The organism is Pseudomonas sp. TE3644 (assembly GCF_056278815.1).
In genome coordinates this window covers 1826000-2053638 of the sequence record NZ_JBWBQF010000001.1, presented here as the reverse complement: position 1 = coordinate 2053638, position 227639 = coordinate 1826000, and the positions used below count along the sequence as shown (strand labels likewise).

General features: G+C 63.4%; 199 protein-coding genes and 3 pseudogenes (2 of these 202 running past the window's edge). 103 read left to right on the top strand and 99 right to left on the bottom strand.

The annotated features are described in order from the left end of the window. From ACZ9GA_RS09180 to ACZ9GA_RS09145, 8 genes are all read left to right on the top strand, one after another. Positions 1–214 carry the final stretch of a MarR family winged helix-turn-helix transcriptional regulator gene (locus ACZ9GA_RS09180; RefSeq protein ID WP_457362980.1) on the top strand. It extends 269 nt beyond the left edge of the window, so the window shows 214 of its 483 coding nt (coding positions 270–483); its start codon lies off the left edge, out of view; it ends in the stop codon at positions 212–214. Between the two features lie 35 nt (positions 215–249). Next, the gene (locus ACZ9GA_RS09175; RefSeq protein ID WP_457362981.1) at positions 250–1581 is read left to right on the top strand and encodes an NAD(P)/FAD-dependent oxidoreductase; all 1332 of its coding nucleotides are present in this window, start codon (positions 250–252) and stop codon (positions 1579–1581) included. Positions 1582–1659: 78 nt separating this feature from the next. Next, positions 1660–3324: a peptide ABC transporter substrate-binding protein gene (locus ACZ9GA_RS09170; protein WP_457362982.1), complete on the top strand. Its 1665-nt coding sequence runs from the start codon at positions 1660–1662 to the stop codon at positions 3322–3324. A gap of 66 nt (positions 3325–3390) precedes the next feature. Next, positions 3391–4356: an ABC transporter permease gene (locus ACZ9GA_RS09165; protein ID WP_457362983.1), complete on the top strand. Its 966-nt coding sequence runs from the start codon at positions 3391–3393 to the stop codon at positions 4354–4356. After that, the gene (locus ACZ9GA_RS09160; protein WP_457362984.1) at positions 4353–5237 is read left to right on the top strand and encodes an ABC transporter permease; all 885 of its coding nucleotides are present in this window, start codon (positions 4353–4355) and stop codon (positions 5235–5237) included. Before ACZ9GA_RS09165 ends, ACZ9GA_RS09160 begins: the two co-directional genes overlap by 4 nt. 295 nt (positions 5238–5532) lie before the next feature. Further along, positions 5533–5937: a DUF3592 domain-containing protein gene (locus ACZ9GA_RS09155; RefSeq protein WP_457362985.1), complete on the top strand. Its 405-nt coding sequence runs from the start codon at positions 5533–5535 to the stop codon at positions 5935–5937. Positions 5938–5985: 48 nt separating this feature from the next. Beyond that, entirely contained in the window at positions 5986–6183 is a 198-nt protein-coding gene (locus tag ACZ9GA_RS09150; protein WP_457362986.1) for a hypothetical protein, read from the top strand. Positions 6184–6245: 62 nt separating this feature from the next. Beyond that, positions 6246–6635, top strand: a complete 390-nt coding sequence (locus ACZ9GA_RS09145; protein WP_457362987.1) for a hypothetical protein — start codon at positions 6246–6248, stop codon at positions 6633–6635. Positions 6636–6667: 32 nt separating this feature from the next. Here ACZ9GA_RS09145 and ACZ9GA_RS09140 read toward each other — a convergent pair whose 3' ends face one another. Continuing rightward, a complete protein-coding gene (locus tag ACZ9GA_RS09140) occupies positions 6668–7459 on the bottom strand; it encodes an alpha/beta fold hydrolase (RefSeq protein WP_457362988.1) in 792 nt (263 codons plus the stop codon). 200 nt (positions 7460–7659) lie between these two features. On the opposite strand from ACZ9GA_RS09140, the gene ACZ9GA_RS09135 reads away from it, so the two are divergent. From ACZ9GA_RS09135 to ACZ9GA_RS09100, 8 genes are read left to right on the top strand one after another with little or no spacing between them, the layout of a single operon-like run. Further along, positions 7660–9798 (top strand): iron-containing redox enzyme family protein, encoded by a 2139-nt coding sequence (locus ACZ9GA_RS09135; RefSeq protein ID WP_457362989.1) that lies wholly within the window; start codon positions 7660–7662, stop codon positions 9796–9798. A 15-nt stretch (positions 9799–9813) separates the two neighbouring features. After that, positions 9814–11652 carry a carbamoyltransferase family protein gene (locus tag ACZ9GA_RS09130; protein WP_457362990.1) on the top strand — a complete coding sequence of 613 codons (1839 nt, stop codon included), beginning with the start codon at positions 9814–9816 and terminating at the stop codon, positions 11650–11652. A 38-nt stretch (positions 11653–11690) separates the two neighbouring features. Next, positions 11691–11864 carry a hypothetical protein gene (locus tag ACZ9GA_RS09125; protein ID WP_457362991.1) on the top strand — a complete coding sequence of 58 codons (174 nt, stop codon included), beginning with the start codon at positions 11691–11693 and terminating at the stop codon, positions 11862–11864. Positions 11865–11880: 16 nt separating this feature from the next. Continuing rightward, positions 11881–12984: an SGNH/GDSL hydrolase family protein gene (locus ACZ9GA_RS09120; RefSeq protein WP_457362992.1), complete on the top strand. Its 1104-nt coding sequence runs from the start codon at positions 11881–11883 to the stop codon at positions 12982–12984. A gap of 7 nt (positions 12985–12991) precedes the next feature. After that, entirely contained in the window at positions 12992–13132 is a 141-nt protein-coding gene (locus ACZ9GA_RS09115; RefSeq protein ID WP_457362993.1) for a hypothetical protein, read from the top strand. Positions 13133–13162: 30 nt separating this feature from the next. Further along, on the top strand, positions 13163–14740 hold the full coding sequence (locus ACZ9GA_RS09110; protein ID WP_457362994.1) for a carbamoyltransferase C-terminal domain-containing protein: 1578 nt from the start codon (positions 13163–13165) through the stop codon (positions 14738–14740). Between the two features lie 27 nt (positions 14741–14767). Next, positions 14768–16117 (top strand): ATP-grasp domain-containing protein, encoded by a 1350-nt coding sequence (locus tag ACZ9GA_RS09105; protein WP_457362995.1) that lies wholly within the window; start codon positions 14768–14770, stop codon positions 16115–16117. Positions 16118–16168: 51 nt separating this feature from the next. Next, a complete protein-coding gene (locus tag ACZ9GA_RS09100) occupies positions 16169–17377 on the top strand; it encodes an MFS transporter (RefSeq protein ID WP_457362996.1) in 1209 nt (402 codons plus the stop codon). A gap of 108 nt (positions 17378–17485) precedes the next feature. Here ACZ9GA_RS09100 and ACZ9GA_RS09095 read toward each other — a convergent pair whose 3' ends face one another. After that, complete coding sequence (locus ACZ9GA_RS09095) at positions 17486–18394, bottom strand: LysR substrate-binding domain-containing protein (protein ID WP_457362997.1); 909 nt, start codon at positions 18392–18394, stop codon at positions 17486–17488. 136 nt (positions 18395–18530) lie between these two features. Between ACZ9GA_RS09095 and ACZ9GA_RS09090 the strand changes: the two genes are divergently transcribed. The 3 genes from ACZ9GA_RS09090 to ACZ9GA_RS09080 are packed head-to-tail and all read left to right on the top strand — an operon-like array spanning position 18531 to position 20565. After that, positions 18531–18866 carry a hypothetical protein gene (locus tag ACZ9GA_RS09090; protein WP_457362998.1) on the top strand — a complete coding sequence of 112 codons (336 nt, stop codon included), beginning with the start codon at positions 18531–18533 and terminating at the stop codon, positions 18864–18866. An 11-nt stretch (positions 18867–18877) separates the two neighbouring features. Then, entirely contained in the window at positions 18878–19792 is a 915-nt protein-coding gene (locus ACZ9GA_RS09085; protein ID WP_457362999.1) for a DMT family transporter, read from the top strand. Positions 19793–19839: 47 nt separating this feature from the next. Further along, a complete protein-coding gene (locus tag ACZ9GA_RS09080) occupies positions 19840–20565 on the top strand; it encodes a LuxR family transcriptional regulator (RefSeq protein ID WP_457363000.1) in 726 nt (241 codons plus the stop codon). Here ACZ9GA_RS09080 and ACZ9GA_RS09075 read toward each other — a convergent pair. From ACZ9GA_RS09075 to ACZ9GA_RS09030, 10 genes are read right to left on the bottom strand one after another with little or no spacing between them, the layout of a single operon-like run. Further along, positions 20531–21250 (bottom strand): 4'-phosphopantetheinyl transferase family protein, encoded by a 720-nt coding sequence (locus ACZ9GA_RS09075; protein WP_457363001.1) that lies wholly within the window; start codon positions 21248–21250, stop codon positions 20531–20533. The genes ACZ9GA_RS09080 and ACZ9GA_RS09075 overlap by 35 nt on opposite strands. Further along, the gene (locus ACZ9GA_RS09070) at positions 21247–21654 is read right to left on the bottom strand and encodes a hypothetical protein (RefSeq protein ID WP_457363002.1); all 408 of its coding nucleotides are present in this window, start codon (positions 21652–21654) and stop codon (positions 21247–21249) included. The genes ACZ9GA_RS09075 and ACZ9GA_RS09070 overlap by 4 nt, the downstream gene beginning before the upstream one ends. Then, on the bottom strand, positions 21629–23035 hold the full coding sequence (locus ACZ9GA_RS09065) for a GNAT family N-acetyltransferase (protein WP_457363003.1): 1407 nt from the start codon (positions 23033–23035) through the stop codon (positions 21629–21631). Before ACZ9GA_RS09065 ends, ACZ9GA_RS09070 begins: the two co-directional genes overlap by 26 nt. A 58-nt stretch (positions 23036–23093) precedes the next feature. After that, positions 23094–23651, bottom strand: coding sequence for an RBBP9/YdeN family alpha/beta hydrolase (locus ACZ9GA_RS09060; RefSeq protein WP_457363004.1), 558 nt, complete (start codon positions 23649–23651; stop codon positions 23094–23096). Beyond that, positions 23641–25353: a chloramphenicol-biosynthetic FADH2-dependent halogenase CmlS gene (gene cmlS / locus ACZ9GA_RS09055; protein WP_027978281.1), complete on the bottom strand. Its 1713-nt coding sequence runs from the start codon at positions 25351–25353 to the stop codon at positions 23641–23643. Before cmlS ends, ACZ9GA_RS09060 begins: the two co-directional genes overlap by 11 nt. Before the next feature lie 15 nt (positions 25354–25368). Next, positions 25369–25989: an LbetaH domain-containing protein gene (locus ACZ9GA_RS09050; protein WP_457363005.1), complete on the bottom strand. Its 621-nt coding sequence runs from the start codon at positions 25987–25989 to the stop codon at positions 25369–25371. Beyond that, entirely contained in the window at positions 25986–27353 is a 1368-nt protein-coding gene (locus ACZ9GA_RS09045) for an ANL family adenylate-forming protein (protein ID WP_457363006.1), read from the bottom strand. Before ACZ9GA_RS09045 ends, ACZ9GA_RS09050 begins: the two co-directional genes overlap by 4 nt. Next, positions 27350–28045, bottom strand: a complete 696-nt coding sequence (locus ACZ9GA_RS09040) for an SDR family NAD(P)-dependent oxidoreductase (RefSeq protein WP_457363007.1) — start codon at positions 28043–28045, stop codon at positions 27350–27352. The genes ACZ9GA_RS09045 and ACZ9GA_RS09040 overlap by 4 nt, the downstream gene beginning before the upstream one ends. A 1-nt stretch (position 28046) precedes the next feature. Beyond that, a complete protein-coding gene (locus tag ACZ9GA_RS09035; RefSeq protein ID WP_027978285.1) occupies positions 28047–28934 on the bottom strand; it encodes a hypothetical protein in 888 nt (295 codons plus the stop codon). Between the two features lie 25 nt (positions 28935–28959). Further along, positions 28960–29268, bottom strand: a complete 309-nt coding sequence (locus tag ACZ9GA_RS09030; RefSeq protein WP_457363008.1) for a hypothetical protein — start codon at positions 29266–29268, stop codon at positions 28960–28962. A gap of 222 nt (positions 29269–29490) precedes the next feature. On the opposite strand from ACZ9GA_RS09030, the gene ACZ9GA_RS09025 reads away from it, so the two are divergent. From ACZ9GA_RS09025 to ACZ9GA_RS09005, 5 genes are all read left to right on the top strand, one after another. Then, a complete protein-coding gene (locus ACZ9GA_RS09025; RefSeq protein ID WP_457363009.1) occupies positions 29491–30720 on the top strand; it encodes a cation:proton antiporter domain-containing protein in 1230 nt (409 codons plus the stop codon). A 41-nt stretch (positions 30721–30761) separates the two neighbouring features. Continuing rightward, positions 30762–33140, top strand: a complete 2379-nt coding sequence (locus ACZ9GA_RS09020; protein ID WP_457363010.1) for a penicillin acylase family protein — start codon at positions 30762–30764, stop codon at positions 33138–33140. Positions 33141–33306: 166 nt separating this feature from the next. After that, positions 33307–33483, top strand: a complete 177-nt coding sequence (locus ACZ9GA_RS09015; protein ID WP_457363011.1) for a hypothetical protein — start codon at positions 33307–33309, stop codon at positions 33481–33483. Between the two features lie 113 nt (positions 33484–33596). Further along, a complete protein-coding gene (locus ACZ9GA_RS09010) occupies positions 33597–34208 on the top strand; it encodes a glutathione S-transferase family protein (RefSeq protein ID WP_457363012.1) in 612 nt (203 codons plus the stop codon). Positions 34209–34514: 306 nt separating this feature from the next. Next, on the top strand, positions 34515–35006 hold the full coding sequence (locus ACZ9GA_RS09005; RefSeq protein WP_457363013.1) for a GNAT family N-acetyltransferase: 492 nt from the start codon (positions 34515–34517) through the stop codon (positions 35004–35006). Between the two features lie 275 nt (positions 35007–35281). On the opposite strand, the gene ACZ9GA_RS09000 is transcribed toward ACZ9GA_RS09005, so the two are convergent. Further along, a complete protein-coding gene (locus tag ACZ9GA_RS09000; RefSeq protein WP_457363014.1) occupies positions 35282–35902 on the bottom strand; it encodes a hypothetical protein in 621 nt (206 codons plus the stop codon). 397 nt (positions 35903–36299) lie between these two features. Here ACZ9GA_RS09000 and ACZ9GA_RS08995 point away from each other — a divergent pair, with 397 nt between their 5' ends. From ACZ9GA_RS08995 to ACZ9GA_RS08985, 3 genes are all read left to right on the top strand, one after another. Then, a complete protein-coding gene (locus ACZ9GA_RS08995; RefSeq protein WP_457363015.1) occupies positions 36300–36899 on the top strand; it encodes a histidine phosphatase family protein in 600 nt (199 codons plus the stop codon). Positions 36900–37021: 122 nt separating this feature from the next. Next, complete coding sequence (locus tag ACZ9GA_RS08990) at positions 37022–37471, top strand: NUDIX hydrolase (protein WP_457363016.1); 450 nt, start codon at positions 37022–37024, stop codon at positions 37469–37471. A gap of 285 nt (positions 37472–37756) precedes the next feature. Next, positions 37757–38293 carry a P-loop NTPase family protein gene (locus ACZ9GA_RS08985; RefSeq protein WP_457363017.1) on the top strand — a complete coding sequence of 179 codons (537 nt, stop codon included), beginning with the start codon at positions 37757–37759 and terminating at the stop codon, positions 38291–38293. A gap of 69 nt (positions 38294–38362) precedes the next feature. Here ACZ9GA_RS08985 and ACZ9GA_RS08980 read toward each other — a convergent pair whose 3' ends face one another. Next, the gene (locus ACZ9GA_RS08980; RefSeq protein WP_457363018.1) at positions 38363–38578 is read right to left on the bottom strand and encodes a hypothetical protein; all 216 of its coding nucleotides are present in this window, start codon (positions 38576–38578) and stop codon (positions 38363–38365) included. Positions 38579–38809: 231 nt separating this feature from the next. On the opposite strand from ACZ9GA_RS08980, the gene ACZ9GA_RS08975 reads away from it, so the two are divergent. Together ACZ9GA_RS08975 and ACZ9GA_RS08970 are read left to right on the top strand one after the other, a co-directional pair. Continuing rightward, on the top strand, positions 38810–39256 hold the full coding sequence (locus ACZ9GA_RS08975; protein ID WP_457363019.1) for an NUDIX hydrolase: 447 nt from the start codon (positions 38810–38812) through the stop codon (positions 39254–39256). A 350-nt stretch (positions 39257–39606) separates the two neighbouring features. Further along, entirely contained in the window at positions 39607–40008 is a 402-nt protein-coding gene (locus tag ACZ9GA_RS08970; protein ID WP_457363020.1) for a GFA family protein, read from the top strand. A 351-nt stretch (positions 40009–40359) separates the two neighbouring features. Here ACZ9GA_RS08970 and ACZ9GA_RS08965 read toward each other — a convergent pair whose 3' ends face one another. The 3 genes from ACZ9GA_RS08965 to ACZ9GA_RS08955 form a co-directional block, all read right to left on the bottom strand. Continuing rightward, positions 40360–40692, bottom strand: coding sequence for a hypothetical protein (locus tag ACZ9GA_RS08965; protein WP_457363021.1), 333 nt, complete (start codon positions 40690–40692; stop codon positions 40360–40362). Positions 40693–41034: 342 nt separating this feature from the next. Beyond that, the gene (rarD, locus tag ACZ9GA_RS08960) at positions 41035–41925 is read right to left on the bottom strand and encodes an EamA family transporter RarD (protein WP_457363022.1); all 891 of its coding nucleotides are present in this window, start codon (positions 41923–41925) and stop codon (positions 41035–41037) included. Positions 41926–41966: 41 nt separating this feature from the next. Then, positions 41967–42902 carry a LysR family transcriptional regulator gene (locus tag ACZ9GA_RS08955; RefSeq protein ID WP_457363023.1) on the bottom strand — a complete coding sequence of 312 codons (936 nt, stop codon included), beginning with the start codon at positions 42900–42902 and terminating at the stop codon, positions 41967–41969. A gap of 200 nt (positions 42903–43102) precedes the next feature. Between ACZ9GA_RS08955 and ACZ9GA_RS08950 the strand changes: the two genes are divergently transcribed. The 3 genes from ACZ9GA_RS08950 (at position 43103) to ACZ9GA_RS08940 (ending at position 45730) form a co-directional block, all read left to right on the top strand. Beyond that, positions 43103–43366: a hypothetical protein gene (locus ACZ9GA_RS08950; protein WP_457363024.1), complete on the top strand. Its 264-nt coding sequence runs from the start codon at positions 43103–43105 to the stop codon at positions 43364–43366. A gap of 911 nt (positions 43367–44277) precedes the next feature. Then, positions 44278–45195: a bifunctional helix-turn-helix transcriptional regulator/GNAT family N-acetyltransferase gene (locus ACZ9GA_RS08945; RefSeq protein WP_457363025.1), complete on the top strand. Its 918-nt coding sequence runs from the start codon at positions 44278–44280 to the stop codon at positions 45193–45195. Positions 45196–45415: 220 nt separating this feature from the next. After that, on the top strand, positions 45416–45730 hold the full coding sequence (locus ACZ9GA_RS08940) for a hypothetical protein (RefSeq protein WP_457363026.1): 315 nt from the start codon (positions 45416–45418) through the stop codon (positions 45728–45730). Positions 45731–45996: 266 nt separating this feature from the next. Here ACZ9GA_RS08940 and ACZ9GA_RS08935 read toward each other — a convergent pair whose 3' ends face one another. The 3 genes from ACZ9GA_RS08935 to ACZ9GA_RS08925 all read right to left on the bottom strand — a co-directional run bounded on the left by ACZ9GA_RS08935 (position 45997) and on the right by ACZ9GA_RS08925 (position 47947). Continuing rightward, positions 45997–46467: a GNAT family N-acetyltransferase gene (locus ACZ9GA_RS08935; protein WP_457363027.1), complete on the bottom strand. Its 471-nt coding sequence runs from the start codon at positions 46465–46467 to the stop codon at positions 45997–45999. An 834-nt stretch (positions 46468–47301) separates the two neighbouring features. Continuing rightward, on the bottom strand, positions 47302–47604 hold the full coding sequence (locus ACZ9GA_RS08930) for a hypothetical protein (protein ID WP_457363028.1): 303 nt from the start codon (positions 47602–47604) through the stop codon (positions 47302–47304). Positions 47605–47695: 91 nt separating this feature from the next. Next, the gene (locus tag ACZ9GA_RS08925) at positions 47696–47947 is read right to left on the bottom strand and encodes a DUF1203 domain-containing protein (protein WP_457363029.1); all 252 of its coding nucleotides are present in this window, start codon (positions 47945–47947) and stop codon (positions 47696–47698) included. Positions 47948–48197: 250 nt separating this feature from the next. Between ACZ9GA_RS08925 and ACZ9GA_RS08920 the strand changes: the two genes are divergently transcribed. Both ACZ9GA_RS08920 and ACZ9GA_RS08915 read left to right on the top strand, forming a co-directional pair. After that, the gene (locus ACZ9GA_RS08920; protein WP_457363030.1) at positions 48198–48836 is read left to right on the top strand and encodes a hypothetical protein; all 639 of its coding nucleotides are present in this window, start codon (positions 48198–48200) and stop codon (positions 48834–48836) included. A 42-nt stretch (positions 48837–48878) separates the two neighbouring features. Continuing rightward, positions 48879–49280 (top strand): GNAT family N-acetyltransferase, encoded by a 402-nt coding sequence (locus ACZ9GA_RS08915; protein WP_476227602.1) that lies wholly within the window; start codon positions 48879–48881, stop codon positions 49278–49280. A 241-nt stretch (positions 49281–49521) separates the two neighbouring features. Here ACZ9GA_RS08915 and ACZ9GA_RS08910 read toward each other — a convergent pair. Then, positions 49522–49656 (bottom strand): annotated as a pseudogene (locus tag ACZ9GA_RS08910) (SDR family oxidoreductase); the annotation flags it as partial. Positions 49657–49716: 60 nt separating this feature from the next. On the opposite strand from ACZ9GA_RS08910, the gene ACZ9GA_RS08905 reads away from it, so the two are divergent. Then, the gene (locus ACZ9GA_RS08905) at positions 49717–50361 is read left to right on the top strand and encodes a hypothetical protein (RefSeq protein WP_457363031.1); all 645 of its coding nucleotides are present in this window, start codon (positions 49717–49719) and stop codon (positions 50359–50361) included. A 176-nt stretch (positions 50362–50537) separates the two neighbouring features. On the opposite strand, the gene ACZ9GA_RS08900 is transcribed toward ACZ9GA_RS08905, so the two are convergent. From ACZ9GA_RS08900 to ACZ9GA_RS08885, 4 genes are all read right to left on the bottom strand, one after another. Then, the gene (locus tag ACZ9GA_RS08900) at positions 50538–50978 is read right to left on the bottom strand and encodes a hypothetical protein (RefSeq protein WP_457363032.1); all 441 of its coding nucleotides are present in this window, start codon (positions 50976–50978) and stop codon (positions 50538–50540) included. Next, positions 50966–51427 carry a CPBP family intramembrane glutamic endopeptidase gene (locus ACZ9GA_RS08895; protein ID WP_457363033.1) on the bottom strand — a complete coding sequence of 154 codons (462 nt, stop codon included), beginning with the start codon at positions 51425–51427 and terminating at the stop codon, positions 50966–50968. The genes ACZ9GA_RS08900 and ACZ9GA_RS08895 overlap by 13 nt, the downstream gene beginning before the upstream one ends. Before the next feature lie 864 nt (positions 51428–52291). Continuing rightward, complete coding sequence (locus tag ACZ9GA_RS08890) at positions 52292–53947, bottom strand: ABC transporter substrate-binding protein (protein WP_457363034.1); 1656 nt, start codon at positions 53945–53947, stop codon at positions 52292–52294. A 317-nt stretch (positions 53948–54264) separates the two neighbouring features. Next, positions 54265–55044: an AraC family transcriptional regulator gene (locus ACZ9GA_RS08885; RefSeq protein ID WP_457363035.1), complete on the bottom strand. Its 780-nt coding sequence runs from the start codon at positions 55042–55044 to the stop codon at positions 54265–54267. Between the two features lie 120 nt (positions 55045–55164). Here ACZ9GA_RS08885 and ACZ9GA_RS08880 point away from each other — a divergent pair, with 120 nt between their 5' ends. The 4 genes from ACZ9GA_RS08880 (at position 55165) to ACZ9GA_RS08865 (ending at position 61254) form a co-directional block, all read left to right on the top strand. Next, positions 55165–55971: a sulfite exporter TauE/SafE family protein gene (locus tag ACZ9GA_RS08880; protein WP_457363036.1), complete on the top strand. Its 807-nt coding sequence runs from the start codon at positions 55165–55167 to the stop codon at positions 55969–55971. A gap of 480 nt (positions 55972–56451) precedes the next feature. After that, on the top strand, positions 56452–60147 hold the full coding sequence (locus tag ACZ9GA_RS08875; RefSeq protein WP_457363037.1) for an autotransporter domain-containing protein: 3696 nt from the start codon (positions 56452–56454) through the stop codon (positions 60145–60147). A 106-nt stretch (positions 60148–60253) separates the two neighbouring features. Further along, positions 60254–60886 (top strand): hypothetical protein, encoded by a 633-nt coding sequence (locus ACZ9GA_RS08870; RefSeq protein ID WP_457363038.1) that lies wholly within the window; start codon positions 60254–60256, stop codon positions 60884–60886. A gap of 5 nt (positions 60887–60891) precedes the next feature. Then, a complete protein-coding gene (locus ACZ9GA_RS08865) occupies positions 60892–61254 on the top strand; it encodes a hypothetical protein (RefSeq protein ID WP_457363039.1) in 363 nt (120 codons plus the stop codon). Between the two features lie 182 nt (positions 61255–61436). Here the strand turns inward: ACZ9GA_RS08865 and ACZ9GA_RS08860 are convergent, their stop codons facing one another. Next, on the bottom strand, positions 61437–61862 hold the full coding sequence (locus ACZ9GA_RS08860; protein ID WP_457363769.1) for a VOC family protein: 426 nt from the start codon (positions 61860–61862) through the stop codon (positions 61437–61439). 132 nt (positions 61863–61994) lie between these two features. On the opposite strand from ACZ9GA_RS08860, the gene ACZ9GA_RS08855 reads away from it, so the two are divergent. Next, positions 61995–62858, top strand: coding sequence for a LysR family transcriptional regulator (locus ACZ9GA_RS08855; protein ID WP_457363040.1), 864 nt, complete (start codon positions 61995–61997; stop codon positions 62856–62858). Between the two features lie 159 nt (positions 62859–63017). Here ACZ9GA_RS08855 and ACZ9GA_RS08850 read toward each other — a convergent pair whose 3' ends face one another. Then, a complete protein-coding gene (locus ACZ9GA_RS08850; protein ID WP_457363041.1) occupies positions 63018–64232 on the bottom strand; it encodes an aldose 1-epimerase family protein in 1215 nt (404 codons plus the stop codon). A 220-nt stretch (positions 64233–64452) separates the two neighbouring features. On the opposite strand from ACZ9GA_RS08850, the gene ACZ9GA_RS08845 reads away from it, so the two are divergent. After that, on the top strand, positions 64453–64968 hold the full coding sequence (locus ACZ9GA_RS08845; protein ID WP_476226454.1) for a hypothetical protein: 516 nt from the start codon (positions 64453–64455) through the stop codon (positions 64966–64968). 31 nt (positions 64969–64999) lie between these two features. On the opposite strand, the gene yjdN is transcribed toward ACZ9GA_RS08845, so the two are convergent. Next, positions 65000–65428, bottom strand: a complete 429-nt coding sequence (gene yjdN / locus ACZ9GA_RS08840) for a VOC family metalloprotein YjdN (RefSeq protein WP_457363042.1) — start codon at positions 65426–65428, stop codon at positions 65000–65002. A gap of 273 nt (positions 65429–65701) precedes the next feature. On the opposite strand from yjdN, the gene ACZ9GA_RS08835 reads away from it, so the two are divergent. Both ACZ9GA_RS08835 and ACZ9GA_RS08830 read left to right on the top strand, forming a co-directional pair. Then, positions 65702–66259 carry a P-loop NTPase family protein gene (locus ACZ9GA_RS08835; protein ID WP_457363043.1) on the top strand — a complete coding sequence of 186 codons (558 nt, stop codon included), beginning with the start codon at positions 65702–65704 and terminating at the stop codon, positions 66257–66259. Positions 66260–66292: 33 nt separating this feature from the next. Next, entirely contained in the window at positions 66293–66778 is a 486-nt protein-coding gene (locus ACZ9GA_RS08830; protein ID WP_457363044.1) for a hypothetical protein, read from the top strand. 1021 nt (positions 66779–67799) lie between these two features. Here the strand turns inward: ACZ9GA_RS08830 and ACZ9GA_RS08825 are convergent. The 4 genes from ACZ9GA_RS08825 to ACZ9GA_RS08810 form a co-directional block, all read right to left on the bottom strand. Next, positions 67800–70226 (bottom strand): TonB-dependent siderophore receptor, encoded by a 2427-nt coding sequence (locus ACZ9GA_RS08825; RefSeq protein ID WP_457363045.1) that lies wholly within the window; start codon positions 70224–70226, stop codon positions 67800–67802. Between the two features lie 116 nt (positions 70227–70342). Next, on the bottom strand, positions 70343–71281 hold the full coding sequence (locus ACZ9GA_RS08820; RefSeq protein ID WP_457363046.1) for a FecR domain-containing protein: 939 nt from the start codon (positions 71279–71281) through the stop codon (positions 70343–70345). 3 nt (positions 71282–71284) lie between these two features. Next, the gene (locus tag ACZ9GA_RS08815; RefSeq protein ID WP_457363047.1) at positions 71285–71794 is read right to left on the bottom strand and encodes a sigma-70 family RNA polymerase sigma factor; all 510 of its coding nucleotides are present in this window, start codon (positions 71792–71794) and stop codon (positions 71285–71287) included. 168 nt (positions 71795–71962) lie between these two features. Further along, a complete protein-coding gene (locus ACZ9GA_RS08810; protein WP_457363048.1) occupies positions 71963–72751 on the bottom strand; it encodes an SDR family NAD(P)-dependent oxidoreductase in 789 nt (262 codons plus the stop codon). Between the two features lie 141 nt (positions 72752–72892). Between ACZ9GA_RS08810 and ACZ9GA_RS08805 the strand changes: the two genes are divergently transcribed. Next, complete coding sequence (locus ACZ9GA_RS08805) at positions 72893–73420, top strand: TetR family transcriptional regulator (protein WP_457363049.1); 528 nt, start codon at positions 72893–72895, stop codon at positions 73418–73420. A gap of 174 nt (positions 73421–73594) precedes the next feature. Here the strand turns inward: ACZ9GA_RS08805 and ACZ9GA_RS08800 are convergent, their stop codons facing one another. Continuing rightward, the gene (locus ACZ9GA_RS08800) at positions 73595–74485 is read right to left on the bottom strand and encodes a LysR substrate-binding domain-containing protein (RefSeq protein ID WP_457363050.1); all 891 of its coding nucleotides are present in this window, start codon (positions 74483–74485) and stop codon (positions 73595–73597) included. A gap of 106 nt (positions 74486–74591) precedes the next feature. Here ACZ9GA_RS08800 and ACZ9GA_RS08795 point away from each other — a divergent pair, with 106 nt between their 5' ends. The 4 genes from ACZ9GA_RS08795 to ACZ9GA_RS08780 all read left to right on the top strand — a co-directional run bounded on the left by ACZ9GA_RS08795 (position 74592) and on the right by ACZ9GA_RS08780 (position 77610). Beyond that, the gene (locus tag ACZ9GA_RS08795) at positions 74592–75380 is read left to right on the top strand and encodes a HalD/BesD family halogenase (protein WP_457363051.1); all 789 of its coding nucleotides are present in this window, start codon (positions 74592–74594) and stop codon (positions 75378–75380) included. Positions 75381–75456: 76 nt separating this feature from the next. After that, positions 75457–76299 (top strand): transporter substrate-binding domain-containing protein, encoded by an 843-nt coding sequence (locus ACZ9GA_RS08790; protein WP_457363052.1) that lies wholly within the window; start codon positions 75457–75459, stop codon positions 76297–76299. 188 nt (positions 76300–76487) lie between these two features. Beyond that, the gene (locus ACZ9GA_RS08785; RefSeq protein ID WP_457363053.1) at positions 76488–77240 is read left to right on the top strand and encodes a substrate-binding periplasmic protein; all 753 of its coding nucleotides are present in this window, start codon (positions 76488–76490) and stop codon (positions 77238–77240) included. A 103-nt stretch (positions 77241–77343) separates the two neighbouring features. Continuing rightward, a complete protein-coding gene (locus ACZ9GA_RS08780; RefSeq protein WP_457363054.1) occupies positions 77344–77610 on the top strand; it encodes a hypothetical protein in 267 nt (88 codons plus the stop codon). Between the two features lie 100 nt (positions 77611–77710). Here ACZ9GA_RS08780 and salA read toward each other — a convergent pair whose 3' ends face one another. Continuing rightward, entirely contained in the window at positions 77711–78970 is a 1260-nt protein-coding gene (gene salA, locus ACZ9GA_RS08775) for a salicylate 1-monooxygenase (RefSeq protein WP_457363055.1), read from the bottom strand. 139 nt (positions 78971–79109) lie between these two features. On the opposite strand from salA, the gene ACZ9GA_RS08770 reads away from it, so the two are divergent. Next, entirely contained in the window at positions 79110–80009 is a 900-nt protein-coding gene (locus tag ACZ9GA_RS08770) for a LysR family transcriptional regulator (RefSeq protein WP_457363056.1), read from the top strand. A gap of 179 nt (positions 80010–80188) precedes the next feature. Here the strand turns inward: ACZ9GA_RS08770 and ACZ9GA_RS08765 are convergent, their stop codons facing one another. The 7 genes and pseudogenes from ACZ9GA_RS08765 to ACZ9GA_RS08735 form a co-directional block, all read right to left on the bottom strand. Beyond that, complete coding sequence (locus tag ACZ9GA_RS08765; protein ID WP_457363057.1) at positions 80189–81202, bottom strand: GlxA family transcriptional regulator; 1014 nt, start codon at positions 81200–81202, stop codon at positions 80189–80191. A gap of 15 nt (positions 81203–81217) precedes the next feature. Continuing rightward, complete coding sequence (locus ACZ9GA_RS08760; RefSeq protein WP_457363058.1) at positions 81218–82216, bottom strand: 4-hydroxyproline epimerase; 999 nt, start codon at positions 82214–82216, stop codon at positions 81218–81220. Between the two features lie 10 nt (positions 82217–82226). Next, a complete protein-coding gene (locus tag ACZ9GA_RS08755; RefSeq protein WP_457363059.1) occupies positions 82227–83078 on the bottom strand; it encodes an ABC transporter permease in 852 nt (283 codons plus the stop codon). Then, positions 83075–83924, bottom strand: a pseudogene (locus ACZ9GA_RS08750) (ABC transporter permease). The gene ACZ9GA_RS08755 and the pseudogene ACZ9GA_RS08750 overlap by 4 nt, the downstream one beginning before the upstream one ends. Beyond that, complete coding sequence (locus ACZ9GA_RS08745) at positions 83921–85033, bottom strand: quaternary amine ABC transporter ATP-binding protein (RefSeq protein ID WP_027981804.1); 1113 nt, start codon at positions 85031–85033, stop codon at positions 83921–83923. Before ACZ9GA_RS08745 ends, ACZ9GA_RS08750 begins: the two are co-directional and overlap by 4 nt. Positions 85034–85114: 81 nt before the next feature. Beyond that, positions 85115–85963: a glycine betaine ABC transporter substrate-binding protein gene (locus ACZ9GA_RS08740; protein ID WP_457363061.1), complete on the bottom strand. Its 849-nt coding sequence runs from the start codon at positions 85961–85963 to the stop codon at positions 85115–85117. A 157-nt stretch (positions 85964–86120) separates the two neighbouring features. Next, on the bottom strand, positions 86121–86837 hold the full coding sequence (locus ACZ9GA_RS08735) for a GntR family transcriptional regulator (RefSeq protein WP_457363062.1): 717 nt from the start codon (positions 86835–86837) through the stop codon (positions 86121–86123). Between the two features lie 521 nt (positions 86838–87358). On the opposite strand from ACZ9GA_RS08735, the gene ACZ9GA_RS08730 reads away from it, so the two are divergent. The 5 genes from ACZ9GA_RS08730 to ACZ9GA_RS08710 all read left to right on the top strand — a co-directional run bounded on the left by ACZ9GA_RS08730 (position 87359) and on the right by ACZ9GA_RS08710 (position 94766). Next, positions 87359–88678 (top strand): NAD(P)/FAD-dependent oxidoreductase, encoded by a 1320-nt coding sequence (locus ACZ9GA_RS08730; protein WP_457363063.1) that lies wholly within the window; start codon positions 87359–87361, stop codon positions 88676–88678. A 187-nt stretch (positions 88679–88865) separates the two neighbouring features. Next, positions 88866–90197, top strand: a complete 1332-nt coding sequence (locus ACZ9GA_RS08725; protein ID WP_457363064.1) for an MFS transporter — start codon at positions 88866–88868, stop codon at positions 90195–90197. A 29-nt stretch (positions 90198–90226) separates the two neighbouring features. Beyond that, entirely contained in the window at positions 90227–91132 is a 906-nt protein-coding gene (locus ACZ9GA_RS08720) for a dihydrodipicolinate synthase family protein (RefSeq protein WP_457363065.1), read from the top strand. Continuing rightward, entirely contained in the window at positions 91129–92625 is a 1497-nt protein-coding gene (locus ACZ9GA_RS08715) for an aldehyde dehydrogenase (RefSeq protein ID WP_457363066.1), read from the top strand. The genes ACZ9GA_RS08720 and ACZ9GA_RS08715 overlap by 4 nt, the downstream gene beginning before the upstream one ends. Before the next feature lie 1322 nt (positions 92626–93947). Further along, positions 93948–94766 (top strand): SDR family oxidoreductase, encoded by an 819-nt coding sequence (locus ACZ9GA_RS08710; protein WP_457363067.1) that lies wholly within the window; start codon positions 93948–93950, stop codon positions 94764–94766. A gap of 774 nt (positions 94767–95540) precedes the next feature. Here the strand turns inward: ACZ9GA_RS08710 and ACZ9GA_RS08705 are convergent. Next, complete coding sequence (locus ACZ9GA_RS08705; RefSeq protein WP_457363068.1) at positions 95541–96443, bottom strand: LysR family transcriptional regulator; 903 nt, start codon at positions 96441–96443, stop codon at positions 95541–95543. Between the two features lie 114 nt (positions 96444–96557). Between ACZ9GA_RS08705 and ACZ9GA_RS08700 the strand changes: the two genes are divergently transcribed. From ACZ9GA_RS08700 to ACZ9GA_RS08685, 4 genes and pseudogenes are all read left to right on the top strand, one after another. Further along, positions 96558–97784, top strand: a complete 1227-nt coding sequence (locus ACZ9GA_RS08700) for a multidrug effflux MFS transporter (RefSeq protein WP_457363069.1) — start codon at positions 96558–96560, stop codon at positions 97782–97784. 87 nt (positions 97785–97871) lie between these two features. Beyond that, positions 97872–98930 carry an NAD(P)-dependent alcohol dehydrogenase gene (locus ACZ9GA_RS08695; protein ID WP_457363070.1) on the top strand — a complete coding sequence of 353 codons (1059 nt, stop codon included), beginning with the start codon at positions 97872–97874 and terminating at the stop codon, positions 98928–98930. 34 nt (positions 98931–98964) lie between these two features. Next, positions 98965–99732: pseudogene (locus tag ACZ9GA_RS08690) on the top strand (carboxymuconolactone decarboxylase family protein); the annotation flags it as partial. Between the two features lie 48 nt (positions 99733–99780). Continuing rightward, on the top strand, positions 99781–100209 hold the full coding sequence (locus ACZ9GA_RS08685; RefSeq protein WP_455925416.1) for a (R)-mandelonitrile lyase: 429 nt from the start codon (positions 99781–99783) through the stop codon (positions 100207–100209). Positions 100210–100239: 30 nt separating this feature from the next. Here the strand turns inward: ACZ9GA_RS08685 and ACZ9GA_RS08680 are convergent, their stop codons facing one another. Beyond that, positions 100240–100533 carry a DUF3077 domain-containing protein gene (locus ACZ9GA_RS08680; RefSeq protein ID WP_457363071.1) on the bottom strand — a complete coding sequence of 98 codons (294 nt, stop codon included), beginning with the start codon at positions 100531–100533 and terminating at the stop codon, positions 100240–100242. Between the two features lie 569 nt (positions 100534–101102). On the opposite strand from ACZ9GA_RS08680, the gene ACZ9GA_RS08675 reads away from it, so the two are divergent. The 4 genes from ACZ9GA_RS08675 to ACZ9GA_RS08660 all read left to right on the top strand — a co-directional run bounded on the left by ACZ9GA_RS08675 (position 101103) and on the right by ACZ9GA_RS08660 (position 106500). After that, positions 101103–102005, top strand: coding sequence for a cation diffusion facilitator family transporter (locus ACZ9GA_RS08675; RefSeq protein WP_457363072.1), 903 nt, complete (start codon positions 101103–101105; stop codon positions 102003–102005). 203 nt (positions 102006–102208) lie between these two features. Continuing rightward, the gene (locus ACZ9GA_RS08670; RefSeq protein WP_457363073.1) at positions 102209–103573 is read left to right on the top strand and encodes a glutamine synthetase family protein; all 1365 of its coding nucleotides are present in this window, start codon (positions 102209–102211) and stop codon (positions 103571–103573) included. Between the two features lie 124 nt (positions 103574–103697). Continuing rightward, entirely contained in the window at positions 103698–104981 is a 1284-nt protein-coding gene (locus ACZ9GA_RS08665; RefSeq protein ID WP_457363074.1) for an NAD(P)/FAD-dependent oxidoreductase, read from the top strand. A 25-nt stretch (positions 104982–105006) separates the two neighbouring features. Continuing rightward, the gene (locus ACZ9GA_RS08660) at positions 105007–106500 is read left to right on the top strand and encodes an aldehyde dehydrogenase (protein ID WP_457363075.1); all 1494 of its coding nucleotides are present in this window, start codon (positions 105007–105009) and stop codon (positions 106498–106500) included. A 41-nt stretch (positions 106501–106541) separates the two neighbouring features. Here the strand turns inward: ACZ9GA_RS08660 and ACZ9GA_RS08655 are convergent, their stop codons facing one another. The 13 genes from ACZ9GA_RS08655 to ACZ9GA_RS08595 form a co-directional block, all read right to left on the bottom strand. Continuing rightward, positions 106542–107249 (bottom strand): amidotransferase, encoded by a 708-nt coding sequence (locus ACZ9GA_RS08655; protein ID WP_457363076.1) that lies wholly within the window; start codon positions 107247–107249, stop codon positions 106542–106544. A 286-nt stretch (positions 107250–107535) separates the two neighbouring features. Beyond that, complete coding sequence (locus ACZ9GA_RS08650) at positions 107536–108498, bottom strand: PDR/VanB family oxidoreductase (RefSeq protein ID WP_457363077.1); 963 nt, start codon at positions 108496–108498, stop codon at positions 107536–107538. Continuing rightward, on the bottom strand, positions 108495–109499 hold the full coding sequence (locus ACZ9GA_RS08645; protein WP_457363078.1) for a Rieske 2Fe-2S domain-containing protein: 1005 nt from the start codon (positions 109497–109499) through the stop codon (positions 108495–108497). The genes ACZ9GA_RS08650 and ACZ9GA_RS08645 overlap by 4 nt, the downstream gene beginning before the upstream one ends. A gap of 24 nt (positions 109500–109523) precedes the next feature. Continuing rightward, positions 109524–110339, bottom strand: coding sequence for an SDR family NAD(P)-dependent oxidoreductase (locus tag ACZ9GA_RS08640; RefSeq protein ID WP_457363079.1), 816 nt, complete (start codon positions 110337–110339; stop codon positions 109524–109526). 27 nt (positions 110340–110366) lie between these two features. Then, on the bottom strand, positions 110367–110780 hold the full coding sequence (locus tag ACZ9GA_RS08635) for a VOC family protein (RefSeq protein ID WP_457363080.1): 414 nt from the start codon (positions 110778–110780) through the stop codon (positions 110367–110369). Between the two features lie 24 nt (positions 110781–110804). After that, positions 110805–111866 carry a C45 family autoproteolytic acyltransferase/hydolase gene (locus ACZ9GA_RS08630; protein WP_457363081.1) on the bottom strand — a complete coding sequence of 354 codons (1062 nt, stop codon included), beginning with the start codon at positions 111864–111866 and terminating at the stop codon, positions 110805–110807. After that, positions 111863–112699 (bottom strand): polysaccharide deacetylase family protein, encoded by an 837-nt coding sequence (locus ACZ9GA_RS08625; RefSeq protein WP_457363082.1) that lies wholly within the window; start codon positions 112697–112699, stop codon positions 111863–111865. The genes ACZ9GA_RS08630 and ACZ9GA_RS08625 overlap by 4 nt, the downstream gene beginning before the upstream one ends. Before the next feature lie 116 nt (positions 112700–112815). Then, positions 112816–114237, bottom strand: coding sequence for an APC family permease (locus ACZ9GA_RS08620; protein ID WP_457363083.1), 1422 nt, complete (start codon positions 114235–114237; stop codon positions 112816–112818). A 407-nt stretch (positions 114238–114644) separates the two neighbouring features. Next, complete coding sequence (locus tag ACZ9GA_RS08615; protein ID WP_457363084.1) at positions 114645–115112, bottom strand: Lrp/AsnC family transcriptional regulator; 468 nt, start codon at positions 115110–115112, stop codon at positions 114645–114647. 201 nt (positions 115113–115313) lie between these two features. Then, on the bottom strand, positions 115314–116654 hold the full coding sequence (locus ACZ9GA_RS08610; RefSeq protein ID WP_457363085.1) for an OprD family porin: 1341 nt from the start codon (positions 116652–116654) through the stop codon (positions 115314–115316). A 96-nt stretch (positions 116655–116750) separates the two neighbouring features. Further along, positions 116751–117722, bottom strand: a complete 972-nt coding sequence (locus tag ACZ9GA_RS08605; protein ID WP_457363086.1) for an ABC transporter substrate-binding protein — start codon at positions 117720–117722, stop codon at positions 116751–116753. 225 nt (positions 117723–117947) lie between these two features. Then, positions 117948–119255 carry a Rieske 2Fe-2S domain-containing protein gene (locus ACZ9GA_RS08600; protein WP_457363087.1) on the bottom strand — a complete coding sequence of 436 codons (1308 nt, stop codon included), beginning with the start codon at positions 119253–119255 and terminating at the stop codon, positions 117948–117950. A gap of 36 nt (positions 119256–119291) precedes the next feature. Continuing rightward, entirely contained in the window at positions 119292–120410 is a 1119-nt protein-coding gene (locus ACZ9GA_RS08595; protein ID WP_457363088.1) for an FAD-dependent monooxygenase, read from the bottom strand. A 214-nt stretch (positions 120411–120624) separates the two neighbouring features. Between ACZ9GA_RS08595 and ACZ9GA_RS08590 the strand changes: the two genes are divergently transcribed. Continuing rightward, entirely contained in the window at positions 120625–121269 is a 645-nt protein-coding gene (locus ACZ9GA_RS08590) for a TetR/AcrR family transcriptional regulator (RefSeq protein ID WP_457363089.1), read from the top strand. 203 nt (positions 121270–121472) lie between these two features. Further along, entirely contained in the window at positions 121473–123047 is a 1575-nt protein-coding gene (locus tag ACZ9GA_RS08585; RefSeq protein ID WP_457363090.1) for an EAL domain-containing protein, read from the top strand. Between the two features lie 121 nt (positions 123048–123168). On the opposite strand, the gene ACZ9GA_RS08580 is transcribed toward ACZ9GA_RS08585, so the two are convergent. Genes ACZ9GA_RS08580 through ACZ9GA_RS08570 form a run of 3 tightly spaced genes read right to left on the bottom strand, consistent with a single transcriptional unit; the run spans position 123169 to position 125380 of the window. After that, complete coding sequence (locus tag ACZ9GA_RS08580) at positions 123169–123321, bottom strand: DUF2256 domain-containing protein (RefSeq protein ID WP_457363091.1); 153 nt, start codon at positions 123319–123321, stop codon at positions 123169–123171. After that, the gene (locus ACZ9GA_RS08575; RefSeq protein WP_457363771.1) at positions 123318–124844 is read right to left on the bottom strand and encodes a cryptochrome/photolyase family protein; all 1527 of its coding nucleotides are present in this window, start codon (positions 124842–124844) and stop codon (positions 123318–123320) included. The genes ACZ9GA_RS08580 and ACZ9GA_RS08575 overlap by 4 nt, the downstream gene beginning before the upstream one ends. A gap of 8 nt (positions 124845–124852) precedes the next feature. Further along, positions 124853–125380, bottom strand: a complete 528-nt coding sequence (locus ACZ9GA_RS08570; protein WP_457363092.1) for a DUF3833 domain-containing protein — start codon at positions 125378–125380, stop codon at positions 124853–124855. 481 nt (positions 125381–125861) lie between these two features. Between ACZ9GA_RS08570 and ACZ9GA_RS08565 the strand changes: the two genes are divergently transcribed. The 3 genes from ACZ9GA_RS08565 to ACZ9GA_RS08555 all read left to right on the top strand — a co-directional run bounded on the left by ACZ9GA_RS08565 (position 125862) and on the right by ACZ9GA_RS08555 (position 128790). Further along, positions 125862–126083, top strand: a complete 222-nt coding sequence (locus tag ACZ9GA_RS08565) for a DUF3077 domain-containing protein (protein WP_457363093.1) — start codon at positions 125862–125864, stop codon at positions 126081–126083. 512 nt (positions 126084–126595) lie between these two features. Further along, a complete protein-coding gene (locus tag ACZ9GA_RS08560) occupies positions 126596–127879 on the top strand; it encodes a sugar MFS transporter (protein WP_457363094.1) in 1284 nt (427 codons plus the stop codon). Between the two features lie 140 nt (positions 127880–128019). Next, positions 128020–128790: a substrate-binding periplasmic protein gene (locus ACZ9GA_RS08555; protein WP_457363095.1), complete on the top strand. Its 771-nt coding sequence runs from the start codon at positions 128020–128022 to the stop codon at positions 128788–128790. Positions 128791–129198: 408 nt separating this feature from the next. On the opposite strand, the gene ACZ9GA_RS08550 is transcribed toward ACZ9GA_RS08555, so the two are convergent. Continuing rightward, a complete protein-coding gene (locus ACZ9GA_RS08550) occupies positions 129199–129972 on the bottom strand; it encodes a ParA family protein (protein WP_457363096.1) in 774 nt (257 codons plus the stop codon). Positions 129973–130085: 113 nt separating this feature from the next. Next, positions 130086–133106: a PAS domain S-box protein gene (locus ACZ9GA_RS08545; protein ID WP_457363097.1), complete on the bottom strand. Its 3021-nt coding sequence runs from the start codon at positions 133104–133106 to the stop codon at positions 130086–130088. Between the two features lie 263 nt (positions 133107–133369). Between ACZ9GA_RS08545 and ACZ9GA_RS08540 the strand changes: the two genes are divergently transcribed. The 4 genes from ACZ9GA_RS08540 to ACZ9GA_RS08525 all read left to right on the top strand — a co-directional run bounded on the left by ACZ9GA_RS08540 (position 133370) and on the right by ACZ9GA_RS08525 (position 136402). Beyond that, entirely contained in the window at positions 133370–134485 is a 1116-nt protein-coding gene (locus ACZ9GA_RS08540; protein WP_457363098.1) for an MBL fold metallo-hydrolase, read from the top strand. A 204-nt stretch (positions 134486–134689) separates the two neighbouring features. Beyond that, positions 134690–135160 (top strand): hemerythrin domain-containing protein, encoded by a 471-nt coding sequence (locus tag ACZ9GA_RS08535; protein WP_457363099.1) that lies wholly within the window; start codon positions 134690–134692, stop codon positions 135158–135160. 148 nt (positions 135161–135308) lie between these two features. Beyond that, on the top strand, positions 135309–136019 hold the full coding sequence (locus ACZ9GA_RS08530) for a hypothetical protein (RefSeq protein WP_457363100.1): 711 nt from the start codon (positions 135309–135311) through the stop codon (positions 136017–136019). Then, on the top strand, positions 136016–136402 hold the full coding sequence (locus ACZ9GA_RS08525; protein WP_457363101.1) for an ester cyclase: 387 nt from the start codon (positions 136016–136018) through the stop codon (positions 136400–136402). Before ACZ9GA_RS08530 ends, ACZ9GA_RS08525 begins: the two co-directional genes overlap by 4 nt. A 181-nt stretch (positions 136403–136583) precedes the next feature. Here ACZ9GA_RS08525 and ACZ9GA_RS08520 read toward each other — a convergent pair whose 3' ends face one another. The 4 genes from ACZ9GA_RS08520 to ydiJ all read right to left on the bottom strand — a co-directional run bounded on the left by ACZ9GA_RS08520 (position 136584) and on the right by ydiJ (position 142790). Further along, entirely contained in the window at positions 136584–136943 is a 360-nt protein-coding gene (locus tag ACZ9GA_RS08520) for a YciI family protein (RefSeq protein ID WP_457363102.1), read from the bottom strand. An 87-nt stretch (positions 136944–137030) separates the two neighbouring features. Continuing rightward, positions 137031–137765 carry a hypothetical protein gene (locus ACZ9GA_RS08515; RefSeq protein WP_457363103.1) on the bottom strand — a complete coding sequence of 245 codons (735 nt, stop codon included), beginning with the start codon at positions 137763–137765 and terminating at the stop codon, positions 137031–137033. Between the two features lie 130 nt (positions 137766–137895). Beyond that, positions 137896–139305 carry an amino acid permease gene (locus ACZ9GA_RS08510; protein ID WP_457363104.1) on the bottom strand — a complete coding sequence of 470 codons (1410 nt, stop codon included), beginning with the start codon at positions 139303–139305 and terminating at the stop codon, positions 137896–137898. A 467-nt stretch (positions 139306–139772) separates the two neighbouring features. After that, positions 139773–142790 carry a D-2-hydroxyglutarate dehydrogenase YdiJ gene (gene ydiJ / locus ACZ9GA_RS08505; protein ID WP_476226453.1) on the bottom strand — a complete coding sequence of 1006 codons (3018 nt, stop codon included), beginning with the start codon at positions 142788–142790 and terminating at the stop codon, positions 139773–139775. A 142-nt stretch (positions 142791–142932) separates the two neighbouring features. Here ydiJ and ACZ9GA_RS08500 point away from each other — a divergent pair, with 142 nt between their 5' ends. Next, entirely contained in the window at positions 142933–143817 is an 885-nt protein-coding gene (locus ACZ9GA_RS08500) for a LysR substrate-binding domain-containing protein (protein WP_457363105.1), read from the top strand. Positions 143818–144118: 301 nt separating this feature from the next. On the opposite strand, the gene ACZ9GA_RS08495 is transcribed toward ACZ9GA_RS08500, so the two are convergent. Further along, a complete protein-coding gene (locus ACZ9GA_RS08495) occupies positions 144119–145042 on the bottom strand; it encodes a LysR family transcriptional regulator (protein WP_457363106.1) in 924 nt (307 codons plus the stop codon). Between the two features lie 109 nt (positions 145043–145151). Between ACZ9GA_RS08495 and ACZ9GA_RS08490 the strand changes: the two genes are divergently transcribed. Next, the gene (locus ACZ9GA_RS08490; RefSeq protein ID WP_457363107.1) at positions 145152–146345 is read left to right on the top strand and encodes an MFS transporter; all 1194 of its coding nucleotides are present in this window, start codon (positions 145152–145154) and stop codon (positions 146343–146345) included. Between the two features lie 200 nt (positions 146346–146545). Here the strand turns inward: ACZ9GA_RS08490 and ACZ9GA_RS08485 are convergent, their stop codons facing one another. Continuing rightward, the gene (locus ACZ9GA_RS08485; RefSeq protein WP_457363108.1) at positions 146546–147748 is read right to left on the bottom strand and encodes a DUF2252 domain-containing protein; all 1203 of its coding nucleotides are present in this window, start codon (positions 147746–147748) and stop codon (positions 146546–146548) included. Between the two features lie 576 nt (positions 147749–148324). Here ACZ9GA_RS08485 and ACZ9GA_RS08480 point away from each other — a divergent pair. Genes ACZ9GA_RS08480 through ACZ9GA_RS08460 form a run of 5 tightly spaced genes read left to right on the top strand, consistent with a single transcriptional unit; the run spans position 148325 to position 154138 of the window. Beyond that, positions 148325–149692, top strand: a complete 1368-nt coding sequence (locus tag ACZ9GA_RS08480) for a TackOD1 domain-containing metal-binding protein (protein WP_476226452.1) — start codon at positions 148325–148327, stop codon at positions 149690–149692. Next, complete coding sequence (locus ACZ9GA_RS08475) at positions 149692–151020, top strand: glycosyltransferase family 2 protein (RefSeq protein WP_457363111.1); 1329 nt, start codon at positions 149692–149694, stop codon at positions 151018–151020. Before ACZ9GA_RS08480 ends, ACZ9GA_RS08475 begins: the two co-directional genes overlap by 1 nt. A gap of 14 nt (positions 151021–151034) precedes the next feature. Beyond that, on the top strand, positions 151035–151226 hold the full coding sequence (locus ACZ9GA_RS08470; RefSeq protein WP_457363112.1) for a hypothetical protein: 192 nt from the start codon (positions 151035–151037) through the stop codon (positions 151224–151226). Next, entirely contained in the window at positions 151227–153104 is a 1878-nt protein-coding gene (locus ACZ9GA_RS08465) for a TolC family protein (RefSeq protein WP_457363113.1), read from the top strand. After that, positions 153101–154138 carry an HlyD family secretion protein gene (locus ACZ9GA_RS08460; protein ID WP_457363114.1) on the top strand — a complete coding sequence of 346 codons (1038 nt, stop codon included), beginning with the start codon at positions 153101–153103 and terminating at the stop codon, positions 154136–154138. The genes ACZ9GA_RS08465 and ACZ9GA_RS08460 overlap by 4 nt, the downstream gene beginning before the upstream one ends. Positions 154139–154638: 500 nt before the next feature. On the opposite strand, the gene ACZ9GA_RS08455 is transcribed toward ACZ9GA_RS08460, so the two are convergent. From ACZ9GA_RS08455 to ACZ9GA_RS08400, 12 genes are all read right to left on the bottom strand, one after another. After that, entirely contained in the window at positions 154639–155883 is a 1245-nt protein-coding gene (locus ACZ9GA_RS08455; RefSeq protein ID WP_457363115.1) for a saccharopine dehydrogenase family protein, read from the bottom strand. Positions 155884–155911: 28 nt separating this feature from the next. Further along, on the bottom strand, positions 155912–157009 hold the full coding sequence (locus ACZ9GA_RS08450) for a carboxynorspermidine decarboxylase (RefSeq protein WP_457363116.1): 1098 nt from the start codon (positions 157007–157009) through the stop codon (positions 155912–155914). Positions 157010–157329: 320 nt separating this feature from the next. Beyond that, the gene (locus ACZ9GA_RS08445) at positions 157330–157752 is read right to left on the bottom strand and encodes a PA0061/PA0062 family lipoprotein (protein WP_457363117.1); all 423 of its coding nucleotides are present in this window, start codon (positions 157750–157752) and stop codon (positions 157330–157332) included. Between the two features lie 251 nt (positions 157753–158003). Continuing rightward, complete coding sequence (locus tag ACZ9GA_RS08440) at positions 158004–158585, bottom strand: DUF3237 family protein (protein WP_457363118.1); 582 nt, start codon at positions 158583–158585, stop codon at positions 158004–158006. Between the two features lie 252 nt (positions 158586–158837). After that, positions 158838–159563 carry a GGDEF domain-containing protein gene (locus tag ACZ9GA_RS08435; RefSeq protein ID WP_457363119.1) on the bottom strand — a complete coding sequence of 242 codons (726 nt, stop codon included), beginning with the start codon at positions 159561–159563 and terminating at the stop codon, positions 158838–158840. 14 nt (positions 159564–159577) lie between these two features. Further along, positions 159578–159964, bottom strand: coding sequence for a DUF1987 domain-containing protein (locus ACZ9GA_RS08430; RefSeq protein ID WP_457363120.1), 387 nt, complete (start codon positions 159962–159964; stop codon positions 159578–159580). Positions 159965–159983: 19 nt separating this feature from the next. Continuing rightward, entirely contained in the window at positions 159984–160550 is a 567-nt protein-coding gene (locus ACZ9GA_RS08425; RefSeq protein WP_457363121.1) for a SiaB family protein kinase, read from the bottom strand. 8 nt (positions 160551–160558) lie between these two features. Next, complete coding sequence (locus ACZ9GA_RS08420; protein WP_457363772.1) at positions 160559–161767, bottom strand: SpoIIE family protein phosphatase; 1209 nt, start codon at positions 161765–161767, stop codon at positions 160559–160561. A gap of 225 nt (positions 161768–161992) precedes the next feature. Continuing rightward, entirely contained in the window at positions 161993–162421 is a 429-nt protein-coding gene (locus ACZ9GA_RS08415; RefSeq protein ID WP_457363122.1) for a nuclear transport factor 2 family protein, read from the bottom strand. 121 nt (positions 162422–162542) lie between these two features. Next, the gene (locus ACZ9GA_RS08410; RefSeq protein WP_457363123.1) at positions 162543–162695 is read right to left on the bottom strand and encodes a hypothetical protein; all 153 of its coding nucleotides are present in this window, start codon (positions 162693–162695) and stop codon (positions 162543–162545) included. Positions 162696–162793: 98 nt separating this feature from the next. Further along, complete coding sequence (locus tag ACZ9GA_RS08405; RefSeq protein WP_457363124.1) at positions 162794–163060, bottom strand: hypothetical protein; 267 nt, start codon at positions 163058–163060, stop codon at positions 162794–162796. 396 nt (positions 163061–163456) lie between these two features. Continuing rightward, on the bottom strand, positions 163457–164107 hold the full coding sequence (locus tag ACZ9GA_RS08400; protein WP_457363125.1) for an HD domain-containing protein: 651 nt from the start codon (positions 164105–164107) through the stop codon (positions 163457–163459). 191 nt (positions 164108–164298) lie between these two features. Between ACZ9GA_RS08400 and ACZ9GA_RS08395 the strand changes: the two genes are divergently transcribed. Next, complete coding sequence (locus tag ACZ9GA_RS08395) at positions 164299–165198, top strand: LysR family transcriptional regulator (protein ID WP_457363126.1); 900 nt, start codon at positions 164299–164301, stop codon at positions 165196–165198. Here ACZ9GA_RS08395 and ACZ9GA_RS08390 read toward each other — a convergent pair. Beyond that, a complete protein-coding gene (locus ACZ9GA_RS08390; protein ID WP_457363127.1) occupies positions 165189–166160 on the bottom strand; it encodes an aldo/keto reductase in 972 nt (323 codons plus the stop codon). The two genes, ACZ9GA_RS08395 and ACZ9GA_RS08390, sit on opposite strands and share 10 nt — an antisense overlap. 458 nt (positions 166161–166618) lie before the next feature. Here ACZ9GA_RS08390 and ACZ9GA_RS08385 point away from each other — a divergent pair, with 458 nt between their 5' ends. From ACZ9GA_RS08385 to ACZ9GA_RS08365, 5 genes are read left to right on the top strand one after another with little or no spacing between them, the layout of a single operon-like run. After that, positions 166619–169057 carry a TonB-dependent receptor plug domain-containing protein gene (locus ACZ9GA_RS08385; protein WP_457363128.1) on the top strand — a complete coding sequence of 813 codons (2439 nt, stop codon included), beginning with the start codon at positions 166619–166621 and terminating at the stop codon, positions 169055–169057. 54 nt (positions 169058–169111) lie between these two features. Continuing rightward, the gene (locus ACZ9GA_RS08380) at positions 169112–170749 is read left to right on the top strand and encodes an ABC transporter substrate-binding protein (RefSeq protein ID WP_457363129.1); all 1638 of its coding nucleotides are present in this window, start codon (positions 169112–169114) and stop codon (positions 170747–170749) included. After that, positions 170746–171696 carry an ABC transporter permease gene (locus ACZ9GA_RS08375; protein ID WP_457363130.1) on the top strand — a complete coding sequence of 317 codons (951 nt, stop codon included), beginning with the start codon at positions 170746–170748 and terminating at the stop codon, positions 171694–171696. Before ACZ9GA_RS08380 ends, ACZ9GA_RS08375 begins: the two co-directional genes overlap by 4 nt. Before the next feature lie 2 nt (positions 171697–171698). After that, positions 171699–172598, top strand: coding sequence for an ABC transporter permease (locus ACZ9GA_RS08370; RefSeq protein ID WP_457363131.1), 900 nt, complete (start codon positions 171699–171701; stop codon positions 172596–172598). Beyond that, positions 172595–174196 carry a dipeptide ABC transporter ATP-binding protein gene (locus ACZ9GA_RS08365; protein WP_457363132.1) on the top strand — a complete coding sequence of 534 codons (1602 nt, stop codon included), beginning with the start codon at positions 172595–172597 and terminating at the stop codon, positions 174194–174196. Before ACZ9GA_RS08370 ends, ACZ9GA_RS08365 begins: the two co-directional genes overlap by 4 nt. Before the next feature lie 141 nt (positions 174197–174337). On the opposite strand, the gene xth is transcribed toward ACZ9GA_RS08365, so the two are convergent. Then, positions 174338–175135: an exodeoxyribonuclease III gene (gene xth, locus ACZ9GA_RS08360; RefSeq protein ID WP_457363133.1), complete on the bottom strand. Its 798-nt coding sequence runs from the start codon at positions 175133–175135 to the stop codon at positions 174338–174340. A gap of 214 nt (positions 175136–175349) precedes the next feature. On the opposite strand from xth, the gene ligD reads away from it, so the two are divergent. Then, positions 175350–177827 (top strand): DNA ligase D, encoded by a 2478-nt coding sequence (gene ligD / locus ACZ9GA_RS08355; RefSeq protein ID WP_457363134.1) that lies wholly within the window; start codon positions 175350–175352, stop codon positions 177825–177827. Beyond that, a complete protein-coding gene (locus ACZ9GA_RS08350) occupies positions 177824–178738 on the top strand; it encodes a DUF72 domain-containing protein (protein ID WP_457363135.1) in 915 nt (304 codons plus the stop codon). The genes ligD and ACZ9GA_RS08350 overlap by 4 nt, the downstream gene beginning before the upstream one ends. Positions 178739–178882: 144 nt before the next feature. On the opposite strand, the gene ku is transcribed toward ACZ9GA_RS08350, so the two are convergent. Continuing rightward, a complete protein-coding gene (ku, locus tag ACZ9GA_RS08345) occupies positions 178883–179722 on the bottom strand; it encodes a non-homologous end joining protein Ku (RefSeq protein ID WP_457363136.1) in 840 nt (279 codons plus the stop codon). A 464-nt stretch (positions 179723–180186) separates the two neighbouring features. Here ku and ACZ9GA_RS08340 point away from each other — a divergent pair, with 464 nt between their 5' ends. Together ACZ9GA_RS08340 and ACZ9GA_RS08335 are read left to right on the top strand one after the other, a co-directional pair. Then, entirely contained in the window at positions 180187–181698 is a 1512-nt protein-coding gene (locus tag ACZ9GA_RS08340) for an NCS1 family nucleobase:cation symporter-1 (protein ID WP_457363137.1), read from the top strand. A 22-nt stretch (positions 181699–181720) separates the two neighbouring features. Then, positions 181721–182446, top strand: coding sequence for an aspartate/glutamate racemase family protein (locus ACZ9GA_RS08335; RefSeq protein WP_457363138.1), 726 nt, complete (start codon positions 181721–181723; stop codon positions 182444–182446). A gap of 195 nt (positions 182447–182641) precedes the next feature. Here ACZ9GA_RS08335 and ACZ9GA_RS08330 read toward each other — a convergent pair whose 3' ends face one another. From ACZ9GA_RS08330 to ACZ9GA_RS08320, 3 genes are read right to left on the bottom strand one after another with little or no spacing between them, the layout of a single operon-like run. After that, a complete protein-coding gene (locus tag ACZ9GA_RS08330) occupies positions 182642–184912 on the bottom strand; it encodes a T6SS phospholipase effector Tle1-like catalytic domain-containing protein (RefSeq protein ID WP_457363139.1) in 2271 nt (756 codons plus the stop codon). Beyond that, positions 184900–185418, bottom strand: a complete 519-nt coding sequence (locus ACZ9GA_RS08325; RefSeq protein WP_457363140.1) for a DUF3304 domain-containing protein — start codon at positions 185416–185418, stop codon at positions 184900–184902. Before ACZ9GA_RS08325 ends, ACZ9GA_RS08330 begins: the two co-directional genes overlap by 13 nt. Continuing rightward, positions 185406–185933 (bottom strand): DUF3304 domain-containing protein, encoded by a 528-nt coding sequence (locus tag ACZ9GA_RS08320; RefSeq protein WP_457363141.1) that lies wholly within the window; start codon positions 185931–185933, stop codon positions 185406–185408. The genes ACZ9GA_RS08325 and ACZ9GA_RS08320 overlap by 13 nt, the downstream gene beginning before the upstream one ends. Before the next feature lie 1136 nt (positions 185934–187069). Between ACZ9GA_RS08320 and ACZ9GA_RS08315 the strand changes: the two genes are divergently transcribed. The 4 genes from ACZ9GA_RS08315 to ACZ9GA_RS08300 all read left to right on the top strand — a co-directional run bounded on the left by ACZ9GA_RS08315 (position 187070) and on the right by ACZ9GA_RS08300 (position 205038). Then, complete coding sequence (locus ACZ9GA_RS08315) at positions 187070–199849, top strand: BapA/Bap/LapF family large adhesin (protein WP_457363142.1); 12780 nt, start codon at positions 187070–187072, stop codon at positions 199847–199849. 442 nt (positions 199850–200291) lie between these two features. Beyond that, entirely contained in the window at positions 200292–201704 is a 1413-nt protein-coding gene (locus tag ACZ9GA_RS08310) for a TolC family outer membrane protein (RefSeq protein WP_457363773.1), read from the top strand. Further along, complete coding sequence (locus tag ACZ9GA_RS08305) at positions 201701–203860, top strand: type I secretion system permease/ATPase (RefSeq protein WP_457363143.1); 2160 nt, start codon at positions 201701–201703, stop codon at positions 203858–203860. The genes ACZ9GA_RS08310 and ACZ9GA_RS08305 overlap by 4 nt, the downstream gene beginning before the upstream one ends. After that, positions 203857–205038, top strand: coding sequence for a beta-barrel domain-containing protein (locus tag ACZ9GA_RS08300; protein WP_457363144.1), 1182 nt, complete (start codon positions 203857–203859; stop codon positions 205036–205038). The genes ACZ9GA_RS08305 and ACZ9GA_RS08300 overlap by 4 nt, the downstream gene beginning before the upstream one ends. Before the next feature lie 155 nt (positions 205039–205193). Here ACZ9GA_RS08300 and ACZ9GA_RS08295 read toward each other — a convergent pair whose 3' ends face one another. Beyond that, the gene (locus tag ACZ9GA_RS08295) at positions 205194–205787 is read right to left on the bottom strand and encodes a trypsin-like peptidase domain-containing protein (protein WP_457363145.1); all 594 of its coding nucleotides are present in this window, start codon (positions 205785–205787) and stop codon (positions 205194–205196) included. A 321-nt stretch (positions 205788–206108) separates the two neighbouring features. On the opposite strand from ACZ9GA_RS08295, the gene ACZ9GA_RS08290 reads away from it, so the two are divergent. Continuing rightward, entirely contained in the window at positions 206109–206666 is a 558-nt protein-coding gene (locus ACZ9GA_RS08290; protein WP_457363146.1) for a flavin reductase family protein, read from the top strand. Between the two features lie 106 nt (positions 206667–206772). Here ACZ9GA_RS08290 and ACZ9GA_RS08285 read toward each other — a convergent pair whose 3' ends face one another. The 3 genes from ACZ9GA_RS08285 to ACZ9GA_RS08275 form a co-directional block, all read right to left on the bottom strand. Beyond that, positions 206773–207183 carry a RidA family protein gene (locus ACZ9GA_RS08285; protein WP_455925086.1) on the bottom strand — a complete coding sequence of 137 codons (411 nt, stop codon included), beginning with the start codon at positions 207181–207183 and terminating at the stop codon, positions 206773–206775. Positions 207184–207211: 28 nt separating this feature from the next. After that, positions 207212–208516 (bottom strand): flavin-containing monooxygenase, encoded by a 1305-nt coding sequence (locus tag ACZ9GA_RS08280; RefSeq protein ID WP_457363147.1) that lies wholly within the window; start codon positions 208514–208516, stop codon positions 207212–207214. Between the two features lie 130 nt (positions 208517–208646). Continuing rightward, the gene (locus tag ACZ9GA_RS08275) at positions 208647–209249 is read right to left on the bottom strand and encodes a TetR/AcrR family transcriptional regulator (protein WP_457363148.1); all 603 of its coding nucleotides are present in this window, start codon (positions 209247–209249) and stop codon (positions 208647–208649) included. 133 nt (positions 209250–209382) lie between these two features. On the opposite strand from ACZ9GA_RS08275, the gene ACZ9GA_RS08270 reads away from it, so the two are divergent. The 9 genes from ACZ9GA_RS08270 (at position 209383) to ACZ9GA_RS08230 (ending at position 220487) form a co-directional block, all read left to right on the top strand. Then, on the top strand, positions 209383–210756 hold the full coding sequence (locus tag ACZ9GA_RS08270; protein WP_457363149.1) for an aspartate aminotransferase family protein: 1374 nt from the start codon (positions 209383–209385) through the stop codon (positions 210754–210756). Positions 210757–210966: 210 nt separating this feature from the next. Further along, complete coding sequence (locus tag ACZ9GA_RS08265) at positions 210967–211641, top strand: DUF1028 domain-containing protein (protein ID WP_457363150.1); 675 nt, start codon at positions 210967–210969, stop codon at positions 211639–211641. Beyond that, on the top strand, positions 211634–212782 hold the full coding sequence (gene argE / locus ACZ9GA_RS08260) for an acetylornithine deacetylase (RefSeq protein WP_457363151.1): 1149 nt from the start codon (positions 211634–211636) through the stop codon (positions 212780–212782). Before ACZ9GA_RS08265 ends, argE begins: the two co-directional genes overlap by 8 nt. A 156-nt stretch (positions 212783–212938) precedes the next feature. Beyond that, positions 212939–214429 (top strand): aldehyde dehydrogenase, encoded by a 1491-nt coding sequence (locus ACZ9GA_RS08255; protein ID WP_457363152.1) that lies wholly within the window; start codon positions 212939–212941, stop codon positions 214427–214429. A gap of 124 nt (positions 214430–214553) precedes the next feature. After that, the gene (locus ACZ9GA_RS08250; protein WP_457363153.1) at positions 214554–215948 is read left to right on the top strand and encodes a purine-cytosine permease family protein; all 1395 of its coding nucleotides are present in this window, start codon (positions 214554–214556) and stop codon (positions 215946–215948) included. Then, positions 215945–217555 (top strand): GMC family oxidoreductase, encoded by a 1611-nt coding sequence (locus tag ACZ9GA_RS08245; protein ID WP_457363154.1) that lies wholly within the window; start codon positions 215945–215947, stop codon positions 217553–217555. The genes ACZ9GA_RS08250 and ACZ9GA_RS08245 overlap by 4 nt, the downstream gene beginning before the upstream one ends. A 317-nt stretch (positions 217556–217872) precedes the next feature. Then, positions 217873–218859, top strand: coding sequence for an ABC transporter substrate-binding protein (locus ACZ9GA_RS08240; protein ID WP_457363155.1), 987 nt, complete (start codon positions 217873–217875; stop codon positions 218857–218859). Positions 218860–218868: 9 nt separating this feature from the next. Further along, a complete protein-coding gene (locus ACZ9GA_RS08235; protein WP_457363156.1) occupies positions 218869–219672 on the top strand; it encodes an ABC transporter permease in 804 nt (267 codons plus the stop codon). Then, positions 219660–220487 (top strand): ABC transporter ATP-binding protein, encoded by an 828-nt coding sequence (locus ACZ9GA_RS08230; protein ID WP_457363157.1) that lies wholly within the window; start codon positions 219660–219662, stop codon positions 220485–220487. The genes ACZ9GA_RS08235 and ACZ9GA_RS08230 overlap by 13 nt, the downstream gene beginning before the upstream one ends. 121 nt (positions 220488–220608) lie before the next feature. On the opposite strand, the gene ACZ9GA_RS08225 is transcribed toward ACZ9GA_RS08230, so the two are convergent. After that, on the bottom strand, positions 220609–221013 hold the full coding sequence (locus ACZ9GA_RS08225; protein WP_457363158.1) for a cupin domain-containing protein: 405 nt from the start codon (positions 221011–221013) through the stop codon (positions 220609–220611). Between the two features lie 122 nt (positions 221014–221135). Between ACZ9GA_RS08225 and ACZ9GA_RS08220 the strand changes: the two genes are divergently transcribed. Beyond that, positions 221136–221270 (top strand): hypothetical protein, encoded by a 135-nt coding sequence (locus ACZ9GA_RS08220; RefSeq protein WP_455925099.1) that lies wholly within the window; start codon positions 221136–221138, stop codon positions 221268–221270. A gap of 123 nt (positions 221271–221393) precedes the next feature. Here the strand turns inward: ACZ9GA_RS08220 and ACZ9GA_RS08215 are convergent, their stop codons facing one another. The 9 genes from ACZ9GA_RS08215 to pxpB all read right to left on the bottom strand — a co-directional run. Continuing rightward, a complete protein-coding gene (locus tag ACZ9GA_RS08215; RefSeq protein ID WP_457363159.1) occupies positions 221394–222227 on the bottom strand; it encodes an ABC transporter substrate-binding protein in 834 nt (277 codons plus the stop codon). A 30-nt stretch (positions 222228–222257) separates the two neighbouring features. Then, positions 222258–222986 carry an amino acid ABC transporter ATP-binding protein gene (locus ACZ9GA_RS08210; RefSeq protein ID WP_457363774.1) on the bottom strand — a complete coding sequence of 243 codons (729 nt, stop codon included), beginning with the start codon at positions 222984–222986 and terminating at the stop codon, positions 222258–222260. A 23-nt stretch (positions 222987–223009) separates the two neighbouring features. Continuing rightward, positions 223010–223753, bottom strand: coding sequence for an amino acid ABC transporter permease (locus ACZ9GA_RS08205; RefSeq protein WP_457363160.1), 744 nt, complete (start codon positions 223751–223753; stop codon positions 223010–223012). A 6-nt stretch (positions 223754–223759) separates the two neighbouring features. After that, positions 223760–224461, bottom strand: coding sequence for an amino acid ABC transporter permease (locus tag ACZ9GA_RS08200; RefSeq protein WP_457363161.1), 702 nt, complete (start codon positions 224459–224461; stop codon positions 223760–223762). Positions 224462–224569: 108 nt separating this feature from the next. After that, a complete protein-coding gene (locus ACZ9GA_RS08195; RefSeq protein WP_457363162.1) occupies positions 224570–225322 on the bottom strand; it encodes an SDR family oxidoreductase in 753 nt (250 codons plus the stop codon). 93 nt (positions 225323–225415) lie between these two features. After that, positions 225416–226186 carry a LamB/YcsF family protein gene (locus ACZ9GA_RS08190; RefSeq protein WP_457363163.1) on the bottom strand — a complete coding sequence of 257 codons (771 nt, stop codon included), beginning with the start codon at positions 226184–226186 and terminating at the stop codon, positions 225416–225418. 11 nt (positions 226187–226197) lie between these two features. Continuing rightward, complete coding sequence (locus ACZ9GA_RS08185) at positions 226198–226605, bottom strand: acetyl-CoA carboxylase biotin carboxyl carrier protein (protein WP_457363164.1); 408 nt, start codon at positions 226603–226605, stop codon at positions 226198–226200. A gap of 10 nt (positions 226606–226615) precedes the next feature. Continuing rightward, positions 226616–227575 (bottom strand): 5-oxoprolinase subunit C family protein, encoded by a 960-nt coding sequence (locus ACZ9GA_RS08180; protein WP_027981303.1) that lies wholly within the window; start codon positions 227573–227575, stop codon positions 226616–226618. After that, positions 227572–227639 carry the end of a 5-oxoprolinase subunit PxpB gene (pxpB, locus tag ACZ9GA_RS08175; protein ID WP_457363165.1) on the bottom strand. Its footprint extends 604 nt past the window's final position, so the window shows 68 of its 672 coding nt (coding positions 605–672); its start codon lies beyond the right edge, outside the window — the gene reads right to left on this strand; it ends in the stop codon at positions 227572–227574. The genes ACZ9GA_RS08180 and pxpB overlap by 4 nt, the downstream gene beginning before the upstream one ends.

Below are 227639 nucleotides of genomic sequence, written 5' to 3'. Positions count from 1 at the left end.
GCAGGGCCTACTGACCCGGCAGACTTCGGCCCATGACCACCGCGCCCAGGAGCTGTACATCACCGACCGCGGCCGTGAACTGGCGGCCACCGTGACCACCATTGTCACCCGCCAGTCCCGCGCCTTCTTCCACGTGCTCGACGATGCCGAGCATGCGCAGGCCATGCGCCTGCTGCAAAAGGTTTACCGGCGTATCACCGGCGTTGCCCCGTGACGCCGTCCCAATGCCCGCTTGAGGAGACCAACTGAATGCCCGGCCCTTATGTAGTACCCGTGCACGGCGACCACGACCTGCCCGATGAAGTGGATGTGGTGGTGATCGGTGGCGGCATCATCGGCGCCTCCACCGCGCTGGAACTGGCCGAGCGCGGCGTGCGCGTGGCGTTGTGCGAGAAAGGCGGCATCGGCCATGAACAGTCCAGCCGCAACTGGGGCTGGGTGCGCATTTCGCGCCGCGACCCGCGCGAAGTGCCGTTGATGGCCCATGCCCTGGACATTTGGAAAGGCCTGGACCAGCGCCTGGGGCGCGACACCGGCTACCGCCGCGCAGGCATCATTTTCACCTGCGCCGACGAAACCGAATACGCCAACCATGAGCGCTGGAACCGTCACCTGGCGGGCTACGGCCTGGAGTCGCGGATGCTCTCCTCTCACCAGTTCAAGGCATTGCTGCCGATGCAGAACATGCGCCTGGAGGGCGCGCTGTACACCGCCGCCGATGGCCGCGCCGAGCCGCAGAAGGCCGCCCCGGCGATTGCCGAAGCCGCGCGCGATCAGGGCGCCAAGGTGTTCGTCGAGTGCGCGGTGCGCGGCATTGAAACCTTCGCCGGGCGCGTCAGCGGCGTGGTCACCGAACGCGGCAGCATCCGCTGCAACGCCGTGGTGCTGGCCGGGGGTGCCTGGTCCAGCCTGTTCTGCGCCAACAATGACCTGCGCCTGCCACAGCTCAAGGTGATGAACTCGGTACTGCGCACCCAGCCCCTGCACGGCGGCCCTACGCAGGCTATCTGGAGCAAGGATTTTGCCGTGCGCCAGCGCCAGGACGGCGGTTACACCGTGGCCAACGGGCACGAGAACATTGTCGATGTGGTGCCCGATTCATTCCGTTTCGCCAAGGATTTCGTCCCGGCGCTGAGCAAGGAATGGCGCTCGCTGAGCCTGCGCCTGGCCGATCGCTTTTTTGTCGAGGCACGCATGGCACGGCGCTGGGCCTTGGACGAAGCCAGCCCCTTCGAATATGCCCGGGTGCTGGACCCCAAGCCGTCACGCGCGCTGTCGGACGCGGCCCTGACCCGGCTGGCCGACGCCTTCCCGGTGTTCCGCCAGGCGCAGGTGGCGCAGCGCTGGGCCGGTTACATCGATGCCACGCCCGACGCGGTGCCGGTGATTTCGGCGGTCGACAGCCTGCCCGGCTTTCACATCGCCACCGGGTTTTCCGGCCACGGCTTCGGCATCGGCCCGGCGGCCGGGCGGCTGATGGCTGACCTGGTCACCGGCAGCACACCCATCGTCGACCCCGCGCCGTTCCGTTTCTCGCGCTTCAGCGATGGCTCGAAAATAGAAGTCATCAGCGGCTTCTGAGCCCTTGAACACCACACCAACAATAACGTGCTCCGCCCTTTTCCAGTACTGCCCCACCCTTTTGCACGGAATAGAGCAATGACTGAAAAGACCCCAGGCACCCTCCTCAACCCCACCCGCCGCCAGGCCCTGACCCTGCTGGGATGGGCCGGCGCCGGCTGCACCCTCGGCGGCCTGTTCGGCGCCACCGCCGCCTTGGCCGCCGACAAGACCCTGAACAAGCAGATGATCATCGGCTTCTCCCAGGAGCCCACGGTGTTCAACCCGCACCTGCTGCACATCGAAGTCGATGACGGCGTGCAGTTCGGCCTGTTCGATTCGCTGTACCGCATCACCGACAAGGGCACCTTCGAACCGTCGCTGGCGGTGGAAGTGCCCACCCAGGCCAATGGCGGCATCTCCGGCGACGGCCTGCACTGGCGGGTGAAGCTGCGCGACGACGTGACCTGGCACGACGGCAAGCCCTTCACCGCCAACGACGTCAAGTTCACCTTGCAGCTGCTGGTAGACCCGGCGTTCCGCAGCTGGCGGCGCACCGGCCACGAGCTGGTGCGCGACCTCACCGTGGTGTCGCCCACCGAGCTGACCTGGCGCATGGACAAGCCCTTCGCACCGTACGCCGCCATCTTGTGCGACACCTTCATTGTCCCCGAGCACCTGCTGGGCCCCGTGGCCGACAAGAACAACGCGCCTTTCAACAACGCGCCCATCGGCACTGGGCCGTTCAAGTGGGAGCGTCGGGTGGCCGGCGACTTCATCGAGTTGAGCGCCAACAAGCAGTACTTTGGCCCCGGGCCTTACCTGGAAAAGATGATCTTCAAATACGTGCCCGACATGACCGTGATGTACACCCAGTTCAGCACCGGCGACATCGATGTGGTCGGCTTGCAGGGTATCTCGCTTGAGCACTACGGCGAGTCGAAGAAACTGCCGGGCAAGACCGTGGTGAGCTTCGACGATTCCACTGTCGAGAGCTTCAGCTTCAACCTGGCCAAGCCGCAGTTCAAGGAACTGGCGGTGCGCGAGGCGCTGTACCTGGCCGTGGACAAGGCCACCATCCTGGATGCCCTGTATTACGGCCTGCCCTCGCCCACCGAGACCTACGTGCCGCTGCAGTCCTACTACCACAACCCCAACCTGCCCAAGCATGAGTACAACGTGGCCAAGGCCAACGCCACGCTGGAGGCGGCCGGCTGGAAGAAAGGCGCCGACGGCATCCGCGCCAAGGACGGCGTGCGCCTGGCGTTCACCAATTCCACTACCGCCGGCAACCACCTGCGCGAGCAGATGCAGCAGTTTTTGCAGCAGTCGTTCAAGGAAGTGGGCGTGGAAATGAGCATCGCCAACCTGCCGCCCGCGGTGATGTGGGGCGACTACTGGATGATGTCGAAATTCGACTCGGTGATCGTCGCCCTCAACTACCTGACCGCCGCCGACCCCGACACCTCCGACTATTTCAAATCCACCTCGATACCGGCCAAGGGCGGCGCCGGGCAGAACACCTGGCAATACCAGAGCGCCGAGGTGGATAAGCTGCTGGCCGAAGGCGGCGCGCAATTCGATCCCGAAACCCGCCGCGCCACCTACTTCAAGCTGCAGGAAGTGGTGCGCCGCGACCTGCCGTTTTTACCGCTGTTCCCGTTCACCGAAGTGCGCGGCTACAAGGCCGGGGTCAACAACTTTGTGCCCAACATCAATGTGCGCATCGACACCTGGAACATCGGCGACTGGCGCTGGAGCTAAATCCTCGCTTGGCGTTTTGCCGGCGTGCCGTCCTGGCACGCCATCCATTGCCTTGGAGACACGCCCATGCTGCAATTTCTGTTGAGCCGTTTGCGGCAAAGCCTGGTGCTGCTGCTGATCGTGTCGGCGGTAGGCTTTGCCGTGCTGACCCTGGCCCCGGGCGGCCCGCTGTCGCACTACGCCCTGACCCCCGGCATGACCCAGGAAACCCTGGCGCGCATCGCCGATCAGATGGGCCTCAACCGCCCCCTGCCGGTGCAATACCTGGACTGGCTCGGCCGCCTGCTGCGCGGTGACTGGGGCCACTCCTACCGTGACAACCAGCCAGTGCTGAGCATCATCGGCCAGCACCTGTTCGCCACCTTGCTGTTGATGGGCAGCTCGACCCTGCTGTCGATGATCATCGGCACCTTCATCGGCGTGCGCAGCGCGCTCAAGCGTGGCTCGGCGTTCGACTTCTTTGCCTCGGTGGGCGCCATGGTGGCCATGTCGATCCCCACGTTCTGGTTCGGCCTGGTGGCCATCTACCTGTTCTCGGTGAAGCTGGGCTGGCTGCCCTCGGGCAACATGTTCACCATCGGCAGCGAGAGCGTGGGCGACTATTGCCTGCACCTGATCATGCCGTGCCTGGTGCTGGCACTGGTGAACGTCTCGGTGTGGAGCCCGTACATGCGCAGCGCCACCCTTGAGGTGGTCAACCAGGACTTCGTGCGCACCGCCCGTGCCAAGGGCCTGGCGCCACGCCGGGTGCTGCTGCGGCACATCATGGGCAACGCCCTGCTGCCGATGATCAGCCTGGCCGGCATGCAAGTGCCAACGCTGCTGGGCGGCGCCCTGGTCACCGAAACCGTGTTCACCTGGCCCGGCATCGGCCGCCTGTTCCTCGACAGCCTGGGCTATAGCGACTACCCGGTGATCATGGGCCTGCTGATGCTCTCGGCCATCCTGACCTTGCTGGGCAACCTGTTCGCCGACGTGCTGACGGCCCTTGTCGACCCTCGTATTCGCCTGACCCAGGAGGCCCGCGCATGACCAACCTTGCCCTCGCACCGCTGCCCGGCCGCCTTCGCTGGTGGCGCCACCGTGGCGTGCAGCGTTTCTGCCGCAACCGCCTGGCCGTCACCGGCAGCGTCATTCTGCTACTGCTCACCGCCGCCTGCTTCCTCGGCCCACCCCTGCTGCCCTACACCGAACTGACCATCGACCTGCGCGCCCGCTTCGCCGCACCGTTCTCCGGCCCGCACCTGCTGGGCACCGACCCGCTGGGCCGCGACCTGGCCGCCCGGCTGCTGATGGCCGGGCGCATCTCGTTGCTGGTGGGCTTGTGCTCGATGCTGCTGAGCACCCTGGTGGGCGCGGCAGTGGGCATCGTCGCCGGCTTCTACGGCGGCCGCGTCGGCGCGGTGCTGATGCGCGTGGTGGATGCGTTCCTGGCGTTCCCGGCGATTTTCCTGTTGCTGGTGCTGGCCGCCTTCACCCACCCTTCGGCGCTGATGATTACCCTGATCATCGCCCTCACCAGCTGGATGGAAGTGGCCCGGGTGGTGGAAGCCCAGGTGCGCTCACTGCGCGAACAGGACTACATCCAGGCCGCCCGCACCCTGGGCCTGCGCAACTCGACGCTGATGTTCAGCGAGCTGCTGCCCAACGCCATGGGCCCGATCATCGTCGCCGCCACCCTCACCGTGGGCCGGGCGATTTTGCTGGAAGCCTACGTCAGCTACCTGGGCTACGGCATTCAGCCGCCGCTGCCCAGTTGGGGCAACCTGCTCAACGGGGCGCAGCAGTACTTGCTGCAGGCGCCTTGGCTGGCGCTGATACCCGGGGTGGCGATTGCGCTGGCGGTGACCAGCTTCAACTTTATCGGCGATGGGCTGCGTGATGCGCTGGATGTGCGCAGTGGGTCGCGTTGAACGAGGCAACTGTCTTGGCACTAAAGTAGGCTCCTACGCCGTCCGGGGTAGGAGCCGGCCTTGGCCGCGATGCAGACGACGCGGTTGACACGGAAAGACGCGATGCATCAGATATACCGCGGCGGTGCAAATCTTGTAGCCGCTGCCGCCAGGCTGCGCTGGCCAGTGCGCCCACTGGAGATCTCCAGCGAGGCTCAGGGCCAGCGCAGCCTATCGGCAGCGGCTACGCTGGCCATTGGCAGAATGGCGCTGGATAATCCTCTGCACTCAGTAGCAAGCAGGGACTGCTCATCCGATGTCATTTCTCGTCTTGTTTAAAGTGTTCGCTGCCATCGCTGGCACTCTATGGTCAGCATGGCGAACGATCAAAGTACTGCGCATGACAGAAGGCTCAACGGTAGAAGGCCGTGTCACCTACGTTGAAGGCAAACCCGGTATCGGCGGTCAGCCTTTGCTGACCTTCAGCTATACCGCCAACGGGCAACGGTTTCACAAAACCTGGAACGAGACGCTGGACCGCAATTCGCAGACCAAACTGATGGCGGCCATCAGCCGATACAACCGTGGCGACACTATCGAGGTCTGGCACGCCAAGGCCGATCCCGAAGTGTGTTGCATTGGTCCACGCGTGGCGCCGCTTGAGTATGTAAAAGGGAAGCTTGCCGAGTGGGTGGAAAACCTGGCGGCGCTGTTTCGTTGAACGGGCAGGCGCACCATTGAGGATAACGACAGGCTGGCAGGGAACACCATGGACCTCATCTTTGACGTGCTGATCAACCTATTGGCTCATCGCCTTGGCGTTTACGTGCTCAAACTGCTCAGCGGCGGGCGTTTCAAGGGGGAAAGCGGCTTTGCCTGGGGCTGGGCGTTGGTCGTCGGGAGCCTGGTGATGCTGGCGCCGTTTGTGGGGATTATCGCTTGGTTGATCTACGCTGGGGACCGGTAAGGTCGGGGCTGATTTTGGCCTGAGCCCATACGGGTAGCGCCAAGGCGTGCAGGACCTATGGCTTGCAACGGCAGAATTTCAAAACAGGCATTTTAACGTTCATCCTGAAACCCAGCAAAATGGACGAGCAGGCGTATCAGGAAATGGGCGCGCAACTGCGACAACTGGCGCCCGATGAGATGGTGCTCTACACCTCCGGTCGTGCGTCGCTGGAAGCCTCGTTCAAGCACCAGCTGCTGGCACGCGCCTACGGCACCAACAACCTGGCCCGCCCAGAAAGCTCATCCTGCACAATGGCGCCGCACGGTTTCCCGCAGTTGTCCGGCTCCTGGCGGGCGAACGCTTCAGCCTGTTCGTCAATGGCGTCGACCAGCTTGAGCCCGCCCATGCGGTTGAGCAGAGGCGTCGAAATTTCGATCTCGCAACGCTCGCCTCGCGGTGACGACTGTTGATCACCACACGCCCGCTACCCACGCACTTGTTGTTACAGCCCGCTACCCCAGGTCCGTGCCGTCTGATGGTCAAGCTGTACGAGGATCGCGGCCAGACATTGAGCGAAACCGGCTGGGTCCTCCAGCATCATCAGATGGCCTCTATCGGCCAGCAGGGTCAGGCCGTGGCTGGCAGAACGCGCCCAGCCCGGGATGTCCCAACCGGCGACCGAGCGCCCCCCTGCCAGCAGGTGCACCGGCGTGCCCTCAAACAGTCGCTGCAATTGCTCTGGATAGTCTGGCGCACCGGTAATCGCCACCACGGACTTGGCCATCGCCTGCAACGTATCCGCCGGTTGGTGCGCCAGCCATACCTGTGCGCGCTCAAGCAATGGCGCCTCGGGCGCAAGCCCGGCCTTGGTGAGCCAGGTGTCCGGCTGCGCGCGATAGCCGGCCAGCATGTCGACAACCTCATGGGCGGGAGCACGCGCCACCGACGAAGACCAGAACGCATCCTTGAGACTGAAATTACCCTCCACGCTGACCACCCCGAGCACCCGCTCCGGGTAGCGCAAGGCAAACAGATACGCCACCACCCCACCAACGGAATGGCCGACCAGGTGTACTTTACGCTCACCAAATTGCTGCGCGATTTTTTGCTCAAGGTGCTCGACCTGCGTTGCAATATCGATAACTCCCGCCTGGCGCGCAGCTTCACAGCCATAGCCAAGCAGGTCGGGGGCTGCCATTGGCCGCCCTGAATACGCTTGCTCGTTCAGTTGCGATTTCAAGGTTCCAATCAGGCCATTGATAAAAATGACCGGGGTCTGTTCGCCAGTGTTCATGGTGTTTTCCTTATGTCTAACGTTGAGCAACCCCTTAGTTAACACGCTCCCGAACACCTCTACTACCTCTCAGATCAGATAGGTTGCGAGGTATTCCCGAACTCACTAGATTCCGCGGCGAGCCGGAGTGCCAACACCGGCTAAGCGATTGAAAGACAATAGTAAGCGCCAGGGCAGGCGCACTTTTTCAGGACATTCACATGGACGTTCCGACTGACGTTGGCACTCGCAGTGGAGCGCAGAAGATGCCGCGCTACTCGGTTGATATGTTGTTAAATGCAGAACTCAACCCCTCATTGCACGAGCACGCCGATGCCTGCCTGGCGTTGATTGAACAACGCTTCGCTGGCGCCCCTGCCCGGTTGCAGCTCGACCCAGGCGCGCTCAACACTACATCGCCCCAGCACATCGCCAGCACACTCCTCGAACGCGCCAGCGCTGCAAGCCTTGACTCATGCCTGTATCTGCCGTGCACAGGCCCCGAGGACTTCATTGCCCGTCAATATGCGCCGCAGGGGCTGGCCCACGGCAGCCTATTGCATAGTGCCTCGAGCGCCTGCCGTTCACACCTGCCGCTGTCTTGCCTGCTGCATCGCATGCACAGTTCCCAGGTTGGTGAGGCGCGGCTGGACCGCAACCCCAATCGCGTGTATCGCCAATTTCTTGAGCACCAGGGCATTTATTTGCCGGCGATTTCGTCACCCCGAGCAGCGCGCGACCCACGCCTGCTGCCGGATGCCTGGACCCTCACGGAGCTGCGCCTGAGCCTGGCGAGCCGACCTGAAAAGCACATGGCAAAACTGCTCGGCGCCGCGCTGTTTGAAACGGTCTACCCACTGCCGCATCTCGTCCGCGCGCTGAGCTGCACGGCTTATTTGCAGCAGATGCAGTGGCTGCAAGCGCAGCGCCTTGACACAGTCATCGCCGACGCCATCGCGCATTTCCTGAGTAGCCCAGACGCCCCCCTGATCGACGCCTGCCGGGAAATTGAAGCCGGTTTCAACCTGAGCTTGGCGATCATGCAGCAATGGCTTGAAGGCCTGCAGCACTGGGTCGCACAAGGACGGACAGGGTCGCGGCAACAGATGATCCGGCTGGTTCGGCACAAGGCCAAGTATGCCCAGGGTTATCACGCCAACATGAAAATCGATGGCCTGGCGTTCGACGAGTTGATGCGCAGCAACCCCGCGCGGTTTGTCGACGCCTTGGGGCGTTCGCGCTGGGTAGTGCCCGGCCAGCCTGAGCGCAGCCGGTTGATCAACGAACTGATCAGCTTCAAAGGCCCAATGTTTCGCATTTTCAACGACGCCGACCTGGTGGTGATCCGCAACTGGATCGATGATCTCGCCGAACACGCGCCTGCGACAGTACCCGTAGTCGAGGACGTCGCGCCAGCGTCCCCCGGCGACCCTGGCCAGCAGATAAGTGAGCCCTTGCGCCTGCCGCGACGCATCCGCGCGCGCACGCTGTACCACCAGTTGATCAATATCGAGCGCTTCCCGGACGCGCGCCTGCAAGCACGCGCTTTCGCGGTACGCTGGCTAGCCCAGACCCGCGCCAATGCCATGCCTGAGGACGCCACCCTGCCACTGCCTGTTTACGACGTCGAGCAACTGCGCGCCTGGTATGACGCCAAGGCGCTCGGGCAGGTGGAGGCTTACACGCGCCAGCGCGACATCGAAAAGTCGAGGGAACAGGTCATCGATGAAGCCGTATCACTGTGCCCGATGATTTTCGTCGATGGTGCCTGGCTTCAACACTGGTGCGCCCCTGGGCTGCTGGACAGCCCCACCGGCTCGCTGCTTTACCAGATTTATTCGGATGAAATCGGCAACGGCGACATCCGTCAGAACCACGCGAACATTTATCGTCAGTTGATGACGGCGATGGGCGTCGAGTTGCCGGACTTCGAACAACAAGCCTTCGTAGACTGGGAAGGTTTCGATGATGACGATTTTGACGTGCCGACGTTCTGGTTGTCGCTATCGCTGTTCCCACGTCACTTTCTGCCGGAAACCCTGGGGCTGAACCTGGCCATGGAAATGTCGGGGGTGGGCGGCGCGTACCGCCAGGCGCGCGACGAACTGCGTCACTACGGATTCCCCACGCACTTCGTCGATCTGCACAACACTATCGACAACGTTGCCACTGGCCATTCGGCCATGGCGCTGCAGGCAATCGAAGGCTTTATGGACGAATGCGCACACTTGCCAGAAAGCGCCCAGGCATTGTGGCAACGCATCTGGATCGGCTATCGCGCCTTGCGCGCCCCGCACAAGAACCTGAAGAGCTGGTGGGCACGCAACACCCCTTACCCTTCCCCAACCTTATCTCGCTGAATCGAGGACGCATACGTGACTTGCTATGTACTTGGCATTTCCGCCTATTATCATGACAGCGCCGCAGCGCTGTTGGGCGATGGACACATTGTCGCGGCCGCTCAGGAAGAGCGATTCAGCCGCAAGAAACAAGATGCTCGATTCCCGCGCAATGCGATCGACTTCTGCCTGGAGCAAGCAGGTATCACGCTTTCCCAGGTCAACCATATTTATTACTACGAAAACCCTTACAAGAAACTCAGCCGCATCGGCGCGACGTATCTGAATTTCGGCATCAAGGGCATGGGCTCGTTCCTGAGTGAAATACCCACCTGGCTGACTGAAAAAGTCCACGTCAAGCGTACCTTGAAGCGTGAGTTTGCCAGCTGCCGTACCGCGGACGGGCACTGCCCTGCCATCAGTTATATCGACCATCACCAGTCCCATGCGGCCTCGGCGTTCTACGCCAGCCCCTACGACGAAGCGGCGGTGCTGTGTATCGACGGCGTCGGCGAATGGGCCACCACGTCCGCTTGGTGGGGCACTGGCAAGGACCTGAAGCCGCTGTGGGACATCCGCTTTCCCCATTCGCTGGGCCTGTTGTACTCGGCCTTTACCTATTTCTGCGGGTTCAAGGTCGACTCAGGCGAATACAAACTGATGGGCCTGGCCCCCTACGGCAACCCGGTCTACGCGAAAACCATTCTCGACCATTTGATCGACGTAAAAGACGACGGCAGCTTCTGGCTCGATATGTCGTACTTCGATTACGCCGTCGGCGATTGCATGGTCAGCGACAAATTTGCCCAGCTATTCGGTGGCCCTCGTCGCGAACCCGAAAGCCGGATTACCCAGCGCGAGTTTGACCTGGCGGCCTCGGTACAGCAGGTGCTGGAAGGCGTTATTCTCAAGCTGGCCCAGACCATCAAGGCGCAAACCGGCGCCCGCCATTTGTGCATGGCCGGCGGCGTGGCACTCAATTGCGTCGCCAATGGCAAATTGCTGGAGTCGGGTATCTTCGAGTCGATCTGGGTGCAACCTGCCGCCGGCGACAGCGGCGGGGCCTTGGGGGCCGCCTACACCGGCTGGTACGAACGCCGGCAGGCGGTACGTCCTAGCCAGGTGGCAGACCGCATGGCCGGCTCGTTGCTCGGCAGTTGCTACAACGATGATCAGGTCGAAGCAGCATTGGATGCCTGCGGTGCCGTCTACCGAAAACTCAGCGATGAAGAACGCAGCCAGATCGTCGCCGAAAAACTCGCCGCCGGCCGGGTGATCGGCTGGTTCCAGGGCAAGATGGAGTTTGGCCCGCGCTCACTGGGCTCGCGGTCGATCATCGGTGACCCGCGCAACCCGAATATGCAAAGTGTGATGAACCTCAAGATCAAGAACCGCGAATCATTTCGCCCGTTCGCCCCGGCCGTGCTGGAAGAACACGCCGCCACGTGGTTCGACTTGAACGGCAGCAGCCCGTACATGCTGTTTGTGGTGCCGATCAGCGCCGCGGTGAGTTTGACGCCGGTGATCGACAAGCCGCTGCAGGGCATCGAAAAACTCAAGGTGGTGCGCTCGCACATCCCTGCGGTAACCCATGTCGACTATTCGGCTCGCGTGCAAACCGTCAACCAACATTCAAACAGCGCCTTCCACGCACTGCTGCAACGCTTCCACGCCATCACCGGCTGCCCGGTGCTGATTAACACATCGTTCAACGTGCGCGGCGAGCCCATCGTCGAAACACCGCAAAGCGCCTATCTGTGCTTCATGCGCACGCACATGGACGACTTGGTCATCGGCCGCTATGTGATGGAAAAAGACCAGCAACCGGCGCTGCAAGGCGACGGGGATTGGCGCACCGAATTCGAACTGGATTGATCACTCGACCACCCGCCCACTGACCGGACCTGCTCACCATGCCGACCTTGTTCAACTATCTGCTCGTGCCAGTGCTGGCACTGTTGTTTATCGCCCTGCTACCGGTGGGGCTTGCGCTGTCGATCTTCGTCGACCCATTGCAATTGAAGCGCAAGCAGTCACTGCCCAGCTACTTCAACCTGGCCTCGACGGCTAAACGCCCACCCCTTTGACCCGTACAGGTACGCCATGCCAACAGCTGCCCTTTCCCACGAAGCTGCGGTGCAGGAAGTCTATCGGTTGACCCCACAGATCCGTGAATACGATGAATTCATGTACCTGGGTGTGCGCTGGTTGCCCTACACCATGTTCTTCCATCATCCCAACTATCGCTCGGAGGTGATCAATACTGACGCCTTTGGCTTTCGCCTGAGTCGCTACCGCGATACCCAGGTGAGTGTCGCCCAAATGCCGGTCGACGCACCGGTGAATATTCTGGTGGGCGGCTCGACCACCCTGGGCACCGGCGCATCCACTGATGACTGGACCGTAGCCTCGCGCCTGTCGGCCCACAGCGGCGCACCCTGGATCAACTTCGGCGGGCGCGGCTACAACGCGGTGCAAGAAGTGGTGATGTTCCTGATGCACCAACATCGCTTTCAGGCCATCCAAAACGTGGTGGTGTTCAGCGGCATGAACACCCTCACCCTGGAAGGCCTGCCGGACGAATTGGCCACCGAGCATGGGCGCTATTACTACTCGTACGAGTACGACCATTACATGGGCAAGTACAACGACGACCTGAAGAGGCGCACCAACACTTACGCCTCCCACCTGGATAAACGCGTCGGGTGGTTAAGCCGGTTCAAGCACTACCTGGACGGCCAGGTCAATCAGGCAAACCCGGCAGACAAAATCCTCGATGACAGCGCCACCGACAATGCGCAGCGGCTTGAACGGGCGGCCTGGGTCGTGAGCAACGCCCTCAAGCAATGGCAGCAATTACTTGCCCCGTTCAACGCGCGCCTGACCTTCGTACTGCAGCCCATGGCCTATTGGACCCGCGACTTTCTGACCGAGGACGAAGAAGCGGTGTTCCATGCAATCGACAGTTGCCCGAACAACTTCTGGCGGTTATTCAGCCAGATCCTGCGTCCCGAAAACCACGCGCCGTTTGCGTCGGCAATCGAGCAGGAATGCCGGCGACTGGGCATCGACTTTTTCGACATGAACCTGATGTACCGGCATTCACCCCTGCTGTCACAGACGGTCTTCGTCGACCGCGTGCACTTTAACGACGCCGGCTATGACGAAGCCGCCCGGCTTATCCACCACCACTTGACTACCCAGTGAGCCCAGCATGACAAACAAACGAGCCCGCGGCCTTCCACCGGCCGGCAAGCCAGCGTCCAAAGGTTTTCTTGGCACGTTCAAGCAGGTCCTCAGCCGCCTGTTCAAACGCAAGACGAAAAAACCCAACTCGATCTATCCACTGCGCTGACGCCAACCCTCATTCGCCAAGGAAGACCCCATGCAAATTTTTTCCATGAAACCCGGGCACGATGGTGCCGTGGCCCTGATCGACACTGACCAGCAAAAGTTGCTGTGGTCGTTTGAAGCCGAGAAAGACAGTTTCCCGCGCTACGAAGCCTTCAATCCCCATCAGTTCGTCGAAGCGGCCGGTTTGATGGACCAGGTGCCTGACGTGGTCGCGATCAGCGGCTGGGGTAAAAACTCGTTGGATGAGGGCGCCTCGATTGGTGCCGGCTACTACGGCATAGCAGATGAACAAGCCTTGGTTGAAGCGCGCAACCTGTTTGGCAAGCAAGTCCAATACTTCAGTTCCAGCCATGAAAGCTCGCACATTTGGTGCGCCTATGGCCTGTCGCCTTATGAGCAAGGTCGCCCATGCTATGTGTTGGTCTGGGAAGGCGCATTGGGTGACTTTTACTTCATCGACGAGCACCTCCGGGTGCAGCACCTGGGGTCGGTGATGAAGACCCCGGGCAATAAATATGGCTTCCTCTATGCACTGGCAGACCCGACGTTCACCCTGCCCAAGGGCAAGCTGCGCTTCGAGGACCCGGGCAAATTAATGGCGCTGTGTTCCTACGGTGCGTCCGGCGATATGACGGCCCAGGAGCGTGAACTCACCGACTTCCTGCTGGACCGCGACAGCATTCTGCTGAGCCTGGCCAAAGACGACCTGAAGGACTCGCCGTACTACAACATTGGGCTGGAACACCCTGACTTCACCCGCATGGCAAAGCGTTTCTCGGACGCCTTGTTCGATCGCTTCTACCAGTACGCCAAGCAACACCTGACTCAGGGCAAGCACCCTCTTCTGGTGGTGGGTGGCTGTGGTTTGAACTGCGACTGGAACACCATGTGGAAAGACTGTGGCCTGTTCGATGACGTCTTCGTGCCACCGTGCACCAACGACACCGGCTCTGCCATCGGCACGGCCGTAGATGCCATGCGCCGCCTCACCGGTAAGGCCAAGGTCAGCTGGGATGTGTATTGCGGCCAGGCGTTCGTCGATGATCGACCGCACATGCCGGATGTGCATCGCGAGCCTCTGGATCCTGCGAAACTGGCTGAATTCATCGGTACCGGACACATCATTGGCTGGGCTCAGGGCAACTGCGAGATCGGGCCACGCGCGTTGGGTAATCGATCGATCCTGGCCGAGCCGTTTTCGACGCAAACACGCGACCGCCTCAACGCCATCAAAAAGCGCGAGGGCTTTCGCCCCGTCGCCCCCATTTGCCTGGAAGAAGAGGTGCACCGGCACTTCGACTGGCAGGGCCCGTCACCCCACATGCTGTATTTCCAAAAAGTCATCAACCATGACCTGGGCGCCATCACCCACGTCGACGGCACAGCACGGGCACAAACCGTGAACGCGCAGCAGAACCCCAGCATCCACGCCCTGCTCAGTGCCTTCCGGGACCGTTTCGGCGCTGGCGTGCTGTGCAACACATCGCTCAACTTCAACGGCACGGGCTTCATCAACCGCACTAGCGACCTGTACCAGTACTGCAAAACCAATGGGCTGGACGGCTTCGTCTACAACGACACCTTTTGCACCTTCAAACCCACAGTTTAAGCCCGGACCCTCTCGCCAGGAAACGCCATGAAAAAGAAAATCCTCTACGTCTACTCAATCGGCGGCCCACCGCTGGATTACTTCTACCCCAGGATGGTCAACCGCGCCTCGGTCCACACCTGCATTGTCAGCCCTGTGTCGGCCTACAATCGCGAGGTCATCGAACGCTATAGCGATAATGTGGAAGACTTCAGCGGCCTGAGCGCCGACGCCGCCATGGAGCGGGTCTACGCCTACGCCAGGAAGATCAGCCCTGACGCACTGTTCTCGTTTGCCGAGTTTCTCCTGAACTCGGTCTCGAACATGGCTCAATCCCTGGGACTGCGCGGGGTGGGACCCAACGTCATGCTGGCTCGCAACAAAATTCTGATGCGCCAGAAATGGGCGACTGCGGGCATACCGCAACCTTTGTTCTGTCCGGTCAGATCGTTGGATGACCTGTCAGGCACACGTCAGTTGCGCCTGCCGTTCCTGATCAAGCTTGCATACGGCGCAGGTTCCATCGCACAGCAAATCATCCGCCACCACGACGAAAGCGAAAGCGCGGTAATGCGAATGCTGGACCTGACGGAAGTCACACGTCAGCAGGGTGACCATGAGTTCAGCGAAAGCCAGGGTTTCCCGCAACTGATTGCCGAGGAAATCATCGAATCGACCACCGACTCCTGGTACGAGGAAGAGGGTTATGGCGATTACCTGAGCGTTGAGGGCCTGGTGCGCGACGGCCAGTACTACCCGATCGCAATGACCAGCCGGCTGCGCACTATCGAGCCATTCACCGAGCTGGGCAATGTGGCGCCGTGTGTACTGGGCAGTGAGAAAAAACAACGGATCGTGCAGTGGGTGAGCCGCTCCATCGATGCCCTGGGGTTGCAAAACTGCGCGACCCATACCGAACTCAAGCTGATGGCCAATGGTGAAGTGTCCTTCCTGGAAACCGCGGCGCGCATGGGAGGCGTGGCGATCGCCAAGGAGCTTGACGAGGTATTTGGCGTCGACTATGTCGGCCTGTTCCTGGACATCATCCTTGGCAATGAGTGCGAGATTCCCGCCTTTGAAGAGAACCCCCCGCGCTGTGCGGCGGCTTCGATTGCCTTGATCGGTTGCAACAGCCTGGGCACCCAATGGACGTCCTCGCGGGTGTTCGAGCCCAGCCAGGTGGACTGGAAAGCACTCACCGGCCACGAGACGTCGGTAAATGTCGAGCTGGCGCAATCCATTTCGCCTGGCGCGGCCTTCCCGCCTTACGACCTCTCCGGCGGCGTACTCAATTATGCCGGGCAAGCGTTTCTGATCAGCACTAACGCCAGTACGCTGAAAGCGTCAGCCTACAAGCTGCTGGATGGGCTCGAGCACCAATTGCCTGAATCCGTATGACCCGGACGGCAGCTGCGGCTGCCCGACCACTTTTTTGAAATGGATCGAATCATGGACGCCAGAAAGTTAAGCGTGACGCTATGGGTGATCAACCTGGCGTCCATCGCCGGCTGCACCGTCAGTTATGTCTACCTCTCCTATTACCTCTACAACGCAACCGGGAATGTGCTGCTCGCCGACACGGTGCTGGTCGCGCCGATGCTGGTGCCTATCCTGCTCTACGTCGCCATCAAGAAAGTCGCGGCTTCGGGCTCGCCACGGCCAATTTTTGCACTGGCCAATGCCGCCTGCCTGGCCTGCGCAACGGGGATATTCCTGCTGCTGCCAAGGTTCCCCATGATTGCCATCGCAGGGGCGTTGATCATCGGCTTCCTTGATGCGCTTCAGCGGGTAACGCGGATTGTCGCGATCAAGCGCTTTTTCTCGGGCGAAGACGTTAAATTCGCCGTACCCATGACCCTGACCGCACAGTTTATCGCGGGTGGCATGGCCGGTGTCATGCTCGCGTACTTCAAGGGCCAGACGACGCCAATGATCATTCTGAGCGCCGTCGCCGTGCTGTTTGCGATCGCCGGCGTGGTGTCGTTGATGCTGCCCGACAGCCAGGCAATCGAAGACAGAGAGTCGCCCGACGCGCCAACCCTGCTCAGGAGTAACAACCTTGCGAATCTGCTTCAAGACAATCCGCTGCTCAAACGCTATTTGATGGCGTCCATCGTGTTCGTCAGCGTCTTCCAGGGCTTTTTCAACATTTCACGCGTAACGCTTCCCGCGCACCAGTTGGGCCTGAATGATGAATACGTGGGTTACCTGCAAATCCTCAGCAGCCTGGGCGCGCTGATCGCAGCGGTGGCGTTCTACTTCTATAACAAGGCAGGCCGCACGTTCAGTGCCACCGCGGTGCGTTTTGTGAGTATCGCCAGCCTAGCGACGTTGTGTGCCGCCAGCAGCGGGCACAACGTGGCCAGCAGCTACACCGCCTACTTTGCCTATATGTTCATGTGGGAACTGATGTTCTTCAACTACGAAGCCAACGTCGTCAACGCCTGCTCAAGCGCCGACATGGCTCATGTCGCCACCTACCAGTACGCCGCATCTTACTTTGGCATCATCTCAGTCACCCTGGCGGGCGGTTTGCTCACCCAATACCTCGGACTGCTGCAAACTTCGCTGGTCCTGTCGGCCCTGTACTTGGCCTACATGCTGAAAGAGGCCTATTCATCCAACCGCCAACGCACCTCGTCCCTGGTGAAAGACTGAGCGCCGGGGGCTCTGATGCCGTCAAACCTGAGCGTAACGCTTGAATAGCCGCTAGCTTTCCAGCGTGCCGCCAGTGCCTGCAACGCCGGGAGAGCATCTCGGCGGACCTCACCTGGTTGCATCACTGGGTTTGAGCACCTGCCGGTAGTGTTCGGCCTCTTCAAGCAGCCATTGCACGAATTGCTCGCGCTTGACATCGACCTGTTCCCGGTCAGGCGCCACTATCCAGTAGGGGTAGGGGTAAGGCACCGTGCAATCGGTCAGTTGCACCAATTCTCCACGCTCAATAGCATCATGAGCGAGGCTGCGGCGCACCAGCGCCACCCCTTGGCGTAGCCGCACCGCTTCCAACACCAGGTTCGAGTCATTGCTGCATAAGCCCGAGCGCGCTACTTCAGCGCTCAGCCCCGCCGCCTCGCACCAAGGCTGCCAGGAGTCCATGGTGAAGATGATCGGGCTGGCGATGACTTGCTCCGGCGTTCGTGGCAAATCCCCATCGTTGAAGGCTGGGGAGGCGACCACGATCATGTCGTCGTGAAACATCAAGTGCTTGCTGACCCCCTCCCAGTCACCACGCCCCATACGCACGCCCACATCGACACTTTCCTGGACGAGATTGGAGATCGCCAGGCTCGCCTGCAGTCGCACGGTGATGTGCGGATAGCGAGCATGGAACCGCTGGATCCGTGGTAACAGCCAGCAGAAACCAAACGAAGGCATCACCGCCACCACGAGCTCGAACGCCTTGGGCCGGGTCTGAATCTGACGTGTGGCATCAGCGATACCGCTCAGCGCAGCACGCACCTGCATGGAGTACAGCCGACCGTCCTCGGTCACCCTCAAGCCTCGCCCCTCTCGCACGAACAGGACCAGCCCGAGCAACTCTTCCAACACCTTGAGCTGTTGGCTGACGGCTGAGTGCGTAACGTGCAGCTCGGCAGCCGCAAGGGTGACGCTGCCCAGACGGCTGACCGCTTCGAAGCTGCGCAGGCAGCTAAGGGGAGGAATCGCTGACATGTAAGCTCCACTAACGGATCTGCAAAAAATTAACTGATATTATAATGACATAACGCAATCTACTGTAAGCGCAGGTGCAGTCACCAGCATTTTCTGGCCGAGCGCGCCGTCATGAACTCCAAATGAGGACGCAACGGTGCGCATGCCACTATTTTCGCCGAGAGCCAGCGAGCCAGAATGGATACGGATTGCATTGCGATCGACCCATTTACTGTCGTTACGCTTTAACGAGGACATCCTGACCCAGTCGCTGGAAGGCACGCACTGGATCAGTTGGGAGGGTCGGGACCTGTTTATCGAGCAAGGCCAGATGCTCAGGCTGACGCCGGGCATGGCTCTGGTCAATGGCGTGGGGATCATGCAAATCGCGCTGCTACCCAAGGCTGAACACCCCATCACCAAGTTCGGCAGATGGTTGCTGACCAAGGTGGCGGCCAATCGCAGCAAGGCTTTGCAGATCAGGGTCCAATGATGGCGCTGCCCATGACTGACGCCCCCCGGGCGCTGCGCGACAGGTTGCTGTTCGCCCTCATCGTCACGGCCTCGACGTTCTTGATGGGGTCCAGTTTCGTCGCAGGCAAAGTCCTGCTTAACCAGAGCTTCGAGCCGCTGATGTTGGTGGGCTGGCGGTTCTGCCTGGCCGCCGTGGCGACCTTGCCACTGGTCAGGCTGCACAACCGTTCCTGGCGTGCGTCGCTCGCCCCTCGCCATCTGCGCCCCCGACACTTTGCATTGATCGCCGTTATCGGGCTGGTACAGACCGCCGCCGTCATGAGCCTGCTTTTTTTGGCCATGCAAACCGTATCCGCCTCAACCGCCGCGATTCTGCTGTTCAGCAACCCGGTCTGGGTGGCGCTGGGCGCGCGATTGTTCTACGCCCAAGCACTCAAGGCGATGCGCATCGCAGGGCTGGCCATCGGCGCGGGGGGCGTGGCGCTGGCCGTAGGCGCCGACCTTACCCATGCCACCACCGCCCACACTTGGCAGGGCGTGACCCTGGGCCTGGCGGCCGCGCTCTGCTGGGCCAGCGCAACGTTGATCATCAAGCATAACCCGGTGCCAATGGGCACCTGGGCAATCAGCTTCTGGCAAATGCTTATAGGTGGCCTTGCGGTCCTGGCGGGTGCAACGCTTGCCGGCGAACACTGGCCTGTCGCCACCACCACCGAGCAATGGGGATGGTTCGTCTGGCTCGCCATCCCGGCGTCCACGGGGTCGTTCGGGCTTTGGTTCGTGGCGCTCAAGCGTGCCGACGCCGCCACCACCAGCGGCTATCTATTCCTGGCTCCGTTATTCGCCGCGCTTCTTTCGTGGGAGGTACTCGATGTTCCGCTGACAGTGTGGCAAGGCTTGGGAGGGGTGTTGGTGGGGCTCTCGATTTGGCTGATCAACCGTTGAGGGTTGTACGGCGCTGAGCGGATTTTCACCCCCAAAAGGAACACGCCATGTATGCTCTGACACTCGAACCTCTCTCGGACCTGTTCCGGATTACCTCAAGCTGTGAACTGCAGGAATGCTTGGAGGAACAGGTGCGCGACATGGGTTTCAGCCGTTTTCAGCTACGGCTCAAAGCCAGCCCCAACGCCGATTTGGGCAGCGAACTGGTCATCGGCAATTATCCTGCGCAGTGGCGTGAGACTTATGACCAGGCTGGTTTTTCCAGGATCGACCCCATCGTTCGCCACTGCCTGCAAAGCGTGCTGCCGATTATCTGGGATGATCGCCTGTATGGCTCGCTGCAACAATCACAACTGCGCCATCTGGGACTGACCCACGGACTGCAGAACGGGGTCACCTTCGCCCTACATGGGCCCGGCGGGCAATTCGGCACCTTGAGCCTCAATATCGCCACGGCCGATCAAGCCGAAGCCGAGGCATTGATCAGGCGTCAGTGGGGCGCCCTGGCGCTATTGCGTGACGCCGCCCTGCACACCGCCTTAAGGGTGATGAAACCGGCGTTGCACGAGGGCCCGGTCAAGCTGACCCGCCGTGAACAGGAAGTATTGCGCTGGAGCGCGGTTGGCAAAACCAGTTGGGAGATCTCGAATATCTGCTGTTGTTCGGAAGCCAATGTTGACTTCCACTTCAAGAACATCCGCCGAAAATTCGGCGTCACCACCCGGAGTGCTGCCGTGGTCAAGGCACTGGCGATGCAGCTGATCCAGGTCTAGCGCAGCGCGCGAGCTGGGGCGGCGCTCGCCAGATGAATGTGCGCGTGGGTGACCAGGTGCGACACAACGGCAACCACGAAGGCACCACTGGCTGATTGGCGATCGCCCCAGTGAGCGTGCCCACGGCGCCCGCCAGGCTGAAACTGCGCTGGGCCGGCGCAGGCTCGCCGCCTATGTGGCACAGGCACCGGGTATCGCCCCGAATCCCGGTGCCTTGATACTTGAGCAGACTCTCGCGTCGCGTCCACAACCAGACGAAATCGCCTGGTTGGCTGGCGGCTTCCCGGCGTTCAAGCCATTGCCGCTCACTGGCGCACAGGCACCGCCGCACGGCGCTGCGCCAGAACACCGGGGCGCGCAGCACCTCAACATCCACCCCCAGGGGCGCATCGCTCACCGCCAGTACGCCGAACCGCTCGGCATAGCTGAGGCTGACAAACAGCGATGGCTGCCCGCCAACGGATACGCCGGTGGCGAGCCCCTGGTACAGGTCCACCTGTTGCGCGGTGACGCCCAAACGCTGCGCAAGAGTGGTGCGCAGCGCAATCCGGGCATTGAGGTAGCGCAAGCGCCGGCGCTCGCACAAGGTGCCTGCATGCTGATAATCGACAGCGTCAAGGGCGCAGTGCCACGCAGGGGCCGCCAGCCGATGAACCGGAAATACCACCAGCTGCGCCGCACTCACGCCAGGCTGGCCTGGCAGTTGTGGCGCACCTGCAGGCGTGCGAACAACACCGCGTAGGCTCCGGCAAGCGTCAGCACGGGCAGCAGCGTGAGCAGCGGGTGAGGCGTGCCGATATACAAGTGCACCCCGAACAACAGCCCGGCATACACCAGCATCGCCGCGCCAGCCACCCGCAGCGCCACCGCTGGACGTTGGCTGGCGCCGACCCCTCGGCTTATGCACGCCGAGAAGGCAAACGTGGCGACGAAGCTGAGCAACCACTGTGCCCCCGCCGACTGCACAATGGCCTGCCACGGCAGTTGCCGGGCACAAAACGCCACCCAGGCCGCATACCCCGTGGCCGAAACCAGCGCACTGACCAGGCGCACCGTCCTGGGGCTAGCCCATGATTTTCTTGAGCCCATTGGCCAATCCTCTTTTCGTCCTCATACCCCACGCCGACACCTGGAAATGGGTCGCCAACTCGGGCACCTGCTGGGCTGGCACACTGTGCGCCACCGTAGGGCCGAACACATACAACCACTGCGGCAACTGCCGGTTCAAGGCACTGAGCAACTGCCCGATGTCGAAGTACATGACCCGCACGGTCTCCCCGCTGTAGGGATGTTTCTTGGAAATCGGCAGGCACTGCGCGCCCAGCCGGGTGTAGATCGGCACCAGAATCTCGATGGCATCGAGCACGATGTAGCGGCTGCGCGCATGCAGGGTGATGCGTCCCAGTTCACGCAGCAGCGCCAGCATCACCCGGTGCCCGGCGTAGGCGGGAAGGATCGCCACCCGCGACATCTCCACGAACCCGGCATTCCACAACCATTCGGGCAGCGGTGTGGCCGCCTGGATTTCACAGCGCTCACGCACCCCGCCATTGATCACCACTCGCCCCGCGCCCACGCATTTCTCGCCCAGGCGTGCGCTGACCTGAATACTGAAGGGGTCCCATTCATCCCACAGACTGCGAGGGTCCAGCACATCGCCCAGGCGGCCATAGTGCCGGTTTGCTGCCAATCGGCACGCAAGCACCTGTTCCAACGCCGCGTGGCCTTCGACGATGGCAACGTTGATCAGTCGATCCACCGCCGCGCTTTTGCGAATTCGCGGCGGTAAATCCTCGAAGCTGAAATCGGGGCGCAGGCACAACAACGCCAGCGCCACCGCGGTACTGGAACGGGCATCCAGCACACGGAAATGGCAAAGGTAGCGGCCTTGATCTTCGTAACACCCCATCACCTGGACCTTGACCGGCGCCGGCGCACTCCAGCGTTCGCTCAATCGCAACTCAAGGTCCATGCCCGGCAGCACCATCATCGGCCACCCGGTGACCTGCAATACACCGTTGAATGGGTTCAGGTAGTGCACCTGCACCTGCAGTTGGCGATTGAACAGCAACGGGCTGCGGGCCGTCGCCGTGATCGACGACCCGAACCGGTCGCGCTCGGCCAGGCACATTGGGCGCTGGCCCAGCCACTCCAGGGCCAGGCTACCTGCCGCAGGGTCCAGCCAGTGGCCCTGCAAACGCACCGGCACCGCCGGACGATGCAGCCCTCCCTCAAAGCACAGGGCCACGTTCACCCTTTGTCCCTGCTGGCCGAGCGCAACGCCCGGCGCCAGCTGCAGCAGGCATCGGGCCGTGCCCTGCAGCGTCAACACGCCCGAGACGGCGCGCCCCTCCAGGTGGCCACGGACGGCGAAACGGTGACATTGCCCCAGCGCCACGCCTTGCAGCGCGGGCGTCACGGCGGCGTCAAGCTCAGCGCCGGATGGCAAAGAAGCAGTTTGGGCAGACATGTATTGTCCTCATGAAAGGGCACGACGCAGGCCCCAAGGGACCTGCGCCGCGCCAGGCTCACTGATTCAGCGTGTGGGCGAACGCCTGCAAGAGCTGATGCCCATGGTCCCAGAACCCCAGCTGGGACTGGCCATTGATATGCCCCAGCTCCCCGAGGCTCACCACGGCGCACCCCAGGCTGCGCGCACTGTTTTGCACGTATGCAAGGTCACCGTAGGGGTCATTGGTACTGGTGATGACCTGCATCCTGAGGCGACAGGCCAGCTGGTCGGCCGCCCGGAAGCCGGTGGCCGACTGTGGGAAATTAACGCTGGCCGGGTCAGGCACCGCCACCATGAACGCCCCCAGCACCTTGTCCGAGCTGTGTCGAGCCGCCCACTCCAGTAACAGCAGGCAGCCCAGGCTATGGGCAACCACCACCACCGGACGCTGCAGGCACGCGATCAGCGCCTGCAACTCGGTCACCCATTGCTCGCACGCCGGACTGTCCCAGTCCTGGTGTTCCAGCCACAACGAGTTCGGGTGCTCGGCCTGCCAGTGACGTTGCCAGTGCGCATCGCCGGAGTTACCCACTCCGGCGAGAAACAACCAGTCGAACGGCAACTCAGACTTCATATTCGACACCTACCCCATCGAAACGCAGGCGGTCCTGCACCAGCACTTTCTGGCCCTGCTTGTCGTAGCCGTCCAACAGCCCGGCCTCCATCAGGCGGATGACGAACTGTGAAGAGTTGACCTCCCCGACTTCGTTCAGGCGCACCATCAGTTCCTTGTAACCAAAACCTTGGGCCTTCAAGTCCTTGATCAACGCCACTATGGGCTCACTGACCGTGTACTTGGTCATGTCCTTGCCAGCGCCGTTGGACAGAATCTGCTTGAGGCTCAACGTGAAGGTCTGCGGCTCGATTTTGAAATAATCGGCCGTGGTCACCTGATCGCCCAGCCAGTCAAAGCGCACGATGCGATTGAGCTGCTTGGTGAGGTCGGAAATCCAGCGCACCCGGGCCGGGTTGAGCTCAGCATCCATGAACTCGTCGGTCAACTCATCGCGCTGGTGGCGTCCAATGGCGATCATGGTGGAGGCACGATCCTTGAAATCGCCAATTTGCGGGCGGTTCTGTTTTTCACCACTGACCAACTGCTCGAACCATTCCTTGCGCTTGAGGCGCTCGTCGGCGGACTCGCTGATGCGGCGCTTGGTCCAGAACTCCGACTCCGGCTCAGTGAACGATGCAAAGGTGTAGAACGAGGCCAGGAACTCGTGATACTGGTTGTAGGTTTCGCTGTAGCTACGGTTATACCAGGTGTGCACTTGCTCGCTCTGCTCGGGGTTGCGCATCAGGTAGTCGATGCTGCTGGCCGCGCTGACCGCCGACTGGGAAGCCAGGTGCACGCCTTGGGAGAACAGCGGGTCGGTGAAGCAGGCGGAATCGCCGCACAAGAAGAAGCGGTTGCTGGAGAAGCACTTTGTCTCGTAGGACCAGTCCCGCACCAACTTGACCTCTTCACAGCGTTGCACGCCGTTGAGGATAGACAGCGCCCTCTCGCTCTTGGCCAGCGTCTTGTCGTAGAACGCATCCAGGCCCATGGCCTTGATGTCGGCCAGCTTACTCTGGTCGACGATGGTGCCCACGCTGTAGATGCCATCCTTGAGCGGGATCATCCAGATCCAGCCATCTTCGAACGTGATCGAGAAGGTTGTGCCATTGAGGTCGTTCTTGAATGGGTCAGGCGTCTTGAAGTAGGACCACAGCGCCACGCTCTTGTAGAACTCGTCGTACTCGCGCAGCTCAAGCTTGCGCACCAGCGGGCTGTTGCTGCCGGACGCATCGATCAGGTAGTCGGCGCTGAACTCGCTGGTTTCGCCCTTGTGCCGCACGGTTACGCCGACCTTGTCTGCCTGCTCGACCTGCACGTCGATCACCGCGGCTTCTTCAAACACCCGCACCCCGCGCTCGCGGCAGGTGTCGAGCAGCATCTGGTCGAAGTCCGAGCGCAACACCTGGATGGCGTGGTCGAATACCCAATCCTCGGTTTTCGGAGTGCTGAACGAGAACGTCCAGGGCGCCTCGGTCTTGCCCCACAGGAAGGTGGCCGAAGGCTTGAGCACATAGCCGGCCTGCTCTATCTTGTCGCTCAAACCCAGGCGATGCAGGATCGACAGCGTGCCGGGGAGGAAAGATTCGCCCACGCGGTAGCGAGGAAACTTCTCTTTTTCGAACACTGTCACCTGGTGACCCAGTTTCTGCAAGGTCAGTGCAGCGATGCTTCCCGCCGGGCCACCGCCCATGATAATGACGTTTGCGGACTTGCTCATACGTTTACTACTCCTTTAGACCAATTGGATTATTTTTTGACGGGCAGTGGAACTACAATGGGATCGCGCCGGGATCAGCTCACTCAGGGTGCAACCGGCCTGGACGGTGACGTCGTCCTGGATCACTGTCTGGGGGGTGACCACGGTCCCCAGCCCAAGGAAGCAACGGCTACCCACTGAAATGCTGTTACCGGCGTTGAAGTGCGGCGACAGGAAATTGTTGTCGCCCAGCTGCGAGTGGTGCCCCACGCAGCAGTGGTAATTGATCATGTTCCAGGAGCCGAGGCGGACGTTGACGCCCAGATAAGTGTCGGCAGCGATCACGTTGCCTCGCGCCCCCGAGAGGTCCAGCCGATGACGGACCGAGGGGTGGACAAAATTCGGCGCCTGCAGGTGGCCATCACTGAAATAGCGGTCGATCAACGCCTGGCGCATGGCGATGTCCGCCACGCCCAGCACGTACCGGTGCCGGCTATCCAAGCCCTGCTCGGGCCAAGGCTGGGCCTGCGCGGCGGCGCACGGCGCTTCGCCTTCAACGTTCAGGTGGCGCAGCGTCGCCCCCGGCTCAATCTCCTGCAGGTAGGTGGCCAGCTCCAGGGCAAAGCGGCCCGCCCCCAGAATCACAATGTCGCTCATGAAGTCACCGCGCGGGTTTTCTTGAAACGGTTGGAGAAACCAATCTCGTCGACCTTGTTGACCTTGATCGGCAATTTGTAGGTTTCCAGATGACCGCCCAGGTGCTCCAGCACATGAAGCTTGAGCGCGCGTTTGCAGTCGAAGGACTTGGCCATCACGTCTATGTGCACCGCTTGTCCGGTAATGGCGTTGGGCACGCCATACACAACGCAGTCATCGATCAGCGGGCTGCGCAGCATCACATCTTCGATTTCAGTGGGCAGTACCTTCAGTCCGCCGACGTTGATCAGCTCCTTCTGCCGACCTTGAATGCGCAGGTACCCTTGTTCGTTCTGCTCCACCAGGTCGCCGGTGCGGAACCAGCCATCGGCGGTGACATTGTCGGTCGCCTGGTTCAGGTAACCGACAAACTGGCTTTTGGTCCGCAGCTGCAGCTCACCGTCGACGATGCGGAACTCGGTGTTCTTGTCGGCCAGCTTGAAGAAAGTGCTGGCCGAAGACTCACTGACCGTGGCGCTGATCCCGGTTTCGCTGGTGCCGAACGTCTGCAGCAGACGGGCCTTGGGAAACGCCTGTTGTACCCGCTTGAGCAGGCTTTGCTGCATGCTTTCAGTGCCGTAGGTGATCAGTCGCACCGAAGACAGGTCGTGCTGCTCGTGGTGGCGCCCCATCAGGATCAGGTTGAGGAACGTGGGGCTGGCGGGGATGACCTTGACCTTGTGGCGCTCGATCAAGGCGCAAATGGCGTCCGGCGCCCGGTCCGTCGGCAACACGGCGCAGCCGCCCACCGTCAGGGTGTTGAGCAGTGAATTGAGGCCGCCGATATGGTCGAAGAGCAAGAACATCAACAAGGTGACCGGCTTTTTGCGCTCCTTGCCCAGCTTGCTGTCGATCAGCTCGTCCAGATCATGCAGGATTGCCTTGGGCGCGCCGGTACTGCCGCTGCTGAGTAACACCAGGCCGGCATGGCCCGCTTCGGCCAGGCGGCGATAGTAGGCCGGCGCCTGACCGTCGCCGGGCGCTGGCAACGAATGGTGGCTCAGCTCATCGCCGCTCACCTGGATCCGGTGCTGGCAATGGGCAGCGCCCTGCAGCGTGGCCACCGCACGGTCACTGAGGTCGACCAAGGGCGCGACCACGTTGCGGTCCAAGTAAAGGGCCAGCAGCGTCGCCACGGCGCCCACGCTGTAGTCACCGTTGAGAATGACCGCCTCACCCGGCTTGATGCCTTGGCTGCGCAGCCACTGTCGGCTGTTCGCTATGCGCAAGCAAAGCTGTTGGTAACTGCAGGACTGCTCCCCGTGCAACAAGGCCAAGCGCGGACCGGGCTCGGCCAGCGCAGCCAGCAGTGCCTCGCGGCTCATTGCACACCGCCCAGGCTCAAGGTCTCACCGGTAACGAATGCCGATTGGCTGGAGACGAGAAACTCCAGGGGCCCGATCAGATCGGTCAATACGCAGGGACGGGCAATGGTCTGGCGCTCAATCATGTTTTGTCTGATCTCTGAGGGAAGTGTGCGGGTCAGGGAACTGCGATACAGCGGCAACACGAGGTTGTTGACGCGAATGCCGAAACCGGCCAATTCCTTGCTCAAGGTGCGGGTCAGCTGTTCCACGGCCGCCTTGCTGGCCGCATACACCGCTTGCCCGGGAATGGCCCAGTGGGTCGCGACCGTGGAGATATTGACGATGGCAGCGGGGTTGGCATTTTTCTGCATCAACTTGACGGCTTCACGGGTGACGTTCATCAACCCAAACACATTGCTGCCAAACACCCCTTGGATGGTTTCCGGTGGGGTCAGCTGGAACGGCGCCATGTTGGCCTCCCCTGCGTTATTGATCAGCACGTCCAATTGGCCATGGACCAGGCGAATATGCTTGAGCATGTGCCGCACGGCGCCGGCATCATTTAGATCCAGACTGAAGTGGCGATAGCGTTCATGTTCGATGGTGCCCTCGCCACGGCTGCAGCCAATAACCACATGGCCTGCCGCCAGAAAATGCAACGCCACGTCCTTGCCCACGCCTTTACGTGTCCCGGTCAGTAAGATAATCATGTCAGTGCAACTTATATCCAATTAAAAGCGGCAGGCTGTATAGCGGCTTCACCGCCGTGTGCGGCAGGCTTCCCGAGGCGGGCTTTATCAATGACGGCACTTCGCGCTTAATCCGCCTTGTCAGGCTGAGCGGCCAACCGGCAAGTTCTGCGGCATTGCTCACCAAACATTGAACGCGCAACCGCATGCATAACGTAAGTCGCCAGCTGTCCAGACTCCGTGCGCACAACGCCGGATTGCCGATATACAAAATACGGCCAATCGGTTCAAACCAACGCCGGGTCATACGTTTGACCATCAAGTAGCATGACTCGCCGGTCAATTCATCGACCACCACCAAGTGTTCACACTCCACCTGTCGATGATCATGGAAGATCACGCTATCCTGCTCATTCAACCAGCCCGCCACGCGATGGGCATCGGCTTCCAATCGATAACGTCGACGCCAGTTCAGTGGATTCGGCAAGGGGTATATCAATAACAGTTCGGTTTCCAGATCAACAAAGCCAAACTTCTTGCTAATATCATAAACATCGGGCGTCGGCGTATAGTTGAGCAACGTCACCTTCCGCATCGACAAGGCTGGCAGTAACAACTTCAGGCTTTCCTTGCGGTAAGCTTCCTGAACGAACCAACTGTGCAATTCGCAGAAGCGCTGCTGTGGATCATTCGCTGGCTGACGAGTGAACAGCAGGCCCAGGAAGCCCACAACGGTATCGCCATCGAGCATCACATAGCCGCAGTAGTCCTCACCGCCGCACCAAGGGTCGGCAAACATCCGCTTACGCACGTTGACACCGATCCAGTTGGAGTTGAGCGTCGACTCACGCAACAACTTGCACACCGGGTACATGTCGCTGCTCACCGCTTTGCGCACGGTCACGTTCACGTTAGCTACCCCCTCATGTCCACGCTCACGCCGATGCCAACAACGGCGCCTGCGTCTCGGCCAAGATAAAATCAATCAAGCAAGTGACACTGCTGAAAGGACTCACGGCCTGCGACACGGCCTTTTCCGATGTCAGTGATATTTCAATACCCAACTCATCATCCAAGCCTTCTTCAACGGCGGCCAAAAAGCTCACCAATTGCATGGAGTCGAAGACACCGGCGGTGCCGTACAGCGCCAGGTTCTGACTGTCCTGCAGATCGATCTTCTCTTTGCGCGTGGCATTAACTTCAACCAGTGCTTGATGAATAAGTGTGAAAATCTGCTCTCTCATAATCGGCCTACTCCTGGATGAATGGGTAGCGCCTACCGCGTTTGTAGACGACAACAACGGCAGGGCGGACAAAATCTAGCAGCTTCGCCACGGCAAAAATAACTATCAGATCTGATAGTTTTTCAAACTTCGGCATTCAGCTAGGATCCGCGCCTGCTTGCCCGCACACTGGGGTCAACATCAGTGCGCCGGTACACTCCCACACACCACATGGGTACGCACATGCTTTTCCTGCACATCGTTTTCATCATCTTCACGGCCAAGACCGCAGGGGCGGTATTGAAAAAGTTCGGACAACCGGAAGTGGTCGGGGAAATGATCGCGGGTTTTTTATTAGGCCCCCTGGTACTGGGCTACTTTTACCCCGGGCTGCAGCATGCCCTCTTTCAGGGCGACACCACGGCTCAGCTAAAAGTGCTGAGTGACTTGGGCATTCTGCTGTTCATGTTTGTAGTGGGAGCCGAGTTCCGTCTGCCGGAACGTCGCCAGGCCGGCGCCCACGGCAACGTGCTGTTGGTGGCCGCCTGCAGCATCGCCCTGCCGTTTGCCTTGGGCATCGCGATCGCGCCATTGCTTTACGATGCATTCGCCCCCGCAGGCGCGCCTCGGCTCGGGTTCGAGCTGTTTATTGCCACCGTGTTTTCGGTCACGGCCTTTCCAGTACTGGCGCGCATTCTCAAGGAGCGGCAGATGCTGGAAAGCGCAACCGGGGCGATGGCCTTGATGGCCGCGGCGCTGAGCGACGTATGCGCCTGGGTCTTGCTGGCCGTTACCGCCATGACCCTGCAACTGGATAGTCAATGGCAGGTGCTGACCTTACGCCTGGGCGGCCTGCTGGTGCTGTGCGTTTTTTCGTTCTGGGTTTTGCGCCCGTTGCTGCGCAAGTGGATAGCCAACCTTGAACCCACGAGGCGTGTCACTTTGCTTCCGGCATTGCTATGCGGCGCGATGATCTACGGCAGCATCACCGAGTGGTTGCAGGTACATGCGGTATTCGGCGCCTTTCTATTCGGTGCTTGCCTGCCTCGCGATCAGCGCTTGCTGGACATGTTGGTCGAGCGCGTGGAGCACATGGCGGTCATCGTACTGATGCCAAGCTTCTTCGCGCTGGCCGGGCTCAACACTACCGCCACGGCTTTCGCCGGGGTCGGTCTTGGCCTGCTGGGCCTGGTACTGGCCGTGGCGATCATCGGCAAGCTGCTGGGCGGCGCCATGGGCGCCCGGGTAGCCGGTTACCCGATGCAGGAAGCCATCAAGGTTGGGATATTGATGAATGCGCGCGGGCTGATGGAACTGGTGGTCCTGAAGGTCGGCCTGGACCTGGGCGTGATCGGCAAAGATCTCTTCACGCTGTTCGTGATCATGACGGTGGTCACCACCGTCATGACCGGACCGCTGCTCAACATGCTGGGCAAGCTGCGCCCGGCCCCGCAACCCCTTGGTTCGCGATGAGCCAACCGCACTCCCCTTTTTCCCAAGGCACCAGGTCCAGCATGCTCAAACGTATCGGCCTCACATTCTCAGCCTTGCTGGTGGTCATCGCCGCCAGCCTGTTCATCTATGTGTACGGCAAGCTTCCACACCGTAGCGGCGAGCAGACCCTGCCTGGCCTGCAGGCGCCGGTGACGGTGCGCTTCGATGAACGCGGCGTGCCCCACATCAACGCCAACAACCAGGCGGACCTGTACCGCGCGTTGGGCTACACCCAGGCCCAGGATCGCTTGTTCCAGATGGAAATGCTGCGCCGCCTGGCGCGCGGGGAGCTGGCCCAGGTGCTGGGCAGCAAGCTGGTGCCCACCGACCGCCTGTTTCGCACGTTGCGCATCCGCGAGCAGGCGGACTGGCAGGTCGCCCACGCCGACCAGGCCACCCCCGAATGGCAAGCCCTGCAGGCGTACCTGGACGGTATCAACGCCTTCCAGGCAGAGCACCCGCGCCCGCTGGAATTTGACCTGTTGGGTATCCCCAAACGGCCCTTCACCCCTGCCGATGTCTACAGCGTGGTGGGCTACATGGCCTACAGTTTTGCGGCGGCCTTTCGTACCGAACCGCTGCTGTCCTACATCAAGGACAGCTTGGGCGAATCGTATCTGAATGTCTTCGACCGCAGTTGGCACCCACAGGGCGCGCTGGCCAGCGGGGCACTGACGGGCGCCGACTGGAAGGGACTGGGGGCGCTGGCCCAACTGAGCGCGCAAGCGACTGCGCTCACCGGCCTGCCCCAGATGGAAGGCAGCAACGCCTGGGTGGTATCCGGACAGCGAACCCAGAGCGGCAAGCCGTTGTTGGCTGGCGATCCGCATATTCGCTTCTCGGTGCCATCAGTGTGGTACGAAGCGCATCTATCGGCGCCTGGCTTTGAACTGTATGGCGATTACGAGAGCCTGGTGCCGTTCGCGCTGCTGGGGCACAATCACTCGTTCGCCTGGACCCTGACCATGTTCCAGAACGACGACATCGACCTGATCGCTGAAACGAGCAACCCCGATAATCCCAATCAGGTCTGGTATCAGGGACACTGGGTCGATCTGGAGCAAGAACAGCAGCGTATCGATGTCCGCGATGCCGATCCCGTCTATCTCCAGCTCAAACGTTCGCCCCATGGCCCGATCATCAATGAAGCACTGGGCGACAACGCCGGCACCCGGCCTATCGCATTGTGGTGGACGTACCTGGACGGGGCCAACCCCTTGGTGCAGGCATTCTATGCGCTTAACCGAGCAGACACCCTGGCGAAGGCCCGGAGCGCGGCGTCGCTTATCAGGGCGCCGGGGCTGAACGTGGTGTACGCCAATGCACAAGGCGACATCGCCTGGTGGGCAGCCGCCGCGCTGCCCATACGCCCGCCAGGCGTGGTCGCGGACTTCATCCTGGACGGCAGCACCGCCCAGGCAGACAAGTTGGGCTACTACCCGTTCAGTGAAAATCCGCACGAGGAGAACCCCGCCCGCGGCTACATCGTTTCGGCCAACGCCCAGCCCGCCTCGCCCGTCGGGCGGCCGATAGCGGGCTACTACAACCTGCCGGACCGCGGTCAGCGTCTGAACCAGCGGTTAAGCCAGGACGGGCGATGGAACGTGAAAAAGAGCCAGGACCTGCAACTGGACACCCAGACCGGTTACGCGCAGCGCGTGCTCGAACCCTTGCTACCGATCCTGCGCACAGCGATTGACGACCCGCAACAGCGCCAGTTGCTCGATCAGTTGGCCGCCTGGCACGGTGACTACCCCACGGACTCGATAAGCGCCACGGTTTTCAACGAGTTTCTCTATGACCTGGCCTTCACCGCCTTTCACGATAGACTGGGCGATAGCATGTTCCAGAACCTACTGGCCACCAGGCTGCTCGACGCGGCGTTGCCGCGTCTGGCCGCCGATGCCGGGTCACCCTGGTGGACCGCCGTTTCGACAACCAGCAAACAAACCCGCGAGGATACCGTGGTACATGCCTGGACCGCCGCGATCAGCCGCCTGCGATCGACCCTGGGCGCGGACCCGGCCCAGTGGCGATGGGGGAAGGCGCATCTGCTGACTCATATGCATCCTCTGGGCAGCCAAAAACTACTTGCACCGCTGCTGAACGTAGGCCCCTTCGACGTGCCTGGCAGCCATGAAGTGCCTAATAATTTTTCCGCCCCACTGGGGCCGGCCCCGTGGGCGGTCAACTACGGCCCCTCGACCCGTCGGGTGATCGACATGGCAGACCCGGAAAAGGCCATTGGCATTCTGCCCGTTGGCCAGAGCGGCGTCCCCTTCGACCCACACTATCAGGATCAAGCCCGTGACTTCGTTCAGGGCATCTATCACCCACTGCATCTTTCGCAGAGCGATATCAACCGGAACTTGCGCACTGTGTTAAGGCTTGAGCCGTGAGCCATCGACATCTTCCCTACCCGAATCCCGCCAGGCCGCGCCCGGACCACTGCCGCTTGGCAGGCGCACCGCTTGAGGCCCGGCCAATCAAGCCGCCACTCTTCCGAAAACCACGAACACATGCGTAAACACGGATATACGCAACGCAATAAATAAACGAGGCAACATGAGCATTTCGCCCTGCGCCGTATTCAAATGCCTTGGCGACGAGACCCGGCCGCGCATCATGCTGCAGGTGCCTGGCCGAGTGGGTGAAATGCAATTGCTTCGCTGCGGCCGCAAGGCTGCCCAATCTGGCCACAACCTCGAAATTGCGCAGGCAGCTGGTAAGGGGAATGCTTAACATGTTTAGCTGCGCTTACCGTTATGGACGTTAATAACCGATGTTTTAACGATTCAGGCGAGGTTAATGTTAGTGTTCTTGAATACACAGCCATCACGCAAGGAGAGCCCTCAATGAAGCTGTACGGAATGCTTGATTCGCCCTATGTGCGTCGGGTCGCCATTTCTCTGGACCTGCTTGGGGTCCCTTTCGAGCATGAGCCTCTATCCGTGTTCAGTTCGTTTGACGCGTTTGCCCAGGTCAATCCGGTAGTCAAGGCACCCACGCTGACGCTGGATGACGACACGGTACTAATGGATTCCACACTGATCATTGATTATTTCGAAACGCTGAGTGCCCCAGCTGCCCGGCTGTTGCCGGCCCAAGCGCAGGCTCGCTCCGTGGCGTTACGCACCGTAGGCCTGGGGTTGGCAGCTTGCGAAAAAGCAGTGCAAGTTGTTTATGAGCACAACCTGCGGCCATCCCAGAAACTGCATCAACCGTGGGTCGATCGCATCACCCAGCAACTACTGGCCGCTTGTCATGAATTGGAAAATCAAGTCGCCAAAGCAGAGCCGACCCTGGCCAGCGAACCCGATCAAGCAGCAGTCACCACGGCTGTGACGTGGTCATTCATTCAGTTGATGGTGCCTGATGTCGTCAAGTCAGGTGACTTTCCGGTTCTGCATACCTTCACCGATGAGCTGGAGCGTACTGTGCTGTTCCAGCGCTACCCCATCGTGTGAAGTGGCGTGGCGGGAATCATCCCATCCAGCTTCCCGCCCGTTGCTGCATGTTGACTTCATAGGCCTCGTTGCCATGTACACCTTGGCTGACAAGCAGGCTAATTATCCACCTACGCCGTGGAGCCATCTCGTAGTCGGTGATCGCCAGGTTATTCACCATACGCCAGAGAAACAGCGGCGCTCGTAGTGTAAGCAAGGAGCGACTGCCTGCTTTCTCCAGTACCCGCTGCGGTCGGAAGCATTGCCTTTGCGCGCTTGAATGCCATAGCCTTTCGTTCTCCAACACCCACCATCGACGAGACAGTGATGAACGAACCACATGGACGTATCGAGCTTTCCGGGCTGAAATGCCGACCTGTTGGCCCAGAGGACGCCGATATGATCGCCATGCACCGGCAAACGATGTTTCTTGAAGCTGGCGGTGAGCCTGATGCACTACGCGTCATGACTGAACACTTCCGCCCATGGCTGCAAGACCGGCTGGATGACGGCAGGTACTACGGTTTCGTGCTCTGCGATGCTGATCAGGCCGTAGCGAGCATTGGCCTGATGACCATCGACTGGCCGCCCCATCCATCGCACCCCACAATGGACCGGCGTGGGTACGTGCTCAATGTATTCGTCGAACCCGCCTACCGCCGCCGCGGCTTGGCTTCAGCCTTGATGCAAATCGCCGAGGCCGAGTTTGCTGGACGAGGCATCACCTTCGCTGTGCTACATGCCACTGCGGTTGGCAAGCCTGTGTATGAGCAAATAGGCTGGATGGGCACCTCGGAGATGGCCAAAGCCTTCGGTTGATAAGGACCGCTGTCGGCCAAAAGCTCCCGTCCCCCCCCCGACGCCTATGGCTCAGCCACGCGCTGTAGCCGCTGCCGACAGGCTGCGCTGGCTGGTGGATACGCTGGAAATTTCCAGTGTGGTTGAAGGCCAGCGCAGCCTGCGGCAGCGGCTACAGTGCTGGGGCTGGCCGTCCCCAATGGTTCGAAGGCGGTCGGCGACGACCGTCCGCTGTTGGTTGGCTGATAGCTGACGCTCAGCGGGAGCCATCGAATAAGGATGCTGTTTTGACCTCACTAAGGGTGGCGTGGTATCCCATTTGGTAATTCAGCATCAAGAACTCGATCAAGCGTTTGGTTGGCACCCGGTCTGCCGATTGGAGCGAGGGGTTGGGTCGGTCGCGGGCCTTTGAACATCGGATTGGCACCGTTGCATTCACTGGGCCAACCGGTGTTGGCAATGACCAAGGGCGTGCGGGTGACCGTCCCATTAAACGTCTCAAGCTTATTCATTTCCGCAACGCAGTTGCCTGCGCTTGCTTCAAACGTGAGTTCGTATTGAGCGTTCTTTTGCGGGGTGAAGTTAAACGCCGCTCCACATACTGTGAGACTGCCTTGGGTGTTGAGGTGTATGTAAAGAGGCTGTTGAGGCTTGAGGCTAATCTCAAGGTAAGGAGAGCTGTCTGCTTCCTTGGGCGCGAGCATGCCAACGCGTCTAGAAGTGTTGGCCAAAAAAGGATTGTTGAGTATGCCAGTGGTTTGCCCCAGACAATGCTGTGCGTCAAAGATGCCTAACGTCGCGCTGCTCAAATTGCTGGAAAAGCGAAGCTTTGCCGCGTCGGGTTCAGTGGCATCAGGGTAGCTGCCGTGGATATTGCAGCCGGCCAGGAGAACGGTCAGAAGCGTGGCCAAACTCATTGAAACTGCTTGAAGAGGACGGGGCATGGTTTGCATTGGCCTTTGTGTGCGGTGAGTGCCGGGATTTAGGGGTCAAGTTCTTTGCTCGACCTAGCGCATCGGCCGCAGAACCCCGAGCTTGAGCGGTCTTGTCCCTTTCCATACTCAGATGTTTCTACGAATAACGCGGTCTGAAATCGGATTCGATCCTGGCAATTGAGCGTTCTGCCGGGTTGTTTGAGGGATATATTCACAGCCAAAAAGGAGCGACGTCTGATCCGGTTGGCTCGTTGAAGATCTGTCAGGTTGTTGGCCGACATTGGTGACCGACCGCTGTCGACCCATAGCGGACAGTTACCGTATGCCAGCCACTTCCAGGTGGGTAAAATGCCCACTCTAGCCTGATGAGAAGGAATTCATGGATTTGTATGTGGTACGGCACGGAGAAACTTGGGCGAATGCCGAACAACGTTACCTGGGTTCGCTCGCCCCCTCGCTTACAGAACGAGGACGTCAGCAAGCTAAAGCGCTGGCTGCGAATATGCCCGCTGAGCTGGACGCACTTGTCGTGTCCCCCCGTTTACGGGCAACGGAAACCGCCAGCATTCTGAACGAGAGGCTTGTTCTCCCGGTGCAGATAACGGACTGCTTTCAGGAGCGTCATGTGGGGGTTTTCGAGGGGTTGACTCAGGCAGACGCAAAAGAGCGATATCCTCAGCTTTGGTCGCGAAATATAACGCGCCAATGGGCACTTGCCCCAGACGGCGGGGAGTCGATTGTTGACGTTGTGGAACGGGTCAGAGGCGGGTTGATAGAGCTGGAGTCGAGATATTCATCGAAGCGTATTCTTCTCGTTGCGCATGGCTTCGTTGCAAAGACAATCCGCGCGCTGGCCAGGAGCGACTCTTCAGACTTCTACACTTGGCAGCTCTCCAACGGCAGCATGCTCGCTTTGGAAAATCTCGAACTCCCGACAGTCAACCTGGAGACATTACAGGCCTCGCTCCCACCTGGATGATGACGGTGGCAGCTTGGGGCCTCGGCTCTTGGGTGGCAAAAGTTAACAGCCACCGCTCGCATACGACTGCCCAGCGGAAGGCTTATCATGGATGGCCCTTTACGCTGCAAATGGAAACTGCAATGGTCCCCAACAAGGCTTGTGCGGTCTTGCTCTCGTCTTCACTGCCGGCGAAACTTCTGTTATTTCGGCACCCGTTGGCAGGGACGCAACTGGTGAAAGGCACTATCGAGAAAGGAGAGTCCCCTGCCCAGGCTGCTTTGCGTGAGCTGGCAGAGGAGTCTGGTATCCATGACGCTCTGGTTGAGACAGATCTGGGATGTTGGAAAGCTGACCATCGAGATCAGGTATGGTCGTTTCACCTTTGCCGCTCAAGGCGAGCACTGCCCGAGCACTGGACTCATCACACACTGGACGACCACGGCCACGTGTTTGAGTTTTTCTGGGCTTCGCTCGAACACCTCCCTTACACTGAATGCCATCCGGTGTTCCAGCGAGCACTGGAGTTCTTGCGCAAAAGGCTTGAAGAGTCCCGGCGCAGAGTTAGCGAGTGCCGCCAAGCGGGTCGTTGACTGTCCGCTCTGGTAGCGGCCGGTCACTACAGGCCACTCTCGGCCAGAAGCAGCCCTTTCACCGTTGCGATACAGCCCAGCCGTATGCCGTCGCCGCTGCCGCGAAGCCGCGCTGGCCTTGGGTCACGCTTAGCCACCTCTAGCAGCGCACCCCACGACAGCGGTTACAGGATCGGCCCCGTGAAATTAAATACTTCGGAAGATAAACATTTGACCTGCGCTCGTTAGCCACAGACCATTACTCCCCGCCACAAAGAACCGATGTTCATCACGACAGGATGTCCCATGCAGCGAATCGTTATTCTCGGTAACTCAGGGAGCGGTAAATCTACCCTGGCCCGGTTGCTCGGCAAGCGCCTAAGGCTACCGGTGGTTCATTTGGACAGGCTGTTCTGGGAGCCCGGGTGGGTAGAGCCCGACGCCGAACAGTTCCGTTCCCGAGTTCGCAGCGCGGTGGCGACAGATCGCTGGGTATGCGAAGGAAACTACGCTCGTCGTACCTTCGATCTACGCCTTGCTCGTACCGACTTGATCATATGGCTCGATACCTCGCGCCTCACTTGTTTCCTGCGGGTAGCGGTCCGCAGCGCGCTGAACCGCCCTCGCCTCGACCTTCCTGATGGGTGTACCGAGAAGCTCGACCGGGAGTTCCTGGCCTTTCTGCGCTACGTTTGGAACTTCGACCACGACTCACGCCCAGGTATAGAGCGCATGCGATTGTCAGCGGGGCCACAGGTGCCTGTAGTGCGGCTGAAAAACCGCCGGGAGATAACTGCGTTTCTCGACAGTGTTCCAATCTCGTCTGGTGTTTGCTTGGAATGAGGCCGGTTGCTGAAAGCTGCGCCGGCCATTGGCTACCTTTACATGAATGCGCGCGCGGCTGCCTTCACTTTATCTTGATCTCGCCCCTGAGTGGTGCAGGTTGAAGCCAACCCATAGGCACACACCGAAAACCAAGGCGCTGCGCAATGTTCTGCCTGCTTCAGCGAACTGAGAGGTGAACGTGAGTTGGATCGTCACCCCAATCGTTGCCACCAACAAACTTGAAAACAACACCTTGTAAACGAACAGGAAACGGGCGAAGGCAGAGCGGTGGGTGTCATCCATAACGAGGTCTCCATGATTGCAAAGCAGGCAAAGATGATGGCAGATCAAAGGGGTGATTTGAGCCTCCCTCTTCTCCGTCCTTACGAGAAGGTTCCACGTTAAATGGGCTGGAGTGCTTTTCTGGGTTGGTTAACGAGCAAGATCCGTAAGCGGGTTTGACGGACAGCGACTGTAGCGTCTGACCTGTGCCCCCCATATTTAAGTCCGCGTTTGTAAAAGGAGAAACCACCTATGCACGAGCGCAAGGCAGCACGATTGCTCGTTATTAGTCCGTCTCGAAAAGTGCTCCTCTTCAAGTTTACCCATACCCAGGATGCGTTGGCGGGCACTAGCCATTGGGCAACGCCTGGGGGTGGCCTGGAGCAAGGAGAGACATTCCACGCTGCGGCAATGCGCGAGTTGCGTGAGGAAACCGGCCTGCAAGCTTCAGTGACGGGGGAGGCAGCGGCGTACCGACGCGTTTCGCTGCTTCTACCCAGTGGAGAGACGGTGCTGGCTGTGGAGCAATATTTCGTTGTGCATGCCGTGGACGAGACCCTATCCCGCTCGGGTTGGTCCCCTCATGAGCGCCAGGTCATGGCGGACCATTATTGGTGGTCCATCGAAGAATTGAGGTCCACTGAGGAGAGGGTATTTCCGGAAGGGCTCATCGACATGCTCGTCTGCGCGGGTATCTGACGAGGCTGGCTTGCCGGCCAGGAGCGACTACATCCGCACGTTGAACTGCATCAGCGTGACGTCAGGCACGTGACGCCTCCCTGCGTTGAGCTGCCATTCGATCGCGCTTCAAGCGCCAGGGAGTGGGCCGGCTCTCGACGCAATGGCGCAGCGATCTGGATAGCCTCGTTAATGACGTTGCGGACAAGTTAGGTGGCTGCATGGACTGTGGATGCTTATCCCTGGCTGCTAGCCCGCTTCGAAAAGAATGCTGATCTGGTACTAGTCGATCGCATTCGGCCAACGGCAGTCTCTCCGCCAATTGAGTCCGGGGCGGTTACACTGGTTTTTTTGAGCGCATGGAGAAACAAATGCCAGAGGCATACCAAGGAAGCTGCCTGTGCGCAGCGGTCGGTTATGAGTTGCTGGTCCCTCCCAAAGCAGTAAGCCATTGTCATTGCAGCCAGTGCCGCAAGGCTCACGGAGCAGCGTTTGCATCCTATGGCAGCGTTACGCGTAGCGCGCTGCGAATTCTTCGCGGCGCCAACAACCTCAAGACCTATGCATCCTCAAAGACGGTGTTGCGCGAGTTCTGTGCCGAGTGCGGTTCGACCCTGTTCTGGTCACGTTGTGAGGGTGAATTTTCCGACTGGATTTCGGTAGCGCTAGGCACGCTTGATACGCCATTGCTGCCCCACAAACAAAAGCACGTCCACGTCGATTCCGCAGCCCTCTGGTACCAGCCGCCTGGCTGTTGCTCAAAATCGGACTGACCGCTTTGGGTCGAAAACGGACAGTGGTGACCGACTTCAATCGACCCATAGCGGTCATTGATGACCGCCCCTTCCCCGCACCGTTCCGGGCTGCATCATTCGGGCCGCCTTGAAGCGCTTTCAACCACTATGAGTACTGCTTCCCGAACCAGCTCAACGCATTCGGAATGCTATTGAACAGTATGACCGAGAAGGCGAGGAGACTCTTCCTATATGGAGTCAAGTGGGAATTGGCAATGATGCTTGCCTGGCGGCCGCCGTTCGATGGGCAGGACGCAGACAATAGTGGCTCGGGCGGCATGTTCCCAGCGGTTTCTAGCATCAGTCGTGCGGCCAGCCGTACAGTCGCTTCTACACCATCTGATCAACCGAGAATGATGAGAAATAAAACGACAGCTTCCCATCTTCGAGATCGCTAAATTGATAGCGCGCCCTATCAAACCCAGAGTTAAGCTTAATAACGCTCATATGCATAAGCTGAGTTAACCCTCCACCAAAATCACGGGACGTAAACTGGCCAACATCTATGAACCTGATTTTCACGGCATCAGCGCTTGGATTTTCAGAGCCTGAAATCGATAAAAATAAATCGTAAGCCATGCCACTAGCATCCAACTGAATACTTATTGCATGCAAGCAGTTGTGAGCAACAAGCAACTCATTCAAATTTGCAATATCAGTCATTATTGATCCTAGTTTCTTTCCTATTGGCGCCGAATGGGCCGCGAGATATGGAAAATAATAATTCAGCGACTCCGTAGGTTCAATAGCTGCCGGTGACTACTTGCAGCTTTCAACCAAAGACTAACATCGGCGATAGGCGATATGGCTGTGACGCACGATTCGAGAGTGACTCGGTTTCATCCAGCAGCTTTTTCTCATGCGGATTGAAGGACAGCTTGTTTCCTGAGTATTACTCGTCAACCTTTCTGCTAACGCTACTGCTTCGTCATGGTGTCGTTCAAGGGCTGCTCTGGGTCGGTAGCCGCCTCTCGCCAGAGGCAGCAATCGGCCAGAAGCTGCCTGTCAGGCTCGCGCCGATGCAACTGAGCGTCGAATGTGCTTTGCCCCCTCCAAAATCAGGAGGCTCACCGCGAACCAAATCGGAATGTAAGTGAGCCAGTCGCCGGGGGCAATTCGCTCGCCAATGAGCAGTGCTACGACCACCATCAGCATGGGCTCCACATAACCGAGCAAGCCGAAGAGGCTGAACGGGAGCAGGCGACTGGCTGTGGTATAGGCCATGAACGCTGCTGCACTAATTAGTGCCAGAAGCGGCACCAGAGCATAGAGGCTAGGGGCCTGGTCAAAACATGACGCAGTTGTCTGAGAGCCCAGTGCGAACCAGCTTGCGACAGGAATAATGAAAAGCATATCGAACCATAGCCCTCCCAAATTGGCAGTATTTAGCGTTCGACGAAGCACGAAATAGGCTGGGAATCCAAGGGCAACTAGCAGGGTTTCCCATGCTAAACCTCCCACCTGGAACACCTCATGGGTGACACCCAGCAAAGCCGCAACCCCAGCAGTTATCTGCAACCAGCTCAGTCGCTCCCGATAGAAGAGAGTACCTACCAAGAGCATTACGAGCGGAAGCAGAAAGTAACCTAGCGAAACCTGCAAACCTCTGCCGTTTATGGGAGCCCACATGAATAGCCACTGTTGAACACCAAGCAGCGCGCTGCTTGCGAGCAGCCCGATTATTAAAGAGGGCTGCTGAATTAGCCGGTTAAAAATGTCGCTGACGGGATTCCACTCGCGACCTAGCAGAAGAAACAACGTCACACACGGAAGCGTTAGCAGCAGGCGCCATCCGAAAATTTGCTCGCCATCAAGTGGTTTGAGCAATGTTGCGTAATAGTAAAGTCCGGCGAACGCGGAGGACGATGCAACGGACAGAGCGACACCTTTGAACACAAAGGCCTCCGGAGGAAATAAGTATTGAGGTGCGTTGCGGTTTAAGGGGCGAACCAAGGGGCGCCGTGTGTGAACTTGCTTTCAATCCAATTCTTGAAGGCTTGGGTTGTAGCAGGCACGAAGCGGGAAGACGGACGAACGAGGTAAACACCACCCTCGCCACCATCAAGCCGCCAGTCAGTCAGAACTCGCTTTAGTAGTCCTGCTTCTCGATCACGGCTCATCAACCACTCGCCGCCACCCAAGATACCAACGCCAGCCCTTGCAGCAGCGAGCAGCGCTTCCCCATCATTTGATGTCAGCGCGCCCTGAACCGCCACCTTCTGGATACGTCCTTTCTTGAACATCCGCCATTCAGGAAAGGATGCGAGACCGCTGAATCGCAGGCAGCTGTGTTTAGCCAAATCAGCAGGTCTTTGAGGCTCTCCGAACTGTCTGAGGTATTCAGGGGATGCGCAAAGAATGCGGCGGTGCTCCCACAGCTTTGTAGCAACAAGGCGGTTATCGCTCAACTCGCCCACTCGAATGGCGGCGTCATACCCCTCGGCAATCAGGTCGACGAAGCGGTCATTGTAGTCGGCCACAACCGACACGCCTGGATTGGCCAGGAGAAACTCGGGCAACAGTGGCGCGAGCCAGAGGCGTCCCATCGCTGCTGGTAGTGCAAGACGCAGGACGCCCCTAATTTCCGAAGCACCTTGTTTAGCTTCTTGCTGCGCTTCCGAAATGGCTCCAAGTGCTACTGTAAGGCGCTCCACCAGCTGAGCACCCACCAGCGTCATTCTGAGTTGACGGGTGGATCGCTCAATAAGACGAATGCCCAGTCGTGTCTCCATAGCTGCCACACGTTTTGAGATCACCGATGGATCGCGCTGGAGCCGACGTCCGGCTGAAACAAAAGACCCCTCCTCTGCGACTGCCATCAACGCAGTGATCTCATCACTATGCTGGCTATCGAGGAAGGCTTTTATGGGCATGGCTGCTTACCGAATGGGACGTTCAGTACAGTATGGCGAGACGATCTGATGCCTACAATCCCAGTTAACTGCATTTCATTACTGCAATCTATGCAGCAATAGGGGCGAAGCATTGCTGGCAGTTTATGGACGGAAGCGTCCCCTCGCACTCGGTGGAAGCTGGCTTTAGAATTGCGTTCCAGCAGCACGAGTCGATGTCAATGTCCCAACCGATGACAGTAACCAGCATCATTGGCCCTTGGAAGGGAGAGGCTTTGACAACGCTGCAACAGCGTTGTCGGGATGCCTGGGATACGCCTCTTGAAGAGCTTTCAGATCTCGCAGTCGCTACTTTTCTGAACCAGCAAATCGCAGTTGCCGAAATGCTGATCGAGGCCAGGCGGCGGTTGCATTCAGAGGTGCGCGATGACACAGAAAACTTCGATGGCCAGTTGGTAGAGGCAGTTCTTGGGGCTCACAAGTAACCGCGTATTGCCGGAAGCGGTCAATTGGCATGGAACTAGGCACGTTAGATTGAAGTGGCATCGCTGAGGGAACTGTCGGTATCTGCGAGCGGCAAGGTGTAACCGACCAAGCCCAGGGCGATCCTGAGGACCTTATTGCACCGTTCCAGCGGTGCCAGAAACCAACTCTGCATAAGCGCTCAGTACTGCGATTTTCTCGAGTAAGATATTCTTTAACCGCGCAGATTCCTCTGGCGGGCATTTGCCCAGTGACTGATGGCACGCAGCCATCGCTTGCGACACTTCAGTCTTTATTTGTTCGACACTGTCCTGGTTTCCTGCATGAGGCATCGACTTTTCCCTTCAGTAGGGCAGGCATCCAAGTATAGATGAGGTTGACGTTGTTCCACCGGATGCGTCCCCAGTTCTGGATCATTCCGCAAGATGAAGGCACGCCAGTGCGTTTCTGCTTTGGCCGTTGCGGGCGGTGAAAAAAGCCGCTGCACTGCAAATACTCGTAAGCAGTATATATGCACTCCGATCCCGACTCATTCTTCTCCCTTCCGAAAGGCAGCTTCTGGCCGATTGCGGCCCTACGGGAAGGGCTGCTATGGGTTAGCTGCCGGTGGCCAATGACAGCAATCGGCCCAGGCTGTGTGAAAACGCTTATCGAAAACTGGAGTGCGCGCTTCTACGCAAAATCTGAAAATGGTCGGCTGGTTTGTAGAGTCAGATTTCACGTAGAGGCACGGTTTCCGCCCTCGTTCTTGGCGGTCTCTACGACCAAAAACGTTTTCACACAGACTGGGCCAAAAGCAGACGGCCAGACCGGATCCTTCTTCACCGTAAACTGCGCACGTGAGCATCGTAGACTTGACATTGTTGCCTAAGGCAATAATATGATTGCCTAAAGCAACTATTTGAGAATTTTCATGACCGCAACCATCATGGAGCGCGCTGACGCGGTCCGCCGTTTCAACCGGTTCTACACCCGGCAGATTGGCGCACTGCAAGAGCACCTGCTTCAGGCTGATTTTTCCTTGACCGAAGCACGCATCCTTTATGAATTGGGCACCAGCGCTGGCCTGAAAAGTTCAGACCTATGCCATATGCTCGGTCTGGACGCTGGCTACCTCAGCCGAGTCATTGGTGGATTCGAGAAAAAAGGACTAATCAGCAGGGCTCGCTCTGCGATCGATGCACGAGCGTCTCAAATCCAGCTTACCGACAGAGGTCGTACCGTGCTGACCTCGCTGGAGCAAGCCGCTCGTGAAGAAGTTGTGGCGGTGCTGCAAGGCTTGCCTGAGTCACAACAGGAGCAATTGACCCAAGCCATGAGCCGGATCCAGACGCTATTGGGTGACAGGGATCTCTCCTACATTCTGCGCGATCCACGACCAGGGGACATGGGTATTGTTGTTCAGCAGCAAGCTCAACTTTATTCCCGCGAATACGGTTGGAATACGGAGTTCGAAGCGCTGGTAGCAGAAATCGTCGCTCAATACCTTCGTGAGTTCGATGAGTCCTGCGAGCGATGCTGGATTGCGGAAAAAGACGGCACGGTCATCGGTTCGGTGTTTGTCGTTAGACATGACGAAACGACCGCTAAGCTGCGAATGCTGTATGTGGATGCAAGTGCCAGAGGTATGGGAATCGGAAATCGATTGCTGCAAGAGAGTCTTCAGTTCGCGCGGCACTCGGGCTACACGCGCATGATTCTCTGGACAACCAGCGTGCTTTCCGATGCCAGAAAGCTATACCAGAAAGCAGGTTTTCAACTGGTCGAGGAGCAGCAGGTGCAGAGCTTCGGAAAAGAACTCGTCAGCCAGACTTGGGCTCGTGATCTGTAGTGGCGTTGTGAGCACCGTATGTGTAGTGGGGTACCGCCCAACGAGGGTCAAATTCTTCCAGCGCTGAGCGGCTGCAACCCAAAGCCGAGGCCGAGGCTCGCGAAGGGCCGCAATCGGCCAAAAGGGGTTACTGGGCACCTCTGCCGTCAGTAGCTAGCCTCGGCAGTCACCGACATTCAGGTGTCTCACATACATCCAAAATTCAGGAAACGGCACACCTATGGCCTACGAAATCCACATTGCCAGATCGATGGGAATAGCTCTTGAAGAGTGGCAATTACTTTGCGCAAGTGATCTGTCACTGAAGCTAGAAATCGAGCTGGCTGGCCGAAATCCCTTTACAGGTGAAACCATTGTTTCCAGTGGGCAAAATTCAGCAACGTGGACGTCTCCACTAACACAGCAACAGTATCTTTTTGATTATCGGAGGGGGAGGATTTCCTTCGTCTTCAGTGATGCGGCAATCGTAAAGGCCAAGGAAATTGCGAGAGCACTCGGAGCCAGTGTTGAAGGTGATGAAGGCGAGGCATATTGAAAACAACTAGCTGACAGATGTTCTCTAGGGTCTGTATGAAAAAGCATATGAGGGTGGGTTCTGGTGTGGGAGCTGGCTTGCCAGCGAGCTTTTCGGGCCTCAAAAGCTCGCTGGCAAGCCAGCTCCCACAGCACTCCACGCACGCTCCACACATTTCATACAGAGCCTAGCTACCTATCAGCGGATTTCACCTGCTAGCGACTGACATGCCGCTTTGGGTCGAAAGCGGTCAGAGCCAACGCAGTTTCGTCCCCTCCAGAGACACCTCAGCCGACCAAGCGCTTATGCATAGGGGTGCATGCCAGTTCAAGCCCCGAAGGCGAGGTGTAGATGCCGCCAACCGCCCCGTGGTAACCACACCGATGGTAGAAGGCAGTGGCATTCGGGGTCGCCTCCAGATGAATTTCGTCAAGCCCAGCCGCAATCGCCAGCCGCTCCAGATGCTGGATCATGGCCTTGCCAATGCCCTGCCCCATGTACGCGGGCAGCACAAAGAGAGCGCCCAGCTCCCGGGACTGGAAATCGATCAGCCCCGTGGCAACCGCCACTTCGTCCCACCATGCAATTTGGTACTGGCGCTCCACACTAGCCCGGTACCGGTCCGTCAGCGGCACCTGTGTCCAGGCTTGAACCTGTTCTGGCGTGTAGACGGCAATACACTGGTGTCGTATGGCTTGAAGCCGGATATCGAAAGCGACCTCTGCGTCGTCGTACCTGGCTGGGCGGATCTGCAACATGTTCACTCTCCTTGTCATGGATGCTCATGACCGGAGCATGAAAAAAGCCCCTACCATTGATGGCGGGGCTTCGGGGATGCGTGGGATTTACGCGCGCAACGCCCTATGGCCCGCCGAAGGCGGTCATCATGGGACGCATCATGATTACGCGGCTGCAAGTAGTCATGGGGGCATCATCTGATGTTTCAGAAAGGAGTGTCAAATTTTGTGACGCAGAGTCGCACCACGTCTCAGCCACGTGCAGCAGCTGCCGAAGGCAGGCGCTGCCCCCAGATGTACTGCAGCGCCTGTGACGCGGCCTGGCGGCCGCTGCTACACACAGCTTGTAGCCGCTGCCGCTAGGCTGCGCTGGCATCGATACACGCGGAAATTCTCCAGTGCCCCGGCAGTGGCTACCTAGACTGTGTATGAACAGATTGGCTGCAGGGGCACCTCGGAAATCGCCGAGACGATCGGTTGCCAAGGACCGCTCTCGGCCATGAACGGACATCCAGCCCATCAATTTCCGGCACAAGCTGCTGACTGCAAGGTTACGCCGCAGGTGGCTGAAACATTTTTGGTGGGCGATACTAATGTTGCACCTGAATGCCGCGTACCTGAACGCCTAGTTACTTTGGGCCAGGATCGAATCCCACACGGTTACACGCCATCCAACCACTAATACCGCGGGCGCGACGTCAACCCGTAGCTACTTCGCCCAAGGGTCCGTCATATTCAAGATATTTCGAAGAAACTCATCACTCGACACGCCAACGATCTCCCCCACATACCACTTCCCCTTGACTTGGCGCAGCCCCACCCAAAGCCCCACGACGTTACCGTCATCACGCTCGATCACATAAGAGCGATTGTCCAAGACTTCGCCTTTAACTCCTTGATGCCGCGATGAACCTTGTAGACCGACTGGCCATCGAGCCAATGGGTGTACCCTGCCTCCGCGCTGGAAAGCAGTTCTGTTTCCTTTTTGGCCCAAGGAACGAAGTGGCCGGCGAAAACGGATGACCAACAGCCTTTGAGCAGGCCAGATTCAATGCATTTTACGTACTGGGCTTCGAATTTATCTTTGTCGGGGATGGGCTCGCCAGCCAGACCAAGTGAAGAGAAGAAGGCGACGGTCAACAGCAGGAGTGCTCTCACAAATGGCTCCATTTCGTGAGTGGGATTTTCGCGGATAGTGGCGCTTTGAGATCAATGATGTAAGGGCAGGCAGCGCAACACCTGATCGGGGTCAAGCACGATCTATCCGCGCGCAATAGCACCCTTGCCTGGCATGGTGAACGTGGATGTAGCCAACCTGCGGGTCGGCAAACATCCGCGCAATGATTGCCTCAATCGCTGTGCCAGCGACTACCTCAGCGTCAATCATCATGCCGCTGTCGACCGAGCAGCGTATGACGCCCAGCGCGGCCAAGTCCTGCTCCGGAAGGTAGAACAATGCCTGGAAGGGTTCGGGGGAAAGGCCTGTTATACGATAGGTCATGTGCTTCTCCAGTCGGTTGCAACCGCATGGAAACGCACTCCCTGCTGAGTGCACTATCCGTTTCTTGCTCGATTGGCTGTCGGCCGGGGCTCAGAGGGTTATGGGGAATCGTTACCTGCCCAGCGATAGCCGAAATCGTCCGTTCATTTTTCTTAAGCCAACATGTGCTATGAAAGCCGGCGAGATACAAGAAGCGTCAATACCAACAGGCTCGCAAAACGTCTTCACCTCATATTCAAAAGGACTTTACGTGCTAAGGAAGTTGCTCCCACTGCTGTTCGGCGCAATGCCGATAATGGCTCATGCGAACCAGGAAGCGCAGTTTTGGAACTGGTTCGTTGCGAATCAATCAGCCCTTTATCGTTTCACATCGCCCACCGACCCGGTGCTTGATCAACTGGGCAGCCAGTTGAAGCAGGTTAACGAGGATCTGACCTTTGAACTGGGCCCAGTACAACCGGAGGGCAGGCGCGAATTCATCATCAGCGCCGATGGCTTGAAGGCGGCTTTTCCCGCTGTTGAAGCGCTGTATGCAGCAGCCCCGAAGCTGGATCTTTGGCAGGTCGTCAAGTACCGCCCTCGCCGCAGTCCGGTCAACACGCTCACACTGGGCGAACATACTTTCGACCCAGCCACAGTACGATGCCTGCTCGCAAAAGACGGGGCCAAGATCGGCATCGTGTTGATGTACGACGATTACAAACAGAACGACGCCCTGTTTACCCAGGCCTCCTACCTGCTGCTGGATGACGCCCTTGGCGAGTATGCGGTCGAGACCCAGGTAGGCTTTGTGAGCGTGCGAGGCATGGAAGACCGGTGGGTGAAGCAATCGTTTCCCATGACTCGCCTGGCAGCCGAGTTTGATCATGCGAAACAGGGAGGTGGATAGGCCCGATGGAGATCCAACAGATCGCGTACCTGCCCCCCCCACATATCAGCCCTTGAGAAATCAGCAGTTGCCGAGGGTTTCAGGTTTCTCACCAGACTGATTTCAGAATGGCAGTCAGGCGAAAACCGCTTCGATGCTCCCGGGGAATGCCTCATGGCAGCGTATGTGAATCAGCAACTGGCAGGTATCGGAGGGCTTTCCATTGATCCCTACACCGAAGCGGGTACTGGGAGGTTGCGACGCCTATACGTGGCGCCTGTGTCCAGGGGCCGGCACGTTGGTCAGAGTCTGGTAAGCGCGTTGCTTGCCCATGCCGCTTTGCACTTTAAAACTGTGCGGCTTTATACCGACACATCCGATGCAAGCGCGTTTTACGTGCGCTGCGGTTTCAGGCGACAGGAAGACGCCCATGCGACGCACGTGATGCAACTAGGGTCGGTATGAAATGTTTTCCAGCGAAGGCCAGGCAAGGCGAGAACGGGCGAGGAACGGTCGGAGTCGCGCTCGACTTTACGGGTTGTAAGTGAGCATTCCGATCGGACTCGCGCACGAGCCTGTTTTCAACGCTGCATAGGCGAGCTGAAATACAATTCATACAGCCCAGTCCCTAAAGGCAATGATCAGGAAAGACATGAACTTCATCGACGAATTGGTAGCCGCCTTCCCAGCAAGGAATCCGGTACCCTCAGTACTGCACACCCTGCGTCAGTCCACCATCGACCAGCAAGGTGGTGCCGGTGATGAAACTCGCGACGGGGCTCGCCAGGAAGACCGTGGCGTTCGCGACCTCCTTGGGCGTGGCAATGCGCCTTATGGGGTTCTGCCAGACATTGATGTCTGCAAGCCAGCTGCAAGATATTTCTAAACAATGGAGGAATGCATGCAGGAACGGGAATTCGCTTTAGTTCGAATAGATAAAATTCATGAAATCGTTTCGCCAATCATAGAGGGTCGCTTGCATGCCTTGGGATTTGAGGCTCAGGCCCCCCTGCACTGGCTGCGTAGTACTGACGCTCCTATTCGCCAGATTTTCTGCCTGAGGCAATGGAAAGGAGGCGCTCTGGCGCCAGCTTGGGGTCTATCCTTGGATTTCGTGCCCCACGTTTCCGGCAGCAACGTCAAATGGCACAAAACGTTCAAGTCAGCGCAACTTGATTTAACTTGGGATGCGCGGAACAAGGCCTGGAACATCCCCTATTGTTATGGGCCTGAAATAATTGAAACCAAGGCTCATGAGGTACTCAGCGCAGCCATTGCAGAGGCCGAGTTATTCTGGGAAAAAGCTCAGTTGATAGCCGACCTGCCGAGTGCATTCGAGCGAGTCAAACAACGTCTGTCATCGGGCGGGCTGGGCTTCTACAACTATGTGCAACACCCCCTGGCCTACGCATTTGTATTGGCCCTCAACGGCAGCCAGCAAGCGGCAGAGGAAGAATTTCAACGCTACTATTCATGTACTCCCGAACCGGTCAGACAAAAACTTCAAACATTGCTTACACAGGCAGGGCAGGCGCGTCTCAGCTAGTGAAATGCCCGTCACGTTGTGGTGCTCCGAGCCCCAGACGCCGTGTAAGTCGGCCATCTTTGGGCCAGAGCCGCCCTGCGCAACCCGCAGCTTTCGATTCAAGGCGCGCCTAGCGCAGGGGCGGCTCTCGGCCAAAAGCAGAAGCCCGGATAGCAGCAGAGCAGCCAGCCTCAGCGTTAAACAGCTGAAAGCGAAGCCCTGAGTAGCCGAATCGCTAGCAATTGTTTTTCTGTCTCAGCAGTTGTAAGGGGCCGTTCGCACAACTCTCTACTTAAGTAAACAATTGCGTCGTTACCATCAGGATGGTCGGAGTAGCTAGGGTGGCTTGATATCTCTTTTAACAAGCCATCCGAGACAGGTGCAACATGAAAGTGCACATTGAAACCCTGAGAAAACCCTAACTTGTAGAAAATTACTTTGCAAGGTGCATATACCTTCACCAGCAAACGCTCCAGCCTTTTCATGACCAACCCTAAAGATGCCAGGGCATCGCCGCTCAAGTCGCTGAGCTCGGAAGCCTCCTCTTCAGATGAAATTATCAGGTATCCATCGTGACGCGCATCTCGTCGATGAGTCACGATCCAGTGCCCATCCCCAAACAATTTCAGCTCGTCCATTGCGCGCTCATCCAGTCAGTCACCATTCCTGCAACTTCAGCTGAGCAGTGCATGACGATCGGCACCACCACCCCGCCCGTTTTGAGGCGTGCAATGGCGAGCGCCACGCCAATGACCGCTAGGGTAACGAAGGTGGTCCAATGTTGATACTGAGTGTGCGATGCAACAAACAGCGCGGCGGTGAAGATTACCGCTACGATTCGCCAGTTGCGGTGCGCAAGCGGGAAAAGTCGGATCAGGAAATGCCGGAACAACAACTCCTCGCTGACGGGCGGGAATATCGCCAGCATCGCTAGGCAAAGCAACGTCTGGGGCAAAGAAAGACCGGTGAGGAATGTCACCATGAAGGGTTCTCGCCCTACACCTGTAGCGACTTCCGCAACGGTATCTACCAGACAGATCACGACTATGACCCAGAGGAATATCTTGAGCGCGGGCTTGACGTCCATGCCCTACCAAGGCGCGAAGTCCGCCAGCGTTGCGCATCTGAAAAGTAGCGAGCGCTAGCAGGCCGGCGGCGGCCAGCCCATGGCCAACAAGCATCCAAAGACCGTGCATACCCTGCGTACCGACCAGAAAAATAAGCACGAGTTGAAGACCTAAGGACAATGCCACCGCCAGAATGGCCATGGCCAGACGAGACCAGAACCGGTACTTGTCGCCTTGCTGAATAATGTAGTCTGGCGTTTGTTCGTACTTCATTTGCTTCTTCCTTTATGAGCTAGGTACATCACTTTCAAATCCGAGTGGCAAAACGCGCTTCGCCTATCATGGTACCAACCTGACTAGTTGCATCAGTTGCCGGAATTCATCCGTCACCTGCCACGCCGTATCGAGGGTGCTGACCCCGAAGTCACTAACGAATGATCCTGCCGGGTTTGCTGGTGGCTGCAAGATCGTCGCACGCCCTCCGTCATGGCAGGCAGGAGCGCCGATTGAATTACGCTTAACAACGGAGTCGGGCCTAAGCTGCCAATCCCCCCGACGGCTAAGACGCAGCCACGCGCTGTAGCCGCTGCCGCCAGGCTGCGCTGGCCGCTGGGTACGCTAGAGATTTCCAGTGTGGTTGAATGCCAGCGCAGCCTGCGGCAGCGGCTACAGTGATGGGCCTGGCCATCCGCAATGGGTCGGAAGCCGCCGGTCACCGCAAACCGCTTTCGGCTGACAGCACCCGTTAAGCATTGACAAAAACAGCGGCGCTTCACACAGCCGACGCGTAGCGTCATGTAAAGGAATACACGCACGCAGCTGCCGCAGAGCACTCGCTTTTAATCGTCATACGCCTTTCCCGAAGAACAGCTCGTAAAAAAGGCTCAGGCCTGCGCAGCGTTACTGGCTTTGCTTTGGAACATGGCGGTATCGGCCTTGAACATCAGTTCGTCGAGCAGCTCGCCATCTTCCGGATACCAGGCCACACCCAGGCTGGCGCTGACCTTGATCTGGTGGCCTTTCCAAAGCAGGGGCAGCTCGACAGCCTTGCAGATTGCCTGGGTGATTCGCTGGATATCGTGTTTGTGATGCGCGCCGTCGAGCAACAAGACAAATTCATCGCCGCCCATGCGCGCGGCGATTTCAAATTCGCGAATATGGGATCTGATGGCCGAGGCTACATGGATCAAAACGGCATCGCCCGCCTGGTGGCCAAAACGATCATTGATCTGTTTGAAGTTGTTCAAGTCGAGGTAGCACAGGGCCAAATGCTCTCCACGACTCTTGGCGTCGAGCAGCTTCTGACTGACAAAGGGAATAAAACTATTGCGATTGGGCAAGCCGCTCAGGCTGTCATAGAAGGCAAGTTTGCGGACTTCCTCCTCAGCCAGTTTGCGTAGCTTGATCTCTTTGCGCAGATGGCGCTGGGCGTTCAACAGCACCAGCGTGAACAACAGGACAAGCACGCCGCCAATACTGATCAGGACAATCGTCTTGCGCAGCCGCTCGACGAGCTGTGGCGGGTTGGGGTCGTAAATGAAGTTTTCCAATCCGTCGATGTTGTTGACCATGCCCAGTTCAAGGAAAGTTTCAGCCATACGTTGCCAGCGCCCCGGGTTCATATGACCGATCTCGATCAGGTCCGATTGCACCAGTGGACGCATGGCTTGGGCTTCGAACTCCAAGTGCGCGCGGCTTTTCTCCACTGCATATTGATTGAGCAGCAGGTCGATGATTTCCTCGGGGTTATCCATCGCGTAGCGCCAACCACGCAGTGTGGCGCGGCGGAACGCCTCGACCCGTTGGGGATGCTCATCAATCTCGGCTTGCGTGGTAAACAGGATGTCGCTGTAGAAGTCGATCCCGTAGGTGACGGGCGAGATAACGTTGTAGTCCACACCGCGCTGTTTCAGGTAAAAGGGCTCGTTGGTCAGGTACGAGTTGAAGGCCGTCACTTTGCCGTTGGCCAGATCCTCAATCTGATAACTGCTGGGCAACAGTTGCAGTTTGTCGAGGGGTATACCCTCGCTGCGGAACATCGCCAGAAAATCGGCATCGGTCTGTGCATCCATCAACATCACCGGCTTGTCGATCAGGTCGTGCACGGTGCGAACCCCTTTGTCCGTGCGAGCCAGAAGCACAGAGGGGGAATGCTGAAAAATCACCGCAAGCGCAACCAGGGGCTTTCCATGCAAGCGTGCGTAAAGCAACTCGCTGTTGGCTTCGGCATATTGCGCGCGCCCGGAAAGCACTTCTTCAACCGGAGTGATATTGGGACCACCCTCGTGCAAGTGCACCTCCAACCCTTCTTCGCGGTAATAGCCCTGTGCGATGGCGGCATAATAGCCCGCGAACTGAAACTGGTGCTTCCAACGCAGCTGTACATCAATGACCTGTACGCCGTCATTGTGTTGGGTGACCGGGCTCGCCCACGCAGCCTGGGCCGAGAACAGCACCAAACACACTAGTCGACGCAGCCGCCCCGGCAGACGTCCCTGCGGCTGACTTGGGGTGTTGGAGCAGCTACGGAGGCTGGGCATAGTGGAGGGTCCGTGAATCGCGCTTATCGTTTAGCGGGCAAGGCGTGGCGCGGCGCGGCATTGTGGCATCACTGATGCGGTGCCAGCAATCGCGTGCCATGGCTTGGGTCAGCAGAGCGCAATCGGCCGGAAGCTGCCGCCCCCCGTCGGCCCAGGCCCAGCCACGCGCTGTAGCCGCTGCCGCCAGGCTGCGCTTGCCGCTGGATGCGCTGAAGATTTCCAGTGTGGTTGAAGGCCAGCGCAGCCGGCGGCAGCGGCTACAGCGGGGGCTGGCCGTCAGCAATGGATCGAAAACGCTCGATCGCCACCAGTATGTTTCACCCCTTCGCGTCCAAGGCAGGTAAGTAGAACGAAGGCGGCCGGCCCGATACTCGGCGGAACATGGTGGCAAACGCCGCTGGGCTGTCATATCCCATCTCCAGGGCAACAGTCGTCACGCTGAGGCCTTCCGCAAGCCGTGCCAGGGCCAAAATCGCGCAGGCACGTTGACGCCACTGCCCAAAGCTCAAGCCGGTTTGCTCTCGAAAAAGGCGATTGAACGTCCGCAAACTGATGAACAGTGAGTCAGCCCACCCCTGCGCCGCGGTGTTGATATCCGGTGCCAGCAGGAAAGTCTTGCAGATGGCCAGTAACCGGTCGTGCGCTGGCATGGGGATCTGGAGTGCAAGCCGGTTCGCGCGCTGTATTTCATGCAGTAGAAGCTTGACCAGGGCGCCATCCCTGCCCTCTTGCTCATACTCCAGGGGCATGTCCACCGCCTCCTGGAGCAGGGTGCGCAGTAGCGGGCTGACGTCGATCACCCGGCACCGTGCCTCCATGCTCAGCGATTCGGCAGGTTCAATGTACAAACTATGGGTCGTTACGCCGAGAAACAAGACCTCGTGGGGCACCTGCCGAGGTATCCATACCGACCGTTGTGGAGGGACGACCCAGGTTCCCAGGCTCGTCGTCACCTGCATCACGCCCTTTGAGCCGTAAAGCAATTGCGAGCGCCGGTGAGTGTGCATCGGCAGGCGGTGGCCGTACTCATACTCTGTGCAGATTGCAACGACAGGGCGTGGGGTGGAGTCCAGAACAGCAATGGAAGCATTGCGCATCATCATGATCCAGGAAGCTTGGCCGGAACGAAAACACGGTCGGCTCGTTCGCAAAAGTCCACCGCGGCCCGCGCCCTTAAGATGCCCGCTCAACGAACATTGAGCAATGGACAATACTGGATGAGCCTATTGATATTGGCAGTGCTGGGTTGCATGACCGGCGTCACCACTGTGCTGTTTGGCTTCGGTGGTGGTTTTGTCGCGGTACCGCTGGTTTATCACCTGCTGATTGCCAGCCATGCCCCAGGGGAGGTTGGTTATGACGCCGCCATGCAAATCGCCGTCGGCACCTCGACGGCCGTCATGGTGATCAACGCGTCGATGGCGACGTTTAAACAGCACCGCGCAGGCCGGCTTGTTGGCGGTTTTATCTGGCCGCTGGTGGGCTATATCGCAGTCGGCGCGGTGGGCGGCGCCCTGCTGGGTAGTGCAATGACCAGTGACGCTGTGCGCGCCGGTTTCATCGCTTACCTGGCGCTTACCATCGCCGACTGCATGATCCGCAAGGGGTTTCTCCGAACCTCGGACGCCAGCCCCCGGAGGCTGGGTGCCGTGCCCTTCAAAGGCGTTGTCATTGGCGTCGTGGCTGCCCTGCTGGGCGTGGGTGGCAGTGTGATGACGGTTCCGTTGCTGCGCAGGTCGGGCCTGAGCATGGCCCAGGCCTCAGCGTTGGCAAACCCTCTGAGCCTGCCGGTGGCGTTGGCAGGATCACTGATGTACGGGGCCATGGGGCCGCTCCAGACGCCGGGGTTACACAGCGGTTTGCTGGGCTACATCTATCTTCCGGCGTTCGTGTTGTTGAGCATCGGTTCGGTGATAGGGGTGCGGGTGGCATTACCGCTGGCGGGCAAGATTCCTGACAGGTTGCATGCCCGCATCTACATCGGGTTGCTCGCCCTGGCGGGTCTGGGCCTGGCGTTCAAGTGACCCGCAGATCAGGGGCAGCCATCCGTGGTAGGAGCCGGCCTTAGCCGCGATGCAGACGACGCGATCAATGGGGTGGGCCCGCGATTTAGGGGGGAACGCAGGCGCAATTCAACGACCTAGCCCCCACTGCCCTCCACGGCTGTCGGCGTCACAGCCGACCCTGCCAGCAAACCACCATCAATATTGAATTCACTCCCCGTAACGGACGCGCTTCCTTAATTCCGTAAGCAGTAATGCCCCTGCCCCGACCATAATCGCAATATCGGCCAGGTTGAATGCCTTTGCCGCTTTCGCCCCAACCCATTGAGTCAAGAATGTAACCATTGCCTTGATGCAACGACCACCGAGCGCAGGCATAATGCCATCGTCTGCATCCCTTCCCCCGGAACAGGCTCCTGACCCTCGACCCCGTGCACCTTTCGACCCGACACCCGTCAGTCGATGTGCGCCCTGGCAGTTTCTTTTTAAATGGAATTTACCGTGAGTTCTTCGTTGCTTGCGAACAAAGGAATTGCCCTTCGATGCGTCATCGGCTTGGTCGTGCTGCTGCAGGCTACCCTCGCCCACGCCTTGTCCACGGCCTGTTCGACGCTGAACGCCAACAGTGGCACCACGTCCTACTCAGCCAGGTTCGTCAGCACGGCGTTTGACAGTGGCGAAAGCGTCACGTTTGCGTACACCGACAATGGCCAAGGTGCAGGCGGTAGCGCGATTACGTCGGAGCTGGTGAACCTGCGGTCGCAAAACATCACCACGGTCTATTCCGATTACCGCAGCTACACCGGTAGCGCGGGGTCCTACTCGGTGAACGTATCTTCCAGCCAGCTGGCAACGGGCGGCCTTTACGCGCAGATTTCCACCGGCACGTACATCGGTGCTGTCAGCATCATTTGTTCCGGCGCCGTTGTGGCCGACGCTTCCCTGACCGGCCTGACCTTGTCGGCCGGCACTCTGTCGCCGACCTTCACGGCGGCCACTACCACCTACACCGCGGCCGTGGGCAACGGCACCAGCTCAGTCGTTGTGCGACCGACCGCCACCGCCAGCGATAGCACCATCACGGTCAACGGCGCGGCGGTTGCCTCGGGAGCGGACTCCTCGGCGATCAGCCTGGCGGTGGGTGCGAACACCATCAGCGTCGCGGTCAGCGCCGCCGATGGCCAGACGAGCAAAACCTATTCCATCACCGTGACCCGCGCCGAGGCCGCCCTGGTGGCCGCCGATGTCACAGCGACCGTCGCCGCCAACTCGTCGAGCAATCCCATTACCCTGGCAATCACCGGCACCCCCACCTCGGTGGCCGTCGCCTCCGCGGCCAGCCATGGCACGGCCACGGCGTCGGGCACCAGCATCAGCTACACGCCGGTGGCCGGGTACTCGGGCAGTGATTCGTTTACCTACAACGCCACCAACGCCTCCGGCACCTCCACGGCCGCCACGGTGTCGTTGACCGTGTCGCGCCCAGCACTGACGGTCACGCCGGCATCCGGTACTTTGCCCGCCGGGCAAGTGGGCGTCAGCTACAGCCAGACGTTCAGCGGCGGCGGCGGGACTTCGCCTTACAGCTATACCGCCACCGGCTTGCCTGCCGGGCTCACCCTCACGGCCGCAACAGGGGTGGTCAGCGGCACGCCGACCGCCGCCGGCACTTACACAGTGGGGCTTGTGGCCACCGACGCTTACGCGGCCACAGGCACAGCCAGCTACACGCTGACGATCGCGCAGCAAGCGCCCGTGGCGGGGGCGGTATCGGTGACGGTTGCTGCCAACAGCAGCAACAACAGCGTGCCGCTCAACCTGTCCGGTGGGGCGGCAACCAGCGCCACCATTGCCAGCGCCGCAGCCCACGGCACGGCGACGGCAACCGGCCTGGCCATCACCTACACCCCCACGGCGGGCTTTACCGGCACAGACAGCTTTACCTACACCGTCACCAATGCCAGCGGCACCTCCACGCCTGCAACCGTGACGATCACCGTCGCTGCCACGCCGCTGACCCTGAGCCCGGGCGCAGGTGCGCTGGCGGCGGCCCGGGTCGGCAGCGCCTACAGCCAGTCGATCACCGCGACAGGGGGCACCGCGCCCTACCACTACACGGCGACGGGCCTGCCGACGGGCCTTGCCCTGGATCCCTCAACGGGGCTGATCAGCGGGACACCGTCGACGGTGGGGCAATACAGCTTCTCCATCACCGCGACCGACAGCCTCAGCAACACCGGCTCGGCGGCCTACACCCTGTCCATCGCCGAGCCCGTGCCAGTGGCGTCGGCCGTGTCCGCCACCGTCAGCGCCAACAGCACCAACAACCTCATCACCCTGGCCCTGTCAGGCGGCACCGCCACCTCCGTTACGGTAGCCTCGGCCCCCACCCATGGCACGGCCGTGGCCAGCGGGACCAGCCTGCGCTACACCCCCACTGCCGGGTATTCGGGCAGCGACAACTTCACCTACAGCGCCAGCAACGCCTCGGGTACGTCCGCTACCGCCACCGTCACGGTGACCGTAGCCGCCGCCACCCTGAGCCTTTCCCCTGCCGCCGGTGCACTGACTGCCGCCACGGTGGGCAGCGCCTATCACCAGGTGTTCAGCGCCAGCGGTGGTGTCAGCCCCTACCGTTTCAGCGCCTCGGGCCTGCCCGCCGGCCTGAGCCTGGACAGCGGTTCGGGCAGCCTTGCGGGCACTCCAACCACGGCGGGTAGCGCCGCGATTGTCGTCACCGCCACCGATGCCAACGGCGCGCAGGCAACCGCCAATTACTCGCTCACCATCAACGGCACCACGCCCAAGGCCGCCGACACGTCGGTCACTGTCGCGGCAGGCCAGAGCGTCAGCGTCGACCTGAGCAGTGGTGCCACAGGCGGCCCCTTTACCTCGGCGGTGCTGCTTGAACAGCCGGCACAAGCCATGGGCACCGCCCGCCTCACCCAGACGTTGCTCAGCTTCACGGCAGCGGCAAAAGCCAGTGGCACCGTGACGTTGCGGTTTACCCTGGCCAACCCGTGGGGCACCTCGCAGCCCGCCACCCTGACCCTGCAAATCACCGGCCGCAGCGACCCCAGCCAGAATGCGGAAGTGGTCGGCATGCTCAATGCCCAGGCGCAAAGCGCCTCGCAATTCGCCAAAGCCCAGGTCAGCAACTTCAACGACCGCCTCGAACAACTGCACAGCCTGGACGGCCACCGCAACGCCTTCAATCTGCACTTCAACGTGGCCCAGTCCAAAAGCACTCAAGCCCAGGACGACACCAACCGCGACGCCCTCAATTCCCTGGCCACACTGCAACCGCCCGCCCATGACCCACCTGCCCTGCTGGGCGCCGTCGACAGCAAAGCCCCCCAACCCCCGCCCAACGGCGATGTGTCGGTGTGGACAGGCGGCTATGTGGATTTCGGCGACACCCGGCAAAACGGCAGCAAAGTCAGCAACACCACCATCGGCGTCAGCAGCGGCGTTGACGTTCGCCTGTCCAGGGCGCTGACCGTGGGCATGGGCATCGGTTATGGCAGCGACAAAAGCGACATCGGCTCATCGGGCAGCACCAGCCGTGGCGAGTCCTACAGCGCTGCCGTCTATGGCAGTTACCACCCCACGGCGGTCTTCGTCGACGCGCTGCTGGGCTACAGCCGCCTTTCATTCGACAGTGACCGCTACGTGAGCGAAGCGGCCCGTTACGCCAAGGGCACGCGCGATGGCGACCAGCTGTTTGCCTCCCTCAGCTCAGGCTACGACATGAAGGGCGGTCACTGGCTGGTTTCACCTTATGGCCGGCTGGACGCCTCCACCACCTGGCTGCGCGGGTTCGACGAGTCCGATGCCGGCGCCTACAACCTGGCCTACGCCCAGCAGCGCCTGTCGTTGCTGTCGAGCGTGGCGGGCGTGCGCGGGCAATACGGCATACCGCTGGGCTGGGCTTACCTGAACCTGCGCTCGCGCCTTGAGTACAGCCATACCTTCAATGCCGCCAGCACTGCACGGCTGGGGTATGTGGACGTGGGGGATTCAACGTACTCGGTCACCACTGAGGGGTTTGGCGACAACACGCTGTCGGCCATGCTGGGCGTGGATTTTCTCTGGGCATCGGGGCTCAGTACCGGGATTGGTTATCAGGGCACGCGTGCACTCGGTGAGGCGTCGCAGTCCAATGGGGTGTCGGTGCGGGTGGCGTATCGGTTTTGATGGGGTTGGTGGCAACAGGATGGCCAACCGTTCATCTTCTTTAAACCTGTTCATGCTAAGAAGGCACGCAAGACCTGAAATGCGCCTACCCAGCCAAGGATTGTAAATGCTAAGGAAGTTAATCCCCCTACTGCTCGGCAGCGTGCCGATGATGGCTTATGCGAGCCAAGAGACGCAGTTCTGGGACTGGTTCGTCGCGAACGATTCCGCCCTGTACCACTTCACCTCGTCCGCCGACCCGATGCTTGATCAGCTGGACAGTCACTTGAAGCAGATACGCAAGGAACTGACGTTTGAACTGGGCCCGATCAAGCCGGATGGCCGGCGCGAATTCGTCATCAGCGCCGATGGCCTAACAGCGGCTTTTCCCGCTGTAGAAGCGCTGTATGCAGCAGCGCCGAAGCTGGATCACTGGCAAGTCATCAAATACCGCCCTCGCCGTAACCCCATCAATACCCTGACAATGGGCGACCATACGTTCGACCCTGCCAAGGTGCGGTGCCTGCTGGCTAACGACGGCAACCGCATCGGTATCGTGCTGATGTATGACGATTACAAACAGAACGACGGCCTGTTTACCCAAGCCTCCTACCTGCTGCTGGATGAAGCACTGGGTGAATACGCGGTCGAGACACAGGTTGGATTTGTGAACATACAAGGCGTGGACGACAGGTGGGTAAAGCAATCGTTTCCCATGACCCAACTGGGGGCGGAGTTTGATCAGGTCAAACAGCGGTGATCACAATGCGCGCATTGTTCTTCTTGCTTCCCCTGACGCTCAGCACCGTTGCGTTCGCCGGTTACGACTTGCACATCACCCGCAAAGGTTTTTGGGCAGACGACGCGGGGCCAACAATCACTCTCGAAGAATGGCAAGCGTATCTGAAGACCGACCCCCAGATCATCAGAGACACTGCAAATGGTCCGCAGGACTTCTGGGTGTCTATTGCCGGGGAGTCATTTCCTTTGTGGTATCGCCTGGACCTGGGCGAGCTTTACACGAAAAATCCAAGTGACACCGCCATCGAAAAACTGGAGGACATCGCCCACAGGCTTGATGCCCGGGTGCAGGGTGATGATGGTGAGTTCTATCCACGCGCACCTTGACTGTAACGGCTTCACCTATCGTTGGCGCAGCTGAACCCGTAGCCGCTGCCGTCAGGCTGCGCTGGCCGGTGGGTACGCAGAAAATCTTCAGCGGCGTTTAGGGCCAGCGCAGCCTGCGGCAGCGGCTACGGTAGTTAACAATCACCCCTGAGAAATTTTACGCAAAGGGCTCAGGCAACCCGTCATTTGGCAAACAGTTGGGACATGTCCTTGAACGCTTTGAACTCCAATGCATTCCCGCATGGATCGAACAGGAACATAGTCGCCTGTTCACCCACCTGACCCTGGAAGCGAATGTAAGGCTCAATAACGAATTGCGTCCCGAATGACCTCAACCGCTCCGCCAGCGCCTCCCACTCTTGCCACTGCAGGATAATACCGAAATGCGGGACCGGTACATCATGGCCATCCACAGCATTGCTGTGCACGCTTTCCTGAGAGGCGGTCATGGGGTGTTCGTGAATAACCAGCTGATGGCCGTAAAAGTTGAAATCGACCCATTGGGCGCTGGAGCGGCCTTCTTCAAGGCCGAAGATCTCACCGTAGAAAGACCGCGCGGCGGCCAGATCGTGAACGGGAATTGCGAGGTGGAAGGGAGAAAGGCTCATCATCAGGTTTCCAGTTGTGAAGCACGATGGTCAGAGAGCCACCCTGGCTCAAGCTGCTGGCACGATCCTAATCAGGGTCATAGAATAATAAAAACAATATGATTTTGTGATTAGCACAAAGGATTTTGATGAATGATTCGTGAGCTGAAAACCCTTGTGGCGGTCGCGCAGGAAGGGACCTTTGCCGCGGCGGGCCATAAGATCGGCCTCACGCAGGCAGCGGTGAGTGCACAAATCCAGCGCCTTGAAACAGCATTGGGGTTTGAATTGTTCAACCGCAGCGGTCGAACGGCTCACTTGAACCGTCAAGGTCAGCAGACGTTGCGCCAAGCCCAGGAACTGATCCGCCTGTACAGCGAATTGGGCACCTCCACGCCGGGCAGTGCCCCGTCGATACAGGTCAACGTCGGCGCGATCGCGTCCGTGCAACGCTCCATGCTCCCCAACGCACTGGCCACCTTCCACGCGCGCTTCGCGCAGTGCAGAACCCGGGTACTGCCAGGTGTGTCCATGGACCTGGTCAACCTGGTGGACACCGGCGACCTAGACATCGCCCTGCTGATCCGGCCGCCGTTTGCCCTTCAAAGTGACCTGCAGTGGAGCACCTTGATGCGTGAGCCTTACCGCTTGCTGGTGCCTGAGCATCTGGCGGAGGAACACTGGGAGGATCTGCTGCGCACACAACCGTTTATTCGGTATGACCGCTCCTCGTTCGGGGGGCGGCAAGTGGACCGGTTCCTGCGCCACAGGCATCTGGCGGTTAACGAGAAGTGCGAACTTGATGAGCTGGAAGCGATCGTCAGCCTGGTGGCGCTTGGCCTGGGGGTTGCGCTGGTGCCGCAGACTTCAAGTCATCGCCTTTGGCCTGCGAAGGTAAGCAGTCTGGATTTGGGGAGCCATACGTTTCATCGGGATATCGGTCTGATTCACCGCAGCAAAGGGACGTTGGCGGAGCCCGTGCGTGCGCTGATCGAGATTATTACCGAGTGCAGATAATCCACAGAGCGTCCCCTACCGTTGGCGCAACTGCCCCGTAGCCGCTGCCGCCAGGCTGCGCTGGCCCTCGAGTTCACCGGAAATTTTCAGCGAAACACAAGGCCAGCGCAGCCTGCGGCAGCGGCTACGGGGCAGCGGTTGGCCAACCTGCCGCCGCGGCTACTCCTTGGTCAAATCAACCAACGGCGTCTGCCGCACTTCAGTTTCGCGCCCACCCTGGATATCGCTCACCTGCTTCAACGCCTTGTCCACCGCCCCCTTATCCGCCAACAAGCTGTAGCTGATGTGGAACTGCCGATGTTCCTTCGGCCCAATGGTTGGCACCAGGTTCAGTGGCCGCTGATACCGTCGGTTGTAGGAAAAACTGGTCCCCGGCTCCAGCCCCGTGACATAGCCCTGGCCTTGGGTATCGGTGTTTTTCCACAGGGAAAACACGGGCAAGGTCTGGGTATTGAAACCCACCGAAACCCCCAGGCTGCCGGCCTTGTTATGCAGCACGGTCAAGGTATCGCCCTTGGCGTCCGCATAGGGCACCACGTTATAGACCGTTTCGTCATAATCCTTGGTGGGCGCGCGGTAGGTCTGCCAGTCGGGCAGATCGCCCTTGGCCTTGTCGTTGAACGGCGACACCTGTTTCACCGGCGCGGCAAAACGCGCGCCCGCTTCCAGGAACGGGGTGCTGAAGTTGCTGTGATACAGCGCCTGGTATTCCTTGGGATAGTCGCCGTTGTTGGTCAGCGTGTCGTTAAGTGCAAAGGCTGCGCTGCCCGGCTCGGTGACCAGTTCGGTGGCGACGGAGAAATCGACCTTCTTGAACGCCTGCTCTTTGAGTTCGCCGCGCAAGGTGATGGCGTACGGTGGTTGCTCATCGATGTGAAGGGTGACTTTGCTCGCAGGAATGTTGGCGGCCCGACCGTGCAGGGTCAGCAGCTCGCCGTTGTCGACGCCGGGGTGCCCGACCCATTCGTACCCACAGCGGGCGACCAGCTCATTGAAACCCTCCAGCCAGCCCAGGCCACCGCGACCATTGAGTTCGATGAAGGACGGGTTGACCACTTCCTTCACCGGCGAATCCCAGCCCATGCGCACATTACCGACTGAGGCCTGCGCCACGTTCATGCCGCGAGTCGGCACTACCGAGAGCTTCATCGTGCCGTTCTCGATGTCGACAATGCTGACGCCTTCCTGCCGGCCACCGTGCAAGGTACGCAAGGTGACGCTGAAGGGTTTGTCGGTTTTTGCGCCCAGTTGCTGGCTGGTGATCTGCCAGTTCTGAGCAGCTTTGTCGGTGTCTAGCAGTACGTAATCCCAGGCCATGGCGTGGGAGGCAGCGGACAGGGTGCCAAGGGCAACAAAGAGTTTTAGCGGGGTCATGGTGGAAGCCTTTCTTGGAGTTGTGCCTTTTTATAGCCTCGAAGAAACGTTTCAGCAAGCTTGTAAAGCGATGCCGACGGCGGTTGAATTGATTCCGGCCGACAGCTACGCGCCAACCCTACTGCTATCGAACAATGAAAAACACTCCACCAAGTAGACGCAACCTTTCCCAACCCGTTAAGTTCTCGTTGGTGAACGCTTGATCATTTGGGCCTGACATATGCTCAAGCTCAGCAGCGCCGCCGGGCCTCGGGAGGCCACCTTGAAGAAGCGTCGAATCGTCATGCTCATGCCCTGCAGCGCCGCTGAGGCGTTCGAGGCATTTCACGATCACCGCCTACGCGGCCAATGGGACACCTTGCTGTCCCATGCATGCGTGGAGGACGGTGACAGCCATCCCTCCATCGGCGCGATCAGCGTCAACCAGGGCCGCGGCTGGAAGCGGTTGTTCGCCATGCGAACCCGGTTCGTCAATTACAGACCTGGACACGTCGCTGCCGCTGTCCTGGTACAGCCGATGGGCTGCTTCCAAGGGTGGGCGGCGTCCATGCAGCATCGCGACCTCGATGGAGGGTCGTCCGAGTTGATTTATACTTTCACCCTGCGGCTGCGCCCCACATGGCTGGGGCGCATCCTTGATCCGGTGGTCAACAGGCTATTCGAGTGGCAAACCCGCAAGCGCTTCAAGGCGATGGCCGCGTACGTGAACGCACGCGGCAAAGACGGGGCGATGTGAACAAGGCCCGGAACCACCCACATCAGGGTAGCTACGCCCCGCCAGCGGCTTTCTCCACATTGACCATCCATGGCACACCGAAGCGATCGGTCAGCATACCGAAGCCCTGCGCCCAGAAAGTCTCACCCCAAGGCATGCGCACCGTGCCGCCCTGGCTCAGAGCATCGAACCAGGCTTTGCCCTTGGCCAGGTCATCGGTGGCAATGGACAATGCGTATCCGGCGTGGGCTTTTGCGCCGGGGGTGGGGTCGTCGCTCATCATCAACTGCGTGCTACCGACCAGCAGGTTGGCATGCATGATGCCGTCCGGTGGCGCAGCGGCGCATTCGGCGCCCGTCGACTCTTGTGGCGCCTCGGCGAAGGTCATCTTGAATTGCAGGGTGGCGCCGAGCACGGCGCAGTAGAAATCGATCGCTTGCTGGCAGGTGCCGGCGAAAAAGAGGTAGGGTTGCACGTTCATCACATTGCTCCCAGGCAGTGGCGGCACACAATACGCCGCCCCGCTGAACAGTCTAGGCGCTGGAGGGGAGGTGAAGGCTACCGTCCGCCCAACGCGAGTTGTGCGGGAAGCTGGCAGGCACCGTAGCCGCTGCCGCCAGGCTGCGCTGGCCGGGGTGAACCCTGGAGATTTTCAGTGGTACACAGGGCCAGCGCAGCCTGCGGCAGCGGCTACATCACTAGAACCCGCTGTTGCGGTAAAACTGGCTAACCATACAACGAGCAGGAGGCTCCCATGCAACGCGTCATGATCATCGGCCAACCCGGCGCTGGCAAAAGCACCCTGGCCCGCGAGATCGGCAAGCGCACCGGCCTGCCGGTGGTCCATATCGATACCATCCATTGGCAGCCTGGCTGGGTGGAGCGCACCCGGGATGAGAAGACGCGTCTGTGCCTTGAGGTGGAGGCGCGTGAGCACTGGATTTTCGAGGGTGGTCATTCGTCAACGTGGCACAACCGCATCGCCCGCGCCGATACGCTGATCTGGATTGATCGCAGTTCAATGCTCAGGTTTTGGCGGGTGATGCTCAGGACGTCGATGCAGCGTGGCCGCGTTCGCTCGGACTTGCCAGAGGACTGCCCGGAACTGCTGAGCAACCTCCCGGGGTTCTTCAAGTTCATGTGGACAACCCGACGTACCTCGCGCGCCAACATGAAGGCGTTTGCGGCCCAGGCGCCGGCGGCATGCACCGTGGTGTGCTTGCGTTCCAACCGTCAGACCAAGGCGTTTTTGGCGGGTATCGGCCCCCTACCCCATGCCAGCACGTCACGTTATCCGCTACCTCGCCGATAAATCTCCCCCCTACCCGCCGCGAAGGATCGTCCGATGTTCTACCCGCGAGAAGCCGAACGCGATCACCTGCTCAACCGCGTGATCCTGCTGTCCATCGCCTGCTGCGTGGCGCTGGCATTTGCCGCGATGGCCCGCGCGCACGGTGCAACCTATGCCGCCTTGCACCTGCAATCGATCGAGGTCGCGGGCACCGTGACGCAGGTCGAAGACGTCCCACGCAATAGCTCGGTCAAAACGATTCATTACCGCTACAACGACCACGACCAGCGCGCCCACGAAGCAGCGTACTGGGACCCTCACTACGATGAACACGCCCCGTATGCAGTGGGCGACAGCATTGCGCTGGTCTATGCCCGCTGGTTTCCTCAGGTCAGCCTGGTTGCCACTGAGTTGAATAGCTACCGGCCCAGCTTCTTGATCATGGCGGGAGGCTGTGTGCTGGCGCTGTTGTTGTTGGCGGTGTCGTTCAGGACGCTTGGCCGATTGGCTGCCATGAAGCGGGAAGATCGGTTTTATTGAGCTGTTTTATGGCGTAACCAGGAGGGGGGGAGGGATCGTCTCCGGGACTGCGGCATACCTGATGCACCGCGCCTATGAGAGCGGGTTTGCTGAGCCAATGCGGCGTCCTTTTCGTGGGCAGAGCCCACTCCCACAGATAACATTTGCGCCTACGCGGACGCCTGCACACCGTCGACCGCGATGCAGACGACGCGGCTCCAAGATAGATACTCCTACATGGTGCTCTGTAGCCGCTGCCGACAGGCTGCGCTGGCCCTAAGCCTCACTGAAGATTTTCAGGGTTAACACGGGCCAGCGCAGCCTGGCGGCAGCGGCTACAGGGCCGTATCGCGGCCAAGGCCGGCTTCTACCACGGACGGTGTAGGAGCCGACCTTGGTCGCGATGCAGGCGCCGCGGCTCCAAGATAGATACTCCTACATGATGCTCTGTAGCCGCTGCCGACAGGCTGCGCTGGCCCTAAGCCTCACTGAAGATTTTCAGGGTTAACACGGGCCAGCGCAGCCTGGCGGCAGCGGCTACAGGGTCGTATCGCGGCCAAGGCCGGCTTCTACCACGGACGGTGTAGGAGCCGACCTTGGTCGCGATGCAGGCGCCGCGGCTCCAAGATAGATACTCCTACATGGCGCTCTGTAGCCGCTGCCGACAGGCTGCGCTGGCCCCAAGCCTCGCTGAAGATTCTCAGGGTTAACACGGGCCAGCGCAGCCTGGCGGCAGCGGCTACAGGGTCGTATCGCGGCCAAGGCCGGCTCCTACCCCGCACGGCGTAGGAGCCGACCTTGGTCGCGATGCAGGCGCCGCGGCTCCAAGATAGATACTCCTACATGATGCTCTGTAGCCGCTGCCGACAGGCTGCGCTGGCCCCAAGCCTCGCTGAAGATTTTCAGGGTTAACACGGGCCAGCGCAGCCTGGCGGCAGCGGCTACAGGGTCGTATCGCGGCCAAGGCCGCCTCCTACCCCGCACGGCGTAGGAGCCGACCTTGGTCGCGATGCAGGCGCCGCGGTTCCAAGAGGCCATCGGCTCACCAGGTGTATTTCACACTCCCCACCACCGTGCGGCGCATCCCCGGATAGCACTCGTAGGTATCGTCACAGGTCGCCACATACTCGGTATCCAGCAGGTTCTGTGCGTTCATCGACACCGTCACATGCTGGTTGACCGGGTAACTCACGCCCGCATCAAACAAGGTGTAGTTGTCGATGTGGTAGGTATTGGCGTTATCCCCGTACAACACCCCCGTATACCGCACCCCGCCGCCCACACTCAGGCCCGCGAGCAGGTTGTCGTGGAAGGTGTAGTTCAGCCACGCGGACGCCATGTGCTTGGGCACGTTGGCCGGGCGGTTGCCTTCGTCGCCGTTGTTGCTTTTGGTGATCTGGGCATGGGTGTAGGTGTAGGACGCCAGCAGGTCCCAGTTCTGGTCCAGCCTGGCCTTGATCTCGGCCTCGATGCCCCGTGACTGTTGCTCGCCGGAGGCCACCGAGAAGCCGGTGGTCACGCCGCCGACGATTTCGTTGGTCAGCACGTTGGTCTTGGTCAGGTCGTAGGCGGCCAGGGTCATCAGGATCGCGTCGCTGGGCTGGTACTTCACCCCCACCTCCCATTGATGGGCCATGCTGGGGTCGAAGGCGCTGCCAGTGCGGTCGGTGCCGGTGTTGGGGTTGAACGACTCGGCGTAGCTCACGTACGGCGCCAGGCCCAAATCGGTGAGGTAGGTCAGGCCCACGCGGCCGGTGAAGGCGTTGTCCTTCTGGTTGGTGGAGGCGCCCACGTGGTTGTCCAGGTCATTGCGCACGTAGTCGTAACGACCGCCCGCGGTAAGGATCCAGTGGTCGTCAAATTTGATCTGGTCCTGCAGGTAGCCGCCCACTTGCTGGATGGTCTGGTCGTAGTCGATCGAGCTCAGGCTGTTGGCCGAGGTCGGCCGCGCAATGCTCATGCCGTACTGCGGATTGTAGATATTGAGCGTGGGCGCCAGGGTGCGCCAGCGGGTGATGTCGGCGTCCTGCCAGGCGTAGTCGACGCCCATCAGCAGCTTGTGGGTGAAGGGCCCGGTGCTGACGTCGGCCTGGAACTGGTTGTCCAGGTTGAAGGTGTCCATATGCTGGTCGAAGCGATCGGCGATGCGCGTGACATCGCCGCTACCCAGGTTGACCGCGGCGGGCAGCAGGTTCTGGAAGATCAGGTCGACCTGGCCGTAGCGCACATTCTGGCGGAACTCCCAGGTGTCGTTGAAACGGTGCCGAAATTCGTAGCCCAGGGTGTACTGGGTCTGGTCGAGATGGTTGAAACTGTGGTCACCCATCAGGATGTTGGTGGTATGCCCGCTGGGTGTGCTGTAGGCGAACAGCGAACCGCCGTTGTGGTCACGCAAAAAGTCGGTGAGCACGGTCAGGCTGGTGTCGGGGTCCGGCGACCAGGTGAACGAAGGCGCGATGTACAGGCGGTTGTCTTCCACCTGATGACCGTCGGCGTAGTCCACCTGGGTATCGGCATCGCGGGCCAGGCCGACCACCCGGTACAGCAGGCTCTGGTCGTCGTTCAGTGCGCCGCCGATGTCGAACTGGCCTTGCAGACGGTTGTGATTGCCGCCGCTGAGCTGCACTTCGTCGACGTGATCGGCTTCAGGCTTTTTGCTGACGCGGTTGACGATGCCACCGGCATCCCCCTGGCCGAACAGGCTGGAGGACGGGCCGCGGGCGACTTCGACGCGATCATAGGCGTAGGGCTCGCTGCGAAAGAACGCATAGCTGTTGTTCTGCTGGCGCAGGCCGTTGAGGTAATCGCTGGTGGCCTGGCCGTTGAAGCCGCGGATGTACAGCCAGTCAAACCCCTTGGGGTCCAGGCCATAGGCTTCCACCTTCACGCCTGGCACATAGCGCAAGGCATCGGTGACGGTCTGCGCGCCCTGGGCCTGCATTTGCTGGCGAGTGATGACCGAGATCGACTGCGGAATCTCGATGATCGGCGTGTCGGTCTTGCTGCCGGCGCTGCTGCGGGTGGCGACGTAACCTTGCACGTCGGCCGCCGCGTCGCTGCTTTTGCCGGAGATGCTGGTGGGGCTCAGTTGCACGGCGGCATCAACCAGCGGCACCAGCGTATAGCTGCCGTTGGCCAGTTGCACCGCTTGCAGCTTACTGCCGGTCAACAGTTGGCGCAGGCCGGCGTCCACGCCGTAACGGCCATGCAAGCCGGGCGAACGCTGACCCTGGGCCACCTGGGGCGCATAGGAAATGTTCACGCCGCTGAGCGTGGAAAATTGTTCCAGCGCCGCGCTCATCGGGCCTGCGGGGATATCGAAGCGGATATCGGCCGCCGCCTGCGCCCAGGCGCACGGGGCGGCGGTCAGGGCGGCCAGTGGCGCACCCAGGGCAAGGCTCAGAACCCCGTGGCGCACCGCGCGCTTGAGCAGGTCAGGTCGGGTGGTGGTTGGCTTGCGTGCAGGCATGTAGTTTCCCTTCGCCCCTGTGGCAGTAGTGATGGCGGTTATCGCGTCTCTACCCAACAAGTCGAACGAGAATCCAAATCGACCATTTTTTTCGCGGATTAATTTTTCAAAGGCGCTCAGGCCGGTTCCACGCGGGTCCAGTAAGGGGTGAAATGCCGCAGGCGCACGGGCAAGGTGGCGGTGAGATCGTCCAGCACCCGGTTGATGTCGCCCAGGTGAAAACCACCGGAGATACGCAGTCCCGCCACCTGTGTGGCACAGCTCAGATACCCCGTGTGGTAGCGCTGCAACTCGCTGATCATGTCGCCCAGGCGCCAGTCGTTGACCAGCAGCATGCCACGCGTCCACGCATCGCTCTGGGGGCTGATTGCCTGCACGGCACCCACGTTGTCGGGGCCAAACACCAGCTGCTGGCCCGCTTCCACCCGCACCGCCGGCAACAAGCTGGCCGTGCGCACTTCCACGGCGTGCTGCAGCACACTGACCCGGGTCCGGTCATCGGCGCTGCGCACCAGGAAGCGTGTGCCCAGGGCCAGCACACTGCCCTCGGGGGTGTGCACCACGAAGGGCCTGGCCTGGGTGTCGCGCGCGGTCTGCACCAGGATTTCGCCGCGCAGCAACTGCACCTCGCGCAGGGTGGCGCCATAGTGGATATTGACCGCCGTGCCGGTGTTCAACTGCAACTGGCTGCCATCCTCCAGTTGCAGGCTGCGCTGTTCGCCGGTGGCGGTGCGCTGGTCGGCCATCAACGTCGGCAGCGGCGTCATGCGCCACGACACTGTGGCGGCGCCGCCGGCCGCCAACAGCAGCGACAACACCTTCATCGCTTCGCGACGTTTGAGCCGGGCATTGCTCAGCGTGGGCCGGGCAATGCCTGGGCCGACACGCTCGAAACGCTCCTGCAGACGCGCCAGCCGGTCCCAGGCCTGACGGTGGCCGGGGTCGGCGTTGAGCCAACGATGGTGCGCCTGGCGCGTGGCCTCGTCGGCGTCGTCGCAGCGCAACTCCACGTACCAGTTGGCCGCCGCCTCAAGCGCAGCGTGATCCACGCCCATGCCCTACTCCTCGGCTGCCAGAAGGCAATGCAGCAATGCCCGCGCGGCGTGGTTCTTGACGGTGTTGAGCGATACCCCCAAGTCCCGCGCGATCTGCACGTAGCTCAGGCCATCGAGCTGCGCCATCAGGAAAATCTGCCGGGTGCGCGGGCCCAGGCCGTCGAGCATCTGGTCGATCTGCAACAGGGTTTCGATGATCAGCAGGCGTGCTTCGGGCGAGATGTCCTGGGCTTCAGGCAGGGTGGCCAGGGTTTCCAGGTACGCCTGCTCCAGGGCGCGGCGTCGGAACATATCGATCATCAGGTTGCGCGCGATGCTGCTCAGGTAGGCCCTGGGCTCACGCAGCTCCGGGGCCCTGCGCTGCACCAGCACGCGAATGAACGTGTCCTGGGCCAGGTCCGCCGCGTGGTCGAAACAGCCCAGCCGTTTACGCAACCAGCCACAAAGCCAGCCATGGTGCTCGGTGTATAGGGTGTGGATGGCCTGGTGCTGGGTGCGGTCAACAGAGGACATTGCTCATACCTGAGATGAGTTCATATGGAAATGAATCTCATTTTCTTCAGTGTACGCAGATTTAGCAATGAGTTTGTAGCCGCTGCCGCCAGGCAGCGCTGGCCCTGACTGACACCGGATATCTCCAGCCAGGCACAGGGCCAGCGCAGCCTGCGGCAGCGGCTACGGTCAGGCGAGGGTCTTGTAGCGCTCGGCGGGCTGGGCCTGACGCAGATCCGATAACAGCAAGCGCCGTGCCCCATCCAGCGCATCCCAGCGCTCGGCCACGTGCAGTGGCGGGATGGTGACCAGCTCTCGACGGTCATAACCCACCAGCGCGGCGTCCACCAGATCACCCACCTCCATCACCTCGGGCAACGCATCAATGTCCATCCCCGAACGCTCCCAGATCTCGGTGCGCGTGGCCGCCGGCAGCACGGCCTGCACGTACACGCCTTTGGGCCCCAGTTCCAGATGCAGCCCCTGGGAGAGGAACAGCACGAACGCCTTGGTGGCGCCGTACACGGTCATGTTGAGCTCCGGGGCCAGCCCCACCACCGAGCCGATATTGACGATGGCGCCCTCGCCCGCCTGGGTCAGGCGCGGCGCAATGGCAGCGGCCAGGCGTGTCAGCGCAGTGATGTTGAGGGTGATCAGGGTATCGAGGCTGGCGGCGGTCTGCTGGGTGAAACCGCCGTGCTGGCCCATGCCGGCGTTGTTGATCAGCACGCCGATGCGCGTGTCTTCGATCAGGCGTTGCTCGACCCGGGCCAGGTCGTCGGCCTGGGTCAGGTCGGCCTGCAGCACGTCGATGGTCACGCCGCTTTCATCACGCAATTGCGCGGCCAGGGCGTCCAGGCGTGCCTTGTCCCTGGCCACCAGCACCAGGTCGTGGCCGCGACGGGCAAAGCGTTGTGCGTAGGTGGCGCCGATCCCGCTGGAGGCACCGGTAATCAAGACAGCTGGCAAGTTGCTCATGAGGATGTGTTCCTGAGTGGGTAGGCGAGAGGGCATGACTTTATGATGATGACCGAAATCTAAACCGTCAAGCATTTTGATGTCGACTGACATCAATGTATACTGGCGCCATTGCCACCCGCGGATTGCACAGGTTCAACCATGAAAGTCAGCAAGGCCCAGGCGCAGGCCAATCGCGCCCATATTGTCGAAACAGCTTCGGCGCTGTTCCGTGAACGCGGTTATGACGGGGTCAGCGTGGCCGACCTGATGGGCGCGGCCGGGTTTACCCATGGCGGGTTCTACAAGCACTTTCGCTCCAAGGCCGACCTGATGACCGAGGCGGCGGCCTGCGGCTTTGCCCAGACCGATGCGCGCAGGTCCGAGGGCAAGCGCGACGAGTTGATCACCCAGTACCTGTCACGCGCGCACCGGGACTCGCCGGGCGATGGCTGCACCATGGCGGCGTTGTCGGCCGATGCCTCGCGCCAGCCGGATGAGGTGAAAGCGGTGTTTGCCGAGGCCATCGAACGGTCGCTGGGCACGCACGGCGAAGCGCGCGCCAAGCGTCTCAATGACATGGCGCACCTGGTGGGGGCGCTGCTGCTGTCGCGCGCCTGCCCGGACGATTCGGCACTGGCCGACGAGATTCTGGACACCTGCCGGGCGTTTGCGCTGGCACGCCCGTAGCCGCTGCCGCCAGGCTGCGCTGGCCCTATGCCTCACTGAAAATGTTCAGGGTTCACGCTGGCCAGCGCAGCCTGCGGCAGCGGCTACGGGAAGCGCTCGACACGCCCATCGAGTCGTTCGCTTCCCGAGCTTCGCCCGGTCCCACAGGGTGATCGTCGCCCTTTGAGTGGGTGATCAACCCACCAGCAGCGCCAACAACCGCTCCACATCCACCCGCCCCTGCTTCTGCGCCGGCGTAAACGCGCAATACGGATGCCCCAGCTGCAACGATCGGTTGGACACCGCAATCAGCGCCCCGCTCTCCAGGTCCGCCGCCGCCAGCGAGCGCTGCCCCAGCGCAATCCCCATGCCCTGGCGCGCCAAGGTCACCGACAAACTCGACAACCCCGAACGCCGCCCCAGTGCAGGGTCGGGCGCAACACCCTGGACATGGCCCGCAAACCAGTCGCTCCAGGTGGGGTGCGACACGTAGTTGGCGCCCCACTGGGTGTGAATGAACAAGCTCTCGTGCACCTGCCCCAAATCAAACGCCGGATTGCCCTGCCGGTACCAGAAGTCCGGCGCACACACCGGCAGCACCTCGTCATGGAACAACGGCAGCGCCTGGCAACCAGGGTAGTGATAGTCGCCATAACTGACCCGCACATCCACGTCATGCCGGGCCAGGTCCACCGGGTCATCCTCCACCCGCACGTCCACCGACAGCCTGGGGTAAAGCTCCAGCAACGGTGACAGGCGCGGCGCCAGCCAGCGCTCGGCCAGGGAAAACGGCACACTGACCGTCAGCCGCGTTCGCACCTCGCCCTCCAGGGTGCGCAGGGTCATGGCGGCGATATCGGCCAGCGCCGTGGACGTCTGCGGGTACATCGCCACACCTGCGTCGGTCAGCGTCAGGCGGTTGCCGTTGCGCACAAACAGCTTCTTGCCGAAGTAGTCCTCAAGGTGGCGCACCTGCTGGCTCACCGCCGTGGCCGACACCCCAAGTTCGCGCCCCGCCAGGACGAAACTGCCCAGCCGGGCGGCGACTTCAAAGGTGCGCAGTGCATTGAGCGGTGGTAAACGCATGGCCGTCTTCCCCAAGTTTTCCTGGGGGGAGCCTAACAATTTATAGCGTTGTTGCTAAGTTTTTACTGGGCTACGTTAACCCTACACCGTCAACGCGAGGCCCATCATGAGCGACGTCATCGATCTTCAGCGCTACCCCCTGCACCGCGAAGGCAGCCCGGACTGGCATCAGCTGGTCGACCAGTCCCGCACCGCCCTGCACCAGCACGGCATGTTCAACCTGGAGGGCTTTATCCTGCCCCAGGCGCTGGAGCAGGCCACGGCCGGCATCCTGCCCATCATGAACCGCGAGTCGCACACCCACAGCCGCACCCACAACATCTACTTCAAGCCGCAGATCGACGGCCTGCCCACCGACCACCCGGCCCTGCGCCAGGTGGAGACGGTCAGCCACACCCTGTGCGCCGACCAGTTGATGGGCAGCCTGGTGAGCGAGGTGTACGAATACCCACCGCTGGTGCGCTTCCTGGCCGCGGTCATGGACAAGTCGCAACTGCACCTGATGGACGACCCGCTGGCCCGGGTCAACGTGATGAGCTACCGCGAAGGCGAGACGCTGAACTGGCACTTCGACCGTTCGGAGTTCACTACCACCCTGATGCTGCAAGCCCCGGCCCAGGGCGGCGAGTTCCAGTACCGCACCGACCTGCGCAGCGCCGACGACCCCAACTACGCCGGCGTTGCCGACCTGCTGGAAGGCCGTGACCCGCAGGTGCGCACCCTGGCCTTGCGCGCCGGCACCCTCAACGTATTCCGTGGCAAGAACACCGCCCACAGGGTTACGCCGGTATGTGGCCAGCGCGAGCGACTGGTGGCGGTGTTCTCCTACTACGAGCGCCCCGGGGTGATCTTCAGCGCCGAGGAGCAACTGGGCTTTTACGGCCGCACCGCCTGATCTACGCAGCACCCGAACAACAAGAATCGCGACATCGCTTACCCCTGCCGAACCATTCGAACCTTTGGGGAAACCTATGCACGTCATCCATCGCTGCACCCGTGTGATCGCCACCTGCCTTGCCCTGACCAGCGCCCTGGCCAACGCTCAACCCTGGACCACCGTGCGCGTGGCCACCGAAGGCGCCTACGCGCCCTGGAACACCACCCTGCCCGGCGGCCAAATCGCCGGCTTCGAGCCCGAACTGCTCAGCAACCTGTGCGCCCGCGCCCAACTGGACTGCCAGCTGCAGGCCCAGGACTGGGACGGCATGATCGCCGGGCTCAACACCGGCAAGTTCGACATGCTGATGGACGCCATCGTCATCACCCCCGAGCGCCAGGCCGTGGTCGACTTCTCCCAGCCCTATGCCGCCACCCAAGGCGTGTTCGTCAGCGCCACGCCCGATGTGATCGCCAGCGCGCCCAGCGACCAGGCGGTGAAACTCGACGGCACTGCGGCCACGGATCAGGCCACCATCGCGGCGCTCAAAGCCATGGTCAAGGGCAAGACCATCGGCATTCAGTCGGGCACGGCGTATACCGATTTCGTGCAGAAAAACTTCGCCGACGTGGCGACGATCAGGGTCTACAAGAAGTCCGGCGAGCACATGATGGATTTGACGGCGGGGCGTATCGACTTTGCTTTCGATGACGTGACCTTCTTTGCCTCCGCCCTGCAGACGCCCGAGAACCAGGGCGTGCGCATGGTGGGGCCGAAGATTGGCGGGCCGATCTGGGGGCCGGGTGAGGCGCTGGCGTTTCGCAAGGCCGACACCGACCTGAAGGCGCGGCTGGACGAGGCGCTGAGCCAAGCGCTGGCCGATGGCACGGTGAAGAAACTGTCGGACAAATGGTTTCATGCCGACATTACTCCGTAAGCACCTGGCTTGAAACTGCGGTGCCTGCATCGCGACCAAGGTCGGCTCCTACGCCGTCCGTGGTAGGAGCCGGCCTTGGCCGCGATGCAGACGACGCGGTTACGCAGCGGCCACGGGGTTGCGGCGAACGCCTCCGGCATGCCAGTGTCTATACTGGCGTACGCAGCCCATCCGGCCAGGCAGGATACGTGAAACCTTCGACCTTCATGCAAGTGCTGTTGTGTCTCTGGCTGAGCCAGGTGCCCACTGCCTCGGCTGCGCCCTATCAGGTCGTCACCGAAGAGTGGGCGCCCTACAACTACATGGAGAATAACCAGGTCACGGGCATCACCACCGAGATCGTGCGGGCGATCATGGCGCTGACCGGCGACGAGTTCCCCCTGCAATTGCTGCCCAGCATGCGCAGCACCCACGCCCTGCAGACTCGCCCCAAGACCATCATGTATTCGTTGTTCCGCACCCCGGAACGCGAGCCGCTGTACAAATGGGTGGGGCCGATTGTCGAGGAGGCCATCTACCCCTACCAATTGAGCAACATGCAGCCGCTCGACAGCCGCGAACAATTGCTCAAGGCCCCCCAGATCACCACCCGCCAAGCCGGACTGATCCCCGACATGCTGCGCGCGCAGGGCTTCGGCAACCTGGACAAGAGCGCAACCAGCAACCTGCAGCTGTACCGTATGCTGCTGGCCGGGCGTACGGACCTGATCGTCGGTGACACGCCGTCGGGCGTGGCCTATTACAGCCGTGTTTTGAACATTGCCCCCGGCACCCTGCGCCAGATTCCGGTCGAGCTCTATCGCTCGTCGCTGTACATCGCCTTCAGCCGCGACGCGGACGACAAGGTGGTCGCCGCCTGGGCCAGCGCCCTGGACCGGCTGCGCCATTCGGGCGAGCTGGAGCGTATCCAGCACCGCTACGATCAGCCCCTGGCGCCTTGAGCCGGGGATTTTTCATGTTGGTTACCTACGCCTGACAGCCCATCGGGCGCATAATGCTGGCTCGTGTCTCAGACGAAGCAGTCCCCGTCAGATGGAAACCGCAATGACCAGAAGTACCCTGCGCACCTGCGCCCGCCGTGCCCTGCCGGCCCTCCTTATCCTGCAACTGGCCCTGCTGACCGGCTGCGCCGGCGACCCCTCGCGCTGCTACGCCAAGGCCCTGCCCACCCAGGGCGAAGGCAGCCTGGCCTGGGGCCCAAGCCTGAGCGCGGCCAGCAAGAAATCCCTGGCCAATTGCAAAACCTACGCAGAGCGCTCGGGCGGCACGCCGCGCACCTGCAAGGTGGTGTTGATGCAGTGCAAATCGTAAAGCAGCACCTACCTTTGTAGCAGCGGCCGCCAGGCCGCGTCACAGACGCCGCGTATTGCCTGATGCTACGCGTCGTTCATGACGCAGCCTTCGGCAGCTGCTACAGGTGCCAGTTCAGGGCAGCCTGCGCAGCGGCCAGGTCGGCGTACAGATCATGGTTCCACACCCAATCGAACCGTTCGGCCAGCGTTGCCGCCATCAGCACCTCATCGCCCTCACAACGGCGATACTCGTACAACTCCCCCGCCTCCCTCGAGGTGCGCTGAACCTGACAGGCACGCGGGCGGCGGATCGCGTCATACACCTCCAGCACCTGCTGCGCCGGCCCGTCCAGCACACGCACATCGCCCAGCAAACGCGCCAGCAGCCACGCATCTTCCAGCCCCTGCCCGGCACCCGCCCCCTGATGCGGCAGCATGGCGTGGGCGGCATCGCCAATCAACGCTACGCGGCCATGGACGTACCCAGGCAGCTCGGCCAGGTCGTGCAGCGCCCACAGGGTTGGCGAGGGGATGCACTGCAGCAATACACGCACGGCATCGCCCCACTGCGAAAAGGCGTGCAGCATGTCCGCCTGGGAAGTGGCTTTCACCCACGGCTGGCCCTCGGGCCACTGCGGCTCGGGCTGGCTGCGATCGGAGATAAACGCCACCACGTTGATCAACCGCCCTTGCTTGACCGGAAACGTCAGGATATGGGCATCCGGCCCCAGGTACATCTGCGGCACGTTGATCAGATGCTCATCCACGCCCGCCTCGCGATACGCCGCGCGCAGCAGCTGGCTGTCGATCATGCCCCGATAAGCACAGGTGCCGCTGTAGCGCGGCGTAACCACCGGTTGGCCGAGGCCGCGCAACACATGATCACGCACCGTGGATTTGATGCCGTCGGCGGCGATCACTACATCGCAGCTGTGCTGACTGCCGTCGGCAAAGTGCACGCACGCCTGCTCGGCATGCTGCTCGACGCTGACTGCCCGCTTGCCGAAGCGCGCTATCCCCTCAGGCAGTTGGCGGGCCAAGGCATCGAGAAAGTCGGCACGGTGCACCGACGACTGGCCCACGCCAGGCGCCACGCTGGCGCCCAGGTAACCGGCGTCCAACCCGCGCCGCCATTCGAACCACACGTCCTGCCAGGGCGCCGGGGTGCGGTCGGCGATCTGCGCGTAGGCAGCGCCGATGCCCAGGCCGTCGATGGCGCGCACGGCATTGGCGCCGAACGACACGCCCGCACCGACTTCGCCGAACGCCGCAGCGGCCTCGAACAATTGCACATCCAGATGGGTATGGCGGCACAGGTCCAATGCCAGGGCAACGCCGGCAATGCCGCCGCCGATGATGGAAACACGCAAGCGGGTCATGGGGGATTCCTCAGGTCTTGTTGTTGGAATACCCCGATCATGCCCCTGCGGTCCACTATTGATAAATGGTCCAGCCCGTATAGACAGTATCACCAACCTGAATAGACACTGCGCACAGCCGACAACGAGAACAATGGCCATGCACCTGCGCGATATCGACTTGAACCTGCTGGTGATCTTTCACCAGATGCTGCTGGACCGAAACGTCTCCACCGCCGCCGAACACCTGGGCCTGAGCCAGCCGGCCGTGAGCAACGCGCTCAAGCGGCTGCGCGATGCCTTGCATGACGACCTGTTCGTGCGCACCCGCCAGGGCATGGAGCCCACCGCCTTCGCTGCGCAATTGGCCGAGCCAGTGTCCTTGGCGATCAGTACCCTGCAAGGCGCGCTAAACCAGCCTGCCGGCTTCGACCCGGCCACCAGCCGGAAGCGCCTGGTGGTGGCCATGAGCGACATTGGCGAAATCTACTTCATGCCCAAGCTGATCCAGACGCTGCTTGAGCGCGCCCCGGGTATTTCACTCAGCACCCGGCGCAGCGACGCCGACCTGCCGCGCGCCATGGCAGCCGGTGAGGTGGATCTGGCGGTGGGCTTGCTGCCTGATTTGCAGGCCGGGTTTTATCAGCGGCGGCTGTTTCATCATCGTTATGTGTGCCTGTGCCGCCAGGGGCATCCGCTGACGCAAGGGCCCATGACCCGGGAGGGCTTTCGCGCCCATGGGCACGTGCGCATCCTGGCGACCAGCACCGGGCATGGGGAAATCGACGCGCACATGCAGCGGGCCGGGTTGCAGCGGGATATTCGCCTGGAGGTGCCGCACTTTGTGGCCGTGGGGGCGATTTTGCAGCACACCGATCTGATCGCCACCGTGCCGCAGCGCTTTGCCGACAGCTGCGTGGCACCGTTCGGCTTGACCGCCCTGCCCTTGCCGGTGACGCTGCCGGACATCGCCATCAATTTGTTCTGGCACGCCAAGTTCAACCGCGACCCGGCCAACCAGTGGTTTCGGCAGTTGATGGTGGAGTTGTTCAGTGATTGAACACCGTGTCACCCCTGACGCCGTCCTGTAGCAGCAACTGTCTCTGTGGGAGCGGGTTCTACCCGCGAAAAGGACGCCACGTTGCGCCAGGTAATACGCGGTGTTCTTTTCGCGGGTAGAACCCGCTCCCACAGGGGGTGGTGTAGCCGCTGCCGAAGGCTGCGTCAGGGGCGCCGCAGCTACTTGACGAACCGCGTTTCCTTCGACGGCCGATAACCGAAGTAACCGCTGTAGCAGCGACTGAAATGGCTAGGCGACACAAACCCGCAGGCCACCAGCACTTCCACCATCGAAAGCTCAGTGTGCTGCAACAACCGCCGCGCCTCGATGATGCGCAGCTCCAGGTAATAGCGCTGCGCCGTGGTGCCCAACTGCTCCTTGAACAACCGCTCGATATGCCGACGCGAACGCTTGGCATACGCCGCCAGTTGCGCGAACTCCAGTGGCTCTTCGAGGTTGGCGTCCATCAGGTCGATGACCTCACGCAGCGCCGGGCTGACCGAGACGTTCTTCGACGGGTTGATGCGCCGGTAACGCGACTCGCCAAAGGCCAGAATGTCTTCGATGCCCTCGATCAAGGCCTTGTCATGCAAGCCCTTGATCCACTCCAGGGTCATCTGGAACGCCCCGGCCGGGCTCGACGCCGTCAGGCGATCGCGGTCCAGCACGCAGGTTTCGCTGGTAACGTGGGAGGTCTTGGCAATCTCGGCCAGGGCCGGTCGGTGTTCGGGGTGGATCACGCAGCGGTAACCGTTGAGCACGCCAGCACGCCCCAGAAACCAGGCACCGTTCCACAAACCGGCCAAGGTAACCCCGCGCTTGGCGGCGCTTTCAATGAAGTCGATCAAGGGCTGGCTGGCCTTGAGCTCGGTGCGGTGCCCGCCGCAGATCACCAGCAGGTCCAGGCCCTCCAGCAAGGCCGGGCTGAGGGCTGCATCCGGGCGAATCACCAGGCCCAGGTCGCTGATCACCTCGCCAGGCTCAAGGCCGACGGTGGTGGTGGTGAACAGCTTGGGCCGCAGCAGGTTGGCAGTGACCAGGGTGTCCAGCGCCTGGGTGAAGGCCGGCAGCGAGAAATGCGCCAGCAACACGAAGGCCACACGGCTTTGCCGCGGCGCAGGTGGTTCGGTCGGTGCGGCGCGGCCAGTGGTCCTGGCTTCGTGAAAACCGCTGAGGGTGGTGCGTGCAGTCAAGGCGTGCCTCATGAATCAGAGCAGGAGAAAACCGTGCGCCAGCGGGTCGCTGTCGTCGACGAAAATAGTATTGTGGCCGATGATCTTTGCCCAGCCGCCGATGCTGGGACGAATGCCCTCATAGTCGCCGACCTTGACCCGCGCTTCAACTCGGCCTTCGAACAACGTGCCGATCAGGCTCTCGTGGCGGTACCGATCGCCCACCGCCAACCGCCCCTTGCCCACCAGCTGCGCCATGCGCGCCGACGTACCGGTGCCGCCGGGCGAACGGTCGATGGCCTTGTCGCCGTAAAACACCGCGCTACGGCCATCGGCGCCGTCGTGATGGGAGCGGTCGCACCAGATCACGTGGTGCACGCCCTCAATGGCTGGATGCTGCGGATGCTGCGGGTTGCACACCTCGGCCAACGCCGTGCGCAAACGGCGGCTCAGGCTGACGATATCCGCAGTGACCAGGCCGTCCAGCCCCGGCCAGTTGGCCTGCGGCTCGACCACAGCGTAGAAGTTGCCGCCGTAGGCGATGTCCACGGTCAGTGGCCCCACGCCCGGAACCTCCACCACCACGTCGGCAGCGTGCAGGTAGCTGGGCACGTTGAGCAGGCGGATCGAACTGACCCCGCCCTCGCCCATCTCGTACTGGGCGTCCACCCGCCCGGCCGGCGTCTCGATGGCCAGCAACCCGGGCGTGCGGGGCGTCACCAGGCCCTCTTCGAGCACCACGGTGGCCAGGCCGATGGTGCCTGCGCCGCACATGGGCAGGCAGCCGCTGACCTCGATGAACAGCGCGGCGAAGTCGCAATCCTCGCGCACGCTGGGGTAAATGATGGCCCCGGACATTACCTCATGGCCGCGCGGCTCGAACATCAGCGCCGTGCGCACCCAGTCATGGTCACGCACAAACAGGTCGCGGCGCTCGGCCATGGGCAGCATCGGCAGCAGCGGCGCGCCGCCGGCCACCACGCGTACCGGGTTGCCGCAGGTGTGGGCATCAATGCAGAAAAAGCTGCGTCTCATCAAACACTCCTCAGGCCAACTGGCGCGGTGAATGACGCTGCAAGGCGCCACGGGACAAGCGGTCGAGCAACAGCGCCACCGCGACAATGGCAAGGCCCGCGCGCAGGCCCAGGCCCATCTCCATGCGGGTCAGGCCGCGGGTCACTTCCGCGCCCAGACCCCCTGCCCCTACCAGCCCGGCCAATACCACCATGGCCAGCGACAGCAAAATGCACTGGTTGAGCCCTACCAACAGGGTCGGTGCAGCGGTGGGCAATTCGATCTTGAACAGGATGTCGCGCGGCGAAGCCCCTGAAGCCTGGCCCAACTCCAGCAGGTCCTTGGGCAGTTGCTTGAACGCCAGGGTGGTCAGGCGCAGCATCGGCGGGATGCCGTAGACGATGGTGGCGATGATCGCCGGCACGCGGCCCAGGCTGAACAGCATCACCGCCGGGATCAGGTACACCCACGGCGGCACGGTCTGCATGATGTTGAGGATGGGCGTGATAAAGGTGTCCACGCGTTTGACCCGCGCCGCCAGCACGCCCAGCGGGAAGGCCACGGCCACCGAGATCAGCACCGCCACCGACACCAGCGCGATGGTCTGCATCGACGCCAGCCACAGGCCGGAAAACAGGCAGAACGCCAACATCAGCCCGGCAAAAACAGCCACCCGGCGATGGGCGAAGAAGAACGCCAGCACCACGACGATGGCGATCAACAGCAGCGGGTGCGGCGCCAACAGCAGCGACTGCACCGCGCCCAGCACGGCCTCGATCACCTGGCTGATGACCACGAACAGGCCATGCAGGTGACGGTTGAGCCAGTCCACGGCGGGCGCCAGGTACTCGCCCGGGGAAAAATGCAGGTCGGGAAGGCTCATGAGCGGGCTCCTTCGTTGCTGCGCACGGCGCTTTGCGCCAGGCGATCAAGGATCATGGTGAGGATGACGATGGCGATGGCAGCGTTGATCGACTTGGCGATGTCCAGGGTGCGCACCGCACCGTAGATGGCTTCGCCCAGGCCGCCGGAGCCGACGATGCCGGCGATCACCACCATGCCGAAGGCCATCATCAGGCTCTGGTTGATGCCGGCCATGATGCTGGGCATGGCGAACGGCAGGCGGATCTTGAAGAACATCTGCGCTGCCGTGACGCCGCTGGCGTCACCCAGTTCGATGAACTCGCGGGGCGTCATGCGGATGCCCAGCGAGGTCAGGCGCAACACCGGCGGCACGGCGACGATGAAGGTGGCCAGCAGCGCCGTGGCCGGGCCGTAGCCCAGCAAGGCAATGGCCGGCAGCAGGTAGATGTAGGGCGGCAGGGTTTGCACCAGGTCCAGGCACGGGTCGACCAATCGGTCGAAACGCGGCGCCAGGCCTGCGGCCACCCCCAGCGGGATGCCCACCACCAGGGCCAATACCGTGGCGGTCAGCACCCAACGCCAGGGTGCTGACGGTGGCCGGCCACAGGCCGATCAGCTCGCAGCACAGCAAGGCGACGAAAGTCAGCAGCGCAAAGCGCCGGCCCACCGCGCGCCATCCCAGCAAGGCAATGATCAGCGCCACCACGTAGAACGGCGGCAGCGCGATCACCCACACTACGGCCTCGTACAGGCCCTTGAGCGCGGCATTGGCCAAGTCGAACCAGTTGGCGCCGTGGTCAGACAGCCATTGCAGGCCGGCGTCCACGTTTTCATCAAAGGGTTGGGAAAAATCCGGCAGGTTCATTTCAGCGTCTCCACGGCCTGGGCGGCCTCGGTGAATTCACTGGGGATGCCCTGCACGCCGCGCAGCAGGTCGCGCGGTGTGATGATGCCCACCACCTGGCCGTCGTCGACCACCGCCAGGGCGTCGCGGTCCGAGGCCATGGTCAATTGGATCAGCTGGTCGATGTCGGCTTGCGGGGTGGTGCGGGTCAGGCGGCTGATATCGACGTTGGGGTGGGCGGCGCGGTAGGCCGCCACCGGGGTCATCACCGAATGCGCCTTGACCAGGTGCAGGCGCGAAATGCCGGCGACAAACTCGGCCACGTAATCGTCGGCCGGGTTGAGCACGATGTCCTCGGCCGTGCCCACCTGGATGATCACGCCGTCCTTCATGATCGCGATGCGGTCACCGATGCGGATGGCTTCGTCCAGGTCGTGGGTGATGAACACTGCCGACTTGCCCAAATCCTTGGTCAGTTGCCGGAATTCGTCCTGCAACTGGCGGCGGATCAATGGGTCGAGGGCACTGAAGGGTTCATCCATCAGGATGATTTCCGGGTCGGCGGTAATCGCCCGGGCCAGGCCCACGCGCTGTTGCATCCCGCCGGACAATTCATTGGGGTAACGCTGGGCCCAGTCGGTGAGCCCAACCTTGGCCAGGGCGCGCTCGGCCACCTGGTAACGCTCGGCCTTGCCCACGCCCTGCACTTCCAGGCCAAAGGCGGTGTTTTCCAGCACGGTGCGGTTGGGCAGCAGCGCCACGCTCTGGAACACCATGCCGATGTGGCGGGCGCGCACTTCGCGCAGTTGCGCAGGATTCAAGGTGGACAGGTCCTGGCCCTTGACCACGACCTTGCCTGCGCTGGGGGTGATCAGCTTGTTGAGCAAGCGGATCAGGGTGGATTTGCCACTGCCGGACAGGCCCATGATGCAGAAGATCTCGCCGCGGCGAACCTGCAGGCTGACGTCGGATACCCCGACCACACAGCTGAAGTTTTGCAGCACCTGGGTTTTGCTCAAGCCCTCGTTGACCACCGCTTTCATGGCGGCACCGGCGCTTTGACCAAAAATCTTCCACAGCGACTGGCAATCGATCAGCACTTCGTTGGCGTTTACGTTGGACGTTTTCATGTGGGAACCCGTAGAACCAGTTTTTCGCTGGTTTTTCTCATTAATCCAAGTTCGGCAGTGGCGTGATTCAGTGCAGCGTTATTATTGTTTTACGTTTTCCCAGCGCTTTAGCAGCTCGCCATGGCTGGAGGTCCAGTTCTGGATGGCCTGCTCCATGGTCTTGCCGTCTTTCACTTCGCCGTTGATGGCGGTGATGTCGGCCACCGGCACAAACACACTGGCCATCAGCTCGCGAGCCCGCGGGTATTCAGCTGCAAAGCCCTTGTGGCCCACCCAGTAGTAGCCCTGGGGTGGCGGGAACACATTTTTCGGGTCCTTGAGGAACTTGAGGTCGAACTTCTGCGCCATCCACGACGGTTCCCACACCGTGACCGCGATGGGTTCCTTGCGGTCCACGGCCGACTTCAGCGCGGCAGTCATGGCGGCGGTACTGCCTTCCACCAGTTGCAGCTTGATGCCGTATTCGCTGACGGCCTTGGTGGCGTCGCTCATCAGGCCCGACCCCGGCTCGATGCCAATGATCTTGCCGCCCAGCTTGTCGGCGTTGTCGTTGAGTTGATCCAGCGAATCGATGGGCACGTACTTGGGTACGGCGATGCCCTGGTACAGGCCATGGGACACCGGCGAGAGTTTCTCCAGGCGATTTTTGTTCTTCACCCAGTAGTCATTGGCCGCGTAGTCAATCTGCGATGCCAATACCTGGATATCGCCTTTGCCCAGGGCGGCGTAGGCAATGCCCCACTCGGAGAACTCCACCACCTTGACGGTGTAGCCCGAGTCTTCCAGCACTTTCTTGGTAATCCCGGTAATCGGGGTCAAGTCTTCCCAGGACAAGGTGCCCATGGTGATGGTCTTTTCTTCAGCATGGACTGGCAACATCACCACGCCCGCCAACGTTGCTGCGCAAAGTGCTTTCCACATCGTTCTCATGACTGACCTCGTAGTACGCAATAAAAAACCAGGTTTATGTTTATTAAAGCCACACGTGCTCGCGCCGGAAACTTCGCCCCAGCCGATGTACCTCGTTACCGTTTGAACAGCTCGTTACGACTGAAGCAGGCAACTCCCCTTGCCTTTTACTCCGGTGTCACGGCCACTTATTGCCAGGGTTTGCACCCCGTGAAAGTTCGCCGAGTCCATCGACTTCAAGCCCTTGCGGCGCGATAAAGATTTCCATGTTTTCCCGCGACAGCTCCCAGTGTTCGAACACCAGGTCCACCACGGCACTTTCATCATGTTTGCCGATGGCCTCGATAAAGGCGTCGTGATGTTCCACCGACAAATCCAGGCGCTGCTCCATGTCCGGGTCGCGCGGCCGGTAAAACGTGTGGCCGATGCGCGCGTGGTCAATCAGCAGGCGGCCCAGGCTGGGTTCCAGGTAGGGGTTGCCGGCCATCTCCCCCATGATCTCGTGAAAGCGGTTGTTCTCCAGCACCATGCCGAGCGCATCCTTGGCCTGGGTGGCCTGGCGGAAGCGGAACTGCGTCTGCTTGAGGTCGTCCAGTTGCCGCGGCCGGAAGTTGTGCACGGCCAGGCGGCCAATGGCAGCGTAGATCATCGGCGCCACCAGAAAGAAATTGCGCAGGGTCTGGTAGTTCATGGCGATCACCCTGGCGCCACGGTTCTCCTGAATGTCCAGGTAGCCTTCGCCGGCCAGGCGGCGAAACACCTCGCGCACCGGGGTACGGGACAGCCCGTAGCGCTCGCTCAGGCCCACCTCGTCCAGCACTTCGTCCGGGCTCAGTTCCATGGTCAGGATCTGGCGTTTCAAGTCGTCGTAGAGACTGTTCTTGCCGCTTTTCACAAACGACCTCCAAGGGTGTTTACCGTCAGTAGCGGTCGGCTTATGGGAATCAGACTGGCACGGGGACGGGCATCGGTCAACGACCTGTATTCATGCTGTATACACGCAGAATACCCAAAAAATTCTTTGCGAATTTTTATAAACCGTTTGTTTTCAACGGCTTAACCCCACACCCCTCAGGCAGGGGTAGTCGCTTTCAGGAATGAAGAGCGTCGGTAATGGAATGGTCACGGGCGGCGCCCGCGCACCGTCCCCCGCCGATTGCAGGTCTGGTGGCGACACCCGAAAACGGCGCAAAGGCCCGTTTTACAAGGGCTCCGGCGGCCTGGGGGATCCCCCGACGGGTCCATCCAGCGCAATTTTCACTCACTCAAACGACCCACAGGGGGGCTCTAGACACCCCGAATAATCCTGCCCTATAGTGCGTCGACACGATGTATACACGAAGTATTCATAGCCCGATCATGTGACGGCGCGATGACTCCACCTCACCAATGGACAACAACAATCAGGTCGTTGAAATGGCAAAGGTCACCCATGTTCCCGCCGATGACGCCACGTGTGGCTGGTACCACCTGGCCCCGCCGCGCACGCCGCGCCCCGCCCATGTGGGCACCCGCTCCGCGCGCTGGGTGGTGTTGGGCGCAGGGTTCACGGGGCTGGCCGCCGCACGGCAACTGGCCACGCACTTCCCCGATGAAGAGATCGTGCTGATCGACGCCCAGGCCGTGGGCTATGGCAGCTCGGGGCGCAACGCCGGCTTTGCCATCGACCTGCCCCACGACATTGGCGCCGACGACTACATCGGCGACATCGCGGTCGCCAAGATCAGCCTGGCGCTGAACCTCAAGGGTCAGTCCATCCTCAAGGACTTGGTCAAGCAGCACAGCATTGATTGCCAACTGCGTGAATGCGGCAAGTACCAGGCTGCCATCGAAGGCCGCGGCATTGCCGTGCTGGACGCCTACCGTCGCGGCCTGGACAAGCTGGACCAGCCCTATGAAGTGATCAACCAGCAGGATTTGCCCCAGCACATCGGCACCTCGTTCTACCGCCAGGCGCTGTTCACCCCCGGCACCGCGCTGATCCAGCCGGCGGCGCTGGTGCGCGGCCTGGCCGACAGCCTGCCGAGCAATGTCACGCTGTACGAAAACACCGTGATCACCGAGGTGGAATACGGCGCCAAGACCCGCCTGGTGCATGCCGGCGGCGCCATCGTCGCCGACAAGCTGGTGATGACCAACAATGCCTTCGCCATGAGTTTCGGCTTCCTCAAGGGTCGCATGCTGCCGATCTTCACCTACGGCAGCCTCACCCGCCCCCTGACCGAAGACGAGCAGGCACGCCTGGGCGGCAAACCCTACTGGGGCGTGATCCCGGCCGACCCGTTTGGCACCACCCTGCGCCGCACCGTGGACAACCGCATCCTGGTGCGCAACAGCTTCAGCTTCAACACCGATGGGCGCAGTGATCCCAAGTACCTGCGCCGCTTCATCAAGCGCCACCAGGCCTCGTTCCGCGAGCGCTTCCCGATGCTGCCGCAGGTGGACTTCGAGTACACCTGGGGCGGTTCGCTGAGCCTGTCGCGTAATCACATGGCGCACTTTGGCCAACTGGCGCCCAACGTCTACGGCGCGTTGTGCTGCAACGGCCTGGGGGTGACCCGCGGCACGGTCACCGGCACCTTGCTGGCCGACTGGCTGGCGGGCGAAAGCGATCACCTCACCGACTTCCTGCTGGCGGCCCCCGGCCCCAGCCGCAACCCGCCCGAGCCGCTGTTGTCGGCCGGGGTGAACATGAACCTGGCCTGGGGCCAATACCGCGCTGGCAAGGAGAGCTGATTCACCCGTTGCATCGTTTCACAGCACCTGCAAGTAAAAACAAAAACAACCCACTGCGGTGGGAGCTGGTTGACCAGCGAGCTTTTCGACACCTGCCCTAACTCGCTGGCCCACCAGCTCCCAGGTTCGCCTGTTGATCGGGAATGTTCATGTTCCCGACAGTCGTCAGGCGATATAGGAGACAAGCATGAAAAGTCCTACTTGCTGTATTGAAGATGTTCCACTCAACGCCTTTCACCGCAAGTTGACCGTCCGTTCCGGCGGCGGTTCTTTTGTCGACGGTTATGTACTGAGCATTATCGGCATTGCCATGTTGCAAATGTCCGCCGCGTTGCATTTATCCGAATTCTGGCAAGGCATGATTGCCGCGTCGGCCTTGATCGGTGTTTTCTTTGGCGGTTTTCTCGGTGGTGTATTGACCGATAAATTAGGCCGCAAGAAAGTCTATTTCATCGGCCCGATTCTTTTTATTGTCTGTTCCCTGGCACAACTGTGGGTGGAGTCCGCGCCTGCACTGTTCGTGTGCCGCTTTGTCCTGGGTTTGGCGGTGGGCATCGAGTACCCGGTGGCCACCGCGCTGCTGGTGGAGTTTTTGCCGCGCAAGTACCGTGGCCCGCGCCTGGCTGGCCTTACCATCATGTGGTTCGCCGGCGCCGCCTTTGCCTACATCGTCGGCAACACGCTGATCACCCAGGGCGGCGATGATGCCTGGCGCCTGGTGCTGGCCAGCACCGCAGTGATTGGCCTGGCGTTGCTGCTGTTGCGCCTGGGCACGCCGGAATCGCCACGCTGGTTGCTGAGCAAAGGCCGCCCCGATGAAGCCGAGCAGGTGATCAAGAGCGTCTACGGCGCGCAATTCTCCCTGGCCAACCTGCCCGAGCAACCGGACCAGGGCAGCACCTCGCTGTGGGGGCTATTGAGCCGTGGCTATGGCAAACGCCTGGTGTTCGTCACGTTGTTCTGGTCGTGCTCGATCATCCCCGTGTTCGCCGTGTACGCCTTCGCGCCCAAAGTGCTGGATGCCTTGCACCTGAAGGGCGACTGGGCCGCTTTCGGTTCCATCGCCATCACCCTGCTGTTCGTCATTGGCTGCGTGTTCGCCAGCAAGCTGATCAACGTCATGGGCCGGCGCAGCATGCTGATCCACAGCTTCCTGTGGTCAGGGCTGGCGCTGTTGCTGCTGGGCCTGTTCCCCGATGGCAACGAGATGCTGGTGCTGGCGCTGTTCGGCGCCTACGCACTGTTCATCGGCGGCGCCCAGGTGCTGCAACTGGTGTACCCCAACGAGCTGTTCCCCACTGAAATCCGCGCCGTGGCCGTGGGCATCGGCACGTCGCTGTCGCGCATCGGCGCCGCCGTTGGCACCTATTTGGTCCCCTATTCCCTACAGAGCGTCGGCATCGGCAACACCATGTACGTCGCCGCCGCCGTGACCCTGGTGGGCCTTGCCGCCGCCTGGGCCATGGCCCCTGAAACCAAGTCCCTGAGCCTGCGCGACGCCGCCGCGCTCAGCCATTGATCTGCCACCCTTATCAAGGAGACACCTGCATGAACTTCGACGGTATCTTTACCCCCGCCATCACCCCGCTCAACGCCCAGGGTGAAATCGACCACGTAGCCTTCACCGAAACCCTGGAATACCTGATTGAATCCAAGGTGCACGGCATCATCATCGGCGGCTCCACCGGCGAGTATTACGCCCAGACCGCCCAGGAACGTTTCGACCTGGGCGCCAAGGCCAAGGCCGTGATCGGCAACCGCCTGCCCCTGGTGATCGGCACCGGCGCCATCCGCACCGAAGACTCGGTGGCCGTCGCCCAGGCCGCACGCGAGATCAAGGCCGATGCCATCCTGGTGGGCTCGCCACCCTATGCCCTGCCTACCGAGCTGGAAAACGCCGCCCACCTGCACGCCGTGGACCGCGCCGCCAACCTGCCGATCATGCTCTACAACTACCCGGCGCGCATGGGGGTGAGCATGGGCGCCGCCTACTTTGCCGCCATCGCGTCGAGCAAGAACGTGGTCGCCATCAAGGAAAGCTCCGGTGACATGGCGCAGCTGCACTTCCTGGCGCGCAACTACCCCAACATTGCCTTGTCCTGCGGCTGGGACGACCAGGCCCTGGAGTTCTTCGCCTGGGGCGCGCGCAGTTGGGTGTGCGCCGGCTCCAACTTCATCCCCCGCGAGCACGTGGCGCTGTATGAAGCCTGCGTGATCGAGAAAGACTTCGACAAGGGCCGCAAGATCATGTCGGCGTTCATGCCGCTGATGGACTTCCTGGAAAGCGGCAAGTTCGTGCAGTCGATCAAGTACGGCTGCGAGCTCAACGGCCAGGCCACCGGTGGCGTGCGCGCACCGTTGCAGGCCATGAGCGGCGAAGAGAAACAGGCACTGAAAAATGTCATCACCGACCTGAAACGTGAAGTGGCGCAGATCACCGGAGGTGCCAAATGAGCGACTTGCTGACCACCGAACAGTACCAGGCCATTGCCGACAAGCTGGTGCTGCCGACCCAGGCGTTCGTTGATGGCGCGCCCTACGCCTCGCGCTCGGGCGACACCTTCGCCACCACCAACCCGGCCACCGACCAGGTGCTGACCCACATCGTCGCCTGCGACGCCAGTGACGTCGACCACACCGTCGCCGCCGCCAAGGCCGCCTTCGAGGACGGGCGTTGGAGCAAACTGTCGCCCGGCGCGCGCAAGAAAGTACTGCTGCGCTTCGCCGACCTGCTGGAGCAGAACGCCCGCGAACTGGCGGTGATGGAGAGCCTGGACAGCGGCAAGCCAATCCGCGAATGCGAGCTGGTGGACGTGCCGGAAACCATCCACATGGTGCGCTGGCACGCCGAGCTGATCGACAAGATCTACGACAACACCGCCCCCGTGGGCCATGACGCCCTGACCCTGGTGGTGCGCGAAGCCATCGGCGTGGTCGGCCTGGTGCTGCCGTGGAACTTCCCGCTGCTGATGCTGGCCTGGAAAATCGCACCGTCGCTGGCCGCCGGCTGCTCCATCGTGGTCAAGCCGGCGAAGGAAACCACCCTCACCGCCCTGCGCGTGGCCGAACTGGCCTTCGAGGCCGGCATCCCGGCCGGCGTGTTCAACGTGCTGCCCGGTGGCGGCAAGGAAGTGGGCGAGCCGCTGGGCCGGCACATGGACGTGTCCATGGTCAGCTTCACCGGCTCCACCGCCACCGGCCGGCTGTTCCTGCACTACGCCGCCGAGTCCAACCTCAAGCGCATCGTACTGGAGTGCGGCGGCAAGAACCCGGCCGTGGTCATGAGCGACGTGGAAGACCTGGACACGGTGGCCGGCCACGTGGTCAACGGCGCGTTCTGGAACATGGGCGAGAACTGCTCCGCCTCTTCGCGCCTGATCGTCAACGCAGACATCAAGGACGACCTGCTCGAACGCATCGGCGTGCAGATGCGCGAATGGAAAATGGGCAACCCCCTGGACCCGCAGAACCGCATCGGTTCGATGATCAGCAAATCGCACTTTGCCAAGGTACAGTCGTACCTGGAACAGGCGGCCAGCGAGAAGCTGAATGTGCGCTTTGGTGGCAACACCGAACAGGGCATCTTCGTGGAGCCAACCGTGCTGGATGGCGTGAGCCGTGACAGCCGTCTTTTCCAGGAAGAAATCTTCGGCCCGGTGCTGTCGGTCACCACCTTCAACACCCTGGATGAAGCCATCGCCTTGGCGAACGACTCGGTGTACGGCCTGGCGGCCTCGGTGTACACCGACAACCTGCGCAACGCCATCAAGCTGGCGCGCGAGATTCGCGCGGGCATCGTCACGGTGAACTGCTTCGGCGAAGGTGATGCCTCCACGCCGTTCGGTGGCTACAAGGAATCGGGGTTTGGTGGGCGTGACAAGTCCATCTGGGCGCATGACCAGTACACCGAAATCAAGACCATCTGGATTGACGTGTCGCAGGGTTAAGCACTCACTGAACCACCGCGCCGCCTGTGACGCAGCCTTCGGCAGCTGCTACAGAGTGCGGTACACAGCCGGTGTAGCAGCAACTGTCTTGAAACCGCGTTGTCTGCATCGCGACCAAGGTCGGCTCCTACACCGTACGTGGTAGGAGCCGGCCTTGGCCGCGATGCAGACGACGCGGTCTATCCGTAGCCGCTGCCAACAGGCTGCGCTGGCCGGCGTGAACCCTGCAGGTTTGCAGCGTGGCTCAGGGCCAGCGCAGCCTGCGGCAGCGGCTACGGCGCCTTGAAACCGCGTTGTTTGCACGCGACCAAGGTCGGCTCCTACACCGTACGTGGTAGGAACCGGCCTTGGCCGCGATGCAGACGACGCGGTCTATCCGTAGCCGCTGCCAGGCTGCGCTGGCCGGTGTGAACCCTGCAGGTTTGCAGCGTGGCTCAGGGCCAGCGCAGCCTGCGGCAGCGGCTACGGCGCCTTGAAACCGCGTTGTCTGCACGCGACCAAGGTCGGCTCCTACACCGTACGTGGTAGGAGCCGACCTTGGCCGCGATGCAGACGACGCGGTCTGTCCGTAGCCGCTGCCGACAGGCTGCGCTGGCCGGTGTGAACCCTGCAGGTTTGCAGCGTGGCTCAGGGCCAGCGCAGCCTGCGGCAGCGGCTACGGCGCCTTGAAACCGCGTTGTCTGCACGCGACCAAGGTCGGCTCCTACACCGTACGTGGTAGGAGCCGACCTTGGCCGCGATGCAGACGACGCGGTCTGTCCGTAGCCGCTGCCGACAGGCTGCGCTGGCCGGTGTGAACCCTGCAGGTTTGCAGCGTGGCTCAGGGCCAGCGCAGCCTGCGGCAGCGGCTACGGCGTCTTGAAACCGCGTTCTCTGCACGCGACCAAGGTCGGCTCCTACACCGTACGTGGTAGGAGCCGGCCTTGGCCGCGATGCAGACGACGCGGTCTATCCGTAGCCGCTGCCGACAGGCTGCGCTGGCCGGCGTGAACCCTGCAGGTTTGCAGCGTGGCTCAGGGCCAGCGCAGCCTGCGGCAGCGGCTACGGCGCCTTGAAACCGCGTTGTCTGCACGCGAGCAAGGTCGGCTCCTACACCGTACGTGGTAGGAGCCGGCCTTGGCCGCGATGCAGACGCCGCGGTCCTGTAGCAGCTGCCGAAGGCTGCGTCTGGCGCACGCGGTGCATCAGACGGAGGCGGAGTACGCCGTTGCTGCTACAGAACATTCCTGAAATTTCTTCACAACGGTACGCAGGCCGGGCCGGCTTATCACTGGCCCGCCGCTGCTCTACTGTGAAATACCCCCTCCAACTGGAAGATTTGCATGAGCGATGTAACCGTAGTCATTGGTGCCGGCTCGATCGGCCAGGCGATTGCCCGCCGGGTCAGCGCCGGCAAGCACGTGGTGCTGGCTGACCTGCGCCAGGAAGCAGCTGATGCCGCTGCCAAAGTCCTCAATGACGCCGGCTTCGAGGTGACCACCACGGTGGTAGACGTAGCCTCGCGCGCGTCGGTCGCGGCACTGGTGGCCAAGGCCACTGCGCTGGGCGACATCACCGGCGTGATCCACGCCGCGGGCGTATCGCCCTCCCAGGCGCCACCGGCCACCATTCTGCGCGTTGATCTCTACGGTACCGCCCTGGTGCTGGAGCTGTTCGGCGACGTGATCGCCAAAGGTGGCTCGGCCGTGGTCATCGCCTCGCAATCGGGTCACCGGTTGCCGGGCTTGACCATGCAGCAGAACAAGGCGCTGGCCCTGACCCCGACTGAGCAGTTGCTGGCATTGCCCATGCTTCAACCTGATCAGGTCACGGACCCGCTCAATGCGTACCAGTTGTCCAAGCGCGGCAACGCTTTGCGGGTGGCAGCTGAGGCGGTGCGCTGGGGCAAACGTGGGGCGCGGGTCAACACCATCAGCCCGGGTATCATTTTCACGCCGCTGGCGCGCGATGAGCTCAATGGGCCGCGGGGGGATGGCTACCGCCGCATGATCGAATCCAGCGCGGCAAAGCGCGGTGGTACGCCGGATGAGGTTGGGGCGGTGGCGGCGTTGCTGATGGGGGCGGAGGGGACGTTTATTACCGGTAGCGATTTTTTGATGGATGGGGGTGTCACGGCTCAGTACTGGTACGGCGACCAGTAAACCGCGTGCCGCGGAAGCTGCGCCCCTGTTGCTGTAGCTGTGGCTGTGGCTGTGGCTGTGGCTTTTGATCTTGCTTTTGATCTTGATCTTGGCCCCGTTAAGCGTAGGCCCGACTGGAGGCGTTGCCCACGCGGCTGCCCGCAGGGCCCTTCGGCGCAGCCGAAGGAAACGGCAGCCCGCCCGCTTCTATAGCGGGTGCCGTTTAGCCGCGTGGGCGACGCCGGAAGGAGGGGACCCGGAGCGCAGCGTAGGGGCCAAGCAGGGGCGAGCCCTTTTTGGTTACTTTTTGGGGCGACTGCCAAAAAGTGACCCGCCGTAAGGGCGGAACCGTCGGTGGTCGCCCCCGCAGCAATGGATATACTCACGAACGAAAAAGCGAGATCCACAGATCGTGAGCATATCCATTATCGAGGGTGATGCAGAATCACCGTTCCGCCCTTACGGCGGGTCACTTTTTGGCAAACGCCCGGTGTGCCGGCCCAGCCAAAAAATAACCAAAAAGGTCTTGCCCCCGAGCCCGGTCCCTACGCTTCGCTCCGGGTCCCCTCCCTCCGACGTCGATCAAGCGGACGACGGCCCGGAATAGAAGCGCCTCCGGTTCCGTCTCCTTCAGCTGCGCTGAAGGCCGCTTGATCGACGTCTCCGGTCGGCCCTGGGCTCTAACGGGGGCACACAATCAAGATCAAAGGCCTCACGGAAGCAAAAGCGGTTCGCGTGTGCATATAGACTTACGTATCCCTGAAGATCTCCCGCGTTCACACCCGCCCGCGCAACCTACTCGTTACTTCGCGCCCACTCCCTCACAGCCTCCGCAAACATCCGCAACGCCATCGGCGGATGCCGGTTGGCCGGGTAATACAGGCAAGCCCCCGGATAGTAAGGCCCCCACTCAGGCAACACATTAATCAACCTGCCCGCCTGCACATGCTCCTCCACCTGATGCTCCGGCACCCACGCAATGCCAATCCCCGCCAACGCCGCCTCGGTCATCAGGTTGATGTTGTCCATCGTCATCGGCCCATCCACATCCAGACTCGCCGAGCGCCCCAGATGGTCCAGGTCCCAGCGGAACAACGTACCACTGGCAAAGCGAAAACGAATGCAGCGATGAGCCTTCAGGTCATGGGGGGCCTTGGGCGCCGGGTGGCGGGCCAGGTACTGCGGCGAGGCCACGGCGGCAAAGCGCACGTCGGGGCCGAAGCGTACGGCGATCATGTCCCGGGGCACATCGTCATACAGGCGGATGCCGGCGTCGAAGCCGTCTGCCACAATATCCACCAAGCGACTGTCGGCCACGCACTCGATGTGGATCTGCGGGTTGGTCTCCAGAAACTGCGGTATCACCTGGCGGATCAGCAGCTTGAACGACGACTCCGAGGCACTCAGGCGAATGGAGCCGGTAGGCGTGTTGCGCTCGGAGGTGACCTCGTTGACCGCACTTTCCAGGTCGCCCAGCAGCGGCTGCACCCGACGGAACAGTTGCTCCCCCGCCTCCGTCAGCGCCACCGAACGGGTGGTACGGTTGAACAGCCGCAGCTCCAGGCGCGCTTCCAGCCCGCGCATGGAATGGCTTAATGCCGAAGGCGACACCCCCATCGCCCGCGCGGCGCCGCTGAAGCTGCGCTGCTCGGCAATGGCGACGAACGCCGTGAGTTCTGGCAAGCCGGCACGGATCATTAATGAATACTCCTCATCTCAGCATGAAGCCAAGTGCCAATTGTTGAAAGCAGCACAAGAATTTACAGTGTACCGTTCTAAAGCCTCCCGTGAAACTCGAGGGTCACCCTGACCATGCAACACCTTCAAACAGCACCTCCCTCGGACAAGCAAAGCCTGTGGCTGTTGGCGATCCTCAGCGCACTGATGGCCTTTGCCTCCATTTCCACCGATGTCTACCTGCCCGCCATGCCCGTCATGGCCCAGGCCCTGCACGCCAGCGCGGGCCAGTTGGAAATGACCATTTCCGGTTACCTGATTGGCTTCAGCCTGGGCCAATTGGTGTGGGGGCCGCTGGGCGACCGTTACGGACGGCGCGTGCCCATCGCCTTGGGATTATTGCTGTTTATCACCGGTTGCGCCGGCTGCGCACTGTCGACCACCGCGCCGATGGTCATCACTTGGCGCGCTGTCCAGGCCGTGGGCGCCTGCGCCAGCGTGGTGCTGGCGCGCGCCATGATCCGCGACCTGTACCAGGGCCACCGCGCCGCGCAGATGCTGTCCACCCTGATGACCGTGATGGCCGTGGCGCCGCTGATAGGCCCAAGCGTCGGCAGCCTGGTGCTGAAACTGGGTTCCTGGCAGCTGATTTTCTGGGCCATGACCGCTTTCGCCGCGATCACGCTGGGGGCACTCTACACCCTGCCCGAGACCCTCCCCCCTGCGCTGCGCAACCACGCGCCCTTGAGCCAGGCCTTCAAACGCTACGGCCGCCTGCTGACCGACCGGCGCATCATCGGCTACGCCAGCGCGGGGGGCTGTTTCTACGGCGCCATGTACGCCTACATCGCCGGCACGCCGTTCGCCTATATCGATTACTACCACCTTTCGCCCCAGGGCTACGGGGTGATCTTCGCCGCCGGGGTGGTCGGCATCATGCTGGCCAACCAGGCCAACGCCCGGCTGGTCAAACGCCTGGGCAGTGATCAGTTGATGCGCATCGGCACGGTCGTGGCCGCCCTGGCCGGTGTTTGGTTGGCGGTGGACGCCTGGGGTGGCATCGCCGGGCTGATGGGGCTGGTCATACCGCTGTTCGTGTTTGTCGCCTGCGCCGGCCTGATCATCGCCAACTCCATCGTCGGCGCGTTGCAAGGCTTTCCCGAGGTGGCGGGCGCCGTGTCGGCGCTGGTCGGCGCGTTGCAGTACGGCACCGGCATCATCGGCTCGGGCATGGTCGGCGCCTTTGCCGACGGCACGCCCCGGCCCATGGCCACCGTCATCGCAGGCTTTGCCGTGGCCAGCATGGTGTGTGCGCTGTGGCTTGTCAGGGACCCGGCGGCGATTAGTGAGCCTTGCTCATGACTTCATTCACTTTATAGCCGTTTTTCCATGGGTCCAAGTTGCCTACCATGAGCCTTTGCACTGATCGGCTCTTTTTCGAGGTAAGCAATGAAGACCATCGGCTACGCCGCCAAGACCCCGCAAAGCCCCCTCGCGCCCCTGCGCTTTGATCGCAGGGCGCTGCGCCCCAACGACATCGCCATGGAAGTACTGTACTGCGGCGTCTGTCACTCCGACCTGCACACCGCCCGCAACGACTGGGGCTGGACGGTGTACCCGGCCATGCCAGGCCACGAAATCGTCGGCCGTGTCACGGCGGTTGGCAGCCAAGTGAAGCATTATCAAGTCGGTGACGCGGTGGCCGTGGGCTGCATGGTCGACGCCTGCATGACCTGCGACCAGTGCCGCAAGGGCGAAGAACAACTGTGCCGCGACGGCAACACCAACACCTACAACGGCAAGGACCGCGTCACCGGGGAAAACACCTTCGGCGGCTATTCCAAGCACCTGGTGGTGCGCGAGGAGTTTGCCCTGCGCGTACCGGCCGGCCTTGACCTGGCCCGTGTCGCGCCGCTGCTGTGCGCCGGCATCACCACTTACTCGCCGCTGCGCACCTGGAACGTAGTGCCGGGCAGCCGGGTCGGGGTGATCGGCCTGGGTGGCCTTGGCCACATGGCGGTCAAGCTGGCCGTGGGCATGGGCGCTGACGTCACGGTCATCAGCCGTACCCGCGACAAGGAAGCCGACGCCCTGGCACTGGGCGCAGCGCGCCTGCTGCCGTCCAACGACAGCGCCGCCATGGCGGCGGCCGCGTCGAGTTTCGACCTGATCATCGACACCGTGCCGGTCAAGCATCCGCTGGATGGCTATGTGGCGCTGCTGGACGTGGACGCCACCCTGGTCATCGTCGGCCAGGTGGGCCCCATGGACGAGCAAAACACCGTGCCGATGATCCTTGGCCGTCGGCGCATTGCCGGCTCGCCCATCGGCGGCATTCGCGAAACCCAGGAAATGCTCGAGCTGTGCGCCGAGAAAAACATCCTGCCGGACTGCGAAATGATCCGCATGGATCAGATCAACGAAGCCTTCGAGCGCATGGAGCGTGCCGACGTACGCTACCGCTTCGTGATCGACATGGGCTCGCTGCCAGCGCCGGAAGGCGTTTGACCGGCGTCCTCCCCCTTTCAGCCAGGATCACCCGATGAAACTGATCACCGCCACCACCTTCGCCACCCTACTCTGCTCGGCGGTCGTCGATGCCGAACAGGGCCAGCCACGTCCCGACCCCAAGCCGTCGCCGGACGTGCTGCAAGTGACGCCGCAGCTGTACCAGTACACCACCGACCTGCTGTTCGGGCAGGTGTGGAAACGCCAGGAGCTGGCACCGCGCGACCGCAGCCTGATCACCCTGGCGGCGCTGGTTGCCAGCGGCCAGTCCGCGCAATTGACAGGCCACATCAAGCTGGGCCTGGACAACGGCCTGAAACCCGATGAGATCAGTGCGCTGATCACTCACCTGGCGTTCTACGCCGGCTGGCCCAACGCGATGTCGGCGGCGGGCGTGGCCAAGCAAGTATTCAGTGAACGGCACATTGCGGCCGCGCAGATTGCGCCGCCGCCCGCCGTACCACTGACGCTGGACCCGGCCAGCGAGGAAAAACGCCGTGCCGCCGTGGCCGCAGGCGTGGGTGATGTGGCCCCTGAACTGGCCCGCTACACCAACGAGGTGCTGTTCGGCGATCTCTGGCGCCAGGCCAGCCTGAGCGCCCGCGACCGCAGCCTGGTCACCGTGGCGGCACTGATCGCCCAGGGCCAGGCCGCGCAACTGCCGTTCCACCTCAACCGCGCCATGGACAACGGCCTCACCCAGGCCCAGGCCGCTGAAGTGGTCACCCACCTGGCCTTCTACGTCGGCTGGCCCAAGGCAATGTCGGCGGTGCCGGTGCTCAAGGACGTCTTTGCCGGCCGGGGAAAAACGGCCGAATCATCAACCCCTTTGTCTTCACAGGATCACCCCATGACCGAACCGTCGCAAACCATCGTCCGCAGCGGCACCAAGCCGTCAATCAAAGGCCCTGAAGCCTGGTTCACCGGCGCGGTGCGCATCGACAGCCCGTTCCAGGCCGCAGAGCCCGCCCGCCTGGGCGGCGCCATCGTCACCTTCGAGCCGGGCGCCCGCACCGCCTGGCACACCCACCCGCTGGGGCAGACGCTGGTGGTGCTCAGCGGCGTGGGCTGGACCCAATGCGAAGGCGGCCCGCGCACCGAAATCCGCGCAGGCGACGTGGTCTCGTGTGCCTGCGGCAAACGCCACTGGCACGGCGCGTCGGCCACCACCGCCATGTCGCACCTGGCCATGACCGAAATGCTCGATGGCAAGAATGTCGAGTGGCTGGAGAAGGTGACGGACGAGCAATACCTGGCGGGCCCGCTGGTGACCGAATAGAGCCCCTGCCCCCCCCGCCCCACAAAGCGGCTACAGAGGATTGCGGCTGACGCCGTCGATCAAAGCGTCGGCCAATGCCTTGGCCGCCTCCATGGCATGCAAGGCGGACCATAGCAGGCCGCTTTGCGCTATCCCATCATCACTCAATTCATACGCCGATTCTGTCGCGCACTTGAGCAGATGCGAGATCTGCACCAATGCGTCATCCATGGGGATTCCGGCGCGTACGCTATAAAAAGGAAGGTCTTGGGAATCACAGGTACCGAAGGTGGTGTTCACGGTTGCGCGGGGTGCAGGGGAAGGTGCAGTTGATTCGAAAGTCATGGTAGATCCTTGGTGAAAGCATGGACCGCGGCATCGCTACCAAACGATGGGTGGCGGCTGTAAGCAGGTTGGTAGACCGGTCACCAGGAACCCGGCGCACACGAAGGTGCCCTGCGCACAGCCGCCATGTCGCGCGGTGCTGTACGCCTGATGAACGGGCTACCAAACCCGATCGCTGGCCTTCAGCGACCGCAGCAGGGTATGCGCGCTTATCAGGCACCACAAGACGTTGGGGACCTTACCCTAGCAAATCAGAAATGTCCTACTTTAGGGACTACAGAAGCTGTGGCGGGATGTGTCTGCCGGCTGCCCCATACAGGTGTGGGAGTGGGCTCTGCCCACGAAACGGACACCACCTTACTTCAGGTCCTCCGCGTCGTACTCTCCGCGGGCAGAGCCCGCTCCCACAAAAATCAGCATGCGCAACAAGAACAACGTTTATCTGCGCAAAACTAGTACAACAGCGATAAAGACGTTTACATGCGCAACATCCACCAGTAAGATCATCCCATCCAGATGATCACTCACCGCCCGATCATCGCCGCTTTCCCTCTTCGGAAAACAGCGTCATGGCATCATCGACCGAACAACAATTACTCAAAGTCTCGATGCTGGTCACCGCCCTGCTGGCCACCGCCGGCGTCGCGTTCGGCCTCTACTGCCGTTCACAGTCCATCGTTTTCGACGGCCTCTTCAACGCCATCGATTCGAGCATGGCCCTGCTCTCGCTGCTGGTCGCCCGCCTGTTGGCCAAGGGCGTGGGCCGACGTTTTCAGAGCGGCTACTGGCACATCGAACCGCTGGTGCTTGCGCTCAATGGCAGCGTGCTGCTGATGCTCTGCGCCTATGCCTTCATCAATGCCCTGAGCAGCCTGCTGCACGGCGGCCATGCCCTGGTGTTCGACGGCGCCATTGTCTACACCGCCGTCACCGCCGTGGCCTGCGCGCTGATGCACCAGTACGTGCGCCGCGGCAACCGCGTGGCGCAGTCCGAACTGCTGGCCCTGGACGTGGAAAGCTGGTGGATGTCGCTGTCCATCACCAGCGCCCTGTTGCTGGCGTTTGTACTGGGGTACGTATTACAGGGCAGCGCATACGGTTTTCTCACTCCCTATGTCGACCCCGGCATCCTCGCCGTGCTCACCCTGTTGCTGATGCCCGGCCCGGCGCGCCATGTGGTGAAGGCCGTCAGCCAGATCCTGCGTATCACCCCCAGCACCCTGGACGCCGACATCAGCCGGCTGATGACCACCATGAGCCAGCGTCACGGCTTCGAAGCCTTCAGCCATTCGGCGCTGCAAGTGGGCCGTGGGCTGTTCGTGGAAATTCACATCGTGGTGCCGCCGGCCATGAACAGCTGGGCCGTAGAGCAACTGGACCGGGTGCGCGAAGACATCGCCGCCGGCATCGGCCATGCCGGGCCCAACCGCTGGATCAGCGTGGCCTTCACCCGCGACAGACGCTGGCTATGAAGCGCATCGTCAACCTGCCCATGGCCCTGCGCCGCAGCAAGCTGCGCCATTCCGCGCGCCCGCCGGATACCGCCCTGCCCGCCTGAATGCCCCCAGAGGCGTGAGGCTGCACCCCTTTGAACACTGCCAAGAACGCCTGGGCGCCCGCCGCCCCAGGCACGGTATCCGCGCGCCTGCGTGGCGCACAAACACGAGCATTGAACATGACATTCGCCGCCCTGAACGAAGCCCAGGCCTTCCTGGCGCAGCACCCTGATATCGACATGATCGAGCTGTTCATCCTCGACGCCAACGGCGTGCCCCGCGGCAAGCTGCTGCACCGCGATGAACTGCTGGCGGTGTACGAAAGCGGGCGCCCGCTGCCCAGCACCATCCTGGGCCTGACCCTGCAAGGCGAGGACGTGGAAAACTCCGGGCTGGTGTGGGACGTGGGCGACATCGACTGCCGCGCCTACCCGCTGCCCGGCAGCCTGGTGCGCCTGCCGTGGCGGCAGATCCCGACGGCGGCGGTGCAGGTCAGCATGCACCCCAGCGAAGGCCTGCCCGCCACCATCGCCGACCCGCGCCACCTGCTAATCAAGGTGATCGAGCGCCTGCAAGCCGAGGACTATCACCCGGTGATGGCCTGCGAGCTGGAGTTCTACCTGCTGGATGCCAAGCGCGATGCCAACGGCCGCCCGCAACCCGCGCTGGACGCCGACGGCGGCCGCCCGCGCCAGACCCAGGTGTACGGCCTGCGCGAACTGGAGCAGATCGAGCCATTCCTGGCCGACCTTTACAGCGCCTGCAAACTGCACGGCATCCCGGCGCGCACGGCCATCTCCGAGTACGCGCCCGGCCAGGTCGAGATTACCCTGGAACACGGCGATGCCCTGCAGGCCATGGACCAGGCCGTGCGCTACAAGCGCCTGGTCAAGGCCATCGCCCATCGGCACGGCATGCAGGCCACCTTCATGGCCAAGCCGTTCGATGACCTGGCGGGCACCGGCATGCACATGCACGTGAGCATCGCCGATGCCGAAGGGCGCAACCTGTTTGCCTCCGAAGACCCAGCCGGCACGCCGCTGCTGCGCCAGGCGGTGGGCGGCATGCTGACCTCGCTGCTCGACTCCTTGCTGCTGTTCTGCCCCAACGCCAACTCCTACCGCCGCTTCCAGGCCAACAGCTACGCGCCGCTGGCGCCGACCTGGGGCGTGGACAACCGCACCGTCAGCCTGCGCGTGCCGGGCGGGCCGGCCAACAGCCGACACATCGAACACCGCATCTGCGGCGCCGACGCCAACCCGTACCTGGCAGCGGCGGCGATTTTGGCCGGGATTCATCGGGGCATCAGCGAGCACATTGATCCGGGGGCACCGGTGGAAGGTAACGGGTATGCGCAGGCGACCGAACTGCTGCCCACCGATTGGCTGACATCGCTGACGGCGCTGGAGCAGTCGGCGTGGGCGCGTGATGCGCTGGGCTCGGAGTTTCTGGGGGTTTATCTGGCGGTGAAGCGTGCCGAGTACCGGCAGTTCATGGCGCAGGTGGGTGAGCAGGATTGGCGCTGGTACCTCACCAACGCCTGATCCACACCCCGTAGCCGCTGCCGTCAGGCTGCGCTGGCCCCTGAGTACGCTGAAGATCTACGGCGAGGCACAGGGCCAGCGCAGCCTTCGGCAGCGGCTACATCATCCGATTCCAGGAATAGCCATGACCCAACGCACCCACTCCTACTACACCGCCACCCTCAACCAGGAAACCGACTACCCCACCCTGCAAGGCACCCACCGCGTCGACGTAGTGATCATCGGCGGCGGCTTCACCGGCGTCGCCACTGCCGTGGAGCTGGCCGAAAAAGGCCTGAAGGTGGCCATCGTCGAAAGCCACAAGGTCGGCTGGGGCGCCACCGGCCGCAACGGTGGCCAGGTCACCGGCAGCCTGTCGGGCGACGAAGCCATGCGCAAGCAGATGCGCCGCACCCTGGGCGAGCAGGTCGACGACTTCATCTGGCACCTGCGCTGGCGCGGCCACCAGATCATCGAGCAACGCGTGCAGCGCTACGCCATCGACTGCGACCTGCGGCACGGCCACCTGCATGCCGCCTACAAACCCAGCCACCTGGATGGCCTGAAACGCGACTACGATGAAGCCCTGCGCCGTGGCATGGGCAGCGAAGTCAGCCTGCTGGACCGCTCGCAGGTGCGCGACATTCTGCAGAGCGACCTGTACCACGGCGCCATCAAAAACACCCGCAATATGCACCTGCACCCGCTCAACCTGTGCCTGGGCGAGGCGCGCGCCGCCCACAGCCTGGGCGCGCTGATCTTCGAGCACAGCGAAGTGCTGCAGATCGTCCATGGCCAGCGCCCGGCCGTGATCACCGCCCAGGGCCGCATCGACGCCGATCAGGTGATGCTGGCCGGCGACGTCTACCACAAGCTGGAACCGGCCAGGCTCAAGGGCAAGATCTTCCCGGCCATGGGCGGCATCGTCACCACCGCGCCGCTGGGCGACCTGGCCCGCCAGCTCAACCCGGAAAACCTGGCGGTGTACGACTGCCGCTTCGTGCTGGACTACTACCGCATGACCGCCGACGGCCGCCTGCTGTTCGGCGGCGGCGCCAACTACAGCGGCAAGGACTCGCGCGACATCGCCGCCGAACTGCGCCCCTGCATTGAAGCCACCTTCCCGGCCCTCAAGGGCGTGCAGATCGACTACCAGTGGAGTTGCGCCATGGGCATTGTCATCAACCGCATCCCGCAACTGGGCAAGCTGTCGGACAACGTCTGGTACTGCCAGGGCTACTCCGGCCATGGCATCGCCACCAGCCACATCATGGGCGAGATCATGGCCCAGGCCATCACCGGGCAGTTGCAGCACTTCGACACCTTCGCCGCCTGCCCGCACATCCGCGTGCCCTTGGGCGACAAGCTGGGCAACCCAATGCTGGCGGCAGGCATGTGGTACTACCAGATGCTCGAACGGCTGCGCTGATCCCTCCATCGAACAGGAACCGACCATGACTCACCTGACTCGCTCCGACTGGGAGCAACGCGCCGAACAACTGACAGCGCAGACCCAAGCCTTTATCGACGGCCAGTACTGCAACGCCGCCTCAGGCGCCACCTTCGACTGCATCAGCCCCTGCGACGGCCGCCTGCTGGGCCGTGTGGCGAGCTGTGACAGCGCCGACGCCGACCTGGCCGTGGCTTCGGCGCGGGCCGCATTCGACGCCGGCCACTGGTCCCGGCTGGCACCGGCAAAGCGCAAGGCCGTGCTGATCCGCCTGGCCGCGCTGATGGAACAGCACGCCGAAGAACTGGCGCTGCTGGAAACCCTGGACATGGGCAAGCCGATCAGCGACGCCCTGGCCACCGACATCCCCGGCGCCGCCCGCGCCATCCGCTGGTATGGCGAGGCCATCGACAAGGTCTACGACGAAATCGCCACCACCGAGCATGCCCAACTGGGCTTGATCACCCGTGAGCCGGTGGGCGTGGTGGCGGCCATCGTGCCGTGGAATTTCCCCTTGCTGATGGCCTGCTGGAAACTGGGACCGGCCCTGGCGGCGGGCAATTCGGTCATCCTCAAGCCTTCGGAAAAATCGCCGCTTACCGCGATCAGGCTGGCTGCGCTGGCGGTGGAAGCCGGTATTCCTGCAGGCGTGCTCAACGTGCTGCCGGGCCTGGGCCACACGGTGGGCAAGGCACTGGCGCTGCACCCTGACGTGGACACCCTGGTGTTCACCGGCTCGACGCGCATCGCCAAGCAATTGATGGTGTATGCCGGTGAGTCGAACATGAAGCGCGTGTGGCTGGAAGCCGGCGGCAAAAGCCCGCATATCGTCTTCGCCGATGCCCCGGACTTGAACGCAGCTGCCGAGGCGGCGGCCAGTGCCATCGCCTTCAATCAGGGTGAAGTGTGCACGGCGGGTTCGCGACTGCTGATCGAGCGATCGATCAAGGCGCGTTTCATGCCCTTGTTGCTGCAGGCCATGACCGCCTGGAAACCGGGCAACCCGCTGGACCCGGCCACCCGGGTGGGCGCGCTGGTGGACAGTCAACAACTGGAGACGGTGCTGGGATATGTCCAGAAAGGCCTGGATCAGGGCGCACGTTTGCTCTGTGGTGGCACGCGCACGCTGGCCCCCACGGGCGGGCAGTTTGTCGAACCTGCGGTGTTCGATGAGGTGGACAATGGGATGACCATCGCCCAGGAAGAGATTTTCGGGCCGGTGCTGTCGGTGATCACCTTCGACACGGTGCAGCAGGCCATCGAGATTGCCAATGACAGTGCGTTCGGCCTGGCCGCCGGCGTGTGGACCGCCGATTTGTCGAAAGCGCACCAGACCGCCAGGGCTCTGCGCGCCGGCAGCGTGTGGGTGAATCAGTATGACGGCGGCGACATGACCGCGCCGTTTGGTGGGTTCAAGCAGTCGGGGAATGGGCGGGACAAGTCGCTGCATGCGCTGGACAAGTACACGGAGCTGAAGGCGACCTGGATCAAGTTGTAGGTATTGAGTGTGGGAGCTGGCTTGCCAGCTCCCCCAGGAGGTCACACTTGACTGACAAAGCGCAGCATCCATTGCGCGATGACTTCACCATCATGCACCAGGCCCGTCGTGGCTGAAGCAGTGCGGTACAGCTCCTCTCCATAGGCCGTGCGGCGTGCATCCAGCAACGCCTGCGCATAATCCTCGACGAATTCCGGGTGCCCCTGGAACGCCAACACTTGCCGCCCCACACGGTAGGCGGCCACCGGGCAAAAACCGCTGGCCGCCAGCACCTGGGCGTCGGGCGGCAACTGAGTCACCTGGTCCTGATGCGACGCCAGCAGCCTGAACGTCGATTTCGCCGGCAGCATCCAGGGCTCGGGTTGCAGCACCTGATAGTCCTGTACACCCAAGCCCCACCCCCGTGGCCAGCGTGCGCAGTCACCGCCCAGCGCCAGGGCCAGCAATTGATGACCAAAGCAGATGCCCAGCAGCGTGTCGCCCTGACGGTAACGGGTTTGCAGGTAGCTGCGCAGACGGGTGATCCAGGGGGCGTCGCCGAATGCATCGGCCTTGCTGCCGGTGATCAGGTAAGCGTCGAAGCGCTGGTTGTCGGGTGGGTAGTGGCCATCGACCACATTGAAAACCTGCACCTGTACCGGGATGGGTTGCCGGGCGAACAGTTGTTGAAACAGGTGCCCGTAGCTGTGAAATTCGCCGACCAGTTCGGGGCGCAGGTGGTCGGCTTCGAGCAGGCAGATCGAGAGCATGGAAGATATCCTGAGGGAAAAGAATGGTGGTGGTCACTGTGGGGGCAAGACATTGCTTGCGAGGTCGACAGTACCGGCCTCTCGCGAGCAAGCTTTGCTCCCACAGCATACGCCGCACCTCTGTAGCAGCTGCCGAAGGCTGCGTCACAGGCCGCGCGGTGGATCAGACAGTGCGCGGCGTCAGTGACGCGGCCTGACGAATCTCCCACAGTGTTCACCTCAATTGAGAGGTACGCCTGTGGGAGCAAAGCTTGCTCGCGAGAGGCCGGTACAGGACACAACCGGTTTACAGATCAAGCAACAACGTCGCCGTCTTCGCCCTCGAGCAACACACCATCATCACGTTGTTGCGCTCGCGCTCCCGGTCCGTCAGCAGCATGTCGCGGTGGTCCGGAATACCGTCCAGCACCCGCGTCTCGCACATCCCGCACACGCCTTGCTCGCAGGACGAGGGCACTTCAATTCCTGCGTCGCGCAAGGCGTGCATGATCGAACGATCCGCCGGCACATCCACCTCCAACCCACTGCGCGCCAGGATCACTTTCAGCTCACCCCCCTCACCCGTCGCTGCCAGCAAAGGCGCCGCACTGAAGCGCTCCAGGTGCAGGCGCTGGCCCAATTCCTGGGCCTGGAAGCGCGCCGTCAGCGCATCCAGCAATACACCAGGGCCGCAACTGTAAGTCTCGGCACCCGCCGCCGCACGGGCGGCGATGGCGTCCAGGTCCAGCAGGCCGAACTCATCGGCCGGCAGGATCTGCACATGCTCACCGGCACGCGGCAGCAAGCGCTCAAGGAACGCCATGGAAGCCCGCGACCGCCCGCCATAGACCAGGTGCCACGGCACCCCGGCCTGCTCGGCCGCCAAAATCATCGGCAGGATCGGCGTGATACCAATCCCCCCGGCGACAAACTGGTAGGCCGCCGCCGGCGCCAGGGCAAAGGCGTTGCGCGGCGCGCTGATGGCCAGGCGCTGGCCCACGCGCAGTTCGTCATGGATCTCCCGCGAACCACCGCGCCCCTTGTCCTCGCGCAGCACGGCAATGTGCAGGTGGCGGCGGTCCGAAGGATCGCCGCACAACGAGTATTGCCGCACGGTGCCCGACGGCAGGCGCACATCGATGTGCGCCCCCGCCTGCCACTGGGGCACGGAATCCGCGCCCAGCACCCGCAGCTCCAGCGACATCACGCCCTCGGCCTCCAGGCGCATGGCGCTGATCAGCACCTCCCTGTCCTGGGCCGGGCGGCTCATGCCGCACCTTCCGGCACCGCGCGGTCCATGAACTCGCGGAACGCACGGCGGTAGTTGAGGGTGAACAGGTCGGCGGGCACCGAATGCTCGACGAACACCCCGTCCCAGTCGATTTCACGGGGGAAGATGCCGCCGGCGATGGGCATGTCTTCCAAGTACACCATCTCCTCGATGCGCAGGTTTTCCTCAAGGCTGGCGCCCTTGAAGTCGACCGCATTGGCCACGCCCCAGAAGATTTTCACTTCGTCATAGGCCACTGGGCACGGGAAGCCCGCCACCACGCGCTTGCCCAGGCGTTCGTAGTCGTAGGTGATGGTGGCCAGGCCCGGTGCGGCGCAGTGGTAATACATCATGCAGTCGCCGTCGTTGGCCCACTCGCCTTCACCGGCGTCCAGTGGCCGTTCCATGACGATGTCCAGGCCTTCGCGGCGCACTTTCAAGGGCTCCACCACGTGCTTGCTGGGGCCCATGGAGACGAAGTGCACGAAGGGAAAGTGCGCCACGTCGCGGAAGTTCTCGATGGCCACGGCCACGCCGGTGGGCGAATGCAGCGGCTCGGCGGCCAGCCATTGCAGGTCCACGCCTTTCCATTGCTGCGGGTCGTAAAGGTCTTCGACCGGGTCCTCCAGCACCGTCCACACGTGGGCAAAGCGCTCGATCACCCGGTAGGTGGCGATCTTCGCCTGAGGCGGGATCTTGCACGGGTCCTCCAGGGATGGCACGTGGCTGCACTTGCCATCGGCGGCCGCGAACTGCCAGCCGTGGTACGGACAGGCGATATTCTCGCCGTGCACCTGGCCCAGGGCAAAATCGGCGCCACGGTGGGGGCAGCGTGCGTCCTGCACCACGGCCTGGCCGGAGGCGGTGCGGTACACCACCAGGCGCTGACCCAGCAAGGTGGCCGATTGCGGGGTAGTCAGGTCGACGCTGCGGGCCACCGGGAACCACTGGCGCCGCATGGCGGCTTCGGCGCGTTGGCGTTGAGTCATTGTATTGGTCATGTTCGTGTCCTCATCAAGCCTTGCTTAGATACCCACCACCAGCGCACCACCGTTCACCGCCAGCACCTGGCCGGTGATGAACGCCGCCTCGTCACTGGCCAGGAACGCCACCGCAGCGGCAATTTCCTCGGCGTGCACCAGGCGGCCCAGGGGGATGTTGGCTTTTTCGCCTTCCACGTACTCCTCGGGCACCATGCGCGTCAGGATCGCGCCCGGGGTGATGGCGTTGACCAGGATCCCCTGCCCCACGAACTCCTTGGCCAGGGTTTTCATCAGGCCCAGTTGCGCGGTCTTGGAGACCATGTAGGCGTAGGAGTGGCCGTCCGGCACCTGGCCCCACTGCGAGTTGATGAAGATCACCCGCGGCGCACGGCTGTTGCGCAAGGCCGGCAGCGCGGCGCGGGTCAGGTACAGCGGTGCGTGGACGTTGATCGCCAGCAGCTGGTTGAAGTTGGCGTCGTCGGTGTCTTCAAGGCCGGTGAGCGAGTACATCATCCCGGCGTTGTGCACCAGGATGTCCAACTGGCCGAAGTGCTCCACGGCCTGGGCAATCAGGCGCTCGGCGTTGTCGCGGGTGGTGATGTCACAGGCCAGGGCGATGGCCTTGCCGCCCGCTTCAACGATGTCGGCGGCGGTGGCCAGGGCCACGTCAGCGTCGATGTCATTGACGACCACGGCGGCGCCGCGGGCGGCCAGCAAGCGGGCGTGGGCGCGACCGGCACCCCGGCCGGCGCCGGTGACCAGGGCCACGCGGCCAGTGAACTTCTGCGCCTCGCACGCCAGGTCCAGCACGGGCTGGGGCGCGGTCTTGGCGGCTTGGCCGGATACAGTCACTGTCATTTTATTGTTCTCCAGGTGGACAGGGCTTCAGACTTTGTGCGGTTCGGTGATGTAGAGCATGTTGCCGTCCGGGTCGAACATCGGGCGGTAGCGGTAGTGGGTGCCGCTGGGGTGCTGCCAGGCGATGGGCTGGTCGGTCACCCACTGCACCTTGCCGTCCAGGTAGGCCATGGCCTCGTCGAGGTTTTCCACCTCGAAGGCGAAGGAGTCGAAGCCCGGCAGGTCTTCCAGATTCACGGCGGTGCGCCGGGCCACGCTGGCCTGGTGCTCGGTGTGGAAGAGGTACAGCGTCAGGTTGCCGGTCTCGATGGCCGCCCAGCGCTCTTCGGCCACGTAGGGCAGGAAAAAGTCCAGGCCCAGGGTGCCGTGGTAGAAGTCCACCAGGCGCTGGACGTTGGGGGTGAGGATGTCCATGTTGTCGACGCGTTTGAGCTTGAGCATGTGGTTCTCTCCGTTACGGCTGGGTCAGGAATGGGTGGCGTGGGCGCAGGGCCCGCCCGCCAGGGCTTGCAGGCGGCCGGACGGCACGTCGAGCACCACCGTGACCAGGGTCTGGTACTGGTCGGCGCTGCCGGCCGGTTCGGGGTGGCAGCACACCGCGCCGGTGCTGCCCAGATGGCTGTTCATGGCGGCGATGATGTTGGCGGCGGTGACGTCGCGACGGTTGGCCAGGCGGCGGGTCAGCAGGTCGTGGCGCACCAGGGTGTCGGGGTACGTGGCCCACTCGGTGTCGCCGGCCTTGGCGCGGGCATCGAGGAAGTGGTTGGTGTGCACCAGCAGGCCGTCGGCGCCGGGAAACACGAAGGCCGGGCCTTCGGGGTACAGCTCCACCGACACCGCGCCGCTCTCCCCGCCCTTGGCGGTGACCACGGTAAGCACGCTGGAGGCTGAAAACTGCGTGGCCGCCAGCAGTTGCAGGGCGTCGTTGTAGTCAGCGGTGCTGTCCAGCAGCCAGCGCGACGCCACGTGCACCGGCACGCCGATGCCCTGACCGTCGCTGACGTGGTGCAGGATGTTGAAGTGCACGCCCAGGCCCTGCCGGTTGACGCCGATCTTGCCGACGATGCCGTACTCGGTGACCGTGGTGGTGGTGCGCCCGTCGCCGTGGGGGATCTCCCACACCAGCCACTGCGGGGCGAATTGCGCGTACCAGTCCCAGGTCTGCACCGAGATGGGCATGGGCGACTGCGGGTCCAGGTGTACTACGGTGGAGCACTCGCCGCGCAGGGTGGCCCCGGCGTACGCCAGGATCTCGGTACGGGCGTTGATGGCGCCCAGCTCGCGCACGTCCAGCCCTGCCCCTTCGGCCATGCCAAGGATTTCGTCGTGCAGGGGCGGTGCGAAGGCGGCGATTTTTTCCAGCGCCTGGGCGCCCAGCGCCAGCATGTCCACGGGGCCCTTGGCGGTGCGTTCAAACAGGCCGCGATAGGCCTGCACCGACGCGTTTATCTGCGCGGCATGGCATTCGCCGAACTCGCGGCCGCGGCCATGGGGGTCGGTGACGGTGGAACGAAACACGTAGCTCATCGAGTTTTCTCCAACTGCGGCGCCACATGGGCAGCCACTTCATCCAGGCGGGCAAACCACACATCGCCGTCGCTGACCAGGCGCTCGACAAAGCGCTCCAGTTGCTCGAAACGCGCGGCGCGGCCGATCACTTCCGGGTGCATGGTGAAGGTGGTGTGGCGGCCGTCGCGGCGCGCCGATTCGTATTCGGCCAGCCACACATCGGTGAGGGTGCGCGGGTGGGTGAAATTACCGCCGTTGTCGATGCCCCAGCCGAACATGGGCCAGTCATCCAGCGACCAGTGCACCGGCAGTTCGAGGATCTGCTGGCCGTTGCAGCGCTCAAAGTACGGGCGGTCGTCGCCCATGCAGCTGGAGTCGTACTGGAAGCCGTGCTCCACGAGCATCTCGAAGGTTTCGGGGGTCAGCTCCCATGAGGACGAGCGATAGCCGGCGGGCTTGGGCGCACCGGCGCGTGCCAGGGCTTCCAGGCCGCGGTGCATCTCGTCCACTTGTTCCTGGGTCGAGACTTTGTCGCTGCGCAGGTGCATATGGCCGTGGTGACCCACCTCGTGGCCGGCGCTGAGCAACCGCTCAACCAGGCCGGGGTGGCTGTCTGCGGTGTGCCCGGGCACGAAGAACGAAGCCTTGATGTGGTGGCGCGCCAGCAGGTCGAGGATGCGCGGCACGCCGCGGGTCACGCCAAAGCGGCCTTCGGACAGTGCGGTCAGGCGGCGGGCGAAGCTGGGGCTGTCGCCCAGCAGGCCGGCTTCGGCGTCCACGTCGAAGGTCAGGGACACAGCCACGGGGCTGCGGTTCGGCCAGGCGAGGCCGAATGAGTGATCGATGCTCATTGAGGTATTCCTTGTGAAGAGTGTTCCCGTAGCCGCTGCCCAAGGCTGCGCTGGCCAGGGTGTTCAACCGGGATGTCTGCGTTGCAACGCGGGCCAGCGCAGCCTGGCGGCAGCGGCTACGTGCGCAGGGGCACGGCCGGGGGGTGCTTGCGGTCCTGCATCCGCCGCCAGCGGTACATCACTTGGGAAATCGCCAGCACCGCGATGGCGATGGCCACTTCCTTGTAGCTGCCGTAACCGGTGATGGAACTGCTGGTGATGCCCACCAGCAAAATCAGCCCATCGAACACCGCCAGGGCGGCGGCGATACCGATCCAGCGCCGTGGCAAGCGGATCGGCCGCGGGGTATCGGGCTGGTCCTTGCGCAGCACCACGAAGCCGGCCACCGCCAGCATGTGCGCCAGTACATAACCCACGTTGCCAGCGACAATCACCGCCAGCGCATTGCCCACGAACAGCACCAGTGCCACGTTGATCAGCAGTTGCACGGTCACCGCCCGGGCGGGCACGCCGTTGCGGTTGAGCACGCCGAACTGGCGCACCGTCAGGCCGTCGCGGGAGCTCTGATACAAGGCGCGCGCCGCGTCCGCCGTGCCCATTACCGACAGCACCAGGATGCCGGCGATCAGCACCACGGTGATGGCCGCCGCCCCGCCGCCCAGCAGCGCCACGGCGCCGGCCTGCAGGAAACCGTTGGGTTGGTTGGCCAGGGTCTGTTCACCCAGCAGGCCCGCCAGGCCCAGCGGCGTCAGGGTGAACACCAGCAACAGGATCAGCGCCGATACGCGCAGGGCCTTGCGGGTGTCGCTGACGGTGTCACGGTATTCGGGAATGAACGACGCTGCCGCCTCTACCGCATAAGCCGACCAGGCCATCACGAACAGCCAGGCCAGCACCGTGCGCCCGCCTTCCAGGCCACCGGGGATGCGCCAGGTAAAGCTCGAGGTGTTCCACAGCTGCGACGCAAAGGCGCCGCTGCCGAAGATCACCACCGGAATCATCAACAGCACCCCGGCCGCCGTGATCAGGATCATGGTGAAGCGCAGCTCGATCATGCTCAGCGCCCACGACAGCAGCGCCACGCCCAGGGCGATCAGTTTGGGCAAATCCAGTTGCACCAGGCCCAGATCCAGGCTGTAGCTTGCGTTGGGCCAGAACTGTTCGGTGAGGATCTGCGACACCGCCAGGCCCCAGATAGCCGGCGCGGTGGCCCAGGCGAACCAGTAGGCGTAGGTGGCCAGCGGGCCCAGCGCCGGGCAGCGCCGGCTCCAGGCCTCGTTGGCGTACAGGGCGATGCCGCCGGACTTGTGGCTGAACATGGCGCCCATTTCCGAGTACACCCAGTTATGCAGCGCCGCCACGGCGGCGATGGTGGCCCACAGCGCCACCGCCGCCCAGGCACCGATGGCGCCCATGGAGTAGCCCAGGCCTACAAACAGCGCGGCGGGCAGGCTAAGGGTGATGGCCACGCCATCCCACCAGCGAATCGTCTTCTCGAAACCTTCATGCGGCGCTTGGCCGTCGGTGTTGTTATGCATGGCGCTTCACCCTCATCCGCTATTTTTGTAACAGCTTGTGATGGGTCAATCATAATCACCTTTTCTGCGCATTAGCATTGTTTTTTTGCATTTAAATCGCGCATTGCGCAGCTTGCGTCGCTATTAGATACGCATTAATTCTCGTAAGTATAGCTGCACCAATCCAGCGCATTGCCTGTACGCGGGTTATAGCGGACAGGCGGAAGCAGACGCCCCACGCCGGGGCATCGTTGCATGTCGCAAATAGATAAACGAAAAGTTGCGCAAAATCCAAAATCAACCGCGCATAGGTGCGCAACCCGTTCTGGTAGGAGCCGGCCTTGGCCGCGATGGGCCGACCGCGCACTCTCCGTGCCTACGCGGTGGGCCCATCGCGACCAAGGTCGGCTCCTACGGGAATGCGGGGGTTACAGCTCGATTTCGGCGGCGGGGATGGTGAAGCGGATCTTGTGCACTTTCACTTCCTGCATCAGGCGCACGTCCTCAACGCCCGGCAAGGCCCGGATGCGCTGCTTGAGCGCCCACAGGCTGTCGTTGTCGCGGCACAACACCTGCACGCAGATGTCGGCGGTGCCCATGGTGGTGGACAGGTAGCTGACCTCGGTCCAGCGCCCCAGGGTATCCACGACCCGCTCGTGATCCTGCGGCGCCACGTTGACGAACATCAGCGCCAGCTTCGCATCGCCCAGCTTGGCCGGGTTGGTGAAGGCCAGGATCTGCAGGATGCCCTGATCCTGCAGGCGCTTGACCCGGGTGCGCACGGTGGCTTCGGGCACCGACAGGTTGCGGGCAACTTCGCGGAACGGACGGCGGCCGTCTTCCTGCAACTCGCGGACAATGTCCGTGTCGAGCGCGTCGAGTTTTGACATCGGCATAGTGGGTTCTCAAGGGCTGCGTACGATGAACCGGTGGGGGTTCGGACAAGGGGTGAAGGCTATCAGAGTACAGGGGCGGGCGTCATGCCTGTAGCCGCTGCCGCCAGGCTGCGCTGGCCCTGTGCATCGCTGGAGATTTCCCAGGTTCACACCGGCCAGCGCAGCCTGGCGGCAGCGGCTACGGGTTTGCGTGCGGGGGGGTTAGAACACCGATATCGGGTAATCGACAATCAGCCTGAACTCATTGGCATCCCCATCCAGTTGCCCCGCCGTGGCGCTATGCCAGGCCTGTCGCACCTTGATGGACAAGTCCCGCGCCGGCCCCGACTGGATCACGTATTTGGCCTCGACGTTGGTTTCATGATGGCGCTCATCGGCGCCGTACAGCCCGAAGTAGGCGCTGTCGGGCGACAGGTGCGTGCCGTCGATGTTGTAGCCGTACACGTAGCGGGTCATGAAGGTCAGGCCCGGCACGCCGAAGGCGGCCATGTTCAGGTCGTATTGCAGCTTCCAGGACTTTTCCCCCGGGCCGTTGAAGTCCGAGTACTGCACGGAGTTGGCGATGAAGCATGAGTCGCCGGGCTTGTTGTCATCCCCCGTGCCCACATAGTCGAACGGGGTGTCGCCGTTGACCTTCTGGAAGCTCAGCGTCAGGGTGTGGGCCGAGGCGAAGGTGTAGCCGGCGGCGATGGAGAAGGTATTGTTGTCGATGGTGCCGGCCTTGGCCGCGCCCTGGTCGCGGGTGTAGTAGTAGTTGAAGTCCACGGCCAGCGATTGGCTGTCCGATAGCGCCTGGGTGTAGTTGATGTTGCTGTAGTACTGGTCCCAGATGTCCTGCAGCCGGCCGCCGTACAGGCCGAAGCTCCATGGGGTGTCGGCCAGGGCGTAGCGGCCGCCGGCGAAGTCCATGGCGTTGGACGGGCGGTTGGCGTAGGCGGCCCACAGGCTGCCGTTGCGGTTGGTCTGGTCTTGGCTGGTGGCCGAGTAGAAATGCCCGGCTTCCAGGTCCAGGTTGTCGATTTCACTGCTCATCAACTGGATGCCGCTGGCGGTGACCGGGGTCAGGCGACTGCCGCCCACGGCGAACACCGGGCTGGTGCTGGGCTGCATGTCGCCGACCTTGAGCAAGGTACGCGACACCCGTACCTTCAGCGCCGCGCCGGCTTTGCCGTAGGTGCTGTCGGGGTGGCCGTCGGCGCCTTCGGTGAGGTTGCCGGAGGTAAAACCGGGCACCGCGTATTCATCCGGTGCCCACAGCTTCAGGCCCATATAGCCGAAGGCGTCCACCCCTACCCCCACGGTGCCCTGGGTGAAGCCGGAGGTGAACACGCCCTGCAACCCCTGGGTCCAGTCACGGGCGTCCGGCGCGCCGTTCTGGTTGTCGCGGTTCCAGTAGTAGTTGCGCAGCAACAGGTTCAGTGACGCATCCTCGACAAAGCCCTTGGCCCCGGCCTGGTCGCTGACAAAGGCGGCGCCCATCACGGCGGGTGCGTTGATCAGGCCCATGCCCACGGCTACTGCAGTCCACTTGAATAAAGTCATCGCCCACACCTCTGCGTGGCATGCCGTGCGCCCCTTGGCGGCACCGCATGCCCAGTGAATGAAATTGATCGGGTTTGAAGGTTGAAGCGGCTGACGCTACGGCAGCGCGCCGATGAAGCGGTTGGTGTAGTAGTCGTCGGCGGGCAAGGCCTGCTTGACGATGCCCTCGTCGCTGAAGAAGCGCACCGACTGGGCGACGCGCTCGGGCTGCATTTCGCCCAGGCGCTCTTGCTGGCCGTACACGTAGCGGGTGTACAGCGCCAGGATCTGCTGCACCTTCTGCTCCTTGCCCTGGTAGGCGGGCACCGCCATGGCGAAGGTTTTTGCCGCCTGGGCCGGGTCCTGGAGAATGTCGCGCAGGCCCATCAGGGTGCCGGTGACCATCTTCTGCACCAGTTCAGGGTGGTTGGCGATGGCGTCATCGGAAGCCAGGATCGACTGCGCCATGCCGTCGAACATCTGCGCCTGGGGGATCAGTTGCAGCGTGCGCCCGGCCTCCTCGGCATTCACCACCCAGTCGGGCGAACCGGCCATGGCATCGGCCTTGCCGTCGGCCAGCAACTGCCACACCCCGGCGGGCCCGGCGGCCTGGATGTTGACCTCGTCCTTGCCGATGCCGGCCTTGCGCAGCGAGGCCAGCAAGGCGTAGTACAGCGAGTCGGAGTAGGACATCACCGTCACCGTCTTGCCGCGCAATTGCGCAAGGCTGTCGATGTGCTGGGCGGCGTCGGTGGCCAGCAGGGTGTAGCCATGGGTGCCCAGTACGGCCACGTTGCGCACCGGCACGCCGTTGGCGCGGACGATGATCGGCACGTCGCCGCTGGCGGCGCCGAACAGGGCATTGCCGGCGCCGACCTGCTTGGCCACGTCGACGCCGCCCTTGGCCGCCACCCAATTGACCCGCAGGCCCAGCTGGGCGTAGTAGCCCTTTTGCTGGGCGATGATCCAGGGGGCGAAGCCTGGCAGGTTGGGTGGGGCGGGCATCAGGAAGGTGACGTCCTGGGGCTCGGCGTGGGCCAGCGGGGTAAACAATATCAAGGTCAAGCACCAGCGGATCAGAGGTTTCATGGGATGACACCTTGGTTGTTTTGGGATTTGTGGGGGCCTTTTCCCGAGCTTCGCTCGGTCCCACACCTTTCGCGGCAGTGGTGTCAGTGGGGCAAAGCTCTTAGCTTTTGGCGGCTACGCAGTTGAACCTGCAGTGCCTCCAAAAGCTGTGTGCTTTGCCTCACTGACACCACTGCCGCGAAAGGTGTGGGACCGAGCGAAGCTCGGGAAGCAGACAACACCGATCTACCTATCGCGACTACCATGCACCGCAAAAAACTTCGCACCCTGCATGGCCTGCCCCACCGCCTCTTCATAGGCAGCACGCACATGCTCCGGCTGCCCCGCCTGCCCGAAGAAGTCCTTCAGGTAAGGACCCAGCAGCGGGTGCGCCGCCAACTGCTCACGCGGCAAGCCCTCGATCAGCTCATCGCGACACGCCGACGGCAGGTACACATCGCGGTTCTTCTCCGGGTCCAGGATCAGCCCCTTGGGCACATGCGCCGGGTCTTCGCGCAACGCGTCCAGTTCCTCGAAAAACCGTCGGCGCATCATCACGATGCCGCGGTCACTCTGCCCCAGGTGTTCGCGGGTACGGTCGGTGACGGTGCCCTGCCCCACCCACACCACGAAGTCCTGGTTGGCCACGTGGCTGGTGATCCAGCGGCCGGTGACCGGGTCCTTGATGGGGCCGTACCAGGTGGGGATCTTGTCCTGCACGTAGGGTTCCTGCTCGCTGGGCACGCGGCTGAATACCCAGAGAATGCTCAGGGTGCGGTAGTCATCGATGGGCACGCGCCATTCGAAGTGATGGCCCAGGTAGAAGCCGTTAGGCCACAGGGTGACGCGGCCCACGTTCCACATCACGTTGTCGGCGGCCTCGCCTTCGCGCAGGCGGCGGTAGACGAAACCGTGTTCGAATTCATCGAAGGCCAGTTGCAGGTGAGTGCCCACGTAGTCGACGTCGTCGCTTTGCTGGCGCAGGGTCCAGTTGTTGTGGGTCCACTCGAAATGCACCGGGTCGATGGAGTTCTCCTGGCACTGGAACCAGTTGCAGGGGATCTCGGCGCAGACCACCTGGGCGAAGCCGTTCTTGTAGTTGAACAGCTCCCAGTCCGGCAGCTGCGGCGCGGGCGCCGGGCCCAGGTAGGCCCACAGCAGGCCGGCCTTGGCCACCACGGGGTAGGCCTTGATCTTGGTTTTGTTGCGCATGCGTCCGCTGGGGTCGCAGGTGTCTTCGTAGGGCTGGTGCAGGCAGCCGCCACTCTTGTCGAACTGCCAGCCGTGGTAGCTGCAGCGCAGGCCCGTCTGCTCGACGTAGCCGTAGGACATGTCAGCGTTGCGGTGCGGGCAGCGGCGGTCCATCAGGCCGTAGGTGCCGCTCAGGTCCTTGTACAGCACCAGGTCCTCGCCCATCAGAGTCAGGGTCTTGATGGCCTTGTCGTCGAACTCGCTTTCGCCGGCGATGGGTTGCCAGTAGCGGCGCAGGTAATCGCCCATGGGCGTGCCCGGGCCCACTTGGGTCAGGGTCTTGTTCTTTTCTTCACTGAGCATCGGCTGTGCCTCATCAGGGATCGTGTTGTTATGGGTTCAAGCCAGGGCGACGTTCCAGGCGTCGTAGCCGTAGACCCAGTCGGCGTTGCCGCCGGCCTTGAGCCACTGGTTGCCGCGCGAGCCGATCTGGATCTGGCTGGCGCGCGCAAGGCGTGCGGTCTGGTAGGTATCGAGCGCGGTGCCCAGGTCGGTGCCGGGCAGGCTCAGCGCACGGGCCAGCACCACGGCGTCCTCGATGGCCTGCCCGGCGCCCTGGGCCATGAACGGCATCATCGGGTGGCAGGCGTCGCCCAGCAGGGCCAGGCGGCCCTGGGTCCAGTGGGGCAGCGGGTCGCGCTCGTACAGGGCGGTTTTCAGCACTTCGTCGCAGGCGTGCAGCAGCGCCACGGCATCGGGGTGGAAGTCGGCGTAGGCGCTTTGCAGTTCGCTGACGCTGCCGCGGGTGGTCCAGCTTTCCAGGTGCCAGGTGGCCTGGGCGGTGGTGGCGAAAATGAAGATGTCGCGGCCGCGGTTGAGCGGGAAGGTGACGATCTGGCTTTCGGGGTTGGGGCCCCACCATTTGGTGAAGGCTTGCAGGTCGGGCACGTGGGCCACCTTGCTGGCCGGCACCACGGCGCGGTAGGCCACCACGCCGGTAAAGCGTGGTTGCTCAGCGCCGAACATGGCCGCGCGCACGGCTGAATGGATGCCGTCGGCGCCGATCACCAGGTCGGCCTGGGCTTGCGTGCCGTCGACGAAGGTCAGGGTGACGCCGGTTGCGTGCTGCTCGATGGTTTCGCAGCGTTTGGCGAACTGCACGTTTTCCAGGGGGAAGGCACTGGCCAGTGCGGCCAGCAGGTCGGCACGGTGGATGGTCAGTTGCGGCGCGCCGTATTGCTGCTCGGCGCTGTCGCCCATGGCCAAGCGTGAGGTTTCCTCGCCGCTGTCCCACAGGCGGCTGATGCGGTGGGTGGGCCGGGCGGCCGGTTCACGCACGGCGGCGCCCACGCCCAGGCCGTCGAGGGCGCGCACGGCGTTGGGGGTCAGGTTGATGTCGGCGCCGACGCGCATGAAGGCCTGGGCCTGTTCGAAGACCGTGACCTGGTGACCGGCGCCGCGCAGGGCGATGGCCGCGCACAGGCCGCCGATGCCGGCGCCGATGATGGCAATGTTCATGGTGGTGCTCTCCTCTGGTGGATGCACAGCACCAATGCAGATTGAATGCCATTAATTCCTTTTTTAAGGAATTAAATTAAAAGCGATGAATATCAATGGGTTGATGGGTTTCACTAACGGAACATCCACCCTTGAAACAGCCCGTGCACCAGCCTGCAGCGAATTGTCACCCCGCTACCCAAAATGGTGTTTCCCCACGGTATGATTGCGCTCCATGGACATACCAACCGAAAAGAAAAAGCGCGGACGCCCGGCGCAAAAGGTCGCGATTGGCCGCGAAGGCCTGATCGACGCCACCCTGGAGTTGCTGCGCAGCATCGCGCCCACCGACCTGACCCTGCAGGACATTGCCCGCCAGGTGAACGTCGACCCGGCGCTGATCCGCTATTACTTCGGCGGCAAGGACGGCCTGCTGCGCGCCGCCACCCTGCATTTGATGGACGTCACGCAACTGGGCGCCCAAGCGTTGGCGGAAGGTCAGGACGTGGAGGCGATGTTGTATGGGCGCATTCGCCTGATCATCGACATCGGGCGGCAGAACCCGCATTTTGTGCAGTTGGTGCTGCGCGAGATCTACCAGGGCAATGACCCGCAGCCCGGTGAAGTGCTGGACCTGATTGCCCAGCGCGGCGTGGCCTTGAGCGAGGCGATCCTGCAGGCCCGCCCGGCGGCGCCGGGGTTGCCCCAGGTGGATGCGCGCATGCTGCATGTGGCGCTGGTGGGGGCTTGTACCTTCTTTGCTACCGCGCAGCCGCTGTTCGGGGTGTTGTTTGCCGGCAGCAGTGATGAGGTGTTGGCGGAGCAGTATTCGCGGTTTTTGACGGGGTTGTTGCTGCGCGGTATTGGTATCCCCGCATAACCGCTGCCTCGCTGCCTGCCGCAGCAGCTACAGGTGCGCCGTAGCCGCTGCCGTAGGCTGCGCTGGCCTTATGCCTCGCTGAAAATCTTCAGGGTTCACGCTGGCCAGCGCAGCCTGCGGCAGCGGCTACAGGGATGGCGCCAGTGGTCTAGTCTTGCTCTCACACCAGCACGGGGAGCTCTCTGGACATGCGCAGAAGGACAATGCGGAAACTGGCGGCAGTGGCCGGCGCCGGGGTGTTTGTCGCAGGGGTGGTGCTGTCTGCCTGCCTGGCCGTGCAACACGGTCGTGACGCGGCGCGCGAGGTGTTGGGCAGTCTGGCCGCCGATGTCATCCACCGCTCTGTCAGCACCCAGGCGCAGGTCGACCAGATCGTCAACGCCCAGCGCAGCGCGGGGCTTGCGCCCTGCTCGCCCGACCACCTGGCGCTGATGCAACGCCTGCTGCTGGAAAGCAGCTACCTGCAGGGCCTGGCCTATATCCAGGGCAATCAGTTGCTGTGTTCCACCGTCCCTGTGCCCCAGGGCGGCATCGACCTGGGTGCTGCCGACCATGTGACCGTGCGCAGCGGCCGGCGCTGGACCCACCTGACACTGCCCGCCATCCCCGATAACACTTTCGTGGTCAACGAGCACGAAGGCTACGCCGCGATCATCGTCCCCTCGCTGGTGCTGGACGTCGGCGGTGGGCAAACCGACATCGCCATCACCCATTTCCGCAACAGCGACGCCAGCATCGTGCGCACCCGCGGCGAGTTCAAACCGGCGTGGCTGCGCCAGTACCACCTGCAACCCACCTCGTTTTTCGACGACGGCATGCTGGTGTTCATCCAGCCCTCCACCGACAACGACTCTTCGGTGGTGGCCGCCATGCCGGAAGGCCGCGTGGCGCAATTGGTCTTTGCCAACCTGCCGGGCTACCTGCTGGCCGGCGGCGTGATCGGCCTGATGCTGGGCGCAGGGCTTTATATAGGCGTGCGCCAGCGGCTGTCGTTCAAAGCCCAACTGCTGCGGGCGCTGAAGCGGCGCGAGTTCTTCCTGCTGTACCAGCCGGTGATGAACCTGCGCACCGGCGAGTGCGTGGGCGCCGAGGCCTTGATCCGCTGGAACCAGCCGGAAAAAGGCTTCATCAGCCCGGTAGTGTTTATCCCCGCCGCCGAGGCCAACGGCCTGATCCAGAAGATCACCGCCCAGGTGATGGAGATGGTGGCCGAGGACTCGGTGCAACTGATCAGGGACCACCCCGACACCCATATTGCCATCAACTTTTCCGCCGAAGACCTGCACTCCGTGGAAACCGAGCAGCGCCTGCAGACCCTCATCGGCGCGGCAGGTGGCACCTCGGACAACATCCTGATCGAGGCCACCGAGCGCGGCCTGATGGTGCCGGACAAGGCCAAGGAGGTGCTGGTGTCGATCCGTGCCAAGGGCTTCAAGGTAGCCATCGACGACTTCGGTACCGGCAATTCGAGCCTGTCGTACTTGTCCACGTACGACCTGGACTACCTGAAGATCGACAAGGCGTTTGTCGACGAGATCAGTAACGATCGCGCCAGCAGCCCCCTGTTGTTCCACATCATCGAGATCGCCCGTTCGCTGGGGCTGAAGATGATTGCCGAAGGCGTGGAAACCGAGCACCAGCGCAACGTGCTGCGCGAGGCCGGGGTGCAGATGGCCCAGGGGTGGTATTTCGGCAAGCCGATGCCGATCAGTGATTTGCGGGCGTTTATCTATCGCTGCAAGCAGCAGGCACGCGAAGCCTCCAAGGTGATTCCATAGCTGAAACGGCGTCGCCTGCATCGCGAGCAAGCTTTGCTCCCACAGTGTCACTGCAAACACCGATGTAAGCCTTGACACTGTGGGAGCAAAGCTTGCTCGCGATGAGGCCGCCAGCAGCGCCTCAGGAGTCAAGTTTATCCCCAGCACTGCGGTGCCGGCGGCAGCGCTCGGAGCAGTAACGCACTTCATCCCAGCACCCCGCCCAGCGCTTGCGCCAGGTAAACGGCAAGCCACATACCACGCAGGTCTTGCTCGGCAGATGCGCCTTCTTCATATCCGCTCCCCCGCATCCAGCCGCGCCAGCAACCGCTCGCCACGCTGCCACAACGCTTCACGCCGCTCGGCCGGCAAGCCATTGAGGTTGAGGTACACCGGCGCCAGGCGCGGGTTGTCGCCCAGCGTCTGGCGATGACGCATCAGAAAATGCCAATACAGGGCATTGAACGGGCAAGCGTCCTCCTCCACCGCACGGTCCACCCGGTAACGGCACGCCCCACAGTGATCGGACATGCGCTGGATATAGCGGCCACTGGCGCAATAGGGCTTGGAGCCCAGAAACCCGCCATCCGCATGCATGACCATGCCCAAGGTGTTGGGCAACTCTACCCAATCGAATGCGTCCAGATACACCGCCAGGTACCACTCGCAAATTTCCGGCGGTGCAATTCCCGCCAACAGGGCGAAGTTGCCGGTCACCATCAGCCGCTGAATGTGGTGGGCATAGCCCAGCGTCATGGTCTGGCCGATCACCTGGGCCATGCAGCGCATGTCGGTGTCGGCGGTCCAGTAAAACTCGGGTAGCGCGCGCTGGTTGCCCAGGCCATTGAGGTTGGCGTACTCGGGCATGCGCAGCCAGTAGATGCCGCGCACGTACTCGCGCCAGCCGATCAGCTGGCGGATATAGCCCTCGGCCGCATTGAGCGGCACCCGGCCTTGGCGATAGGCGTTGTCGACATCCGCGCACAGTTGCCGCACGTCCAGCAGACCGATGTTCAACGCCGCGCTGATGCGCGAGTGGAACAGGAAGGGCTCGCCTTCAGCCATGGCGTCCTGAAAGTCACCGAAAGCCGCCAGGCCAAAGTCCAGAAAGTGCTGCCACAGCGCCTGCGCCTGGGCATGGGTGACCGGGTAATCGAAACCGTCGAGGCTGCCGTAGTGGTCGCTGAAACGTGCGCGCACCAGCTCGATCACCTCCAGGCTAATGGCATCCAGGGTGAAATGCGCGGGGAACGGCCCGCGCAACCGCCGTGGCAAAGCCTTGCGGTTTTCACGGTCGAAATTCCAGGCACCGCCCACGGGGCCGCCGTCGGCCTCCATCAGCAGGCCGCTGCGCTTGCGCATGCCGCGGTAGAAGTCCTCCATGCGCAACTGCGGGCGGTCCCCGGCCCAGCGGGCGAAGGCCTGGCGGGAGCAGAAGAAGCGGCGGTCGGCGTGCCACATCAACGGCAGGCCGCATTCAGCCATGGCCTGTTCCAGGCGCCACTCGCCGCACTCGGTGACATGCACTTCGCAAGCATCGAGGGCGGCCTGCCAACGGCGCAGTTCACCGGCGATGCTGCCCGTGTTGCCAGGCGCATCGAGGGTGACGTAGTGCACGGTCCAGCCCTGCTCGCGCAGGGCCTGGGCGAAGTGGCGCATGGCCGAGAAAATCAGCACGATCTTTTGCGGGTGATGGGGCACGTAGCGCGCCTCGCCCTCCACCTCCGCCATCAGCAGCGCGTCACGGGTGGGGTCCAGTGCCTGGAGCAGATCAAGGTTGAAAGACAGCTGATCGCCCAGCACCAGGCCCAGGCGCAGTGGGCCACTCATGGCGACTGGCGACGGAAGAACAGGGTCACCTCACCCACATCCACGCCCAGTTTGCTCATGCGCGTGCGGTTGATCAGGGTGTCGGCGTCCATCTGGTACATCCAGTCGTCCATGTCCATCACCCAGTGCTTGCCATCCACCGGCAGGTCCAAGCGGTACCGCCAGTGCAGCGCATTGCCTGCCACCTCACCCACCGCCTCCCCCACCACATCGCCCGCACGGCCACGCCAGCGGCCGGGGCCGTCGGGGGTCAGGGTCCAGATGCGTTGCTGGCGGGTGCCGTCGCTGTAGACAAAACGCTCATCCAGAATCAGCCGCTCGCCTTCGCGGTGGCTGTCGATGGTCACGTGAAACCGCTTGGCGACCTCGCCGGAGCGCTTCTGGAACATGCCCCAGGCTTGCACAGGTTTGGAGAAGAAGGCGACCAGGTCCAAGGTGGGACGCTCGTTGGCGTAGTGCTGGACGTTGACGCTGGTGCAACTGCTCAGCAGCAGGCAGGCCAGTAGAGCCAGGCATGTGCGCATCGTCTTCTCCTGCGGTTGATACTTACCATAATTGTACAGCATTTCATTTATGTACAGGTTTCTTAAAAAACCTATACACCTGTAGCCGCTGCCGAAGGCTGCGCTGGCCCCTGAGTACACTGAAAATCTTCAGCGCGGCCCCGGGCCAGCGCAGCCTCGCGGCAGCGGCTACGGTGCGTGTCGGCACGCCGTTACGTCTGACAAACAAGGTTTCGCATTTCTTGTAGGAGACTTCTGATTTTGCCGTGTAAGCTCCCCAGCGTCTTGTGCAGGCACTAACCTGCCCGCCGTCGCCCGTCTCGGCGATCGGGTTTGGTAGCCCGGCATGCACATGCGCATTGCGCCGTTCAACGGTGGCCGTGCGTAGGGCACCTTTGTGTGCGCCGGGTCCTGTGCACCGGTCTACCAACCTGCGTACGGCCGCCACCCATCGTTTGGTAGCGATAGGTTCGGCTCCATGCATTCTGTACAGGATTGACTGATGAACGACTCTCTCAACACCGCGCCACACGCTTTCGGCGATTGCGACATCAACCAACGACCCTTGTTTGCCGTGAATGGCGGCATCGCGCTGGAGGATGCGCTGGTCAATATCTCGCAGTTGCTGAAATGTGCGGGTGAAACCGCTTATGGACTGTCCGATTGCGGGCTGCCACAACGGGAGCTGATCGGCGCGACGCTACATTGGCCTGACGCTGGATGAGCAGGCCAAAGCCACGTAAGCGTACCCCCCTGTAGCAGCAACTGTCTTTGTGGGAGTGGGCTCTGCCCACGAAAAACACACCGCGATGCGTCAGGAATCCGCGCGCCCTTCTTCGCGGGTAGAACCCGCTCCCACAGAGAGTGGTGTAGCAGCTGCCGAAGGCTGCGTCACGGACACCGCGGTGGTTCAGCAACTGCGCGGCGCCTGTGACGCGGCCTTGCGGCCGCTGCTACAAGTCAGCGTACCCACCGCGTCTGTAGCCGCTGCCAAAGGCTGCGCTGGCCCTTGATTACACTGGAAATTTTCCGAAAAACGCAGTTCCGGCGCCGCCTTGCAGGATCGAATTTAGGACGATAGTGCAGCTGCTAGCACAATGCGGTTGAGTTTCATCGCCACAATAGTATTATCCGCCGCCCAACCCTGACGGATCTGCTGTTTCACGTTCACTGCATACACGCTGCACGCGTATGCCTTTTTTCCTTCAAGCATAAATAAATTCCGAGAGCAGCCCCATGCACGGCACTGCCACTGCCAAATCCGAGCCGAACGCCCTTGCCACCGGCAACGTTCAGCGACTGAGTTTCTTCGTGTTTTCCCTGTTTTTCATTTTCGGCAGCATCACCAGTCTCAATGACGTGCTGATCCCGAAACTCAAAAGCCTGTTCAGCCTGACCTACGCCCAGGCCATGCTGGTGCAGTCTTCGTTCTTCCTGGCCTATGTGATTGCCTCCATCCCCGCCGGCCTGCTGCTGGCCCGGGTGGGTTACATGCAGGCGGCGGTGATTGGCCTGGTGACCATGGCCGCCGGCTGCCTGCTGTTTGTGCCGGCGGCGCTGGTAGGCTTGTTCGGCGCGTTTCTGGGCGCGTTGTTCGTGCTGGCCATCGGCGTGACCATCGTGCAAGTGGTGGCCAACCCGCTGATCAACCTGCTGGGCCCGACCAAGACTGCCCACAGCCGCGTCACCTTCGCCCACGCCTTCAATTCCCTGGGCACCACGGTGGCGCCGTACCTGGGCGCGATCCTGATCCTGGGCACGCTCAACGCCGTGGACCCCGCCAGCCTGTCGCCGGCCGCCCTCACCGCGTTCCTGGCCGAAGAAGCCCAGGTCATCAGCCACACCTACCTGGGCATCGCCCTGGCCCTGGTGGCCGTGGCCCTGGTGGTGTGGCAGCAGCGCAAGCAACTGCCCGCCGGCATTCACACTGCGCCCAGCAACCCGCTGCAGGCCCTGAGCCTGCTCAAGCGCCCGCGCTTTGCCCTGGGCGCGGCCAGCCTGTTCTTCTACGTGGGTGCGGAAGTGGCCATCGGCAGCCTGCTGACCAACTTCCTGATGCAGGACAACACCTTCGGCTTCAGCGCCGAACTGGCCGGCAAGCACGTGGCCTACTACTGGGGCGGGGCCATGGTTGGCCGCTTCATTGGTGCGGCATTGCTGCGCCGCTTCGCACCGGGCAAGGTCCTGGCCTGCGCGGCCACCTGCTCGATCCTGCTGATCCTGCTGGCCGCCAACAGCGAAGGCGCGGTAGCCGGCTGGTCGATCCTGGCCGTGGGCCTGTTCAACTCGGTGATGTTCCCCACCCTGTTCGCCCTGGCCTGTGAAGGGCTGGGCGCCCGCTCGGCCGAAGGCTCTGGCCTGATCTGCTGCGCCATCGTCGGCGGCGCCATTGTGCCGCCGCTGACCGGCCTGGTCGCCGACTTCAGCACCCTGTCGTTCTCCCTGCTGGTACCTGCGGTGTGCTACGCCGCCATCGCCTTCTACGGCTGGTACACCCGCCGTCCCGCCAAACACGCCTGACCCTGTGCAGGCTGGCGCCGCCCCACGCGGCGCCGACCCTGCGACCAAAGCATGACCCGCCCCGGGTGCGTAGGGCCGTTTTCTTGCCTATGCTGCCTGAAACCAAGAACATGAAAGCCTTTGTTTAGCGGGTCACTGCCATGAGTCATTTGAGCGCCCTATTGCGCCGCATCGGCGCGGCCGGGCTGATCGCGGCCCTCGCCCAGCCTTGCAGCGCCATTGCCCACACCCTTGATCTGCACCTGCCTGACGCCCCGCCCCTGACCTTTGCGAACGACCACGGCCGCCACGGCATCGTCGGCGACATCACCCTCAAGGCGGCCACCCTGGCGGGTTACGATCTGCACCTGATTACCCTGCCCTGGTCCCGAGCGCAGCAGACCGCGCGCGCGGGCAAGGATCAGCTGATCATCCCCCTGTCGCGCACCCCGGACCGCGAAACCCACTACACCTGGGTTGCGCCGGTGATCAGCATGGACCGGGCATTCTTCAGCCTGGACAAGCGCGTCGACAGCTTCGAGCAGGCGCGCCGCACCTATGCTCGCATCGCCGTCGGCCGCGGCAGTGCCCAAGAGCAGAAACTGCGTGAGGAAGGCTTCAGCGAGTCGCAGATCTACCCGGTGAAGATCGGCGAAAACCCTGCGCAGTTACTGCTGCTGGGCCGGGTGGACGCCTGGTTCAACGGCATCCCGGAAACCCGCACCATCTGGCCACAGGTGTCCAGCAAGCCACTGTTGATGAGCCCTGGGCTGATGCGCACGGATTTATATGTGGCGTGCTCGAAGGCCTGTGATGCGCAGATGGTGCAACGGCTGGCGGAAGCGGTGCGGCGGTTGAGGGAGGATGGGACGGTGGCGAAGGTGCTGGCGGCTTACCTGCCTGATCAGGAAGGCAGCGCTGTTGCGCAATAAATCGAAGGCGGACGAGGCGACCTTACAGACATAACTGGCCCGAAACCGATGTGGGACCGACGGGGCAGGCCATCCTGGGAACCTCGGGAAGCGCCGCGCGGGCGGCGCTCGATCTCAAGACCGCCAAAACCCTCAAGGCATGCACCTCCAAGCCCCACCACCAACCGTAGCCGCTGCCGCCAGGCTGCGCTGGGCCCATGCCTCACTGGAAATCTCCAGGGTTCACACCGGCCAGCGCAGCCTGGCGGCAGCGGCTACGGGGTCGGCGGTGTGGCTTCAAGGGGCATGTCTTGGGTTTTTGTGGCGGTCTTGAGATCGCGCGCCGCCCGCGCGGCGCATCGCGGGTAAACCCGGCTCCTACATCTGTTTCGGGCCAGTTATGTCTGTGAGGTCGCCTCGTCCGCCTTTTCAGCCCGCCCTCTCCAACGTCGTCAGCAAATCCACAAACTGCATCGACAACTTATGCCCCGGCTGCAAATGAATCAGCGGCTTGCACGCCTCGTGGGACTCGCGCATTTTCACCGAGCTGTTGAGGTACACCGGCAGCATCGGCAAACCCTCTTCCAGCAACTCATCGACCATCTGCTGGTGCAGGCTGGCGCGGCTGACGAACTGGTTCACCACCACGCCTTCCACCACCAGGTCTTCATTGTGGTCGGCGCGCAGTTCGGCCACCTGGGCGATGACGTTGTACAGCGCCTGGCGCGAGAAGGTGTCGCAGTCGAACGGGATCAGCACGCGGTCGGCGGCGATCAACGCGCTCACCGAATAGAAATTCAACGCGGGCGGGGTGTCGATATAGATACGCTCGTAGTCCTCGCTCAGGTCATTGAGCAGGCGGCGCAGTTTGTTGATCTTGAACTTGGCTTCCAGCTTGGGCTGCAAGTCCGACAGTTCGGCGCTGGCGGTCACCAGGTGCAGGTTGTCGTAGGGCGTATCAGTGATGTTGACCCGGCTTTTCTTGGCCGCAGGCCCCGAAGATAACGTTTGCTTGAAAAAGTCGGCAATGCCGGCCGGGATGTCGTCGCCACTCAGGCCAGTCAGGTAATGGGTGGAGTTGGCCTGGGCATCCAGGTCCACCAACAAAGTGCGATACCCTTCGGCAGCACTGACGGCGGCGAGGTTGCAGGCGATGCTGGATTTGCCCACGCCCCCTTTCTGATTGAACACTGCACGACGCATGAAGAACATCCACTTCCCTGGTAAATAGTCCCCCCAGCATACCCAGTCAATATTCCAAAATTATGACAGTGTGAGGATGAGCATATTGCAGTTGTGCGACAGCGGACCGACGGTCACTGCAGGGTGCGCTTGAGCATGTCCGCCACCCGCTGTTCCAGGGCCGACAGGCTGAAGGGCTTGGTGACCACTTCAGTGATGCCACTCATGAACCCCTCGCCCAGCACCGTGCTTTCGGCATAACCGGTAATGAACAGCACTTTCAGGTCAGCGAAGCGCTGGCGGGCGGCGTCGGCCACCTGCCGGCCGTTGAGGCCACCGGGCAAGCCAACGTCGGTGATCAGCAGTTCCACCGCTTCGCTGCCATCGATCAGCCGTAGCGCCGAGGCGCCGTCCTCGGCTTCCAGCACCGCGTAGCCGGCGTTGCGCAGGGTTTCCACCACCAGGGTGCGGATGGCCGGCTCATCGTCCACCACCACAATCGGTGCACCGACGCGGGTGGCCGGCACCATGGGCGCGTGCGCCGTGGCCGGTTCCGCCATCGACAGACCATGGAAGCGCGGCAACAGCAGGCGGAACCGCGTGCCCTCGCCCTCTTCGGAAATCACCTCCACCTGGCCGCCCGACTGGCGCACAAAGCCGTGCACCATCGACAGCCCCAGGCCGGTGCCCTGGCCGATGGGTTTGGTGGTGAAGAACGGGTCAAAAATGCGCTTGAGGTCCACTGCGGCAATGCCGGTGCCGGTATCGGACACCGTCACCGCCACGTAATCACCCGCCGGCAGTTCCACGCGGCTGGCGGCAAAGGCGTCCAGCTCGATGACCTCGGTGGTGATGGTGATCAGGCCGCCGCCGGGCATGGCGTCGCGCGAATTGATGGCCAGGTTGAGCAGCGAGCTTTCCAGTTGCGCCGCGTCGATCTTGGCCACGCCCGCTGCCGGGTCGGTGGTGATCACCACGCCGATGGCGGGGCCCACGGCGCGGCTGATCAGCTCTTCCATGCCTTCCACCAGCTGATTGATGGCAGTGGGTTTGGGGTCCAGGGTCTGGCGCCGGGAGAATGCCAGCAGGCGCTGGGTCAGCGCCGCGGCGCGCTTGGCCGAAACGTGGATGGCGCTGATCAGCTTCTCGACGCCGTTGGAGTTGGCCTGCTTGAGCTTGCGTTCCAGCAGCTCGGCGCTGCCGAGGATGCCCGCCAGCAGGTTGTTGAAGTCATGGGCGATGCCACCGGTGAGCTGCCCCAGGGCTTCCATTTTCTGCGACTGGCGCAGGGCTTCGTGGGTGCGGGTCAGCTCCTGGGTGCGCTGGTTGACGCGCTCCTCCAGGGTTTCGTTGGCCTGCTGCACCTGCAAAAACAGCTGTGCGTTGTCGATGGCAATGGCGGCGTTGGCGGCCAGGGTCATCATCAGACGCTCGTGGCGTTCGGTGAAACGACCCGGCTGCGGATGGCCGAAGAACAGGCCGCCCAGCACCTTGCCAGTGCGCGACACCACCGAAATCGCCAGGTAGCTGCGCACCGGCAGGTGCCCCTTGGGCATGCCGCGATGGGGCTCGGACAAGCCGTAGCGCGGGTCGGCCAGGATGTCGTCGGAGCGCACCACCCCTTCGTTGAGGAAGGTGGGGGTGAAGATCGCCGTGGCGCGCGGGTGGCCGAGCTTTTCGAACGCCTCGCGTGACGCACCGGACAAGGTGTACAGCTTCAGGTATTCGCCGGTTTCATCCAGCACGTTGTGGAAATAGGAACCAAACGCCGCCCCCACCAACTCGGTGCCCGAATCGGTCAGGCTTTGCACGATGCGCTCAAGGTTCAGGTCGCTGGCAAAGGTGGAGTTCAGGGTGCGCAGGATGCCCAGGGTGCGGGTCTCCTGCTTCAGGGCTTCCTGGGCGAGCACCCGGTCGCTGATGTCCACCACGAATTCGAAGAAGGTGCCGTCGGGCATGCTCTTGACCGCCGCCAGCCCCCACCAGCTGCTGCCGTCGCGGCGGATGTACTGCTTTTCATAAGGGCTGGTCTGGCCGCGGCTGCGCAGTTCCTCAAGCGCCTGCACGGCCAGGTCGTGCCACTGCGCCGGGGTCAAATCCTGCCAGGCCACCTCGTCACGCAACTGATCCAGGGTATAGCCCGAGACCTTGAGGAAACCGACGTTGGCATCCAGGATGCGCCCTTCGGCGTCGAAGAACAGCGCCCCTACGGTTTCAATGTCCAGGGCGGCGCGGAAGCGCTCCTCGCTGCGCGCCAGGGCGGTGTTGGCCTGGTAGCTTTCGGTCACGTCGAAGCCTTCGCAGAATACCCCGGTCACCTGCCCCTGGCTGTCCAGCAAAGGCTCGTAGACAAAGTTCAGGTAGCGCGTGGCAACGTGCTGGCCGTCCATCACCAGGTCGATGGGCATGGCATTGGCGACGAAGCGCTGGCCGGTGCGGTACACCGCATCAAGCTCCTCGAAATAGCCCTGCCCTTCAAGCTCCGGGAACACATGGCGAATCGAGCGGCCCAGGTAATTGCGTTCGCCGAAGAGTTGCTTGCAGGCGTCGTTGACGAATTCGAAGCGGTGGTCGCTGCCGGCCACGATGGTGATGAACCCGGGCGCCTGCTCGAACATGCGCTGCTGGCGCGCCGAGGCCTGCTCCTGCTCACGCCCTTGCAGCACCCGGTGGGTGACTTCGTGACCCTGATTCAGCACGCCCAGCACCTGGCCGCGCTCGTCACGCAAGGGGGTAAGGCTGTAATTCCAGAAGGTCTCGGTGACGGTCTCGCCGCGCTTGATGGGCAGCATTTGCTCGTAGGCGGCAACGCCCTGGCCCTGCTCGAAGGCTTTGGCGAAATCCGCTGCCACCACCGCCCAGATGTCCGGCCATACCTGCTCGGCGGTACGCCCCAGCGCCCAGGGATGGCGATCGCCCGCCACCGCAATCCAGGCATCGTTGTACAGCAGCACGAAGTGTTCGGACCAGTAAATGGCGCTGGGCATGGTGGAGTTCAGGCACACGCTGACCGCCCAGCGCAGCACCTGCGGCCAGGTGTCGGGGGCGCCCAAAGGTGACTCGGCCCAAGGGAACTGACGAATGCGCCGGCCCATCTCGCCGCCGTCGCAAAGGAAGTGGAAGGCGGGGTCAGCGGGTGTTTCTGCGTACGACATGGGAAGACACTGTTGGCCGTGGTCTGCTCACTTTACGCAAGCGGCGGTGCCGAAGCGAGTGCTCAACGGTGGCGTACACAATAGATTTGCGGCGCGGCGCCTGGCCAGCGCAGCCTGCGGCAGCGGCTACGATTGACCGCCACCCGCCCGTAGCCGCTGCCGCCAGGCTGCGCTGGCCCTGACAGACCTCCACATTACCCGGAACCCCTGAGCGCCCAGTGCATCTACAGTCGGTCAAGGCTGCATTCGCAAAAGGATCCCCCGTGCCCATCCGACACTCCCCCCTGCTGTGCGGCCTGTCCCTGTGGTGCGCCGCAGCCGCCGCCGAAACCGGCGGCTCCCCGGTGCTGCAGCCCTCCCCCCAGCGCCTGGCCGATGCCGGCATCCACCACGCCTCGCGCACCGACGGCCGCTTTGAAAACATCGACGGCCCCCTGGCCCGCGGCTCGGTGTGGAAATGGCGCTGGCATGCCTTCATCAACCGCTTGCCGCCGCCACCGGCCAACGGCTACCGCTTCCCCACCGACCAGCCCGATGTGCCGTGGCTGGCCGCCAATCGTAGCGAGAACACCCTGACCTGGATCGGCCACGCCACCGCGCTGCTGCAGATCAACGGCCTGAACGTACTCACCGACCCGGTCTTTTCCGAGCGCGCCTCGCCCGTGTCCTTCGCCGGCCCCGCGCGCAAGACCCCGCCCGCCCTGGCCCTGGCCGACCTGCCGCACATCGACGTGGTGCTGATCTCCCACAGCCACTACGACCACCTCGACACCGCCAGCGTCCAGGCCCTCAACCGCCAGCCCGGTGGCCCGCCGCGCTTCCTGGTGCCGCTGGGGATCAAGGCATGGATGGCCGGCAAGGGCATCGACAATGTCGAGGAGCTGGACTGGAGCGACCACACCCGGGTGGCCGGCCTGGACGTCTGGTTTGTGCCCGCCACGCACTGGTCGGCGCGCAGCTACACCGACCGCAACAACACCTTGTGGGGCGGCTGGGCGCTCAAGACCGTGCCGGGCGCCGCTGTGCCCTACTCGGTGTATTTTGCCGGCGACACCGGTTACTCGGCCGATTCCAAACGCCTGGGCCGCGCATTCGGTTGCTTCGACCTGGCGCTGATCCCCATCGGCGCCTACGCCCCGCGATGGTTCATGGGCCCGCAACACGTCGACCCGCAACAGGCCGTGCAGATTTTCAAGGACGTGGGGGCGAAGAAGGCCGTGGGCATTCACTGGGGCACCTTCGAGCTGACCGATGAGCCGCTGGACGAACCGCCGAAGAAACTTCAGCAAGCCACCCAGGCCGCCGGGCTGGCCGAGGATGCGTTCACCGCCCTGCGCCATGGGCAGACCGTCAAGCTGCGCGCCGGTGGTTGCGGATGACGAGCCCCATCCCGTTATCTGCATCGCTCTACAGACGCCTTCATGCAATGTGCACGGTCGACGGGCGGGGCAGGTTCGCCAACTGATTGAAAACAAGGCCATTGTTTTTTGCCGTGCGATGGCACAGGCCATGCAACGCTCTTGATGGATATCCCAGGATCGGCAGTCAGATCGGTCCGTTTACCGTGACAGAGGTGCTGGAACATGAATGCAATCGACCTGCTTGAAGCTGACCACGAACGCGTCAAGGCCATCCTCACTCAACTCAACGACTCCACCGAGCGCGGGGTGAAAAAACGCGCCGACCTGCTGGCCAAACTGGAAATGGAAATCACCCTGCACACCCAGCTCGAGGAAGAAATCCTCTACCCCGCCTTCAAGGCCGCCGGCGGCAAGGAGCAGGATGTGATGTATTACGAGGCCAAGGAGGAACACCGCACGGTCGATTCCCTGGTGCTACCCGACCTCAAGGAAACCGACCCGGGCACCCCGGAGTTTTCCGGCCGGGTCAAAGTGGTCAAGGAACTGCTTGAGCACCACATCGAGGAAGAGGAAACCGAGATGTTTCCCCAAGCACGGAAGTTGCTGGGCAACGCGCAACTGGAAGAAATCGGCAGTCAGATGGAAGCCGCGAAAGCCGCCTGGAAAAAGGGACTGCACGGCAACGCCGCCTGACCTGTAGCCGCTGCCGCCAGGCTGCACCGGCCCTGAACCTTGAGAAAAATGTTCAGGGCTCCCCCAGCCCCCGGCACAATCATCGGCTCAAGCTTTATGTATCCTTGCCGCTACAGTAAGTACCAATGACGATACATGGACTGTAGCAATGGCCCTTCTGATCAGCTCCACCTACCCCGCACCGTCGACCACCCTCACGGTCGCCGACCAGCCCTTGGCCGCCCAGCCACTGAGCAGTGAGACCGTGCAGACACTGCAGGCCGCCGCCGCAGGTCCCGCTGCAATCTATCATCCCAGTGAAGAGGCGCAGCACCTGGGCGCAACAATGGAAGCGGTAGAGACCTGGATCGGCCGCCCGCAAGCCGCCGATTACCCGCAGAAGGCAGCCGCGCAGAAAGTGGCGCTGGATACCCTGAAGGTCGCCTTCCAAAGCCTGACATCTTCCCTGCCACCGGACCTGGCGGGCAAGAAATTCGGCTTCAGCGTGCAGGCCGACGGCACCCTCAAGGCGTCCAATACCAGCGGCCAACTGAGCACCCAGGACCTCGCCCGCCTCAACAGCCTGCTCAACGCCAACGGCGACCTGGTGGATGCCGCCACCGCCTTCCGCGACACCTCTATCGACGTGGTGGAAGCCAGCGGCCCCTTGAGCGAAGCGGGGCTGGGCGGCTACAGCCTGACCAAGGACAACTTCGGCAAGACCATCGACCTGGCCGCCCTGTTCACGCCCAAGGGGCCGGTGCCCACCAAGGAATATGTGCAGGGGATGTTCTTCAGCCAGCTGTACGCCAAAGGTGAACGCATGACGCCGGAAATGGAAATCGCGCTGATGGCTTCGCGAGACGCTGCGCAGTCATGACCGCTGACGACCTGGCCAGCGCCTACCGCGCCTATCTGGATTGCCTGAACCGGCAGGACTGGCCCCGTCTGGGCGACTTCGTCGACGACAGCGTCACCCACAACGGTCGTCCCCTGGGCGTGGCGGGCTACCGCGCCATGCTGGAACAGGATTACCGCGACATCCCCGACCTGCGCTTCATCGTCGAGTGGCTGGTGTGCGAAGCGCCCCTGGTCGCCAGCCGCCTGGTGTTCACCTGCACCCCGCGCGCACGCTTCATGGGCCTGGACGTGAACGGGCGCACGGTGACCTTCCGCGAACATGTGTTTTACCGCTGGCAGGCGGGGCGCATCGTCGAGGTGCGGTCGGTCATCGACAAGGCGGCGATACAAGCGCAGCTCTAGCTCCCCTCCGCGGTTCACACTGTGGGAGCGGGCTCTGCCCGCGAAGAGAGCGCCATGGTGTTTCAGATACTTCGCGGTGTTCTTTTCGCGGGTAGAACCCGCTCCCACAGGTTGCTCAGCACCCTGGAATCTCCCACACTGCAAACCGCCTCACGGCAGATGTCCTTCAGGCTCTGTGGCGTTACTCGAAATCCGCCATCTCATACAACGGCCGGATCTCCAGTTCACTGGGCCCAGGCATCGGGTTGGGACAGCGTTTGGCCCAGGCGACCGCTTCGTCCAAATCCTCCACCTCCCAAATCCAGAAACCGGCCACCAACTCCGACGTTTGTGCAAACGGCCCCTCACTGACCGAACGCCCCGCGCCATCAAAGGCAATACGCTTACCGGCGCTGGACGGCTTCAGACCATCGGCAGCCCGCAGGATCCCGGCGCTCGCCAGTTCCTCATTGAACTTGCCCATGGCTTCCAGCAATTCGTGACTGGGCAAGGTGCCCTGCTCGCTGTCTTCTGTGGCTTTGACCAATACCATTACGCGCATGATTCACCTCCTCGCGGTCTTGATATCGTAGTGCAGATTCAGGCGCGCGCCGCCACTGCCGCCGAGCGGCAGCGCCGGCAGGGTGCGTCAACGAATCCCCATGGCCACCATCAGCTTGGCCATGGTCTCGTCCAGGGTGTTTTGCACCTTGACCGGCGCAAAGCCAGCCGCCCTGTTGCGCTGCATCTGCCACTCGGACGTAGCCTTTTCTTCGTCGCTGACATTGTCCAGAAACCCGGCGGCCAGGATCTGGATCTGCTTGTAGTCATCCAGCGGCTTGTAATAAGCCACAACGCTGTCCGGCCCCGAGTAAAGGCCGGACGCATTACTGCGCTGTTTGTCCATGAGTGACTTGGCGTGGGACTGTTCTTCGTCGGTAAAAAGACCCGTCTCGTTCTGCGCCACGGCCAACAGCGAGCGGCGGTCCAGGCTGCCGAACAGGCTGTTGGTGTCCACGCCATCCTTGCTTGCGGGGTCATACGGCGAGCCACTGGCGGCCATATAGGCGTAGGCAATGTCCAACCGTTGTCGGGCATCCTGGGCCAGTGCTTCGCCAAACAGGCCAGTGGAGCTTGAAGTGCTTTGCGGCAATGCCGTGGACAATGCCAGGGCATCGGCGCTGAACCCTTCACGGGTGGGGTAGAACTGGCTGTAGAGGCCTGCGGCCTGACTGCGCGTAACCGCATCGATACTGAGGTTGACCACCGCGTCCTTGGCCGTCTGGCCGATCTTGAGGGACGAGCTCAGGACCGTCGTGGACGAGTTGGCGGTCGAAGCCGCCAGTTGCGAGACTGACTGCTGGGTAAACAGATTGATGCGCATCCTGCGCCTCCATGTTCTGTGAACGACACCTCTGTATCGACGCAGATACATAATCCTTTAATCCCGGCTCACACCCGCCCCGTAGCCGCTGCCGCCAGGCTGCGCTGGCCCGTATGAACCCTGGGAATTGTCAGCGAGGCACAGGGCCAGCGCAGCCTTCGGCAGCGGCTACGGTGATCGGGGCTTTGCGACGTGAGAGACCGATCAGCAGCATCGCCCCGGCCACGCCTGCGGTCATCAGCGTTTCATAGCGGTACGCCGGGCTGATCAGCATGTAGCCCAGCACCAGGCTGATCAACGCGATCACGAACCAGGTCAGCCATGGGTACAGCCACATCTTGAACGCCAGCACCTGCCCTTCGCGCTCGGTGATCTTGCGCATGCGCAGCTGCGACACGGCAATCACCAGGTACACCAGCAAGGCGATGGCGCCGGTGGTGGACAGCAGGAAGTTGAACACCGTGCCGGGGAAGGCATAGTTGACGAAGCAGCCGACAAAGCCTGCCAGGGTTGAACACAACACCGCCACGGTCGGCACGCCATTGCCCGACACGCGCCGCACCTGTGGGTGGGCATCGTCGCGCACACCCAGCGAATACAGCATGCGCGAGGCGGTGTAGAGGCCCGAGTTCATGCAGCTGGTCACGGCCACCAGTACCACGATGTCCACCATCAGTTTGGCGCCGGGCACGTTGAGAATTTCCAGGGCGCGCTGGAATGAACCCACCTGCAACAGGCGTGGGTCATTCCAGGCCACCAGCGAGACGATAAAGAAGATCGAGAACAGATAGAAAATGGCGATGCGGTACACCACCAGGTTGGTCGCCCGGCGAATCTTGTCCTTGGGGTTGGCCGTTTCGTCGGCGGCGATGGTGACGATCTCGGCGCCGAAGAACGAGAAGATGGTCACCAGCACGCCACCCAGTACCGCGCCGAAACCATGGGGCATGAAGCCGCCGTTATCCAGCAGATGGCCGACGCCCGACACCTCGGCCAGCGGCCAGTAACCGGTGACGCCCAGGGTGCAGACCACGATGAAGCCGAGGATGGCGATGACCTTGACCAGCGCGAACCAGTACTCGAATTCGCCGTAGTTTTTCACGCTGATCAGGTTGGTGAACGACAGGGTCAGCATGATCAGGAACGCGAACGCCCAGGACGGCACGGCCGGCATCCACGCATGCAGAATGTCGGCGCCGGCGATGGCCTCCACCGGAATGATCAGCACCCAGAACCACCAGTACAGCCAGCCGATGGTGAACCCGGCCCAGGGCGCGATGGCCTTGCTGGCGTAGGTGGAAAACGAACCGCTGTCGGGGTTGGCGATGGCCATCTCCCCCAGCATGCGCATCACCAGCAACACCAGCAGGCCGGCGATGCCGTAGGAAATCAGAATGGCGGGGCCGGCGGTGGCAATGGCGTTGGAAGAGCCGATGAACAGCCCAGCGCCGATGATGCCGGCGATGGAAATCATCGAGACCTGACGCGAAGTCAGCCCGTGCTTGAGCGCACGCGGCGCATTGTTGTGAGGTGAATTCATGATGTACCCCTGGATCGCGTTTCACCCGGCCACGGCCCAGCCATCGGCCATGTGCGCAGGGCAAGAAAGAGTGGAGAAAACCTGTTATCGGGTCAGGTGCGAGAGCGGGTCACGGTGGGGGAATAATGGAGGGCCATGCGTCTTCCTTTTCATTGAGTTTGGGCGGCAGCACAAAGGTAATGAGGGTTTTATTGTTGTGTGACGACACGCGGGCGGTGCGGCGTTGACGTGGGTCAATGGTGTGACAGTTGTGCGTTGGCCACAAACGACGATTTAGAAGGTAGTGATTCCATTGCGGAATGAAAGGCAGATAGTGATGCGGGCGACGCGGCACCACTTGGACGCTGCGTCGATCCCATCGCGAGCAAGCTTTGCTCCCACGGTGTTAAGCCTGCCACGGCGGATGGCACACCACTGTGGGAGCAAAGCTTGCTCGCGAGAGGCCAGTGAAGATTACATAGAAGTGGTCAGAGCAACTGCTGCAACACCACCTCCAGCGGGTGACGCAAGGTGCGATCAGCCATGCGCTTGACCTGGCTGCGGCACGAATAACCGGTCGCCAGCGCCTCGCCCTGCTTGTCCAGCTTGCCCGCCCACGATTGCTCGAAGATGGTCCGCGAGGTGTCCTGGTTGCGCGCCTCATGCCCGTAAGTACCGGACATGCCGCAGCAGCCGGTGGCCTCGGTGGCAAGCTTGAGGCCTAGGCGCTCGAACACCTGCTCCCACTGGCGGGTGCTGGCCGGCACGTTGGTCTTCTCGGTGCAGTGAGCCATCAGGCGGAAGCTGCCACCCTGCTTGCCTTTATGCTCCGGCAGCGCGGTCATCAGCCACTCCTGAGGCAAGGCCACGGTCGGGCATTCGCCCAGGCCCGGCACCTTCAGGTATTCCTGGCGGTACACCAGGGTCATGGCCGGGTCCAGGCCTACCAGCGGCACGCCGCAGTCGGCCAGGGCCTTGAGCTGGCGGGCGTTCCGGATGGCGGCCTTGGCGAAGGCACCGAGGAAGCCCTGCACGTGCAGCGGCTTGCCGTTGGCGCTGTACGGCGCCAGGAACACGCGGTAGCCCAGGCGATGCGCCAGCTCGATGAACGAGGCCAGCAGCGGCGTTTCGAAGTAGCGGGTGAAGGCGTCCTGCACCAGCACCACGCTGCGCTCGCGCCGGGCCGGGGTCAGCTCGGCCAGGGCCGGCAAGGTGGCCACGCGCACGTTGCAGCGGGTCAGCGTGGCCTGCAGGTTGTAACGGCTGATCAGCGGGCTGTCGACCATGCCGGCCTGGCCCTTGAGCAGCCGGCCGATCAGCGCCGAACCCATCACCGCGTTGTACAGCCCTGGCGCGTGGGCCAGGTATGGCAGGGTGAATTCCAGCGAACCGATCAGGTAGTCACGCAGCGGACGCTGGTAGCGGCCGTGGTACAGCTCCAGGAAGCGCGAACGGAACTCCGGCACGCTGACCTTCACCGGGCACTGCCCCGCGCACGATTTGCACGCCAGGCAACCGGCCATGGCGTCGTACACCTCGTGGGAGAAGTCCGCCTGGCCGCGACGCCGGGCCAGGTTGTTGCGCAACCGCCCTGGCAGGCCCTTGAGCCACGACACCTGGTTGCGCGCCGCCGCCAGCACGTCGATGTCCGCAGCGCCCTGCAGGCGCAGCCATTCACGCATCAGCGAGGCACGGCCCTTGGGAGAATGCTGACGCTCGCGGGTGGCTTTCCACGACGGGCACATGGCGTCATCGGGGTCGAAGTTGTAGCAGGCGCCGTTGCCGTTGCAGTGCATTGCGGTGCCGAAGTCTTGCCACACGCGCTCGTCAATCTGGCGATCGAAATCACCGCGCAGCGGCGCTTCGTCAACTTTGGTCAGGCCTTCGGCGCTGTCCGGCGGGGTGCAGATCTTGCCGGGGTTGAGCTGGTTGTGCGGGTCGAACGCGCCCTTGAGTTGTTGCAGCGACGGGTACAGTTCGCCGAAGTAGGCCGGCACGTATTCCGAACGCAGGCCCTTGCCGTGCTCGCCCCACAACAGGCCGCCGTAGCTCTGGGTCAGCGCCGCCACCGCATCGGAGATCGGTTTGACCAGCGCCGCCTGGGCCGGGTCCTTCATGTCGAGGATGGGCCGCACGTGCAGCACGCCGGCGTCGACATGGCCGAACATGCCATAGGCCAGGCCGTGACTGTCCAGCAAAGCGCGGAAGTCGGCGATGTAGTCGGCCAGTTTTTCCGGCGGCACCGCGGTGTCTTCCACGAACGGCTGCGGGCGAGCCTCGCCGTCGACGTTGCCCAGCAGGCCCACCGAACGCTTGCGCATGGTGTACACGCGGTTCACCGCGGCGGCGCCTTCGGCCAGGGTATGGCCCAGGCGTTCGATGCTGGTGTCGGCCTGCAAGTGTTCGACGAAGGCCGCCACGCGGGCGTTGACCTCGGCGGGGTCATCACCGGCGAATTCCACCAGGTTGATGCCCAGGGTCGGGCGGTCCGGGTCGGCCGGGAAGTACTCGGCCACGGCGTGCCAGATAATGTCCCTCATGGCCAGCAACAGCACCTTGGAATCCACCGTCTCGATGGAAATCGGCGTGTGCTTGAGCAGCGCATTGGCGTCGCGCAGGGCGTCCATGAAGCTGGCGTAGCGTACGTTGACCACCACCTGATAAGTGGGGATGGGCAACACGTTGAGCTTGGCTTCCACCAAGTAACCCAGCGAGCCCTCGGCGCCGCACAGCACGCTGCTGAGGTTGAAGCGGCCCTGCTCGTCGCGCAGGTGGGCCAGGTCGTAGCCGGTCAGGCAGCGGTTGAGCGGCGGGAAGGTACGCTCGATCAGCTCGCCCTGGGTTTCCTGGATGGTACGCGCGGCGCGGTACACCTCACCGGCACGGCCGGGGGCGGCGCAGGCCTGCTCCAGTTCATCGTCGGTGAGCGGGTGGGTGTGCAGGCGCTGGCCGCCCAGCAACACGCTGTGCAGCTCCAGCACGTGGTCACGGGTTTTGCCGTAGGTGCAACTGCCCTGGCCGCTGGCGTCGGTGTTGATCATGCCGCCCACGGTGGCGCGGTTGGAGGTGGACAGCTCGGGGGCGAAGAACAGCCCGTGGGGCTTGAGCGCCACGTTGAGCTGGTCCTTGACCACGCCGGCCTGCACGCGCACCCAGCGCTCCTCGACGTTGATTTCGAGGATGCGGTTCATGTGCCGCGACAGGTCGACGACGATGCCGTCGGTCAGCGACTGGCCGTTGGTGCCAGTGCCGCCGCCGCGTGGGGTGAGCTTGACCGCCTGGAAGCGCGGTTCGGCCATCAGCGCGGCAATGCGCGCCACGTCGTCGGCGTCAGCCGGGAACACGGCCGCTTGGGGCAGGCGCTGGTAGATCGAGTTGTCGGTGGCCAGCACGGTACGGGTGGCGTAGTCGGTGCTGGTCTGGCCTTTGAAACCGCTGGCGCGCAGGGCTTCGAGGAATTCCGGGTACAGGTTGGCCGGGGCGGTGCCGGTCACTTGGGCGATCATCGGGGATGGCCTCGTCTTTATGTCAGGATAATCATGGGTACGACACTGGGCATCACGCGCCAGGTAGTGGATGATGCAATGATCCCGGACCGCATAGCCCGGCACAAACCGATATTCACGCACGCATTAATGACTTTTACGAATGAATTACCGCAACCTCACCCCGTCCATGTCGGTGCTGCTGGCCTTCGAAGCGGCCGCCCGCCACGAAAGCTATACCCGCGCCGCCGAAGAACTGGCCCTGACCCAGAGCGCGGTGACCCGACAGGTGCAGGCACTGGAGCAGCAACTGGGCGTGGCGCTGTTCCGTCGTGAAGGGCGTGCGGTCAAGCTCACCGACGTTGGCCGCCTGTATCACCGCGAAATCAGCGAAGCCCTGGGCCGCGTGCGCAGCGCCACCCTGCACGCCATGGCCCACCAGGCCGGCGCGGGCAGCCTGCGCCTGGCCACCCTGCCCACCTTCGGCTCGAAATGGCTGCTGCCGCGGTTGCATGATTTCTACCGCCAGCACCCGGACATCCTGGTGCACATCAACTCGCGGATCGAGCACGTGGATTTCGCCACCAGCGGCATCGACGCTGCCATTGTCGTGGCCACGGGGGACCAGCCGGGGTTGGTCTGCCACCGGTTGTATGCCGAGGAGTTGATGGTGGTGCTGTCCCCGACCCTGGCGGCCACTCGCACCGAGTGGACGCCGGCGGCAATCAGCCAGCAGGTGCTGCTCAGCGTGGTCAACAACCCCAATGCCTGGGGGGAGTGGTTCAGCCACCATGGGCAGGCGCACCAGAGCATGCGCCTGGGGCCGAGTTTCGAGCTGACCTCGCACTTGATTCAGGCGGTGCGGGCGGACATCGGCATCGGCCTGGTGCCGCGGGTGTTGATTACTGATGAATTGGCCAGTGGTGAGTTGGTCAGCCCGGTGCTGCCGTATGCCAGTGCGCGGGGGTATTACCTGGTTTATCCGCCGAGGAATGGGGCGTTGCCGGCGTTGCAGGCGTTTCGGGAGTGGTTGTTGGCCAAGGCGTGATGGGGCGCTTGTCTTGGGTTTTGTGGCGTTCATCAGATCGCGCGCCGCCCGCGCGGCGCTTCCCGGGCAGAGCCCGGTCCTACATTTGTTGCAACGTGCCATTGTCTGTCAGATCGCCTGTTCCGCCTTGCTCGCACCACCATAAATCTTTAGTGAAAAAACAAGGCGGGATAGGTGATGCCACAGACAAAATTGGCCTGAAACAAATGTAGGACCGGGCTCTGCCCGGGAAGCGCCGCGCGGGCGGCGCGCGATCTGATGGCCCCCGCAAAACCCAAGCCGTGCACACCAGACACCCCCATCAACGACATACCCCACCAGGACTCAAGCGGGTGGTAAGGTAATCCAACAACCCCCTCACCTTCGGCAACCCCTCACGACTCTTCAACCACACCAGATTCATCGGCAACCCATCCGTCGCCAACTGCGGCAACACCTCCACCATCGCCCCGCTGTCCAAATGCCGTTGCACCAGCCACGTCGGCAACTGCGCAATCCCCAGCCCCGCCAGCACCGCCATTACCTCCCCTTCCCCATCGCCCACGGCAATGCGCGGGTGCATGATGCGCCGTTCCATGTCGCCGGCCTGCTTGCCTTTAAAGTACCAAGGGCCCACCAGCCCATCGGTTTGCCCGTAGCCCACGCATTGATGGTGTTCCAGATCATCCACCGTCTGCGGCACGCCGTGGCCGGCCAGGTATTCGGGCGCCGCGCAGAAGATCATCCGCTGCGCCCCGATGTACCGATGCCCCAGCGCCGCCGGCCAGGCATCCGGGCCGCCGATGCGCACAACGATGTCGATGCCGTCCTGCACGGGGTCGACAAAACGGTCGGTAAATGACACGTGGGGTAATAACCGCGGGTGCTGTTTGACGAACTCCAGCACCAGCGGCAATACGTGCAGGCGCCCGTAACTGGCCGGCAGGTCAATGCGCAGGCGGCCGTAGGGCTCGGCCTGCTCGGCGGTCAGCGCCAGTTCCACCTGCTCCAGGTCGCTGAGCACCGCCGTACAGGTGCGGTAAAACGTCTGCCCGGCATCCGTCAGCGCCAGGCGCCGAGTGGTGCGGTTGAACAGGCGCGCGCCGAGGCGGCTCTCCAGGCGGGCAATGCCTTTGCTGACGGCCGAAACGCTCAGGTTCAGCCGCTCGGACGCTGCCGTGAAGCTGCCCAGGTCCGCCACGCTGACGAACACATCGATGCCCTTGAGCCGTTCCGAGGAAAACATTGCGCCACCCTACTGTTGAATTCAGTTCAAGATACTTGGTCGATAATGACCAAGATCATCAGCCAATTCTCCAATAGGCTACGGCAAAACCTCATTGGAGTTAAGTTTGATGCAGCCCCCACCCGTGTCCCCCGTCAATCGCTCAGGCCTGCAAATCCTGATCATGACCGTGGCGGCCTTTATCATTGTCACCACCGAATTCCTGATCGTCGGGCTGCTGCCCGCGCTGGCCCGCGACCTGGACATTTCCATCGACCTGGCCGGGCAACTGGTCACGCTGTTCGCCTTCACCGTGATGCTGTTCGGCCCGCTGCTGACCGCGCGCCTGGCGCACGTGGAGCGCAAGCGCCTGTTCACCGTGATCCTGTTGGTGTTCGCCGCCTCCAACGTGCTGGCCGCCGTGGCCAGCAATATCTGGATCATGGCCCTGGCGCGCTTCATTCCGGCCCTGGGCCTGCCGGTGTTCTGGGGCACGGCCAGTGAAACCGCCGGGCAACTGGCAGGTCCGGGCCAGGCCGGCAAGGCGGTGTCGAAGGTGTACATGGGTATCTCGGCGGCGCTGGTGTTCGGCGTGCCGCTGGGCACCGTGGCTGCCGACACCCTGGGCTGGCGCGGCACCTTCTGGGTGCTGGCGGCCATTGCCCTGGTCATCGCCGCGCTGATGCACCTGGCCATGCCGACCCTGCCCACCTCGCCCAAGGCGAGCGGTGATGAAAAACAGACCGCCATCCTGCGCCAGCCACGCTTCCTGGCCCATGTGCTGCTGTCGGTGCTGACCTTCACCGCCATGTTCACCTCGTACACCTATCTGGCCGACATCCTCGAACGCCTGGCCGACGTGCCGGCCAGCCAGGTGGGCTGGTGGCTGATGGGCTTCGGCGCCGTGGGCATGCTGGGCAACCACCTGGGCGGCCTGCTGGTGGACCGCAAGCCGCTGGGCGCCATGGTGCTGTTCCTGATCGTGATGGGCGCAGGCATGCTGGCCGTGGTGCCGGCTGCGCACAATCACCTGTGGCTGGTGGTGGCGCTGATCGCCTGGGGCATTGGCTACACCGCGCTGTTCCCGGTGTGCCAGGTGCGGGTGATGCAGGCCGGCGCCAAGGCCCAGGCGCTGGCAGCGTCGCTGAACATCTCGGCGGCCAACGCCGGGATTGGCCTTGGGGCAATTGTCGGCGGGCTGGGCATTCGCCACCTGGGGCTGGACAGGCTGGGCCTGATGGCCACGCTGATCGCGGCGGCAGCGCTGGTGGTGGCAGTGCTGATGATTCGCAGCCGTCGCGACCTGCAGGCAGTGCCTGCCTGAAGTTGACACCGTGTCGTCTGCATCGCGGCCAAGGCCGGCTCCTACGCCGTCCGTGGTAGGAGCCGGCCTTGGCCGCGATGCAGACCACGCGATCGCGAGACACGCGCGCCTCTGTAGCCGCTGCCGCAGGCTGCGCTGGCCCCTCGGTGCACTGAAAATCTTCAGCGTGGCTGAGGGCCAGCGCAGCCTGGCGGCAGCGGCTACAGCGCAGAGCGCTTGGCCTCTTCCAGCGCGTAGCTCCGACAATGCTCCAGGTAGCCCATCTCATGGCTGGCCACCAGCTGCACCACGCTGGACCACAGCCACGACGGCGCATCCAGGGTGCGCGAGCGGTTGAGCTGCAAATCCTTGATCCAGCCAGCGCGGGTGCTCAGGTCCATCTGCCGCGCGTGGGCCTGGCCCACCACCCGCGCAAGGTAAGCAGCCGCGCGCATGGCTTCGGTCTGGGTCAGCTGGTCCAGTTCCAGCTTCATGTCCTGGGGCAGCAACTCGCGCACAAAGAAGCCATTGCCAAGCATGCGCGTAGCCAGCATGCGATTGCCCAAACCCGGCGACAGGTGCCGCGCACCCTCCACCACGCGCTGACCATTATCGCGCGGCATGGACGCCCGCGCCGCCCGTGGCGCCGCTGCGCCCACGGCCTGTTTGATGTCGAGCAGGCAGAACTCCTGATCGTCATCGTCACCCACGCCCAGCAGCGCCGCATAGCGGTGCAGCCCCAGCGAGCTGCAGCCTTTCACCCAATAGGCGCAGTCCAGCAACTCGACACGGTCTTCGCGCGAACGCCCTTTGAGCGACGTCACCAGGCTGTGGATGTCATCGCTGGCGCACAATTTCTTGATCGCCGTACGCTCCTCTTTTGCCAGCGACCAGAAGTGCTTGCCTTGGGGAATGGTGGGCCGCGTGTCCTCGATGCGCTCCTGGGCCAAGTGCTTCCAGGTGCGCTGCACCGCGCTGCGCATGCCGGCCTTGACCTGCGCCGGGCGTGGCGGGTCTTCGTCGACGTTGGTCTCGAAGGCCAGCTCGTAGCCGCGCATCATTTCTTCCAGCATCTTCGCCGTGGCCACGCCCGGCAAGTCCGAGCCGCGCGCGGCAGTGGCCAGTGACAGCGCCAGGCGCACCAGGTCGTGGGCCGGGTTGCCGATGACGGTCTGATCCAGGTCGCGGATGTGGATGTCGATCTTGCCCTTGAGGTCGCCCGTGGGGCCCAGGTTGCCGGCATGGCAGTCGCCGCAGATCCACACCGGCGGGCCGCTGGGCAGGCGCCTGCCGGGTTGGCTGTGCAGCCATTGGTAGAACTGCACCGTGCTGCCGCGCACATAGGCGTGGGCGGAACGGGCCATTTTCAGGTTGCGCAGTTCGGTGAGGGGGGCCAAGCGTGCGTTGGGGCGGGGTGTTTTCATGGGGAATTCTATGGCGGGGAATACCCAATGGACCGCTGGAGATCTCCAGATGTTTCAAATCATTTCAACGCCAATCCCCCGCCGAAAAAACAAGGCGGACCAGGCAATACCCCAGACATAACTGGCCCGAAACAGATGTGGGACCGAGCGAAGCTCGGGAAGCGCCGCGCGGGCGGCGCACGGTCTCAAGAGCGCCACAAGGCCCCAAGACATGCACCTCCTGAATTCACCACGGCCCCGTAGCCGCTGCCGCCAGGCTGCGCTCGCCCTCTGCCTCACTCAAGATCTCCAGGGCTCACACCGGCCAGCGCAGCCTGGCGGCAGCGGCTACGGGTGCAGGGCTTGGGTGATTCGGCGCCCTTGGGACCGTGCGCCGCCCGCGCGGCGCTTCCCGAGCTTCGCTCGGTCCCACAGTTTGTTGCAACGTGCCATGGCCTGTTCGACCGAGGTTTTAGCCTTGGGTGTATGGCTTTTGATCGTGTCGGGTTGCACAAATACTTGTACAAAAGTGTTTGCTCGTAGAACTTTCGCGACACACCGTCTGTCGGACCCCTCGGATCCCGATTGGAAGAACCGATGACCGAGTTGACTGTCCGCATCGCTGAGCTAACCCCTGCCCTCGACGCACCGCCCCGCTCTACCACGCGCTTTACCCACGTATCAGCCCTGCTGCAACAGCCGCCCTTCGACGTGCTGATCCTCAACGCCAGCCCCGCCGAGAACCTGGCCTGGCTGCACACCCTGCGCCGCCACCCGGCCTATCAACTGGCGCTGATCTATTGCCGCGACACCGAGCCCATGGCTTTGGCGCTGTCCGACGGGCCACCGCCGACCAACCCGCAACAGGCCTGGCAGCAATGGCAGGCACGCCTGGCAGTGTTCAACCGCGGCCGCGCGCCCGAAGGGCCACAAGCGCAGGTGCTGGCTTATCTTTGGCTAAGGGCGCCCGGCCTGCTGAAAGCCGTGCGCGCCCCGCGCTCGCCCAGCCACTACAGCTACCCGCTGGTGGAAGCCCTGGGCGATGAAAGCCTCAACGGCCACGCCCTGGTGCAGGGCCTGGCCCAGCGCAATCTGCTCGACAGCACGGTACTGGTGGACCGCGTGCGCCTGTGCCGGCAGTGCGGCAGCGGCCAGCTCAATTACGTGGACGTGTGCGTGGAATGCACTGACCTGGACATCGTGCGCCAGCCCTCGCTGCACTGCTTCACCTGCGGCCACATCGGCGCCCAGGCCGAGTACCTCAAGGACGGCGTGCTGCTGTGCCCCAACTGCCTGACGCGCCTGCGCCATATCGGCACCGACTACGACCGGCCGCTGGAGAACTACAGCTGCAATGCCTGCAACGCCTTCTTCGTCGACGCCGACGTGCAGGCGCGCTGCCTGGACTGCGGCCAGCACCACACGCCGGACGAATTGCAGGTGCGCGAGATCCGCGATTATCAACTGTCGGAGACCGGCCTGCTGACCGCCCGCCAGGGCCTTGAGCGCGACACCGACAGCTATTTCGGCGGCCTGGCCATGGTCGGCGTCAACACCTTCAAAACCCTGCTGGACTGGCAACTGGAGCTGATCGCCCGGCACAGCGCGCCCACCTTCGCGCTGCTGGGCCTGCGCTTCCGCAACCTGGGCGTGACCCTGGATCGCCTGGGCCCGCAGCGCGGCCATGCACTGTTGGACACGCTGATCGAGCGCATCCAGGTGGCCATCCGCGACACCGACCGCTGCACCCGCACCAGCGAAGAACACCTGTGGCTGCTGCTGATGTACACCGACGCCCCCGGCCTGCAAACGGTGACCGAGCGCCTCAACCAGATCAGCGAGCTGTTCGTGGGCCAGGACCTGCAGGACATCACGCTGACCACCAGCGGCTGCGTCGCCCCCGCCGACCTGATCGAGAAAGAAGACGCCGAACTGCTGATGGCCAGGCTGGCGGGAGCGCTGTAATGGACGTGCTGCTCGCGCACTTCGACGCCTGGCTGGGGGAGATCTACGGCCCCGAGGGCCACTGGCGATTGTTCCTGATGGTGTTCCCGTACTTCCTGCTGCTGGAAGTGCCGCTCAACATCCTGGTGCTGCTGGGCACCCTGCGCTGGTTCATCCGCCAGCGTACGGCCATCCCGGTGCACAGCGCCTGGTGCCCGCGGGTGTCGTGCATCATCACCTGCTACAGCGAGGGCAAGGACGTCGAGCTGACCCTGCGCAGCCTGGCCGAACAGACCTACCCCGGCGTGATCGAGATCATCCCCATCGTCGACGGCGCCAGCGCCAACGCGGTAACCACCGAGGTGGTGCGGCGCTTTAAGGCCCAGCAGCGCCTGCCGGCCAACCGCGTGCTGCGGCCCATCGCCAAATGGCAGCGCGGTGGGCGGGTGTCGTCGTTGAACACGGGGCTGGCCTTCAGCACCGGCGAGATCCTGATCAACGTCGACGGCGACACCTCGTTCGACAACGACATGGTGGTGCGCATGGTGCGCCACTTTGTCGACCCCAAGGTGCCCGCCGTGGCCGGCAGCCTGCGGGTGCGCAACGCCCGGCAATCATGGATCGCGCGCATTCAGGCGCTGGAGTACCTGCTGTCGATCCACATGTGCAAGATCGGCCTGGCCGAGTGGAACCTGGTCAACAACGTGTCCGGTGCCTTCGGCGCCTTCCGCCGCAGCTTTCTGCAGCAGATCGGCGGCTGGGACACCCACACCGCCGAAGACCTGGACCTGACCATGCGCATCAAAAGCTACTTCCGCCGCTACCGCCTGCGCATCCCCTTCGAGCCCCAAGGCATTGGCCACACCGATGCCCCGGCCACCCTGCGCAGCTTTCTCGACCAGCGCCTGCGCTGGGACGGCGACCTGTTCTTCGTCTACCTGCGCAAGCACCGCCACGCGTTCACGCCACGGCTGCTGGGCTGGCCGAACTTCCTGATGCTGATGCTCAGCGGGCTGTTCTTCCAGCTGGTGCTGCCCTTCATCATCCTGGGCTACAGCCTGGTGGCGGTGATCATCCTGCCGTTCACGGCGTTCGTGTTCTATTCGCTGCTGATCTACGCGCTGTACCTGGCCATGAGCAGCCTGCTGTACCTGGGGCTGATGCTGATGGTCACCGAGCGCCCGCGCCAGGACCTGGCGCTGATCCTGGTGCTGCCCTTCTACCCCCTGGCCATGTACGCCCTGCGCTGCTGGAGCGTGGTGGCCATTCTCAACGAAACCCTGCGGCGCGGGCACGAGGAATCGAGCATGGCGCCATGGTGGGTACTCAAACGGGCCAATCGGTTCTAAGGCTTTGTCGATCCATGATGTCGAAAACCGCTTCAACCTTATTACCCCTGCTGCTGTGCGCCCCGCTGTTGGCCAAGGCCAGCACGCTGACTCTAGACGATGCCCTGCGCCAGGCCGGTGACGGCAGCGGCGTGTCCGCTGCCAATGCGCAATTGCAAGCGCGCTACGCTGCCCGTGACCAGCGCGACAGCGAAGCCGGCTGGTAGATGTTCGGCAACGCCAATGTCGGCCACTACCACGAACTGGTGACCCAGGACCTCACCGACAACTACTACGGCCGCGACCTGGCCATCGGCCTGCGCTACCCACTGCTGGGCAGCCTGCGTCGACGCATGGACGCGGTGCAGACCAGCGAGCACGACGCGCGCCTGGGTGAAATCGAACAGGGCTACCAACGCGCTCGCCAGCGCCTGGCCGTGCGCAGCGCCTACGCCGACTGGTGGCGCGCCACCCAGGAAAGCCAACTGTGCCAAGGCGTGCAAGAGGCCGCCCGCGACGCCGAACAACAGGTGCGCCAGCGCCTGGACGGCCACTGGATACTGCCCTCCGACGCGCAGTTGATGCACAGCGAATGGACCGCAGTGACTCGCCGTTGCGACAGCCAGGCCGATTTGCTGGAAGACGTGCGTGCCAGCCTGCAAAGCCTGGGCGTGCAGGTACAGCCGGGCGACACGCCGGTGGCCAGCGCCCTGGCCAGCCACCCGCAGCCGCTGGGCGCCTGGCAGGCGCAGTTGGAAAACAACCCACGCATGGCGCGCCGCAACGCCGACCTTGCCAGCGCCGAGCAGACCCGCCAGCGCCCCTGGTACAGCGCCATCGAGTCGTACTTCAGCGTGACCCAGAGCGTGGAGCAGCGCAGCGGTGCCGACGACAACGGCAATGGCCTGAGCGTGGGCGTGACGTTCTCCGCACCGGTGGACCTGATGGACTACGGTTCAGCCCGAGGTCGCGAGGGCGAGGCCCGCTATCAGGCGGCCGTGCAGGCTCAGGAAAGCGAGCGCGGCGCGCTGTTGCGCGAGCTGGGCAAGGTACTCCAGCAGCAACGCCGCAGCACCGACGAATACGCCTGGCGCAGCGAACGGCGCAAGGCGGTCGACCAGATCATCGCCGAGCGCCGCCAGCGCACGCGCCTGGACGCCGGTGAAGCCAGCCTGCATCTGTTGCAGGCCGAGGTTGATCATTACAACGCAGGCTTCGCGCAGATTGCTGCCTGGCACGCGGCGTGGTTGCAGGATGCCGCGTTGCGGTTGTTCGGTGATGAGAGCCCGGCGTTCCAGGCGCTGCTGGGCCAGGGCGTGTTGCAGTGGCAGGGCCAGGCCTCGGCCTCCGACTGGCGCTTGGGCACTTACGTCTGGCACAGCGCCGATTTGCTCGATCCGGCCCGACAGGCCGCGCAACTGCGCGAGCTGCAGCGCGCCGGTATCACCCAGATCGATCTGGGCCTGGACCGCGCGCAACTGGCTGAACCTGCGCACACCCAAGCTGCCCTCGCCGACCTGCTGCACAACGCCCACGCGCAGGGCTTGCAGGTGAACCTGCTGCTGGGCGATCCAGCCTGGATCACCCCCGCCGGGCGCCCTGGCCTGATCAGCTTGATCGAGCAACTGCGCGCCCTACCCTTCGACGGCCTGCACCTGGACCTTGAGGTGGAACAACTGGGCTGGCCGGTGCCCGACCAGCGCCTGACCGACTGGCTGGCTACCCTGGCCGCCGCCCGGCAAGCCAGCCCCTGGCCGCTGAACATCTCCAGCCACCCGCGCTGGTTCGCGGCGCAAACGCCTGGCCATCACTGCGTACCGTGCCAACTGCCAGGCATGGGCATCGGTCAGGTCAGCCTGATGATCTTCACCCGCAACCCCCAGGCCAGCAGCACCCAGGCACTGGCCATCGCCCGCCAGTGGCCGGCCCTGCACTTTCGCCTGGCCCAGAGCGTGGAGGCCGACCAGCCCGCCAGCCTGAGCTGGACAGGCGCCAGCGCCGACCAACTGCGCACCCAGGCCGAGGCCTGGCGCACCACCTTGCAACCGGCGGGCCTGACCGGCATCGACTGGCAATCCTGGACTGACTTCCCGAGAACCCGATGAAAGTACGTTTCAACAGCCCCAAGGAAAAACACCCCACCCAGGACAACGGCATGCAGGTGCTGTACGCGCCGGGCAAACGCCTGGCGTTCCGCCTGCGCTGGTACCTGATCCTGTTTCTGATCCTGCTGCCGGCCTTGTGGCTGGTAGGCCGCTATGGCCTGGACCTGCTGCGCATCGAGGCCCCGGCGCTGGTGCGTCTGCCCACGCTGGACGTACGTGCGATGCAGCCTGGCCAGGTACGCGACATCCGCGTGCAGCCCGGCGATCACGTGCAGGCCGGCAGCCCCCTGGTGGACCTGGACAACCCCGAATGGCGCCTGCGCCTGAGCCTGTTGCAAGGTGACGGCGCGCCCGCCCCCGCCGCAGTGGCCGACCTGGGCAGCCGCAATCGCGCCGTGCTGCAAAGCCTGGTCAACCGCGCCCAGGCGCGGGTCAATGACACCCGCCACCTGGTGCAGCAAGGGGCCGCCACTCAAGGTGAGTTGATCGATGCACAGAACGCGCTGGACAGCCGCCGGGCGGAACTGCTGACCTTCGAGCGCAGCCTGAGCGGCGGCGTGACCACCGAGAGCCAGCGCTATGACCAGCAGCAACAACGCGAACGTCAGTGGTTGAGTGGCCAGTTGGCGCAGATGGACATCAAGGCCGGCGAAAGCGGACGTGTGGCGGAGGTGATCACCGCACCAGGCGAAAACGTCGGCCCCGGCACCCTGCTGATGCGCCTGGAACGCGAAGGCCCTGCGCAGTTGTGGGTGTACCTGGACCCCAAGGACGTGGAGCACTCCACCCCCGGCTCGCCGCTGGACGTGAAGCTGCCCAATGGGCAGTGGGTGGGTGCAGTGGTGATCAACCCCGCGGAAAGTGCGAATCCGCTGCCCAGCGACCTGCGCAAGCCGTTCAGCAGCCCGACGCGGGGGTTGATGGTGCCGGCGCGGTTTGATCAGCCGTTGGCCAGTGAATGGCGGATTGATTCGTTGCCGGTGCAGGTACGGTTCCCGCATCAGCATTTCAAGGTGTTGGGGGTGACGTTGTAAGTGGGATGTGGGACCGGGCGAAGCTCGGGAAGCGAACGACTCGATAGCCTTTGGCGGCCTCTTCCCGAGCTTCGCCCGGTCCCACAAAGACAACACCGCAAACAACGTAGCCGCTGCCGCAGGCTGCGCTGGGCCCCGAGTACACTGCAAATCTTCAGTGAGGCTTGGGGCCAGCGCAGCCTGCGGCAGCGGCTACGGTGGTGCGGGTGAAGCAGGTGTTACATCAGGGGAATCAGGCCAGCTGATCCCAAGGGCGGTCGCCCTTCGCGTCCAGCGCCTTGAGGAACGGCTCGGCTGGCAGTGGCTCGACGATAGCCTTTGGCGGCCTCTTCCCGAGCTTCGCCCGGTCCCACAAAGACAACACCGCAAACAACGTAGCCGCTGCCGCAGGCTGCGCTGGGCCCCGAGTACACTGCAAATCTCCAGTGAGGCTTGGGGCCAGCGCAGCCTACGGCAGCGGCTACGGTCGTGCGGGTGAGGCAGGTGTTACATCAGGGCAATCAGGCCAACTGATCCCAAGGGCGGTCGCCCTTCTCATCCTTGATGCGGGTCGGCAGGCCCATCACGTCCAGCGCCTTGAGGAACGGCTCGGCTGGCAGCTCCTCGACGTTGGCCATGCGCTGCACGTCCCACTCGCCACGGGCAACCAGCAAGGCTGCCGCCACCGGTGGCACGCCGGCGGTGTAGGAGATGCCCTGGCTATCGGTCTCGGCGTAGGCTTCTTCATGGTCGGCCACGTTGTAGATGAACAGCTCGTGGGGCTGGCCATCCCTGGTGCCCTTGACCAGGTCGCCGATGCAGGTCTTGCCGGTGTAACCCGGTGCCAGCGACGATGGATCCGGCAGCACGGCCTTGACCACTTTAAGCGGGATCACTTCCAGGCCTTCAGCGGTTTTCACCGGCTGCTCGGACAGCAGGCCCAGGTTTTTCAGCACGGTGAACACGTTGATGTAGTGCTCGCCGAAGCTCATCCAGAACCGCACGTTAGGCACGTCGAGGTTCTTGGAGATCGAGTGCACTTCGTCGTGACCGGTGAGGTACAGGTTCTGCGAACCCACTACCGGCAAGTCGTCGGTGCGCTTGACTTCGAACATGGTGTTGCTGGTCCACTGGCTGTTCTGCCAGCTCCACACCTGCCCGGTGAACTCACGGAAATTGATTTCCGGGTCGAAGTTGGTGGCAAAGTATTTGCCGTGTGACCCGGCATTGACGTCGAGAATGTCGATCGAATCAATGCGGTCGAAATGCTGTTGTTTCGCCAGCGCGGCATAGGCGTTCACAACGCCCGGGTCGAAACCCACGCCCAGGATGGCGGTAATGTTCTTCTGCTGGCATTCCTCGAGGTGTTTCCACTCGTAGTTGCCGTACCAGGGCGGCGTCTCGCAGATTTTGCCCGGTTCTTCGTGAATCGCGGTGTCCAGGTACGCAACACCGGTATCGATGCAGGCACGCAGCACCGACATGTTCAGGAACGCGGAGCCGACGTTGATGACGATCTGCGATTCAGTCTCGCGGATCAGCGCCTTGGTCGCTTCGACATCCAGCGCGTTGAGCGCGAAAGCCTTGATGTCGGCGGGCTGTTTGAGGCTGCCCTTGGCCTTGACGCTGTCGATGATGGCCTGGCATTTGGAGATGTTACGCGACGCGATGGCAATACGACCGAGTTCGTCGTTGTGCTGCGCGCACTTGTGGGCCACCACCTTGGCGACACCTCCTGCACCAATGATAAGAACGTTCTTCTTCAATTTGTTTACTTCTCCTCAATCCGCCAGCTTAGGAAAGGCTGGACAGGTAATCGTCAAAACCAAATTCACGAACCACCTCGACGGTACCGTCGAGTTGTTTCACTACGATGGACGGCATTTTCAGGCCGTTGAACCAGTTTTTCTTGACCATGGTGTAGCCGGCCGCGTCGACAAACGACAGGCGGTCGCCAATGGCCAAAGGACGGTCGAATTGATATTCGCCGAAAATGTCACCCGCCAGGCACGACTTGCCGCAGACCATGTAGGTGTGCTCGCCGGCGCTTGGCGCAAGCTTGGCGTTCAGGCGGTAGATCAGCAGGTCGAGCATGTGCGCTTCGATGGAGCTGTCGACCACGGCCAGGTGCTTGCCGTTGTACAGGGTGTCCAGCACGGTCACTTCCAGCGACGCGCTCTGGGTAATGGCTGCTTCGCCCGGCTCCAGGTACACCTGCACGCCGTACTTCTGCGAGAACGCCTTCAGGCGTGCGCAGAACTCATCCAAAGCATAGCCTTCGCCGGTGAAATGGATACCGCCGCCCAGGCTCACCCACTCCACCTTGTGCAGCAGGTGGCCGAAGCGTTCTTCGATGGTGTTCAGCATCTGGTCGAACAGGCCGAAGTCGCCGTTCTCGCAGTTGTTGTGGAACATGAAGCCGGTGATCTGATCGATCACGCCTTCCACCTTCACCGGGTCCCATTCGCCCAGACGGCTGAACGGGCGCGCCGGGTCGGCCAGCAAGTAGTCGCTGCTGCTCACTTGCGGGTTGACGCGCAGGCCACGGACCTTGCCTTCGCTGGCTTGGGCGAAGCGCTGCAGCTGGCCGATGGAGTTGAAGATGATCTTGTCGCAGTTCTCCAGCATCTCGCCGATTTCGTCATCAGCCCAAGCCACGCTGTAGGCATGGGTTTCGCCTGCAAACTTCTGACGGCCCAGCTTGAGCTCGTACAGCGACGAGGACGTGGTGCCGTCCATGTACTGCTGCATCAGGTCGAACACCGACCAGGTGGCGAAGCACTTGAGTGCCAGCAGAGCCTTGGCGCCAGAGTGTTCGCGCACGTAGGCGATCTTCTGCATGTTGGCCAGAAGCTTGGTTTTATCGATGAGGTAATACGGGGTCTGGATCATGTCGGAACCCTGCGGCAAGGCCAGCCAAAAAAATGGACGCGAATTGTGCCTTCTCTTAGGACAGGGGGAAAGGGCAGATTGCGCATTTTGCTGCGTCAATGTTTCACATTGAGCGCAGGGAGGCGAAAAAGCGGGGGATTCGGACGGGGGGACAACACAAAACCTGAAAATCACGCTACCGGTGAGCAGCACCTGTCTCTGTGGGAGCGGGTTCTACCCGCGAAGAAGGTAACGCGGACTTCCTGGCATACCGCGGTGTGTTTTTCGCGGGTAGAACCCGCTCCCACAAGGACAGATGCTGCTACAGAGATCGCTGCAGGTCAGCCACCCGCGCAATCGAACTGCTGGGTATGCGCCACCGTCCTGCCGCGGTCGTTCACCAGGTCCACGCCCAGGTTCAGCGCCAGGTTCATGCCGCTGCTGGTCTCCTGCAGTTCATAGTGCTCTTCAGGTTTGAAATGCGCGTAGGTCAAGGTGCCATGGCAGGTCTTGTCGTCCACGTAGACACTGCTGGCGGCGTACACCACCACCTGCAGGCTGTGCTTGCCGGGCGACACCTGGAAGTAGCGGCCATCCTTGAGCGGGTGGCCATCCAGTTTCTCGGCCAGCATGTTGTCGCGCGCCTCTTCCTTCAGGCCCACCCAGGCGTCGTGCGGATCGGGCTTTGGCATCGTGCCGGCACAGGCCGAGAGCAAGGCGGTCAGGCCCAGTACAGGGATCAGCGTCAGTGCTTTCAGGTTCATGGGGGATCCTCCCAAAGGGGTTAGATAGAGCGGTGCAGGGCGGGTTGCCTGCGATGGGGCAATCTTGCCGCCGCCACCCTGCCCTGCCCAATGAATCCCCATGAAACGAATTTCAGGCCAGTGCTAAGAATCCCGAAACCACCGTCCCTGTAGCCGCTGCCGCAGGCTGCGCTGGCCCTGTGCCCCACTGAAAATCTGCCGGGGTCACACCGGCCAGCGCAGCCTGGCGGCAGCGGCTACGGGGTGTGCGGCTACAGGCCGCCCATACGGTATACGCTGATCACGATATCGCGTTCGTCGGTACCGCTGAGGTCACCATCGACGGCACTCACGAAAACGGAGTGTCCCAACCACGCGTAGGCAGCGGGCGGTTCCCCGAAATTCGTATACGTGCGAACGTAGGCGCCATCCTCCAGGAGCGTGTTGACGGCAGCTTTGCCTGAGGGCAGAAACGGCCCGGTGTCCTCGTAGCGCATCACACCGACGTTGCTCATCTCGATGGATTTACCATCGTCAGTCTTCAAATGGTAAACGGTCGCTATCCCTAAATGGCTGCCCATAGGGTATGCAGGCAACACGTCGCCTTCACCGCCCTGGACGATGCCCTTGATTCCTTTGCCCACGAAGGTTCCGCTCACCCTCGAACCGTTCAGACGTGGGCCATCAGGTACGTAGCCCATGGCGCCCGAGTACTTGTCCGGTGTGAGGTGAAGGTGCAGTTGCATCACCAACTCGCTGGTCATTCGATTGGGGATGGTTTCCTTGAGTTCGACAGCGGTGGCACAGGCGGTTGTCAGCATCAGACCGAGTGCGGCCAACAGGGAGATCTTCATGATCGTTGAGTCCTTGAAAGTCAAAGACCCAGCTTACCGAGACTACACTCACCCTCGCCCTGAGCATTGTGCAACAGCATATTGCCCGCCCCCAACTGGAAATCTGCAGGGTACGCACTGGCCAGCGCAGCCTGGCGGCAGCGGCTACAGTGAGCGCCGTAGCCGTTGCCGCAGGCTGCGCTGGCCCTGTGCCCCACTGAAAATCTACCGGGGTCACACCGGCCAGCGCAGCCTTCGGCAGCGGCTACGGGGTTAGGGGGATTCCACGCGGTTGCGGCCGCCACGCTTGGCACGGTACAGCGCCGCATCCGCACTGCCGTAGGCCTCGTCGAATCCAGTGCCCGCCGGGTGGGCGCTGACGCCGAAGCTGGCGGTGACCGGGCGATTCACCGGCAGCATGAACACGTGCTCGGCAATGGCCGCGCGCATGGCTTCGGCGGCGCCCAGGCCGTCGGCCAGGTCGCCGCCGGGCAGCAGCACGGTAAACTCCTCGCCGCCTACCCGGCCGATAAGCCCACGCTCACCCACGATCTGCCGCAGGCAACCGACGATGCCCTGGATCACCGCATCGCCCGCCGGGTGGCCGAACTCGTCGTTGACCTTCTTGAAATGGTCGATGTCCAACACGATCATCGCCACCCCCACCTTGAGCAAGGTGTTGCTGGTCTGCTCGATGATCGCCCCGCGGTTGAGCACGCCGGTCAGGGCATCGTGGGTAGCGCGATGCTCCAACTGCCGGGCCAGTATCTGCAACTGCGCATTGAGCGTATTCATCTCGCGCTCGGCGCGGTCGCTGCGGCCGATCAGGCGCCGTGTCTCGCGGATCAGCCGCTCGAAGTGCAAGGCCATGTCGGTCAGCGACTGCCGGTACAACTGGGCGTCCGCCTGTGGCAGCGCGAGGATGCTGCGCGCATGGCCCAAGGCATCGAATTCACCCTTGAACAGGTCGGGAACCTCCTCGCTCAGTGCAACCGGCATCACGCTACTCCTCATCAACTGGCCACGGGCTGGTCGTTGAACTGGATGGCGGTGAAGTCCGCTTTCAGCTCTTCGCCAAATTCAAAAATGGTCTCGTCCTCTTCATCGTGGTACCAGTTGACGATGACTTCGTTGCCCGCCTGCGCGGCCTGGTCCAGGGCATCGAAAATGCTGAACAGCATCTTGGTGCTGGAGCTGTTGAAGTACGCCAGGGCGATGTTGGCGGTCAGGGTTTCGCCACTGCAGGTGTCCAGGTAGCTGCGCAGTTGCTGGACGATGGGGGCGTAGAAAGCGGCCGCGTTCTCCGGGTAGGACTCGCCCTTGAGGGTCAGCAGACGCTGATCGAAGCGGAAGTCGACTTCCGGGGAAGTGGCGCTGGCTGCAACGTAGAAATTATCCATTTTCAGTGTGTCACTCTACTCAGATCGTGGCTTTGAGGCAGAACAGCGAAGTGCCCGGTTCATCCGTCCGCGGATGGAAGCTGAACTCCAGCGGCGCGCTGGCATCGCGCGCCATGGTCAGAAAGCCCAGCCCGGCGCCCTTGCTGTCCTCGGGGGTTTCGGCGCGCAGGACTACCTTGTAGGCCTGCTTGATTTCATCGACGCTCATCTTGCACAGCAGCACCAGCTTTTCGCGCAGGCGCTCTACATCCTGGGTGGCGATGGGGTTGGCGCAATGCATCAGGTAACGCTCGCCATCGGCGCTGATGCTCACCGCGCCCTGGCGCACCGAGGCATCGTCGGCCACCGGCGTGCGCAGGCAGTCGGAGGAATAGTGGATGATGTTCTGCGACAGCTCCACGAACGAGGAAAACAGCTTGCGCCGCGTGGGGCCGCTGACGCCCGCCACTTCCAGCTGCACCTTCATCACCTCGGCCATGGTGGTGATGATGCTGTGGGAGAAGTAGCCCATGTGATAGAAAATCACATTGCGCTGTTGGGCCAGGTCAAAAAAACTGCAGTCATGAGCCGTGTGTGGGTTAGCCATTCTCGATCCTAAAGGCGGGCGCAGAATAAGGTGAGGTCATCGCGACGCACTTGCGTGCCTTGCCAGGTGGCCAGGCACACTTGCAACGCGTGGCAGATCTCCGTCGCCGACGCCTGGCGGTGCGCCAGCAGCGTGTCGAAGGCCTTGCGCTTGCCAAACGCAATGTTTTTGGCGCCGCCGATCTGATCCGTCAGGCCGTCGGTGGCGATGAACATCAGGCTGCCGGGCGCCATGGGCACCGCGGTGTTGGCCCATTGATGGTCCAACTCGCTGGCCACGTAGCCCACGCCCATGCGCTGGCCGGCGAAGGTCTGGACCTGCTCGGCGCCAGGGGTGAGCACCGACAGCGACAGCCGCGCGCCAGCAAACTCCAGCACTTGGCGGGCGTTGTCGTACCAGAAAAAGGCAGCGTCCAGGCCGTCGTCGGACTCGGGCGTTTCGTCCACGCCTTCCACCTGGCCCAGCAACTCCTTGACGCTACGATTGACCGCCGACAGCAGCCGCGCAGGGTCACGGGGCCCGTACTGGGCCAGGGCCTGGGTCAGCGACGAGGAAGCAATCAGCGTCATGAATGCGCCCGGCACGCCATGCCCGGTGCAGTCGGCAATGGCGCCGAACCAGCCATCGTCGTAGGCACAAAAATGATAGAAATCGCCGCCCACCACATCGCGCGGCTCCCACAGCAAAGCGGCGTCATCGAGGATCGACTTCAGCGCCTCGCGGGAGGCACGCAACATGGCGCGTTGGATAACACTGGCGTACTCGATGCTCTGCATCATCTGCCGGTTCTTTTCCGCCTGCATGGCGGCGACCACGCCCATCAACTGCAGGCCGTTGCCCAGGCCTGCGAACTCGCCGTCGCGGGTCACGATAAAGCCGTCGGACAGCGCCTTTTCACCGTACTCCACGGTCTTGAAGGTCAGGGCCTCGATGCTCATCTGCGCATCGACAATCAGCGGCTCCTTGTCCATGAAGGCGATGCAGCTTTTCTTGTCGTACAGCTCGCGATGGAACGGGCGGCTCATTTGCGAGAGGAAGATGTTGCGGTTGATCAGACCGATCGGTCGCTTGCCTTCCACCACTGCCAGGCAGGCCATTTCCTTTTGTGACGTGAAGATCTCCATCACCAGCACGTTAGTGGCGCTGGATTCGATGGCCGGCACGGGCTTGCACAGATCGCCGGCACAGCGGTGATCGCGGGGAAGCGCGGGGCGCATGAAGGGGAAGGTTTCTGCGTGCATGCTGTGCTGGCCGGCCCTGGATGAAGGCGCGATGCTAGCGGGACAATGTTAAAGTGATATTACACGTACGTTCGTTCAACATTTAGAGCCGAGATTAATGATCATCTCCTGTGGGACCGGGCGAAGCTCGGGAAGCTAACAACGCGGTAAACCTGCTGACGCCTTCCCGAGCTTCGCCCGGTCCCACAAGCACAGTTGGAGCTACGTGCGCACCTTGGCCAGATACGGCGCCAACCGACTCGCCATCTCCGCCCCCAGCGCCTGCAATCCGCTTAACGGCCGCACCATCACCTCGAACTCCACGATCCTGCCCTGCTCATCGAAGCGGATCATGTCGATGCCCTTCAACTCGCGCTCGCCTACCTTGGCACTGAACTCCAGCACCACGTTCAAGCCATCGGCCGTGGCCAGTTCGCGGTGGTAGTGGAAGTCTTCGAACACCTTGAGCACGGTGGTGAGGATCATTGCCACCACGGGTGCGCCGGGATAGGGCGTGTGGGCCATGGGTGAACGGAAGATAACGTCGGGGGCCAGCAGTTCGGGGAGTGCCGAAAGGTCGCCGTTGGCGACCATCTGGTGCCAGTGGCGCAGGGTGTTGGCGGCATTGGGCTGAAGCGTGGGTGGGTTCATGGTGGTCCCTTTTATGATTGTGGTCGAGCAACTGTAGCCGCTGCCGCCAGGCTGCGCTGGCCCGTGTGTGCACTGCAGAGTTTCAGTGGGGCTTAGGGCCAGCGCAGCCTGGCGGCAGCGGCTACAAGGTGCTGATGTCCACTGGGATCGGGCGCTCGCCCTGGCGTTCAATGATCAGGCGGACGAAATAGCGGTCCTCCGCACGCTCCCGGATACTGTGCCTCAGCACCTTGGCACGCCGCAGCCTGGCCAGATTCGAATTGACGCTACGCATTGCATCCCCCTGTAGCCGCTGCCGTAGGCTGCGCTGGCCCGCCCGTGCACTGGAGATTTTCAGTGGGACTTCGGGCCAGCGCAGCCTGGCGGCAGCGGCTACGCGGCGTCCGCGGCCAATCCGGCTACCGAGGCCTCGACCAGCGCACGTGCAATTTCGCTCACGTGTTCCACATTGCGTGCCAGCGCACGCAGGTGCGGCGGGCTGTTTTCCACCAACTCGGCGGCGCCAGCGCTGGCGCTTTTCAGGTATTCGCAGGCTTGGGTCAGTGCCTCTTGCAACGGCATGCCGCCTCGTATAGCGAGGATGGGCAGGTCACCTTCGCAGGGGCCGAAGGGGTGGTGAGTGGTGAGCGAATGGGTCATGTACTGCTCCTGACTTGGATGGTGAGACTACCTCCGCCCGCGACTAAACGAATGGAGGCAACCGTACGCGGGTTAGTCGACCGAGAAGTCAGCACCCGGTGCGCCGAAGCGCCCCACGTACGATCACCATGAAAGGTTCCAGTCAGAGCGACCGGCAACGCTTCAGGAGGACGCTTAACGCGCCTGACTTCACAACGAGCGACTAAACCCGACCGCTGAATGGGCAGCGGCGGACGGAGGCTATACCGGTTGAAAATCAGGTGCAAGCACGAAATACGAACAACGAAAATGGAAACATTTAATCACACCTTCACCGCCGTAGGACGATTATTGCAGATCTTGTACGAACTCTCCTAGGAAATTTCCTAGACAATTTCAATCCCCCCCATTCGCTCGCTACCCACCAATCTCATCCATGAAATCCGCCAGAAACGACGCCAACCGCGCATGCCGCACCGCCGCCAACCGCGCACCCTCACCCGTCTGGAAGCCGGATGCCAGGTTCAGCAGCTTGGTATGAAAATGCTCGATGGCGAACTGCGTGTCCTCATAGCCGCGCCCGGCCGCCGTTGGATTGGTGAAGTCATACAGCGCCGAGCCCATCCGCCCCGACACATAGAAGCAGCGCGCCACACCCACCATACCGATGGCATCCAGACGATCACTGTCCTGGAGGATTTTCGCTTCCAGGGTCTGGGGCTCGAAACCGGCCGAGAAGCTGTGGGTTTTCACGGCGTGGGCGACGACTGCTACGCGGTCTGGGGTCCAGCCCCTCTGGGTCAGGATCGAGGCGGCTTTTTCGGCAGACAGGGTTGAGGCCTGCGCGCGCAAGGGCGAGTCCTTTTCGACCGCCACGCAATCGTGCAGCAGGGTCGCGGCCAGCAACACCTCCAGGTCGCCGCCTTCGTGCTGCTGGATGCGCCGCACGTTGGTCCATACACGGTGGATGTGCGAGAGGTCGTGGGAGCCGTCGGTGGTGTGGTCGGGCAGCAAGGCCAGCAGGTCGGTGGCCAAGGTTTGGTAGGGGGCGAATGGTGAGGTAGGCATGAGTGCGGCTCGGGTGGGGAGTGCCTGGCAGCATCATGGATATCTGCCTCAATACACAACCCTGTAGCAGCTGCCGAAGGCTGCGTCGGGCGAACGCGGTGCGTCAGGGATACCCCGGCGCCTGCGACGCGGCCTGGCGGCCGCTGCTACAGGGATCGCGGCTTTGCTTGCGTCCGTGATACCTTTTACGCATGACCGATGCCATCGACCTGCGCCAGTTCCGCTATTTCATCGCCCTCAGCGAAACCCTCAATTTCGGCCGCGCCGCCGCGCGCCTGTTCATTTCCCAGCCGCCGCTAAGCCGGCAGATCCGGCAATTGGAAAATGACTTGGGCGTGCCCCTGTTCGAACGCACCCGCACTGGCGTCATCCTGACCGCCGCAGGCCAGGCGCTGCTGCCCGAGGCGCGCAAAACCCTCGCCCAGGCGCAGACAGCCATCGCCGCCGCGCGCGCCAGCGTCGGCAGCCACGCCAATCAGTTCGTCATTGGCTACACCACGGTGCTGGACCGCAGCGCCATCCCGGACGTCATCGAAGCATTGCAACAGCAATTCCCCACCTGCCGCATCGTGGTCAAGGGCAAGCATTCCATCAGCCTGGTCCGCGACATCAACAACGGCGCCATGGACGCCGCCTTCATCGGCCTGCACACCGACACCCGCGGCCTTGCGCAGCAGACGCTGAAGGAAGAACCGATGATCGCCGCCCTGCCCGCCCGGCATCCGCTGGCACGCAAACGGCACATCAGTTTCCAGGATCTCGCCGACCAGCCGCTGTTCCATTTCGAGCGGCGCCTGAATCCGGGCTTCCACGACCATTGCCAGGCTTTTTTCGACAGCATCCATTTCACGCCCGCCACCCTGCTGCCCGAACCCGACGACCACCACATCCTGCTGGGCCTGATCGCCGAGGGCCAGGGCATTGCCCTGCTCCCGGCCTCCTTGCACAACGTCAAACGCCAAGGCGTGGTGTTCCGGCGGTTCCGGCCCCAGGACCAGGGCCTGACCGCTGGCGTGGCCGTGGCTTACGCCGCCGACAATCAGTCGCCAGTGCTACAGGCCTTTCTGAACCTTATTCAGCCTCAGTCATGACCCGCTACCGCACGCGGTCGATAGGGCTGTTCCAGCCGTGCGACTTCCTCAGCCGTCAGCACCAGATTGATCCCGGCGATGGCGTCTTCCAGGTGCCGCGCCTTAGTGGCGCCGATGATCGGCGACGTCACCCCTGCCCGGCTGGCGACCCAGGCCATGGCCACCTGCGCCGGCGGCACCCCGCGTTCAGCGGCTACCTGCGCAACCGCCGAGACGATGGCGTCTTCCTCGGCATGATGGTCATACCACAGGTGCGCAGGCTTGTCGGTGGCAGCGCGCAAGGTCTGGGTCTTGCGTGAACCGGCCAACAAGCCGCGCGCCAGCGGCGACCACGGCGTGACGCCAATGCCCATCTCGCGGCACAGCGGCAGCATCTCGCGCTCTTCCTCGCGGTAGATCAGGTTGTAGTGGTTCTGCATCGACACGAACTGCGCCAGGCCGTGCTGCCGCTGCACGCTCAGCATGCGCATGAACTGCCAGGCGTGCATGGATGACGCACCGATGTAGCGCGCCTTGCCGGAGCGCACCACGGTGTCGAGGGCGTCCAGGGTTTCCTCGATCGGGGTATGGGGGTCGAAGCGGTGGATCACGTAGAGGTCGATGTGGTCAGTGCCCAGGCGTTTTAGCGAGGCATCGATGCTGCTGAGGATGTGCTTGCGCGACAGGCCCTGGGCGTTGGGTTTGTCGCTCATGGGGTAGTTGACCTTGGTGGCGATGACCACCTCGTCACGGGGCGCATAGTCCAACAGCGCCCTGCCCAGCACGTGTTCACTGGCGCCCACGGAATACATGTCGGCGGTGTCGAAAAAGTTGATGCCGCTGTCCAGCGCCTGCTTGATGAAGGGGCGGCTGGCGGCTTCGTCCAGCACCCAGTCGCGCCAGGCGGGGTCGCCGTAGGTCATGCAACCCAGGCAGAGTGTGCTGACTTGCAGGCCGGCGGTGCCTAAACGGGTGTAGTGCATGGTGTTCCACTCCTGAGGTGATTGCGGTGAGTGGGGACAGGCTAGGGAGCGGGCGGGGGGTGGGTCTAATACCCTTTTTGCAATACCTTTTCAGTATCACCGCATTCCCGTTACAACATCTGTATTCAGGGATTCACACTGTGGGAGCAAAGCTTGCTCGCGAGGGGCCCTCACTGACGCCATCGCGAGCAAGCTTTGCTCCCACAGTGTGAATCCCTACCAGGCAGTTATTGGCTAAAAGCAGCGCTAGCAATATCATTAACAAAATTCATGAAATAAAATATAAACATACAACAAACGAATAATATCCATATATCAAAATAGAATTTCCATCACGTTTGTTATAAAAATACTATCAACACCAAGACGACACAGACGCCGTCCCACACACCGATCTCAGGAATGGAACCTGTACCCCCACCACGGGCCAGCGCCAGTTTCAATGGACAACGCCCACTATGCCGCTTTCGCACCTCCCCACGCCCACCCGGCTGTTCCCGCTGTCGACGCTCTCGGTCGCCTTGCTGATGGCTGCAGCCCCGCTGGCCCACGCTGACACCAGCGACCAGCAACTGCAGACCGTGACCGTCACCGCCGCCCCCGAAGCCGCCCGTGCCCAACAGCGCACGGTGGTCAACAGCTCGTCGCCCATCGACATCATCAGCAACGACGCGCTGGTGAAAACCGGCCGCGCGGAGTTGTCGGAGGCCATCGCCAAGCTGCTGCCCTCGTTTACCTTCGGCACCAACATCGCCGGCTTCAACTCCACCACCCGGCCGCTGAGCAACCGCGGCATGGGGCCGGAGTACACCCTGGTGCTGGTCAACGGCAAGCGCCGCCACCTGGGCGCAGCGATTCAGAACGGTTCCACCGACAACAGCGGCGCCAACGTTGTCGACATCGACATGATCCCCATCAGTTCCATCGACCATATCGAGGTGCTGAAGGATGCCGCCGCCGCACGCTATGGTTCCGACGCGGTGGCCGGGGTGGTGAACATCATCCTCAAGTCCCAGGACTCGGGTGGACACATCGAGACCAGCTACGGCGAACTGTTCTCCGGCCAGGGCGCGAGCAAGAAGATTGCCGCCGACGAAGGCTTCAAACTGGGCGACAACGGCGGCTTCATTCACCTGTCTGCCGACGCCCGCAAGCGCGATTACGCCCAGTGGGACGGCAAGGCCGACAGCACTGTCATCGCCTACAACGACCCGGCCAAGCAAGCGGCCTGGGACCGCGTGGCGATCAAGAACGGCGACCCGGAGCTAAAAGCCTACAACCTGGGCTACAACGCCGAACTGCCGCTGGACGGCGTGACCCTGTACTCGTTCAGCACCTACGGCGAGCGCAAGGCGGTGATCCAGAACTACTACCGCTTCCCCAACGGCACCGCCTCGGTGCCGGAGATTTTCCCCGACGGCTACTACCCGGTGAACAACCTGCGCGACATCGACTACCAGTTCGTGTTCGGCGGCAAGGGCGACGTGGGCGGCTGGAACTACGACCTGAGCACCAGCTACGGCCGCGACACCCTCAAGTATTCCAGTGAACTGAACCTCAACCCGTCGCTGGGCACCGACTCCCCCACCAGCTTCAACAACCTGGCCACCTTCCGCTCCGACCAGTGGGTCAACAACCTGGACTTCAGCCGCCGTTTCGAGAACCCGTTCAACCTCGGCGTGCCGGTGACCGTGTCCACAGGGCTTGAGCACAAGTGGGAACGCTTCAGCACCTTCGCAGGCTCCGCTGATTCGTACGAGACCGGCACCTACAACGCCGCCACCGGCGCCCAGGCCACGGTGATCATCCGCCCCGGCGACGAGGTGGACCTGATCCGCAACACCTACGCCAGCTACCTGGACCTGGGCTTCGACCTGACCGACCGCTGGTACGCCGACGTCGCCGCGCGGGTCGAGCATTACGACGACTACTCGGGGAACAAGCTGGGCCTGAAATTCAACAGCCGCTACAAACTGACCGACACCGTGGCCGTGCGCGGCACCATCGGCACCGGCGTGCGCGCCCCGTCGTTGATCCAAGAGGGCTACACCACCACCGACAGCCGGGTGAACACCGACGTCAACGGCAACGTCGTGCCCGCCACCACCCGCCTTACCGCGTCCGACAGCGCCCTGGCCAAAGCCCTGGGCGGCGGCGCGCTGAAGCCGGAAAAATCGCAGAACGTGGGGCTGGGCATCACCTGGCAACCGGCGCCGCGCACCAGCGTCACCGCCGACGCCTACGTGGTGGACGTGCAGAACCGCATCGCCCTGACCAGCGCCATCTACGACCACGGCGACGGCACCATCAACAGCATCCTCGCCGCCCAGGGCGTGACCGCCGGCACCTGGGTGGACTACTACACCAACGCCTTCGACACCCGCACCCGCGGCCTGGACGTGGTGGCCGACCACACCACCCCGTTCGGCGAGTTTGGCGACGTGCGCTGGAGCGCGGCGTTCAACTACAACAAGACCACCATCACCAACGCCAAGGACACCCCCGCCTCCCTGGCCGACGCCGGCGTGACCCTGGTGGGCCGCAACCGCGAAGGCGACCTGACCGACGCGCTGCCCAAGACCAAATGGATACTGGGCGCCAACTGGAAGGTGGGCAATTGGAACACCAACCTGAGCACCACCCGCTACGGCTCGGTGTCGACGCTGGCCGTCAACGAGACCGGCGACCGCAGCTTCGGCGCCAAGTGGATCACCGACCTGGACATCGCCTACACCTTCTTCGACCACCTGACCGTGAGCGTCGGCGGCAGCAACATCTTCGACGTGCGCCCCGACAAGAACGCGGTGTACAGCAGCCTGGGCCTGGCGCCTTACGGCAACCCGCCGTTCTACCCCGGTGGCGGCTCCTGGTACACCAAGCTGGCCTACGACTTCTGACCCTGCGGCTGCATCGCGCCCCCACGCGGTGCGGCCTTTTTTCTTCAAAGCCACATGAGGAACCGCCCCATGAAGCTGCAACGAACCCTGGCCAGCGCGGCCATCCTCCTGGCCCTGGGCCTGACCGGCTGCGGGCCGTCGCACCCCGACGCCCAGGCGGCCAGCACGCTGAAAATCGCCTTCTTCGGCGACAACACGCAACTGGTCAGCCTCGACCCCTTCCAGGTCTACTGGCTGGAGCACCGCGTGGTGCTGCGCAACGTCGTGGAATCGCTGACTGACCAAGACCCGAAAACCGGCGCCATCATCCCCTGGCTGGCCGACAGCTGGGACATCAGCCCGGATGCGCGCGAATACACCTTCCACCTGCGCAAGGGCGTGACCTTCAGCAACGGCGAAGCCTTTGACGCCAACGCGGTGAAGACCGCCTTCGACAGCGACAAGGCCTTCGCCGCCGAGCTGCCCAGCGTGTTTGGCGCCACCTACCTGACCGGCTACGACCACGCCGAAGTCATCGACCCGCAGACCATCAAATTGGTGCTGAGCACGCCCAACGCCGGGTTCCTGCAGGCCACCTCCACCACCAACCTGGCCATCCTGGCGCCCGAGTCGTACCGCAAGAGCGCCAAGGAACGCTCCCTGGGCGCGATCATCGGCAGCGGCCCGTTTGTGCTTCAGCACTACACCCCCGAAACCGGCCTGCGCCTGGAACGTCGCAAGGGTTATGCCTGGGCCTCGGCCAACGTGCAGAACAAGGGCGAGTCGCACCTGTCGGCCATCGACGTCAGCTACATCCCCGAAGAGAGCGTGCGCAACGGCCAGTTCGTGCAGGGCAAGGTCGACATCCTGTGGCCGCGCAACCCGTTCTCCGACGTTGACCTGAAGCTGTTCGAAAGCAAGAAAGCCACCATCCAGAGCCGCTCGCTGCCCGGCCCCGCCTGGAACCTGTACCCCAACACCCGCGGCGGGCGCATCCTGGCCGACGCCGACGTGCGCCTGGCGGTGCAGAAGGCCATCGACCGCAAGACCTACGCCAGCACCGTCTACAGCCCGCAGTTCCCGGTGGTGGACGGCGTGTACGACGTGACCACGCCGTACTTCCGCAGCCAGGGCGACAAGCTGGCCTACGACCCCCAGGGCGCCGCGCAGCTGCTGGACAAGGCCGGCTGGAAGCTGGGCGCCGACGGCTATCGCGCCAAGGACGGCAAGCGCCTGAGCCTGGTGTACAACATCCCCGCCAAGGAAACCGCCGGCGACGTGCTGATCCAGGACCAGCTGCGCAAGGCCGGCATTGAGCTCAAGCTCAAGGTGCAGACCACCGCCGAGTGGTTCAACACCAACGCCTCGGGCAACTACGACCTGACCTTCTCGTACATGACCCGCGCCGACCCGATCGTGCTGCAGACCATCCTCGACCCGCGCGCGGCCAACGCCTCCACCTTGGCCACCAACGTCTACCCACCAGCCATCCTGCCCCAGGCCCAGAGCCTGTTCGATCAGGGCCTGACCGCTACCGCGCCGGCCCAACGCGCCCAGGCCTACGGCCAGTTGCAGGACTTGCTGATCGACCAGGGCTCGGCGATTCCGGTGTTCGAGCGCGTGTGGCAGGCCGCGACCGCGCCACGGGTGCACAACTTCCGCTGGAGCGCCGAGGGCTTTGCCTTCCTCAATGACATCGAGGTATCGCCATGAGCCGCTACCTGACCAGCCGCATCGGCCAGGCGCTGTTGGTGCTGTGGGGCGCCTACACCATCACCTATTTCATTCTGTACCTGCTGCCGGGTGATCCGCTGTCGATCATGCTCAGCGCCTCGGGCATGGAAGTGGACTCGCTGTCGCCGGCGCAACTGGCCAAGGCCCGCGCCTACTACGGCCTGGACCAGGGCCTGATCGAGCGCTACCTGCACTTGCTGTGGGGCATGCTGCACGGTGACCTGGGCCAGTCGCTGACGCTGAACCGGCCGGTGACCGCGGTGCTGGCCGAGCGCCTGCCGCAGACCCTGGCGCTGGCCGGCACGGCCATTGTGCTGTCGCTGATCGGCGGCGTGGGCCTGGCTTACCTGACCGCTTACGTACGCTGGCAGCCGCTGAAAACTGCCCTGGCGCGGGTGCCGGCGCTGGGCTTTTCGGTGCCGGTGTTCTGGATGGGGTTGCTGCTGATCCAGGTGTTCGCCTTCAGCCTGGGCTGGTTCCCGTCCACCGGCAGCGATGGCGTGGAAAGCCTGGTGCTGCCGGCCGTCACCCTGGCCATCCCCAGCGCCGCGGTGTATGCGCAGGTGCTGCAACGCGGCTTCCTCGACGTGTGGCGCGAGCCCTACATCGTCACCGCCTACGCCAAGGGCCTGAGCCGTGGCCAGGTGCAGGCGCGCCATGGCTTTCGCAACGCCGCCCTGCCGCTGCTGACCCTGATCGGCCTGCAGGTGGGCAACACCGTGTCCGGCGCGGTGTTGGTGGAAACCATCTTTGCCCGCAACGGCGTCGGCCGCCTGGTGCAGGACGCCGTGCTGCGCCAGGACATCCCCGTGGTACTGGCGGTGGTCACGGTGTCGGCCGCCGCCTTCGTTGTCATCAACTTGCTGGTGGACCTGCTGTACCCGGTCCTTGACCCGCGCATCACCCACTCGCCCAAGGTGACCTGAACATGACCGATCGCGCCCTTGCCCCCACCACCCCTGCGCCGCTGAGCGCCAGCCCGTCCTGGCAGCCACGCGGCCGCCTGCGCCGCGCCCTGGACCTGGCTGTCCCGCTGCTGCGCCGGCCGGGCTTCGTGCTGGCCGCAGCCCTGGTGCTGTTTATCCTGCTGACGGCCATTGCGCCTTCGCTGTTCAGCAGCCTCGACCCGTACGCCACGGCCCCGGCGGCCAAGCTGCTGCCGCCGGGCGCCGGCCACTGGTTCGGCACCGACGAGCTGGGCCGCGACCTGTACACGCGCCTGCTGTACGGCTCGCGCCTGTCGATCCTGGCGGCGCTGTTGGCGGTGGGCCTGGCGCTGGTGTGCGGGCTGGGCCTGGGCATCGTCGCCGGGTTTATCGGCGGTCGCATCGACGCGGTGATCATGCGCCTGATCGACGTGATGCTGGCCCTGCCCGGCCTGCTGCTGGCCCTGGCCATCGTCACCGCCATCGGCTTCGGCACCCTGCCGGTGGCCATCGCCGTGGGCGTGGGCATTATCCCCGGCTTTGCCCGCACCACCCGCGCCGAAGTGCTGCGGGTCAAGACCCTGCCTTACGTTGAAGCCGCACGGCTGGGCGGCGCCAGCTGGACCCGCACCCTGCTGCGCCACGTGCTGCCCAACGCCTGGGGCCCGGTGGCGGTGCTGGCCACGCTGGACTTCGGCGCGGCGATCCTGGCCACGGCCGGCCTGAGCTTTCTGGGCTTCGGCGCCCAGCCACCGACCGCCGAATGGGGCACGTTGATTGCCAACGGCCGGCAGTTCCTGATCACCGCGCCCTGGGTGTCGCTGTTGCCGGGCCTCTTGGTGGTGCTGGTGGTGTTCAGCCTCAACCATATCGCCCGCACCTTCGAGGAAACCCAACGATGAGCGCCCTGATCGACGTACGCAACCTGAGCGTCAGCTACCACAACGCCGGGCGGGTAAAAGAAGCCGTGCGTGACCTGTCCTTCAGCCTGCAGGCCGGCGAGACACTGGCCATTGTCGGTGAGTCCGGCTCGGGCAAGACCACCCTGGCCAGCGCCCTGCTGGGCCTGCTGCCCGCCAGCGCGCAGATCAGCGCCGGCAGCCTGGCGGTAGACGGCAACGACATCAGCCACGCCAGCGAGCGCGCCCGTCGGCAACTGCGCGGGCGCTTTATCGGCCTGGTGCCGCAAGACCCGATGGTCAGCCTCAACCCCACCCTGAGCATCGGCAAGCAGATCGGCGAAAGCCTGATCCTGGCCCACGGCGGCCGCCGCTACCCGGCGCTGGACGCCGACGTGCTGGCGCTGCTGGGCCAGGTGGGCCTGGACAACCCCGAGCTGCGTGCCCGGCAATACCCCCATGAGCTGTCCGGCGGCATGCGCCAGCGCGTGCTGATCGCCATCGCCCTGGCGGGCAACCCACGGGTGATCATCGCCGACGAGCCCACCAGTGCGCTGGATGTGACGGTGCAACGGCGCATCCTCGACCACCTGGAGCAACTGGTGCAGGCCCGGGGCATCTCGCTGATCATCATCACCCACGACCTGGGCGTGGCCGCTGACCGGGCCGACCGGGTGCTGGTGATGAAGGACGGCGAACTGGTAGAACAGGGCGTGGCGCGCGAGGTGCTGTCAGCGCCGACCCAGCCTTACACCCGTGACCTGCTGGCCGCGGCGCCTGCGTTTGGCGACGGCAAACAACCCCTGCCACTGCCCCCGCGCCCGGCCCGGCCGTTGCTGAGCTTGCATGGGGTGGGCAAACAGTATCCCTCGGGCGGCCAGCCGTTCCAGGCGCTCAAAGGCCTCAGCCTGGACCTGTACCCCGGCCAGACCCTGGCCATCGTCGGTGAATCGGGCTCGGGCAAAAGCACCAGCCTGCGCATCGCCCTGGGCCTAGAACCGCCCAGCGAAGGGCGGGTGCATTTTGACGGGCAGGACGTGACGGGGCTGACGTGGCAGCAGTTTCGGCCGCTGCGCCAGCGCATTCAGCTGGTGCAACAGAACCCCTTCGCCTCGCTCAACCCGCGCTTCACCATTTACCAGAGCGTGGTGGAGCCGCTGCTGTCCTTCGGCTTGCGCGATGGTGCCGAGTTGCATCAGGCGGCGCGGCAATTGATGGAGCAGGTGCAATTGCCGGCCAGCTTCCTGGATCGACTGCCGCGTGAATTGTCCGGCGGCCAGCGGCAGCGGGTAGCGATTGCCCGTGCGTTGGCGTTGAAGCCTGATCTGGTGTTGCTGGATGAACCGGTGTCGGCGCTGGATGTGTCGGTGCAGGCGCAGATTCTGGAGCTGCTGCGTAATTTGCAGGCCGAACTGGGGGTGGCGTACGTGCTGGTGTCCCACGACCTCGCGGTGGTGCAGAGCCTGGCCCATGAAGTGGTGGTGTTGCGCCAGGGGCAGGTGGTGGAGCAAGGGCCGGCGAGCGAAGTGCTGCATCGACCGGCGCATGCTTACACCCGTGAGCTGCTGGATGCCATTCCCGGTCATCGGCTCAGCGCATAATGTAGGTGCCCGTACTGGCCTCATCGCGAGCAAGCTTTGCTCCCACAGTGGTGGGCCGAACTCAGAGGGTAGGCACACCACTGTGGGAGCAAAGCTTGCTCGCGATGAGGCCAGCAGCCCGACAGCAGATCCGCTGCCTGATCACCGGCGGCGCTTGCGGGTACCCAGCTCTATCCACGTCGGCGCATGATCGCTGGCGTGCTCCTCGTTGCGCACCCACGCATCCACCCCGGCATTCTTCAAATAAGGCGCCATCGCCGGGTTCAACAGCAGATGATCAATCCGCAACCCGCAATTGCGCGGCCAGTGCTGGCGGAAATAATCCCAGAAGGTATACACCCGCTCTTCGGGGTACAGATGCCGCAGCGCATCGGTCCAGCCCTGGGCCAGCAGCCGCTCGAAACAGGCGCGGCTTTCGGGCTGCAGCAAGGCGTCCTTGAGCCAGGACTTGGGGTTATAGATGTCAAAGTCCGTGGGCACCACGTTGTAATCGCCCGCCAGCACCACCGGGTGCTCACTGGCCTGCAGCTGCGCGGCATGGGTGATCAGGCGTTCGAACCAGGCCAGCTTGTAATCGAACTTGGGCCCCGGCTGCGGGTTGCCATTGGGCAGGTACAGGCAACCCACCAGCACGCCGTGCACGGCGGCTTCCAGGTAGCGGCTCTGGGTGTCGGCATCATCGCCCGGCAAGCCACGGCGCGACTCCAATGGCTCGGCATCCCGGGCCAGGATCGCCACGCCGTTCCACGACGGCTGGCCATGGTGCAAGGTGCCGTAGCCGATGGCCTCGAAGTCGGCGGCGGGGAACTGCGCGTCGGTGGCCTTGAGTTCCTGCAGGCAGGCGATGTCGGGGCGTTCGCGCTCCAGCCAGTGCAGCAGGTTGGGCAGGCGTGCGCGCAGGCCGTTGATGTTGAAGGTGGCGATTTTAAGCGCTTTCATCGGTGGTCTCCGCTCGGTACCGCGTCGCGTTCGGACGCCGCCTTCGGCAGCTGCTACAGGGGACGTGTAGCAGCTGCCGAAGGCGGCGTCATTGGCACCGCTGATGTTTCGAGTCACACCATCGCAGGAACGTTCACCCCGTCACCGCCATTGAACTCTGCCCCACCGCCACCCCTCCCACCTTGTAGACCCCTGATCGCGCTGGAACCCCGCCATGGCCAGATCCCTCGAGCAATACCAGCAAAAGCGCAACTTCGACGCCACCCCCGAACCCAGCGGCAAGGCCAGCCGCCGTGGCAAGGGCCATGCGCTGCAGTTCTGCATCCAGAAGCACGACGCCAGCCACCTGCACTACGACTTCCGCCTGGAGCTGGACGGCACGCTGAAAAGCTGGGCGCTGCCCAAGGGCCCGTCGCTAGACCCCAAGGTGCGGCGCCTGGCCGTGCACGTGGAGGACCACCCGCTCGATTACGCCAACTTCGAGGGGCACATCCCTGAAGGGCATTACGGCGCCGGCGACGTGATTGTCTGGGACCGTGGCGTGTGGATTCCCGAAGGCGATGCGCAGCAAAGCTATGAAAAGGGCAAGCTGCGCTTCCGCCTGCAAGGTGAAAAACTGTCGGGCATCTGGAACCTGTTTCGCACGCATTTGGCCGGCAAGAAGGAGCAATGGCTGCTGATCAAGTCGGCAGATGCCGAAGCCCGGCCCCAGGCCGACTTCGATATCGTCGAGGCCGCGCCCGACAGCGTGCTCAGTGACCGAACGCTGATTCCCAAGGCCGCGGCCACACCGGCCAAGGCCGCCAAGCCTGCCAAAAAGACCAAGGCCTTGAGCAATGCCCCCAAGGCCGCCCTGCCCGCCACCCTCACCCCGCAACTGGCCACCCTGATCGAGTCCCCGCCCAGCGGCGACTGGCGCTACGAGATCAAGTTCGACGGCTATCGGGTCATGGCGCGCGTCGACGGCGCCAAGGTCCAGCTGTTCACCCGCAACGGCAAGGACTGGACCGCGAAGATGCCCAGCCAGGCCAAGGCCCTGGCCGCCCTGGGCCTTGAATCCGCCTGGCTGGACGGCGAAATGGTGGTGGCCAATGCCGACGGCGTCTCCGACTTCCAGGCCCTGCAAAACGCCTTCGACGACGGCAGCGACGAGGCCATCGTCTATTACCTGTTCGACCTGCCCTACCTCAATGGCCGCGACCTGCGCCAGTGCCCGCTGCAGGAACGCCGCACCGCCCTGGCCGCCGTGCTGGAGCACAACGATGCGCCGCAACTGCGCTATTCCGAGGATTTCGACCAACCGGTCGATTCCCTGCTGGCCAGCGCCTGCCAGATGGACATGGAGGGCCTGATCGGCAAGCGCGTGGACAGCCTCTACAGCGGCAAGCGCAGCCACGACTGGATCAAGCTCAAGTGCAAGCAGCGCCAGGAATTCGTGATCGTCGGCTACACCGATCCCAAGGGCAGCCGCAGTGGGTTCGGCGCCTTGCTGCTGGGCCTGCACGACGCCGACAGCGGTGACCTGCGTTACGCCGGCAAGGTGGGCACCGGCTTCAACACCGCCACCTTGGCCAGCATCCTTGAACGCCTCAAGCCCCTGCACACAACCAAGCCCCAGGTCGCCAACCCTCCCACCGGCGCCCAGGCCCGTGACGTGCACTGGCTCAAACCGCAGTTGCTGGCCGAGGTCGCCTACGCGCAGATGACCCGCGACGGCGTGGTGCGCCATTCGGTATTCCACGGCCTGCGCGACGACAAACCGGCCAAGGCCATCGCCCAGGAGAAACCCGTGAAAGCCGCCAAAGCCACGAAATCCGCCGCCCCCGACACCCTGCGCCTGACCCACCCCGACCGCGTGATCGACGCCAGCTGCGGCGCCACCAAGCGTGACCTGGCCGAGTACTACGCCCAGGTGGCGCCGTGGATCGAGCCGCACCTCAAGGACCGCCCGGTGGCCCTGGTACGCGCCCCGGAAGGCCTGGCCGGCGAGCTGTTCTTCCAGAAAAACGCCGGGCACCTGGACATCCCCGGGCTGATCAGCGATGAAGCAGCCGGGCAATCGGTGATCATCATCAACCGCCCCGACGCCCTGCTGGGCGCCGTGCAGATGAACACCCTGGAGCTGCACACCTGGAACACCACCCGCGCCAACTACGACAAGCCCGACCGCTTTATCCTCGACCTCGACCCGGACCCGGCGCTGCCGTGGAAAAGCATGCTGGAGGCCACCCAGCTGACCCTGACCCTGCTGGACGAACTGGGCCTGACCGCCTTCCTCAAGACCAGCGGCGGCAAGGGCATGCACATCGTCGTGCCGCTGACCCGGCGTGCCGGCTGGGATGAGGTGAAGGACTTCAGCCACGCCATCGTCAAGCACCTGGCCGACCTGCTGCCCGATCGCCTGACGGCCGTGTCCGGGCCAAAAAACCGCGTGGGCCGTATCTTCATCGATTACCTGCGCAACACCCGCGGCGCCACCACCGCCTGCGCCTACTCGGTGCGCGCCCGCGAGGGCCTGCCGGTGTCGGTGCCCATTCGCCGTGATGAACTGACCGACCTCAAGGGCGCCAACCAGTGGACGCTGTTCAACCTGGCCGAACGCCTGGCAGAGATCGACGACCCCTGGGCCGAATACGCCAGCACCAAGCAGTCGATCACGGCAGCCTTGCGCAAACGTCTGGGCGGTAAATGATGGCCCAGGCCACGGTGCATATAGGTGTCTCGGGCTGGCGCTATACGCCCTGGCGCGGCGACTTCTACCCCGAGGGGCTGAAGCAAAAGGACGAACTGCGCTTCGCCTCCCGCGCGGTCAGCAGCATCGAAATCAACGGCACCTTCTACGCCCTGCAACGGCCCGAGCGCTTTGCCGAGTGGGCCTCGCAGACGCCGGAGGGTTTTGTCTTCAGCGTCAAGGGGCCGCGCTACATCACCCATACCAAGCGCCTGCACGACATCGACGAAGCACTGGCCAACTTCTTCGCGTCCGGGCCCTTGTCGCTGGGAGATCGACTGGGGCCGATGTTGTGGCAGTTCCCGCCCAACCTGCGCTTCGACGCTGGCCTGTTCGACGACTTCATGGCCCGCCTGCCGCGCACCGGCGCACAATTGATCGACCAGGCGCGCCATTGCGCTGAACGCCTGCAGCGGCCTGGCTACCTGGACGGCAACCCCAGGCAGCGCCTGCGCCATGCCATCGAGATCCGCCATGAAAGCTTCGTCGACCCGGCCTTCGTCGCGCTGCTGCGCACGCATGATGTGGCGCTGGTGGTGGCCGACGCGGCGCGCAAATGGCCCCGGGTGCAGGACGTGACCAGCGACTTCATGTATATGCGCTTGCATGGTGACAAGAAGCTGTATGCCAGCGGGTACTCCGATGAAGCGCTGGAGCAGTGGCGCAAGCGGATCATGGCGTGGAAGCGGGGGGCGCAGCCGGGGGATGCGCAGTTGATCGACTCGCAGCAGAAGCCAGCCAAGGCCAGCGCACGGGAGGTGTTTTGCTATTTCGACAACGATATCAAGGTGCGCGCGCCGTACGATGCGCGGCGGTTGTTGGGGTTGTTGAAGCTGGATAAGGGGTTGGAGACGACTCCAGGGCAGATGTGACAATTAATCCGCAGAAATCACTGCTCTTACGGGCCTCATCGCGAGCAAGCTTTGCTCCCACAGTGCCGCGACATACACCTGCATTCGGCTCAACACTGTGGGAGCAAAGCTTGCTCGCGATGAGGCCGGTACAGTTGCCGCAGGTCAGGAGGCCTTCTTGGCAGAGCGCTTGGCCTCCTTCTTCGGCGCCGGCTTTTTCCCCGCCAGGCTGCGCTTGAGCAAATCAGTCAGGTCAATGATATCGGCACCTTTGTGCTCGCCCTGCTCATCCACCGACGTCACCGTGGCGATCTTGCCTTTGCTGGCCTTTTCTTCCACCAAGTCCATGATGGTCTGCTTGAAATCATCCTGATACTCCTCCGGCGTCCAGGTGCCGCTCATGTCCTCCACCAGCCGCTTGGCCATCTGCAGCTCGCGCTTGTCGATCTTGGCATCGGTGACGCTGCTGTCCAATTCCAGCCCTTCCAACCCACGCACCTGCGACGGCCAGCGCAAGGTGATCATCACCAGCGCATCCTCCAGCGGCCTGATCAGCGCAAGGTGCTGCTGGGTGTGCAACACCACCCGCGCCAGCGCCACCTTGCCGGTGCTGTCCAGGGTCTGGCGCAACAACGCATACACCTTGCCGCCACGCTTGTCCGGCGCCAGGTAGTACGGGGTTTCAAATGCCTGCAAGGGAATTTCCCCGGCGGTGACAAACGAGAAAATATCGATGGTTTGCGTCGCCTCCGGTCGCGCCTTGCGGATCTCGTCTTCGCTGATCACCACGTAGCGGCCCTTCTCGTACTCCACGCCCTTGACGATATTGTCCTTGTCGATGTCCTTGCCGGTGACCTTGTTGATGCGCTTGTAGCCCACCGGGTCCATGCTGCGCTTGTCCAGCCAGTCGAAATCGATGCGCTCGCTGGACACGGCGGTGGTCAGCGACACGGGGATGTGCACCAGGCCAAAGCTGATGGCGCCTTTCCAGATGGCTCGAGCCATGATTGTCCTCCTGCATGGCCCGCGGGTGGGGGCCCATACAAGACTGACTGCGTGCCGATGCGAAGGTTTAACCCAAACCTGTACCCGCTGCCGCCAGGCTGCGCTGGCCGCTGTGAACCCTGGAGATCTGCAGCGAGGCACGGGCCCAGCGCAGCCTTCGGCAGCGGCTACAGGTTACCGAACGCCCCAAATTGGGCATTCATCGCACTGCATGGGTGCACAACGGTTGTGGACAGATGACCTGTCACCATGCGTAACACGATTGTATACAATAAATTCCTGACCACCCGGGCATGATTCAGGGCAGACGGGCCGCGGCAAATTCCACATATTTCCTTGAAAATCAAACCCCTCGATCGTCGGCAAACGCCCGACAGAAAATAACGCACACACAACTGGCACAAATCTGGCTTACCAGAACCACAAACTTGTATACATAAATACAATAACGTGGAGCCCCACCGATGCAGCTGAACAGCCCTGCCGAGACCTCCCTGACCGACCTGTCCCCCGCCCGCAACCGTGACACCGCACTCAGCCCGCGCCTGCACAACCACGACCTGGCCCCCACGCGCATGGAAGGCCGATGCTGGGGCAGCTACAGCATCTTCGCCCTGTGGACCAACGATGTGCACAACATCGCCAACTACTCCTTCGCCATGGGCCTCTACGCCCTGGGCCTGGGCGGCTGGCAGATCCTGCTGTCACTGCTGATCGGCGCCGCCCTGGTCTACAGCTTCATGAACCTCACCGGCTACATGGGCCACAAGACCGGCGTACCCTTCCCGGTCATCAGCCGCATCAGCTTCGGCATCCACGGCGCGCAATTGCCGGCCCTGGTGCGGGCGGTCATCGCCATCGCCTGGTTCGGCATTCAGACCTACCTGGCCTCGGTGGTGCTTAAAGTGCTGGTCACCGCATTGGCGCCTGGCATGGCTGCCTATGACCACAACCTACTGCTGGGCCTGTCGAGCCTGGGCTGGGCGTGCTTCGTCAGCATCTGGCTGGTGCAGTTGGTGATCCTGGCCTACGGCATGGAGATGGTGCGCCGCTACGAGGCCTTTGCCGGCCCGGTGATCCTGCTGACCATGACCTCGCTGGCGGTGTGGATGGTGAACCGCGTCGACGGCGCCTTCAGCTGGTCGATCCGCCAACCGCTGGAGGGCGCGACCATGTGGCGCCACATCTTCGCAGGCGGCGCCCTGTGGCTGGCCATCTACGGCACGCTGATCCTCAACTTCTGCGACTTCGCCCGCTCGGCGCCGTCGCGCAGCAGCATCCGCCGCGGCAACTTCTGGGGGCTGCCGGTGAACATCCTGGCTTTCGCCATGGTCACCGTGATGCTGTGCGGCGCGCAGTTTTCCATCAATGGCCAGGTCATTGAAAACCCCACGCAGATCATCCAGTCCATCCCCCACACCGGCTTCCTGGTGCTGGGCTGTCTGGCGCTGCTGATCGTCACCGTGGCGGTCAACATCATGGCCAACTTCGTCGCCCCCGCCTTCGTGCTCAGCAACCTGGCGCCACGCCTGCTGACCTTCCGCCGCGCCGGCATGATCAGCGCCACCGTGGCCGTGCTGATTCTGCCGTGGAACCTGTACAACAGCCCGCTGGTGATCCAGTACTTCCTGGCAGGCCTGGGCGCGCTGCTGGGCCCGCTGTACGGCATCATCACCGCCGACTACTGGCTGCTGCGCCGCGGCCAGGTCAACGTGCCACAGCTGTACAGCGAAGCCCCGCACGCGGCCTACCACTACCATCGCGGCATCAACCCGCGCGCCATGATCGCCGTACTGCCGGCCGCCGCCATCGCCATCGTGCTGGCGCTGGTGCCCGCCTTCGAGACCGTATCGGCGTTCTCCTGGCTGTTCGGCGCCGCCATCGCCGCCGCCGTGTACCTGCTGATCAGCGACCGTCACCAGACGTTCACCGACGTCAGCGGCGAAAGCATCGCCGTCGACAACGCCAGCCACTGATTTTCTGCCAATGAGGTTTTCCATGCGTATTCTGGTCGTCAACGTCAACACCACCGAATCCATCACCGCCACCATCGCCGAACAGGCGCGCAGCGTCGCCGCCCCCGGCACCGAAATCATCGGCCTGACCCCGCGCTTCGGCGCAGAGTCGGTGGAAGGCAACTTCGAAAGCTACATGGCCGCCATCGGCGTGATGGACGCGGTGATGCGCTATGACCAGCCCTTCGACGCCGTGATCCAGGCCGGCTACGGCGAACATGGTCGTGAAGGCCTGCAGGAATTGCTCAACGTGCCGGTGGTGGACATCACCGAGGCGGCCGCCAGCCTGGCAATGCTGCTGGGGCATGCGTATTCGGTGGTGACCACGCTGGATCGGACCGTGCCGTTGATCCAGGACCGGTTGCGGTTGGCGGGGCTGTATCAGCGGTGTGCATCGGTGCGGGCCAGTGGTTTGGCGGTGCTGGAGTTGGAAGAAGACCCGGCGCGGGCCGTGGCGGCTATCGTTGCCCAGGCTGAATTGGCGGTGCGTGATGACAAGGCTGAGGTTATTTGCCTGGGGTGCGGGGGGATGGCAGGGTTGGATGAGTTGATTCGTGAGAGTACGGGAGTGCCGGTGGTGGATGGGGTGACGGCGGCTGTCACACTGGCCGAATCGCTGGTGCGGTTGGGTCTGAGCACGTCCAAGGTACGCACCTACGCCACACCCCGCACCAAGCGCATCGACGGCTGGCCCCTGGCCCGCGGCTGATCCTGCACACCCCACTGTGGGACCGGGCGAAGCTCGGGAAGCGAACGACTCGGTTTCTGCAGTGCCCCCTTCCCGAGCTTCGCCCGGTCCCACATGGACTTGTAGCCGCTGCCGAAGGCTGCGCTGGGCCCCAAGTACGCTGAAGATCTTCAGGGTTCACACCGGCCAGCGCAGCCTGGCGGCAGCGGCTACGGGTTAGCTTGAGGCATCGGTGGTTGCTGCGCGCTTGGCGTAAAAGTCGTTCCAGATGGCCTCGATATCCCGCTGCATTTCAGCCACGCGCTGCGGATCAAACGGCGACATCGATTCCTGTTCCGCCAGTGCGATCAACTGGGCTTCGTGCTCCAGCAATTGGGCCAGCATCTTGCGGCGTGCGCTGCCGAAAAACACCATGCGCTCGCGGAAGTAGCTGCCTCGCGGCTCACGGCCGTAGGGGTACAGAAACCAGGCTCGCGAATCGTGGACCTGATCGTCGAACAGCGCGCGCAAATCGCCGGTCGGCTGGTCGGCGTTGCGACGCTCGTCCATGTCACCCAACTGCACATAGGAAATACTGTCCCTGGGCGAGATCGGGGTGGGAAACAACTGCGGGTATTTCTTGAAGCCCTCGCTTTTCAAACGCGCGGCTTCGATAAAGGCGTTCCTGGGCAATGCGAACAGCAATACCACACGGGAAAACCGCGGCAGAATGCGCCGCTCCAGCGCAGAGCTCAGCGGGTCGTGATCGTTGTAGGCCAGACGGAATTCTGCAGCCGCCTCCCGCAATTGGGTCTGGGCCATGTCGGCGTCGAAATCCTTGATGCCGGCGGGCATCAGTTGCTTGGCATAACGGGGGTCCCGCTCGCGGGCCTTCTGCTCGCGGCGCAAAGCTTCAACGTCAGCCTGCTTGCGGTCGCGGGCGGCCTGGGCGGCGGTGCGGATGGAAGGTTCGGCCTGGGTATCGGTGGCGCGCTGGTAGAAGGGTGTGGTCTTCAGGCTGTTGGAGGCGTAGCGGCCGATGCGCCAGGCGGTCAGCCAGGTGAGCTGGTCGTTCATGGCTTTTTCAAGGGGGACGGGGGCGGGGGTTGGGGTGTAATCGTCGATGGCCTCCTGCGGGAGGGGCTCGGGGGTTGGGGGGAGGTCTAGGGTGACTTGGCGCCAGGCGTTGAAGCGCTTAACTAATTCTGGATCAACTGCAAATGACCGCTCCAAATCAGTAGGCATTGCGCGCCATAAGTCATTTTTCTCCATCTCCGGTAACGCCAGTTGAGGCACTTTCAAAGGTGCTCCCGAAGCAAAAGCATCTGCAAGAAGCTCGTGTAATGCAATCTGTGATAACAAGGAACCGTCGTTTGCACCATTCGCTTTTCCTTGGTCTCCGGGCGGATAACCACCACCCACATCAGAATGCACACCCGGGTAGATAACCTCAGCACAGTTAACCGGATAACTACCATCCTCACGTCGAATGGAATCCACCGGGAAGCACAACCGCTGCTCATGTCCGGCCACCAAGTGCAGACACCGTTTGACCAACCCGCTCTCTGGCAGCGGCTGGGTACGGTCCGCCCAAGCCGAGTGCCCACTTACCCCCGGCGCGATATCGGCAAGCCCGACCGACGCCACAGTATCCAAAATCCCCAGATACTCGACACTGATGGGCAGCTTCACCTCGTCGAGCTGCAGGTAAGGCCGGGACTCCATCAACTCGTTCAACCAACTGACAAACGCCCGCGCTGACGCTGCCCCCCGCGAAAACCCATACACAAACAGCTTGAGCCCCAGCACCTTGCATTGGCCTGCATTGGGCGGGTTCAACGCCCAGCTCAGCGGCCTCTCGATCATTTTCAGCTGACGGCGCATCTCGGCCGCCCGGGCACTCGAGCCTTGTTGGCGGGATGCCCCGTGCAGCGAGGCCATGGCGCGGTTAGCCGCATGCAGCGCTTCATGGCCCAGCCGGGGCAAGTCCAGCGCCCGGCGCAGGGCATCGATGATCATCAGCAGCCCCCAGTTGATGCGGGCTTCGCCGAAAGCGCCAAACGCCATGCCAGTGGTGCTGAAATCCAGGTCCTGGACTTCGGGAAAGGGCGTACCCACCCCCGGCATGTAGTACTTGAAGAACTCCTTGTCCACCACATTCTCATCATCCATCAGCCCCCGCATTTCGCTGGCACCACCGGCGTGGCCCATACCCAGCGTTGCCCGGAACAGCCGAACGATATTGGTGGGGTGAGGCGGTTCGGACTGATACAGATCGTGCTTGAGGTTATTACCGGTGCCATCGAAGAACAGGCTGATATGCAAACTCTTGCAGCACGGACGTGTCAGACGCCGCCCCGCCGCCACGCAAAGGGCATTGTGATAATCCCGCTCCTCCTTGCCGAGGCGCAACAGGTTCCGATGCACCAGCCACTCGTCGCTTGGCAGGCGCCCCTGGAGGGGAAACTGAGGGGGATACCAGACGGGCGTGGACGTTAGTTCGGACATGACTTCGGCTCCGGTAGATGCAGCGGTGTCTTGATGGGGTAATCGGGACTGCCGTAGGCGTGGCAGGACGTGGTGACCTGGAGTTGATCGCAAGGCAGGAAGTGAACGGTGATGCCGCATTGCGCTTGGCCGGAATAGTCCGGGATCGGCACAGATTGGCTGTGCCGACGCGTCTGTGCGTTGATTCCTTCGGCCCATGCGAGGTATTTGGGCCAGTCCAGAAAGCCGGGGAACCCTTTGGAACCTCCCACGCCGGTTTCCCATTCAACACGCACCGCCAACCCCGGCGTCCACTGCGCCGGCGCGACATAGCAACACCCACCGCCTCCGCCCTGGTAAGGCCCAATGATGTCCAGCCCTGGCTCCCCATCAACGCTGAAGCGATTGATCGCCCAATGGGTATGGTTGAGGGCCTCAATCAGCCCGGCCTGGGCAGGCGTCAAACGCGAAGCGAGCAGCGCGCCGAACAAAACGAGCGGCAACCGACTCATCTTTATTTTTGGCATGAAAGCGGCTCCGGCAGGCGCAACGGTGTCTTGATCGGGTAGTGGGGAGAACCGTAGGCGTAACAGGAGGTGGTGACCTGCAGCTCATCGCAAGGAAGAAAGTGAACAGTGATTCCGCACCGTTTTTCACCGTCGTAATTCGGAACTGAAACAACTCGGGTCAGATGACGGGTTTGAGCGTCAACCTTTCTTTCCCACTCCAGGTACTTGGGCCAGTTGGCGAAACCAGGCGAATCATCGGCAAACGCGATGCCGGCTTGCCAGGTGACACGCACTGTCAAGTCGGGTCTCCACTGCGCCGGCGCGACATAGCAACACCCACCGCCCCCGCCCTGGTAAGGCCCGATGATGTCCAGCCCTGGCTCCCCATCAACGCTGAACCGATTGATCGCCCAATGGGTATGGTTGACGGCCTCAATCAGCCCGGCCCTTACCCCTTGGGCGGTAATCCCTGCGCCCAAGCAGCACAGCAATGCGACTCCCTTCCTGAGCCCAGCACCTCGCAGCTCGCTCATACGGCCGTTTCCGCCTGCTGCTCTGGCGCGAGAAAATACCGAACTGACAACGTGAGCCAAGTGGCGGGGTGAGTGGCGCTACACGGTTGGATGGCGGGCATGGGCTACCTCTGTCAATCCAGTTAAGGGATGAAAGAGGGAACCTTACGCAGCGCTACAGGGTGAGGCTGTAGGACGTTTCTGAGCGTCTAAATTTTTTTGCTTCGACACATGACAGCCGCCCCATCCTACCTGTCGGACCGGGCGAAGCTCGGGAAGCGGACGACTCGGTTTCTGCAGTGCCCCTTTCCCGAGCTTCGCCCGGTCCCACATGGACTTGTAGCCGCTGCCAAAGGCTGCGCTGGCCCCCAAGTACACTGAAGATGCTGAGGGTTCACACCGGCCAGCGCAGCCTAGCGGCAGCGGCTACGCAGTTTCGCCATGCGCCACATACCTGTGGGACCGGGCGAAGCTCGGGAAGCGGACGACTCGGTTTTCACAGTTTCCCTTTCCCGAGCTTCGCCCGGTCCCACATGGACTTGTAGCCGCTGCCGAAGGCTGCGCTGGGCCCTGAGTACACTGTAGATTTTCAGGGTTCACACCGGCCAGCGCAGCCTGGCGGCAGCGGCTACGCAGTTTCGCCATGCGCCACATACCTGTGGGACCGGGCGAAGCTCGGGAAGCGGACGACTCGGTTTTCACAGTGCCCCTTTCCCGAGCTTCGCCCGGTCCCACATGGACTTGTAGCCGCTGCCGAAGGCTGCGCTGGGCCCTGAGTACACTGTAGATTTTCAGGGTTCACACCGGCCAGCGCAGCCTAGCGGCAGCGGCTACGATTGAATGCCGCTGACGAGGTCGTATGTTGTAACTGGCACTACAACCCCCCTCCTCCGTACCACCCGGCACAATTCCCTGTACAAAAAAAGCACCTTTTCCCCAAAGCCCTGTCATACCCAAATCCCCCCTCCCAACCCTTGCGCCGCCTGTCGCGCCATTGCTGCTAGCTGCAAAGCTAGCCTGCGTTCCTGTATCCATTTGCTATACATAAAGGATCCCATCCGTACAGGATTTTTCGGTACGCAGTAATCGCATGCCATTGATCACCTCGCCATGTGTTGTGGGGTGGCAGGAAAAAAAAGCGAAAGGAAGAGCCGATAATGGAAAATATCGTCGTCGCCGACAAAGCCACTGCCCAAGTCACTGCCCAGGCGTTTGGCAACGTCCAGCTGCAAAACCCTGCCGTTGTCCAGATCCCCGTGCCCCCCGAACAAGTCGCGTCCGTCAGCCGCAGCGGCGATGACGCGGTGCTCAACCTGAAAAACGGCGAGCATGTGCGGGTCAGCAATTTCTTCAAGGTCAACCCTGAAGGCGTGCAGAGCGACATGGTGTTCCAGGGCCAGGACGGTACCCTGTGGCAGGCGCAGTATGACGCGCAGGCGTTCCACGGTTTTACCTTCGCTGAAGTCTCTTCCATCGATGACCTGCTGGCCGGCGTGGCCGTGGTGGGCAGCGCCACACCTGAGTGGGCGATTGCCGGGCTGGGCCTGCTGGGGGCCGGTGGCGCCACGGCGGCCGCCGTGGGCACGGGCGGAGGCGGCGGCGGTGGCGGCGACAGTGACAGCGGCACCGGTGCGGACACCACCGCCCCGGACGCCCCCACGGGCCTGACCCTGTCCCCCGAAGGCCTGACCCTCAGCGGCCTTGGCGAGGCTGGCGCGACAGTGACGGTGCGCGATGCCGCCGGCAATGTGCTGGGCAGCGGTACCGTGGGCACTGACGGCACCTTCCAGATCCCGCTTAACAGCGCGCAGAACAACGGCCAGACCCTGGACGTGACCCTCACCGACGGCGCTGGCAACGTGTCGGCGCCTGGCACTGTCACGGCCGCCGACACCACCGCACCCACCGCACCGGACAACCTGGTGCTGGGCGCCGAAGGCCTGACCCTGACCGGCACCGGCGAAATCGGCAGCACCGTGATTGTCCGCGATGCCGCCGGTACTCAGCTGGGCACCGCCATCGTGGGCAGCGACGGCAGCTTCCAGGTGTCATTGAGCCAGGCCCAGGCCAACGGCCAGACCTTGAGCGTGACCCTGACTGACGCGGCGGGCAATGTCTCGGCGCCCGGCACCGTGGTCGCCGCCGATACCACCGCGCCCGATGCCCCCACCAACCTGATCGTGAGCACCGACGGCAGCGCCCTGACCGGCAATGCCGAAGCGGGCAGCACCGTCACTGTCAAAGATGCCGACGGCAATGTGTTGGGCACCGCGCTGGTGGCCAGCGATGGCACCTTCAGCGTCACCCTGGTGCCGGCGCAAACCCAGGGCCAGACCCTGACCGTCAGCGACACCGACCCGGCCGGCAACGTCTCGCCGCCGGTCAACGCCTTGGCACCGGTGGAGGGCGGCTCCACCATTACCCTGCCAGCCCCCACCGACGTCGCCATCAGCGGCACCGGCACCCTGGTCACCGGCCATGGCGAAGTGGGCAGTACCGCCACGGTGATCGATGGCAACGGCACCGTGCTGGGCACCGGCGTGGTAAACAGTGAAGGGCTGTTCAGCATCACCATCAGCCCGGCACAGAACAGCGGGCAACTGTTGCAGGTTACCCTGAGCGACAGCACCGGCAACCTGTCCCCCAACGTCGCCCTGCCTGCCCCCGACACCACCCCGCCGGCCCAGCCGAGCAACCTGGCGCTGGCCGCCGATGGCGTGACCCTGACCGGCACCGCCGAGGCGGGCGCGCGGATTTTGGTGCGCTTCCACGGCGCCGTGATCGGTATTGCCCGGGTCAGCGTCGACGGCACCTTCAGCGTGACGTTGGACAGCGCGCAGACCAACGGCCAGCACCTGGACGTCAGCGTCACCGATGCCGCCGGCAACAGCAGCGCCCCCGAGGCGCTGACCGCCCCCGACACCACCCGGCCGGACAACGTCACCAACGTGGTCATCAGCGCCGACGGCCTGGCCGTGTCCGGGCAAGGCGAAGTCGGCGCCACCGTCACCGTGCTGAACATAACAGGTACACCGATCGCCAGCGGCGTGGTCGGCGTCAACGGCAGCTTCAACATTGCGCTGCAACCGGCCGTGGTGATGGGCGACATCCTGCGCCTCAGCCAGGCCGACGCCGCCGGCAACAGCTCAGCCAACGTCGCGGTCATCGCCCCGTCAGCCGATGGCCCGGGTACCCCCACGGACCTGGCGGTCAATTCCGACGGCTCGCAACTGACCGGTACCGGTACACCGGGCAACGCCATCGAGGTGCTCGACGCCAGTGGTACGGTGGTCGGCGTGGCCGTGGTGGACGGTAACGGTATCTTCACCGTCAACCTGTTGCCCAACCAGGCCAACGGCGAAGTGCTGAGCGTGATCGCCACCGACAGCAATGCCGTCAGCTCGGTGAGTGTGCCCGTCACCGCCCCGGACATCACCGGCCCTGCCGCCGCCACCGACCTGGTGGTCAACGCCAACGGCCTGCTGCTGACCGGCCGCGGCGAGGCTGGCGCCACCGTGACCGTCAAGAACACCGCCGGCACCGTGCTGGGCACCGCCGTGGTGTCGGACACCGGTAGCTTCGCCGTCACCCTCAACAGCGCGCAGATCGACGGACAGGCGCTGCACGTGACCCTCAACGATGTGGCGAACAACACCTCGCCCATCGCCGACATCAGCGCGCCCGACCTGGACGGCCCGCTGCAACCGGGCAACCTGTCGATCAACACCGCAGGCACCGTGCTCAGCGGCGTCGGCGAAGCCGGTTCGCTGGTCACCGTGCGCAGCGCCGGCGGCACGGTACTGGGCACTGCCACCGTCACCGCCGACGGCACCTTCCATGTCACCCTGAACAGCGCGCAGAACAACGGCCAGAGCCTGACCGTGGCGGCCACCGACAACACCGGCAACGGTGGCGGGCCGGTGACTTTCCAGACCCCCGACACCCAGGCACCCGCGCCGCTCACCAACCTGGTGGTGGGCACCGCAGGCGACACCTTGACCGGCAACGGTGAAATCGGCGCCAACGTCACCGTGCGCGACCCTTCGGGCAACATCATCGGCACCGCCGTGGTGGACAACAACGGCCAGTTCACCGCCCTGCTCACCACCACGCAAATCAACGCGCAAGTGCTGCAAGTGGTGCAGACGGACGCCGCCGGCAACCCGTCGACGCCTGCCACCGCCACAGCGCCCGACCTGACACCGCCGGCTGCCATCACCGACGCCGTGCTGTCCAGCAACGGCCTGATAGTGGCCGGGCATGGCGAGATCGGCGCCACTGTCACCGTCAAGGACGCCAGCGGCAACCCCCTGGGCAGCGGCGTGGTGGCCAGCAACGGCCTGTTCCAGGTCAACCTGGGCACCGCGCAACTCAATGGCCAGACCTTGACCGTGCTGCAAACCGACCTCGCCGGCAATCCGTCACCCGGCATTTCATGGACAGTGGCGGATATCCAGGCGCCCTCGGCCCCTACCCTGCTCAGCCTCAATAACACCGGCGATGCACTCAGCGGCACCGGTGAAGTAGGCACCACGGTGCGCGTCTACGCCCAGGACGGCAGCCTGCTGGGCAACGTGGTGATCACCAATACAGACGGCACGTTCACCGTCACCCTCAGTGGTGTGCAGGCCGACGGGCAGTTGCTGCACGTCAACCAGACCGACACCCACAACAACGTCTCCGCCGACGCCTCGTACACCGCACCTGACACCACCGCCCCCGGCAGCCTCACCAACCTGGCCATCAGCGCCAACGGCGCCACGGTCACAGGCCTGGGCGTGGCCGGCGACACCGTGTACGTGCACACGGCCGGTGGCGTGTTGCTGGGCAGCGCAGTGGTCGCGGGCAACGGCAGCTTCAGCGTGACCCTGAACCCGGCGCAGCTCAACGGCGAGACCCTGGACGTCCACCAGGAAGACGCCAGCCAGAACCCCTCGCCCACCCAGACCGTGACCGCACTGGACCTGACCGCGCCCACCGCGCCTACGGACCTTGCGGTAGTGGACGGTGGCACCCACCTGACCGGCGTTGCCGAGGCAGGTAGCACCGTGCGGGTGACGGACGCCAACGGCAATGCCTTGGGCAATGCCACGGCCGACGGCACAGGGGCCTTCGACATCACCCTGAGCACCGCGCAGACCAACGGCCAGGCCTTGCTGGTGACCGCGTCCGACGCCCTCTACACCTCGCTGCCCGGCAGCGTGAATGCCCCTGACACCACGGACCCTGCCGACCCCTCGCAACTGATCCTGACCCCGGACGGCAGCCAGTTGTCGGGCCTCGGTGAGGCGGGCACGACCATCACCGTGCGCGACAGCGGCGGCAACGTGGTGGGTATCACCACCGTCGCCAGCAATGGCGGCTTCGTGGTCACCCTGACGCCGGCCGCTGTCAGCGGCAGTACCCTGACCGTGACCGGCAGCGACGCTGCGGGCAATACCTCGGCTGACGTCACCGTGAGCGGCCCCGACGGCACCCAGGTGGCCACCCCGGCTGACCTTGCGCTGAGCAGCGATGGCACGGTGCTGACCGGTACCGGCACGGCGGGCACCACCGTCACCGTGACCGACAACAGCGGCACCGCCCTGGGCAGCGCCGTGGTCGACGGCACCGGGCATTTCCGCGTGCTGTTCAGCACCGCGCAGGTCAACGCCCAGACCCTGCACGTGACCGCCGCCGACGGCAGCGGCCATGCCTCCGTGCCCGCCACCCTGGTGGCCGGCGATTCCACGGCGCCCGACGCGCCCACCGACCTGGCCGTGGCCGCCAACGGCAGCACCCTGAGCGGCAAGGGTGAAGTGGGCGCCACGGTATCGGTCGCCGACGCCAGCGGCGCCGTGGTCGGCAGCGCCGTGGTCGCCGCCAACGGCAGCTTCGTGGTGGTGTTCACCAGCGCCCAGGCCAATGGCCAGGCATTGACCGTGACCCAAAGCGACGCCGCCGCCAACGTCTCGCAACCCGCCAGCACAGTGGCCCCGGATATCCAGGCGCCTGCCGCGGCCAGCGGCCTGTCCATCAACAATGTCGGCACCGTGGTCAGCGGCCAGGGTGAAGCGGGCGCCAGCGTGTCCGTGCGCAATGCCAGTGGCGCCGTGGTCGGCACCGGCACGGTCGACCAGAGCGGCAACTTCCAGATCAGCCTCACCCAGTCGCAAACCGACGGCGGCGCCCTGCGCGTGACCCTGACCGATGCGGCCGGCAACGCCTCGCCCATCGCCAGCCTGGCCACCATCGACACCACCCCGCCCGCGGCCGTCAGCGGCCTGACCATCAGCCAGGACGGCGGCACCCTCAACGGCACCGGCGAGCCCGGCGCCACCGTGCAGGTCACCAGCAGCACCGGCGTGGTGCTGGGCACCGCCACGGTGGCCAGCAACGGCAGCTTCTCGGTGAGCATGGCCAACCCGCTGGTCAACGGCGAAACCCTGAACGTCAACCAGACCGATGCGGCAGGCAATGTGTCGCCGTCGGCCACCCAACTGGCCCCGGACCTGACCCCGCCTGCCGTGCTGACCCAAGTGGCGATCAACGCCGATGGCCTGACCGTGACCGGCCACGGTGAGCCCGGCGCCACGGTGCGCGTGTACAGTGCCGACCACACGTTGCTGGGCTCGGGCGTGGTGGCCAGCAATGGCGCCTTCAGCCTGACCCTCAACACCGCGCAGCTCAACGCCCAGGTGTTGACCGTCAATCAGGAAGACCCGCCGGGCAACGTCTCCGTGCCGGTGGACATCATCGCCGTGGACCGCACGCCACCCGCCACCCCGACGGACCTGGTGCTCAACGGCGCCGGCCTGCAATTGACCGGGCATGCCGAAGCCGGCAGCACGGTGACCGTGACCAGCGCACAAGGTGTCGCGCTGGGCACCATCACCACCGGCAGCGACGGCGTGTTCCAGGTCACGCTCACCAGCGCCCAGACCAACGGCCAGACCCTGACGGTGACGGCCACTGATGCCGCCGGCAATATTTCCGGCCCGGCCACCGCCACCGCTGCCGACACCACGGCGCCGCTGGCCGTCAGCAACCTGGCGGTGAGCGCCAATGGCGCCACCCTGGCCGGCCTGGGCGAGGTCAACGCCATCGTCACCGTCCGCGATGCCAGCGGCACCCTGCTGGGCACCGGCACCGTGGCCAGCAATGGCAGTTTCAACCTGACCCTGAACCCGGCCGCCACGCCGGGTGAAGCCTTGAGCGTGATCCAGACCGATGCGGCCAGCAATGCCTCGCCCGCCGCCACGGTGACCGCGCCCGGCGCCCTGGCCGAAGCCGCCCCGGACAACCTGGTGCTCAGCGCCAACGGCCTGACCCTGACCGGTACCGCCAGCTTCGGCAGTACCGTCACCGTGCACAGCGCCTCGGGCGCCACCCTGGGCAGCGCCGCCGTCAACAGCGACGGCACCTTCAGCATCACCTTGAGCAGCCCGCAGCTCAATGGCCAGTCACTGCTGGCCACAGCTACCTCCAGCGACGGTATCGCCTCGCTGCCCACCACCCTGCTGGCCGCCGACGTCACCGCCCCGGCGCCGCTTACCGACCTGCACCTGGCCGCCACCGGCGCCACCCTGACCGGCCACGGCGAAGTCGGTGCCACCGTCACCGTGCTGGGCCAGGGCGGCGCGATCCTGGGCACCGCCGTGGTGGCCAGCGACAGCAGCTTCAGCGTCACCCTGACGCCGGCGCAAATCAACGGCCAGACCCTGACCCTGAGCCAGACCGACCCGGCCGGCAACGAGTCCAACAGCGTCAACCTGACGGCCCCCGACCTGGTGGCACCGACCGTTCCCACCGGCCTTGCGGTCAGCAGCGACGGCCTGATCCTGTCCGGCACCGGCGAGGCGGGTGCTACCGTGCGCGTGGTCAGCACCGGCGGCGCCGTGGTGGGCACGGGCACCGTGCTGCTCGACGGCAGTTTCCAGATCGCCCTGACCACGCCCCAGGCCAATGGCCAGACCCTGGCCGTGACCCTCACCGATGCGGCGGGCAACACCTCGACGGCGGCCAACGTCACCGCTGCCGACACCACCGCGCCCACCGTGCTGACCCAGCTGGCCATCGCCAGCGACGGCGCCACCATCACCGGCCAAGGTGAAGCGGGCGCCACGGTCACGGTCAGCGACGCCAGCGGCACTGCGCTGGGCACCATCGTGGTGGGCAGCACCGGCACCTTCACCCTGGTGCTGAACACTGCACTGACCAACGCCGAAGTGCTGACCCTGGTGCAGAAGGATGTGGCGGGTAACGTATCGCCCTCGGCCACCCTGGTGACACCGGACTTCACCCCGCCCGCCCCGCTGGCCAACGTAGACATCAATGCCGCGGGCGTGGTGGTGACCGGTACCGGTGAGGCCGGCGCCACCGTCACCGTCAAAAGCGCCGCCGGCGTTGTGCTGGGCAGCGGCGTGGTGCTGGCTGATGGCTCGTTCTCGGTCACGCTGACCACCGCGCAGATCAACCGCGAGCCGCTGACCGTGCAGCAAGCCGACCCACCCGGCAACGTCAGCACGCCGGTGGTGGTCAACGCGCCAGACCTGACCCCGCCCGCAGCGCCCACCCAGTTGCAGTTCAACGCCGCCGGCACAGTGGTCAGCGGCAGCGGCGAAATCGGCGCCACGGTGACCATCCGCCTGGCCGGCACGCAGATCGGCACCGGCCTGGTCGACAACACCGGGCATTTCCTGATCACCCTGAGCAACAACGCCACCCTGACCAATGGCCAGGCCGTGTCGGTGACCCTCACTGACGGGGCGAGCAACACCTCGGCGGCCGGCACCCTGCTGGCCCCCGACACCACCGCGCCGAACCCGGTGCAGGGGCTGGCCCTGAGCGCCAGCGGCCTGGTGCTGACCGGCACCGGTGAGGTAGGCGCCACCGTCACCGTCACCAACAGCACCGGCACCGTGCTGGGCACCGGTACCGTCGCCGCCAACGGCGGGTTCAGCGTCACCCTGACGGCCGCGCAGCTCAACGGCCAGGTGCTGTCCGTGGTGCAACAGGACGTAGCAGGCAACATCGCCACCGCCACCCCGTTGACAGCAGCTGATGTCACCGCGCCGGTGGCGCCGGTGGTACTGAGTGAAACCAGCAACGGCCTGAGCTTGACCGGCACCGGCGAAGCCAATGCCACCCTCACCGTCACCTCGGCCACCGGCACGGTGCTGGGCACCACCACGGTCAATACCGACGGCACCTTCAGCGTTACCCTCAGCAGCGCACAACTCAACGGCCAGATCCTCACCGTGGTGCAGACCGACGGGGCCAATAACCAGAGTGCCGCGCTGCAGTACACGGCGCTGGACACCACCCTGCCCGCCAACGTCCAGAACCTGGCAGTCAGCACCAACGGGCTGTTGCTGACCGGTACCGGTGAAGCGGGCGCCACCGTCCACGTCAGCGTGGGCGGCAGCGAGGTGGGCACTGCCCTGGTGGCCGTCGACGGCACCTTCAGCTTCACCTTGCCCACCGCGCTGCTCAACGGCCAACCGGTGTCCGTGACCCAAGTCGACCCGGCGAACAACACCTCGACCGCGGTGATCGTCAATGCGCCGGACAGCACCGCCCCGGCGCAGCCCATCATCGACTCGCTGACCAACAGCGGCGCTACCCTCAACGGCCGGGCCGAGATTGGCAGCGTCATCACCGTCACCAATGCCGCCGGTACCCAGGTAGGCACCGGCACCACCGACGGTAACGGCGTGTTCCAGATCACTCTGAGCCCGGTGCAAAACAACGGTCAGGTGCTGTCGGTGGTGGCCACCGACGGGGCCAACAACCACTCCGTGGCGCTGGTCTACACCACCGCCGATACCCTGGCACCCACGGCGGCGACCGACCTGAGCATCAGCGCTGACCACAGCGTGCTGGCCGGGCGCGGCGAGGTCAACGCCACGGTGGTGGTCACCAATGCCAGCGGCACCGTGGTGGGCAATGGCGCGGTTGGTGCCAACGGCACCTTTACCATCAACCTGGCCCCGGGCATCGCCTCCAATGCCGTGTTGACGGTGAAGCTCACCGACGCCACCGGCAACGAGTCGCAGGGCAGCGACCTGACCGTACCGGTCAACCCGGCACCCGACGCACCGGCCAACCTGGTGCTGGCCGCCGACGGCCTGACCCTGACCGGTGTGGCCACCGCGTCCAGCACCATCACCGTCTACAACGCCGCCGGCAGCGTGCTGGGCACCACCACTACCCCCGGCAGCGGGGTATTCACGCTCACCCTCAACACGGCACAAACCAACGGCCAGACCCTGTCCGTCACGGCCACCACGACCCTGGGCGGTGCGTCGCTGCCCAGCTCGGTGGTGGCGGCCGATACCTCGGCACCGGACCCGCTCAACAGCCTGGTGGTCAATGGCGCAGGCCTGCTGGTGACCGGCCATGGTGAAGTGGGCGCCACCGTGACGCTCACCTCCAGCACCGGCGCGCCGCTGGGCACCGGCATCGTCGGCGCCAGCGGCACCTTCACCATCACCCTGGGCACGGCGCTCACCAACGGCCAGCTGATCAATGCCGTGCAGGCCGACGCGGCCGGCAACGTGTCCAGCAACGCCACCGTCAACGCCCCGGACACCACGCCGCCCGCCGCCCCCACCCTGCTGGTCCTCAACGGCACGGGCCTGCTGCTGTCGGGCAGCGGCGAAAGCGGCGCCACGGTGACCGTGCGCGACGCGGCGGGCAACGTGCTGGGCTCGGGCCTGGTGGTGAACGGCAGCTTCGCCGTGGCCCTGAGCGGCGCCCAGACCAACGGCCAGACCCTCACCGTCAGCCAGGCCGACGTGGCTGGCAACGTCTCCACCAACGCCACCCTGACCGCCGCAGACACCACGCCACCGGCAGCCTTGAGCAACCTGGCGCTGAGCGCCAGCGGCCTGCAGGTGACCGGCGTCGGCGAGGCCGGTGCCACGGTGACCGTCACCAGCGGCAGCACTACCCTGGGCACCGCCGTGGTCAACTCGGCGGGCGCCTTCACCGTCACCTTGAGCAGCGCCCAGCTCAACGGCCAGGCCCTGAGCATCAAACAGGCTGACGCCGCGGGCAACGTTTCGCCCACCGCCAGCCTTACCGCCGGGGACACCCAGGCGCCCGCTGCGCCAACCGGCGTGGCGCTGGCGGCCAACGGCCTGACCCTGACCGGCAGCGGCGAGATCGGCGCCACCGTCACGGTCACCAACGCCGCCGGCACCACGCTGGGGACTGGCATCGTCGGCCTGGGCGGGACCTTCACCGTCACCCTGACCACCGCGCAACTGGACGGCCAGGTGCTGACCGTGCGCCTGGCCGACCTGGCCACCAACGTCTCGGCCGGCACCAGCGTCACCGCGCCGGACACCACCGCCCCCGGCGTGCCCACGGGCGTGCTGGTCAACGCCAGCGGCACCCTGGTCACCGGCACTGGCGTGGCCGGTTCCACCGTCAAGGTGCTGCTGGGCAGCACCGTGCTGGGCACCGGCACCGTGGCGGCCAACGGCACCTTCTCGGTGGCCATCGCCGCGCAGATCAACAGCCAGGTGCTGAGCGTTACCCAGGCCGACCCCAGCGGCAACGTCTCGGTGGCCGCGACGGCGACCGCGCCGGACCTGACCCCACCGGCAGCCGCCACCGGCCTTGCCGTGACCACCAACGGCCTGACCCTGACCGGCAGCGGCGAAGTCGGCAGCACGGTGACGGTGAAAGCCGCCTCGGGCACGGTGCTGGGCACCGCCACCGTGGGCAGCGGCGGTACGTTCAGCGTCACCCTCAGCAGCGCGCAGAACCATGGCGAAACCCTGACCGTCAACCTCGCCGACGCCCGTGGCAACGTCTCCAGCGCCGCCACCCTGACGGTGGCCAACATCGACGCCAACATCCCGCTGGTGGCCAGCAACGACCTGGCGGTGGCCACGGTCAACATCAGCCCGGTGACCTCCACCACCCATGCCGCCGACACCTTCACCACCCTGCTCTCCGGGTTCAGCAAGACCTATACCTTCACCGTGGGCGCGGGCACCAGTGTCATCCCGACACTGACCCTGACCGCCAGCAGCCTGGTATCGCTGCTCAACGGCGTGGTCTATACCCTGCAGGTGAAGAACGCCAGCGGCGCCTGGGTGACCCTGGACGTCAACGGCAACGGCGGCCTGCTGGACCTGCTGACCCTGGGCTCGCAACAGGTGCAGGCCAAGATCGGCTCGCTGCTGGCCGGTGATTATCGACTGGTGGTGTCCAGCACCGGCATCGGCGTGCTGACCACGGTTACTACCGACTTTGCCGCGCAGACCACCAGCCTGACCCAGTTCACCGGGGCGGCCGGCGCGGTCACCACCGGCAACGTGATCACCGACATCGGCACCACCGGTGTGGCCGACAGCCTGGGGCCGAACAATGCCGCCGTGCTGCAGATCTCCAAGGCCGGCAGTTGGGTCACCGCCGCCAGCGGCGCCGGCACCACGGTGCAAGGGCTGTACGGCACGCTGGTGATCCACGCTGACGGCAGCTACACCTACACCCCCAACGGCAGCGTCACCAGCGTCGGCCAGGTGGACACGTTCAACTACCAACTGCTGCTGGCCAACGGCACCGCCGCCACCGCCACCCTGTACGTGCGCATCGACAGCCCGCAGGCCACCGAGGTCTGGAGTAACACCAACCTGGCCAGCCCCGCCACGGTGGTGGACGCCACCTATGACGTGGCCAACACCAGCATCACCCTGGCGGCCAAGGAGGTCACCACCACGACCACCCTGGGCACGCTCACCACGCTGGTGGGCGGCGGCAACGCCACCTACACCACCACCGTGGCCGCCAACACCGTCACCGACCTGACCATCACCCTCAACGCCAGCAACCTGTTGAGCGTGGCCGGCAGCCTGACGGTGACCATCTCCAAGCTCAATGTCAGCACCGGCCAGTACGTGGTGGTGAAAACCGTCAGCGGCGGCGCCCTGGTGGGCATCGGCGGCGGCAACTACACGGTGAACGTCGACGACCAGACCGCAGGCACTTACCAAGTGAAAGTGGTACTGGGCGGCCTAGCCGTGGCCACCAGCATCACCACCAGCGTCACCGCCGCCGCCACCTACACCAACCAGAACGTGGTCAGCACCTACACGCCGGTCACCGGCAACCTGCTGACCGACACCGCCGGCGGTGGCGCCGACGTGCTGGGCTCGGCCTACACCGTGCTCAGCGTGCTGCTGGCCGGCAACTACGTGGTGCCCGGCTACAACGGCACCACCCTGACCGGCACCTACGGCACCTTGCTGGTGCACGCCGACGGCAGCTACGTGTACACCCTCAACGCCGGGTCGACCGATGCGGTGATCGGCCACTCGGACGTGTTCACCTACGAGCTGACCCACCCCAACGGTGCCACCGACATTGCCACCCTGACCGTCAACCTCAACCAGGCCGGGGCCGTGGCCACGTTCTCGGCCCTGGCCCTGGTGAGTGACGACACCGCGGCGGCAACCGCCACCGTGGCCGCCACCACCGAGGTCATCCAGGGCACCAGCGGCAACGACACCCTGGACGCCGGCCACGGCGGCGCGGTAACCCTCAACGGCGGCGCCGGCAACGACACGCTGATCATCCACGACCAGAACTTCACCTCGGTGGACGGCGGCACCGGCACCGACACCCTGGTGTGGGGCGGCGGCGACGCCACCATCGACCTGGGCACCCTGGCCAGCCGCATCCACAACATCGAGATCCTGGACCTCAACACCACCAGCTCGGTGAACCTGACGCTGACCCTGTCCGACCTGATCGCCGTGACCGAGACGGGCGCCGACAAACTCATCATCAAGGGGGACAGCAACGACACCGTGCACATGACCGGCAGCACCTGGGTGGCCGATGCCAGTGAACAATCCGGCGGAGTGAACTATACCCAGTACACGCCGCAGGAAGATCCCAGTCATCACCTGTGGGTGCAGAGTGGGGTGCATGTTGTATGACAGAGGCTAAAACCTCGGTGGATCAGGCCATGGCACGTTGCAACAACTGTAGGAGCCGACCTTGGTCGCGATGCGCCGCGCGGGCGGCGCGCGATCTCATGAGCGCCACAGCACTCAAGGCAGGCACCCGCCAGTTGCGCCGCAGCCTTGTGGGACCGGGCGAAGCTCGGGAAGCGCACGACTCGGGGGGCCTGGCTGGCCTCTTCCCGAGCTTCGCCCGGTCCCACAGGCATAGAGGCGCGCGGTGAGGCTTGGAGGTGCATGTCTTGAATGGTGGGGTGGTCGTGAGATCGCGCGCCGCCCGCGCGGCGCTTCCCGGGCAGAGCCCGGTCCCACATTGGTTGCAACGTGCCATGGCCTGTTAGACCGAGTGGGATGCTTTGTGTGTTTTTAGGGAAGACATCAATAACAGTAAGGGAACCACGTGAAGCCAGTTCGCCTCTTGAAGTTGTCGGCGGTCCTGTTGTCCGTCGGCCTGCAACACTGCATCACGACCTCGGCCAGCGCCGACGATCACCTGGAACCCGGGCTCAGTGTCATCAGCCCTACCAAACTGCAAAACCAGCCGCCTGCGCGGCGCACGCAACCACCACCGCAGGCGGTCAACGCCAGCGAACAGACCCTGGGCCTGGAACAGGCCATCCGCGTGGCCGTGGACTGGCACCCCAGTATCGCCGAGGCCGTCGGCACGCTGATGCAGCAGGGCGAGAACATCAACGTCGCCCAGGCCGGCTACTACCCGCAGGTGACCGGCGGCATCAAGGGCGGCTACGACAATGGTTATGACGGCAGCCGCAACACCCAGGCCATCAGCATTTCCCTCAAACAGATGCTCTACGACTTCGGCAAGGTCGACAGCAGCGTCGACGCCGCACGCGCCAAGGCCGCGCAAAGCCAGGCCAATATCCTGCTGGCCATCGACCAGGTGGCCCGCGACACCGCCTACGCCTATATCGAAGTGCAGCGCTATCAGCACCTGCTGGCCACCGCCCGCGACCAGATCCACGGCATCGGCGACATCGTCGACCTGGCCCAGCAGCGCAGCGACATGGGCGCCAGCACCCGCTCCGACGTGGTGCAGGCGCAGTCCCGGGCCCAGGGTGGCATGGCCACGTTGCAGGACTACAAGGCGCAGTATTCACGCTGGCAAACCACCCTGGCCAACCTGCTGGGGCGCCGCAGCGTGCCCCAGGTCACCGACGCCTTCGCCCCCGGCCTGAACCAGTCCTGCCAGGCCCCCGACAGCGGCGACGCCCTGCCGGGCGTGCTGGCCGCCGTGGCCCAGCGCACCCAGGCCCAGGCCGAACTGGCCAACGCCAAGGCCCAGGCCTACCCCACCCTGTCGCTGGAGCCGTCGCTGACCCAGAACCTGGACAACGACTTCAACAAGGACGACCCGTACGTCAAACGCACCCAGGCGGGCATCTTCCTCAACCTTGAAGTACCGATCTACCAGGGCGGCGCCACCAGCGCCCGCACCCGCGCCGCCGGCCACGCCCTGACGGCTGCCGACTCCGCCGAGGACGCCGCGCGCCTGCAAGCCCGCCAGGGCCTGACCGAAGCCCAGTCGCAGACCAGCAGCCTGGACCGCCGCCTGGGCGCCCTGCAAACCCGCGAAGCCAGCATCCGCCAGGCCCGCGAGCTGTACGGCAAGCAGTACCTGGAGCTGGGCACCCGGCCCCTGCTGGACCTGCTCAACGCTGAGCAGGAGATCTACCAGTCGCGCTTTGACCTGGAAAACACCGTGGCCGACATGCGCCGCCTGCAAATCGATTGCCTGTACAACAGCGGCGGCCTGCGCCGCGCCTTCGGCATCGACCACAGCACCATCCAGCACGTGGAGATCCTGCCATGACCGACGCCATCGTCATCCCCCACGACTCCGCCCCGCCACCGCCACGCGCCGACTACGCGCCCTGGCTGGAAGCGGTGCTGACCATCGCCCGCCACTACCGCCTGGACGTGTCACCGGAAAGCATCCGCATTGCCTCGCAGCAGCCCGACGCCCGCCTGGAAGACGTGGTGCGGCACATGGCGCGCCAGGCGGGCCTGAGCGTCAAGTTCGCCGGCTTCGACCGCCGCAGCCTGAGCCGCTGGCGCGCGCCATTGATCGTGCAACTGCGCGACGGCCAGGTGGGCGTGGTGGAAAGCGTGGGCGCCGAGGGCGAACTGGGGATCGTCTTCAGTGGCGACCAGGGCCTGCAAAGCCGCATCGACCCGGCCACCCTGGCCGGCGAAGCCGTGCGCACCGTGGTGCTGCGGCCCACCCAGGTGCTCAGCGACGTGCGCACCGACGACTATGTGAAACCCTTCGACGAGCGCTGGTTCCGACGCATCGTGCTGCGCGACCTGCGCCCCTACACCCAGGTAATGATCGCCTCGCTGGTGGCCAACCTGCTGGGCATGGCCGGGGTGCTGTTCTCCATGCAGGTGTACGACCGGGTGATCCCGGCCGAGTCGCTGCCCACCCTGTACGTGCTGTTCGGCGGCGTGCTGCTGGCGGTGGTGTTCGACTTCGTGATGCGCATCATGCGCCTGCGCATCACCGACCTGCTGGGCAAGCGCGCCGACCTGCGCGTCTCCGACCTGGTGTTCGGTCACGCCCTGCGCCTGCGCAACTCAGCCCGACCGCGGTCCACCGGCTCGTTCATCTCGCAACTGCGCGAGCTTGAGCAGATCCGCGACCTGATCACCTCCAGCACCGCCACGGCGCTGGCCGACCTGCCGTTCTTCTTCCTGTTTTTGCTGGTGTTCTACCTGATCGGCGGCGCGCTGGTGGCCATCCCCATCGTGGCGCTGATCCTGATGGTGCTGCCCGGGGTGTTCGCCCAGCGCAAGCTGGCGCGCCTGGCCAACGAGTCCATGCGCGAAGCCGCGCTGCGCAACGCCATGCTGGTGGAAGCCATCCAGGGCCTGGACGACATCAAGGCGTTGCAGGCCGAGCAGCGCTTTCAGCAGCAATGGAACCACTACAACGCCGCCTCGGCCGAAAGCAGCCTGCGCCTGCGCACCCTCACCAACAGCCTGGTGGCCTGGACCCAGAACGTGCAAAGCGCGGTGTTCGCCGTGGTCATCGTGTTCGGCGCGCCCATGGTCATCGCCGGCGACCTGACCACCGGCAGTCTGGTGGCCGCCTCGATTTTGTCATCGCGGATGATGGCGCCCATGGCCCAGCTCACCCACGTGCTGACCCGCTGGCAACAGGCCAAGGTGGCCCTGGAAGGCCTGAACCGCCTGATGCAACTGCCCGTGGACCACCCACCGGGCAGCCAGCGCGTGCACCTGCCGGCGATTCGCGGCGAGTACCAGTTCAAGCAGGCCGGCTTCCGCTACAGCGAAGACGCCTCGCCTGCCCTGAGCGGCATCAACCTGACCATCCGCCCCGGTGAACACATCGCCGTGCTGGGCCGCAACGGCGCCGGCAAGTCCACCCTGCTGCAAGCCCTGGCCGGGGCCATGGATTTGAGCACGGGCGAAACTACCCTGGACGGCATCGCCCTGGCCCACCTGGACCCCGCCGACCTGCGCCGCGACGTTGGCCTGCTGCCCCAGCATGCGCGGCTGTTCCACGGCACCCTGCGCGACAACATCACCCTGGGCGCAGGCCAGGCCAGCGATCAGGAAATCCTCGCCGCGCTGTCACACACCGGCGCGCTGGACTTCGTGCGGCAACTGCCCAAAGGCATGGACCACGTGATTCTGGAAGGCGGCCAAGGGCTGTCCGGCGGCCAGCGACAAAGCCTGTTGCTGTCACGCCTGCTGCTGCGCCAGCCGCAAGTGCTGCTGCTGGACGAGCCCACCGCCAGCCTCGACGACATCACCGAACGGCGCCTGCTGGAACAGCTGGGCACCTTCTGCCAGGGCCGCACCCTGATCGTCGCCACCCACCGGGTCAGCCTGCTGCAACTGGTGGAACGCATCATCGTGGTGGACGGCGGGCGCATCGTCATCGACGACCACCGCGACGCCGCCCTCGCCCGCCTCAAGCAACCCCAGGGAGCCCAGGCATGAGCACTTACGAACACGCGTCCTACCTGGACGGCGAGGACGATCGCGGGCTGGTACGCGGCACGCGGGTGATCTGGGGCTGCGCGCTGATGCTGGCGTGCTTTTTTGCCTGGGCCTACTGGTTCCAGGTGGTGGAGGTGTCGACCGGCACCGGCAAGGTGATCCCCAGCTCCCACGAGCAGGTGATCCAGTCCATGGAAGGCGGCATTGTCCAGCAACTCAACGTCACCGAAGGCGCGCTGGTGGAGCGCGGGCAGGTGCTGGCGCAACTGGACCCGGTGAAGAACCAGTCCAACGTCGGCGAAAGCGAGGCCAAGTACCGCGCGGCGTTGGCCAGCGTCAACCGCCTGCAGGCCGAGGTCAACGACACGCCTTTGAAGTTCGCCGAATCGCTGCAAGCCTATCCCGACCTGATCAGCGCCGAGACCGCGCTGTACACCACTCGCCGTCGTGGCCTTGAGTCGACCCTGGCCGGTATCCAGGAGTCATTGCGCCTGGTGCGCAGCGAACTGGAGATCACCGAAAACCTGGCCAAGATCGGCGCCTCCAGCCGCGTCGAGGTGCTGCGCCTCAACCGCCAGCGCTCGGAGCTGGAGCTCAAGGCCACCGAAGCGCGCTCGGACTACATGGTGCGCGCCCGCGAAGACCTGGCCAAGGCCAACGCCGAGGCGGACATGCTGGTGGCCATCATCCGTGGCCGCAACGATTCGCTGGAGCGCCTGACCCTGCGCTCGCCGGTGCGCGGCATCGTCAAGGACATCGAGGTGACCACCGTGGGCGGCGTTATACCGCCCAACGGCAAATTAATGGAGATCGTGCCGCTGGATGAGCAGTTGCTGATCGAGACGCGCATTTCGCCGCGCGACATTGCCTTCATCCACCCTGACCAGGAGGCGAAGGTGAAAATCACCGCCTATGACTACTCGATCTACGGCAGCCTGGACGGCAAGGTGGTGACCATCAGCCCGGACACTATTCAGGATGAGGCCAAGCCGGAGGTGTTCTACTACCGGGTGTTTATCCGCACCGCCTCGGATGTGTTGCGCAACAAGGCCGGCAAGACCTTTGCGATCGTGCCGGGGATGATTGCCACGGTGGACATTCGTACGGGCGAGAAGACGGTGATGGATTACTTGATCAAGCCGTTGAACCGCGCCCGAGAAGCGTTGCGCGAGCGCTGATCAGGAGAGTGCGAGCTACCTGCGCCGGCCTCATCGCGAGCAAGCTTTGCTCCCACAGTATTGAGCCGGATACAGGTGTAGGGCACAACACTGTGGGAGCAAAGCTTGCTCGCGATGAGGCCAGCACTGACTGCACAAAACCATAGGCTGTAGTATCAGCGGCTGGCCAGGTTGGTGGTGTCCTTCAACGGCTGCGACTGCGCCAGGTAGCGGTTCCACTCCCGCGTAATCTCGGCATACGGCAGGAAAATACTCACCCGCTGCTCACCCGCCAGGTCCTTGCGCTTGAGCCCCGCCAGGTCGCCCTCGGTCAGGTACGCCACGTTGATCCCCACCACCTTGCCGTCGGCCGCAAACACCGGCCCGCCGGACATGCCCTTGGCCGTGGGGGCGTCATTGGTGGCATACATCACGTTGCCTTCCTTCGCGTCCAGCCGCACCATCGCCGACAGCGCGCGGCCCTGGCCTTTCACGGGCACGTAGAGGGAATTGAAGCCCACCGCCGTCAGCGTCTCGCCCGGCACATAGGCGCGCCACAGCGGCGCACCGTCGGCCTTGTGGCGGAAGAACTGCACATCGGCCTGGCCCTGATAGACGGCGCCCGGCAGGTATGGAATGTGTTTCACCGTAACCGCATAATCGGCGTTCCACTGCACCGCCGTGCCCATCAGCATAAAGGGCAAAGGCCCCCCTGAGTGAACGACGAAGGCTTGATCATAGACGGGGTCCGTGGTGTAAGCGGTCGGCATTCCATTGCACCCGCTGAGCAGCACACAGGCTGCCAGGAGCGACTTGAGGGGGTTCATTTCTGCACGCTGAGGTGAGTGAGTGATGGCGCAAATATATCAGTGTGCCATCACTCGGTCGATAGCCTGAGACTACCGTTCGGCCGGATCCAATTTATTCAGAGTATCGCCCGTAGCCGCTGCCGCCAGGCTGCGCTGGCTGGTGTCAGCCCTGAATATCTCGAGTGAGGCACGGGGCCAGCGCAGCCTGGCGGCAGCGGCTACGGAATTGTTTGGGCTTCGGGGTGCCGAAGGTAGGGAGATCAACCCATCCCGGAGATCACGATGCCCACCCGCAAACAATCCTTCCCTGTATCCAACGTCCGCCACTTCCTGGAACCCGGCCCCATCGTGCTGTTGTCATCCCGATGGCAGGATCAGACCAACATCATGACCCTGGGCTGGCACATGGTGATGGAGTTCACCCCGTCGCTGATTGGCTGCGTGGTGTCCAGCGCCAATCATTCCTTCCAGATGGTGCGCAACAGCGGCGAGTGCGTGATCAACCTGCCCGAGGCGTCGATGGTGGATACGGTGGTGGGGATCGGCAATTGCTCGGGCACCGAGGTGGACAAGTTCGAGCACTTTGGCCTGACGGCCGGCGAGGCCAGCAGCGTCAAGGCGCCGTTGATCGAGGAGTGTCATGCCAACTTCGAGTGCAAGCTGCATGACGATGCGATGGTGGATGGCTACAACCTGTTTATCTTCGAGGTGGTGAAAGCCCATGTGGCGCCCTCGCCTGCCCACCCCGAGACCCTGCATTACCAGGGCATGGGGCAGTTCATGCTGTCGGGCAAGAGCATTGATCGCAAGCGGTTGTTCAAGTCGTCGATGCTGACCTGACGATGGATTTCTTTCCTCTGGAACGACGTCGCCTGCATCGCGGCCAAGGCCGGCTCCTACGCTGTCCGTGGTAGGAGCCGGCCTTGGCCGCGATGAGGCCGCTGCGTCAATCCGGGATGACGGCAATCACATCAATCTCCATCAACCACTGCGGCTGCCCCAGCGCCGACACCACCAGCCCCGTGGAAATCGGGAACACGCCCTTGAGCCACTTGCCCACCTCCTGATACACCGGCTCGCGGTAGCGCGGGTCGATCAGGTAGGTGGTGGTCTTGACGATGTGCGACAGGTCCGAGCCCGCCTCTTCCAGCAATTGCTTGACGTTCTTCATCGCCTGCTCGGCCTGGGCACGCGGGTCGCCGAGGCCCACCAGGTTGCCCTCGAAATCGGTACCCACCTGGCCGCGTACGTACACGGTGTTGCCGGCGCGCACGGCCTGGCACAGGTCGTTGTCCAGCGACTGGTTGGGGTAGGTTTCCTTGGTGTTGAACATGCGGATGCGGGTATGGGTGGGCATGCAGTACTCCTCAAAGTCGTTGGAAAATTCAGGCGCTGACGGTGGGCTGTTCGACGGCCTTGGCCTGCCGCTGGGTGGCGTCGCGATGGTAGGCGGCGTACTGGCGCTGGATGGCGATCTGGTCGGCGATGTACTTGGCGTCATGCCACACGCCCCAGATGAAGGACGACCCCCGACGTGACTGCCACGGCAGGCCCAGGAAGTACACGCCAGGCTCGGTGGACACACCGCGCTGGTGGGCCGGCTTGCCGTTGGCGTCGAAGGCGTCCACGGCCAGCCAGCTGTAGTCGGTGGCAAAGCCGGTGGCCCAGATGATGGTGGTGACACCGGCGGCCGGCAGGTCCAGTTTCAGCAACGGTTGGCTGATGCAGGCGGCATCGGGGAAACGGCGGCGCGCCTCGGGCTCCGGCGGCAGGTCGAGGCCGTTGCGCTCGATGTAGGCGTCAGCGGCATCGAGCAGGTTCAGGTAGTTGTCGTCGCCACGGTTGAGGTTGTCGGTCAGGTCCGGCTGGAAGCTCACAGTGGTGCCGTCGAAGGATTGGGTCAGGCCGACCAGCGTCATGCCCTGCTGCGCCAGCTCGCGGAAGTCCACGGTGCGGCCACCATGGGCGCCGCTGACGGCGATGGTGACGTGCTCGCGGCCCGGCTTCATGGCCGCCGCGTCCCACTCGCCCAGCACACCCAGCCACCAGCAGAAATCGCGGCCACGGTAGGCGCGCGGCGGCCGGTCGTGCTGGCCCACCGAGAGGTACACGTCACGGCCGGCGCGGCGCAGTTCATCGGCGATCTGCACGCCGGAAGAACCGGCGCCCACCACCAGCACGCCGCCTTCGGGCAACTGCCGGGGATTGCGGTAATCGGCGGAGTGCATCTGCGTCAGCGCAACATTCTGCGGCGCGATCGGCGGGATCACCGGGCGCTGGAACGGGCCGGTGGCGGCCACCACGCGTCGAGCCTCGATGATGCCTTCACTGGTCTCGACGGTGAAACCGGGGCGGCCGACGTTGCGCTGCACCTTCTTCACGTCCACGCCGGTGCGGATCGGCGCGTTGAACTGGCGGGCGTAGGCTTCGAAGTAATCGGCCACGCGCTCTTTGGGGGCGAAGCCGTCGGGGCTCAGGTCATCGAATTCCATGCCCGGAAAGCGGTCGTGCCAGGCGGGGCCGTTGGCCACCAGCGAATCCCAGCGGCCGGTGCGCCAGCGCTCGGCGATACGGTTGCGCTCCAGCACCAGGTGCGGCACGCCCAGCTTGCTCAGGTGCTCGCTCATGGCCACACCGGCCTGGCCGGCGCCGACGATGAGCGTATCGATTTCCACGGTTGCCACTGTCATGTGTGTGTCCTTCTCGAAAGCGGGCCGAGTCGGTTCGGCCGGGATGCTCTTGAGCGCATTCTGTGCAAGGACGGGGTTTGGCGAAATGAGGTTTTTTGTGGTTGCAGGGCAGGAAAAAGCTAGGGGGGGGTCAGGCCAGCAGGCCATGGCACAGCAGGCCGAGCATGGCGCGCATGTGTGCGGCATGGGCGGTGCGATCGGGCGCGGGCTCCGTGGCCAGGCGGATGAATGCCAGGTTGGCGTACTGGTTGAACACCGTCGCCGCCACCTCGATGTCCACCCCCGCGCGCAGTTTGCCCAGGCGCTGGAAGTGCCCCAGCAGCGCACGCGTTTCGGCCACCACCGCGTCGTTCCATGGTTGCAGCACGGCGGCGAATTCACCGGTGAACAGGAACGGTGCCAACTCGCGCCACAGGGTCGCAGGCATGGCCTGCAACTGGTAGCGGGTCATCAGCCCTTCCAGTTCACACAGGGCTTCCAACGGGTCGCTGTGATCGTCCAGGTGCGCCCGCGCTTCCTGCATCGCCAGCTGGTCCGGCCCCTTGAGCAGCGTCAGCAGAATCTCCTGCTTGCCGCCAAAATAGTTGACCACCGTGGGCGCCGACACGCCCGCACGGTTGGCGATCTGCTCAAGCGTGGTGGCAGCGAAACCCTGGTCTTTGAACAGCTCAAGGGCCGCCTCGGCGATGACCTGGCGGCGCTGTTCTTTCTGTCTTTCGCGTAATCCGGTCATGGAGGCTCTGGGTGGCGGCACTGAAGGCCTTAGGGTAACGGTTTGTCTTTTTCCTGAAAAATATTTTGTTTACAAAAATATTTTTGCGTGAAAATAATTATCCCACTTCCCTTGCCGCCACAGGAGCCATGCGATGTCCACTCAGCCCCGCAGCACCCTCGACTACCAGGCCGCCGACGCTGCCCACCACATCCACGCCTTCGTCGACCAGAAGGCCCTGAACGCCGAAGGCCCGCGGGTGATGGTGCGCGGTGAGCGCCTGAACCTGTGGGATAACGAAGGCCAGCGCTACCTGGACGGCATGTCGGGCCTGTGGTGCACCAACCTCGGTTACGGTCGCAAGGACCTGGCTGCTGCGGCCAGCCAGCAGCTGGAACAGCTGCCTTACTACAACATGTTTTTCCACACCACCCACCCGGCCGTGATCGAACTGTCGGAACTGCTGTTCAGCCTGCTGCCCGGCCACTACAGCCACGCCATCTACACCAACTCCGGCTCCGAGGCCAACGAGGTGCTGATCCGCACCGTGCGCAAGTTCTGGCAGGTGATGGGCCAGCCCGAGAAAAAGGTGATGATCGGCCGCTGGAACGGCTACCACGGCTCCACCCTGGCCGCCACGGCGCTGGGCGGGATGAAGTTCATGCACGACATGGGCGGCACCGTGCCGGACGTGGCGCACATCGACGAGCCGTACTGGTTTGCCCACGAGGGTAACCTGACGCCCGAGGAGTTCGGCCTGCGCGCCGCGCGCCAACTGGAAGACAAAATTCTGGAACTGGGCGCCGACAAGGTCGCGGCTTTCGTCGCCGAACCCTTCCAAGGCGCTGGCGGCATGATCATTCCGCCCGCCACTTACTGGCCGGAGATTCAGCGCATCTGCCGCAAATACGATGTGCTGCTGTGCGCCGACGAAGTCATCGGCGGCTTTGGCCGCACCGGCGAATGGTTCGCCCACCAGGCGCTGGGCTTCGAGCCTGACACCCTGTCCATCGCCAAGGGCCTGACCTCGGGCTACATCCCCATGGGCGGGCTGATCCTGTCGCGGCGCATGGCCGAGGCGCTGGTGGAGCGCGGCGGTGTGTTCGCCCATGGCCTGACCTATTCCGGGCACCCGGTGGCGGCGGCGGTGGCCATTGCCAACCTCAAGGCCCTGCGCGATGAAGGCGTGGTGGCACAGGTCAAGGCCGACACTGGCCCGTACCTGCAGAACACCCTGCGCGAGGTGTTCGGCAATCACCCGCTGGTGGGTGAAGTGCAGGGCATTGGCCTGGTCGCGGCATTGCAGTTTGCCGAGGACAAGGCGACGCGCAAGCGCTTTGCCAACGAGAACGACATTGCCTGGCGTTGCCGCACCATTGGCTTTGAGGAAGGCGTGATCATACGCTCCACCCTGGGCCGGATGATCATGGCGCCGGCGCTGGTGGCCACGCGGCTGGAGCTGGATGAACTGGTGGACAAGACGCGGATTGCGGTGGACCGTACGGCTCGCGAGATCGGGATTCTGTAAGGTCTGTTGTGGGAGCGGGCTCTGCCCGCGAAGCAGGCACCGCGGTTCGCCAGGACCTTTGCGGTGTGACCTTCGCGGGCAGAGCCCGCTCCCACAAAAATGTTCAGGGCTAAAGAGTTTTTTATTGGCCAAGCACCACAAAAATCCTCGTTTCGCCCCGCAAAGCCCCATGCCCACAATGGTCTTGAGCACTCAACAGGACCCTCCCCCATGACGTTTTCCATCGTCGGCCGCTGCGCCGAAACCGGCCAACTGGGCATTGCCATCAGCTCCTCCAGCATCGCCGTGGGCGCCCGCTGCCCGTGGCTGCGCCCAGGCGTGGGCGCGGTGTCCACCCAGAACATCACCCTGCCGGCCCTCGGCCCGCAGGTGCTTGACCAACTGGAGCACGGCCTCACCCCGGCCCAGGCGCTGGACAAGGCGCTGACCAGCAACGGCTACAGCCAATACCGCCAGGTCACCGCCCTGGACCACCTGGGCAACGCCGCGCACTTCAGCGGCAGCGAAACCCTGGGCACCCACAACGCCGTGGTCGGCGAGCAGTGCGTGGGCGCCGGCAACATGCTGGCCGACCGCGCGGTGATCGACACCCTGGTACGCACCTTCGAAACCAGCGAAGGCCAACTGGCCGACCGCCTGCTGGCCGCCATGCAGGCCGCCGTGGCCGCCGGTGGCGAGGCCGGCCCGGTGCATTCGGCCGCCCTGGTGGTGGTGGGTGAGCTGACCTGGCCCATCGTCGACCTGCGCGTGGACTGGGCCGATGAGGCGCCGCTGGACGAACTGGCCACGCTCTGGCACGCCTACCGCCCGCAGTTGCAGGACTACCTGACCCGCGCCCTGGACCCCACCAAGGCCCCCAGCTATGGCGTACCCGGCGATGAATAGCCGCGCCCTGCTGGCCGACCTGATTGCGTTCGACACCACCAGCCGCGAATCCAACCTACAACTGATCGAGTACGTGCGCGACTACCTCGCCGGGTACGACGTGCCCTGCCAATTGATCTTCAACCAGACCCGCAGCAAGGCCAATCTGTTCGCCACGCTAGGGCCCGATGATCGGCCCGGCATTGTGCTGTCCGGCCACACCGACGTGGTGCCGGTGGACGGCCAGGCCTGGAGCATGCCGCCCTTCACCCTGAGCGAACGTGACGGCAAGCTGTTCGGCCGCGGCGCGGCCGACATGAAGGGCTATATCGCCTGTGTGCTGGCCGCCGTGCCGCAGTTGCTGGCGGCGCCCTTGCGCATGCCCGTGCACATTGCCTTGAGCTACGACGAAGAAGTGGGCTGCCTGGGCGTGCGTTCATTGCTGGCGGAGCTGGCGCAACGGCCGCACAAACCCGTGCTGTGCATCATCGGCGAGCCCACCGAACTCAAACCGGTGCTGGGCCACAAGGGCAAGCTGGCCATGCGCTGCGACGTGCACGGCGCCGCCTGCCATTCGGCCTATGCGCCGCAAGGCGTCAACGCCATCGAATACGCCGCCGAACTGATCGGTGAACTGGGCCGCATCGGCGCCGATCTGCGCGCGCCAGAGCTGCACGACCCACGCTTCGACCCGCCCTTCAGCACCGTGCAGACCGGCGTGATCGGTGGCGGCAAGGCGCTGAACATCGTGCCCCAGGATTGCCGCTTCGACTTTGAAGTGCGCGCCCTGCCTGCCTATGACCCGCGTCGGGTGGCCGAGCGATTGCAGCGTTATGCCTATCGGGACGTGCTGCCGCGCATGCAGGCGGTCAATGCCGCCAGCGCCATTGCGTTCACCGAACTGTCGGCCTACCCCGGGTTGGCCACGGACAGCCAGGGCCAGGCGGCGCAGTTGATTGCGCAGCTGTGCGGGTCGGATGAATTCAGCACCGTGGCGTTCGGCACCGAGGGTGGCTTGTTCGATGCCATCGGCATCGCAACGGTGGTGTGCGGGCCGGGCAGCATGGACCAAGGGCACAAGCCGGACGAGTTTGTCAGCGTGGCGCAGTTGCAGGCCTGTGACGCGATGCTGGTGCGCTTGGCCGAGTACCTCCATGCGTAGCGAAGCTCGATATCTGTGGGAGCGGGCTCTGCCCGCGAAGCGAACACCGCGATGCATCAGGCATTGCGAGGTGTCTTCTTCGCGGGCAGAGCCCGCTCCCACACTGCAGAAAAATCGCGTCAACGCCATTACCTACCCTGGATTCTGGAGACCGCTGTGACTGACTTCACCACCTGGCAACGCCTGGCCCAAACCCAACGCTTCGACACCTGCGCGCATATCGCCGGGCACGCACACGCGGCCCTGTCAGGCGAAACCTTCGCCGTGATCAACCCCGCCACCAACGCCCTGCTGGCCCAGGTGGCCGCCTGTGATGAGGCCGATGTCGACCTGGCCGTGCGCGCCGCGCGCAACGCCTTCGAACACGGCCCGTGGGCGCGCATGGCGCCGCGCGAACGCAAAGCCGTGCTGCTGCGCCTGGCCGAGCTGATCCTGGCCCACCGCGAAGAGCTGGCCCTGCTCGACTCCCTGAGCATGGGCAAACCGGTGATGGACGCCTGGAACATCGACGTGCCCGGCGCCGCCCACGTGTTCGCCTGGTACGCCGAAAGCCTCGACAAGCTTTACGACCAGGTGGCCCCCACCGGCCCCGGCACCCTGGCCACCATCACCCGCGAAGCCCTGGGCGTGATCGCCGCCGTGGTGCCGTGGAACTTCCCGCTGGACATGGCCGCCTGGAAGCTGGCCCCGGCCCTGGCCGCCGGCAACAGCGTAATCCTCAAGCCGGCCGAACAGTCGCCCTTCTCGGCCCTGCGCCTGGTGGAACTGGCCCTGCAGGCCGGCATCCCAGAGGGCGTGTTCAACGTGGTCACCGGCCTGGGTGAACAGGCCGGCCGCGCCCTGGGCCTGCACCCGGACGTCGACGCCCTGGCCTTCACCGGTTCGACCCAGGTGGGCAAATACTTCATGCAATACGCCGCCCAGTCCAACCTCAAGCAGGTGTGGCTGGAATGCGGCGGCAAAAGCCCCAACCTGGTGTTCGCCGACTGCCAGGACCTGGACCTGGCCGCCGAAAAGGCCGCGTTCGGCATCTTCTTCAACCAGGGCGAAGTGTGCTCGGCCAACTCGCGCCTGCTGGTGGAGCGCAGCATCCACGACGAATTTGTCGAACGCATGATCGCCAAGGCCCGCGACTGGCAACCCGGCGACCCACTGAACCCGGCCAGCAAGATGGGCGCCATCGTCGACGCCACCCAGGCGGCGCGCATCATGGAGCACATTGCCGACGCCGAGGCCAGCGGCGCACGGCGCGTGGCCGGTGGCCAGCGGGTGAGCATCAATGGCTCGGACAATTTCATCCAGCCCACCCTGTTCACCGACGTGCGCGCCGACATGCGCCTGGCCCGCGAAGAAGTGTTCGGCCCGGTGCTGGCGATCAGCGCCTTCGACCATGAGGACCAAGCCGTGCACCTGGCCAACGACCACATCTACGGCCTGGCCGCCTCGCTGTGGACCGATGACCTGAACCGCGCCCACCGCGTGGCACGGCGTTTGAATGCTGGCACGGTGTCGGTGAACACCGTGGACGCCCTGGACGTGTGCGTGCCGTTTGGCGGCGGCAAGCAATCGGGCTTTGGCCGCGACCTGTCGCTGCACTCGTTCGACAAATACACCCAGTTGAAAACCACCTGGTTCCAGTTGCGCTGAACGCTTCAACAACACTGACCTTTTCTTGTGGGAGCGGGCTCTGCCCGCTCCCACACAAAACAACAATAACCCAGCTGCACTTTCTTGATTTATCTGCCCGCCACCCATAGAGCGAACGCATGCCATGAATCACCCCACCCCGAAACCCGCCACCCTGGAGCTCAGCACCATCCAGCCCATCGCCCCGGACCAGCGCCACGGCCGCGCCCGGGACCTGTTCACCATCTGGTTCGGCTCCAACATCATGCTGCTGACCGTGGTTACCGGCGCCCTGGCGGTGACCGTGTTCAAGCTGCCCTTCTTCACCGCCCTGCTGGGGCTGATCCTGGGCAACCTGATCGGCGGCGTGTTCATGGCCCTGCATTCGGCCCAGGGCCCGCAGTTGGGCGTGCCGCAGATGGTGCAGACCCGTGGCCAGTTCGGCTCCTACGGCTCACTGCTGGTGGTGGCCCTGGTGGTGATCATGTACCTGGGCTTCTTCGCCTCCAACCTGGTGCTGGGCGGCCAGTCGCTGCACAGCCGCTACCCGCTGTTCAGCACCAACCAGGGCATCGTCCTGGTGGGACTGATCAGTGTGGTGGCCACGGTGTTCGGCTACCGGCTGATCCATGGCTACACACGGGTGATGTCGTACCTGTCGGGCGCCATCCTGCTGCTGTGCTTCGTGTGGATCGTGGCGGTGCACGGCCTGCCTGCGGACTTCTTGCAGCGCAACAGCTTCAACCTGCCGGGCTTTCTCGGCACCCTGTCGGTGGCGGCGCTGTGGCAACTGGCGTACGCGCCCTACGTGTCGGACTACTCGCGCTACATGCCCGCCGACACCGGTGACCGTTCGGCCTTCTGGTCCAGCTATTGGGGCTGCTGCCTGGGCTCGATCCTGCCCATGGCCCTGGGCGTGATCGTCGGCCTGAGCGTGGAGGGCGACATCATCACCGGCCTGATCGAAATGACCGGCCCCATCGCCACCCTGGTGGTGGCGGTGTTCTCGGTGGGCATCGCCGCCACCAACGCCATGAACCTGTACTGCGGCACCCTGTCGGCCATCACCGTGGGCCAGACCCTGGTGCCGAAATGGTCGGCCGGCGCCCTGTCGCGCACCATCACGGCGCTGGTGCTGTTCGGCATTTCCCTGGCCCTGGCGCTGCTGGGCCAGGATGACTTCATGGCCAACTACACCAACTTCATCCTGTTGCTGCTGTACGTGCTGGTGCCCTGGACCGCCATCAACCTGGTGGACTACTACCTGGTGTCCCACGGCAGCTACGACGTGGCCTCGTTCTTCCGTCGCGACGGCGGCATCTACGGCTACTGCAACTGGACGGCGGTGGGCTGCTACGTGCTGGGCGTGCTGGTGCAGGTGCCGTTCATGGCCACCGAGCTGTACACCGGGGTGGTCGCCAAGGCCATGGGCGGCGCCGACATTTCCTGGATTGTGGGGCTGGTGGTGATCTCGCCGGTCTATTACCTGCTCAGCCGCCGTCGCCGCGCCCCCGCGCTGCTGGCCGGGAGAAACGCATGAACACTGACTACGACTACATCATCGTTGGCGCCGGCTCCTCGGGCTGCGTGCTGGCCAACCGGCTGAGCGCCGACCCGCAGGTCAAGGTGTGCCTGATCGAGGCCGGCAGCCACGACAACAGCCCGCGCATCCAGACGCCGGCCGGCACCATCACCTTGTACAAGAGCAAGAAGTACAGCTGGAACTTCTTTTCCGCGCCGCAGAAAAACCTGGGCAACCGCTCGCTGCATACCCCGCGCGGCAAGGCCCTGGGCGGTTCAAGCTCGATGAACAGCATGATCTACATCCGTGGCCACGCCAGCGACTACGACCGCTGGGCGCAGCCGGGCTGGGACTGGAACAGCGTGCTGCCGTACTTCAAGCACTCGGAGAACAACCGCCTGGGCCAGGACCCGGCGCTGCACGGCACGGGCGGCGAGTTGAACGTGGAGGCGGCGCGCGACCCCAATCCGGTGTCGGCGCTGTTCGTCAAAGCCGCCGAAGCCATCGGCATTCGCCGCAACGACGACTTCAACGGCGCGCGGCTGGAAGGTTGCGGTATCTACAACCTGACGCAGAAAAACGCCAGGCGCCTGTCCAGTTACCGCGCCTTTGTGGCGCCGGTGCTGGCGCGTGAAAACCTCACCGTGATCACCGACTGCACGGTGAAAAACGTGGTGCTGGAACAGCGCGTGGCCAAGGGCGTGGTGGTCGACAGCGACGGCGTGCACACCTACCTCAAGGCCCGTCGCGAAGTGATCCTCAGCGCTGGCGCCCTGGGCAGCCCGCAATTGTTACTGGCCTCGGGCATCGGCCCCGCCGCCGAGCTGGCCGAGGCCGGCATCGAGGTGCGCCACGACCTGCCGGGCGTGGGCAAGAACCTGCAGGACCACCTGGACGGCCTGGTGACCGTTCGGTCCAAAAGCCCGCTCACGCTGGGCTTTTCCGCAGGCTCGCTGCCAGCCATCCTGGCCTCGCCGTGGCGCTACCTGATGCGCAAGAAGGGTTGGCTGACCACCAACTACGTCGAAGCGGGCGGCTTTGCCCGCACGCCGCTGGCCGAGGGCCTGCCGGATGTGCAGTTCCACTTCGTGCCCGGCTACCGCAGCCATCGCGGGCGGCTGTTCGAGTGGGGGCATGGGTATGCGGTGCACACCTGCGTGCTGCGGCCGGGCAGCATCGGCGAGCTGCGCCTGGATCGGGACGGCACGCTGGTGATCGACTTCAACTTCCTCAGCGACCCTCGCGATGCGGCCGTATTGGTAGAAGGCATCAAGCTGGCCAGGCGCATCCTTGCCGATTCGGCGTTCGACGCCATCCGCGGCAAGGAGATGCTGCCCGGCGCCCAGGTGCAGACCGATGCGCAGCTGCTGGACTACGTGCGCGACTATGCCGCCACGGTGTTCCACCCCGTGGGCACCTGCAAGATGGGCAGCGACCCGATGGCGGTGGTTGATCCGCAGTTGCGCGTGCACGGGGTGCGGGGGTTGCGAGTGGTGGATGCCTCGATTATGCCGACCTTGATCAGCGGCAACACCAATGCGCCGTGCATCATGATTGGCGAGAAGGCGGCGCAGATGATTCTCGAACCCGCCAATGCGCCTACCGCCAAGATGACCGCGATTTAACCTGAAAACCCTTGTGGGAGTGGGCTCTGCCCGCGAAAAGAACACCGCGTAAACAACAGGAGATACGCGGTGTTCTTTTCGCGGGCAGAGCCCACTCCCACATCTAGGTCACACCCCGCCCGTGTTCGTGCCGAACAACCTTTTTCCTAGCCAGCGACCACATATTTCCTCGTTTTCCTGCCCGCCCACATGGGCCAACATCGACCCTGCCGCACTGAGGCAAAAGGTCCGTCAGAGACCCACCCGCTGCATGTTTTTGGCGTTACGCCCACTGCCCCGAGAAACCCATCAGAAAACCAAGATTCCGGGAGTGTCACATGATCAAGTCGTTCGTATCGCGCTGCGTGCGCCCACTGGCCCTCACCGCGCTGGCCGCCGGCATCGCCAGCGGTGCCCAGGCCGGCACCCTGTCCATCGGCCACACCACCTGGGTGGGCTACGGCACCCTGTACCTGGCTCAGGACCTGGGCTACTTCAAGGAGAAGGGCCTGACGGTCGAGCTGCCCACCATCGAAGAAGCCTCCATGTACATGGCCGCCCAGGCCTCGGGCAAGCTCTCGGGCTCGGCCTCCACCCTGGACGAGATCCTGAAGTACCGCCCGCAGTTCTGCTTCAAGGCCGTGGCCGCCCTGGATGAAAGCCATGGCGGCGACGGCGTGCTGGTGGGCAAGGACGTCACCAGCCTGCAACAGCTCAAGGGCAAGGCCGTGGCCGTCAACGAGGGCTCGGTGTCGCAGTTCTGGCTGGCCTACCTGCTGAAAAACGCCGGCATGAAGATGAGCGACCTGACCATCCAGAACATGACCGCCGACGACGCCGCCACCGCTTTCATCGCCGGCCGCGTGCCGGCCGCCGTGACCTGGGAGCCGCACCTGAGCACCGTGCGCGAGAAAAACGCCGGCAAGGTGCTGGTGGACAGCAGCACCACCCCCGGCGTGATCGTCGACGTGGTGGCCCTGAGCTGCGACGTGGTGGACAAGCAGCCTGACGACGTCAAGGCGCTGGTGGCCGGCCTGTACAAGGCGGTGCAGTACACCAAGGACCACCCGCAGGAAGCATACGCGATCATGGCCAAGGGCGTTGGCGGCTACCTGGCCGACCCGGCTGAGCTGGCCTCGGCGGCCAAGGGCGTGCGTTTCTACGACCAGGCCATGAGCGAGAAGCTGCTGGGCAGCAACGGCAGCACCGGCGAGGCCGCCACCGTCATCAAGCTGGCCAACCAGACCGCCACCGAACTGCAAGGCAAACCGTTCAACGTCAGCTACAGCGACCTGATCGACAACCGTTTCGTCACCCCGCGATAGGAGCCTGGCATGTCCAAGCGCAACTCATGGCTCAACCGCTGCCTCACGCCCAAGACCAGCCTGCCGGTGCAGGTGATCTGGAGCGCCAGCGCCCTGGCCTGGACCCTGCTGATCGGCCTGTGGGCGGTGCTGTCCTACGGCGGCGTGGTGCCGGCGATGTTCCTGCCCACCCCCGGCGCCGTCCTGGACGCTGCCCTGCGCCTGGCCCATGACGGTACCCTGGGCACCCACGTGTGGGCCAGCGTCGAGGTGGTGATGGTGGGCTTCATCCTCTCCTCCCTGGTCGCCGTGCCGGTGGGGCTGATGATGGGCAGCTTCCGCGTGGTGCAGGCGTTCCTGGAGCCGCTGGTGAACTTCATCCGTTACCTGCCGGTGACCTCCTTCGTGCCGCTGTTCATCCTGTGGATCGGCATCGGCCTGGAGCAGCGGGTGTCGATCATCATCTTCGGCGTGTTCTTCCAGCAACTGGTGATGATCGCCGACGTGTCCAAGGGCATCTCCAAGGACCTGATCAACGCCTCCTACACCCTGGGCTCCAGCCGTACCGATGCAGTGCTGCACGTCATCGCCCCGGCCTCGGTGCCCGGCATACTGGACACGCTGCGGGTGACCATGGGTTGGGCCTGGACCTACCTGGTGGTGGCTGAACTGGTGGCTGCCTCCAGCGGCCTGGGCTACCTGAGCCTGAAGGCCATGCGTGGCTTTCAGGTGGACGTGATTTTCCTGGCGATCGCGGTCATCGGCCTGCTGGGCCTGATCACCGATCAATTGTTCCGTTTCCTGCGCATAAAGGTGGCCGCATGGGCTCAGTAACTGCAACCTCACCCCGGCTGGTCACACCGATGAACATCCCCTCCACTGGCGCGCCACGGCTGCAGGTGGACAAGGTCACCCTGCAATACAAGACGCCGTCGGGCGATACCTTCACGGCGCTGGAACAAGTGTCGTTCGAGGTGCCCGACCAGCAGTTCGCCGTGCTGGTGGGACCCTCGGGCTGCGGCAAGTCGAGCCTGTTGTACCTGACTGCCGGCCTGGCCGAGCCTACCAGCGGCGAGATCTACGTGGGCGGCCAGCAAGTGGACGGCCCGGGCGCCGACCGCGGCATGGTGTTCCAGAGCTACACCCTGTTCCCCTGGCTCACGGTGCGGCAGAACATCGAGTTCGGCCTCAAGCGTCGTGGCATGCCGGCGGGCGAGCGCAAGGACATCGTCGAGTTCTACCTCAACGAAGTGGGCTTGCAGCGCTTCGCCGACAACTACGCCAAGCAGCTGTCGGGCGGCATGATGCAGCGCGTGGCCATCGCCCGCGCCCTGGCCAACGACCCGCAGATTCTATTGATGGATGAACCCTTCGGCGCCCTGGACAGCCAAACGCGGCTGCAGATGCAGCAGTTGCTGCTCAAGGTGTGGGAGCACAGCAAGAAGACCGTGCTGTTTGTCACCCATGACATCGACGAAGCGATTTTGCTGGGCGACCGGATATTCGTGATGGGTGCACGGCCTGGGCGGATCAAGCAGGTGCTGGACGTGCCGATCGAGCGGCCGAGGAACCTGGATATGGTGATGGATGCGGAGTTCATCCGCATGAAGCGCGAGATCTTTCACCTGCTGCACGACGACGCCCACTAAAACACCGATCCGTAGCCGCTGCCGCAGGCTGCGCTGGCCCGTTGCCCCGCTGCAGATCTCCAGGGTTCATTCGGGCCAGCGCAGCCTGGCGGCAGCGGCTACGGTGGGTGTGCGTCGCGGTTTACGGCAACACGTGCGTCAACGGCTTGCCCAGCTCGGTGATGTAGGTGCTGACGATCTCGGTTTCCTGCGGCCCATTCTTGACGATGTGCGGGGCACCTGCCGGCGTCTCGAAGGTGTCGCCGGCGTGCAGCACGTGCTCCGGCTGGCCGTCGATGGCGATGGTCACCGAACCGCGTGCCACGTAACCCGACTCAAGGCCTGGGTGGGTGTGGTGCGGGGAGTTGGTGTTGGCGGGCAGCACGATGCGAATCACGTTCACCTCATAGCCTGCCGGGTACACCACGTGCTGCAACACCGTGCGCGAACCGGCGGCGGGTTTTGCCGGTGGGGTCATCGAGGCGCAGCCGCCGATTGCCAGCGCGGTGGCCAATACGGCGCAGGTTTTGCCATTGAAACCGAACATCGTGGGGGTTCCCTTTCCAATATGAAAAAACAAAGACAACAGGATACCTGAGAAAAAATGAATTACCGCGCAAAGCGGCCGGTCAAGACCTATGTACAGGGTAATCTGACGAGGTAACAACCATGACTCTCGAAGCAGACACACTGGCAGAATTGACCGAAGCCTTGCAGCAACGCGGGCTTGTCCTGGTGGCCCAGGTGAAGTTCACCCGGGCGCCGTACCGGCACGATCATCACTGGATTTGCAGCGTGGCCTGACCCCGTAGCCGCTGCCGCCAGGCTGCGCTGGCCCTGTGCCTCGCTGGAGATCTGCGGGGTTCATACGGGCCAGCGCAGCCTGGCGGCAGCGGCTACGCAGTACGGATGGCGGTGCGGGGTAGCTTACGGTAGTGGGTCGAACTTCAGGTCTGCCAGGCTTTGCACTTTGTCTTCGCGGACCATTTTGTACGGGGTCTCAGGGCCGATCCAGCGGTTCCAGATGGCGTCGATCTCGCCTGCCTGGTCCATGGCGCGCAGCGACTCGTTGACCTTGGCCAGGAACGCCGGCTCGCCCTGGCGCATGCCTGCACCAATAGGCTCCAGCGCCATCGGGTCCTTGGCGATGGCCAGCTCCACGCCGCCCTCCTTCGCCTGGCCCACCAGCTTGATGGCGGTCATGGTGTTGGTCACCAAGCCCACCACCTTGTTCTGCTGCAGGGCCATGTAGGCCGAACCGGTGTCCTGGAAGGTCACCGGGGTGGCGTCGGCCATGCGGATCGACTGCTCGGAGGTGGAGCCCTTGGTGGAGCTGATTTTCTTGCCCTTGAAGAAGTCACGCGGCTGCTCGGCGTTGGCCGCACGCACCACCAGGGTTTCCTTGGCGATGTAGTACGGGTCGCTGAACTGGATCTGCTCGGCGCGGCTCTTGGTGTAGGCAAGGTTAGCGAAGATCAGGTCGACACGGCCCATCTTCACTTCCGGGATGCGCGCCTCCACCGACATCGGCTTGAGCTCCAGGGCCACGCCCAGGTGCTTGGCCAGCGCGGTGCACAGGTCCACGTCCATGCCCACCAGCTCGCGGGTTTTCGGGTCCGGGGCGGAGAACGGCGGCACGTCGGCGTATACGCCGCAGCTCAGGCTTTTCTTGCTCATCACATCGCTCAGCTGGTCGGCCTGGGCAACACTGATTGCCAAGGGGGCCAGCGCCAGTGCGGCGAAAATTTTATGCATAGCCATGGGCTTACTCCAGATCAATCAAGGTTGAATTCAGTGGGCACGCAGGTCAGCGATGAAGCGCTGCGCCCGTGGGTGTGACGGCTGGCTGAAGAACTGCTCGGGCGCGGCCTTTTCCAGGATCTGCCCGGCGTCCATGAACCAGATGGTGTCCGCCACTTCCCGGGCGAAGTTCATTTCGTGGGTCACGCACATCATGGTCATGCCTTCCTTGGCCAGGCCTTTCATCACGCTCAGGACTTCACCGACCATCTCCGGGTCGAGGGCGCTGGTGGGCTCGTCGAACAGCATCACCGGCGGCTCCATGGCCAGGGCGCGGGCGATGGCCACGCGCTGTTGCTGGCCGCCCGACAATTGCGCGGGGTAGGCGTTGGCCTTGTGGGCCAGGCCCACGCGGTCGAGCAGTTGCATGGCCTGGGCGCGGGCTTCGCTGGCCTTCAGGCCGCGCACCTTGGTGGGCGTCAGGATAATGTTGTCGAGCACCGACAGGTGCGGGAACAGGTTGAAGCTCTGGAACACAAAACCGACCCGGCTGCGCAGGCGGTTGAGGTTGGCGTCGGTGCCGTTGACGTCCTGGCCGTCGAACAGGATCTGGCCCTTCTGGATGTCTTCCAGGCGGTTGACGGTGCGGATCAGCGTCGACTTGCCCGAACCCGAAGGGCCGCACAGCACCACCACTTCGCCGCGCTTGACCTCGGCGGTGATGTCGGTGAGGGCGTGGTACTCGCCGTACCATTTGTTGATGCTGGAAAACATGATCATCGGATGCATGAAGGCAACCCTCTTCAGTTATCGGTGGTCAGCAGGGAGGCCTGCGGGGCGGTGCTGGTGGTGGTGCCCAGGCGCTTGCGGGCGATGCGCGCTTCCAGCACACCGGCAAGGCGGGTCAGCCCGTAACACAGCACGTAGTAGGTAATGGCCAGGATGAAGAACACCTGGAACGGCTTGGTCAGCAACTGGTTGTTGACCTGGTTGGCCGCAAAGGTCACTTCCTGCACGTTGATCACGTAGCCCAGGGAGGTTTCCTTGATGATCGAGACGAACTGGCTGATCAGGCTGGGCAGCGCGTTGTACAGCGCCTGGGGCAGAATCACCCACACCGTGGTGCGCACATAGCCCAGGCCCAGGGCCCGCGCGCCTTCGTACTGGCCACCGGGCAAGGCCTGGATGCCGCCGCGGATGATCTCGCACAGGTAGGCGCTCTGGTACACCACCAGGGTGCAGAGCATGGTGGTGAAGCCGGTGATGTTGTGGCCGATCAGCAGCGGTACCAGGAAATAGGTCCAGAAAATCACCATCAACAGCGGAATACCGCGCAGCACATACACCCACACCGTGGCCGGGTAGCGCAGCCAGCGCCACGGCGAGACCCGCGCCAGCGCCAGCAGCAACCCCAGCGGGAAGGCCAGCACCAGGGCGCCGGCGGCCAGAATCAGGGTATTGGCCAGGCCGCCCAGGGGGCCGTGGGGGTATTGGCCGATCAGGAACAGCGGCCAGTTGTCGTGGACAATCTTGAAGAAATCGAACATCGCCGCTTACCTCGCCATGGCTTTGCTGAAATGCCGCGCCACCAGGGCGCCTGCGCCCATCAGCAACAGCGAGAGCGCCAGGTACACCACCGTGGCCACCAGGTACGACTCGAAGGTGCGGAAGGTGTAGTTCTCCACTTCCCGCGTCGCGTAGGTCAGCTCCACCACACCGATGGCCATGGCCAGGCTGGTGTTCTTGAACAGCAGCACGCTGTGGTTGATCAGCGATGGCAGGCAATTGCGCACGCCCTGGGGCAGGATCACGTAGCGCAGCGAGCGCACATAGCCCAGGCCCAAGGCGCGGGCGGCTTCGGCCTGGCCGTTGGGGATGGCACGCAGGCCGCTGCGGATGTCTTCGCTGAAATAGGCGGCCTGGCAAAGGCCCAGGGCGATGATGGAAAACAGGTATTCGGTGCTGTAGTTGGCCAGCCATATCTGGGTGTTGTCGCTGAGCAGCGTGGGGATACCGAAGTACCACAGCATCAGCTGTACCAGGGTGGGCACGTTGCGGTGGTAGGACACGTAGGCCGCCACCAGGCGCTCGGCGTATTTGTTGCCGGTGAGGCGGATCGACACCAGCAGCAGGGCCAGCACCATGGCCAGGCACCAGGCAAACAGCGCCAGTTGCAGGGTCATGCCTATGCCCTTGAGGATCAGATCGGCGTATTCGCCCTGGAAAACGGCGGCAAGATCGAAGTCATGCTTCATGGTCAATTCCCATCGACATGCGGCTTGGGGCAGATACAAGGCGCCAGGGTGTTGCCTGGCGCAGTACAGCGACGACGGCTCGGGCCGTTCTTTTGCTGAAGGTGGGGCTCAGCCCTGCCATTCCTGCGGGCGGGCGGTGGACAGGCCGCCCGGCACTTGCAGGGTGGGGGTGATTTCCATGTGGCCGACGTTCATCGACACCGGCGCGGCAATGGCGAAGGCGATGGCATTGGCGATGTCCTTGGCCTCGGGCAATTCGAAACCTTCGATGAAGCGCTGGCGCACTTCTTCGGAGTCGCCGTGCACGTGGGCGAAAATGTCGGTGGCCACACGGCCGGGGCAGATCTCGGTGACCCGCACGCGCTTGCCGAAGGCGTCCACACGCAGTTGCTTGGAGAGCATGCTGACGGCGGCCTTGGTGGCGTGGTAGGTGGCGTTGCCGCCGAAGTTGTAGGCGGCGGCGATGGAGCTGATGTTGATGATGTGGCCGTTGTCGCGTTCTACCATGCCCGGCAGCGCCAGGCGCGCCAGGTGCAGCACGGCGCGCAGGTTGACGTCCACCAGCAGGTCGATGCCTTCGGCGTCGGCCTTGAGCAGCGAGCCAGGACGGTCGACGCCGGCGTTGTTGACCAGCACGTCGAACTGGTAGTTGCCGAACAGCGCGGTCAGGCCGGCCAGGTCGGTGACGTCGATGGCGTGGGCGATGCAGCCGGTGCGTTCGGCCAGCTCGGCCAGCTTGTCGGCGCTGCGGGCCAGGGCGTGCACCTGCAGGCCTTCGGCGCACAGGCGCTCGACCACGGCGGCACCGATGCCGGAGGAAGCGCCGGTGACCAGCGCGGTTTTGTAGTCGGAGAATGGCATGCTGTAGTCCTCAAATCCTGCGTCTGCCTTGGACTGTACCGAGCAGGGCTCGAACCGACCAAGACGCATTGGTTGTGTGGCAATAAGGTGCGCTTATGACCGCACCAGTTGGCTGATCGGGGTGATGACGGCGCCCTGCCCTTCGATGAACGCACGCAGGTCGCGGGCCAGTTCCACCGCGCCCGGCGTGTCGCCGTGCAGCAGGATGGAACGGGCATTGACCTTGACGCGCTGGCCGTCGAGGGTGGTGACGGTGCCGTCCTGCAGCAGCTGGGCAACGCGGTCGCGCACCTGTTGCGGGTCTTTGATGACCGCGCCGGGGGTGCCACGGGGCACCAGCAGGCACTGCGCGTCGTAGGCGCGGTCGGCCAGGAAGGTGGTGGCCACCGGCAGGCCGTGTTTGTCGGCAGCGGCCTCGATGGCCTGGCTGCTGGATGAACTGATGATCAGGTTGCTGTCGAACTGCGCCACGGCGCCCACCAGCACGTCGGCCATCTGGGCGTCGGCGGCCACGCGGTTGCCCAGCGCGCCGTGAAAGCTCATGTGGGTCATGGGGTAGCCGGCCACGGCGGCCATGCCGGCCAGCGCGCCCAATTGGTAAACCACGTAAGTGGCCAGCTCGCCCAGCTCGATGTTCATGGCCCGGCGGCCGAAACCCTGCAGGTCGGGGTAGCCGACGTGGGCGCCCAAGTCGATGCCAAGGGCCTTGGCCCGGCGCACCGTGGTGTCCATGATCAGCGGGTCGCCGGCATGGAAACCGCAGGCCACGTTGGCTGAGGAGATGATCTCCATCAGCGCCTGGTCTTCGCCCATTTTCCACGGGCCGAAGCCTTCGCCTAGGTCGGCGTTCAAGTCGATACGCATGGTAAGCCTCCTCAGCCAGCCAAATCGAATAGCGGCTGGCCGTAGCCCACCGGTTCACCTTCGCCCGCGCGCACGGCGCTGACCTGGCCGTCCTGCGGGCTGCGCACCGGCAGCAGCAGGTGGCCGATCTGCAGCACGCCCACCAGTTGCCCGCTGCGCACCGTATCGCCGGGCTTGACCCAGGCCTTGCGCTCGTCGGGGTGGTGGCTGAAAAACAGCCCCGGGCCGCCGGCCTTGATCGAGGCCACGGATGCCTCGACCACCACGGCCTGCTCAGTGTGCACCGCCGCCTGAACGGGCTGTGCGGCAGCCGACCCACGGCGCAGCAGTAGATCGAAACCGGGGCGCTGGATGTGCAGCACGCTAAGGTTGGCAGCGCCCAGCCAGCCGGCCAGTTGACGGATTTCCTTGATGTTCATGGCGACGTCCTCAAAGGCTGTGCAAGGTCAGCAGGCGCCGCGTGGCGTCGAGGAAGGCGCGGTTAGCCTCCAGGGCGTCCAGGGCTTGCTCATAGGTGCAATGGATAAAGCGCACGTGGCTGCCGATGGGCGCCTGGCCCAGGCGCCACAGGTCGGCTTCGATCACCGTGCCGAACTTGGGGTAGCCGCCGCTGGGCTGGGCGTCGCGCATCTGGATGATCGGCTGGCCGCCATGGGGCACCTGGATCACGCCGGGGACGATGCCGTGGGAGCGCACTTCCAGCGGTTTTTCCGGCAGCAGCGGCTGGCCTTCCAGGCGGTAGCCGTAGCGGTTGCTCTGGGTGGTGACTTTCCATTGCCCGGCCCAGAACGCGGCCTGGGCCTCGGCGCTGAAGCAGTCGTATTCGGCGGCGGGCAGCACACGCATGGCCGGCACGCCGTCCACGTCCAGCGGCAAGGCGCGGGTGGCCAGGCTGACGCCGAAATCGGTGTTGCCGGCGCGGCCTGGGCGGCCAGCCGGCAGGCGGTCGCCCTGCTGCAGCATGCGCCCCTCGAGGCCGCCGAACTCGCCGCGCAACTGGGTGCTGCGCGAGCCCAGCACTTCAGGTACGTCGACACCACCGGCCAGGCACACATAAGCGCGGCTGCCGGCCGAGGGGTAACCCAGCTTCAGCACCTGCCCGGCGCTGGCCTGGGCCACCCAGTTAGGCGGCAGCGCCTGGCCGTCGAGGGTGGCGCCGCAAGCAGCGCCGGTGACGGCAAAGGCGCAGTCTTCGATAAATCGCGCTTCAAAGGGGAACAGCGGAATCTCGATGGCGGCCGCGCCCTCCTCGTTGCCCAGCAGCAGGTTGCCGAGGATCAGCGACAGGCTGTCCATGGCCCCGGAGGTGCCCACGCCGTAGCCCAGGCTGCCGTGGCGCCCCAGGTCCTGGACGGTGGCCAGGGCGGTGGCACTGATGATCTCGATCATCGAATGATCCTCTCGATACGGAAGCGGATGTGGTCGCCGGGCTGCAGCAGTGCCGGGGGTGATT

Bases quoted from the DNA above. Each gene is read 5' to 3' on its own strand.
- ACZ9GA_RS09175 (WP_457362981.1), top strand. From the start codon at position 250: ATGCCCGGCCCTTATGTAGTACCCGTGCACGGCGACCACGACCTGCCC.
- ACZ9GA_RS09170 (WP_457362982.1), top strand. From the start codon at position 1,660: ATGACTGAAAAGACCCCAGGCACCCTCCTCAACCCCACCCGCCGCCAG.
- ACZ9GA_RS09165 (WP_457362983.1), top strand. From the start codon at position 3,391: ATGCTGCAATTTCTGTTGAGCCGTTTGCGGCAAAGCCTGGTGCTGCTG.
- ACZ9GA_RS09160 (WP_457362984.1), top strand. From the start codon at position 4,353: ATGACCAACCTTGCCCTCGCACCGCTGCCCGGCCGCCTTCGCTGGTGG.
- ACZ9GA_RS09155 (WP_457362985.1), top strand. From the start codon at position 5,533: ATGTCATTTCTCGTCTTGTTTAAAGTGTTCGCTGCCATCGCTGGCACT.
- ACZ9GA_RS09150 (WP_457362986.1), top strand. From the start codon at position 5,986: ATGGACCTCATCTTTGACGTGCTGATCAACCTATTGGCTCATCGCCTT.
- ACZ9GA_RS09140 (WP_457362988.1), bottom strand. From the start codon at position 7,459: ATGAACACTGGCGAACAGACCCCGGTCATTTTTATCAATGGCCTGATT.
- ACZ9GA_RS09135 (WP_457362989.1), top strand. From the start codon at position 7,660: ATGGACGTTCCGACTGACGTTGGCACTCGCAGTGGAGCGCAGAAGATG.
- ACZ9GA_RS09125 (WP_457362991.1), top strand. From the start codon at position 11,691: ATGCCGACCTTGTTCAACTATCTGCTCGTGCCAGTGCTGGCACTGTTG.
- ACZ9GA_RS09120 (WP_457362992.1), top strand. From the start codon at position 11,881: ATGCCAACAGCTGCCCTTTCCCACGAAGCTGCGGTGCAGGAAGTCTAT.
- ACZ9GA_RS09115 (WP_457362993.1), top strand. From the start codon at position 12,992: ATGACAAACAAACGAGCCCGCGGCCTTCCACCGGCCGGCAAGCCAGCG.
- ACZ9GA_RS09110 (WP_457362994.1), top strand. From the start codon at position 13,163: ATGCAAATTTTTTCCATGAAACCCGGGCACGATGGTGCCGTGGCCCTG.
- ACZ9GA_RS09105 (WP_457362995.1), top strand. From the start codon at position 14,768: ATGAAAAAGAAAATCCTCTACGTCTACTCAATCGGCGGCCCACCGCTG.
- ACZ9GA_RS09100 (WP_457362996.1), top strand. From the start codon at position 16,169: ATGGACGCCAGAAAGTTAAGCGTGACGCTATGGGTGATCAACCTGGCG.
- ACZ9GA_RS09095 (WP_457362997.1), bottom strand. From the start codon at position 18,394: ATGTCAGCGATTCCTCCCCTTAGCTGCCTGCGCAGCTTCGAAGCGGTC.
- ACZ9GA_RS09085 (WP_457362999.1), top strand. From the start codon at position 18,878: ATGACTGACGCCCCCCGGGCGCTGCGCGACAGGTTGCTGTTCGCCCTC.
- ACZ9GA_RS09080 (WP_457363000.1), top strand. From the start codon at position 19,840: ATGTATGCTCTGACACTCGAACCTCTCTCGGACCTGTTCCGGATTACC.
- ACZ9GA_RS09070 (WP_457363002.1), bottom strand. From the start codon at position 21,654: ATGGGCTCAAGAAAATCATGGGCTAGCCCCAGGACGGTGCGCCTGGTC.
- ACZ9GA_RS09065 (WP_457363003.1), bottom strand. From the start codon at position 23,035: ATGTCTGCCCAAACTGCTTCTTTGCCATCCGGCGCTGAGCTTGACGCC.
- ACZ9GA_RS09060 (WP_457363004.1), bottom strand. From the start codon at position 23,651: ATGAAGTCTGAGTTGCCGTTCGACTGGTTGTTTCTCGCCGGAGTGGGT.
- cmlS (WP_027978281.1), bottom strand. From the start codon at position 25,353: ATGAGCAAGTCCGCAAACGTCATTATCATGGGCGGTGGCCCGGCGGGA.
- ACZ9GA_RS09050 (WP_457363005.1), bottom strand. From the start codon at position 25,989: ATGAGCGACATTGTGATTCTGGGGGCGGGCCGCTTTGCCCTGGAGCTG.
- ACZ9GA_RS09045 (WP_457363006.1), bottom strand. From the start codon at position 27,353: ATGAGCCGCGAGGCACTGCTGGCTGCGCTGGCCGAGCCCGGTCCGCGC.
- ACZ9GA_RS09040 (WP_457363007.1), bottom strand. From the start codon at position 28,045: ATGATTATCTTACTGACCGGGACACGTAAAGGCGTGGGCAAGGACGTG.
- ACZ9GA_RS09030 (WP_457363008.1), bottom strand. From the start codon at position 29,268: ATGAGAGAGCAGATTTTCACACTTATTCATCAAGCACTGGTTGAAGTT.
- ACZ9GA_RS09025 (WP_457363009.1), top strand. From the start codon at position 29,491: ATGCTTTTCCTGCACATCGTTTTCATCATCTTCACGGCCAAGACCGCA.
- ACZ9GA_RS09020 (WP_457363010.1), top strand. From the start codon at position 30,762: ATGCTCAAACGTATCGGCCTCACATTCTCAGCCTTGCTGGTGGTCATC.
- ACZ9GA_RS09015 (WP_457363011.1), top strand. From the start codon at position 33,307: ATGAGCATTTCGCCCTGCGCCGTATTCAAATGCCTTGGCGACGAGACC.
- ACZ9GA_RS09010 (WP_457363012.1), top strand. From the start codon at position 33,597: ATGAAGCTGTACGGAATGCTTGATTCGCCCTATGTGCGTCGGGTCGCC.
- ACZ9GA_RS09005 (WP_457363013.1), top strand. From the start codon at position 34,515: ATGAACGAACCACATGGACGTATCGAGCTTTCCGGGCTGAAATGCCGA.
- ACZ9GA_RS09000 (WP_457363014.1), bottom strand. From the start codon at position 35,902: ATGAGTTTGGCCACGCTTCTGACCGTTCTCCTGGCCGGCTGCAATATC.
- ACZ9GA_RS08995 (WP_457363015.1), top strand. From the start codon at position 36,300: ATGGATTTGTATGTGGTACGGCACGGAGAAACTTGGGCGAATGCCGAA.
- ACZ9GA_RS08990 (WP_457363016.1), top strand. From the start codon at position 37,022: ATGGTCCCCAACAAGGCTTGTGCGGTCTTGCTCTCGTCTTCACTGCCG.
- ACZ9GA_RS08985 (WP_457363017.1), top strand. From the start codon at position 37,757: ATGCAGCGAATCGTTATTCTCGGTAACTCAGGGAGCGGTAAATCTACC.
- ACZ9GA_RS08980 (WP_457363018.1), bottom strand. From the start codon at position 38,578: ATGGATGACACCCACCGCTCTGCCTTCGCCCGTTTCCTGTTCGTTTAC.
- ACZ9GA_RS08975 (WP_457363019.1), top strand. From the start codon at position 38,810: ATGCACGAGCGCAAGGCAGCACGATTGCTCGTTATTAGTCCGTCTCGA.
- ACZ9GA_RS08970 (WP_457363020.1), top strand. From the start codon at position 39,607: ATGCCAGAGGCATACCAAGGAAGCTGCCTGTGCGCAGCGGTCGGTTAT.
- ACZ9GA_RS08965 (WP_457363021.1), bottom strand. From the start codon at position 40,692: ATGACTGATATTGCAAATTTGAATGAGTTGCTTGTTGCTCACAACTGC.
- ACZ9GA_RS08955 (WP_457363023.1), bottom strand. From the start codon at position 42,902: ATGCCCATAAAAGCCTTCCTCGATAGCCAGCATAGTGATGAGATCACT.
- ACZ9GA_RS08950 (WP_457363024.1), top strand. From the start codon at position 43,103: ATGTCCCAACCGATGACAGTAACCAGCATCATTGGCCCTTGGAAGGGA.
- ACZ9GA_RS08945 (WP_457363025.1), top strand. From the start codon at position 44,278: ATGACCGCAACCATCATGGAGCGCGCTGACGCGGTCCGCCGTTTCAAC.
- ACZ9GA_RS08940 (WP_457363026.1), top strand. From the start codon at position 45,416: ATGGCCTACGAAATCCACATTGCCAGATCGATGGGAATAGCTCTTGAA.
- ACZ9GA_RS08935 (WP_457363027.1), bottom strand. From the start codon at position 46,467: ATGTTGCAGATCCGCCCAGCCAGGTACGACGACGCAGAGGTCGCTTTC.
- ACZ9GA_RS08925 (WP_457363029.1), bottom strand. From the start codon at position 47,947: ATGACCTATCGTATAACAGGCCTTTCCCCCGAACCCTTCCAGGCATTG.
- ACZ9GA_RS08905 (WP_457363031.1), top strand. From the start codon at position 49,717: ATGCAGGAACGGGAATTCGCTTTAGTTCGAATAGATAAAATTCATGAA.
- ACZ9GA_RS08900 (WP_457363032.1), bottom strand. From the start codon at position 50,978: ATGGACGAGCTGAAATTGTTTGGGGATGGGCACTGGATCGTGACTCAT.
- ACZ9GA_RS08895 (WP_457363033.1), bottom strand. From the start codon at position 51,427: ATGGACGTCAAGCCCGCGCTCAAGATATTCCTCTGGGTCATAGTCGTG.
- ACZ9GA_RS08890 (WP_457363034.1), bottom strand. From the start codon at position 53,947: ATGCCCAGCCTCCGTAGCTGCTCCAACACCCCAAGTCAGCCGCAGGGA.
- ACZ9GA_RS08885 (WP_457363035.1), bottom strand. From the start codon at position 55,044: ATGCGCAATGCTTCCATTGCTGTTCTGGACTCCACCCCACGCCCTGTC.
- ACZ9GA_RS08880 (WP_457363036.1), top strand. From the start codon at position 55,165: ATGAGCCTATTGATATTGGCAGTGCTGGGTTGCATGACCGGCGTCACC.
- ACZ9GA_RS08870 (WP_457363038.1), top strand. From the start codon at position 60,254: ATGCTAAGGAAGTTAATCCCCCTACTGCTCGGCAGCGTGCCGATGATG.
- ACZ9GA_RS08865 (WP_457363039.1), top strand. From the start codon at position 60,892: ATGCGCGCATTGTTCTTCTTGCTTCCCCTGACGCTCAGCACCGTTGCG.
- ACZ9GA_RS08860 (WP_457363769.1), bottom strand. From the start codon at position 61,862: ATGAGCCTTTCTCCCTTCCACCTCGCAATTCCCGTTCACGATCTGGCC.
- ACZ9GA_RS08855 (WP_457363040.1), top strand. From the start codon at position 61,995: ATGATTCGTGAGCTGAAAACCCTTGTGGCGGTCGCGCAGGAAGGGACC.
- ACZ9GA_RS08850 (WP_457363041.1), bottom strand. From the start codon at position 64,232: ATGACCCCGCTAAAACTCTTTGTTGCCCTTGGCACCCTGTCCGCTGCC.
- ACZ9GA_RS08845 (WP_476226454.1), top strand. From the start codon at position 64,453: ATGCTCAAGCTCAGCAGCGCCGCCGGGCCTCGGGAGGCCACCTTGAAG.
- yjdN (WP_457363042.1), bottom strand. From the start codon at position 65,428: ATGAACGTGCAACCCTACCTCTTTTTCGCCGGCACCTGCCAGCAAGCG.
- ACZ9GA_RS08835 (WP_457363043.1), top strand. From the start codon at position 65,702: ATGCAACGCGTCATGATCATCGGCCAACCCGGCGCTGGCAAAAGCACC.
- ACZ9GA_RS08830 (WP_457363044.1), top strand. From the start codon at position 66,293: ATGTTCTACCCGCGAGAAGCCGAACGCGATCACCTGCTCAACCGCGTG.
- ACZ9GA_RS08825 (WP_457363045.1), bottom strand. From the start codon at position 70,226: ATGCCTGCACGCAAGCCAACCACCACCCGACCTGACCTGCTCAAGCGC.
- ACZ9GA_RS08820 (WP_457363046.1), bottom strand. From the start codon at position 71,281: ATGGGCGTGGATCACGCTGCGCTTGAGGCGGCGGCCAACTGGTACGTG.
- ACZ9GA_RS08815 (WP_457363047.1), bottom strand. From the start codon at position 71,794: ATGTCCTCTGTTGACCGCACCCAGCACCAGGCCATCCACACCCTATAC.
- ACZ9GA_RS08810 (WP_457363048.1), bottom strand. From the start codon at position 72,751: ATGAGCAACTTGCCAGCTGTCTTGATTACCGGTGCCTCCAGCGGGATC.
- ACZ9GA_RS08805 (WP_457363049.1), top strand. From the start codon at position 72,893: ATGAAAGTCAGCAAGGCCCAGGCGCAGGCCAATCGCGCCCATATTGTC.
- ACZ9GA_RS08800 (WP_457363050.1), bottom strand. From the start codon at position 74,485: ATGCGTTTACCACCGCTCAATGCACTGCGCACCTTTGAAGTCGCCGCC.
- ACZ9GA_RS08795 (WP_457363051.1), top strand. From the start codon at position 74,592: ATGAGCGACGTCATCGATCTTCAGCGCTACCCCCTGCACCGCGAAGGC.
- ACZ9GA_RS08790 (WP_457363052.1), top strand. From the start codon at position 75,457: ATGCACGTCATCCATCGCTGCACCCGTGTGATCGCCACCTGCCTTGCC.
- ACZ9GA_RS08780 (WP_457363054.1), top strand. From the start codon at position 77,344: ATGACCAGAAGTACCCTGCGCACCTGCGCCCGCCGTGCCCTGCCGGCC.
- salA (WP_457363055.1), bottom strand. From the start codon at position 78,970: ATGACCCGCTTGCGTGTTTCCATCATCGGCGGCGGCATTGCCGGCGTT.
- ACZ9GA_RS08770 (WP_457363056.1), top strand. From the start codon at position 79,110: ATGCACCTGCGCGATATCGACTTGAACCTGCTGGTGATCTTTCACCAG.
- ACZ9GA_RS08760 (WP_457363058.1), bottom strand. From the start codon at position 82,216: ATGAGACGCAGCTTTTTCTGCATTGATGCCCACACCTGCGGCAACCCG.
- ACZ9GA_RS08755 (WP_457363059.1), bottom strand. From the start codon at position 83,078: ATGAGCCTTCCCGACCTGCATTTTTCCCCGGGCGAGTACCTGGCGCCC.
- ACZ9GA_RS08745 (WP_027981804.1), bottom strand. From the start codon at position 85,033: ATGAAAACGTCCAACGTAAACGCCAACGAAGTGCTGATCGATTGCCAG.
- ACZ9GA_RS08740 (WP_457363061.1), bottom strand. From the start codon at position 85,963: ATGAGAACGATGTGGAAAGCACTTTGCGCAGCAACGTTGGCGGGCGTG.
- ACZ9GA_RS08730 (WP_457363063.1), top strand. From the start codon at position 87,359: ATGGCAAAGGTCACCCATGTTCCCGCCGATGACGCCACGTGTGGCTGG.
- ACZ9GA_RS08725 (WP_457363064.1), top strand. From the start codon at position 88,866: ATGAAAAGTCCTACTTGCTGTATTGAAGATGTTCCACTCAACGCCTTT.
- ACZ9GA_RS08720 (WP_457363065.1), top strand. From the start codon at position 90,227: ATGAACTTCGACGGTATCTTTACCCCCGCCATCACCCCGCTCAACGCC.
- ACZ9GA_RS08715 (WP_457363066.1), top strand. From the start codon at position 91,129: ATGAGCGACTTGCTGACCACCGAACAGTACCAGGCCATTGCCGACAAG.
- ACZ9GA_RS08710 (WP_457363067.1), top strand. From the start codon at position 93,948: ATGAGCGATGTAACCGTAGTCATTGGTGCCGGCTCGATCGGCCAGGCG.
- ACZ9GA_RS08705 (WP_457363068.1), bottom strand. From the start codon at position 96,443: ATGATCCGTGCCGGCTTGCCAGAACTCACGGCGTTCGTCGCCATTGCC.
- ACZ9GA_RS08700 (WP_457363069.1), top strand. From the start codon at position 96,558: ATGCAACACCTTCAAACAGCACCTCCCTCGGACAAGCAAAGCCTGTGG.
- ACZ9GA_RS08695 (WP_457363070.1), top strand. From the start codon at position 97,872: ATGAAGACCATCGGCTACGCCGCCAAGACCCCGCAAAGCCCCCTCGCG.
- ACZ9GA_RS08685 (WP_455925416.1), top strand. From the start codon at position 99,781: ATGACCGAACCGTCGCAAACCATCGTCCGCAGCGGCACCAAGCCGTCA.
- ACZ9GA_RS08680 (WP_457363071.1), bottom strand. From the start codon at position 100,533: ATGACTTTCGAATCAACTGCACCTTCCCCTGCACCCCGCGCAACCGTG.
- ACZ9GA_RS08675 (WP_457363072.1), top strand. From the start codon at position 101,103: ATGGCATCATCGACCGAACAACAATTACTCAAAGTCTCGATGCTGGTC.
- ACZ9GA_RS08670 (WP_457363073.1), top strand. From the start codon at position 102,209: ATGACATTCGCCGCCCTGAACGAAGCCCAGGCCTTCCTGGCGCAGCAC.
- ACZ9GA_RS08665 (WP_457363074.1), top strand. From the start codon at position 103,698: ATGACCCAACGCACCCACTCCTACTACACCGCCACCCTCAACCAGGAA.
- ACZ9GA_RS08660 (WP_457363075.1), top strand. From the start codon at position 105,007: ATGACTCACCTGACTCGCTCCGACTGGGAGCAACGCGCCGAACAACTG.
- ACZ9GA_RS08655 (WP_457363076.1), bottom strand. From the start codon at position 107,249: ATGCTCTCGATCTGCCTGCTCGAAGCCGACCACCTGCGCCCCGAACTG.
- ACZ9GA_RS08650 (WP_457363077.1), bottom strand. From the start codon at position 108,498: ATGAGCCGCCCGGCCCAGGACAGGGAGGTGCTGATCAGCGCCATGCGC.
- ACZ9GA_RS08645 (WP_457363078.1), bottom strand. From the start codon at position 109,499: ATGACCAATACAATGACTCAACGCCAACGCGCCGAAGCCGCCATGCGG.
- ACZ9GA_RS08640 (WP_457363079.1), bottom strand. From the start codon at position 110,339: ATGACAGTGACTGTATCCGGCCAAGCCGCCAAGACCGCGCCCCAGCCC.
- ACZ9GA_RS08635 (WP_457363080.1), bottom strand. From the start codon at position 110,780: ATGCTCAAGCTCAAACGCGTCGACAACATGGACATCCTCACCCCCAAC.
- ACZ9GA_RS08630 (WP_457363081.1), bottom strand. From the start codon at position 111,866: ATGAGCTACGTGTTTCGTTCCACCGTCACCGACCCCCATGGCCGCGGC.
- ACZ9GA_RS08625 (WP_457363082.1), bottom strand. From the start codon at position 112,699: ATGAGCATCGATCACTCATTCGGCCTCGCCTGGCCGAACCGCAGCCCC.
- ACZ9GA_RS08620 (WP_457363083.1), bottom strand. From the start codon at position 114,237: ATGCATAACAACACCGACGGCCAAGCGCCGCATGAAGGTTTCGAGAAG.
- ACZ9GA_RS08615 (WP_457363084.1), bottom strand. From the start codon at position 115,112: ATGCCGATGTCAAAACTCGACGCGCTCGACACGGACATTGTCCGCGAG.
- ACZ9GA_RS08610 (WP_457363085.1), bottom strand. From the start codon at position 116,654: ATGACTTTATTCAAGTGGACTGCAGTAGCCGTGGGCATGGGCCTGATC.
- ACZ9GA_RS08605 (WP_457363086.1), bottom strand. From the start codon at position 117,722: ATGAAACCTCTGATCCGCTGGTGCTTGACCTTGATATTGTTTACCCCG.
- ACZ9GA_RS08600 (WP_457363087.1), bottom strand. From the start codon at position 119,255: ATGCTCAGTGAAGAAAAGAACAAGACCCTGACCCAAGTGGGCCCGGGC.
- ACZ9GA_RS08595 (WP_457363088.1), bottom strand. From the start codon at position 120,410: ATGAACATTGCCATCATCGGCGCCGGCATCGGCGGCCTGTGCGCGGCC.
- ACZ9GA_RS08590 (WP_457363089.1), top strand. From the start codon at position 120,625: ATGGACATACCAACCGAAAAGAAAAAGCGCGGACGCCCGGCGCAAAAG.
- ACZ9GA_RS08585 (WP_457363090.1), top strand. From the start codon at position 121,473: ATGCGGAAACTGGCGGCAGTGGCCGGCGCCGGGGTGTTTGTCGCAGGG.
- ACZ9GA_RS08580 (WP_457363091.1), bottom strand. From the start codon at position 123,321: ATGAAGAAGGCGCATCTGCCGAGCAAGACCTGCGTGGTATGTGGCTTG.
- ACZ9GA_RS08570 (WP_457363092.1), bottom strand. From the start codon at position 125,380: ATGCGCACATGCCTGGCTCTACTGGCCTGCCTGCTGCTGAGCAGTTGC.
- ACZ9GA_RS08565 (WP_457363093.1), top strand. From the start codon at position 125,862: ATGAACGACTCTCTCAACACCGCGCCACACGCTTTCGGCGATTGCGAC.
- ACZ9GA_RS08560 (WP_457363094.1), top strand. From the start codon at position 126,596: ATGCACGGCACTGCCACTGCCAAATCCGAGCCGAACGCCCTTGCCACC.
- ACZ9GA_RS08555 (WP_457363095.1), top strand. From the start codon at position 128,020: ATGAGTCATTTGAGCGCCCTATTGCGCCGCATCGGCGCGGCCGGGCTG.
- ACZ9GA_RS08550 (WP_457363096.1), bottom strand. From the start codon at position 129,972: ATGCGTCGTGCAGTGTTCAATCAGAAAGGGGGCGTGGGCAAATCCAGC.
- ACZ9GA_RS08545 (WP_457363097.1), bottom strand. From the start codon at position 133,106: ATGTCGTACGCAGAAACACCCGCTGACCCCGCCTTCCACTTCCTTTGC.
- ACZ9GA_RS08535 (WP_457363099.1), top strand. From the start codon at position 134,690: ATGAATGCAATCGACCTGCTTGAAGCTGACCACGAACGCGTCAAGGCC.
- ACZ9GA_RS08530 (WP_457363100.1), top strand. From the start codon at position 135,309: ATGGCCCTTCTGATCAGCTCCACCTACCCCGCACCGTCGACCACCCTC.
- ACZ9GA_RS08525 (WP_457363101.1), top strand. From the start codon at position 136,016: ATGACCGCTGACGACCTGGCCAGCGCCTACCGCGCCTATCTGGATTGC.
- ACZ9GA_RS08520 (WP_457363102.1), bottom strand. From the start codon at position 136,943: ATGCGCGTAATGGTATTGGTCAAAGCCACAGAAGACAGCGAGCAGGGC.
- ACZ9GA_RS08515 (WP_457363103.1), bottom strand. From the start codon at position 137,765: ATGCGCATCAATCTGTTTACCCAGCAGTCAGTCTCGCAACTGGCGGCT.
- ACZ9GA_RS08510 (WP_457363104.1), bottom strand. From the start codon at position 139,305: ATGAATTCACCTCACAACAATGCGCCGCGTGCGCTCAAGCACGGGCTG.
- ydiJ (WP_476226453.1), bottom strand. From the start codon at position 142,790: ATGATCGCCCAAGTGACCGGCACCGCCCCGGCCAACCTGTACCCGGAA.
- ACZ9GA_RS08500 (WP_457363105.1), top strand. From the start codon at position 142,933: ATGAATTACCGCAACCTCACCCCGTCCATGTCGGTGCTGCTGGCCTTC.
- ACZ9GA_RS08495 (WP_457363106.1), bottom strand. From the start codon at position 145,042: ATGTTTTCCTCGGAACGGCTCAAGGGCATCGATGTGTTCGTCAGCGTG.
- ACZ9GA_RS08490 (WP_457363107.1), top strand. From the start codon at position 145,152: ATGCAGCCCCCACCCGTGTCCCCCGTCAATCGCTCAGGCCTGCAAATC.
- ACZ9GA_RS08485 (WP_457363108.1), bottom strand. From the start codon at position 147,748: ATGAAAACACCCCGCCCCAACGCACGCTTGGCCCCCCTCACCGAACTG.
- ACZ9GA_RS08480 (WP_476226452.1), top strand. From the start codon at position 148,325: ATGACCGAGTTGACTGTCCGCATCGCTGAGCTAACCCCTGCCCTCGAC.
- ACZ9GA_RS08475 (WP_457363111.1), top strand. From the start codon at position 149,692: ATGGACGTGCTGCTCGCGCACTTCGACGCCTGGCTGGGGGAGATCTAC.
- ACZ9GA_RS08470 (WP_457363112.1), top strand. From the start codon at position 151,035: ATGATGTCGAAAACCGCTTCAACCTTATTACCCCTGCTGCTGTGCGCC.
- ACZ9GA_RS08465 (WP_457363113.1), top strand. From the start codon at position 151,227: ATGTTCGGCAACGCCAATGTCGGCCACTACCACGAACTGGTGACCCAG.
- ACZ9GA_RS08460 (WP_457363114.1), top strand. From the start codon at position 153,101: ATGAAAGTACGTTTCAACAGCCCCAAGGAAAAACACCCCACCCAGGAC.
- ACZ9GA_RS08450 (WP_457363116.1), bottom strand. From the start codon at position 157,009: ATGATCCAGACCCCGTATTACCTCATCGATAAAACCAAGCTTCTGGCC.
- ACZ9GA_RS08445 (WP_457363117.1), bottom strand. From the start codon at position 157,752: ATGAACCTGAAAGCACTGACGCTGATCCCTGTACTGGGCCTGACCGCC.
- ACZ9GA_RS08440 (WP_457363118.1), bottom strand. From the start codon at position 158,585: ATGAAGATCTCCCTGTTGGCCGCACTCGGTCTGATGCTGACAACCGCC.
- ACZ9GA_RS08435 (WP_457363119.1), bottom strand. From the start codon at position 159,563: ATGCCGGTTGCACTGAGCGAGGAGGTTCCCGACCTGTTCAAGGGTGAA.
- ACZ9GA_RS08430 (WP_457363120.1), bottom strand. From the start codon at position 159,964: ATGGATAATTTCTACGTTGCAGCCAGCGCCACTTCCCCGGAAGTCGAC.
- ACZ9GA_RS08425 (WP_457363121.1), bottom strand. From the start codon at position 160,550: ATGGCTAACCCACACACGGCTCATGACTGCAGTTTTTTTGACCTGGCC.
- ACZ9GA_RS08420 (WP_457363772.1), bottom strand. From the start codon at position 161,767: ATGCGCCCCGCGCTTCCCCGCGATCACCGCTGTGCCGGCGATCTGTGC.
- ACZ9GA_RS08415 (WP_457363122.1), bottom strand. From the start codon at position 162,421: ATGAACCCACCCACGCTTCAGCCCAATGCCGCCAACACCCTGCGCCAC.
- ACZ9GA_RS08410 (WP_457363123.1), bottom strand. From the start codon at position 162,695: ATGCGTAGCGTCAATTCGAATCTGGCCAGGCTGCGGCGTGCCAAGGTG.
- ACZ9GA_RS08405 (WP_457363124.1), bottom strand. From the start codon at position 163,060: ATGACCCATTCGCTCACCACTCACCACCCCTTCGGCCCCTGCGAAGGT.
- ACZ9GA_RS08400 (WP_457363125.1), bottom strand. From the start codon at position 164,107: ATGCCTACCTCACCATTCGCCCCCTACCAAACCTTGGCCACCGACCTG.
- ACZ9GA_RS08395 (WP_457363126.1), top strand. From the start codon at position 164,299: ATGACCGATGCCATCGACCTGCGCCAGTTCCGCTATTTCATCGCCCTC.
- ACZ9GA_RS08390 (WP_457363127.1), bottom strand. From the start codon at position 166,160: ATGCACTACACCCGTTTAGGCACCGCCGGCCTGCAAGTCAGCACACTC.
- ACZ9GA_RS08385 (WP_457363128.1), top strand. From the start codon at position 166,619: ATGCCGCTTTCGCACCTCCCCACGCCCACCCGGCTGTTCCCGCTGTCG.
- ACZ9GA_RS08380 (WP_457363129.1), top strand. From the start codon at position 169,112: ATGAGGAACCGCCCCATGAAGCTGCAACGAACCCTGGCCAGCGCGGCC.
- ACZ9GA_RS08375 (WP_457363130.1), top strand. From the start codon at position 170,746: ATGAGCCGCTACCTGACCAGCCGCATCGGCCAGGCGCTGTTGGTGCTG.
- ACZ9GA_RS08370 (WP_457363131.1), top strand. From the start codon at position 171,699: ATGACCGATCGCGCCCTTGCCCCCACCACCCCTGCGCCGCTGAGCGCC.
- ACZ9GA_RS08365 (WP_457363132.1), top strand. From the start codon at position 172,595: ATGAGCGCCCTGATCGACGTACGCAACCTGAGCGTCAGCTACCACAAC.
- xth (WP_457363133.1), bottom strand. From the start codon at position 175,135: ATGAAAGCGCTTAAAATCGCCACCTTCAACATCAACGGCCTGCGCGCA.
- ligD (WP_457363134.1), top strand. From the start codon at position 175,350: ATGGCCAGATCCCTCGAGCAATACCAGCAAAAGCGCAACTTCGACGCC.
- ACZ9GA_RS08350 (WP_457363135.1), top strand. From the start codon at position 177,824: ATGATGGCCCAGGCCACGGTGCATATAGGTGTCTCGGGCTGGCGCTAT.
- ku (WP_457363136.1), bottom strand. From the start codon at position 179,722: ATGGCTCGAGCCATCTGGAAAGGCGCCATCAGCTTTGGCCTGGTGCAC.
- ACZ9GA_RS08340 (WP_457363137.1), top strand. From the start codon at position 180,187: ATGCAGCTGAACAGCCCTGCCGAGACCTCCCTGACCGACCTGTCCCCC.
- ACZ9GA_RS08335 (WP_457363138.1), top strand. From the start codon at position 181,721: ATGCGTATTCTGGTCGTCAACGTCAACACCACCGAATCCATCACCGCC.
- ACZ9GA_RS08330 (WP_457363139.1), bottom strand. From the start codon at position 184,912: ATGTCCGAACTAACGTCCACGCCCGTCTGGTATCCCCCTCAGTTTCCC.
- ACZ9GA_RS08325 (WP_457363140.1), bottom strand. From the start codon at position 185,418: ATGCCAAAAATAAAGATGAGTCGGTTGCCGCTCGTTTTGTTCGGCGCG.
- ACZ9GA_RS08320 (WP_457363141.1), bottom strand. From the start codon at position 185,933: ATGAGCGAGCTGCGAGGTGCTGGGCTCAGGAAGGGAGTCGCATTGCTG.
- ACZ9GA_RS08315 (WP_457363142.1), top strand. From the start codon at position 187,070: ATGGAAAATATCGTCGTCGCCGACAAAGCCACTGCCCAAGTCACTGCC.
- ACZ9GA_RS08305 (WP_457363143.1), top strand. From the start codon at position 201,701: ATGACCGACGCCATCGTCATCCCCCACGACTCCGCCCCGCCACCGCCA.
- ACZ9GA_RS08300 (WP_457363144.1), top strand. From the start codon at position 203,857: ATGAGCACTTACGAACACGCGTCCTACCTGGACGGCGAGGACGATCGC.
- ACZ9GA_RS08295 (WP_457363145.1), bottom strand. From the start codon at position 205,787: ATGCCGACCGCTTACACCACGGACCCCGTCTATGATCAAGCCTTCGTC.
- ACZ9GA_RS08290 (WP_457363146.1), top strand. From the start codon at position 206,109: ATGCCCACCCGCAAACAATCCTTCCCTGTATCCAACGTCCGCCACTTC.
- ACZ9GA_RS08285 (WP_455925086.1), bottom strand. From the start codon at position 207,183: ATGCCCACCCATACCCGCATCCGCATGTTCAACACCAAGGAAACCTAC.
- ACZ9GA_RS08280 (WP_457363147.1), bottom strand. From the start codon at position 208,516: ATGACAGTGGCAACCGTGGAAATCGATACGCTCATCGTCGGCGCCGGC.
- ACZ9GA_RS08275 (WP_457363148.1), bottom strand. From the start codon at position 209,249: ATGACCGGATTACGCGAAAGACAGAAAGAACAGCGCCGCCAGGTCATC.
- ACZ9GA_RS08270 (WP_457363149.1), top strand. From the start codon at position 209,383: ATGTCCACTCAGCCCCGCAGCACCCTCGACTACCAGGCCGCCGACGCT.
- ACZ9GA_RS08265 (WP_457363150.1), top strand. From the start codon at position 210,967: ATGACGTTTTCCATCGTCGGCCGCTGCGCCGAAACCGGCCAACTGGGC.
- argE (WP_457363151.1), top strand. From the start codon at position 211,634: ATGAATAGCCGCGCCCTGCTGGCCGACCTGATTGCGTTCGACACCACC.
- ACZ9GA_RS08250 (WP_457363153.1), top strand. From the start codon at position 214,554: ATGAATCACCCCACCCCGAAACCCGCCACCCTGGAGCTCAGCACCATC.
- ACZ9GA_RS08245 (WP_457363154.1), top strand. From the start codon at position 215,945: ATGAACACTGACTACGACTACATCATCGTTGGCGCCGGCTCCTCGGGC.
- ACZ9GA_RS08240 (WP_457363155.1), top strand. From the start codon at position 217,873: ATGATCAAGTCGTTCGTATCGCGCTGCGTGCGCCCACTGGCCCTCACC.
- ACZ9GA_RS08235 (WP_457363156.1), top strand. From the start codon at position 218,869: ATGTCCAAGCGCAACTCATGGCTCAACCGCTGCCTCACGCCCAAGACC.
- ACZ9GA_RS08230 (WP_457363157.1), top strand. From the start codon at position 219,660: ATGGGCTCAGTAACTGCAACCTCACCCCGGCTGGTCACACCGATGAAC.
- ACZ9GA_RS08225 (WP_457363158.1), bottom strand. From the start codon at position 221,013: ATGTTCGGTTTCAATGGCAAAACCTGCGCCGTATTGGCCACCGCGCTG.
- ACZ9GA_RS08220 (WP_455925099.1), top strand. From the start codon at position 221,136: ATGACTCTCGAAGCAGACACACTGGCAGAATTGACCGAAGCCTTGCAG.
- ACZ9GA_RS08215 (WP_457363159.1), bottom strand. From the start codon at position 222,227: ATGGCTATGCATAAAATTTTCGCCGCACTGGCGCTGGCCCCCTTGGCA.
- ACZ9GA_RS08210 (WP_457363774.1), bottom strand. From the start codon at position 222,986: ATGATCATGTTTTCCAGCATCAACAAATGGTACGGCGAGTACCACGCC.
- ACZ9GA_RS08205 (WP_457363160.1), bottom strand. From the start codon at position 223,753: ATGTTCGATTTCTTCAAGATTGTCCACGACAACTGGCCGCTGTTCCTG.
- ACZ9GA_RS08200 (WP_457363161.1), bottom strand. From the start codon at position 224,461: ATGAAGCATGACTTCGATCTTGCCGCCGTTTTCCAGGGCGAATACGCC.
- ACZ9GA_RS08195 (WP_457363162.1), bottom strand. From the start codon at position 225,322: ATGCCATTCTCCGACTACAAAACCGCGCTGGTCACCGGCGCTTCCTCC.
- ACZ9GA_RS08190 (WP_457363163.1), bottom strand. From the start codon at position 226,186: ATGCGTATCGACTTGAACGCCGACCTAGGCGAAGGCTTCGGCCCGTGG.
- ACZ9GA_RS08185 (WP_457363164.1), bottom strand. From the start codon at position 226,605: ATGAACATCAAGGAAATCCGTCAACTGGCCGGCTGGCTGGGCGCTGCC.
- ACZ9GA_RS08180 (WP_027981303.1), bottom strand. From the start codon at position 227,575: ATGATCGAGATCATCAGTGCCACCGCCCTGGCCACCGTCCAGGACCTG.